Origin of the sequence: Vibrio amylolyticus (assembly GCF_023145695.1) — a bacterium.
In the GTDB taxonomy this organism is placed as follows: Bacteria; Pseudomonadota; Gammaproteobacteria; order Enterobacterales; family Vibrionaceae; genus Vibrio; species Vibrio amylolyticus.
The window spans coordinates 1-202,081 of the sequence record NZ_JAJHVV010000010.1 but is presented as its reverse complement, the minus strand read 5'-3'; the positions used below and the strand labels follow the sequence as shown (position 1 = coordinate 202,081).

The following is a 202,081-nucleotide window of genomic DNA, read 5'->3' as shown; positions in this document are numbered from 1 at the left end:
ATTAAAGAGCGTTGCTTATCGAAGTCTTCTTCTCTAAGCGGACGGTCATTCTATCGATTTAAGTTTCAGTGTCAAACACTTTTTGAAATTTAATTCTTATCGACTTTCCGTCATACTGATTCATGCTGATGCCTTGTGGCGTCTGCCGTGTCAGTGGATGCGCATTATAGAGAAGTTCATCTTCGGCGCAACCCTATTTCCAATAAAAAAACGGCTTTCCAGTTCGTTTGAACAAAATCCAATCAGCACGAATAAAAAAGGAGCAAAACATGATGTTTTACTCCTCGAAATCATAACTTCAATATCTATTGGTGTGCGATAACTCTATCGTCTTTAACAAGTAACTGTACTTTCTTATCAGGATCAACCTTTCCAGCTAGAATAGCTTTCGCTAACGGGTTTTCTACACTTTGCTGAATAGCCCGCTTCAAAGGCCTTGCCCCATACACAGGATCAAACCCTGTTTTGGCGATTAGCTCCAACGCTTGCTCTGAAACATCCAAATTATATCCATTTTCTTCCATTCGCTTCCCTAGACGCTCTAACTGTATAGAGGCGATGGATTTAATATGCTCTTTTCCTAACGGGTGGAACACGACACTTTCATCAACGCGGTTTAAAAACTCAGGTCGGAAATGTTTATTCACAACTTCCATCACTGCATCTTTGATTCCCTGATAATCCAGAGTAGCGAAATTCTCCTGAATTCGAGTCGATCCTAAGTTAGAGGTCATAATTACAACGGTATTACGAAAATCTACCGTTCGACCTTGTCCATCGGTTAATCGTCCATCATCTAAAACCTGTAAAAGGATGTTAAATACATCGGGGTGCGCTTTCTCAACTTCATCAAGCAAGATCACAGAGTATGGTTTACGACGTACAGCTTCGGTTAAATAACCACCTTCTTCATAACCGACATAACCAGGAGGGGCCCCCACTAATCTAGCTACTGAGTGTTTTTCCATAAACTCTGACATATCGATACGAACCATTGCGTCTTCACTATCAAACATAAAGCTTGCTAGTGTTTTACATAATTCTGTTTTACCTACGCCTGTTGGACCTAAGAACAGGAATGAACCAATTGGCTTATTCGGATCAGAAAGACCTGCTCGACTACGACGTATGGCATTCGAAACAACCTCTACCGCTTCAGTTTGACCAATAACCCGCTTGTGCAATACATCTTCCATACGAAGAAGTTTTTCTTTCTCAGCTTCAAGCATTTTTGAAACCGGTATTCCGGTTTGCTTAGAGAGCACCTCAGCAATTTCATTGTTCGTCACTTTATTACGTAACAGCGTCATTTCTTGCATTTCTGCTTGAGTCGCTAGATCCAACTGTTTTTCTAATTCAGGTATACGACCGTACTGAAGCTCTGACATTCGGCTCAAATCACCTGCTCGCCTAGCAAAGTCCATATCCATCCTTGATTGCTCAAGTTCTGACTTTATATGTTGAGTCCCAGACAGCGCTGCTTTCTCGGCATTCCAAACTTCTTCAAGTTCAGAGAACTCACGGCCTTTTTCTGCCAGTTCATCTTCGATAACAGTTAATCGCTTAGTACTGCCATCATCAAGCTCATTAATAAGCGCTTGTTGTTCGATTTTAAGTTGAATGATCTTTCGCTCTAATTTATCGAGTGATTCTGGTTTAGAGTCGATTTGCATACGAATACTCGACGCCGCTTCATCAATAAGGTCAATCGCTTTATCAGGAAGCTGACGATCAGAAACATAACGATGGGACAAGCTTGCAGCAGCCACGATGGCAGGATCTGTGATTTCAACATGGTGATGCAACTCATAGCGCTCTTTAAGACCACGTAAAATCGCAACCGTATCTTCAACGGTTGGTTCATCAACAATCACTTTCTGAAAGCGGCGTTCGAGAGCAGGGTCTTTCTCAAGATAACGTCGATATTCATCGAGTGTTGTCGCACCAACGCAATGAAGTTCGCCACGAGCCAGTGCTGGTTTCAGCATATTTCCTGCATCCATTGAACCTTCACCTTTCCCCGCCCCCACCATGGTATGAAGCTCATCAATGAAAAGGATGATATTTCCCTCTTCTTTTGCCAACTCATTAAGAACCGACTTCAAGCGCTCTTCAAATTCACCTCGATATTTTGCACCCGCTACGAGAGATCCCATATCAAGTGACAAGACTCGTCTTCCACGAAGTCCTTCAGGCACTTCGCCGTTAATAATTCGTTGTGCTAAACCTTCAACAATCGCCGTTTTTCCAACGCCAGGTTCACCAATAATGACAGGGTTATTTTTAGTGCGTCGCTGCAGTACTTGAATGGTACGACGAATTTCATCGTCTCGACCGATAACAGGATCCAGCTTTCCTTGCTCAGCACGTTCCGTTAGATCTATCGTGAACTTTTCTAAGGCTTGCCTCATTTCTTCTGCATTTTGGTCTTTCACTTTCTGTCCACCACGGATCTTATCAATCGCATCGTTAACTTTTTTCTCAGTTAAACCAACTTCTTTTAATAAAGCCCCTAAGGCACCGCTATCTTCAAGAGCCGCAAGGAGAAAAACCTCAGAAGAGATGTAGGCATCTTGTCTTTTCTGTGCAACCTTGTCACACATATTAAACAATGTTCCCATTGCACCAGAAAGCTGAACATCCCCACCTATTCCACTTACTTTTGGTAGACGCTCGAGTATTTCACTGAGCTTTGAACGAAGATGAGGAACATCGACATTGAGCATGGTGAAGAGTGGACGAATTGGACTACCATTTTGATCAAGTAAAGAAACCATCAGATGAACAGGTTCGATATATTGATGATCACGGCCAAGCGCTAAAGATTGCGCATCAGAAATGGCGATTTGAAATTTACTGGTAAATCTATCTAGGCGCATGTCTATGTTCCCGATCTAACTAAGAGTTATCTATTTAATAGAAAGATGGCTACTAAACATTCGGTTTTCAAGGGAGGCATTAGCTTTTCAAGAGAAGAGTTAGATTTTAGTTGGCAGAAATCAGTTCAAAAAAAGAGAAACTTGAAGCTCTCGAAAAAACGATGCCAATAGTTAGAATTAAAGTGTTGTTGGTATACAAAAGAAGATTAAGAAGGTTCAATCCAGATAAAGACGGCCTGACGCCCTGTCACACCATCGCGTCGATAAGAAAAAAATTGCTCTTTATCTTGATAGGTGCATAAGTTACTTGCCGTTACATTAACGACCCCCATACGATTTAAACGCTGTGTCGCAAGCATTGTCATATCAGCAAGCCATTTATTTGGCTCTTGTGTTGGTTTGAACGCTTTCTTAGCACTTTCATCGAAATGAACAAATGCCTTTAGGACATCGTCACCGACTTCAAATGCTTCTTTGCCAATCGCAGGTCCTAACCACGCAATAACATCACTCGCTTCTTCAAACTTAGCAATAGCGTTTTCTAAAATGCCATCGGCTAAACCGCGCCACCCCGCATGAACAGCAGCGACTTGAGTACCAGTTTTGTTGGTCAGTAAAACAGGAAGGCAATCAGCCGTCATTGCACTGCACACCACATTTTCAACGTCCGTAAATGCCCCGTCGGCATCTAATGCCTTACTCATTGGACGGTTTACGTCAATAACATACGTTGAATGCGTTTGATTTAACCAAATAGGTCGTGTGGGCAGTAAGCAGTGTTGAGAAAATAAATCTCTATTTTTCTCAACACAAGCTCTATCATCCCCAACATGGGTTCCTAAATTTAGCGCTTCATAAGGTGATTCGGAAAAACCACCAACACGAGTTGAAGCGACAGCTTTAACACAACTAGGAACATTCCAATTAGGGGTAAGTACATTCATCAATAATCGTCTTCAGAATGATTGTCTCTTGCATCTTCACGCAGAGCTTCAGTTATCGCTACCATGTCATCAGGCACAGGGGCATGGAATTCCATTGTTTCCCCAGTTACTGGATGATCAAAGCGCAGCATGACAGCGTGTAGTGCTTGGCGTTGAAACCCACGAATCATCTCAGTCACTTCTTCACTCGCTTCTTTTGGAATACGAGCTCGGCCACCATACGCAGTATCACCTAGTAGTGGATGCTGCAGGTAAGACATGTGAACACGGATTTGGTGTGTGCGTCCTGATTCAAGACGTAAACGGATGCGGGTATGCTCTCTAAAGTGTTCGGCGACACGGTAGTGAGTTACAGCCGGTTTCCCCATTGGCGCCACAGCCATTAGAGTCCGTTTTGTTGAGTGACGACCAATCGGCTGATCAACTTTACCGCCAGCGGTCATTTTACCAATCGCAATCGCTTCATATTCTCGAGTAATTTTACGCTTTTGTAGCGCACGAACTAATCGTGTTTGAGCGGGTACAGTTTTCGCCACAACCATTAGGCCGGTAGTGTCTTTATCGAGACGGTGCACTATTCCGGCACGCGGCACTTCTGCAATATCAGGGTAGTGAAAAAGTAATGCATTAAGCACGGTGCCATCTGGCGTACCAGCACCAGGGTGAACAACAAACCCAATAGGCTTATTGATAACCAAAAGGTCTTCGTCTTCATAGACAATATCAAGAGGAATATCTTGAGCCTCCCAACGCTCTTCATCTTCAAGTTCAGCTTGAACAATGATCACCTCTCCACCCATCACTTTAACTCGGGGTTTGGTAATCACTTCACCATCCACTTGGATTTTGCCTGCTAAAAGCCACTCTTTAATACGAGAGCGTGAGAAATCGGCGAATAATTCCGCAACTGCTTGGTCTAATCTCTGACCAAGCTGGCTATCTTTTACTGTATTTGTTAATTCTATCTGCTGGGCCATATCGAACTTTTTCAAAAACTGTGAGACTAATGCTCACTACTGTGGAAAAATAAGCGCCATTGTATCTGTTACGACGAAGAAAGTAACGGAAGCTTAAGAAATATTTAATTCAAGGAATCAGCTCCTGACATGAAACACTATACTTTATCCAGTTTACTCGCCCTCACATTGTTAGTTGGTTGTTCTAGCAGCGATGAAATCGTTCCTGATGTCCCACCATCAGAGCTGTACTCAGAAGCTCAGCTTTCGCTACGTTCAGGAAACTGGTTAACCGCGATAGGTCAATTAGAAGCTCTAGATTCACGCTACCCTTTTGGTGCTTACTCTGAGCAAGTACAACTCGATCTTATTTACGCTTACTACAAAAACGATGACTTGGCATTGGGCTTAGCGACTATTGAGCGCTTTACTCGATTAAACCCTACTCACGATAAACTCGATTGGGTGATCTATATGCGCGGCCTAACGCACATGGCACAAGATCGCAATTTTATGCACGACATCTTCAATGTCGATCGTAGTGACCGAGATCCTGAACCAGTGAAGTCTGCCTTTGCCGATTTTAAACGATTATTACAACGCTATCCTGACAGCCTGTATGCAAATGATGCAAAAATACGTATGCATGCCCTAAAAAATCGTCTAGCTGACTATGACTTAGCAACGGCTGATTTTTACCTACGACGCGAAGCTTGGATTGCTGCGATCAACCGAAGCCAAGAATTACAGAAAACGTATCCAAATACCGAAGCGGCTCGCAAATCACTGAAAATTCAGCTTGAAGCCTATAAGCAGCTAGGCCTTGAAGACTCTGTTGCAAGAACCGAAGAACTCATAAAGCTAAACAAGTAAAATCAATAACCTTATGATTTAAAACCGCTTCTACTGGAGCGGTTTTTTTATGTCCATATTTGCTCATAAGCGTGTTTCGACTTACCCTTAAGGTATCAATTAGTAAAGGATGACTTATTGTGCCGCGTAAATTCTATTATTGGATGTTATTGATAGTTCTCTCTGTAAGTGTGCCCATGGCATCAGCTTTAGAATTGTCACCATTACAAAAAACGCCTTACAAGGGAGACTTTGAACAGCTCAAAAAGAAAGGCGTGATCCGAGTTCTTGTCGCTGCTGACTTGGGGTTTTATTATATAGAGGGGGGAAGACCAAAAGGGATCATTGCTGAACTTCTTTATTATTTCGAAAAACAGCTAAAAAAAACCTCACCCTATCTAAATCTACAGGTTATTCCAATCCATAGAGATGACCTACTTCTGTCGATTGAAAATGGGTATGGTGATCTTGCTGTTGCCAATTTAACCATTACCGATAAACGGAAACAACACGTTGATTTTAGCTCCCCTGTCATTAAAAACGTCAGTGAACTGATCGTTACTCAGCAATCAGTTGAAAAGCTCACTACCTTTGAGCAACTCAGCGGTAAAGAAATATGGGTTCGCGCTAGTTCAAGCTACTTTGAAAGCCTTCAATCGATTAACAATCATTTAGACTCTCTTGGTAAGCCCCCTGTCATCATCCAATTTATTGAAGAGACTTTGCAAGATTATGAACTGATGGAGATGATAAATTTAGGCCACATAAAATCGACGGTCCTTGATAGCCACAAAGCCGAGTTGTGGATGAACACACTTGAGAACCTACAAGTCCATCATGAACTGCCGCTACGTGAGAATGGTGAAATAGCATGGGCGATGAGAAAGAATAGCCCTCAGCTAAAAAAAGTAACGGATCAATTCCTGCGTTCCGCTCGCTCTGGGACACTATTAGGTAATGTTATCTATAGTAAATACATTGATGATACTCGTTGGCTAGCCAGACTGCTCAACCCAAAAAAGATTGAGCGACTAGAATCCCTTTATTCCATTTTTCAGGTTTACTCTGAACAGTATGATTTCGACCCATTAATGATGTCTGCTCAAGGCTTTCAAGAATCAGGACTCGATCAAAGTAAGGTATCCCATAAAGGGGCTGTTGGTGTGATGCAAGTATTACCAAGTACAGCCAAAGACCCCAACGTTAACATTCCAAATATTCGTAAAGTCGATAACAATATTCATGCTGGTGTAAAGTACATGCGCTTTATACAAGATCGATATTTTACCAATGATGACATCAATGAAGACGATCAGGTCTATTTCACTTTGGCGGCCTATAACGCAGGTCCTGCGAATATCAGGAAGATGCGACGTCTCGCCAAAAAACACGGTTATGACCCAAACGTGTGGTTTAAAAATGTTGAAATCATCACTAGGCGAAACATTGGCAGAGAGCCTGTAACCTATGTCGCCAATATCAACCGCTATTATGTGGTCTACAAACAGCTTTCCGCATTAGAGCAATTACGAGCTGAAAGAAGTGCCAGTATTACACAAACGGACCTTCTGCCGATCGAAGCAAAGTAACACTGTAAAGAGAGAAGTTTAAGATCACATTTTGGATTGGTTGCAAAACAAGCAGGAAGGTTTATTGGGCTGTAGAAAGGCCCCAAAAGTCGGAAGTTATTTTGCGTGCTACCTCTTTCAATTTAAATAGTTTTCATTAAATAACAAGCTTTTCTTTAGCAAAATAGTGAGACTCTTTGCGTAGGATCACATTTAGTTTTCATCACTAAAAACCCACGCAAAAAGGTGAGGTGCATCACAATAAGTTCCTGCCAGATAAGTAATCTGAAGTTAACCCATGAGGGATGACACAGAGGAAAACATCTATGAAAGTAAACATCACTGGTAAGAATATCGAAATCACCTCTGCAATCCGTGAGCACATTGAAAGCAAATTTAAGAAGCTTGAAAAATGGCAAGTAGACATTATTAAATGCCAAACAAACTTTAGCGAAGAACCGAACAAACAGAAGAAGTTCGAAGCCGTTATCACCGTACCAAAAGGACAACTCGTCGCATCGGCTATTCATGAAGATTTATACACAGCTGTTAATGAGGTAGAACAGAAAATAGAACGTCAGCTGAACAAACTACGTCACAAGCCTGAAGCGCGCCGCGCTGAAAAACCAGAACTCGAAGAAGAGCTCGATTAACAGCAATTTAAACGAAACTAAAAATAGCGCTGAAAAGCGCTATTTTTTTGCTTGACGCCCTAAGCTAGCTTGCTTATTGTGTTTAAATATTCACTTGTACGTGACCACTATGCAAATTCAACTGTTTTTTTTGACTTCTTTTTTCTCCAATAACTTTGGGGGCTAGCTCGTTTTCAGAAGAAAAGTCAAAAACGAACAGAAAGCCTCCCAACCGGGAGGCTTTTTTATAAAGGAAATATTCATGACCGACAGACAATACTCACTGGAAGAAATTCGCACTCGCCTTAACGAATTGGACGATCAACTTCTCAGCCTGATCTCTGAGCGACGAAAAATGAGTATTGAGGTAGCGAAAAGTAAAGTAGAAACCTCGAAACCTGTACGAGATGCAGACCGCGAGCAACAACTATTGGTTAAACTTATTAACAATGGTGAAAGTAAGTACTCTCTTGATGCGCCATATATCACGAAACTTTTTCATACGATAATTGAAGACTCGGTATTACTTCAACAAGCCTACCTGCAAAACCTAGCAAACCCTCTTCAAAGTCGTAAGCCATTGGCGCGTGTTGCATTCCTTGGCTCTAAAGGTTCTTATTCACATCTTGCAAGCCGTGAATTTTTTAGTCGCAAAAACACAGAATTGGTTGAACTTAATTGTGACAGCTTTAGGGATATCGCGAGTACCGTAGAATCTGGCCATGCCGATTATGGCGTCCTTCCTATTGAAAACACGAGTTCAGGTTCGATCAATGAAGTGTATGACCTTCTTCAACATACAACGCTTTATATTGTAGGCGAGCTTACTCAGCGCATCGAACATTGTCTTGTGGCCACATCAGACATACGCCTTGAAGAGATAAAAACACTCTACTCACACCCACAACCCCACCAGCAATGCAGTGAGTTTTTAAATCACTTAAAAGGGGTGACTTTAGAGTCTTGCGCAAGTACAGCCGATGCAATGCAAAAGGTAAAACAGCTCAACCGCACTGATGTTGCAGCAATAGGCAACGCCTCAAGTGGTAAGATTTATGGACTGCAGCCTATTCAAGGCAATATTGCAAATCAAACCGAGAATCACACTCGCTTTATTGTGGTAGCACGTAAGCCTGTGGAGGTTTCTCAGCAGATTCCAGCTAAGACAACACTCATAATGTCCACCTCTCAAGAGGCTGGCTCACTAGTCGAGTGTCTATTGATCCTTCAACGTTATGGCATAAACATGACGAAGCTGGAATCTCGCCCAATCATGGGGAATCCTTGGGAAGAAATGTTCTATGTTGATTTACAAGCACATTTGGACTCACAACACATGCAGTCGGCCATTCAAGAGCTCACTAAAATAACCAAGCATCTCAAAGTACTTGGGTGCTATCCAACAGAGAATGTGAAACCGACTCAAGTCAAGCTTCAATAACCATACTTCTGTCTAATAATCAGCCGTTAATAGCTGACACCCCAATACGCAACCCGTAGAATGCAAAATTCGAATGGATTCGTAGTAAGTGTCAGCTTTTTTATATCTATCAGATACTGACTTTTATCTAATTATTTAATAACTAATAATTCAAGGTTGGCTTTTTATTATGATGTTAAGGATAACACTCCTGTATTGGGCACGTGTCACTCTGGCGATGGTCAAAACACAATGAAGTTAAATACACGAATTTTACTCTTAGTGGTTCCTGTTATTGCTATCAGCGCTGCATTGTCTGGTTACTCTATATTTGAAAGCCAAAAAGAGGCTCTTCTAAAACGTGAAGAGAGTTATTTACAGCTTAATATGGAAAAGCTGGCCGGACATTTTCGTCATGCTGTTTCTGTACTGAACAGTTACTCCTACACGTTGACGAAGAGCGACATTATTCGTTACTACTTTCACAATGAAAACAGCCCTTATCATGACCTTGAGTTAATTGATAACCTAACCCGTTCAATTAGGTCACTTCAGTCTGGTGTCAGCGTTAATGGGCGTATCGCAATTTTAGATAAGAACCGACAAACTAAGTTCTATGTCGATAGCCGAGTTGATGCGTTAGAGACCCTTGACCCAAAGATAAGGGACTATACCGATTCCGTTTTCTCAACAACCAAAAGTCCAACTCATATTGGCTACACACAAAACTCCCAAGGAGAAGGGGTATTGGTTCGCTATGACGTCCTTGACCGAGACAGCTTAAAGTCGCCCCTAAATTATCAAGACGCTGATATTTTCTTTGTCGTTGTTTCTGTTTCACTTCACTCTTTCAACCAGCTTCGTAAGCAAATTGAATTTGATACAAAAAGCAGCATATTTTTTACTGAGGATGCCGTAATACCTGAATTGTTAATGCCAGAACCCTCGGAATTAACTCAAACCGTAAAGTTAAAAAACGATTTTTATGCCACGCTCGATCCTGCGCATTTTATTGTTAAGAATAAAATATATGCAATGGGTAAAAGTCTTGCTGCCGCCTTTGGTATTTCCTCACTATTAACAGTCCTGATCTTAACCTTTCTCCTCTATCGTCATGTCATAAGCCCAATCTCCCGCTTAGACAAACAATTAGGTGAAGTGGAGAATAATGAACGAAAAAATATTGAACTACTAGGCGGTGAGGATGAGGTTGCTAACCTTTCAAAGCGATTTCATAAAATGTACCAGGAACTTCATACCACCTATCAAAAAACCAAAGCTCTAGCAGAAAATGACCACTTAACCCAACTTGCCAATCGCCACCAATTTCACCAGCTCGCGGAACAGGCGTTATCTAATCACAACGGCAATAGACAGGTATGGATTCTCTACATTGACTTAGACAACTTTAAATACGTTAATGATAAGTATGGCCATACTGTTGGCGATAAATTGCTTGTTAATTTTTCTCACCACATCAGAGCCTTGAGTGACGAATTCCATAGTAAACACAAAGTAACTTGCCTAGCCTCCCGCCTGTCTGGGGATGAGTTCGCTATTTTTATCTCATCGAAGTTCTTCGACAGTGAAAGTCATATTATTAAGACGTTCACTGACAAACTATTAGAGCCTATTCAAAAAAACCACGACTCGCTACTGGGTAGCTTCCCAGTTACGGCAAGTGTTGGTATAGCGACTTATCCTAACGATGGTAAAGACATACATTCTCTCATTTCTAGGGCTGATACTGCGATGTATCAAGCCAAAAGAGCGGGTAAAAACCAAATTGGATTTTACTCAAAAGAGATGGATCTCGTTGTTAAACGCCGAACTCAAATCGAGCGAGCCTTGAGAAATGGGAATATAGAAGAAGAGTTCTATTTAGTCTATCAGCCTTACTTTGATCGAGAAGGAAAAAATGTGGCTGGCGTTGAAGCGCTGCTACGTTGGAATTCGGTGAAACTCGGAGTTATCTCTCCTAGTGAATTTATACCTATTGCAGAGCAGACTGGGATCTTTGGTAAAATAGATCGCTGGGTAATTCAAGCGGCTTTCAAAGACTATAGCGTTTTACAATCTCAGTTTGACTATGATATTCAGTTAGCCATTAACCTCTCTTCCGCTGAACTTGATTCCATGCAATTGGCGCACTTCATTCGACAGCATGCGAAACAAAATGGCGTTAAACCTCACCTTATCGATTTTGAAATCACAGAAACGTTTGCCGCTGATTCACAAAGCTTCCCTCTTCTGCATGAGCTCACTATTCAAGGTTATCGATTAGCGATTGATGACTTTGGATCTGGTTACACATCGATTACTCACTTGGTTCAATACCCCGTACAGAAAATAAAACTTGATCGCTTTTTCTTAGAAACTTTGATAAAAACAGGCAATGAAAAAGTCATTAAGCCATTGATCGACCTATGTCATTCACAATCGATGGTCGTTACTGCAGAAGGCATTGAAAATGAAGAGATGCACTATTGGCTCTCTGCATATCAGTGTGATTACATGCAAGGTTTTCATTTTGCCCATCCACTTTCACTTGATGAACTGAGAATATGGCGTGAAAGCTTGCTTGAAGGAGTTTTAGATAATGAACCAAAGCAAGAGCAACCAAGTCGTCATAGCTTCGCTTAATCCCGCTAAAATAAGGGCCGTAGAAAGTGCCTTTGGTGAAGCATTTCAAGATACATCCTTTGAATTTATTGGTGTTTCGGTGGCGAGTGAGGTTGATGATCAACCGATGTCGAACGAAGAAACCCACTTAGGGGCCCTCAATAGGGTCAAAAACGCGAAACTTGCTCAGCCTAATGGCTTATATTACGTCGGCCTAGAAGCTGGTATTGAAGATAATGTGACCTTTGCATGGATGGTCATTGAGTCTCAACATAAACGTGGTGAGTCTCGTTCGGCAAGTTTAATGCTTCCACCAGAAGTTCTCTGCAAACTAGCCAATGCAAACGAGTTAGGCGATGTGATGGATGAAGTGTTTGGGACTCAGAATATTAAGCAACAAGGCGGGGCAATTGGTCTACTTACTCACAATCTTTTAAGTCGAAGCAGTGTTTATCATCAAGCGTTAATCTTAGCCTTAATTCCATTTATCAACCCAAGTCACTTCTCCAATAACCTGTAAGCCAAACAAATAAAAACTCAAAGTTCGACAATCAATGATGCGATAGCCTTACTTTGAGTTTTCTCTACCCTTAATTAGCTTTATCCATCTACTTTATCAGTAACTTAGCTATTTTTTCTCTTTCGTCATCAGACTTGGCTTTCAGTTCATTAGAGCCACGTGTTATCGTCGCGACACCGACTCCTAGCATTTGACTCAATTGACGTTGAGAGATATCACCCTTAATCAACTCACAAACGATATTTGTACGAGCTAACAGGGCATCTCTTTCATCCGAGGTCATTAACATCGTCAACAATAACTCATGCTGCTCAGTATCCACTGCATGCTTAACTAAATCCATTAACTGCTGCCAATCACGATATTGAGGTTCTAACGACATATACACACTCGCTTCAAATTTGATGACTCTATTGTAGTGAGTTCAAACGCCATTGGAATCAATATTTTGTTTTCACCTCATGTTCATTGAGAAAGGCCCCATCGACTCCCATTAGGTCGCGGTAATACGTCTCGAACATCAGAATATTCTGAACATAACCACGAGTCTCTTTAAAAGGAATCGATTCAATAAAGGCATAAGCATCGAGCTTTTCGTCAGTTCGTTTACGCCATTGTGTCACGCGATGTGGCCCTGCATTATAAGCGGCTAAAGCGAAGATACGGTTATTGTCATAACGCTCTAATAATCCATCAAGGTAGTGACTGCCTATCTCAATGTTTTTTCCTATTTCATAGAGCTCGCTCTTTCCTTGGTAACTCAATTGATATTTCTTAGCTGTGTATTTAGCCGTCGATGGCATGATCTGCATAATGCCTCGTGCACCAACAGGAGAGCGAGCTTCACTGTCTAACGCACTCTCTTGACGAGCCAACGACATGAGCGTGATTGGGTCAATATCGTGTTTGTCTGCGTATAAGTTAAACCACTGCTGATGAGCAACGGGGAAACGAATACTGGTGTTGTCCCACATTTTGGCTGAGATAGACGCCGTTACCGATAAGTGGTGCCACTGTTTCATCGACGCATAAGCGGCTAACATCTCTTTCTCAACACTAGAACTTCGCTGTAAGAGCCAACGCCACTCATTTTTTGCCGCTGCGATTTTATCTAGTTCAAGGAGTTCTTGAATACGCGTTAGAGTTGACTGATAAGGTTTGATAACCGATTTATCTAACGTGATAGTGGTAACTGGGTATTGAATCGACTGCTTCATCTCTTTCGCCGCCGCAACGCTATAAAAGTTTCTTAACCCCATAATTTTTTCTAATCGAAGATGCCCATTATGAGCCTCCCCTAAGGCAATTTCAGAACGAGCTAACCAATACTGCCAGCGAGGAACTTGACGATAAGATTTAGGTAATAAATCTGCCCACGCTTGTACGCCATTCCAGTCGACATGCTGAATCGACAATCTGATTCTACGCTCAATAAGAGAACGGTTTTGAGTTGTTTTTATAACACTGTCACGCCAAAGTGCTAGCTCATCAGATTCGGTATTAATCAATCTAAATGCAATGAAGTCTGCCAATTCTTGAGCTTTATCCGTAGAAAATTTTTGTCCCTCAACGACTTTATCAAAACGACTTTGTGCTTTTTCTGCATCTTTCCGTGCTAATTTTTTTAGTGCTAATTCACTTTGTTGCTGATTAAAGAGCGTTACTTTTTGTTTTTTTGCAAACGCGCCAACAGAACTCGGACTTGCATAAAGCGCCTTCATATCTTTCGCCGCTTTCTTGGACGCAGAGCTATCAAGTTGCTTCGCTAGGTAACCCATTAAACGACTATTGTTCTCTTTAAAGGCAAGTTGCATGCGTTCTAGAATGACTTGATCCGTTTTATGCCCTGCTTTCTCCCAAAGCTTAAATAGAGGATCACAAGCATCCGCTACACTATCTCCACTTAGCCAAAGCTTGGAAGCGCCTTCAAAGGCTTCTTCTCTATTACCTGTCTGTGCATGAGCATAGTAGTAGTGACATAGGTAAGTTTCACCTTTAGGCGGCTTTGTTTGAAACTCTAGAAATCGTTGCCACTCTTTTTGAGACGCAAGCTGATCCAAGTAAGGAGCACGAACACGGTAAGAGAACGGGAAGTCATTATAATCGCGAATAAAATCGTTCACTTGCTTCGGAGATTTTTCATCTAATTGTGCATAGAAAGCTCGGTAATCCACATAAGGCGTCAATGGATAAGATGCTATTTTAGGTCTTAAATTCAAATATTGATCAACCTGATTGGTATCTAATAGGTCTTGAGCTTGTTGATATAGTTTGCGCTGTGAGGGTAAATCTAGGGATTCTGCATACGACGTACCGCAGATCAATGAGCTCATAGCGATCATTGAACTAAGAAGGCGCTGCGGTTTAACAAATGACAAAGACTTCATTAACTCTCTTCCTGTTGAGATAAGCTTTGGTGAATACTAATTACGCTAATTCTAGTGCCAAATGTAAAGCCTTTGTTCACAAAAAGAGATAATTTAATAAAATTGCGACAAATTTATTTAAGTTTATCTAAAAGCCATTTTCTTTGAGGCTTGTTTACATTATTCCTTCGACAAAAGGGAGCTCCTGAGTAACAAAAGTGGTGCAATTGGTATAAAATAACTCCTTTGTACCCATAAAATTAGGAACGATCGGCAATGGCTGAATACGTATATACCATGTCTCGCGTTGGCAAAACTGTGCCTCCAAAACGTCAGATTCTAAAAGACATCTCTCTTAGCTTTTTTCCAGGTGCCAAAATTGGTGTTTTAGGTCTTAATGGTTCTGGTAAATCAACTCTACTGCGTATTATGGCAGGCATCGACACAGACATTGACGGTGAAGCACGCGCACAACAAGGTCTAAAAGTAGGTTACCTACCCCAAGAGCCTGTTCTTGATGAATCAAAAACGGTACGTGAAATTGTAGAAGAAGCCGTCTCTGATGTAGCTGGCGCACTGACTCGTTTAGACGCGGTCTATGCAGCATACGCAGAACCAGATGCTGACTTTGATGCTCTAGCAAAAGAACAAGGTGAACTGGAAGCGCTTATCCAAGCGAAAGATGGTCACAATCTAGAGACTGCTCTAGAGCGCGCTGCTGACGCCCTACGTCTTCCTGAATGGGACGCTAAAATTGAATTCTTATCTGGTGGTGAGCGTCGTCGTGTTGCAATCTGTCGTCTACTTCTTGAAAAGCCAGACATGCTGCTTCTTGATGAACCAACCAACCACTTGGATGCTGAATCAGTAGCATGGCTTGAGCACTTCCTAGTTGATTACAGCGGTACTGTTGTGGCAATTACCCACGACCGTTACTTCCTAGACAACGCAGCTGGCTGGATTCTAGAACTTGACCGTGGTGAAGGTATCCCATGGGAAGGTAACTACACGTCTTGGCTAGAGCAAAAAGACGAGCGTCTGAAGCAAGAAAAAGCAGGCGAAAGCGCACGTCAAAAGACCATTGAGAAAGAGCTAGAGTGGGTTCGTCAAAATCCGAAAGGCCGTCAGGCTAAATCTAAAGCTCGTATGGCTCGTTTTGAAGAACTCACTACTGGCCAATACCAGAAGCGTAACGAGACCAATGAACTGTTCATCCCGCCAGGTGAGCGCCTAGGTGATAAGGTTCTTGAAGTTAACAATCTAACCAAATCATTTGGTGATCGCGTTCTAATCGACGACCTATCATTCAGCATGCCTAAAGGTGCTATCGTTGGTATCGTTGGTGCCAACGGTGCGGGTAAATCAACCCTGTTTAAAATGCTAAGTGGTGCAGAACAGCCAGATTCAGGCACAGTTGAACTTGGCGAAACAGTTAAGCTTGCGTCAGTTGATCAGTTCCGTGACAGCATGGATGATACCAAAACAGTATTCCAAGAGATCTCTGAAGGCGCTGATATCATTAAGATCAACAACTTCGAAATCCCTGCACGTGCATACTGCTCTCGCTTCAACTTTAAAGGCAACGACCAACAGAAGATCATCGGTGAGCTTTCTGGTGGTGAACGTAACCGTGTTCACCTAGCGAAACTACTAAAAGCGGGCGGTAACGTGCTGCTACTCGATGAACCAACCAATGATCTAGACGTTGAAACGCTACGTGCTCTTGAAGAAGCACTGCTTGAGTTCCCTGGCTGTGCAATGGTTATCTCGCACGACCGTTGGTTCCTAGACCGTATTGCAACACACATTCTAGACTACCGCGACGAAGGTCAGGTCAACTTCTATGAAGGCAACTATACTGAATATAGTGAGTGGCTGAAAAAGACTCTTGGTGCGGCTGCAGCAGAACCACATCGTATCAAGTATAAGCGTATCGCTAAGTAGTAAATTTTGCTTAGATAATCGCATTAAAAGGCCGCTCATTGCGGCCTTTATTGTTTCTACTTAATCGTAGGTTAACCTTAAAGAGAGAGCAGCGACACATTGATGTGGCAGTCAGTTTGCTATGATATTTAAATATCCATTGACGCTATGTTCGAATAAATAGCAAAGCTAATTTACAAGAGACATTACTATGGTTGAAAAACGTCGCTTTTCAAGAGTTATTTATCAGGCCCCTGCGACTATTGTTCAAGGGCAGATCTCCGTCGACTCTAGCATTCAGGATTTATCATTGCATGGTTTATTACTCAGTGCCGAAGCCAGTTGCGAAGATCTTAACCTGAACCAGTTAGCTGATGTTCAGTTTTCACTTATAGATAGTGATATCGTTATCGAGATGAGCGTCAACCTAATCCATATGGATAACAATGTTATTCGAGCCAGTATCGACCATATTGATATTGAAAGTATCTCTCACTTAAAGCGGTTAATTGAACTCAATGTCGGTGATGACAGTTTACTTCACCGAGATATTGAACACTTATCTGATTTAGGCGAACACCTTTAGTCACTATTGTTGAATTACGGTTAACCTTAGTGTTGAAAAAAAGACAATAAAAAAGAGCAGACTAAGCTGCTCTTTATCATTCATTGTTTTATTTTAACTAACCACGATGTATTGCGTCGTTAGCCTGCTTCAACAAGTTTTGACTCTCGCTCATAAACTGTGAAGAGTAATCACCAAACCACTCACTCACATCATTAAAGCTTTCAATAAATCCGGCCTTATCTTTTCCATCTAACAGCTCTAGAGCATCACCAAAACATTGATGGAAACGCTTAATCATATCGATATTCTCTTGCGATGAGAAAATGATATCACCATAGAGGTTAGGGTCTTGGCCAAACAAACGTCCAACCATAGCCAACTCAAGACGGTAAATAGGAGAGCTAAGCTGAAGCAATTTGTCTATATTTGGGTTCTCTTTGCTCAAATGAAGCCCATAAGCAAATGAGGTAAAGTGACGCAGTGCTTGGATCAATGTCATGCCATGATCATGCTCTCCTGCATCGATATTGCACAAAGACGCCCCCCAAATAGAAAACTGCTCAAGAAGCCATTGATAGCTCTCTTCATCTCGACCGTTACAATAAACGATCACCTGTTTCGCTAAACTAGGTACATCAGGGCCAAACATTGGGTGTAATCCAACAACAGGTCCTTGGTGAACGTTTAACATCGCTTGTAAAGGTTTCGATTTGATCGATGTTAAATCACACAAAATACAATCAGAAGGTAAGTTTGATAGCTTTTCAATAACACCTTGAGTGAGATGAATTGGAACCGTCACAACCACCAAACCAGCATTGTCTAGTATTTCATCGGCTCTGTCCCAATCCTGGCTGCCTAGAACTTTCACTTCATAACCTGAAAGTTCGAACATACGGCCAAACAGCCCACCGAGTTGACCTTTACCCCCCACAATGACAACAGAGCGTAATTCTGGGTTTAGGCATTTAAAGCCGGAGTCTTTTTCACTGGCATAAGATTCACGCATCGTTCGACGTAAAATATCTTCTATCAGTTGTGGCGGAACCCCTTTCTTTGCAGCCTCTTCTCGACGTGAAGCCAACATTGCCGCTTCTCGATCCGGCGCATAAATAGGTAATCCATGCTCACTTTTTACTTCACCAACTTTTTCTACCAGTGACAAACGCTGTGCTAATAAATCTAAAATTTGCTTATCAACAATATCAATTTGGTCACGTAACTCGTTTAACTCAACGGCCATGCTAGTTCCTTTATTTCCCTTTTAGGCGGTCTTCCAAAAATGGCACTAACTCAGTATGTGCATGCTTTAATAGTGCCTCAGTTGATTGCCAATTGATACACGCATCAGTGATAGACACACCGTACTCCATCTCTTTTAGAGGGATATCAGAAGATTGATTACCTTCATTGATGTGGCTTTCAATCATAAGACCGATAATAGACTGATTACCTTCACGAATTTGGTGGATAACGTCTTCTGCGACAAGAGGCTGACGACGGTAATCTTTACGTGAATTTGCATGACTACAGTCCACCATTAATGACGCATCAAGACCAAACTTCGCCATATCTTGCTCACACTCTGTCACGGAAACAGAATCGTAGTTAGTTTGTTTACCACCACGAAGGATTACATGGCCATTTGGGTTACCTTGCGTCGTCAGTAGCGCAACTTGACCTTCACGGCTAATCCCCATGAAACGGTGACTAGAAGAAGCGGCTTGCATAGCATTAATCGCTGTCCCTAAGTTGCCATCCGTACCATTTTTAAAACCAATAGGCATTGAAAGGCCGCTTGCCATTTCACGGTGAGTTTGGGATTCCGTTGTACGAGCACCAATGGCCGCCCAACTGAATGTATCCGCTAGGTATTGAGGACTGATCGGATCCAATGCTTCTGTCGCTAATGGAATTTCCATTTCTGCCAGTTCAACCAAAAGTTCACGACCAACATGAAGACCATGCTCAATATCAAATGTACCATCCAAATGAGGGTCATTAATTAGGCCTTTCCAACCCACTGTGGTACGTGGCTTTTCAAAGTAAACTCGCATCACAATGTACAGCTGATCGCTTAGTTCTTCAGAGAGCGCTTTCAAACGCTTCGCATACTCTCTTGCCGCATCAATATCGTGAATAGAGCACGGACCACAGACGATCAGCATACGGTGGTCTTTCTTATGAATGATATTTGCGATAGTTTGACGAGACTCTTGGATAAATCGGCGAGCGTTATCACTCAAAGGCAGTTTTGTTTTTAGCTCTTCAGGAGTAATTAACACCTGTTCATTGCTAATATTAATATTACTTAACTCACTTTTTTGCATAACCACACCTGTATATCCATTTTTACACCTAGCGAGAACCCTATCTCGCCCACGACAATATTGAACAAAATAACAGGATAAAATGATATTTCAAGTGTAAACAACAAAAAACACCACGTGTAAATAATACATTACACCCTGATAATTCAAACTCTTCTCATATAAATGATGAGTTAACCGTGTTTTATTGCCTTTTTCTTATCTAAAATAGCACTAAGACTTTTATCTGGTGCCATCATGGATCTTATCCTCTCCTTACTTCAGCAAATGTGTGTCTATCTTGTATTAGCTTACATGCTTAGTAAGACTCCCATTTTTTTGCCTCTACTGAGCATCTCTAATCGATTGAGCCATAAAGCCAGTGTCTACGTACTATTCTCACTATTTTGTATTTTAGGCACCTATTTCGGCTTACAGATTAACGATGCCATCGCCAATACTCGGGCTATTGGGGCTGTGATGGGCGGTCTGTTTGGCGGCCCTGTGGTTGGTTTTTTGGTTGGACTCACAGGTGGAATGCATCGTTACTCTTTAGGAGGCTTTACCGATGTCGCCTGCGCCATTTCAACAACCGCTGAAGGGCTCATCGGTGGGTTAGTACACATCTACTTTGTTCGTAAAAACAAAATCAGCCTTCTCTTTAGCCCAACCGTTGTGTTTTCCGTGACTCTATTTGCTGAAATAGTACAGATGCTGATCATCTTGATCGTGGCAAAACCTTTTGTTCAAGCGTATGCGTTGGTTTCTGATATCGCTGCCCCCATGATCATTGCCAACTCATTTGGGGCGGCACTGTTTATGAGTATTCTGCAAGATAGAAAGACCATTTTTGAAGAGTATTCGGCCACCTTTTCTCGCCGAGCATTGAATATTGCAGAGCGCTCTGTTGGTATTTTGGCTCTAGGTTTTAATAGTCAGAATGCCGAAAAAATTGCTCGTATCGTCTATGAAGAGACAAGTGTCGGCGCGGTATCGATTACGGATGATGAAAAAATATTAGCCTTTGTTGGGATTGGCGACGATCACCATAAACCCAATACTCCAATCTCATCTGTAAGTACACTTGATGCCATCAATGGTAATCAAATTATGTACCTTGATGGAAAGGAAACCCGTTATCAATGCTCTCTATCACCGAATTGTAAATTAGGCTCCGCACTTATTATCCCACTGAGAGCGGGCGATAAAGTCATTGGCACGATCAAACTTTATGAGCCAAAGCGTAAACTCTTCTCAACCATCAATATGTCCATGGCGCAAGGTATTGCACAGCTGCTCTCTAGTCAGATCCTCTTTGGAGATTACCAACGAAAGCAAATGTTGCTTTCTCAGGCTGAGATTAAACTGCTGCACGCTCAAGTTAACCCGCACTTTTTGTTTAATGCACTAAACACCATTAATGCCGTTATCCGTCGTAACCCAGATAAAGCTCGTGAGCTGATCCAACACTTATCTCAGTTCTTTCGTAGTAACCTGAAACAAAACATTGAAACGGTCACAGTTAAAGACGAGCTGGCACACGTAAACGCCTATTTGACCATTGAGAAAGCACGTTTTAGTGACCGATTAGAAGTTGATATTAATATCGATGAAGCGCTTTTATCTCGCCAATTACCCACCTTTACGCTGCAACCCTTAGTCGAAAATGCCATTAAGCATGGCACCTCTCAACTGCTCGAAGGGGGACGAGTTCGAATTTACAATCAACCGGTAATGAAAGGTCAACGAATCGTCGTAGAAGACAATGCAGGGAGCTACAAAGTACCGCAAGAAGATCACTCTGGGCTTGGGATGTCGATTGTAGATAAACGATTAACCAATAAATTTGGTCGTGACGCAGCACTAAAAATTGAAGTCGAAGAGAATCAATTCACTCGAATGAGTTTTATTATTCCAAATCAGGACAACCAGTAAGGTATGAGTATGCTTTCAGCATTGGTGATTGATGACGAGCTATTTGCTCGAGAAGAGCTCTCCGAGTTACTGGAAGAGACAGGTAAAGTGACTGTAGTCGACACCGCGAGTAATGCGATTGAGGGGCTAAAGAAAATCAATCAATTAAAGCCTGATGTGGTGTTCCTTGATATTCAAATGCCACAAGTAACCGGCATTGAACTGCTTGGCATGCTTGACCCTGAAACCATGCCCAATGTCGTCTTTGTTACAGCCTATGATGACTACGCGGTTCAAGCTTTTGAAGAAAATGCATTTGATTACCTTCTAAAACCCGTCAATTCCTGCCGCTTGGAAAAAACCATCAAACGCCTGATCAAGTTAACCCCCTCACAGCGTCAAGATCTTTCCGTTCTTGCTCCACAGTCACTTGAACAAGTGCCTTGTATTGGTTTGAACCGTATTATGATTATCCCAACCAACGAGGTGGAGTTCGCTCATACTGATATTAGTGGCGTGCAAGTACAAACAGAGAAACAAGTCGCGGCGTGCCAACTAACCCTGAAGGTACTAGAAGAGAAAACGCCATTGGTTCGTTGTCACAGGCAGTACTTAATCAACACTAAAGCGATCAAAGAGATCAAGCTTTTGGAAAATGGATTAGCCGAAATCATTACCACCAGCGATCATCAAGTTCCAGTCAGTCGTCGTTACCTAAAAGCACTAAAAGAGATGCTAGGCTTCCATTAAAGCGCCCAAATAAAAAGCCACTAAATTGTGGCTTTTTTATGAGACTAAATTTCAACAAATGTCTTTAACCAATTATCGCTTTCATCGCCTCAGACGCTTGCTTCCAGTCATTAGAACCTTGCAGTTCAGAGAGATTAAATGACTGCTTCTTAAGTAATGCATCGGCCGTTGGTACGTCCATGATTGGCAAGTTATCTAACACTTCCACTTGAGCATCCCGCTTATTACATACCAACAACATGTCACACCCAGCCACCAATGACTGATGTGCACGCTCTGCTGGGCTCCCCATAATAGAAGCGCCTTCCATGGTTAAGTCATCAGAAAAAATCAGCCCTTTAAAACCAAGCTCTTGGCGTAGGATCTGTTTAAGCCAATACTCAGAACCACTTGCAGGTTGCTCATCATAATGAGGGTAAATAACATGTGCAGGCATCATTGCATCCAAAATACCCGATTCAATCTGAGCTTTAAAAGTCGCCATGTCTGATTGAAAGATATCTTCTCGATGATCATAAGGTGTTTCCAAGTGCGAATCAGCAATCACACCACCGTGGCCTGGGAAGTGTTTTCCTGTTGTTGCCATACCAACCGACTTCATCCCTTGCATATAAGCGGAGCTGTAACGAATGATCTCATCAACACTCTCACCAAATGCTCGACTGCCAATCGCTTTACACTCATGCCCTTTATCTAAAACAGGCGCAAAACTGAGATCGATATCATGAGCAATTAGCTCTGCGGCCATCAACCAACCACCTTGCTTAGCGAGCGCTTCACCCTTGTTGTGTTTTGCGTACTCTTCGGCAGCAGGAATGATTGAGAAGCCTTCTCTGAATCGCTGCACACGCCCCCCTTCTTGATCGACACCAATCAAGAGTGGACGCTTCGCCACTTTGCGAATCTCTTTGTTTAACGCAATTAACTGTTCACTGTCGTGATAATTTCTCGAAAACAGGATCAAGCCACCCACCGTTGGATGTTCAAGAATCTCTCGATCTTCTGCTGTTAGTTCGTAACCTGCTACGTCTATCCACAGTGGTCCCATAACTTCTTCTACCTGCTCCTCAATTCGCTAAGTTATCGAGATTATTCGTTTTAAATTTACATTACAATGCTTTTTCGGTTCGCGTTAAGTCAGTAAACTCTCTGATGCTATCGAGTCTATTTATCTGTCACGAGCCTTTATTAACCGAGTTCCACGGAGTCGAATTTGAAACAGCCTGAACTATTTATTGGTGTGATGTCGGGAACCAGTATGGATGGTGTTGATACCGCATTAGTCCAAATTAACGAGAGCCACGTAAAGATGGTCGCACATCATGAGTTCCCAATGCAAAAGGCGCTAAAGCAGCGTTTGCTTAATGTTGCGGTTGGACAATCTACTAACCTAATTGAAATCGGTGAGCTCGATCATCAGCTCGGCATACTATTTTCTGATGCCGTTAATGCACTGCTCAAGGAATCTGGGTATAGCGCCGATCAAATTACCGCAATCGGGAATCACGGTCAGACGGTCTTTCACCAACCTGTCGCAGATTCCCCATTTACTATGCAGCTTGGGGATGCCAATATTATCGCCGCAAGGACAGGCATCAATACCATTGCTGATTTCAGACGTAAAGATATGGCGTTAGGGGGACAAGGGGCACCGTTGGTTCCCGCCTTTCATCACGCCATATTTACCCCAACGGATTCCAGTATTGTGGTTTTAAATATTGGTGGCATATCGAATATCTCCGTTCTGCGTCCAAATAAAAAGGCACTTGGCTTTGATACAGGGCCGGGCAATATGTTAATGGACGCTTGGTGCCAACAACATCTCAACCAACCGTATGATAAAGGTGCCACTTTCGCGCAATCAGGCCATGTTGATACTCTGCTGCTCAACACTTTACTCAAAGAGCCTTACTTACAACAACTGCCACCAAAGAGTACAGGTAGAGAGCTTTTTAATCTCTCTTGGCTTGAGTCATATTTAGAAGAGTTCCCAACATCGATAGAAGATGTTCAAAGAACGTTATGTGAATATACGGTGGTTACCATTTGTGACCAGGTTAAACAGTACGTTACTGGGCATTATCCTCAGTTGCTAGTATGTGGTGGCGGAGCTAGAAACCCTTTAATTCTAAAGCGCCTATGTGAGCAGCTTCCTAACTGGGAGGTCACAACCACCAGCGAGAAAGGGGTTGATAGTGATTATATGGAAGCTATCGCCTTTGCTTGGTTAGCTTATAGGCGTACATATGGACTCAGCAGCAATTTACCGGAAGTGACCGGTGCCAGTAAGCTAGCCTCACTCGGCGTAATTTATCCGAATAATTAATAGGTTTTATATGACTAATGATGCGCTAATTGCCGCCCTTTCCCACCTTGTTTCTGAAGGTCGTAACCCTGATACAATGGACATTGATCTTTTATCATCAGAGCAAATTGTACAACGACTAAATCAGCAAGATAAACAGGTCCCTATCGCGGTCGAAAAAGAACTGCCACAGATAGCCAAAGCCGTGGATGCGATTACGTCTGCTTTCAAAAGACAAGGCAGACTGATTTATATGGGCGCAGGTACCAGCGGACGATTAGGCGTTTTGGATGCTTCAGAATGCCCTCCAACTTTCGGCGTGTCAGATCAAATGGTGATTGGTTTGATAGCAGGTGGAGCTGAGGCCATACTCAAAGCCAAAGAAGGCGCAGAAGACTCTCTCACGCTTGGCGTCGACGATCTGAAGAACATTAACTTCACTCATCAAGATGTGGTTGTTGGAATCGCAGCTAGCGGCAGAACCCCTTATGTCATCGGTGCTTTAGAGTACGCCAACGATATTGGTGCTACCACCGTTGCGCTATCATGCAACCCTAGCTCTCCTATTGCGGAAATCGCTCAAATCGCGATAAGTCCGGTCGTTGGACCAGAAGCGTTAACCGGATCGACTCGACTTAAATCAGGAACGGCGCAAAAGCTGATTCTCAATATGCTGACGACAGCCAGTATGATTCGTCTTGGTAAGAGCTATCAAAACTTGATGGTCGATGTGAAAGCGACCAATAAAAAGCTCGTGGCACGAGCCGCTCGTATTGTCACCCAAGCCACCGATTGTGACGTAAGCATAGCAACTCAAACACTGGAACAAACAAAGTACGATGTTAAGTTGGCCATTTTGATGATATTAACAGGGTTAAGCTTGGAAGAGGCGAAACAGCAGCTTAACAACCAAGATGGCTTCCTAAGAAAAGCCGTTGAAGGAAGTAAACACCTTTAACGTATTCAGTGATTAAAGCAGTAGGCGACGGTGAGTAAGTCGCCTACTGCTTGAGGTATTAGATCTAGGGGGGTTAATTACTGTATTCAGCCCAACCGCGTTGCCATTCCATGCGAAATTTTTGAGATTCCGGCATGCCTTCACACACACCTTCATAGTATTGCCCTGAGATGCCCATTTGGTAGGCAAAGTTTGGGTTACAGTATTCCGTCACCCCTTCCGTATAACCTTCGTTATACTCAGATTGTTTCGCGCCACCTAACTTGGCTAAATCTTTGTATGATCGTTCTGTATGTCCTTTGACGCCATCTTGGTACCCTATTTGATACCAATCACCACTTTCCGCGAGTTGCTCAGTACTGCTGACACAACCGACAAGAGTTCCAAGTAGTGCTAATGCGATAATATTTTTCATTATTTTCCTTTCGCTTATTTTTATTTCTCTTTTATAACTGTAACTCAACTTGCCAGTTAATTTGCCATTCTGCCACTTAAATTTATATTGCTACCGAGTATTTCCCTCATCAACCACTTAGACGGTGTTGTTAACCACTCACTATAATCCGCAACCGTTTAGCTTAACTAAAAACCACTTAATTAGATAAGCCACCATTAAAGACAGGATATGACCACTGGGCACTTTAGTGGATGTTTCTATCAATAGGGCTAGTTAATATACATATTGAACTGATAATTTAATCCAAAGGATGACCCTATGTTGTGGTTTCTAACTTGTGTTGCGGCCCTTATCGGCGGCTACTTTATTTACGGCGCTTTCATTGAAAAAGTGTTTGGTATCAACGAAAAACGCCAAACGCCAGCTCACACTAAAACTGACGGTGTTGACTACGTTCCAATGTCGACCAAAAAAGTCTACCTAGTTCAACTTCTAAACATTGCAGGCGTAGGCCCAATCTTCGGACCTATCATGGGTGCGCTTTATGGTCCTGCCGCGATGCTTTGGATTGTTATCGGTTGTATCTTTGCTGGTGCAACGCATGACTACTTCTCAGGTATGCTTTCTGTGCGTAATGGCGGTGCTTCTGTACCTACAATCACAGGTCGTTACTTAGGCAAAGGCGCCAAACATTTTATGAACATTTTTGCCATTGTCTTGTTACTACTTGTTGGTGTTGTATTCGTATCGGCACCAGCCGGCATGATTACAAACCTAATCAATGACCAGACAGGCATGAATGTCAGTATGTCTACATTGGTCGCGATTATTTTTGGTTATTACATCATCGCAACGATTGTTCCAGTTGATAAAATCATTGGTCGTTTCTACCCACTGTTTGGGGCACTACTGATCTTCATGTCTGTCGGTCTAATTACTGCTGTCGCGATGTCTAGTGAGCACACCGTACTTGGCGGCTTTGAAGTTAGCGATATGTTCAACAACATGAACCCTAACGATATGCCACTTTGGCCAGCGCTATTTATCACTATCGCTTGTGGTGCGATTTCAGGTTTCCACGCAACTCAATCTCCACTGATGGCGCGTTGTATGGAAAATGAAAAGAACGGTCGCTTTGTATTCTACGGAGCAATGATCGGTGAAGGCATTATCGCTCTTATCTGGTGTGCTCTTGCGCTATCCTTCTTCGGCTCAGTTGAGTCTCTTGGTGAAGCCGTTGCTAATGGCGGCCCAGGTGCGGTTGTTTACAGTGCATCATTTGGTCTTCTGGGCGTATTTGGTGGTATTTTAGCGTTCCTAGGCGTGGTTATTCTACCAATCACTTCAGGTGACACTGCGTTCCGTTCAAGCCGTTTAATCCTTGCTGAATACTTTAACATGGAACAGAAAACACTTCGTAATCGCCTAATGATGGCTCTACCACTATTCGTTCTTGGTGGCATCTTAACTCAAGTAGATTTCGGTATTATCTGGCGCTACTTCGGATTTGCAAACCAAACAACAGCCGTAATGATGCTTTGGACTGCGTCTGCATTCCTACTGCGTCACAACAAACTGCACTGGGTAACAACAGTACCTGCGATGTTTATGACAACGGTTGTATCTACATTCATTCTAAACAACAGCACACTAGGCTTTGGTTTATCAATGCCTGTATCAACGATTGCTGGCCTACTATTCACATTAGGTGTAACGACTTACGTGATTAAGATTTCAAAAGGCAAAGGCGATTCTGAGCTTGCTGATGAAGAGAAGCCTCAAGTAGAAACGAAACCTGCTTAATCATTCAACCGACAATCAATACATAATAAAAGGGAGCGCTAAGTTAGCGCTCCCTTTGTTTACACTTTACCAACTCGTATGAGGACGAAAGACTAATGTTTAACTTAGTCTATCTGTTTTATCTGTAACTCTTTAGGCACTTCAAAAAACATATTCTCTTCACGGCCTAGCACGTTCTCTATCGACGTTGCGCCTAACTTTTCAATACGCCCCAGGATCTGGTCAACAAGCTCTTCTGGTGCAGAAGCGCCTGCTGTTACGCCAACCTTAACTTTATCTATAAACCATTCCGCTTTAATGTCTTCAGGGCAATCCGTTAAATAACCAGGTGTTCCAAGCTTTTCAGCCAGCTCTTTTAAGCGTGTTGAGTTAGACGAGTTTTTCGATCCCACGACCACCATAACATCAACATCGTTCGCCAATTCACGAACTGCATCTTGGCGGTTTTGAGTCGCGTAACAGATATCATCTTTTCTCGGGCCTTGAATATCAGGGAATACTCGGCGCAGCTCATCAATCACATCCGCTGTTTCGTCAACTGATAAGGTCGTTTGACTAACATAGTGAAGATGAGAAGGATCGCTGACTTTTTGTTTTAGTCGCTCAACATCCTCTGGAACTTCAACCAAATACATACCGCCTTTATCACTAGCATACTGTCCCATTGTCCCCTCTACTTCAGGATGCCCTGCATGACCAATGAGTACCACTTCCATATGTTTACGGCTGGCTCTCGCCACCTCCATATGTACTTTCGTTACCAAAGGGCAAGTCGCATCAAAGACGGTCAACTCACGCTGTTTCGCTTCTTTACGAACCGCTTGAGACACACCGTGTGCTGAGAAAATGACAATTTGACCATCTGGTACTTCATTTAGCTCTTCGACAAAGACGGCACCACGCTGCTTTAGACCCTCAACGACAAAGCGATTATGGACCACTTCATGGCGAACATAAATTGGCGGTTGGTACATTTCAAGCGCACGCTCGACGATACTGATTGCGCGGTCAACGCCAGCACAAAAACCGCGAGGGTTAGCTAATAGGATTTTCATGTCATTACTCATGGGACTTCTTCTTAATGGGTCAGTATTCTACGACAAGTTACTCAACAGACAAAATTTCAACATCAAAGGTCACATCTTGCCCTGCGAGTGGGTGGTTAAAATCTACCGTCACAGAGTCTCCAGCAATATCAGTAATGATACCCGGGATTTCCGCACCATCTGGACCAGAAAACGCCATGACCGTTCCGACTTCAACCTCAGCATCGCCCACAAACTTGGCTCTATCCATGTAGTGAACATTATCTGGGTTAGGCATCCCGAAGGCATCTTGAGCTTTTAGTTCAATCGACTTGTTTTCACCTGACGTTAAACCAATTAAGCATTGCTCAAAATTATCACTTAAGCTTCCATCACCAATAATGAGTTTGGCGGGTTTACCCATGTTATGGGTGCTATCAGCAACCGAGCCATCATTCAGTTTAATCGTAAAATGAAGCGTTATCGCTGAGTCTTTTTGTATGGTCGACACGAGTCTGTTCTTCCTTGTTGTAGTTGTAACAGAAGAGTAAACAAAAAGCGCCATCTGAACAACAGATAGCGCTTAGGGTTATTACAATTTTGATTACCAAAGCAATAAATTTCTCGCTATAGCTCTACTCGCTTTTTTCTTTCTTTCGAAAGCCATCCAAGATGATCATCGCAGCACCAATACAAATAGCCATGTCAGCTAAATTAAATGCAGGCCAATGATAATTACCCCAGTAAAAATCGAGATAGTCGACCACAAAACCATGAACAATACGATCAAATACATTACCAACAGCCCCACCAATTATCATGGCGTAGGCAATGTTGTTCCACTTCTCGGTTGAGGGTAACTTACTCATCCAGTAAATGAGCATGCCTGTCACAATGAACGCGATGGTAGAAAAAAACCAACGCTGCCAACCTGGCTGATCAGCAAGGAAGCTAAATGCGGCTCCGTAATTGTGTACATGCAATAAATTAAAGAATGGCAAGACCTCAATTCGGTTTGCCCAGCCATAACCCATGTGCTCAAGAACAACGAATTTGATGCCTATATCAGCAAAAAAAATGACAATCGCAAGCGATAGCCAACGAACACCCGACTGTTTTAGTGTGATTGCTTGATCGTTCATAATCTTCCTAAAAAATAACCCCAGCTTATACTGGGGCTATATTATTGATAAAAAGTTCATTCATACTCAAAAAGAGTTGGGATTAGGCAAATTTACGAACTTCACCGTCACCTTCAACGTTTGACACACAGCGGCCACACACTTTCTCATGACCTTCGATAGTGCCTACGTCTGGAGTGTGGTGCCAGCAACGGTCACACTTCTCAGCTTCAGTTGCGGCTACTTCAACAAATAGACCTTCCACTTCCGTTGTCTGTGCTGACTCTGATTTCTCACTCAGAGCTTTAACTTCAACCTTAGAAGTTAGTAGAACGAAACGCAGTTCATCTTCAAGTTTGTTGATTTTCGCCACTAGAGCATCATCTGCGTACAGAGTAACTTCAGCTTGTAGTGAGCCACCAATCGTTTTCTCTTTACGTGCTTCTTCAAGAAGCTTGTTTACTGCACCACGAACCGCTTGGATTTCAGTCCAGAACTCGTTGTTCAGCTCTTCATCCTGAGCCAGTGCCGTTAGACCTTGGTACCACTCACCGGTGAAGACAAACTTGTCACGAGCGCCTGGCATTTCACTCCAGATCTCATCGGCAGTAAACGACATGATAGGTGCCATCCAACGAACCAAAGCTTCTACAATGTAGTAAAGCGCAGATTGACAGCTACGTTGAGCATGACCGCCCTGTTTCGCTGTGTACTGACGATCTTTAATTACGTCTAAGTAGAAAGAACCCATTTCGATAGAACAGAACTGCATCAGACGTTGAGTTACAGCGTGAGTGTTGTACTCGTCGTAAGATTTAACAATCTCTTCTTGAGCAGCGAATGCACGACCTACAGCCCAGCGATCCAATGCAACCATCTCTTCGACAGGTACTAAATCTGTTTCTGGATTGAAACCATTTAAGTTAGCAAGGAAGAAGCGAGCTGTATTACGGATACGACGGTAAGCATCTGCAGAACGTTTTAGTATTTCATCTGAAACTGCAACTTCACCAGTGTAGTCAGTAGAAGCTACCCATAAACGTAGAATGTCTGCGCCTAGCTTGTTCGTAACATCTTTTGGTGCAACCACGTTACCGATAGATTTCGACATCTTACGGCCGTTACCATCAACCACAAAGCCGTGCGTTAACACTTGCTTGTATGGTGCTTCGTCTTTCATCGCGATAGATGAGATAAGAGAAGATTGGAACCAACCACGGTGTTGATCGGAACCTTCTAGGTAAAGGTCAGCACTATTACCGTTGTACTCTTCACGAGCATCAACCACAGAGTAGTGAGTCACACCAGAATCGAACCATACGTCTAGCGTATCCAGTACTTTCTCGTATTTTTCAGCATCTTCGGCACCCATAAGGTCAGCGGCATCAACATCCCACCACGCTTGAATCCCTTTTTCTTCAACAAGCTTTGCTACTTTTTCAATAAGAGCTGGGCTGTCAGGGTGAAGATCCGATGTTTCTTTATGAACAAATAGAGCGATTGGAACACCCCAAGTACGTTGACGAGAAATACACCACTCCGGGCGACCTTCAATCATACCTTCAATGCGGCTTTGACCCCATTCAGGCATCCACTCTACGCCTTTTATCGACTCTAGTGCTTTTGCACGTAAGCCAGCTTGATCCATAGAGATGAACCATTGTGGCGTTGCGCGGAAGATAATTGGTGTTTTGTGTCTCCAACAATGTGGGTAACTGTGCTCGTATGCGTGATGATGTAAAAGTGCGCCTTTCTCTTTCAGTACTTCTAATACAGAATCGTTCGCTTTAAATACGTGCTGACCTGCAAAGAGTTCAGTATCTGGTAAGTAAACACCATTAGAACCAACTGGGTTCGCCACTTCTAGATCGTACTGCTTACCAACCACGAAATCTTCTTGGCCGTGACCTGGTGCTGTATGTACTACACCGGTACCCGCGTCTGTTGTTACGTGTTCACCTAGAATTGCTGGAACCGTAAAATCGTAGAACGGGTGGTTAAACTGCATCATTTCAAGGTCTGCGCCAGAAGCGAAACCAAGATTGTGGAAGTGCTCGATACCAGCGCGATCCATTACGTCTTTCGCTAGCTCAGAAGCAACAATGATACGCTGTTCTTGTTGCTCGCCTTTCGCTTCAACTTGAATAAGAACGTATTCTAAGTCATCACGTAAACATACCGCGCGGTTTGCTGGCAATGTCCATGGCGTTGTTGTCCAGATAACAACTGAGATATCACCTTGACCAACATGCTCATTCGCTAATTTAAACTTACTTACAAGCGCTTCTTCATCTGCTGCGGCAAATTTCACATCAATAGACGGTGAAACTTTATCTTTGTACTCAACTTCTGCTTCCGCTAATGCAGAACCACAATCTGTACACCAATGAACAGGTTTAAAACCTTTTAACAGGTGACCGTTATCGGCAATTTTACCTAGAGCACGAATGATGTTCGCTTCAGTACCAAAATCCATCGTGCGGTATGGTTTGTCCCACTCGCCCATGATGCCAAGACGCTTAAAGCTCTCTTTTTGGCCTTCAACTTGCTTAGCGGCGTACTTACGACACTCTTCACGGAAGTCAGATGCAGAAATTTTTTGACCCGGTTTGCCTTTCTTCTTCTCTACCATTAATTCGATTGGTAGACCGTGACAGTCCCAACCAGGAACGTACGGTGCGTCAAAGCCAGACAATGTTTTTGATTTAACAATAATGTCTTTAAGAATCTTGTTTAGCGCGTGACCAATATGAATATCGCCGTTAGCGTAAGGAGGTCCATCGTGCAAAATGAACGATTTCTTGCCTTTTTTAGCTTTACGAATTTCACCGTAAAGATCTTCTTTATACCAACGCTTTAGCATTTCAGGTTCGCGGTTTGCTAGGTTACCGCGCATTGGAAACCCTGTTTCTGGTAAGTTCAGGGTATTTTTGTAATCACTCATCGATTCTTAATTCCGTTCTATTGGGCGAAGTTAGACATTATGTTAGTCGGTGGAATAAACCGATTAACGCTTAAGCTGAAGCAACCACACCCTTGCGGCTTCAGCATCCAATTCTATTTGTTGTTTGAGCTCTTCAAACGACTCAAACTTGTGCTCATTTCTAAGCTTATGTAACAGTAACACTTCTAACTGTTGGCCATATAAATTGCCATCAAAGTCAAATAAGTGCACTTCTAATTGTTGACGAATACCGTTGACCGTTGGCCTTTGGCCGATATTCGCCACACCACCAACTTTCTTATTTCCGAGCCCTAATGCCTCTACAACATAAACACCGGAAACTGGTGATACGCACCGCTTTAGTGGGATATTTGCCGTAGGAAACCCTATGGTTCTCCCGAGCTTTCTTCCATGCGATACACGACCACTAATACTATAATCACGCCCCAACATATCACTGGCCGTCACTAAGGAATCGTCAGCTAATGCATTGCGAATTGCAGTACTGCTTACCCGTTGTTGCTGGACACAAAAGCTTTGTGTACTAACCACTTCAAAGCCAAAACGTTTCCCTGCTTCTTGTAACATCGTAAAGTCGCCAGTGCGCCCTTTACCAAAACAGAAGTCATCACCAACAACAAGATACTTAATACCAAGCTTTGTTACGAGTAAATCACGAATAAAGGCTTCGGCTGAGAGTGAAGCAAAGTAGTCATTAAAATTTACGCAAAGTAATCGGTCGAGGTTTAACTTACTTAGCTGAACAAACTTATCTCTTAGACGAGTTAAGCGAGCTGGTGCTCTGCCCTTGCTAAATAGCTCCATGGGCTGAGGTTCAAATGTCATCACTACTGAAGGTAGCTCTAGAGCCGCCGCTTTTTGGCTAACTTGTTCTAAAACTTGTTGATGCCCTAAATGCACACCATCAAAATTACCTATCGTTAAGACACAACCTTTATGCTGCGCCTTAATGTTGTGAATACCACGAATCAATTCCATTGGGATTAACTAAATACCTATTTATCAATTACTATGCGTGAAACCGACGGATTATATACTAATCAGGTTCACTCTGTCGCTGCTTTTAGGTCTTTTAAACGAACCCCTAATGCTAACAGGATAAAAATGTACACACTCGCTCCAATTGCAATGGAAAGACCGAGCATTGCAACACGTTCTATAAATGCCCAGCTGAGCCAAACTGACATATCTTCAAGGTGCCAAAGCAGAGTTGCAACCATTGAGGCTCCTGCGATGACAAGCTTGCCAATAAATAACAGTGTTTTCTTTGAAACTTTATAGACGTTACTAATGTGAAGCCCACGATAGAGCAGAGACATATTCACAAATGCAGATAACGCAGTTGCCATCGCTAAACCCACATAGCCATAAAACCAAGCAAAAATAGCGTTGAAAAACATATTGGTAACCATCGCTATAACGCCGTATTTCACCGGCGTCTTCGTGTCCTGACGAGAGAAGTATCCTGGAGCCAGAACTTTAATAAGCATAAAGTTAAGTAAGCCTGACGCATAGGCAAGCAGTGACATTGACGCCTGGTTTACATCATGTGGGGTAAATTCCCCCCGCATAAATAGAACCATGAGCATTGGTTTTGCTAACACCATAAGCCCAAGCATTGCAGGAACACCAAGTAGTGTCACCATTCGAACGCCCCAATCCATCGTATTAGCAAATCCTTCGCTGTGTGCATCCACATGCTTTCTTGATAGCGCAGGTAAAATAACTGTCGCAATCGCAATGCCAAAAAGCCCTAAAGGGAATTCTAATAAACGGTCTGAGTAATAGAGCCAACTAATTGAGCCTGTAGCAAGAAAACTGGCGATAAAGGTATCGAACAGTAAATTTATCTGGCTAACCGAAACACCAAAAAGAGCAGGAATCATCAAGGTACGAATCTTAACCACACCAGGATCGCGCCACCCCCACTTAGGCTTGACTAAAACACCCGCTTTAATAAGGAAAGGCAGTTGGAATAAGAACTGAACAAGACCACCAAGAAATACCCCTATTGCCAATCCAATTTCAGGCTGTGAAAGCATTGGGGAAATAAACCAAGCAGAACCGATGATCATTACGTTGAGAAATACTGGAGTAAATGAGGATACGGCAAATTTGCCAAGGGTATTGAGAATCGCTCCAGATAGCGCCACAAAAGTAATGAACCACAAATAGGGGAACGTTATCTTGAGCATGAAACTCGCCAGTTCAAATTTCTCTGCTGAAGGACCACCGTTTAACCAATCTAAAAACCACCCAGCCCCAAAGAGTGCGGTTATAACGCCAGAGCCTAAAACACCAAGAACAGTGACAATTGAAACAATCACCCCTAATGTTCCTGACGCTTTCGCAATTAATTGGCGAGTCTCATTCATATCGCCTTTAGCGTGATATTCTGTTAGAACAGGGACGAAGGCTTGCGAAAATGCGCCTTCTGCAAATAATCGTCGTAAGAAGTTGGGGATTTTATTGGCAAAGAAAAAGACATCAGCGCTTGCACCTGCGCCCATTAGATTTGCAACCACCACATCACGAACTAAGCCTAACACTCGTGAAATCAACGTCATTGCGCTGACAATCATGCCTGATTTAAGAAGACGTTTACTCAAAATAACCTCAATTACTACTTTCAATCGCTCTGTATCTTCAACCACAATTAACGAATGCTAGAGTAAGAGAAGATAAGTATTAGCAATGGTATAAAAATACTGTTAGAATCCCCGCCATCTTAACCGCGATAACCTTTTCATACCAAACTTGTTTGGCTCCGATTGGTTTTTGCACAAATTATTTGACATTTAAGCGCAAATAGAGGATATTCCTCGCCCTTAAATTGTCACCGAACTATGTTTTTGGGAGTTAGACCTTGGCAAACAGTAAATCTGCTAAGAAGCGCGCTATCCAAGCTGAGAAACGTCGTCAGCATAACGCTAGCCGTCGCTCTATGATGCGCACTTATATGAAAAAAACTATTGCAGCTATTGAAGCAGGCAATAAAGAAGCAGCAGCTGCTGCTCTAGTAGAAGTAACACCACTTCTAGACCGTATGGCGACTAAAGGCCTTATTCATAAGAATAAAGCTGCACGTCATAAGGCTCGTTTCTCAGCTGCAATCAAAGCTCTTTAATTAGAACTTAGATTACAACGAGAACAAAAAAACCGGCTTCTGCCGGTTTTTTTATACCTGTCATTCAGAGCGTTATTTCACTCACCTACTCTTATGTCACTTACCCTACCGTCTTTGCCCTTGGTCAATCATTAGGCTCACAATACAGACGATAGAGAAGCTGAATCATCGCTTTAACCTCGTTACTGCTTAACGAATAATAGACCGTCTGTGCCTCTTTTCGAGTAACCACCAATCCATCACGACGTAACCAAGCTAAATGCTGGGATAATGCAGATTGACTTAAAGCCAACTGTGAACCTAAATCACCAACAGAGAGCTCATTGGTGTGTAATAAACACAGGATTTGCAATCGCTTTTCATTCGCCATTGCTTTAAGCAATACCACAGCTTTGCTAGAATTTTTATCCATCTCTTCTAAGTTCATTTAACTGTCCCACTCTCATCAGCATTAGCAATACACATATCGATCACTATCACTTAAATAGTATAACTTTATTTCTCTATCAACAACTTGCAAGAAATACACTTCATCATATTTCACTGGAAATATTATTACGTATTAAACATTTTCTATTTAAAAAGAGTATTGAAGTCAGCATCAAAGATATTCTTAACCGCAGGGTGTTGAATCATCCTTTCAGCAAAAATAATGTAATACTCTTCCTTCAACTCTTCTATTGTCCCAATAACTTTCAATGGTAAATGTTCATCGACTTCATCCATGTAGATAGTCGGAGCCAATAATACGACGTCTTTGTGCTGACGGAAGAAGGCTTTCATCAGTGCAATATCATCAAATTCGCCTAATATATCGGGTTTAATGCCATGTTGATCAAACCATTGAAAGACTTTTCGCCCCATTGCAGTCTGACCACTAGGAATGAGTAGTTTTGTCTGCTCAAGCCCTTCAGGTAAAACGATACCTTTATCACCATAGCTAAAAAAACTCATATCAAATTCACATAACCTTTTGCTGTATAGGCCAGGGCTCTGACTCGAATCGACTGGGCAATCGGACAAAATCATATCAAGCTTGTGTTGAGAAAGCTGCTCAAGTAGTAGTTCATGAGTGGATTCATAACAACGAAGGTGAATACTGTTATCTTGCGGTACAGCACTGAGCAAGATTTTACTCACGAGGTTTTTAGACAGTGAATCAGCAACACCAACTTCAAACAACATATTAGAACGCTGACTATAGTTGACGATATCAATCATTTCATAACTTAAACCAAACATTCTATCGGCATATTTAAAAACAAGTTGCCCAAGCTCAGTAGGCTCAACACTACGCCCATTTCTCTTCGTTAACTTTCCATCCATGCGCTCTTCTAGGGCTTTTATTTGCCCAGTGACTGTTTGAGGCGTTAAAAAAAGCGCTTCAGCGGCTTTGGTGACAGAGCCTTGCTTACATACCATCCAGAAATAATAGAGATGGTTATAGTTTAAATGATACATAGGATCGCTTCGGTAAAAACAGTTCAGTCTATTTTAATCACTATATTCTACAAGTTAAATAGACATTTCGAAATAAACGAAGTTTTAGCACCTTTACCACTACTATTACCTAAATCGTAATTTTTTAATGTTACAGATATGACATATCAATCAGGGTAAATGACAAAATTAATCAAAATTTCTCTTTTTCCCCGCCAAATAGACATCAAAAAAATACCCTTTAATATCATATAAATAAGACAAATATAAGTGTAAAAAAAACATTACAACCCTGACAAATCGCAAAATTAACCACTACTGAGCAAACTGTAATATTAGTGAAATATTTACGATTTAGTATCGCTATCAGATTCAACTACAGACCAAACAAACTTAAACGGTCAACGGAGAAAACTATGATGAACCAAGCTACTTCTACAGCGGCACCAACATCGGGATCTTCCCACTGGTTACGCTGGGCTAACTTGGCATTCATGCTCTACCTACTTCTTTTAGCAGTATCTATGGTAGGAAGCGGATTTAAGTGGGCAACAGGAGAACATGCAAAGGTACTATTTGAATTTGCCTCTCACCCTATTGCAGGCCTAATGATAGGTCTTGTCGCAACAGCACTGATTCAATCATCAAGTACAGTAACATCTATCATCGTTGGCTTAGTTGCTGGTGGTCTGCCTGTTGAGACAGCCATTCCTATGGTAATGGGTGCAAATATCGGTACCACTGTCACTAACACTATTGTTAGTTTGGGCCACGTTCGTTGTAAGGTTGAATTTAAGCGCGCATTTGCTAGTGCAACGATTCATGACTTCTTTAACCTACTTGCAGTAGCTATATTCTTACCACTTGAGATGATGTTTGGCATTCTCGACAAAATCTCACACTGGTTAGTATCTCCTTTCTTAGCAACAGGTGATATGAGCATTAAAGGGCTAAACTTTATCAGCCCTATTACTAAGCCTGTAGTGAGCGCAATCAAAGGTCCTTTATCAACATTCAGTGATGTAACCGCTGGTGTTATATTGATTGTTCTAGGTATTGCGACCATCGTTGTTGCGATTACCGTCATGGGCAAACTAATGAAGAGCTTAATGGTTGGTCGTGCTCGTGAAATCCTAAAAAATGCGATTGGTCGTGGTCCAATACACGGTATCGCTTCTGGTTCTATCGTTACAATTTTAGTTCAATCATCGTCTACGACCACCAGCCTAATGGTGCCACTTGTTGGTTCTGGTGTTCTAAAGGTTCGTGATATTTATCCGTTCACTTTGGGCTCAAACATCGGTACGTGTATTACCGCATTATTAGCAGCGACAGCAGTATCTGGCGAGTTTGCGGTATTCGCACTACAAATTGCCCTAGTTCACTTAGTATTTAACTTACTGGCAACGGTGTTTATCTTCGGTATTCCATTCCTACGTGAACTGCCTGTGAAAGGTGCCGAGTTCATCTCAGAAATGGCGGTAAAAAATAAGTGGGTTGTCGCAGGTTATCTGGCAGGTGTGTTTGTTGTCATGCCAGGCGCAGTACTCGCATTGACTGCTTAAGATATCTAGAACAACTAAAAAGGCCCTAAACGTTGATTTGTTTAGGGCCTTTTTGTATCTGTAATCTACCAATTTATCTGTAACACCTTATCTATTTCTATCTCAATAGATTAAAGCGTTTAATGGTCACTAACAGAGATAGCTAGACAGAGAAGGGGTACTTAATAGCGTCGTGACACTCGTAACCTTCTACCCAGAAATCGTCTAACGTCACCCATGTTTCAAGATCTTCTAACGATGTGATTTTCGGGTTAATGTGGAACGTTGCCGCTTTTAAAGGCTCACGCGTCAGTTGAATATCACGCATTGGAGCTAGCTGATCTTCATAGATGTGCGCGTTAACAATTTTATGATACGCCATACCCGCTTTCTTACCTGTAATTTGAGCCATCAACGCAAGGAACACATAAACCTGAACCATGTTGAAATTTAGGCCAAGAGGAACATCGCAAGAACGCTGTGTGCTATTAAGGTAGAGCGTATCACCAAGTAATGAAAAATGATGGCTATACATACAAGGACGCAAACAGCCCATATGAAATTCACCTGGATTGTAAAAGTTCAATATCTCTCCGCGGTCATCAACACCACGAGTCAAATCGTCTACTATTTTACGTAACTGATCGATATGTCCACCATCTGGTTTCGCCCAAGATCGTCCTTGAACACCGTATACACGGCCCATATCATCTTCGCCTTTGCGATATTCACTGTTTAACCAAACTTGATTTAAGTTCGCGTTAGCATCCCAAGTCTTGGTGCCCAACTTTCTAAAGTCTTCTGCGTTATCGTAGCCGCGAATATAACCGAGCAACTCAGCAACCGCCGATTTCCAAAAGCTTTTTCGAGTTGTCACTAAAGGAAATTGATTATTCGCCACATCGTAGTGAAGGTCGGCATTAATAACGGTTAAGCAACGCTTACCTGTTCGCTCATTTTCAATCCAAGTGCCGTTATCAACAATGCGCTGACAAAGATCTAAATACTGTTTCACTACTTTCCCTTACTTTACTGCTGTGTTGTCATTGAAGTGACCACGCTTGTATGCCCACACCATCATTAAGACACCACCAATCATCATTGGTAACGATAAAATCTGTCCCATTGAAATAAAGTCACCGTAGAGTCCAAGATGTGCATCCGGCTCACGAACGTATTCAACTAGGAAGCGGAATGTACCATACCCTGCCAAAAATAGCCCTGATACAGCCCCAAGTGGACGCGGCTTTTTGATAAACCAATTCAAGATAAAGAACAACACAATACCTTCTAAGGCCATCTCATACAGTTGCGATGGATGACGAGGTAACGGCCCACCATTAGGGAATACAATCCCCCAAGGACCGTCTGTAACACGACCCCATAGCTCGCTGTTCATAAAGTTACCTAGTCGCCCCATACCCAGTCCAAAAGGGACTAATGGCGCAATAAAGTCAGCCACACCGAAAAAGGTGCGACCATTCTTTTTGGCATACCAAAACATTGCGGTGATAACACCAAGAAGGCCACCGTGGAACGACATACCACCGGTCCAAACCTTGAAGAGGTAGAGAGGATCTTGAAGAAATATCTCGAAGTTATAGAAAAGTACGTAACCGACGCGGCCACCAATCACAACACCTAGGAAGCCAGCAAATAGCAAGTCAGACACTTGTTCTCGCGTCCAGCCACTGTTTGGTTTATCAGCTCGTCGATTAGCAAGCCACATAGCGAAAGCAAAACCAACTAGGTACATAAGACCATACCAGCGGATAGAAATTGGCCCTAATGACACAAGAACAGGATCGATATTAGGAAACTGAAATAATCCCTCAGACATAAACAAGTACTCTTTAATAAAATTAGGAAGTTTTTATAAGTAATAACTGAGACGAGATTACAGCAGCATAGTTCCAGCGACAAACATTAAAAAGAGTGCAAAAACCTTTTTTAACATCTTCGTGGGCAAAGTGCTCGCAAGTCTAGCGCCAATCTTTGTGGTAAACATGGAGGTTGAAGCGATGGCAATCAACGCTGGTAGATAGACATAACCCACACTGAAACTTGGCAAACCCTCTGCATTATAGCCATGCAAAATAAAACCAATCATTCCCGACAGTGCTATCATGCAACCACAAACGGAAGAAGAGCCGACTGCTTTTCGCATCTCTACACCGAACCGGCTAAGAAAAGGCACAGATAAAGAGCCACCACCAATGCCAGCCAGGCTTGAAATAACCCCTATAATAGAACCACACAAGAGCGTCACAGGATTACTCGGCATGCTTCTTATCTTGGTCGATTTGACCGAAACCAACATTTGAACAGCCAAAAAGGTCACGATCGCGGCAAAGATTTTTGGCAAATACTCTGACGGCACCCAATCGGCAATATAGCTACCAATAAAACCACCAACGACGACACCTGGCACCAGCCACTTAATCACATACATATCGACATTACCAAGTTTTAGGTGGTTAACCGCAGAAGACCCAGAAGTGAGAATAATGGTGGCTAGTGACGTACCAAGTGCAACAAGCATGACGTTTTCAGCATCAATACCGATATATGGCAGCAAATATAGAAGTGCAGGGACAACAATAAGCCCACCACCAATACCAAGTAATCCTGCCATCACACCCACAAATGCGCCAAGCAGTACTAAGAGAAACAAAAACTCGATATGCACAACAACCCCTACTTTTTGCCAGCTCGAATGAACCCAGCAAAACCCTTCTCTTCAAAATGAGACGACATCATAGTATAAATATCTTCCCCATACGCTTTCATCAGGGCTTTGTTAGCAAATTGCTTTAGTTCCGTTGTATTGGAATGTCGTAATAGATACTTAACCTTAGCGATATTAGACGTATTCATACTGAGTGAGGTATAGCCTAAACCCACAAGAAGTAATGAACCGATCGGATCACCTGCAAGCTCACCACAAACACAAACAGGCAAATTTAGAGTCTGACAAGTATCGTGTATATGCTTAAGTGCCATGATCACAGCAGGATGTATCGACTCGTACACATCAGCAACGTGTGAGTTGTTTCTATCCACGGCCAGTAGGTATTGAGTAAGATCGTTGGTTCCGACAGAAACAAAATCGATTTTATTCGCGATAAGAGGTAGAAGATACAGCATTGAAGGGACTTCTATCATGATCCCCACTTCTGGCATTGTTATACTCTCATCCACCTTCGACACTTCCTGATACGCTTGATGTATTAACTTCAGCGCCTCATCAAGTTCCTGCGTACTCGCAATCATCGGTAGAAGGATACTCAAATTGTGATTGTCACTGCTTGCTCGTAACATGGCACGAATTTGAATAAGAAAAATATCAGGATGATCTAAGGTAAAACGAATACCACGCCAACCTAGAAATGGGTTGTCCTCTTCAATTGGCAAATAGGGTAACGCCTTATCACCGCCAACATCCAATGTACGCATGACAACACGCTTATTTGGATAGGTGTTCAGTACGCTCCGATACTGCTGTATCTGTTCATCTTCTGACGGAAATCGATGTTGAAGTAAAAAAGAAATTTCGGTTCGATATAAGCCAACACCGTCAACACCTTGATTGATAGCAATGTTTGTATCAGCACTTAAGCCTGCGTTTAAGAACATATCAATACGCTGACCATCTGCGGTGATGGCGGGTTCTTCTGAGCCCTTACTGACCATAGAAGTCAATTCACGCTCTTCATTGGCTAGTGCACGATACTCTTTTAGCAAGTGGCGATTTGGAGAGACTAAGACCTTGCCGCTGTACCCATCGACAATGCCTCGCTTACCATTAATATCATTAAGATTTAGGTTTATTCCCATAACCGCAGGAATACCTAAGGCGCGAGACAAAATAGCGGCGTGTGAATTCGCAGCTCCCTCTAAAGCGACAACGGCTAATAGCTTGTCTTTAGGCACAGAGGCAAGAATAGATGCCGTCAGCTCTCTAACAACAAGAATGATCGGCTTATCAATCTGTTGCTGGTCTTTCTGGGTGTTATACAAAAAGAACAGAAGCCTTTGCCCTAGCTCTCGGATGTCCTGTGCCCGCTCTCTAAGATAGACATCAGACATTCTTGCAAAACGGTTTGAGTATGACTCAACTACCTGCCTTAATGCCCAATCAGCTTTGTCACCCTTTTGTATCTGCGCTTTAAGATCCTTACGTAACATAGGATCGTTCAATAGGTGAGTAAATAGATCGAATATCGCTAATGTCTCTTTATTGATCTCTCCACGCAGTTTTTTTCTCATACGACTAAAATCGTTGCGCGCATCTTCAATAGCCAGCATTAACCATTCTAATTCTTGGCTTATATTGATTGTTGAAGCAGGATAGACATCCGATAGTTGGGGTTGAGCATCATCCCACCAAAACTCACCAATGGCTACGCCTGATGAGGCAGGAATACCAACCGTTGCATGTTGCTTTTTAGATAGGCTCCAGTGCCCCTGAGTTTGAGCATGAGCAATAATGACCGCTAGCTGCGCAGCAAGCGTAACAAGAAAAGACTCTTCAATTTCATCAAATAGACGAGAAGATTTTTGCTGAACAACTAAAACACCTAACACCTTTTTGCGGTGGATGATAGGAGTACCAAGAAAGCTGTGATAGATCTGCTCCCCAAGTTCAGGAAAAAGCTTAAACTCAGGATGCTTAGAAGCATTCGCTATATTAATCGGTTCCGCGCTTCGCTTCACCAACCCAACGAGACCTTCACCAAATTGAATGTGTATTTTATCGCCCTTAAGAACTAAGCCTTGGGTGGCCATGAGTTCTAGACGATGTTTATCTTCATTAGCAAGATAGATAGTGCAGCACTCCGTTGCCATCGCGCTGCAAGTTTGATTAACCAGTACATCAAATGCTTGATGTACATCGTCAACCTTAGATACCTGTTCAACTATTTCCCTTAGCTGAGAAAGCATGCCTATCTACCCTCTTTTAAATTTCCGCTTACCTTTTACTTTGCGCTCTTTAAATGGCATGGCCATTGAAGCGAACTCTTTCATCGCTCGACGATAAACATCTCGCTTGAACGATACAACCTGTCGTACTGGGTACCAATAACTTACCCAACGCCAACCATCGAATTCAGGGGTAGTACCGCGCTGCATATTGATTTGTGACTCTTCACAATCTAAGCGCAATAAAAACCATTTCTGTTTTTGTCCAATACAGACAGGCTTTGAATCCCAACGAACTAAGCGCTTTGGTAGCTTGTATCTTAACCAATGACGACTTGTCGCTACGATTTTTACGTCTTTCTTAGTAAGACCGACCTCTTCGTACAGCTCTCTAAACATCGCCTGTTCAGCTGTTTCACCCTCATCAATTCCCCCTTGAGGAAACTGCCAAGAGTGCTGCCCGTATCGTTTAGCCCAGAAGACCTGACCATGGTTGTTACAGATTACTATCCCTACGTTTAACCGGTAACCATCGCCATCTATCACTGGCCAACCTCAAATAAAATCTTTAATAACAGTGATTTTTCCACATATCCCCAACAGGAGCAAACTTACTAGTGTGATTAGCACGTGATTTATTGGTAACAACAACAAATATGGATAAGTATTAAACAACGCACTAGTTATCAACACAACAATGAGACCCAAGCCACATTTATTCACCTTTTCTGTGAATAACCATGTGAAGAAAGTTTAAAAAACAGATCTTTTAACAATTAACATTACCAATGCCAAAACAGAAGAAACTTAAATGAAACAATAAAAGCAATAAAATACAATGACTTAAATAAAATACCACTACATAACAATACTGGGTGTTGTTATATTTATTTTATAGAAAACTAGATGGTCAAAGATCCACCAACCCGCTCTTTATCCACACCCATTTTATAACAAACCTCTCAATTTCCATTTATCAACCAATTCCCCCCTCAAAAACCACTGTTTATTTACACATGAAGATAAATAATCACTTAGCCAAGACACTTACCTGTGGATAAGTAAGCAAGTGATGATCTTTTAATCTTAATGATCATTTATTCTCCATTACCTATTGAAGCGCATTTGATATGATACCTAACCTGTAAATCCACCAAGAGCGAACGGCATGAAACCTGAACCGACCTCTGAAAGCGAGTTACTTGAACGAGCGCATGCTATTGCAGGCCTATCTCTGCAAGAACTCGCTGACGAAGCTAACATCGTAGTTCCAGAAAACTTAAAGCGTGATAAAGGCTGGGTTGGGCAACTACTAGAGTGGCATTTAGGGGCAGCCGCTGGCAGTAAGCCGCAGCAAGATTTCGAGTCACTAGGAATTGAACTAAAGAGCATTCCTATCAGCTATAGTGGAAAGCCTCTTGAAACAACCTTTGTCTGCGTTGCTCCTCTAGTCGGAGTACATGGCTTAAGTTGGGAGCATAGCCATGTGAGAAATAAGCTTTCTCGAGTGTTATGGATTCCCGTTGAAGGCGAAAGAGAAATTCCACTTGCAGAACGAAAAGTCGGCTCTCCGCTGATGTGGTCACCATCAGAAAAAGAAGAGCAACAATTGAAAGCTGACTGGGAGGAATTGATGGAGCTCATTGTACTTGGTCAGGTTGAGCAGATCACAGCCAGACATGGTGAAGTATTACAATTAAGACCAAAAGCCGCGAATGGTAGAGCGCTTACTGATGCATTTGGTGCGAGTGGGAAGCTCATTAAAACGCGTCCTAGGGGATTTTACCTACGCACTCAATTTACGGCTAATTTACTCGCAAAGTACTTTATTTAGACCCTGTCGCAAACTAAACCTATTGCATTTTCACAAAGGTACTCTTACTCATCTCAACTCACTAATGTATCGCCAAGCAAAGCTCTTCATCACTGTATCGTTGGTTCCCCTCGTTTCCAAACTCATCATAAGCGTTATGTAGGCGTAGATAGGCCTTATCTATGCCTAGCCTTACCAACTCCTCTTTTACCCTCTCTAACGAGTCAAAATGGATGGGCTCTTCATCAACCTTTATAGGTTCAACTTTATGCTTATATTCCACTGCTATCTGATATTGAGAAAGATCAGAGCAGCCAATAACAAACACTTTAGGTGTTTTATAAGACGCTTTGTGAAAGCCATGAATCCATTTATCTAGTTGTCTTTTCTGCATTAGTAACTCCATTTACTATTCAATACTCCATTAATGATTCTAGACAAAGACACCACTTTTGCGAATTCGTGTCCCAATATATTTGAACCTAGCTTCAATTCACATATATTGGGAGACAGAGAGAAAACAGACAAGGAAGTAAAATGCAATATACCAAGTTGCCACACTCAACTTTAGAAGTGAGTAAAATTTGCTTAGGTACCATGACTTTTGGTGAGCAAAATAGCCAATCCGATGCTGCAAACCAATTGGATTACGCTCTAGAAAGGGGCGTAAATTTTATCGATACCGCCGAAATGTACCCTGTTCCTCCCAAAGCGAACACTCAAGGATTAACGGAAAGTTATATAGGCTCTTGGTTAGAAAAGTCATCTAAAAGAGAGAAAGTAATCCTGGCTACAAAAGTCGCAGGCCCTCGAAACGTCCCTTATATTCGAGAGAATATGAGCCTTGATCGACGTAATATTCATCTCGCCATTGATGAGAGCCTTAAGCGCCTTAAAACAGATTATGTCGACCTTTATCAACTGCACTGGCCTCAGCGTAAAACGAACTGCTTTGGTCAGCTAAATTATCCAGAATTCTCAGACCATGAAGAAGTCACGCTTATAGAAACACTGGAAGCGATGAGTGATCTCGTCAAAGCGGGGAAGATTCGATATATCGGTGTCTCAAATGAAACGCCTTGGGGAGTGATGAGCTTGCTTAGACTGGCAGAGAAACATGACTTACCTCGAATAGTATCGATACAAAACCCTTATAATTTACTTAACCGCAGTTTTGAAGTTGGGTTATCTGAGATCAGTCATTATGAAGGGGTTAAGTTACTTGCCTACTCGCCATTGGCTTTTGGCTGTTTAAGTGGAAAGTATCTAAATAATCAAAAACCCAAAGATGCTCGCTGTACTTTGTTTGAACGCTTCGTCCGCTACTTTACTCCACAAGGAATAGCTGCAACTCAAGAGTACGTGGCACTTGCCAATAAGTATTCACTCGACCCTGCACAAATGGCTCTTGCTTACGTAAATCAAAGACCATTTGTTGGATCAAATATTATCGGTGCAACAAATCTCGAACAGTTAAAAATGAATATTGATAGTCTAGATGTCGTTTTAAGTGATGAATTACTTCAAGAAATACAAAGGGTTGGTACGACATATTCCAACCCTTGCCCTTAGGGTTATTCGGGGTAGGTGAAGAGCCTACCCCACCCGCTACGTTGGTATTCGCGCGCTTAAAACTCGGCGAAGATGACGAACACGACGCTCCGCTTTTACTGCTTCAGGCTCAGTAAACCCAATAGGTCGACCATCGACCTCTAGTCCAATATCACGCAATAAGTGAGTATTTTCCCAAGGTATTTCATAAGCACTACGACGCAGTTTTCGTTTCCACTCTTGCTCTTCGCGACGAAGATCAGCTCGGACAAGTAAAGTAGCAAGTTTTAGATAAATTGAATGACGCATAATTGTTCTCCAGATTATTAACGATAAATCTATGTTTAATAACTGGGGGAAATAGCAGGGGAAAGTATCAAAAGGGTTCCCTGTTTGTGCTGCTATTTACCCGCAGCCAAAACAAGGTTACGGATTCGTTACTTAGTTGATTTGGTTCGATCGAAGGCCATCTTAAAACAAGTGGCGTCTATGGCTTTCGCCATCGGTTTATCGATAGAAATACAAACAAAATGATTGATTGATAAATGTTTCATCTGTACCTCCTAACTAAATAATAAATCCAAAAAATGTGTGGTGTGAAACGACTGTTCACGGTTAAATTCTATGCAAATGAGATGATAATTCAACCGTCGTTTATAAAATAAGCAAAAAACAATTCATTCATCTAGTTTCATTCCTTCAACATTTCAATAACGACATATTTACACTATCTATAGGTTTATATCGAGATAATAATTGGTATAAAAAACCATGCGCAATTGGCATGGTTTCTGTAGGTCATTGTAATTACATTACTTATAATGACATTTCTATGATTAACTCATTGCATCTTCAGTAATGAGATTATGTTTATTTAACAGTCGATACATTGTTGCCCTAGATACGCCGAGCTCTTTTGCTGCAATTGATACTTGCCCTGAATGAGACTCAAGCACCAGAAGTAGAGCGTCTCGTTCACTGCGTTCACGAATACTCTTGAGACTACGTCGGCTATCATTACGCTTAGGAAGCTCTAGCTGCTCTTCATTAATCATAACGTTATCAGACATCAATACGATGCGCTTTATTTGGTTCATCAGCTCTCGAATATTTCCAGGCCAATGGTAGCGAGTTAAATCTCGTATTGCGTCTTCAGAAAAGCTACGCGCTTGAGCGTTAAACTCTTTTGAGTACTCTTGTAAAAAGTGACGCGCCAAAATAGCCACATCTCCGGCTCGCTCTTTCATACTCGGTACATTAATTCTTAGAACATTAATGTAATGATAGAGCTCCTCGTTAAAGTCACCATCAATCAGCGCTTTTTCTATATCAGAAGAGTTAGCGGCTAATATTCGAACATCCACCTCTTTTTGCCCTTTCTGAGTATCAACAACGCCTTCTTGTAGAAAGCGTAATAGATTGAGCTGCTGACTCTTCGGCAATGTCAAAATATCGTTGAGAAGAATTGTCCCACCATCCGCTTTTTCTAACATAGAAACTTGAGTACTGTCCTCTTGATCTATTCCAAAGAGATCGCACTCTATACGCCTTTCCGACATAGCTCGACAGTTAACCGATATAAACTCTTTTTGTGAACGCGCTGAGGTTTTATGGATCGCTTTAGCAACAGTTTCTTTTCCTGTACCACTTTCACCATAAATAAGAATGGAAACATCTGTTGGGCCAATACGCTTAATTTGATCACGCAGACGCTTCATTGGAATGGACTCACCGATCAAGCCCATATCATTAGACGAACCATAGTTAGGCCATACTTTCTTCTCAAGTTTCAGCATACCAAGCTGATGCCCAATCGTGCTTAAGAGTTGTGCATCTGGAATCGGAGAGGTGAAGAAATCAATACAGAAGTTGACGATAAACTGGCAAATGGTATCTGAACTGAGTTGAGACTCTCGTATGAACGCAAGCCAACGAACTTGCTTATGCTTGCTCACTAAATTAGCGATACCATTGAGGCTAAATTCATCGTGACTTAAATCTACAATACCAATACATGGCCCTGTTTCACTGAAAAGTGTATCAGCCTTACGTAGATCAGCGCATAACGTGCAACGCCAACCAACTTGCTCCAACACTGAAAGCCAAGGTTCGTATGTCCCACCAACAACGACAAGTGAACCTGGGACAGAATCCATGCGGAATTGACTACCCATTACTATGTTCCTTATATTGATTTCTTATTTATAGCTGTAAAGTCCGTGGTTTACGTCAAAGCTAGGTGATAAACATGAAGTATTTGTATACCAAAGCAATGCGAACCAAACTACGTCTACCGTTACACTATCGAGACTTGCCGAGATAATCTGTCTCAATACTAAGACTAGGACGCGAATAATCACCCTTGCAACTATTTCTTCAAAATACATTAAAAAACCATATAAAACTACACTCACAACACATAGCATCAATCGTTTATTGCGATGAACATCAAAAACAAAAAAACCACCCGAAGGTGGCTTTTAATAATGGCTCTAATTAGGAGACTCGCTCCTAGGTTACAGCTCTATGCTTGAGGACGCATTGCTGGGAACAAAATCACGTCACGGATTGTGTGCGTGTTTGTAAATAGCATTGCTAGACGGTCAATACCGATACCTTGACCCGCTGTTGGCGGTAGGCCGTGCTCAAGAGCCGTAATGTAATCAGCATCGTAGTACATTGCTTCATCATCACCCGCGTCTTTCGCGTTAACTTGCGCTTTGAAACGCTCGTCTTGATCTTGTGCATCATTAAGCTCAGAGAAGCCATTCGCGACTTCACGGCCGCCGATGAAGAACTCAAAACGGTCAGTGAAGAACGGGTTGTCATCACTACGACGGGCTAGAGGAGAGATGTCCGCTGGGTAGCCAGTGATGAATGTTGGTTGAATTAGTTGAGGCTCAGCCGTTTCACCAAAGATCTCTTCAAGAAGCTGACCACATGTCCAGAACGTTTCTACGTCTACGTGCACAGATTTAGCGATAGCCACCATCTTCTCACGGTCTTGTAAATCTGCTTCTGTGAGCGCTTGAATTTCAGCGTGTTCAGGGTTGTACTGTTTGATTGCATCAAACATGCTCAGGCGAGCGTAAGTGCCACCGAACTCAACGGTTTCATCACCGTAAGGCATAGAAGTTGAACCAAGAACGTCCATTGCTGCCGTGCTTAGCATCTCTTCAGTCAGATCCATAAGATCTTTGTAGTCAGAATACGCTTGATAGAATTCCATCATTGTGAATTCTGGGTTGTGACGTGGAGACAGACCTTCGTTGCGGAAGTTACGGTTGATCTCGAATACACGATCAAAACCACCAACCACTAGACGCTTAAGGTAAAGCTCAGGTGCAACACGTAGGTACATGTCGATATCTAGTGCATTGTGGTGAGTGATGAATGGGCGCGCAGTTGCACCACCTGGAATTACGTGCATCATTGGCGTTTCAACTTCTAGGTAGCCTTTTGAGCTCATGAAGTTACGGATTGAAGAGACAAGCTTAGAACGCACGATGAATGCATTGCGAGAATCTTCGTTCACGATTAAGTCAACGTAACGCTGACGGTAACGCATCTCTTGGTCAGTTAGACCGTGGAACTTCTCTGGTAGAGGGCGAAGTGCTTTGGTTAGCAGTTCAAACTCTTCCATGTTCACGTAAAGATCGCCTTTACCTGATTTGTGAAGCGCCCCTTTAACACCGATGATGTCACCGATATCTAGGCCTTGATACTGCTCTTTCAGTACTTTTTGAACGTCTTTCGCTGCGTATGCTTGGATACGGCCAGACGTTTCTTGAATCGCAAGAAATGGACCACGTTTCGCCATGACACGACCAGCGATCGCAACAATGTGGTTCAACTCTTCTAGCTCTTCTTTGCTCTTTTCACCGAACTCAGCTTGTAGATCACCAGCAAGGCTGTCACGACGGAAATCGTTTGGGTGACCGTTTGATTTACAGCTTTTACGGATATGATCCAGTTTGCTACGACGCTCAGCAATCAGTTTATTCTCTTCTTGTTGGTTGTCTTGGTTAACAGCATCAGTCATTTTCGATGTTTCCTGTTTTATCTTTTTGGACAATAGTTGTCGGTGAAAAAATTAAAGGCCTGATTTCAGACTAGCTTCAATAAATTTATCTAAGTCACCGTCGAGAACCGCTTGAGTATTGCGGTTTTCAACGCCGGTACGTAAATCTTTAATGCGAGAATCATCGAGCACATAAGAGCGGATCTGACTGCCCCAACCTATGTCTGATTTTGTTTCTTCACTCGCTTGTTTCTCAGCATTCTGCTTTTGGATCTCAAGCTCAAAAAGCTTAGCTCGTAGCTGCTTCATTGCTTGATCTTTGTTCTTGTGCTGAGAACGATCATTCTGACATTGCACCACTGTATTGGTTGGTACGTGGGTAATACGTACCGCAGATTCAGTCGTGTTTACGTGCTGACCACCCGCGCCTGAGGCTCGGTAAACATCAATGCGTAAATCAGAAGGGTTAATGTCGATCGTAATGTTGTCATCAATCTCTGGGTAGATAAATGCAGATGCAAATGAAGTATGGCGACGACCACTGGAATCAAACGGAGATTTACGAACCAAACGGTGTACACCAGTTTCTGTACGTAGCCACCCGTAAGCATACTCGCCAGAGATGCGAATCGTTGCGCCTTTCAAGCCAGCAACATCACCATCAGATACTTCGATTACTTCAGTTTTGAAGCCTTTCGCTTCCGCCCAACGTAAATACATACGGAGCATCATTGACGTCCAATCTTGCGCTTCTGTACCACCAGAACCAGACTGTAAATCGATGTAGCAATCTGAAGCATCATGATCGCCAGAAAACATACGACGGAACTCAAGTTTGCCTAGCTTAGCTTCAAGTTCGGCTAATTCTGGTTCAATTTCGTCAAACGTTTCTTGGTCACCTTCTTCAACAGCTAGCTCAAGTAAACCATCGACATCCTCAACACCCTGGTCAAGTAAATCGATTGTTTCAACTATCGCTTCAAGTGATGCACGCTCTTTACCCAACGCTTGTGCGCGTTCAGGCTCGTTCCAAACATCAGGTTGCTCTAATTCTGCATTAACTTCTTCTAGACGCTCTTTTCTCGCGTCATAGTCAAAGGTACCCCCTCAGGATATTTGTGCGCTCTGACACATCCTGGAGACGGTATTTAATAGGATTGATTTCAAACATTTTAGCTCATCGTCTATGAGTAGAATTTAACCGAAGAAGTTTACTCAAAAATGTGACGAAGATACAGAAAAAAACGGTTTGTTCTAAAAATAAAAAAGGCCGATGTTTCCATCAGCCTCTATTCAATATGCTAGAAATGTATGCGTTAAGACGCCGTATCTTCTACCAGTTCTTGCTCACTCGGTTTACCGATAAAGAACATACATACCATCGAAGCAAATGTTGGTAATAACCACCCCATACCAATCTCAAACAGCGGCAGCATATTCAGTGCAGAAACATCAATACCTGCAACTTTTGCCGCGTCAATTAGGGCAAAAATAAGCGCCACAAGAACCACAACACGGTAAGCAGTCTTTGGATTTGGCAATCTATCACGCACAAAGGTAAGAGCAACTAGTGCAATCGCTACTGGGTAGAGAGCAAACAGTACAGGTACAGACAGCGTGATCAGCTGAGATAGACCAACATTAGCAACAGTCGCACAAATAGTACCAATGATAAGTACCCACTTCTTATAGGAGAGTGACGTAAGAGAACTAAAATAATCAGAACACGCAGAGATAAGACCAATAGCAGTTGTTAGACACGCTAGCAGAACAATCACAGACAATACTAGCTGACCGTACGGGCCAAACAATGCTTGCACGTAAAGGCTCAACACCACACCACCATTATCGGCGCCAGCAGCCACTACCGCGCTCGTCGCACCTAAGTAGAACAGTGAAATATAAACAAAGGCTAAACCAGCCGCAGCGATACAAGCCGCGCTTACGAGATACTTAGCCGTCGCGCTACGTTCCGTAATACCCTTACTACGTAGAGCATCAACAATCAGCATACCGAACATCAAAGAACCAAATGTGTCCATGGTGTTGTAGCCTTCCAAGAACCCTTTGGTTAATGGTTGAGTAGCGTAGTCACCTTGCGCTGCAATCATCTCGCCTTGTGGGTCAACAAAAACCGCTATCGCTAAGATAATAAGACCGATAAATAGAACCGGCGTTAGCACCTTACCAATCACATCAATCAAACGACCTTGTGACCATGCAAAGAACATTGCCGTTGCAAAGAACGCAATAGAGAACAGCGCTAAACTAGATTGACCAGCATCAGTTAAAAATGGACGAATTGCCATCTCATAAGCCACAAGGCCTGTACGAGGGGCAGCAAAAGCAGGACCGATGATGATAAAAATAAGAACAGCAATAACCGTTGCAGCGCGTAGAGGAAGATCTTTGGTTAAGTGCTCCCATGTACCACCTGCTTTTGCTACAGCAACAATCGTAATTAGTGGTAAGCCAACAGCGGTCAGTAGGAAACCGAACATCGCTGGCATCAAGTTATCGCCTGCTAGCTGACCCGCCAGTGGTGGAAAAATAATGTTGCCTGCCCCTAAGAAAAAAGCGAATAGCATGAAGCCAACGGCTATAATGTCTGTTAATTTTAAAGTCTGCTTCACAGCTAACCCTTACTAGATTGTTGAACAATATTGTATTTGCATATTTCTGCTAATTAGCACAATACGCTTTAATTTGGTCGCGCATAATGACGAAACACTTATCAATTCGCAACCTTCAATAAAAAAACACAATAATCAACTGCCTTTTTAACAGGTAGGCAGTGAATAACACCATAACGCAAACAAAATATAGAACATAAATGAGATCATTTTGACTACAAAATAAAAACCAACAGCGTAAAGCACCATACATTTAATTAACAATAGATGGTTTTACTAATAGAGAGTTAAAAAACAAAATAATCATGAAGAGTAGCACGTCAAAAACTAAAGACTTCAAATTTAAGCAGTTTTCCATTTACGGTGGAGAGTCAGGTATGCCAGTAAGCACAGACGGTGTTTTATTGGGTGCATGGAGTCAAATTTCAGCGATGAAAACCCTACTTGATATAGGAACCGGAACCGGGCTATTGAGCTTAATGGCCGCCCAAAGAAGTTCGACATTAACCATTACCGCAATCGATATTGATCAACATGCCATAGAGAGTGCTCAGCGCAACTTCCAGCAATCTAACTGGGGGGATCGTATTGAACTGGTTAAAGGGGATATCCTAAAACAAGTCTTCAACACACTGTTTGACGGCATTATCTGTAATCCCCCTTATTTTAACTCAGGCGAGCAGTCTCAACGCGTTCAGAGAGCGACTGCAAGACATACAGATACGCTTGATCATCAACAGCTACTTAAACAATGTTTTGCTCTAACAGCAGAGCGCTCGACAGCAAGCTTTATCTTACCTTTATATGAAGGGCAACAATTTATTAAGCTCGCAAAAGAGCAGAACTGGCACGTTAGCCGACTTTGTTATATCAAGCCTACTGACAAGAAAGCGACATCTAGGTTATTGATAGAATTAAGTAAAGTAGAATGTGAAAAAGAAGAAACTCAACTGGTTATCCATGAGAATGGCCAGTACAGCGATGCATTTTGTACATTAACTAGCAACTTTTATCTCAAGATGTAGAAATACCATGTGATCATAATCACTATTACCTCTATAATACCCGACCTAATTTTTGCCTAACACGCCCATTGGCTTGTGGAGATACTACAGTGATCAGAACTTTTGCTGACCTTGATCTAGATGATACCCTTATTGCAGCAATTGAAGAGCTGGGGTTTGAGCGCCCAACGCAAATTCAAGAAGATGCAATCCCACAAGCTTTGGACGGTAAAGATATTCTTGCCTCAGCGCCGACTGGAACAGGTAAAACGGCTGCATTTGCTATTCCAGCACTGCAATACTTATTAGATTTCCCGCGTAAGAAGCCAGGGCCTGCCCGAGTGCTGATCCTAACGCCAACTCGTGAGCTTGCGATGCAAGTCGCGGATCAAGCTCGAGCGTTAGCAAAAAATACTCGCTTGAACGTATTTACTATTACAGGTGGTGTTCAATACCAAGAGCACGCTGATATTTTGGCAACGACTCAAGATATCGTGGTCGCAACGCCAGGCCGCTTAATGGAATACATTGAGTCAGAGCGTTTTGATTGTCGTGCCATTGAGTGGTTGATCCTGGATGAAGCTGACCGTATGTTGGATATGGGTTTTGCTCCTGTCGTCGACCGTCTTGCTGCTGAATGCCGCTGGCGTAAACAGACACTGCTGTTTTCTGCAACGCTTGAAGGCCGTGGTGTTGAAGGTTTTACTGCTGACCTTCTTAAAAACCCAGCAGAAGTATCTGCAGAGCCATCTCGCCGTGAGCGCAAAAAGATTACGCAATGGTATCACCGTGCTGATAGCATGGACCACAAACTGGCACTGCTTAAAAAGATCCTCACAGAACAAGCAGAGCGTTCAATTGTCTTCTTAAAAACACGTGAGCGTTTAGCAGACCTGCGTATTGAGTTGGAAAAAGCGCAGATCCCTTGTGCTTGGATCCAAGGTGAAATGCCACAAGATCGTCGTAATAACGCGATTGAACGTTTCCGCGATGGAACGGTGAATGTATTACTAGCAACTGATGTCGCGGCTCGTGGTATCGACCTTCCTGATGTGAGCCACGTTATTAACTACGATATGCCTCGCTCAGCAGATGTTTACTTGCACCGAATCGGTCGTACTGCTCGTGCTGGTAAGAAAGGTAATGCTCTCTCTATTGTAGAAGCACATGACCAAGCTATGCTTGAGCGCGTTGCTCGCTACATTGACGAAGAGATAAAAGAACGCTTTATTAAAGAGATGCGTCCACAACACAAAAAAGCGTCTACAAAGAAAAAAAAGAAAGACGTGAAAAAGAAAGATGCAAAGAAAAAGGTCGCTAAGAAAAAGAGCACCAAGAAGAAGTAAGCACCTCTTTCGATAAATAAAAAATGCCGCTGTTTATTAATAAACAGCGGCATTTTTGTATCTATAACAAGCTTAAATTCAGACCTGAGCACTGTTACTCAAAATAGTTGGAGTTCTAGCAAGGCAACAAGCGAATCCGGCCCCGGGAGCATAGTAAACTATGTAACTGGGGCGGATGAGTGAAGCTAACGCAGCTAGAGCTTCAAATATGAAGAGTATTAGTGTTCGCGAGTCGCACGGAACTCAACCTCTGGAAAACGCTCTTTCGCTAGATTCAAGTTCACCATCGTTGGAGCAACATAAGAAAGGTTATCACCGCCATCAAGCGCTAAGTTTGCTTGGCTCTTACGCTTAAACTCTTCAAGCTTCTTGTCATCGTCACATTCAACCCAACGAGCCGTTGCAACATTCACACTTTCGTATATCGCTTCAACGTTATACTCAGACTTCAAACGAGCCACAACTACATCAAACTGTAGAACACCTACCGCACCAACAATCAAATCGTTATTTTGCAGCGGACGGAATACTTGTACTGCGCCCTCTTCAGATAACTGTACCAGACCTTTTAGTAGCTGCTTCTGTTTTAGTGGATCACGCAGACGAATACGACGGAACAGCTCAGGTGCAAAGTTTGGAATACCAGAGAATTTCAGGTTTTCACCTTGAGTAAAGGTATCACCAATTTGGATCTTACCATGGTTATGCAGACCGATGATGTCACCCGCGTACGCTTTTTCGGCACGAGAACGATCACCTGCCATAAAAGTAACTGCATCTGAAATACTCACGCTCTTACCGGTACGAACATGATTCATCTTCATACCTTGGCTATAAGTACCCGATACGATTCTCATAAAGGCAATACGGTCACGGTGTTTAGGGTCCATATTTGCTTGGATCTTAAACACAAAGCCAGAGAATTTCTCTTCTGTTGCGACGACTTCACGCTCATTGGCTTGGCGAGCTTGAGGACCAGGAGCCCACTCAGTCAGACCATCAAGCATGTGGTCAACACCAAAGTTACCCAATGCGGTACCGAAGTAAACAGGTGTTAGCTCACCCGCTAAGAAGAGTTCTTGGTCAAACTCTGGGCATGCCCCCATAACTAGCTCAATCTCTTCGCGAACACTTTCTGCTAAATCTGCACCAACTGCGTCATCTAGTTCAGGGTTATCTAGCCCTTTAATCGTGCGAACTTCTTGAATTTCATGCCCATGACCAGATTCATACAAAATCGTCTCATCACGATGAATGTGGTACACACCTTTAAACTCTTTACCGCAACCAATTGGCCATGAAATCGGTGCACAAGCCATTCCTAGCTCGCTTTCCACTTCATCCAATACTTCCATTGGATCACGAACATCACGGTCTAGCTTGTTCATAAAGGTAACAATAGGTGTATCGCGTAAGCGGGTAACTTCCATTAGCTTACGGGTACGATCTTCGACACCTTTTGCGGCATCGATAACCATCAAACAAGAGTCAACAGCCGTTAATGTACGGTACGTATCTTCTGAGAAGTCTTCGTGTCCAGGAGTATCAAGTAAGTTAACGAGGCAATCATTGTAAGGGAACTGCATCACAGACGTGGTTACTGAGATACCACGCTCTTTTTCCATCTCCATCCAATCTGACTTAGCATGCTGATTAGAGCCACGACCTTTAACCGTTCCCGCTTTTTGAATCGCGTTTCCGAATAACAGTACTTTCTCAGTAATGGTGGTTTTACCCGCATCCGGGTGAGATATGATAGCGAACGTTCTACGTTTAGAAACTTCACCAATAAATGGAGTATTTGACATGAAAAGGTCTTCTTTTGGGCTAGCGAGCTATGGATGACAACAAAACAGTGCCGAGCTAGCAATTCGATTCAATTTTGCGCGATATTCTCCCTTATATTTGCCTTAGGAGCAACTAAAGCCCGATTAATTCTAATCAATTGGCTTTGTTATTAATTTATCGACGATTATGGGCTATAACTAAGTAAGTGGAAGAAGCTTAATCGGCTATATCAAAATGAAAAGTAACTTCAAGAATCCAAAAGTAATGATGTATGAGCCTAAAAAGTAACTATGTATAAATCCAAGAAAATAAACTCTCTCGCATTTCGCCAAGCAAAAACAGTGTTTCTAGTATCAGTCATACTAGGACTGATTTTTAGTTTTTATCATATTTTAGTCGACCTACATAACGAACAAAAACGAATTGAAGAACACTACCAGTTTAAGCTTCTACAAAACTACTCAAATGCTAGTCAGGCCGCCTACCACTTAAACCATCTACTTGCAGAGCAAGTCGCCTCAAGCCTAATGATGGATAATGCTATTTATAAAGTAAAAATCATCGATGATTTTGGTGATACCCTCACTCAAAATGAGAGACAGATTGAGTCACAAAGCTCGTTTATTCGAATTCTATCGGACTACTTAACCCCTACCGCACCTATTTATAAAGCAGAGCTGCATCAACCTAACTCTAAACTCATCGTTGGAGAGCTCAGTTTTAGTGTTAATGGAACTAACATTGCGCAGAACTTTCTCACTAAAATGACACAGGCTATTCTGTTTGATTTAATTCGAAATATACTGTTGACTACCATCTTACTGGCATTCTTCTATTACAAGCTTTCTAAGCCGATTGTCACCTTAATTACATGGGTAAAATCACTGCAAGACAAACAAAAATCTGTCCCTATTCCAGTACAAAAACACCACGACGAGTTGGGAGAGCTTGCGATTTCATTTCATAACTTATGGCAGCAACGAGAAGAGGCTGAAGCTCAGTTAAATCGACTCGCCTATTACGATACGCTGACTGGATTAGCGAACCGAGCATTGTTATTACAAACACTTAGTGAATATATAGAGAACGCTCATCAATCTCACTCTACAGGGGTGCTGTTCTACTTAGATTTAGACCGCTTTAAAACCATTAATGACTCGTTAGGGCATACGATTGGCGATAATCTACTTAAAGCCATTTCAGGTCGAATTGAATCCTGGTTACAAAAAGAACATATCGCAGCCCGAATTGGCGGCGATGAATTTGCGGTACTTATTCCAGAAATAGCGAGCGATGACGCAGGTAACATTGCTAAGCAGCTTCTCGCTCTGATTTCTAACCCCTACTCTATTGATGAACACCAACTTTACTGCACCGTAACCATTGGCATTTCTGTGTTCCCATCCGTCGGCGCAACCAATATCGATGTGCTTCGACAAGCCGATACAGCTTTATATAGAGCCAAGAGCGCAGGTAGAAATAATTACATGTTTTACGAGCCTGAAATGCAGGCACAAGTTGAATCATTTTTAGCAATTGAGAAAGGGCTTCATGAGGCATTAAACAGCGATCAGCTTGAGCTCTACTATCAACCACAAATTAACGAAAAACATCAGATTGTGGGAGTAGAAGCGCTGATACGCTGGAATCACCCAGAAAGAGGTCTATTGCCACCTGGGGTATTCATGCCTATTGCAGAAGAGACGGGGCAAATTCTTCCTATTGGGGATTGGATCATAGAGCAGGCTTGTTATCAGTACTCTCAATGGAAGGAGCAAGGTGTACTACCTCCGACTTTTCGTCGCTTAGCCATCAACATAAGCCCTCTGCAGTTTTCAAAAGACTCATTTGTTGATCATATCACTCAAGCGTTGTCCCAGTCAGGGATCACCGGAGAACACATTGAGTTAGAGATCACAGAAAGCCTGTTACTAGAGAATGTAGAAAGTGCCATTCAAAAAATGGCGATGCTAAAAGAGCATCAACTCAAAATCTCTATTGACGACTTTGGGACGGGTTACTCATCGCTACGCTACTTAAAGCTTCTCTCTGCTGATGTGCTTAAAATTGATCGCTCATTTGTCACCAAGCTCCATTTAGATGAGAGTGATCAGGCTATCGTCGATACGATAGTCATGACGGCAAGACGATTGAATCTAGAGGTAATTGCCGAAGGCGTTGAAGACCAATATGAGCTTCACGCCCTTAAAAAATTAGGCTGTGACCAGTTCCAAGGCTACCTATTTGATAAACCTTTGCCTGCTTCTGAAGTCGTGAGTAGGTTTGAGAAAAACCTCTATCAAGTTCCAGAAAGAGAAGAGCAAGCACATGAAGTAAAAGCGCTACCAAAGTAAGACCAAGTGATCAGACTACCATGTGAGCGTTAGCAACCTTAGTGGCTGAAAGATACTTTCACTTAAAGTGTAGCGACTAGAAAAACAGATAACTCATGATAATCGCGTCTTCTTTCCCTTTATCTGTCGGGTAATAATTAACGCGTCTATCAAGCTCATTAAACCCGACTGACTCATAGAGTTGATAGGCTTTCTTATTGCTCTCTCTTACCTCAAGCCAAGCGCTCTCTGCTTTCGCTTTCTCACACATTGATAAGAAGAACTCCGTCAACGTTTTACCGTAGCCTTTACCTTGAGATTCAGTTGCAACCGCAATATTGAGTAACGTCACTTCACCAACAATATTTTGCGCGTAAAAATACCCGACCACTTTATCGTCCACCAACATGACATGATGGCAAGCGCCACGGCTATTTACATCGCGAATCATAGACTCAGACCAAGGGTGCGTATGAGCACTGCGTTCTATCGTATAAACCGACGCTGTATGTGATTCGTTAAGCGGGATAATTTCAAACATGGTTAATTACTCGTAAGAACAAATTTGCTGCCAAAGTGCTCTTCGGTGCTCATTGTGACCATTAATGGAAGAAAGTAGTGGCGTAGTCAGTTTTTTTGTTGAAAGAGTCTCACTCATTTGAGCGTCCTCTCCAGCATACCAAACCCATGCGATATTGTGCTCGCCTAGCGCTGATAACTGTTCTGGGTAGACATGTTGAGCTTGGTCGATCTCCAGTTTGATACTTTTCAAAACACGCTCAAACATAACAGCAAGCTCTCCGGTTGGAAGCTCATTGGATACAAGCAACAATTGGCAAGTGGTTGGTAGATTAAACCGTGCCACTTGGAAACCTTGTAGTCGCTCAGGGTGACTTAATTGCCAAGCATCGATGCCCATTTCTTGTAAATATTGAAGTTCGGTATGTGCCATGACAGAAACCTGAGTAGAGAAAACGCGTCGATCCTAACAAATATCATTAATAAGGGAAGCGGTTAATCAACTTAGATAAAGCAATTAACCTGAACTTCAATTATCCGAGTTCATTAAACTCGGGACAATATTCAATCAACCCAGAATGCGGCTTCATATAACCATCAGCCAGTTCAACAATTTGGAACGCGCCTTCAGGTACATTCCACTGGCACTCAAAACCGTGCTCGGCTGCATTAGTAAATCCGAAACGAGAATAGTAGTTAGGATCGCCTAGTACCACACAAACCGGGTAACCGAACTCAAGCAATGAAGAGAGTCCTTCCTTTACCACTGCCTCTGCGATCCCTTGATTACGGTAACCCTCTTTCACACATACTGGCGCTAGCCCCTGCCAAGCATGGTCTTCACCTTCAACCAATACAGGGCTAAACATAGCATGAGCAATCACTTCACCCTCATCATTGCAGGCGATCAGAGAAAGCGTTAAATGACTATTTTCACGTAGCTTCATCACTAGATTCGCTTCCGCATCAGTATCAAACGCTGCTTTAACTAAGCGGTCAATGGCTAAGATATCAGCGGGAGCTTCAGTTCGTATAAGCATTCACAGCCTCATTTGTATTGGTAGGCGGTTGAACGCCTTTTTGCACAAAGTCCGCTAGTTGGGCTAAGACTATCTGCATCGGTTTTGGCAGCAATTCAAGGTCAACGCTATCCATTAGATTTTTCACTTCCAAGCCAAGCTCAGTATCACCTTCAATGGATAAACGGCGCTGGAAGAAAAGCGTGTCCGGATCTTCTTTTCGTCCCGCAATAAGGACTAAATCATTTAAATCACCAGAGAAGCTAACATCTTCTTGAACAGGCTTGTCTGCTACAATCAATTTCTCTTGTTGATAGCTTATATACCAACTCAGTGCTATATCGCGCACTTCGATTTTTAGCCACTTGCCCTCAAGAAACTCAAAATCTCCATCTTCAAGCGCCTCTTTAAAAACCGCTTTCATTGATTCTAATAAGGCTTTTTTTTGAACAGTCCGAGGCAAAAAGTGGACTGGAGATCGCAAAATTGACGCTGCATTTTGAACTAGTTGAGTACGAATCTTGTTAATCACGCGGGTTATCCGTTACTTTGTAAATATAATGTTTCATCATAATAGATGTATTCATATCGATTCCTGTCATGTGTCAAAGAACTCAACATTTAACCTTCACCCTTTTAAGGCTATAGGGCAAGAGACTTTTACATATTAAGATTCACAGGTATAGTAAATATATCGTCTCATGTTTCACCGTCCCTGTGAAACTTAAAACGCAAATGGAGAGTTGGTAGTTATTGATGCCTGCGCAACAATTACAGCACTGGTTTGAGAAGATTACGCTACACAGCCCATTCTTTTTTGCCATCCTAGATGAGCAACATAACTACAGTATGGTCAATGAACGATACTGCGATATCGCAGGTCTTTCGTTAACCGATCTCATAGGGATGAATGACACTAAAATTCTTGGTAGTCATTTTTACCAACATATTAAGCCATATTATGAACGTGCGTTTAAGGGAGAGACACTTGAGGCAGAGATAACACTGCACGATATTGATGTCGACACCAGCTTACACTTCAGCTTATCGCCAATCGTTAATGGTCAAAAAGTTGAACAGGTTGTCTTTCATGCCATTGATACTTCTGAAAAACAGATTCTAATTCGCTCTCTGGAAGAGTCTGAAAGCAAATATTCAACGCTGACATCACTGCTTCCTGACGGCCTACTTCTCGTAGAAGATGACTGTATTATCTCTGCCAACACCTCAGCCGTTCGTCTGTTAGGGTTAAACTCGTCAGCAGACCTGTTAGGTGAGGACCTCTCTAGATTATTTGTCGATGAGAAAAGTAAAACCGTATTCAATACACCTTTAAGCCAGCTGCTAACAGAAAAACCCTTTACCTGCCTGACTGGCCCTCGCTGTGGTTTGGAACGAAAAGTTCAACTTCAAGCAGATACAACTATCGTACTTGGCAACCAATCGAAACTGGTATTAATTCAAGATGCTGATAACGCCCAAAAGCTTTTATCGACATCGCATGAAGATGCACATATTGATTCTTTAACCGGATCATTTAATCGCTTTGGTTTTACCAAGCGTTTAGAGCAGTTCATTCAAAATGAAACGCCGCTCATCATGCTTTACCTAGATATCGATAACTTTAAGAATATCAACGACTCTTTGGGCCATCACATTGGTGACAAGGTCATCCGAGAGGTCTCCTCTCGATTAAAGCGCCTACTTCCACAGCAAGCTATTCTTGGTCATTTAGGAGGGGATGAGTTTGGTTTAATTCTACCTCAGCCCGAGAACAATCGAATGGCTGAGATCTTAGCTGAGCGTATCATAGGGCTCATTAACCAACCTTTTGATCTTCACCATTTTAGTAAGCGCTTATCATGTTCTATTGGCAGCGTGGCCTACCCTGGCGATGGTAACGATGCGCGTATTTTGCTGCAAAATGCGGATACCGCTATGTACGAGGCCAAAGATCGAGGTCGAAACCGTCTGATTAAGTTCAATGATCAGATGAATAAAGAGGCCCGTATGAGGCTTTGGCTTGAAATCGAGCTGCAAAAAGCCTTACAACAAAATGGCCTTGAAGTATGGTATCAGCCAAAGGTTAACGCTCGTGATTTTAGCATTAATGGCGCTGAGGCTCTGATCCGCTGGAAACACCCTGTTGAAGGCTACATAAGCCCTGCGGCTTTTATTCCTGTTGCTGAAAAAGCAGGATTGATCGAACACCTTGGACGAGTGGTCATGCGGGAAGTATTTGCAACCGTGAAGCGCTGGAAGCTTCAGGGAATTTTACCGGGACGCGTGGCAATCAATTTATCTCCAGAGCAGTTTGGTAATCCAAAACTGATTGACTATATGGAAAAACTGCTTCGCTCTACGGGTCTTGATCCAAACTGCATCACCTTTGAATTAACTGAGAGTGCAGTGATGAGTGACAGTGAGCATACGTTGCAAATGCTTAATGCTATCAAAAAGTTAGGCTTCTCACTGTCTATCGATGACTTTGGTACGGGGTACTCTTCCTTATCCTACCTAGCTCGGTTCCCAATTGATGAACTTAAAATCGATCGCGCCTTTATTACTGATATCGACACACTACCAAAGCAGGTTACTGTTATAGAGAACATCATCAATTTAGGTAAGTCTCTTAATCTATCAGTGGTTGCAGAAGGCGTTGAAACTCAGCAGCAAGCGACTCTGTTGTCTCATTTAAATTGCCACTCTATTCAAGGTTTTCATTTTTATCGCCCTCAGCCCAAGCAAGAAGTTGAAGAGCTTTTCGCACAAAACCGTCGTCACAAAAGCTAATAACCGAACCGCTGAAGCTCTGCACGCTACCTACATTTAGCTATTTATTGATGGAAAGCCGCTTTATTCACTCAAACCTGCCTTACATCAAATTCGCTATTCATAATCCTTCATAAAATGCGCTCTCTTTTTGGAAATTTGGTACTTAACAATGGAACTTTTATGCCCTGCAGGTAATTTACCAGCACTCAAAACGGCCATCGATTGTGGTGCTGATGCGGTATATATTGGCTTTAAAGATGACACGAATGCACGTCACTTTGCCGGCCTAAACTTTACTGGCAAAAAATTAGATAAGGCCGTTCAGTACGTTCATGACCGTCATAAAAAAATTCACGTCGCATTGAACACGTTTGCTCACCCTAACGGGTTTGAGCGCTGGACTAACGCCGTAGACAATGCAGCCGCAATTGGTGTTGATGCCTTAATCGTTGCTGACATAGCGGTTCTTGAATACGCCGCAAACAAATATCCTGAACTTGAATTGCACTTATCAGTACAAGCATCAGCGACGAACGTTGCAGCCATCAATTTCTACAAGCAAAACTTTAACGTTAAGCGTGTCGTACTGCCTCGTGTTCTATCCATACATCAAGTCAAACAGCTCTCTCGCAACATTCCAAATGGCGTTGATTTAGAAGTGTTTGCCTTTGGCAGTTTGTGCATCATGGCAGAAGGTCGTTGCTACCTATCCTCTTACATGACGGGTGAGTCACCCAATACCGTCGGTGCTTGCTCTCCTGCAAAATATGTTCGCTGGCAAGAGACGGAGACAGGATTAGAGTCTCGTTTAAATGAGATCCTCATTGATCGATACGCAGCAGGAGAAAATGCAGGCTACCCAACACTATGTAAAGGCCGCTTTGAAACAGAGGTTGAAGGTGAGTCTAAGTTGTACCATGCTTTAGAAGAGCCAACGAGTCTCAATACTCTCTCTATGCTTCCTGAATTATTTGCTGCTAATGTTGCCTCGGTAAAAATTGAAGGCCGCCAACGCAGCCCTGCCTACGTAGAACAAGTGACAAGAACATGGCGAGCAGCCATTGACCGTTATTTGGCTAACCCTGAAGGTTATCAAGTTGAAGCTGCTTGGAATACAGCCTTGGCTAACGTATCGGAAGGAACTCAAACTACACTCGGTGCTTATCACCGAAAGTGGCAATAGAGGGTCAGTTATGAAGAACAGCATGGAAAATACAATGAAATATGCCCTTGGCCCACTGCTTTACTTTTGGCCAAAACAAGATGTCGATGACTTCTATCAGCAAGCAAAAGAGAGCTCTTCCGATATTATCTATCTCGGTGAAGCTGTTTGTTCAAAGCGTAGAGAAATGAAAGCAGCCCATTGGTTTGACATAGCTAAAGAGCTCGCGGGTAGTGGGAAGCAGGTCGTTCTCTCTACTATGGCCCTGTTAGAAGCGCCGAGTGAAGTCAATGTTATGAAGCGCTACATTGATAATGGCGACTTTGCTATTGAAGCCAATGATGTCTCTGCTATCCAATTAGCTTATGAGCACAAAACGCCTTTTGTTGTCGGCCCTGCCGTCAATACTTACAATGCTCACACCCTTAAATTGTTTCTAAAACAAGGGATGATTCGCTGGTGTATGCCTGTCGAACTATCAAGAGACTGGCTTGGTAACGTACTCAACCAATGTGATGAGCTTGGGATTAGAAACCAATTTGAAGTAGAAGTCTTTAGTCATGGTTATCTTCCACTTGCCTATTCAGCACGTTGTTTTACCGCTCGCGCCGAGAATAAAGCGAAAGATGATTGCGAGACTTGCTGCATTAAATACCCGACAGGCATGCAGGTTCACAGCCAAGAAGGCCAATCTGTCTTTAATCTAAACGGAATCCAGACTCAATCAGGCTACTGTTATAACTTGATCAATGATTTACCAAGCATGAAGGGGCTGGTAGATGTGGTACGCCTAAGTCCACTCGGACTAACTACCTTTAGCGATGTCGATCAGTTTAGAGCCAATGAAAACGGTCAACAGCCACAACAGATACTGGATAAGCAGTGTAATGGTTACTGGCACCAACTTGCAGGTCTTGATGTAAAAAACGTTTAACGACAGCCTTTGTCTGCAAAACCCGATCAAAGGCTTAGCGCATGCTAAGCCTTTTTAGTTGGTTGGATAATGTTAAGCATTGTTATGTTTGTGCAACCACCATATTTTGATTCTCAAATTGCTTTAGGTCTTTCAATAGCATTACAATCACCACGATGCTTATCGCGATATTAGAGAGTGGATAGGCAATCCAAACCCCATGAATACCCCAAACCTTAGGCAGCACGTAGAGAAACGGCAGCTGAATAAGCATATTACCAACAGTCACAAACATCGCTTTGCTACCTTTGTTTACCGCCTGATAGTACGCCGCAGTGACGACTAAGAAGCCATCTAAGAACAGAGCAAACAAATGTAAGCGAATACCTAAGATTGCTGACTCAATTAACTCACTATCCTCAGAGTTAAAAATCATCACCGTTTGATAAGGGAATAAATTCAACAATACAATAAATGCTATTCCACCAAGTACGGCAGTCACCATCGCTATATTCAGTAACTTACGTACATTATCGAGCCTTTTCGCCCCATAGTTATAACTCACTAAAGGCTGCATACCATTGGCAACACCCTCTACCGTGAGATAATAAACCGTCACGATATAGCCTAAGACGGCGTAAGCCCCTACTAGCATCATGTTGCCATATTGAGTAAACAGAGCATTATGCAGCGCCACCATCATGGAGCCATAGGCGTACATAAAAAAGCTCGATACACCTATGAATACGATCTGAGGTAAAGCATCCCATCGTACGACTAAGCACGTGATGCTAAGGCGAACCTTTGCACGAGATGAGAAGAAGTAACCTAATCCAAGTATCGTTACTACCGCCTGTGCTATCCCTGTGGCGATAGCAGCTCCCTGTAACTCCCAACCTAGCCAAGCAATGAAGATAAAATCCAATACGATATTGATAATCGCACCAATGATCATCAATATCGTCGCTAAGTTCGGACTGTCATCATTTCTAAGTAAGAATGGCGTAGCAATCGAACCGAGGGAACAGACACTGGTAATGATCAAGATATCTAAATACTGGACACCTAGCTCAAGCACTTTGCCAGACGCACCTTGTAGTAAGAGAAGATCATCAGACAAAAACCACAAACTAATCGCTACGATAGGAGCCAGAGCCAGAAGTATAAGTAGGCCAGTGGCGAGTATCTGTTTAGCTTCTAAAGCTTTCCCTTCTCCCTGCTTTATGGAAACCAAGGCACCAGTACCAACACCAATCATCATCCCTAGCCCTAATATGGTGCCAATAACAGGCCAAGCTAAGTTAATTCCAGCAAGCCCATCAGCCCCAACGTAGTGACCAATGAATATGCCATCAACGACTTGATATAGGCCATTAACAAGCATTGCAGCAACGGTCGGGATCGTATAACGCCAAAATTGACGATATATGTTGTTACTCATCTTTATTTCTCACTGTTTCATTCAATCTTATTAACTCGAACATTACCAAAACATTTAGTTAGTATGGCTAACTAAATGGCTAAATTTTTGGTTAGGCCGCTATTTTAAAGCTAGATTTAAAAGGATGTTTAGCTGTTCAACTTGCTGACTTGATAAGTTGCCTTCAAGCTTTTCTGCCATCGCTTTATACACACTACTTTCATCCTCTAACCCTAACCTCGCTTTCTCAGTTAATACAACCCGTTTAGAGCGAGCATCCTCAGGACAATTTAGTCGCATCGCTAACCCTTTTCTCTCTAACCGCTTAACCATGTTGGTCGCAGAAGGTTTCGTCACCTCCATCTTATCTGATAAGTCGGTTAATCTAATGGGATCTTTCGCCGCTTGAATCACTTTCAGGTAATCGTATTCATTAAAGCTTAACTGGCTAATGGGATCGGCTTTATTCTGCTGTCTCCATATTTTAGAAGCGAATCGTTCAATTTTTTCTAAGTTATCACTGAGCATCTTAAATTCAAATTAGTTAGCCAAGCTAACTATTCTAGCGTAATTTGTACTTACCGCAACAAAATTGTTGATCAAATAGTTAAATTAAGGGTAATAAAAAACCGCCTCTTATTTCAGAGAGGCGGTTCTTAGAGTGGCTTACCTGCTAATTTTTCAGGTTGACTAAAGGTTTATTGGGCAGGTGAATTACTTTTAGCTTGCTGCTCTTCTTCTGCTTCAAGCTTCGCGTCCAATTTGGCCTGCGCCAATTGCTCAGCTTTTACTTGATTGTAGATGCGGCTCAATTCTAAAAATGAGTATCGATGCTCAACATATTCAAAGACATTGCCAGCAAGCGCTAACTTATACAATGAAATAGCACTAGCAAAGTCACCTTCTTGTTGATAACGTTTTGCCATATAGAAGTAAACTTCCGTCAAGCGCTGAGCTAATAACGTATTATCTCGTGTACCAACTAAAATCGCTTTAAACGCATTTTCTTCTGAGATTTCGTTTAGTGTTAAGCCAACTAAAACCCAACCCCACTCTTCGCTACGAGCATCGTATCGAGCCTTTAACTCAGCTTTAGCGACATCAAGATCTAATTCAGACTGAATAATATAGAGCCAAAGCGCACCAAATGGATCACTGGTATCTCGTTCAAAGTGCTGAGACATTTCTTCAAATGCGAGATCAATTCGACCACCATAATACAGAGCAATCGCGCGATTTCTTTCCGCGTATGAATTATCTGGGTCAAGCTCTAACGTTGAGTCAAAAGCTTCGTAAGCGGCATCAAATTCACCGACTTGGGTAAAATAGACACCTAGCAAATTAAAAATATCTGGCTGAGCCGGATTTAATGAAAGTGACTGATTGAAATCCAACCGAGCTAAATCACGCAAGCCAACACTGTCATAGTAGTTGCCGCGTTCATAATGCATTTTAGCTCTGACTTCGTCTTGTAAATCAGCACGTTGAAGAAGCTGTGTTAAACGCGCAATTTGCACTTCTTGTTGAACACTCGCTTGTAGTGGCACCGCCATTGGTGGATAAATCCACTGCTCTTGCTCAGTTGTAGAGGTAGATGCACAACCTGCTGTAACCAACAAAACTGCACTGATTGTGGCGCTACGAAACCATTTCACAAATAGATACTCCTGTCGCCCAACATGAATTTGCTGGAAATTAGATGATAAAAAAGGGAGCGATAATGCTCCCTTTATAACATGCTTTATACTCAATAGGTTAATTACCTAGTTAAGTATAGCGAATTACTCAGCATCAGCTGCTGGAGTTTCTTCAGCAGGCTTGTCTACTGCTTCTTTCATGCTTAGACGTACGCGGCCTTGACGGTCGATTTCAAGAACTTTAACTTTAACTTCTTGACCTTCAGTCAGGTAATCAGACACTTTCTCAATGCGCTTATCAGCGATTTGAGAGATGTGTACTAGACCATCTTTACCAGGAAGAATAGTAACGAAAGCACCGAAGTCAGCTAGACGAGCAACTTTACCTGTGTAGATAGTACCTACTTCAACTTCAGCAGTCAGTGCTTTAATGCGGTTGATTGCATCTTCAGCTTGCTCACCAGAAGTCGCAGCGATCTTAACTGTACCATCATCTTCGATTTCGATAGTTGTACCAGTCTCTTCACATAGAGAACGGATAACAGCGCCACCTTTACCGATAACGTCACGGATCTTATCAGTGTTGATTTTCATCGTGTGGATACGTGGAGCGAATTCAGAGATATCTTCACGAGCACCACCAAGTGCCTCATCCATAACAGAAAGGATGTGCTTACGCGCGCCTTGTGCTTGGTTAAGAGCGATCTGCATGATCTCTTTAGTGATACCTTCGATCTTGATATCCATTTGAAGAGCAGTGATACCTTCGTTAGTACCTGCTACTTTAAAGTCCATGTCACCTAGGTGATCTTCGTCGCCAAGGATGTCAGAAAGAACAACGAAATCGTCGCCTTCTTTAACAAGACCCATCGCGATACCCGCAACAGAAGCTTTGATTGGAACACCAGCATCCATAAGCGCTAGAGATGTACCACATACAGAAGCCATTGAAGAAGAACCGTTAGATTCAGTGATTTCCGATACAACACGTACTGTGTATGGGAATTCTTCAATTGAAGGCATAACCGCAGCAATACCACGCTTAGCAAGTTTACCGTGACCAATTTCACGACGCTTAGGAGAACCAACGAAACCTGTTTCACCTACACAGTATGGAGGGAAGTTGTAGTGTAGAAGGAAGTGATCTTTCTTCTCACCCATTAGGCTATCGATGATTTGAGCATCACGTTGTGTACCAAGCGTTGCAGTAACAAGTGCTTGAGTCTCACCACGAGTGAATAGAGATGAACCGTGTGTACGCGGAAGAACACCAGTACGTACATCAAGTGCACGAACCATGTCTTTCTCACGACCATCGATACGTGGGTTACCAGCAATGATGCTGCGACGTACAACTGTCTTCTCTAAATCGTGGAAGATAGAGTGGATTTCTTTCGTGTTTGCTTCTGGATCTTCAGCAAGCAATACTTCATTTACTTCTGCAGAAATCTCATGGATGCGGTCGTAACGAGCCATCTTCTCAGTGATTTTGTAAGCATCAGCAAGCTTAGTTTCTGCTAGCTCAGCGATCTTAGTGTTAAGCGCTGTGTTCTCTTCTGGAGCTGTCCAATTCCATGAAGGAGTTGCTACTTCAGCTGCGAATTCATTGATCGCTTTGATAACAACTTGTTGTTGATCGTGACCGTAAACAACAGCAGAAAGCATCTCTTCTTCTGTTAAGTTATCAGCTTCAGATTCAACCATTAGTACCGCGCCTTCAGTACCAGATACAACAAGATCCAGCTTAGAGCTTTCTAGCTCTGTGTTTGAAGGGTTAAGAACAAGTTGACCGTCAATGTGACCAACACGTGCCGCACCGATAGGACCATTGAATGGCGCACCAGAGATAGCAAGAGCAGCAGACGTTGCGATCATAGTGATCATGTCTGGGTTTACGTCTGGGTTGATAGAAACAACCGTTGCGATTACCTGAACTTCGTTTTTAAACGCATCAGGGAAAAGAGGACGAATTGGACGGTCGATTAGACGAGCCGTTAGTGTCTCAGCTTCAGAAGGACGACCTTCACGCTTAAAGAATCCACCAGGGATTTTACCAGCAGCGTAAGTACGCTCTTGGTAGTTTACTGTTAGCGGGAAGAAGTCTTGACCTTGAACCGCTTCTTTTTTAGCAACAACAGAAACGAATACTGACGTATCGTCCATAGTTGCCATTACAGCAGCAGTAGCTTGACGTGCGATAACGCCAGTTTCTAGAGTAACGGTGTGATTGCCGTATTGAAACGACTTTACAACTGGTTTTTCAAACATTATATATCCTTGATCTAAAGAGCAACTTTAGAATAAGTAAGTGACAGTTCAAGAAATTACCAATCGCGACTAGTGAAAAGAGACTGAGGATAAATAAGGTTTTACCCGAATCGCTTTTGAATAGTCGCGACCAATTGGCCGACATCTGTGACTGTAATTCTTGAACAATTTTATCTGCCTAATGCGAGAGCATGTCAGGCGAGGCGTAGTATAAACTATATAGGTGCTCTTTTGCTATGACCTATGACTTTGTCATAAAAAAAAGAGGGTTTTTAAGCAGATTTCAGGCAACAAAAAAGGGGCATAAAGCCCCTTTCTAAACAAACTTGCTATGCAGCTATAATTAGCGACGTAGACCTTGACGTTTGATTAGATCTTGGTAACGAGCTAGGTCTTTGCCTTTCAAGTAATCAAGAAGTTTACGACGGCTAGATACCATGCGTAGAAGACCACGACGGCTGTGGTGATCGCCTTTGTGAGCTTTGAAGTGACCTTGAAGGTGGTTGATAGAAGCAGTTAGTAGTGCTACTTGTACTTCTGGTGAACCAGTGTCGCCTTCAGAACGTGCGTATTCTGCAACGATTGCTGCTTTAGTTTCTGCATTCAGAGACATAATGCTCTCCTAATAAGAGTAGGTTTGTATTTGTAGCAGCCAATCTCTGATTCAGCCACTACGCGAAGCGCGGATTATAAGGGAAGTTCAACGCGATAGCAACTGAATAAAACTACTTGCATCTCACTACACCTTCATACGGCTCACTAAAGTTTATTTGCGACGATTTTTTTCATGGTAAACTTAGGGTTAACACCTCAAATCATTTATTAGGAACCATTATGAAAATCGGCATCATTGGCGCAATGGAACAAGAAGTCTCTATTCTAAAGAGCGCCATCATTAACTGTAAAGAGATCAACAAAGCAGGCTGCACTTTCTTCTCAGGCCAACTAGAAGGTGTTGATGTTGTCGTTCTGCAATCAGGTATTGGTAAAGTTGCTGCCGCGATTGGTACCACTATTTTACTGGATGAGTATCAACCTGATGTGGTGATTAATACTGGCTCTGCGGGTGGATTTGATTCGACTCTTAACTTGGGTGATGTGGTAATTTCAACGGAAGTTCGTCATCACGATGCTGATGTAACGGCTTTTGGTTACGAAATGGGTCAAATGGCCGGTCAACCTGCCGCTTTCACTGCAGACCAAAAATTGATGGATATTGCAGAGCAAGCATTAACACAAATGGAAGACAAACACGCGGTTCGTGGTCTCATCTGTACCGGTGATGCGTTTGTTTGTACAGCGGAACGCCAAGCGTTTATTCGTAAGCACTTCCCTTCTGTTATTGCAGTAGAAATGGAAGCTTCGGCGATTGCTCAAACTTGTCATCAATTCAACATCCCATTTGTTGTCGTACGTGCGATCTCTGACGTAGCAGATAAAGAATCACCAATGAGTTTTGAAGAGTTCTTACCGCTAGCAGCGAAAAGCTCTTCAGAAATGGTCGTTAAGATGGTTCAACTTCTAAAATAGTTAACAGCGGATATCATGGAAGAGATCTTCAATCAGCTATATTCAAACGGTACGCTCCTTGTTATGTGGGGAGCGCTACTTTTTCACCTTATTATCCCTATTCCAAGGGAGGCTCATCCTGTCACTTTATGGCATAAATTTGCGGAGCAACTGGCTGAAAAAGTAAATACCAACACCCACTACTCTCAAAGCCTAATTTCGGGCACATTAGCCTGGTTGTTAATGGTGATCCCGGCAATTCTGGTTCTTTGGGCACTCAAACCTCTTGTTTGGCAACCGCAACTCTTTGAACTTGCCTTGTTGCTGCTTGCGTTAGATTGGCGAAGCAACGAAAAACTCGCTAACGGTTTAACCAAGGCGCTCGCTCATGATGATAAAAAAACCGCAAGAACCCTCCTCTCTCCGGTTTTGAATCGTGATACGAGCAGTTTATCTGCACTAGGGCTCGGGAAAGCAGGCGCAGAGACCATCATTATGGGTTATGGTCGCAATGTAGTTTGTGTTCTCTTTTGGTATGCAATTGCAGACGGCAGTGGCGCTCTTATTTATCGACTTACCGCAGAGCTAGCCAGAGCATGGTCGCCTTCTCGTGCACGCTATTCTCCTTTTGGGTTGACTGTGACTCGCACCGTTGCCATCTTAGATTTCATACCTCTACGCCTTTTCGCACTCTTTATTGTTTGTGGTAACAAGGCCTTTCATACATTCAAAACCATGCTGATTCAAAGCCCTTCTTGGCCACTTCCTGGCCCTGCATGGCTACTCACTTCTGTGGGTAATAAGCTTGAGCTGTCTTTAGGTGGTCCCGCTATCTATAACAAGCGCAAAAGTGTGCGAAGCAAAATAGGTGGCCGAATTGCGCCTTCTGCTATCCACCTATCACAAGTGCAAACCCTAATTGCTTGGCGCGTATTTGCGTGGATTCTTATTCAAAGTCTGATTCTTTTTACTGTTTACCAAGGGTTTTAAATGCCTCGCCTTTTTCCATTATCACTTTTTATCGCATCTAGCCTTTTTCTGTCCACGTCGCTGAACGCTGCCGCTGAAACAAGAACGCCCGTCAATAGGGTGATATCACTGGCTCCACACGCAACAGAAATCGCCTTTGCTGCTGGCCTTGGGGATAAACTCGTTGCGGTCAGTGAGATGAGTGACTATCCCAAAGAAGTGAAATCCATTGAAAAAGTCGCCAACTATCAAGGAATGAAGCTTGAAAGAATCATTGCTCTTCAGCCTGACCTTATCATTGCATGGCCATCCGGTAATCCACAGAAAGAACTCGAAATGTTAGAACGCTTTGGTTTTGATATCTATTACTCTCACACTAGCAGCCTTAATGATATCGCCAATAATATTGAACAGTTGAGCCACTATAGCGATGACCCAAACTACGGTTTCGAACAAGCTAAACTGTTCAGAAAAAAACTCGCCGAATTATCAGAACAGTATGACGTTACCGATCCTGTACGTTACTTCTACCAACTCAGTGAAAATCCTGTAATTACGTTAGCTCAAGGGCATTGGCCTAGTGAAGTGTTTTCATTTTGTGGGGGCGTCAATGTCTTCGAAAATAGTGCGACTTCCTATCCCCAAGTGGGCATAGAACAAGTCATTGTTTCAGAACCGGAAGTCCTCTTTTTATCTGAGCATGCTATCGAAAATGGAAAGATGTGGGACAAATGGGAACAGCAAATACCCGCTGTTAAGAACAGCGCGGTTTGGTCCTTGAAAGCGGATTGGATTAATCGACCAACTCCAAGAACACTTTTAGCCATTGAAGAAGTGTGTGGACACTTAGAGTCTGTTCGACAAAAACGCTAACGTTTTAATGGAGAATTACGTACAATCTCGCCATTAAAAACCCTTATCACTGAATGAGAAATTTGTAACATGGATTCCATGCTGCTCTACCTATTTGACCTGTTTGGCACCGCTATTTTTGCCATCTCTGGCGTCCTCCTTGCAGGGCGTCTTAAAATGGATCCTTTTGGCGTCATTGTATTGGGAAGTGTTACGGCAATTGGTGGTGGTACGATTCGAGACATGGCACTAGGGGCAACCCCAGTATTTTGGATTACAGACACCACTTACCTATGGGTAATTTTTATTACCTGTTTGTTAACCATGTTGATTGTGCGTAGACCGAAGCGACTCGCTTGGTGGATTTTACCTGTGTGTGACGCTATTGGCTTAGCGGTATTTGTTGGCATTGGTGTTGAAAAAGCGTTGATGTTCCAAGACTCTGCAATGGTTGCGGTTATCATGGGCGTCATTACTGGCTGTGGTGGCGGCATCATCCGAGATATGCTTGCACGCGAAGTTCCAATGGTCTTGCGCAGTGAAGTCTATGCGACAGCATGTATTTTCGGTGGTATTTTCCATACGCTAGTATTGCAAATGGGATACGACACAACTACCGCTTTTCTAGCAGGACTCATCTCAACGTTAGTCATTCGTTTAGGCGCTATTCGCTGGCATTTATCTTTACCAACTTTCGCCCTCGGAAAATAACTTTCTTTTCCCTTTAAGCTGAGATAAAAAAGACGGTATCAACACAAGGTTAATACCGTCAAGGTGATTAGCTTAATAGGAGATTATTACGCTTATCGTTGTTAAACCTTTAAATCAATATTTATAGAGAACGCGTGATTTCGTAAGCGTCCCAGATTGCAGCCATAATTGTACGGGCCTGCTTACTGTCACCAATGTTGTAGATATTCTCAACATCAAGGTTCATCTCTAACTCTTTGAACATCTCATTCTCAGCACTGTAACCGATAGAAACGATCACATGATCCGCAGCAAGTGCTTCAATATCTTCTGCATTATCTGTAGCGTGAAGCTCTACACCAGAGTCAGTAATTTGAGATAGGTATGTCGATGTTTTAACTGCTACTTTCTCTTTAACAAGGAGCTCTTTCATCATGAGGTAGTTAGCAAAACAAGTACCGTGTGGGCCACCGATGATGTCATCAGCCGCATCAACCAATGTGACTGTTTTACCTTCTTGAGCCATCCAAAGAGCGGCTTCAGCGCCCACTAGGCCAGCACCGATCACGGTGACATTCTGTCCTGTGATTTTCTCTGGGTTCATCAGCATATCTTCTGCGATGATCACATGAGACTTATCAATCCCTTTAATGGATTTTGGAACCACAGGGCGAGAGCCTGTTGCGAAGATGACTGTATCAGGCTTCTCTGCATTAATAACGTCTACATTTGCTGCAGTATTCATACGAACATCAACGCCTTTGCGCTTCATTTCCCCTTCATACCAGCTAATCAGCGTTGCATCGTCGTGCTTGAATGGTGCTTGGCTGCCCGGAATAACGTTGCCACCTAAACGGTCTGATTTTTCAAACAATACGACTTCGTGACCACGGTCTGAAGCGGTACGAGCTGCTTCCATTCCGCCAACACCACCACCGATAACAACCAGCTTTTGCTTTTTATATAGAGGCTCAGGTTTGTACTCTTCTTCGCGACCACATTGTGGGTTAACCGCACAAGAAACATTCCCAACTTCAGCCATGCGACCTAAACAACCTAGGTGGCAAGATAAACAAGGACGAACTTCTTCAAAGCGGCCACGACGAATCTTATTAACGATCTCAGGATCAGCCAATAGTGGGCGACCTAAAGAGATGTTATGAGCAACGCCTTCATTAACCGCACGTGAAGCCATGTTCGGCTCATCCATACGACCCGCCATAATGATTGGCACATCAACGACTTCTGCAACCGCTTTACAGTATGGCTTGTACATACCTGGTTTAAAGTAGTTAGGCGGGTGGTTCCAATACCATGCATCGTAGGTACCTGCATCTACGTTTAACGCATCACAACCTGCATCTACTAAATACTTCGCGGCTTTAAGACCTTCTTCCCAGTCACGGCCTACTTCTTGTGCATCTTCACCTGGAAGAATGCCCTGACCAAAGCCTTTAGTATTACTTTTCACCGAGTAACGCAGTGAAATTGCGAAATCTTCACCACATACCTGACGGATGCCTTTAATGATCTCAACAGCAAAGCGGTAACGGTTTTCGAAGCTTCCGCCATATTGGTCTGTACGCTTGTTGAAAAATTCCAGTGTAAATTGATCAAGCAGGTAGCCTTCATGCACCGCGTGAACTTCAACACCGTCAAAGCCCGCTTTTTTCATGATTGCTGCAGTTTGAATAAACTGACTGATGTAGTACTGAACTTCTTCCGTTGTTAGAGCACGGTGAGTGATCGATGGATCAAAACGGTTAGGACACTCAGATGGTGCAACCGATTTGTCTTTTGGCGTAAAGCCAGGGATCATTGAGCGTCCCCACCCTGCCGTAATCTGACCGATGATCTTAGCGCCATGGCTATGAACACGTTCGCACATTTCTTTTGCACTACGAAGATACGCAGTCGGATTTAGAGTTGGGCAAGGAAGTGAAGGCATTGGTAACGGCTCAAGTTTGTTCTCAGCCATATGAATACCAGTGATAATAAGGCCTACACCACCTTTCGCACGCGCTACGTAGTAATCAATACCACGTTTATTGTAAGCACCATCGCCATCAACGAGACCCAGCGTTCCCATTGGTGCCATTGAATAACGATTCTTTAGTTCCATTGGGCCAATTTTATTTGGCTCAAATAGGACTCGATGTTCTTGTTTCATCATCTTAGTATTACCCTAATATTTAATATGGCTGTTAACCAAAAACTGCCGCTATTAGAACAATAATCGAAAAATGAAATCTGACATTTTGAGACATTCTAATGACTAAACCAGACATCCATACAATGCCTGATTTAGATCAGTTTTATCATCCCCGTCACCATCATCGGTAATCAGATGGCGTGCACCCTGTCCACCTTTTAAATGCTCTAGAAAATGCAGTAACATCAGAGAAACCGAGTTTTTCTGCGATAATAGATACACTTAGGTTACTTTTACTTAACAGGCTGAGTGCCTTTTCTAGCTTGTAATTTTCAAGAACGACTCGATAATGAGTACTAACTTCATTCAATTTTCTATTTAATGTACGGGCTGTCATCCCCATATTTTGAGACACGAAATTAACATTCGCCAATGAGAGCTCATCCAAACTATCGAGTGCTTTCCGAACTCTCAAAACAATGTTATTAGTACTAAGCTCTGTCATTTGTTCTCGCAGTAAAACCATATTAACGCGATGGATGTCTTGCTCTGAAGTTGCTAAAGATGTGAACATGCTTTTACGCTTAAAAATAATCTTCCTTAAAATATGCCCAGAGGTAAACTGGCAAGAGAACTTTTTCTCAACAGCTTGAAAGCTAGCAGAATTTTCACTAAACAGAGAATCGAGTTGAACCTCTATCCCATCAAGCTCTGTACGGCATACACGGCGCAGCAGTGTTAGTAGTGTTGTTATATAAAGAAGTATACCTCGATTCGTTACATAGCCGTCTTTGTCACCAACTTCATTAGTGACGAACCATATCTCGACATTACCTTGCCGACTTTCATAGAACTGAAGATCAAGGGGCATCCCTAATACAATGCAGTATTCACAGGCAACCTTAAGCAAAGTATAAAGATCTGGCGCAGTCCAAAGTGCCAAGCTATAACTCCCAAACGTTAAGGGATCAATATTACCTGCGACTTCAATAGGCAGTTTATAGTTTTGCGAAGCGCTTTGGAGGTCAAAGTAATATTGCCTAGCAGAGCGTACATCCATATAACGAGTTTCAATCTCTTCGACATCAAACTCTAAAGAGGGTAAGTGCTCTGTTCGGTAGCTATTTAATAGCTTAAACCAACCGGAATGAACCAAGTACTTAGTGGTCAAAATTGAAGGGGAACTCATCAAGTGTTCTCGGTGGTGACTAATTGATACAATTAAAGCATAAAAAAACCCGCTCTAGTGAGCGGGTTTTGTTTAATCTTTATCAGATTATGCTTCGTTTGCTTTTACTTGAGCGTGTAGCTCTTGTACTGAAGTAACCGAAGTTTTTGCATCCGCTGTATGAGCCATACATGTTGCAAATGCTGCGTTTAGCGTTGTTGTGTAGTTCACTTTCTCAGCCAAAGCACCACGACGAAGAACTTTAGAATCTTCAATCGCTTGACGACCTGCAGCCGTGTTCACGATGTAGGTGTACTCGTTGTTCTTGATACGGTCAAGAATGTGAGGACGACCTTCGTGTACTTTGTTTACAAGGCGTGGGTTAATGCCCGCTTCACCTAGAATAACCGCCGTACCGTGAGTAGCATCCAACTGGTAACCAAGTTTAGTTAACTTAGACGCAAGGTCTACAACACGCTCTTTATCACCTTCACGAACAGATAGAAGTGCACGTCCACCTTCAGGGTAGATATTGCCACAACCTAGTTCAGCTTTAGAGTATGCTTCAGCGAATGTTGGACCCACACCCATCACCTCACCAGTAGAGCGCATTTCTGGGCCTAATAGTGGGTCAACACCAGGGAACTTGTTGAATGGCAGTACAACTTCTTTCACTGAGTAATAAGGTGGGATAATCTCTTTAGTAAAGCCTTGAGACTCTAAAGATTGGCCTGCCATTACACGAGCTGCAATCTTAGCAATTGGCGCACCAGTTGCTTTAGATACAAATGGAACGGTACGTGCTGCACGAGGGTTAACCTCGATTAGGTATACTTTGTTATCTTTAACAGCAAACTGTGTATTCATTAGACCGCGAACACCCAATTCAAACGCTAGCTTTTCAACTTGCTCACGCATGACATCTTGGATTTCATCGCTAAGCGTGTAAGCAGGAAGAGAACATGCTGAGTCACCAGAGTGAACACCGGCTTGTTCGATGTGCTCCATGATACCGCCGATAACAACGCGCTCACCGTCACAAATCGCATCAACGTCTACTTCAACGGCGTCATCTAAGAAGCTATCAAGTAGTACTGGAGATTCGTTCGAAACACTTACGGCTTCGTTGAAGTAACGACGTAAGTCTTGCTCATCGTATACGATTTCCATCGCACGACCACCAAGAACATAAGAAGGACGTACAACCAATGGGAAGCCAATTTCGCGAGATTTTTCTACCGCTTGCTCCATTGTTGTCACTGTTGCGTTCTCTGGTTGTAGAAGACCAAGACGGTCTACAGCAACTTGGAAACGCTCACGGTCTTCTGCACGGTCGATAGCATCTGGGCTAGTACCAATGATTGGTACGCCAGCAGCTTCAAGAGCACGAGCTAGTTTCAGTGGTGTTTGACCACCGTACTGAACGATAACGCCTTTTGGCTTTTCAACGCGAGCGATGGCTAGTACATCTTCCAGAGTTACTGGTTCAAAGTACAGACGGTCTGATGTGTCGTAATCGGTAGAAACTGTCTCAGGGTTACAGTTAACCATGATTGTTTCGTAGCCATCTTCACGTAGCGCTAGTGATGCGTGTACACAACAGTAGTCGAACTCAATACCTTGGCCGATACGGTTTGGACCGCCACCCAAGATCATGATCTTGTCTTTTTCTGTAGGGTTCGCTTCACACTCATCATCGTAAGAAGAGTACATGTAAGCCGTATCTGAAGAGAATTCAGCCGCACAGGTATCTACACGCTTGTACACTGGGTGGATATCGAACTGGTCACGTAGGCGGCGAATTTCACTTTCTGCTACACCCAGAATTTTAGATAGGCGAGCATCAGCGAAACCTTTACGCTTAAGCTTGTTCAATACGTCTTTGTTAAGACCAGCAAAACCGTTCGCTTTTACTTGTTGCTCAAGAAGCACAATGTCTTCAATTTGAACTAAGAACCAACGGTCGATTTGCGTTAGATTAAATACGCCATCTACTGACATACCAGCACGGAATGCATCCGCGATGTACCAAATACGCTCAGCGCCGGCTTCTTTTAGTTCGTGACGAATCGTTGTTAGAGCGTCAGGCGCATCTAAATCAACCATTTCATCAAAGCCATTCGCACCAACTTCTAGGCCACGTAGTGCTTTTTGCAGAGACTCTTGTTGGTTACGGCCGATAGCCATAACTTCACCAACAGACTTCATTTGAGTCGTTAGACGATCGTTAGCACCTGCAAATTTCTCGAAGTTAAAACGAGGAATCTTAGTTACTACGTAGTCGATTGTTGGTTCGAATGATGCTGGAGTTGCGCCGCCAGTGATGTCATTCATTAGCTCGTCTAGCGTGAAGCCTACAGCGAGCTTCGCTGCAATCTTAGCAATTGGGAAGCCTGTTGCTTTCGATGCTAGAGCAGAAGAGCGAGATACACGTGGATTCATCTCGATGATAACCATACGGCCATCTTTCGGGTTGATACCAAACTGTACGTTTGAACCACCCGTTTCAACACCAATCTCACGCAGTACTGCTAGAGAAGCATTTCGCATTAATTGGTATTCTTTGTCTGTCAGCGTTTGCGCTGGAGCCACGGTGATTGAGTCACCCGTGTGAATACCCATTGGGTCAAAGTTTTCAATCGCACATACGATGATACAGTTGTCGTTTTTATCACGAACCACTTCCATCTCGTACTCTTTCCAACCGATAAGTGACTCATCGATTAGAAGCTCATTGGTAGGAGAAAGATCCAGACCACGGCGACAGATTTCTTCAAATTCTTCTTTGTTATAAGCGATACCACCGCCTGTACCACCCATCGTAAACGATGGACGAATGATACAAGGGAAGCCAACCATGTCTAAAACTTTGTAAGCTTCTTCCATCGTTTTCGCTGTATCAGCCGTTGGACATTCAAGGCCAATTGATTTCATTGCTTTATCAAAGCGTGAACGGTCTTCTGCTTTATCGATAGCGTCAGCCGTTGCACCAATCATTTCAACACCGAACTCTTCAAGAACGCCGTGCTTCTCTAAATCAAGTGCACAGTTAAGAGCAGTTTGTCCACCCATAGTCGGTAGAACTGCGTCTGGCTTCTCTTTAGCGATGATGTTACGAACAACTTCCCATTGAATAGGTTCGATGTATGTTGCATCGGCCATATCAGGGTCTGTCATGATGGTTGCTGGGTTCGAGTTTACAAGGATAACTCGGTAGCCTTCTTCACGAAGTGCTTTACAAGCTTGAGCACCAGAGTAATCAAACTCACATGCTTGACCGATAACAATCGGGCCAGCACCTAGAATTAGAATACTTTGAATGTCAGTACGTTTTGGCATTGTCTACTACTCCGAATTAAGCTTTGTGCTGTTTAATGAGTTCGATAAAGTGGTCGAATAACGGCGCTGCGTCTTCTGGACCTGGGCTTGCTTCAGGGTGACCCTGGAAGCTAAATGCTGGCTTATCTGTACGATGGATACCTTGTAGAGAACCATCAAATAGAGACTTATGCGTTGCACGCAGTGTGCTTGGTAGAGTCTCTTCATCAGCAGCAAAACCATGGTTTTGTGAAGTAATCATCACAATATCACGATCTAAATCTTTAACTGGGTGGTTAGCACCGTGGTGGCCAAACTTCATTTTCACAGTTTGTGCACCTGACGCTAGCGCAAGAATTTGGTGTCCTAGACAAATACCGAAAATTGGTAGTTCTTTTTCTAGGAATACTTTTGTCGCTTCAATTGCGTAATCACATGGTGCTGGGTCACCAGGGCCATTTGAAAGGAATACGCCATCAGGGTTCAAGGCTAGAACTTCTTCAGCAGAAGTTTGAGCAGGAACAACTGTTAAGCGGCAGCCTCGGTCGACAAGCATGCGCAGGATGTTTCGTTTTGCTCCAAAGTCGTAGGCAACAACGTGGTATGGCAACTCGCTGTCATCTTTCGCTTCAGGAAGACCACCCGTAAGCGTCCACGAACCTTGTTTCCATTGATACGCTTCTTTTGTTGTAACCTCTTTCGCAAGATCCATCCCCTTAAGACCAGGAAACTCTTTTGCTTTAGCCAGTGCTAACGCTTCATCAATATTGCTACCAGCAACAATACATCCGTTCTGAGCGCCTTTTTCACGCAAAATACGGGTTAGCTTGCGAGTATCGATATCTGCAATGCCAACAATATTTTGAGATTTAAGGTAATCAGAAAGAGAACGTTCGTTACGGAAGTTTGAAGCTAAAAGAGGTAGATCACGAATTACTAGGCCTTGAGCATGAATCGCTGAGGATTCTTCGTCTTCGGAATTCGTTCCGGTATTGCCAATGTGGGGATAAGTAAGGGTTACAATCTGTTGAGAATAGGAAGGATCAGTGAGGATTTCTTGGTACCCCGTCATCGAGGTGTTAAAAACGACTTCACCAACAGCTGAACCATCTGCGCCGATTGATTCACCGTGGAATACTGTCCCATCTTCTAGGACTAGCAGTGCTGACTTAATCAAGACAACCTCCAAAATAAAAATGCATTAAAAATGAATTAATTTGCAAATCTACCTTCCTTTTCGCTGTAAAACAGCGTTTTTATGGAAATTAGACAAATTGGCGGTATTCTAATTATGCTTGTGACATGTGTCAAGTTTTACTATTAATAAATCACTACTTTAATGGGGTAGCACTAATTTCCCATACAAAGCAGCTAAAAAAACAAGTTTTACCCCTAGAGCTTTATCGCACGGAGAGGGTTTAGCAAAAAAATCACTCGCAGAGGCGAAAGAAGACATGAGGATTGAGATTAAAAAAAAGCAATCGTTCAACAACCATAGTTAACATGTACTTTTAAGCCTTTAATGCAAACAAACAATCGTAACGGGTAAAATCAATGCATTAAAAAGCCATAAAAGCATTGAATTACGTATTAGAATTCGTAGAAGGGAAAAAGGAAGGTATATGCGCTGAGTTTTTTCAGCGCATAATTAATCATAGTAGAAAAAGCGGTTTAATCGTTATCTAAACCTAGAATGTGTCTCGCAGTTTAAAGATCGTTTAAACCGAGCACATCGGTCATCGTATAAAAACCCGCTGGTTTTGCATTGAGCCAAACAGCCGCTTTGATCGCACCATTTGCGAACGTCATTCGATCAGTCGCCTTATGGGTTATCTCAACACGTTCACCGATATCTGCAAACATTGCCGTGTGTTCACCAATGATGTCACCCGCTCGAATCGTGGCAAACCCAATTTCATCTTTTGTTCGCTCACCAGTGATGCCTTCTCGGGCCCAAACCGCAACATCATTAAGTTCGTTCCCCATTGCTCCGGCAATCGCTTCCCCCATACCAATTGCGGTACCAGATGGTGCATCGACTTTATGGCGGTGGTGAGCCTCAACAATTTCAACATCACAGTAATCGCCCATTACCTTGGCTGCTTTTTCTAGTAGTTTGAACACCAGGTTGACGCCAACACTGTAATTCGGTGCCATAACAATAGCGATATCTTTGGATGCTGCATCAATCTGCTGCTTTTCTTCTTCAGAGAAGCCTGTCGTACCGATTACAATCTGCTTTCCATATTTTTTACACAGTTCAATATTAGCAATTGTATTTACTGGAGCCGTAAAGTCGACAATCACGTCATACTCTTCAATAGACTTTTCAAGGCTGTCAACAATCGCTATATCTAGCTTACCTTCACCACATAGCTCACCTAGATCGACTCCGACTAATGAGGACTCCGGACGCTCTGATCCAGATGCGACTTTAGCTTCTTGATTTAAATAGGTCGCTTTTACTAGATTTCTTCCCATGCGGCCTGCAGCACCGGCGATTGCAACTCGTACCATTGACTTTTTCTCCCTTACATTTAGCTCACTATGAATAGCAAAACCTATTTTTGATCAAACTCACATAACTCTATTAGCTATATAAACTAACAACATTCCCCAACCTTGACTAGCGTTTAGGTAAACTCTTTTAGTACACGTTCAACAATAGGCAGATTCGCTTCAGGGAAACGATAGTGAGACAGTTCCTCTACTCTTACCCACTTTCCTTGCTGACCTTCTCTTCCATAAGGCTGATTATCAAACTCATGAACAATGATAAAGTCAAACTTTAACGACTTTTCTGGATAGTCATACTCTAAATGCTCAAAAAAGGATTGCTTAGTAACCACGATTCCAATCTCTTCATCAAGCTCTCTTGTCATCGCTTGCTCTGCTGTTTCCCCTAGCTCTACTTTTCCTCCAGGAAATTCCCAAAAGCCCCCTTTGTGTAACTTATCAGGTCTCTTGGTAATAAAGATTTGGGACTGTTTAGCATCAAAAATAATGCCCGCGACAATATGAATACGTTTCATCTTAATTCCTTTCATTCAACTCGCTTACTAAGTAAATGGCTGACCTAAGCAAAATTTAGTTAAAAAAAGAGCCGCTAATGCGACTCTTCATTTTTAATGACTACTGGAAAGAGTTAAGCAATCTTACCGTGACATTGCTTGTACTTTTTACCGCTACCACATGGACACGGCTCATTACGACCTACTTTTCGCTCATCACGAACAACTGGCTGTTGTCCGTCTTCTTGCTGCTCAGTTTCATTTCCAGCAAGTTGGTTATCAGCACTCGCATGTTGAGCTTGAGCTCTTTGAGCTGCAGCTTCCGCTTGAGCACGTCGCTGAGCTTCCATACGTTCAACTTCTTCTTGCTGTTGAACTCGAACTTTCGACAAAATCGTAATAACGTCAAACTTCAACGTATCAAGTAAACCTTCAAATAGCTCAAATGATTCACGTTTATATTCTTGTTTCGGGTTCTTTTGTGCGTAACCACGAAGATGAATACCTTGGCGAAGATGGTCCATTGCTGCCAAGTGCTCTTTCCAAAGCGTATCAAGTGTTTGCAGCATCACCGATTTTTCGAAGTTGCGTAGCACAGTTTCACCGACCGCCTCTTCTTTTGACTTATAAACTTCTACCGCATGAGCCAAGAGTTTTTCGCGAAGAGCCTCTTCATAAAGCTTATCGTCTTCATCAAGCCATGTTTGAATCGAGACTTCAATATCAAAGTCATTTTTCAGACGCTCTTCAAGACCAGGAATATCCCACATATCCTCTAATGATTGAGGGGCGATATATTCATCGATAATAGAGGTGAAGACATCAGCTCGGTTTTGCTCAAGCATCTCACTGATATTGTCAGTACTCATTAGTTCATCACGTAGCTCATAAACCACTTTACGCTGGTCATTGGCAACATCATCGTATTCAAGAAGCTGTTTACGAATATCGAAGTTACGACCTTCCACTTTACGCTGCGCTTTTTCAATTGAGCGAGAAAGCATACGACTTTCAATCGCCTCACCTTCATCCATTCCACTTTGAATTAAGCCAGCCATACGATCAGAGGTAAAGATACGAAGTAATGAATCTTCCATTGATAGATAGAAGCGAGATGAACCAGCATCACCTTGACGACCTGAACGACCACGTAACTGGTTATCGATACGGCGAGATTCATGACGCTCAGTACCAATAATATGCAAACCGCCCGCAGCTAAAACTTCATCATGGATAACTTTCCATTCGGCCTTAATTGCATCGATTTGCTCTTGTGTCGGATTTGATAGCGCTTCGACTTTTGCCTGCCAGCTACCACCAAGTACAATATCGGTACCACGACCCGCCATATTAGTAGCAATGGTAACTGCGCCAGGCGTACCTGCACTTGCTACAATTTCTGCTTCTTTTTCATGGAACTTCGCGTTCAGAACGTTATGTTTGATCTTTGCTTTCGTTAACGCGTTTGAAAGAAGTTCAGACTTTTCAATCGAAACCGTACCGACCAATGAAGGCTGACCTTTGGCAACACGTTCTTTAATATCTTCGATGATTGCATTGAATTTATCTTCTTCCGTACGATAGACCACATCTGGCATATCATCACGAATCATCGGTTTATTTGTCGGAATAACAACTGTATCTAAACCATAGATGGACTGGAATTCGAAAGCTTCTGTATCCGCTGTACCTGTCATACCTGACAGCTTTTCATACAGACGGAAAAAGTTCTGGAATGTGATCGAAGCTAAAGTCTGGTTCTCGTTTTGAATTTTCACACCTTCTTTAGCTTCTACAGCTTGGTGTAAACCTTCCGACCAACGACGTCCTGGCATCGTACGACCAGTATGTTCATCAACTATCACCACTTCGCCATCGTCATTAACGATGTAATCAACGTTACGCTCAAACAGAACGTGCGCACGAAGTGCCGCATTTACGTGGTGTAACAGACTAATGTTCGTTGGTGAATAAAGTGTGTCACCCTCTTCCATTAACCCATTTTTAAGCATCAGTTCTTCAACGAACTCTTGACCCGTCTCAGTCAAGTGAACTTGTTTGGATTTTTCGTCAAGCGTGTAGTGTGCATCACCACGGTACTCTTCAGAGTCTTCTTTCTCTTGGCGCTCAAGGTGTGGAATTAGAGTGTTGATCTTAGCGTATAGCTCAGAGCTATCTTCAGCCGGACCTGAAATAATAAGAGGGGTACGAGCTTCATCAATTAAGATAGAATCCACTTCATCGACGATGGCAAAGAATCGAGAACGTTGAACTCGATCTTCATTACGAAATGCCATGTTATCGCGCAAATAATCGAAGCCAAATTCATTATTCGTGCCGTAAAGAATATCGGCTAAGTACGCTTCTTTTTTCTCTTGAGGTGGCATATTGGCAACATTGACACCAACCGTCATCCCTAAAAATTCAAATAGAGGGCGGTTTGTTTCTGCATCACGCTTTGCAAGGTAGTCGTTGACCGTGATGACATGCACACCTTTACCAGGTAGAGCATTTAAGTATGCCGCTAACGTCGCTGTAAGTGTTTTACCTTCACCAGTACGCATTTCAGCAATTTGGCCTTCATTTAACACCATGCCGCCGATAAGCTGAACGTCAAAGTGGCGCATGCCGTAAACACGCTTAGACGCTTCACGAACCGTAGCAAATGCTTCTGGGAGAAGTTTATCGAGTGATTCCCCCTTCTCTAAACGCTCACGAAACTCAACCGTTTTCGCTTTTAATTCTTCGTCAGATAGAGCTTCGAAGCTTGGCTCGTAATTATTGATCTCTTTTACAATTTTTCTTAGGCGACGCAAGGTTCTGTCGTTGCGACTACCAAAAACCGATGTCAGTAGCTTAGTTATCATTTGCTAGGAATCTCTCTTAATTTAGACCGCATACGGTCTACTCTAAATGCCTTCAGTCTCGACCAGTTTTAAACTAAGGATACTGAGATAAATCATGTATCACCGATATTGTGGTGAGTCGTTGAATTTTCAAGGCGATAGTTATAATTAGTGACGATAGTTTAAGGAATTTTACCACTAACAACCAATAGCTTCGTCATTTGTTTGAAGCGCACTTAATTTTTTTTGCTAATTGGTTATCTATTGTGCCTATTTGCTACTACTCCCCATGGCATAGATGCACTAAAATAGCCTTAACACAACGATTGAGACTACCATGAGAGATCATCGCCCGACGTTAACGCAAGAGTTGCTTTCAGAATCTAAGCTTAATCAGATACAGCAGCACGCCAAAGAGATCTTAACGATTAACCAAGAACTGCAAAAGTTTCTTCCTGCCAATGTGGTTAAGCACTGCCGAGCGGCCAATGTTCGTGGCAGTCACTTACTACTAGAGGTCGCAAATGCTTCGATGAAGATGAAGCTAGATTATGATCGGCTGACCATTTTAAATCATCTGCGTTCTGCTGGATTCGCTCGGCTCATTTCACTTGAGGTCAAAATTAACCCCAGCTTATACCGACAGGAAGGGAGAACACCTAAGGAAGATGAATTTAAAAAACGCGCTCCACTATCGGAAAGCGCAGCTCAGGCTCTTCTTATTGTGGCAGAATCTGCACCGAAAAAAATTCAAGAACGATTGAAGCGAATAGCTCAACTCGCAAAGAAATAGCGTTCTGATTAGGAAGTAACTCAGGGAATTGTAGTGAGTAATACGATGGGCAATTAGAATGATTTAGATCGCTCGTAAAGTAGAAAGCTAAAAAAAACCAGACTTGATGTCTGGTTTTTTCTTTTAAACTTTTCTTTACGCTAAGACCATACTCGGGTCTGCAAAGGCGACTGGAGAGCCAGCTTGCTCTTCAAAGGTTGCCCATTCCCAAGCTTCTTGATCCGCTAACACAGCGCGTAGTAGTTGGTTATTTAAGCCATGACCTGATTTGTAAGCACGGAATTCGCCGATAATAGCGTGACCACACATGTAAAGATCACCAATCGCATCGAGTACTTTATGGGTTACAAACTCGTTTGCGAAACGAAGGCCTTCTTCATTAAGAATACGGTACTCGTCAAGCACGATTGCACAATCAAAGCTACCACCCAAACAAAGGTTCTGCGATTGAAGGTATTCAATATCTTTCATGAAACCGAAAGTACGAGCTCGCGAAATCTCTTTGATAAATCCTTGAGATGAGAAATCAAACTGTAAACGTTGTTCGTCAATCTCTATAGCAGGGTGATCGAATTCAATTTCGAAATCCATACGGAAGCCATTGAAAGGAACAAATTCTGCCCACTTATCACCATCTTCAAAGCGTACTGGTTTCTTGATACGGATAAAACGCTTAGGTGAATTTAATGTCTCAATACCAGCTTGTTGCAGTAAGAAAACAAACGGGCTTGCACTGCCATCCATGATTGGGATTTCAGGAGCATCAACTTCAACGATAACATTGTCAATTCCCATACCGGCAAGAGCGGCATTTAAATGCTCTACAGTAGAGATCCTTACACCGTCTTCATTAACTAAAGCGGTACAAAGCATTGTATCTCTCACTGACTCAGGGTCAGCAGGAAAATCAACAGGAGGATTAACATCAGTACGACGGTAAATAACGCCAGTATTTGCAGCAGCAGGGCGAAGAGTAAGCGTCACTTTACGACCAGAGTGGAGACCCACACCAGTTGTTTTCACTATCTCTTTCAAAGTACGTTGTCTAATCATCTACTTCCCTTAATAAACTCGCTACATATCACGGCCTGCAGTTATGCAGACCGCGCATGTTAACATAATATTGAACGCTGTCAAATTACGTACAGTTATTAATCAGCCTGACGACGTAAGAATGCTGGAATATCTAAGTAAGCATTTTCTTTCTCAGTTTTAGGTGCCGTAGCTGCCTGTCCTGAGTTCGATGTCGTCGGTGTTGCTGTCGGTTGCGCGGCAACCTGAGGTTTTTCCTGCAAAGGTTGTGCCGGTTTTTCCTCAGCTTTAACTATTGGTTGCTGTACTGGTGCAGCTTGCTGTTGTGGCTGAGCTACTGGAGCAACTTTCGTTTTACCACCCGCTACCAATGTAATGTCAGGTTTCTTCTCTGTGCCGATACCTGTTGCAACAACAGTGACTCGGATTTCATCCGTCATATCAGGATCTAAAGAAGTACCAATAACAACTGTTGCGTTATCTGATGCAAACGCTTTAACTGTATTACCAACAGTTTCAAACTCATCAAGACGCATGTCTAGGCCAGCAGTAATATTGACAAGTACGCCACGAGCGCCTGCTAGATCGATATCTTCTAATAGCGGGCTAGAAATTGCCGTTTCTGCGGCCTCTTCTGCTCGGTCTTCACCTTTTGAAATACCACTACCCATCATAGCGTGACCCATTTCCGACATCACCGTTCTTACATCGGCGAAATCGACGTTAATCATGCCTGGGCGAGTTATTAGCTCAGCAATACCTTGAACCGCATTTTTCAATACATTGTTTGCGCTGCCAAACGCTTCTAAGAGCGTCACACCGCGACCAAGTACTTTCAATAGCTTTTCGTTAGGGATCGTAATTAATGAGTCAACTGACTTCGATAATTCTTCAATACCCTGCTCAGCAAAGGCTAAACGCTTTTTGCCTTCGAAGCTAAATGGCTTAGTAACAACAGCTACCGTTAAAATTCCCAGTTCTTTAGCCACTTCTGCAATAACAGGAGCAGCTCCAGTACCTGTGCCACCGCCCATACCTGCGGCTATAAATACCATATCGGCACCAGTAAGAACTTCTTTAATTCTTTCTCGATCTTCTAAAGCAGCATCACGACCAACCTGAGGGTTAGCGCCAGCACCAAGACCTTTAGTAATATCACCGCCAATCTGAATAACGCTATTCACACTCGTCTTACGTAGTGCTTGTGCATCCGTATTGACACTGATGAATTCCACGCCTTCGATGGATTCACGTACCATGTGCTCAACGGCATTACCACCACCGCCACCAACTCCAACGACTTTAATTACGGCATCGTCAGACATTTCCATCATCGGTTCAAACATTTGTTATCTCCGTTTTTCCTGTTATTCAGGTTAAAACTCTTTTTGTATCCAATTACGTAAACGACCCACTAAACTCGACATTGACTGGCGTTTAGGTTCGCTATATTCAATGTCATCATTTATTTGGCTATCTTTAGCGTAATGGAGTAAACCAACAGCCGTAGAATGATACGGCTCTTTTACATAATCTGTTAAGCCACTAACTTCAAGAGGCTTACCAACGCGAACTTGATTGCGGAATACTCTTTCCGCACACTCTACCAACCCTTCAATCTGCGCTGCGCCTCCTGTGAGGACAACGCCAGCGGCAAGATGATGCTTGATGCCATCTTCTCGCAACTTAGTTTGAACAGTATCAATAGTTTGATTAACGAGCCCCATGAGTTCAGTGTAGCGAGGTTCAATCACTTCAGACAATGTTTGTCTTTGTAAACTTCGAGACGGACGCCCACCAACACTTGGTACGTTAACTGTATCATCTTTGCTTACGAGCTCACTGAGCGCGCAACCATATTTAACTTTAATTTCTTCAGCATCACTCACCGGTGTGCCAAAAGCAAAAGCGATATCACTCGTCACGGCATTACCCGCATACGAAAAGACCTCGGTATGACGTAACGCGCCACCAGTCCAAATAGAGACATCCATAGTACCTGCGCCGATATCCACGACACAAACCCCAAGCTCTCGCTCATCCTCAGTAATCACTGAGTTGCTTGATGCAAGACCAGAGTAGACCAACTGCTCAACCGTTAAGCCACAGCGCTCCACCGCTTTTACTAAATTCTTTGCCATATCATTATGGCTTGAGATCAAATGTACACTGACCTCCATGCGAACCCCAGACAAACCTAGTGGGTTTTTAATCCCCTCTTGATAGTCAATGGTAAACTCTTGCGGGATGACATGAAGAATTCGTAATTCATCACCAATCTTTATCGACTTTGCTGTATGAATGGCGCGATCCATATCTTCTTGAGTGACTTCCTCTTCAGATATCGTTCCCATGCCTTTTTCAATACGGCTCGCGATGTGACGACCAGATAGTGATAAAAAAACACTCTTGATTTGGCACTCAGCCATCATTTCAGCTTGGTCAATAGCTCTCTGTACGGACTTAACAACAGACTCTAAGTCATTGACGCCGCCTTTATCCATACCACGAGAGGTGCTGGTGCCCGCCCCAATGATATTAATTTGACCGTCTGGTAGCACTTCACCAACGAGTGCAGAGATGGTCGCTGTACCTATATCCAGACCAACAATCAGATTGTCATCTACAGCCTTAGTCATCCAAACTCTCTTGTTCTAAATCAGGTTCAGGGAACCACCCAACGGCAGCTCCAGTATCATATCTTAGGTCAATGTAGCTCACTCGCTCAGCATCATTTCCCAAATTCTTATACAGAGAGATAAAACGCGCAATGCGCTCCTCCATTGACTCTTTACCCAATTCTAAACGTATACCGTTATCTAGAATTATTTGCCAAGCTCGCCGGTCATTCAAAACCAATGATCCAATATTTAGATCTAGAGCTTGAAATAAGGGCGAAATCTCTCGCCAAACAGCCAAAACATGTTGACTACTATCCGCTGGGCCATAGAGTTTCACTCTATCACCTCTTAGCTGACCGATGTCACCATTAAATACATTACCTTTCGAGTTCAACAGCGCATAACCATTCCAAATAGCTTCTACTTGGTGCTCGGTCAAAAAGACTTTAATTGTATCAGGCCACTGCTTTCGAATTGCAGCTTGGGATACCCAGGGAATAGTTTGCACGGTCTCTTGAAGCGACTCGATATCTTGAGACATAAATGTGCCAATATGATCAAGCTTTGCAAAGGAGTGTTGAACATCCCGTGTTGTTACATATTCCATATCGCCTTGTAACACGATTTTCGAAAGGGGAAGACGTTGATCATCCCACATCCAAGAAAGCGTTGAATATAGCAATGTACCAATAAGCAATAAAACCGCAAGAAAGAACGCACCACCTACGGCGTGTTGCTGGACTATCGGTAGTTGTCCAACTCGGCGACCTTCACTTAAAGCACTTTTAATCAAGGCTCGTAGTCCTTAGCTTACCTGGCAATTGTCCCTATCCTACTTAGCTCAGTCTTACTTAGCGTGTTTGTGACACAATAGTAAAGGTAAAGCACTTACTTTAACCTTGAGATTATACTGAGCTAACCAAAAGTATCAAATACAGAATTCGATAATTAAGAGCTTGATATATACTAGCTTACGTATAACCCTTAAATCTAACTGGCCTACACGCTAATTACTTCATCTTATTGATATTTAACTCGAGAGTAGCAAGTTGTTTCGCTACTTTGCCAACATCTCCTGCACCTTGAGTTAGTACCAAGTCACCATCTTGTAAAACATTAGCTAAAACAGCAGGTAATGAATCTGTATCGGCGACAAAGATAGGGTCAATCTTACCGCGACTACGAATAGTTCGGCAAAGTGCTCGACCATCAGCACCCGCAATAGGTTGCTCACCCGCAGAATAAACATCCAACATTAGGAGCACATCGACTTGATCCAGTACATTAGCAAAATCATCGTACAAATCTCGAGTTCGAGAATAACGGTGAGGTTGGAACACCATCACTAAGCGCTTATCTTGCCAGCCACTTCGTGCCGCTTGAATGGTTACGTCCACTTCTGTTGGGTGATGACCGTAATCATCAACAAGCATCGCCTTGCCTTTGCCGGTATCAAACTCACCGAGGTGCTCAAATCGACGCCCCGTTCCTTCAGTACCAATCATGGCTGATAATATGGCTTCATCACTAATATCATCTTCAGTAGCAACCGCAATTGCCGCCGTTGCATTGAGAGCATTGTGACGGCCAGGAATATTCAAGGTTATATCGAGGTTCTCTTTCCCTTTACGCACAACGGTAAACATACCTTGTTGGCCATTTTGACGGTAATTCTCTAGTCGTACATCTGCATCTTCTGAAAACCCGTAAGTAATCACTTGACGACTAATGCGTGGAATAAGCTCCCTTACGACGGGATCATCGATACACACAATCGCCTGACCGTAAAATGGTAGGTTGTGCAAGAAATCTATAAACGTCTGCTTTAGAACCTCAAAGTCGCCACCATAGGTATCCATATGGTCCGCTTCAATATTTGTCACAATACTGACCATCGGCTGCAAGTGTAAGAAGGAGGCATCACTCTCATCCGCTTCAGCGATTAAAATTCGGCTAGAGCCTAATCTTGCGTTTGTACCCACGCTTTTTACTAATCCACCATTAACGAAGGTTGGATCAAGACCAGCTTCTGAATAAATCTGTGTCACTAAGGCCGTTGTCGTGGTTTTACCATGCGTCCCCGCAACAGCAATACCATGACGAAACCGCATGAGCTCTGCAAGCATTTCAGCACGTCGTACAATAGGAATTCTTAGCTCACGAGCCGCAACAATTTCAGGGTTGGCTTCATTAATTGCTGTAGAAACCACCACGACACTCGCCTGCGCGACATTACTCTCTTGGTGGCCAATAAAGACCGTTGCACCTTTCGATGAAAGACGCTCAGTAACTGGATTTTGTGCTATATCAGAACCAGTGATTTGATACCCTTCATTAAGCAGAACCTCGGCAATACCACTCATTCCCGCTCCGCCGATGCCTATAAAGTGAATACTTTTTACTCGGCGCATTTCTGGCACCATCGCTCTGATTTGAGCAAGGTCTTGTGTATGTTTAATGGTCATAGTTTTGTCTCGTTATATTCTAAGAGCAGCTACCTAATTAGCCCGACAACTTTAATTGGTGATCATCGACTTAAGGTAATAATGGCATCAGCGACAATAGTGTCTGCCTCAAGCTTTGCAGCATGTCTTGCATTACTTGCCATTTTTAACAACTGCACTCTATCTAATTCTTTAATCATATCGACAAGCTTATCAACCGTTAATTCTGGCTGCTCGATCATTTTCGCAGCACCTGATTCAACTAGGTGATCTGCATTAAGTGCTTGCTGTCTATCTTTATGCATAAAAGGAATAAAGATTGCGCCCACACCCGCTGCTGATAACTCAGAAACAGTTAGAGCCCCCGAGCGACAAACCACTAGGTCTGCCCATTGATATGCCGCAGAAACGTCATCAATAAACTCTAACGCTTCAAATTGATTAACATGATGTTGTTGGTAAAGAGCTTCGACTTCTGTTTGGTTATTTTTTCCCGCTTGATGACGGATCTGGTACTGGTCACCTAATTTTCCCATCACCTCTGGCAAAGTCTGGTTGAGAATTCGAGCGCCTTGACTCCCCCCCATGACAAGAATACGTATTGGACCAGTTCGTTCAGCTAACCTTTCTCTAGGATCAGCAATACTGGCAACATCATCACGAACAGGATTGCCAACAACCTCAGCGCTGTGAAATGCGCCAGGAAAGGCTTGAAAGACCTTCTTCGCTATTTTTGATAGCCATTGATTTGTTAATCCAGCAACCGCATTCTGCTCATGAAGAACAACTGGAACACCACTTAACCAAGCCGCAATACCACCAGGGCCACTGACGTACCCACCCATTCCTAGTACCGCATCTGGTTGCCAAGCCTTGATGTATCGTCTCGCTTGACTAATTGCACCTAGAATTTGAAAAGGTGCTTGCAATAAACCAAGGATTTTTTGCCCTCGAATTCCTTTGACTTTGATAAAGTCGATTTCAATACCATGCTTCGGTACAAGCTCGGCTTCCATACGATCGGCAGTGCCTAGCCAGCGGATTTCCCAACCTTGTTGTTGTAATTTTTTCGCAACGGCTAATCCAGGGAAAACATGCCCTCCCGTTCCACCAGCCATTACCAATAGTCGTTTATTCTTTGTCATCGTTATTATTTTCTAATCTTGAGTTTGGTTTTACATTGAGTCGACATTCGAAATCAATTCTCAATAAAATGGAGACGGCAACGGTCATAATAATGAGGCTTGAACCACCGTAGCTTATCAAGGGTAAGGTCAGCCCTTTGGTCGGAACAATGCCAGAAGCCGCGCCCACATTCACTAATGTTTGAAAGGCAAACCAAATGCCGATACCAAAGGCTAAATAACCGCCAAAAAGGTCTTGATGTTCAAAAGCTTTCTTGCCAATAAACAACGCTTTAAACACTAAACTAAAAATCAACATCAGCACAAGCACTACGCCTATAAAGCCAAGCTCTTCTGCCAGTACTGCAAATACAAAATCAGTATGCGCTTCGGGTAAATATTCTAGTTTTTGAATAGAGTTACCCAGCCCTTGCCCAAGCCACTCACCACGGCCAAACGCCATTAATGATTGAGTCAATTGATATCCGCTACCAAATGGGTCTTCCCATGGGTCGAGAAAAGAGGTCACACGCCTCATTCGATACGGCTCGGCGACAATCAAAGCGATAACAGCCATGACACCTGCAACCATCAAGGCGATAAATTGTGTCAGCTTCGCTCCGGCAATAAACAACATACCAAATAGAGTCACGAGCATTACAATCACGGTACCAAGATCAGGCTGAATCAATAACAACACAGCAAGAGCTGCAAACACCATGATTGGCTTCATAAAGCCGCCAAAAAAGGTCTCTCGCACTTCAGCTTGCTTTCTAACAAGATAACCCGCCATAAAAATAAATAGGGATAGCTTTGCCAACTCAGCAGGCTGTAAGTTAAATAGCCCCAAAGGGATCCAGCGTGACGCCCCATTGACCGATTTACCAACCAAAAGAACGATAATGAGCAAGAAAAATGAGATAGCCAGAAGTACCGAGCTATATTGGAGCCATTTTTTTAATGGCACTTGAAGCACTACTGCTGAAGTACAAATAGCTAACACGAGGAAAACTGCATGCCGAAACATGAAATGGAAAGGCTGATCGGTTAAACGCGAGCTAATTGGAAAAGAGGCCGACGTCACTATCACTAAGCCCGTTAACATCAAACCAAGCGATATCCATACTAGCTGCCTATCAAACAATGGCTCCGAGCTTGGGTGGGAAAACCATTGATGCACACCAGATAAAATGCCCTTTACTCGCATACCATTCCTATCGCTTGCTTACGCATTAAGTAATGCCAACTGGGTAAAAGCATCACCTCTTTTCATAAAGTTTGGGTACTGATCAAAGCTGGCACAAGCTGGTGATAACATCACCATATCACCACTCGTGAGCTTCGGTAAAATATCACCGATAACATCTTCCATCGTGGTGAACATTTTCGCAGACTCATGCAAGGGTAAAAAGCATTCTGCATCTGCTCCGTAGCAACACAGCTCTAAGTTCAGTGGTTGTAGAACCGGTTCTAACTCTGAAAAATCCGCGCCTTTGCCATCCCCACCCACAAGCAGATATAACGTACCTGGACACTCAAGCCCAGACAGAGCGGCAATGGTACTTGCAACATTGGTTGCTTTTGAGTCATTAACCCATTTAATACCGTTATTATTAGCGACAAGCTGGCATCGATGAGTCAAACCACTGTAAGACTTTAGTGCGTTTAGCCCCTTGGTGTAATCCACATTGGCTTGTGTTAATAGAGCAAGTACCACGAGTGCATTAGCCACATTATGTCGTCCAACGAGAGTAAGCTCATCCGTTGCAATAACCGGGTTATCTTGAGCAAATAAATGCTCTTTACCTAAATAACTGCCAATGCAAAAATCACTCTTCTCATCCAAACCAAAGGTAATAAGAGACTTGCCTTTTTCATCGGGATACGTTGCTTTATCTTGATGATTCACAATGCAGTAAGCAGCATGTTCAAATATACGCAGCTTTGCCTCTCGGTAATCATCCATCCCATCATATCGATCCATATGATCTTCAGAGAGATTGAGAAAAGCGGCCGCGGATAGCTTAAGTGTTGAGGTCGTTTCCAACTGAAAGCTAGATAATTCAAGAATATAAAGATCCGCATCTTGCTCTAGAAGATCCAAGGCAGGAACGCCGATATTACCACCAACACCGACAGTTAAGCCTGAAGCTTGCGCAACAACGCCTGTAAGATCAGTTACCGTACTTTTTCCATTGGAGCCCGTAATAGCAATAACAGGCTTATCTCCTTGCTTAGCTACCTGCCAAGCAAACAGCTCAATATCACCAACGATCTTTATTCCGGCCTGCGCAACTTGTTTAAGCTCAGGCGTAGCCAACGCTATACCTGGATTAACAACAACAAGATCAGCCTCTAGCAACCACTCAAGATTCCAACCACCTTGATGCAGTTGAACTTGCTCAGAAAGCCGTTCACTTCCAGGCGGTGCGGTGCGTGTATCAATGACCTTAATTGACAACGCTTTTGGTAATCTTTGCAAGTGATTAACGACTGAGAGTCCGGTAATACCGAGCCCTACAACCACAACCTTTTCAATTTTATCCCAAGGATTCATTGGCTATCCATAATAACGATTCTACAGCGACAACTAACGGATTAACGTACTTTCAGTGTTGCTAGCCCAATTAGCACTAACACAATAGAGATGATCCAAAAACGTACGATGACTCGTGGTTCAGGCCAACCTTTTAATTCGTAATGGTGGTGTATTGGTGCCATGCGGAAAATTCGCTGACCGCGGAGTTTATAAGAACCAACCTGTAAAATAACCGACAATGTTTCAATAACAAACACACCGCCCATGATCACTAATACGAACTCCTGACGAACAAGTACTGCAATCGTCCCAAGTGCACCGCCTAATGCGAGTGAGCCAACATCGCCCATGAACACTTGCGCTGGATAAGTGTTAAACCATAGAAAGCCTAAGCCTGCACCAACAATAGCAGTACAGACAATAACAAGTTCAGAAGCTAAAGGAATATGCGGAATATGTAAGTAGTTTGCAAAGTTAACATTACCCGTTGCCCAAGCAATTGCGGCAAATCCAGCAGCAACTAAAACGGTAGGCATGATCGCTAGACCATCAAGACCGTCGGTTAGGTTAACCGCATTACTGGTACCGACGATAACGAAATAAGTCAGCACAATGTAGAACAAACCAAGTTGAGGCATCACTTCTTTGAAGAATGGCACCACAAGCTGCGTAGCGGCGGTATCTTTACCATGCCAATAAAGTGCAAACGCGACAACTAGCGCAATCGCTGACTGCCAGAAGTACTTCCAACGTGCAATCAAGCCATCACTATTTTTTCGCACCACTTTACGATAATCATCGACAAAGCCAACAGCACCATAACCGCCAAGAACACCGATAACAGCCCAAACGTAAGGATTTGATAAATCAGCCCACAGCAGAACGGTAATAATAATCGCAGCAAGAATCATGATGCCACCCATTGTCGGGGTGCCGCGTTTACTAAAGTGTGACTCAGGGCCATCGTTACGAACAACTTGCCCAATTTGCAGCATCTGCAAACGCTTGATCAGTCGTGGTCCCATCCACAAAGAGATCGCGAGTGCGGTCAATATGCTGACAATCGCTCTAAACGATAGGTATTCAAACAAGCGAAAAAAAGACACATATGGCTGAAATAACTCTGCAAGCCAAATAATCATGAATGGTTCTCCTTTAAAGCAGCCACAACTTTACTCATCCCAGCACTATTTGCCCCTTTGACCAATAGCGTGTGGTGTTGTTTATTATGTTGTTCTAAATGCTGCTTAATGTATGCGTTCATACGTTCATGTGTTTCAAAATGATGACCTTGGCAAAGATCACTAATGACTTTCGCATCTTTGCCATACGTCAAAACGTACTCAAAATTAAATCGGGCTGCATATTCACCGACTTGGCGATGAAGTGCAAGACTTTCACTGCCTAACTCCGCCATATTACCTAAAATTAACCAACGTTTGTCTTGGAAACTGGCTAACAAGTCAACGGCGGCATTCATTGCAGGAACACTGGCGTTGTAACTGTCATCAATGAGTCGGATTGATGAGGTAAGTTCAATCGCCTCGACTCGACCTTTCACTTCATTTAAGTGACTCAAGCCATGTTTAATCTCTTCCAGTCCGACTCCAAGTTCTATAGCGAGTGCCGAGGCTGCTAATGCATTGGCAATATTGTGTCGCCCAATGATACCTAATTGAATAGTTATACTGCCTTGTGGCGTTTGCATCAAAAATTGAGCGGCTCCTAGTTCATTTATTGAGACGTCAGAAGCGAAAAGGTCCGCTTTAGACTGTTCTGTTGAAAAAGCGATCACTTTCTTATCAGACAGAACGTTATCCCAATATTCGCCCCCATTGCTGTCGAGGTTTACAATCGCCACACCGTTTTGAGGTAATCCTTGATAGATCTCCCCCTTAGCCACTTTCACGCCATCAATGGAGCCAAACCCTTCTAAGTGAGCTGCAGCAACATTGTTTACCAGCGCAATATCAGGTTTCACTAAGTCGGTTGTATAAGCAATTTCACCAATGTGATTCGCCCCCAGCTCAATTACCGCATAATCGTCACTAGGTTCAGATCGAAGCAGTGTTAAGGGGGCGCCTATATCATTATTAAAATTACCCGCGGTATACAACACCTGACCTTGTCGGGTAAGAATACTTGCCAGCATCTCTTTTACTGTGGTTTTTCCACAGCTTCCTGTAATGGCGACAGTTGGGGTCTTGCATTGCTGATGAACCCACGAGCTAAGTTGCCCCAGAGCTAATTTAGTATCGTCAACAAGCAACTGAGTGACCCTAACATCACATTGACGTTCCACAAGAAGTGCTACTGCACCATTTTCTACGGCCTGTTCGACAAAGTTATGCGCATCGAAACGCTCACCAACGAGAGCGATAAACAGCGTATAGGGTTCAATCTTGCGAGTATCTGTCGACACTTGACTTACTGAGGCATCATCACCAACGAGTTTCGCGCCTAACACCTCAGCTAATTGAGATAATGACACTGAGATCATAGTTCGATTCCTAATAACTGTTGAGCTGACTCTCTATCAGAATAGTGGACTGTTTCATTGGCCATCACTTGATAGTCTTCATGTCCTTTTCCTGCCAACAAAATAATATCCTGATTATCGGCTTGCGATAAAGCGTAGCAAAGCGCTTGGTATCGATTGTGTTCTACGTGTGCTTTCTCAGCAAAGTCTAGCCCTGCTAGCATGTCTGATACGATTAACTCAGGTGATTCACTGCGTGGGTTATCATCGGTAAGAATGATTTTGTCCGCATGCGTTTCAGCTATCTTTGCCATCATTGGTCGCTTGCCCGTATCTCTATCTCCACCACAACCGAAAATAGCCCAAAGCTTTCCAGAGCAATGAACTTTAAGAGCCATTAATGCCTTTTCTAATGCATCAGGAGTATGTGCATAATCGACCACTACTTTTGCCTGTTGGAGGTTCTTAAATAACTCCATACGCCCAAGTACGGGGGAGATTTTTGGTGCCGTCTCAATCAAGCTCTGTTTATCAAAGCCTAAACTGAGCAAGGTGGTTAGAGCGAGCAATAGGTTACTGGCATTGAACTCACCGATTAGAGGGGCTGTAAATGTACCATCACCAAACTGCCCTGAAAATGAGAGTGATATGCCAGATTCACTGTATTGAACACCTGTCGCGTAAACTCGATTATCTGAGTCATTAGCCGTACTTAACGAGACACCAATAGAGTTTGGTAACTCATCACACCATTGAGCGCCCACTGAATCATCAATATTGATCACCGCAGTCTTACACTGGTGTTGAGTAAAGAGTGTTTTTTTCGCCTCTCCATACTCTTTCATCGTACCGTGGTAATCTAGGTGATCTCGGCTTAGATTCGTAAATACCCCAACATTAAAGGCTAAGGCACTCACTCGCCCTTGAACCAACCCATGAGACGATATCTCTAATGCGGCATAATCAGCGCCATCAACGGCGAGTTGGTTTAATGTCTGCTGAATTTCAATGGCGCTACCAGTGGTATTCAGTGCTGGTTTTAAGTTCGCTAGGAAACCATTTCCAGTGGTCCCCATCACTGCAGCTGATTCACCTAACAAGCCAATCCATTGAGCAATCAATTGAGTGATGGTGGTTTTTCCATTCGTTCCTGTCACACCGATTAATGCCTTGGGCTTCATAGAATAGAGACGACTAGCGAGGCGGGATAGATAAGTATCTAGATCATTAAGGTAGATAACCGAGGCTGTAGACGTAGAAACAATGTCTCCGTGGGCATGTTGCTCGCATGCTTGAGCGATAACCGAAGATGCCCCTTGTTTAATTGCCGCTTCGATATATTGGCGTCCATCAACTTGGTGACCTTTAACGGCTACGAAAGTATCACCTGCTGTAACCTTGCGGCTATCGAGTTCTAGATGAGTCACAGGTTGTTGTTCAATGTCCTGCTTAGTTAAATCAACCCAAGGTGACAATAACTGCCCTAGCGTCATTTCAGAATTCATGCTCTTCATCTCTTAATTTGTAACTTTTAATTGATTCTCATCTGGCGCGACATTGAGTATTTGCAACGCACCTTTCATTATCTCTGAGAAAACAGGACCTGCTACCGAGCCGCCATAATAGTTATCACCTTGAGGTTCATTGACGACAACGACTAAGGCTAATCTTGGGTTACTCGCAGGGGCAACACCGGCTGTATAAGCGAAATATTCATCGCCATACCCACCAGCAACGGCTTTACGCGATGTACCGGTTTTCGCCGCAATACGATAGCCTGGTACGGCTGCTCTTGTTGCGGTACCACCGGGTTGTGTAACCGTTTCAAGCATCTCTAATACTAGACGAGCATTATCTTTACCAATAACTTGTCTTGAAAGATCTTGCTGATTGTTTTCAATGATATGGATCGGTTGATACTCACCGTAATTGCCTAAGGTCGCATAGGCATGAGCAAGTTGTAGAGGGGTAATCGTTAAGCCATAACCAAATGACAAAGTCGCGATCTCATGCTTTGACCAGCGACGTCTATTAGGAAAGATACCCGAGGTTTCGCCAACAAGATTAAGACCTGAGGTCTCACCAAATCCTATTGAACTGTACATACCCAGAAGTGCTTCTAAAGGCATGTCTAATGCAAGCTTGGCAACGCCAATATTACTCGATTTTTGGAGTATCGTGGTTAGGTCTGCTTTCCCAACCTTGGAAGTATCAACAACGCGACTTCCCCCTAATCGCATTACGCCATTTCCAGTATCAATAACGGTATCTGGAGTAGCGGAGCCTTCCTCAAGAGCGGCTAATACAACAAAAGGTTTTACTGTAGAGCCAGGTTCAAATGCGTCGGTAATAACACGATTACGCATCTTAAACGACTGTAAATCAGAGCGGTTATTTGGGTTATAGGATGGTGCGTTAACCATTGAAAGCACGGCACCACTTTTGACGTCCAAAAGAATGGCAGAACCAGACGTTGCTCGAGTGTCGGCAACGGCCTGCTTAATCGCTCTATAAGAAATAGCCTGTAAACGCTGATCTATGGTTAGCTCAAGAGGCTTTCCTTCCTCTTGCTTTTCTAAAGAGATATTCTCTACAACACGGCCATAACGATCTTTACGTATAATTCGCTTGCCCGCTTCACCGGTAAGCCATTTATCATAGCTTCGCTCAACCCCTTCTAAACCATGACCATCAATACCTGTCACTCCCACTAAGTGAGCACTTACCTCACCGGCTGGATAGTAACGTCTTGATTCAGATTTAAGGCCAACACCGGTCAATTTAAGTTCACGTATATAATTCGCCATCGCCGGGCTAACTTGTCGTTGAAGGTAGATAAAGCGGCGAGACTCGTTATTTTCAATTCTTTCAATCAATCCGTTACGATCAAGACCTAATACATCCGCAAGTGCATACCATCTATCGCGATCGTCTAAACCACTCTTCCTAAATATGGCGACAGGATCTGCCCAGACAGCTTCAACAGGGACACTCACCGCCAATGGTTCACTATTTCGATCGGAGATGATCCCTCTTGCAGAATGAATGGTTTTTGCCCTAACCGTACGCATATCACCCTGACGGATAAGATTGTCTGGCTCAATAACCTGAATATAGCCAATGCGACCAACCAGAATGGCAAAACAGGCAAAAACACAAAAAATAACAAGGTAAAAGCGCCAGCGAATTAATAGAGGTGCATCTTCCGTGGATTTGGATTTACTGCTTTTAGGGGTGACTGAGGTTTTTTTGCTTTTCATTGCAGGTTAATGATCACTTCTTTATCCGCGTCAGGACGACGCATCTCAAGCTCTTTCTTTGCCATTGCTTGTACTCGGCTATGCTCCGCTAGAGCCGTCTCTTCCAAGATGAGGTTTCGCCATTCATTAGAGAGATGGTCTCGATTGAGTAGCATCGTATTTTTTTCAGAAATAGCTTGTCGAGAGTGGTGAGTAATGAACACCACTCCCATCGCACTAGTAAAGATTAAAATCAGCATCAATAGTGGTAAACGACCGACCGTACACAGGTCAGTAATAATTATTTTTGCTAAGTTTACTTGGCGATCACTCATATAGATTACAGTTTTTCAGCGATACGAAGTACTGAACTGCGTGAACGAGGGTTTTGCTCAACTTCTTGCTCTGTGGGCTTATTCGCTTTGCCAATTGGTTTCAAGTCTGCAGAGCCTAACGCACTAATCTGCGCTTCGGTAAGAGGAATGCCATGAGGAACTTGTGGTCCTTTGCTCTCTTTACGAATAAAGCGCTTCACCATTCGATCCTCAAGTGAATGGAAACTGATCACAGATAAGCGACCTTGAGGGGCAAGAATACTCGCTGCACCTTTTAATGCAGTATCAATCTCTTCAAGTTCGCTGTTAATGTAAATTCTAAAGGCTTGAAAAGCACGAGTGGCTGGGTGCTTCTTCTCTTTAAAACTTTTAGGCGCCGCTTCTGAGATTAACTTTGCTAGCTGACTTGTGCGCGTAAGTGGCTCTTTCTCTTCATCATCACGGTGAGCAACAATCGCTTTCGCAATACGACGTGCATGCTTGTCTTCGCCAAACTCACGAATAACCCAAGTAATGTCGTCTAAATCCGCACCTAATATCCACTCTGAAACGGAGATACCGGAGGTCGGATCCATACGCATATCAAGTGGGCCATCTTTCATAAAGCTAAAGCCACGCTCTGCATCGTCTAGTTGAGGCGATGAAACACCTAGATCGAGCAAGACACCGTCAACTTTTCCAACAAGATCATAACGCTCTGCGTATTCAGCCATGCCAGAGAAAGGACCATGGATGATCGTAAAACGAGGGTCATCAATCTTTTTTGCTTCAGCGATCGCTTGTGGATCTCTATCAATACTGAATAAACGTCCATTCTCACCTAGCTGAGACAAGATAGTTCGGCTGTGACCACCACGCCCAAACGTACCGTCGATATAGGTACCGTCAGGTTTAATCGCCAATCCATCGATCGACTCGTGGAGTAAAACAGAAATATGTTGGAATGATTCAGTCATGTTGGTCTCATCAAGCTTGGGCTGAAGGCGATAACACTAAAATACAGATAAACATCAGTGTACTGATTTCACGAGCTATCGCTACTGTTTGCGCAAAACATCACGTGATATTGCGCTAAGTTTAGTGTTAACAAAATAATTTTCGTCAATATAAAGCAAAAAACCCATCATAACTCTACGTTATGATGGGTCTCGAATTGGTGGAGTTGACACATACGCCGGGTTCTGTCTCCGCTTTCGCGGCGGTAACCATTCGTCTAGGCCTGCAATCGCTCACAGGCTCAAGCAATCTACCCGCCCCCATACGCGAGCAGCGCAATGTGAGGGCCTATTTGATCTTGCTCCGGGTGGAGTTTACCTTGCTACGCACTGTTGCCAGACGCACGGTGCGCTCTTACCGCACCCTTTCAGCCTTACCTGTGCCTCTTCCGAAGAAATGAGGCCATCGGCGGTCTTCTCTCTGCTGCACTTGTCGTTAGCTCACGCTACCCAGGCGTTACCTGGCACCCTGCTCTAAGGAGCCCGGACGTTCCTCCCCTTCATCAGTCTCCCGAAGGACATCAATGAAGCAGCGATTACCCAGTCAACTCCGAGGCGGATTGTATAGATAAGCGAACAGTGTGTCTAGAGTGAAGTCAGTTTAAACCTCTTAAGAGCTCAACGGCCTACTTATTCGTTCAACAAACAACCAATACGGGCAATTTAATCGAGGTTTTCAAGGCCCCATTTATACAGAGCGTTTTTCTTTAAGTTGTAGATTTCAGCGGTCATCGCTGCGGCCTTTTTAAGAGGCAACTCTTTGGTCAAAATCGTCAACGTTCTCGTGACTTCTTCTGCAATAGTATCGTCTGCAATTTCACGATAACCGTGAATCAACAATACCATTTCACCACGGCGCTGATTTTCATCACTGCTCACCCACTCAATAAGCTCACTCAAAGGTAACATTTTAATGGTTTCAAACGTCTTAGTAATCTCACGCGCCAGTACGACCTCTCTGTCTGGGCCTAATATATCCAACATATCAGCCAGCGAATCTAAAATTCGGTGTGGTGATTCATAGAATATACAAGTGCGCTCAGCTTTGGCGATTTCAAGAAACTTATCTTTACGTCCTTTGCTCTTAGGCGGTAAGAAACCTTCAAAACTAAAACGGTCCGATGGCAAGCCAGACGCGCTCAACGCCGTTATAACCGCACAAGCACCAGGCAGCGGCACAACTCTAACACCCGCTTGACGACATTTATTCACCAAGTGGTATCCTGGATCACTAATTAATGGGGTTCCAGCATCTGAAACTAATGCAATGGACTGCCCGTCACATAATCTATCAACTAAGACTTGAGCTTTTTGCTGTTCATTGTGATCATGTAAAGGGAACGTTTTAGTTTTAATATTGAAGTGAGCAAGTAATCGACCAGTATGGCGGGTATCCTCAGCTGCGATAACGTCAACCGTTGATAAAACATCAATGGCGCGCTGGGTAATATCACCTAAATTGCCAATTGGAGTCGGAACAATATAGAGAGTTGGGATCTCTGCAGGCAATGTTTTGTTATCTGTCATTTGTTTACCATCACTTCAACGATTAATATAGAGATAATTTTACACATACAAGTATAAGAATACATGGCTATGAAGAACCATAAGAGAATCAGTGTACCACGCTTACTCACCCCTGTAGCACTTGCAGTCGTTTTGAGTGCGTGTTCGTCTAAACCTTCAGCACCTACTTATGTTGATATCTTGCTCGATCCAGTGCAATCCGCGCAAAACTACTTAATGCAGGCCGATAGTGCCCAAGGGTCGATTCAGAATGACTGGTTAATCATGGCCTTTAAGGCGGCAATAGAAAGTAATGATGTTGACCTTGCTAATCGCTTATCAAAAAGAATCGTCAAACAAAAACTAAGTGCACTGCAACAATCAGAGTGGCAATTATCTCGGGCTGAACTTTTAAATAGCCAGGGTGAGTATCAGCAAGCACTAAATCAGCTTAACTTCCAAGCTCAGTGGTCTTTACCAGACCAACAGTGGATTGATTATTACCAGTTACGAGCCGACTTATATGCTAATCAGTCGCGTTTCTTTGAATCCAGTAAAGAGCTCGTGCACTTGAGCGCCTATCAAGATGAGATGCAGCAACGTGAAACTGCCAATCTTATCTGGGATAACTTAGGGCGTTATCCATCGAACCAGGTCGACCTGTTAAGCTCTGCGGCCGATGAAAGTACTATTGACGGCTGGGTACAGCTTAGTGTGTATATGAAAACACTCTCGGGTGATATTCCTATGTTAAAAAGCAGCCTGAGCAATTGGTTGGAAGAAAACCCTTATCACCCTGCCAGTCTTTATACCCCACAAGCCATTCAAGATATTTTGGACTTAGAGATTTCCAAGCCTAACAGTACCGCGATTCTGCTTCCTTTATCAGGACGTTTTGCCAAACAAGCACAGCTGATTCGAGATGGCTTTATTATGGCAATGATGAATGATGAAGAGCGTGAAGAAGATGCAACACTCACCATTATCGACACCAATAAAACGTCAAAGGAAGAACTTGAATCTATCCTTATTGAAAAAAATATCGACTTTATAGTTGGCCCTTTGACAAAAGATAATGTCGAGGAACTTGAAGAAATTCAAGACACCTTCGAATACCATATCCCTACATTGGCGCTAAATATCCCAGAACAACTAGAGGTTGGTACGGGCACCTGTTACCTAGCGTTATCACCAGAGCAAGAAGTGGCTCAAGCGGCACACTACCTTCATAAGCAAGGTTACCAATACCCACTTGTTCTTGCTCCGCAAGGCAGACTGGGCGAACGAGTCAGTGAAGCCTTCTCTTCGGAGTGGGAGACACTGAGCGATAATAAAGTGTCTGTCAGCTTATTTGGCGATAAACGACAGCTTCAGCGCAATATTAACTCTGTTTTTGGACTGCAACAAAGCCAGCAGCATATCGCTCAAATAGAAGCCTTAATGGGTATTCCTTTAGAAAGCCAACCTCGTAGCCGTCGTGATATTGATGCGGTCTATATTGTAGCAAAAGGCTCTGAGTTAACATTGATTAAGCCATTTATCGAAGTCGCGATAAACCCTGATACAAAGCCACCACAGCTGTTTTCTAACTCTCGTAGTAACAGTGGCAATAAACAGTACGAAGACCTGACAGGCATCACATACAGTGATATCCCTCTACTGCTGCAAAATGACAGTAGTTTAACTGCACAGATGGAGCAGCTTTGGCCTAGAGATTCTAATTCTGAACGAAGATTACAAGCGCTAGGCATCGACGCCTATCATATGATGGATCAACTTCCACAAATGAAGCTTCTTCCTGAGCACAGCTATCAAGGTCAAACCGGACTGCTACGTATTGACGAGAATTGTATCGTGCAAAGAGAGATCAGTTGGTCAGAGTATGGGGCTCTTTAGCCGTCGAGATATCGGCCAACACTATGAGACCGTCGCTAAAAAACACTTAGAAGGTTGCGGTCTTACTCTGATTGAGAGAAACTTTACAGCTCGCTGCGGAGAAATCGACCTCATTATGCTAGATGGCAGTTGTGTCGTCTTTGTTGAGGTTAGATACCGCGAGAGCAAGCACTTCGGTCACGCTGCGGAGACTATTTCTCCAAGTAAAGTTTCCAAGCTGCTAAAAACTGCCCACTACTGGTTGTTAAAAAGAGGCCAATCTGTTGAGCAGACCGATCTCCGTTTCGATGTTATTGCGATCCACGAGAAAGGCGCGCAGATCGAATGGATAAAAAATGCAATTACTCAAGGATAATCGATGCTAGATAGCATTAAAGATAGCTTCACTGAAAGTATTCAAATTCAAATCGCTGCTGCTGAAGCGCTTCCGGATGCGATTACTCACGCGGCTCAAGCAATGGTAGCAAGCCTGCTTAATGGTAATAAAATTCTCTGCTGTGGTAACGGTGGTTCCTCATCCAACGCTCAGCAATTTGTCTCTTGTCTTCTTAATCGTTTTGAGACCGAGCGTCCAAGCCTGCCCGCAATGGCATTGACTGCAGATAATACAACCATGACTGCCGTTGCCAATGACTATCACTACCAAGAAATATTCTCAAAGCAGGTACGAGCATTTGGTCAAGCCGGTGATATTTTATTGGCAATATCGACCAGTGGTAATAGTAAGAACATCATTAAAGCAATGGAAGCAGCAGTAACACGTGACATGACGATCATCGCCCTAACCGGTAAAGATGGTGGCGAAATGGCGGGTCTATTGGGAGAGCATGATGTTGAAATCCGTATCCCCTCTCACAGAACACCGCGTATTCATGAAGTTCATATGGTGACGCTACACTGTTTATGCGATCTTATCGATCAAGTACTTTTTCCTGCACACGAAGAATAACGATGAAAACATTCCGTAACCTAGTACTCATTCTGACTTTCGCCATTCTATCTGGCTGCGCTAGTTTTTCCGACCCAGAAACTACGGCAACGGACACACGAAGCACTAAGGAGAGGTGGAGTGACAGTAATATCGAATTTGAAGTTGCAGGGCTTGGAAACAAAGCGCCATTTCGGGGCCAAGTACGTGTAACGGCTAGCTCTTATAATGGCATTGTTGTACTCATGGGGCAGTCAAAGACCGATCACGAACTTAATACTTTTCTAGAGCAAGCGAACAGTATTAAGGGGGTGAATAAAGTCCATAATCAGGTCCGCATCCGTGAGCCCCTATCTGTGACTTCTATGAGTAGCGATAGTTGGATAACAACCAAAGTAAAATCTGCGCTGTTGACCAACTCTGACCTTAAGGGCGTCAATGTAAAAGTGATTACGGAAGATAAAGAAGTCTTTTTATTAGGTTACGTCTCTGAGTATCATGCCGATATAGCAACGGAAGTCGCTCGAAATGTGTCGGGTGTGAAGCAAGTGATACGCGCCTTCCAAATAGGTAATTAATTCTTCAGCGCTTAGGTGACTTGAGTATTCAGAGACGCCAACCAAAAACGAGATAATAAAAAAGCAGCCAATGGCTGCTTTTTTGATTCTTTGCGTGTTATTTAACGACACGTAAACTAGGACGACCTTTCGGTTTCGGTGGCTCTTCTGAAGGCGTTTTCTCTTCTAATGTATCTTCAGAGACAACCTCTTCAGAAACAGAAGATAGACCACTTACAGGAGACTCATCTATTGACTCTTCCGCTCGCGTCTCGGAATCCAAGTACGCTTCTTCTGGGTCAAACATTGTGCCTGCACCGTTCTCTCTTGCATAGATTGCTTGAACTGCATAAAGAGGAGCAATAACAGAATGAGGACGGCCACTGAATCGAGCACTAAACGTAATCGCTTCATTTCCTAGTTCCAAGTTCCCAACCGCTCTTGGCGCTATATTCAAAATAATCTGACCATCTTGAATAAACTCTTGAGGAACTCGAACACCCGCCATGGTTGCATCAACAACCAAATGCGGGGTTAAATCGTTATCTACCAGCCACTCATAAAATGCACGAAGCATGTATGGGCGTCTTGGCGTCATATTTTCAATATCCATCAATAACTATCGGCTTAAACGCATCTCACGCTCAGCTTCTGTTAGAGAAGCTAAGAACGAATCGCGTTCGAATACACGGCTCATGTAGATCTTAAGCTCTTTTGAGCCTGGGCCAACGAGGTCGATACCAAGTTGAGGCAAACGCCATAGTAGCGGTGCTAGGTAGCAATCAATCAAGCTGAACTCTTCGCTCATGAAGTACTCATACTCTGCAAAAACTGGTGCTAGAGTTAGCAAGTCGTTACGCAGCTTATTACGAGCATTTTCAGCTTCTTCTGCATTACCTTTGACTACTTTTTCAGCTAGCGAGTACCAGTTACGTTCAATACGGTAGATCATTAGACGGCTATTACCACGAGCAACAGGGTAAACAGGCATCAATGGTGGGTGTGGAAAACGCTCATCGAGGTATTCCATAATGATTTTTGAATCGTATAGTGCAAGCTCACGATCGATTAGCGTTGGTACAGATTTGTACGGGTTAAGTTCGATAAGCTCATTAGGAAGATTAGCTTCATCAACTAATTCAATCTCAACACTTACGCCTTTCTCAGCCAGGACAATACGAACCTGATGGCTATACATATCAGATGCACTTGAAAACAATGTCATCACAGAACGTTTATTGGCAGCTACAGCCATGGAGCCCTCCAGCATACTTACAGATACAAAAAAATAATGGAGGCTAAGCCTCCATATACAAAATAAAAAATTAGCGTGCCATTATAGCATAATTAGTGCACATCACGCCAATACTCTTTCTTAAGCAATACAAATACTATAGATAAGATTACCAAGAATGCCATAACCCACCAACCTAAAGCTTCACGCTCCAGTTTAACCGGATCACCTGAGTATTGTAGGAAGTTCACTAAATCGCGAACGGCTGCGTCGTACTCTTCAGTATTTAACTCACCAGAACCATCTGTTTCGATACCGACGACAACCTGCTTCTCTTTTCCATCAACCATTTTAGTTTCATAAACTGGCTGAGGAATACCTTGTAGCTCTTCGAGTACATGCGGCATACCAACACTTGGGAAAACAATGTTATTTACGCCAAATGGACGAGCCGGATCTGCGTAAAATGACCGTAAGTAAGTATAGAGCCAATCAGTACCACGAACACGAGCAACCAATGTTAAATCTGGTGGTGGAGCACCAAACCATTTCGCTGCCGACTCTTGAGGGATAGCACTTAGCATTAAGTCGCCGACTTTCGCCTCAGGGTTAAAGATAAGGTTTTCCTTCATTAGATCGAGAGGAATACCAATATCTCTGGCTACACGTTCATAACGTTGATACTGAGTTGCATGACACGCAAAACAGTAGTTCATGAAGATCTTTGCGCCATTTTGCAGAGATGCCTGATCAGACATATCGTTGTTGGCTTTATCTAAAGGAACCTTTGGACCCGCAGCCATCGCTAACGCAGGTAACATCACAAATAAAATTACAATCCACTTCTTCATTTGAATTTCACCCTAGTTGGTAATGGTTTCGTCGCCTCATTCTTGCTGTAGAACCACAGTAGTACGAAGAACATGAAATAACCTAAGCTAAAGATTTGAGCCATTAGCGTGTACGTTGGTGTCGCTGGTAGCGCACCCAATACACCTAGTGCAATGAAGCTGATCGTGAATTGAATAATATTAATCAGGTGAAGCTTGCTACGGTAACGGTATGAACGAACCTTACAACGATCAAACCAAGGCAGAAGGAATAGCACGACAATAGAAGCGCCCATCGCTACAACACCTAGCAACTTATCAGGAACAGCACGAAGAATCGCGTAGAACGGTGTGAAGTACCATACTGGTGCAATGTGCTCCGGCGTTTTCAGCGGGTTAGCGGCTTCAAAGTTAGGTGGCTCAAGGAAGTAACCACCCATTTCTGGATTAAAGAACAGCACGTAACAGAATAGGAATAAGAAACCAGCCACACCTACGAGATCTTTTACCGTTCCATATGGGTGGAATGGAATCGAATCAATGATGTCGTACTTCTTAGAGTAATTGTCATGGAATTTAAACTGTGTCTTATAGTCATCACCCATAGAACCTTTAGGTAGCTTAGTTTCAATACCATCTGGGTTATTTGAGCCAACTTCATGCAGTGCTAGAACGTGCAGCACGATGAGAAGAAGTAAAACGATAGGCAGTGCGATAACGTGAAGAGCAAAGAATCGGTTCAATGTTGCACCAGAGATAACGTAATCACCACGAATCCATAGTGTTAGATCATCACCAATAACAGGAATGGCACCAAAGAGCGATATGATTACTTGAGCACCCCAGTACGACATTTGTCCCCATGGAAGTAAGTACCCCATGAAAGCTTCAGCCATTAATACCAAGAAGATCAACATGCCAAATAACCATAACAACTCACGAGGCTTTTGGTAAGAACCATAGATAAGACCACGGAACATATGCAGGTAAATAACCACAAAGAACGCTGACGCGCCAGTTGAGTGCATATAACGCAGTAACCAACCGTATTCCACATCGCGCATGATGTATTCAACAGAAGCAAACGCACCTTCACCAGACGGCACATAGTTCATTGTCAGCCAGATTCCAGTGAGAATTTGGTTTACCAGCACTAACATCGCTAGTGAACCGAATAGGTACCAAAAGTTGAACGACTTTGGCATTGGATATTCTGATAGATGCTTTTTATAAGAATCCATCACTGGTAGACGTTTTTCTACCCAATCAAGTAACGCTTGCATTATGCCTCCCCTGTGTCATCAACACCGATCATAATTTTCGTTTCACTCAAATACATATGTGCTGGTACAACTAAGTTAAGTGGCGCTGGTACTCCCTGGAATACACGTCCAGCCATATCAAACTTAGAACCGTGACAAGGACAGAAGAAACCAGACTTAACACCCTGAACTTGCTCAGCAAAGGTATCAGGTAGATAAGTTGGCGAACAACCTAAGTGAGTACAAATACCGACAGCAACAAAGTACTCTGGCTTGATTGAGCGATAAGCATTCTGAGCATAAGCTGGTTGTTGCTCTTCACCAGAGCTAGGATCGCGTAATTGACCATCAAGAGCCTTAAGGCCATCTACAACCGATTGAGCACGACGGACAACCCATACAGGCTTACCACGCCACTCAACACGAACCATTTGCCCTTCTTCGAGTTTACCGATATCAACTTCTACTGGGGCACCAGCAGCTTTTGCTTTTTCACTTGGGTTCCAAGATTTAATAAAAGGAACGGCGACCGCTGCTGCTCCTAAGCCACCGACAACCGCAGTTGTGGCAGTTAAGAAACGTCTACGACCGTTATTTAAAGGCGCGTTGCTCATCCAAACATTCTCCCATTTGCTCCCTTTGGATAGTTGTTATTCCGCTTACAGAGCATGGCTAACAAATTAAAATTTTAGTTATATTTATTTGATTGCAAATGATAAATAAAACCCTAGTTTTTGACAAGATAAAGCTACCTTTTTGTAACAATCAAAGGGGAAAGCCCATGCTAGGTCACAAAAGAGGCTGAATTAAAAGGGAAAGGTCTGGAGAGGGAGAATTAGAAAGAGTTTTGGGATGTTAAAAAAACAAAAAGCTCGGCATATAGCCGAGCTTTGAACCACAATTCCAGTACTGAAACTGGAGCGTGAACTTTTCTGTAAAAGAAAAATTAACGCTTAGAGAATTGAGGTTTACGACGTGCTTTACGTAGACCAACTTTCTTACGTTCAACGCAACGAGCGTCACGAGTAACGTAACCAGCTGCACGTAGCGCAGGACGTAGAGACTCATCGTATTCCATTAGCGCGCGAGTGATACCGTGACGGATAGCACCTGCTTGACCAGAAATACCACCACCTTTAACAGTGATGTATAGGTCTAATTTCTCAGTTAGTTCAACTAGCTCAAGAGGTTGCTTAACAACCATACGAGAAGTTTCACGACCGAAGTAAACATCAAGGCTACGCTTGTTGATTACGATCTCACCAGAGCCTGGTTTGATGAAAACACGAGCTGCTGAGCTTTTGCGACGACCAGTGCCGTAGTATTGATTCTCTGCCATTGTCTTAATCCCCTTAGATGTCTAGTACTTGTGGCTGTTGAGCAACATGGTTGTGCTCAGTACCAGCGTATACTTTAAGCTTACGGTACATCGCGCGGCCTAGTGGACCACGTGGAAGCATACCTTTAACTGCTAGTTCAAGAACCATTTCTGGTTTCTTAGCAATTAGCTTTTCAAAAGTGATAGTTTTTAGACCACCAGGGAACTCAGAGTGACGGTAGTAAACCTTACCCTTAGCTTTGTTACCAGTTACAGCAACTTTCTCAGCGTTAACAACGATGATGTAATCACCAGTGTCTACGTGAGGAGTATATTCTGCTTTGTGCTTGCCGCGTAGGCGAGAAGCGATTTCACTTGCTAGACGGCCAAGAGTTTTGCCTTCAGCGTCTACAACATACCAGTCGCGTTTTACAGTTTCTGGTTTAGCAACGAAAGTTTTCATGCTAATAATTACCTATTTAAAAAAATTACACTTAAGGAATACTTACGTATTCCCACTGTCTAAGAGTTACCATTCATCACCCCTTCGAGTGTTGGAAAACTCTTGGCTTAACGAGATTTGACTCAACGTTAGAGGCCCGCAGTAACGGTAGGTCGCAGGATTATAGAGAAGAGCGAAGAAAAAATCACCTCTTTTTGAACAAAATCACAATTATTTTTTGAGTCCTGACTATCTATCGGATATCTCGTTAGCCTAGATGTTCTTTGGCTAAATAATCATGACTTTGCATTTCAATCAGTCTTGACTGACAACGCTTAAATTCAAAGGCGAGAAACTCCCCTTCATATAATTGCTCTAATGCCACTTCCGCAGAAATAATCAATTTGACATTTCTTTCGTAGAACTCATCAACTAACGCAATAAATCGCCTTGCTGCATCGTCTAGTGTTGCGCCCATCAACTCAACATCGGCAAGCAAGACACTATGATAGATTTTGGAGAGTTCAATGTAATCATTTTGACTACGCGCACTTTTACACAATTGTTCAAATGTTGCATGCAGAACCCCATCACTCGCTTCAATAACATTAAGAGTCCGATGATTAATTTCAATACTGGTTTGAACCGGTTTATCTTCACCGACCAATTGCGCGTAGTAACGATATAAGTTCTGATTTGCCACCTCATCAAGTGGGTAATGGTAGATCTCAGCTTGTTTGAGCGTTCTTAGTCGATAATCAATACCACTATCGACGTTCATAACACGACAGTGTTTCTCGATTAATTGAATAGCAGGAATAAAGCGAGCCCGCTGTAAACCATTTCGATACAGCTCTTTCGGGGGAATATTAGACGTCGCCACTAACATCACTTCTCGCTCAAACAGCGCTTGGAAAAGTGTGCCTAGAATCATTGCATCGGTAATGTCAGAGACAAAAAACTCATCAAAACAGATAATATCTGTTTCTTGCTTGAACTTATCAGCAACAATTACCAAGGGATCACTAACTTCTCCAAGAGCTTTAAGCTCATCATGTACTCGATACATAAAGCGATGGAAGTGAACTCGCATCTTTCGTTCACTTGGTAATGCGTCAAAGAAAGAGTCCATTAGATAGGTTTTACCTCTTCCGACTCCCCCCCAGAAATATAAGCCATCAGGTACGGTCTGCCCCTCTTCTTTCTTACCTAGTAACTTTTGCCAGCGAGAGAGCGAAACTTTTGGGCCTAGTAACTTTTGCCAGCGAGAGAGCGAAACTTTTGGGGCGTTAAGGTAATTGATGATTTGGTGGTAAAGGCCATCAAGCGCTTCTACTGCTTGAAATTGAGCTTCATCCCTTTGAAAACCATGCTCTTTTATGTCTTTTTCGTACTTTTCTTTTGGGGTCATAGAAAAACCGCTCACCACAACATAACACTGTAAAAATAATCTTATTGCTCTTTATCGAGCGTTCAGCTCATAGTAACATGCCCCTTAGACATGTGTAAGCAACAGGTAACTAGCATGTTAAATTCTCACTCAATAAGGAGCTATTATGCCTTGGATTTACGCCGTTGTAGGTTTATTAATTGGTGCCGTATTAGGAGTTATTTTTGGTCGCTTCACGACTCCCGAATATAAAAAACAAAAAACTGTGCAAAAAGATTTAGACGCAGCAAAATTCGCTCTGGAACAACAGAAACAAGAACTGACCGACTATTTTGCACAGAGTGCTGAAATGCTAGACACACTAGGAAAGGATTACACAAAACTTTATCAACACATGGCTAAAACCTCGTCAGAGCTTTTACCTAATCAGCCTGAACAAGATAATCCTTTTACAAGACAGATTACGCTACAAGCTGAAGAGCAAGCGCCAGATACGGTGACTACGCCAGAGCAAGCACCCAAGGATTACGCAAAAGGAGCAACTGGACTCTTCACCGATAAAGAAAAAGAGATCATTAACTCCGGAGAAGTGGTCACAGCTAAAGCGTCCTAAATGAACTAATTCAAATCTGAATTGGAACTAAATAAAGGTTTTTGAGTCATAACTCTGACTAGTGCCCGCCGAAATTTCAACACGATAGAAGATGTTGAAATAAGGGGCTTTATCTAACTGGAGTTATCAGATGAAAAAACCTTTGCTCGTTTTAACAACTCTCACCCTTAGCTTAAGTTCAATCATCACCCCATTATACGCAACTGCCGCTTTACCAATATCGATTAATGACCAGCCACTGCCAAGCTTAGCCCCAATGCTCGAAACCATTACCCCAGCCGTGGTTAGTATTGCTGTTGAAGGCACTCAGGTTTCTCGTCAACAGCTCCCCGATAATTTTCGCTTTTTCTTTGGCCCTGACTTCCCAACCGATCAAGTTCAAGAACGCCCGTTTAGAGGCCTTGGATCTGGGGTCATCATTGATGCCGAAGAAGGACATATTGTCACCAACTATCACGTCATCAACGGTGCAGACAAAATACGCGTAAAACTCACCGATGGGCGTGAGTATGACGCAGAACTAGTCGGTGGAGATCAAATGTCTGACATTGCACTACTCAAACTAGAAAAGGCAAAAAATTTAACTCAGATTAACCTCGCTGATTCGGACAAACTGCGTGTTGGCGACTTTACTGTGGCTATAGGTAACCCCTTTGGCTTAGGCCAAACGGTTACATCTGGTATTGTCTCTGCGCTAGGTAGAAGTGGATTAAATTTAGAGAATTTTGAGAACTTCATTCAAACGGATGCTGCGATTAATAGCGGCAACTCTGGTGGTGCGTTAGTCAACCTCAATGGGGAGCTAATCGGTATCAATACCGCCATCCTTGGCCCTAATGGGGGCAACGTCGGTATCGGTTTTGCCATTCCCGCCAACATGATGAAAAACCTCACCGAACAGATCATCAATTTTGGCGAAGTAAAACGTGGCATGCTAGGTGTTCAAGGTGGTGAGATCACTTCTGAGCTTGCAGAGGCACTCGGCTATGAATCGAGTAGAGGTGCCTTTGTCAGCCAAGTGGTCCCTAACAGTGCTGCCGATGACGCCGGATTGTTGGCCGGTGATATCATCACGTCCATTAACGGTAAAAAAATCGATACCTTTAGTGAACTGCGAGCGAAGGTCGCAACTTTAGGTGCGGGAAAAGAGATCGACTTAGGGGTCATTCGAGATAGAAAAACACTCTCATTTAGCGTCACGCTTGGTGAGCAGACAACAAGTAAAACATCAGCAGATAAACTGCACCCTGGGCTATCAGGTGCAGAACTAACAAACACCACTGACAGTGACCAGGTGGAAGGCGTGAAGGTATCCAATATCGACGAAGGTTCGTCTGCTGCCACCTATCAACTCCAACCCAACGACATTATTATTGGCGTAAATAGAAAACGAGTTAAGAACTTAGCTGACTTTAGAAAGATCATTGAGCAGCAACCAGGTGTGCTAGCACTCAATATTCAGCGTGGAGATCGTACGATTTACCTTGTTATTCGCTAATACTCACATTGTGAACTGCATCGTAAAGTGAGCTAGAGGCAACGTCTAGATCCATAATATCTACATTTAAAGTCGCTTAAGGCGTTACCATTTGGTGACGCCTTTTTGTTATTTATCAATCTAATGCTATGCTTCGACAGCACACGATATAAAAAGAATCGGCGCTCACCGATTATCTCAAGGATTTTTACTCTGTTACTGAGGAAGGTATGCTGAATTTTTTATTACGCTCGGTTATTTTAGGTTTGGCGACTGCGCTTATCTTATTACTTGCTGTCCCATCTTTGCGCCCTAACCTATTACCTCAAGTAATACCTTCAACGACGGACGATCTCTCTAGCGTACAGCTATCATTTAACGATGCGGTAAGAAAAGCAGCACCAGCGGTAGTGAATATCTATAGTCGCAAATACACCGAAGACAACAGAACCAAGCTCTCGACTCAAGGGCTAGGGTCCGGTGTAATTGTCAGTGAAAAGGGCTACATCGTTACTAACTACCATGTTGTCGCCCTGGCCGATCAAATTATCGTCGCCCTTCAAGATGGGCGCGTCGCCGCAGCGCAACTTGTTGGCCAGGATCGCCGTACTGACATTGCTATCTTGCAAATTGAAGGCACTAACTTACCTATCATTCCTTTAAACCCAGACTATTCAGCAAAAGTTGGCGATGTTGTCCTCGCAATCGGCAACCCGTATAACCTCGGTCAAACAACCACTTTTGGTATCATTTCTGCAACGGGGCGCTCATCAATTAGTGCTGACGGTCGCCAAGCCTTTATACAAACCGATGCGGCAATCAATCAAGGAAATTCAGGTGGTGCATTGGTCAATAGTCAAGGAGAGCTCGTCGGTATCAATACCGCTTCTTTTCAACAAGCCACCGATATGGAAACTTACGGCATCTCATTTGCCATCCCTTATGCCCTCGCTGACAAAATAATGAATAAGATCATTGCTGATGGCCGTGTTATCCGTGGCTATATTGGCATTGATGGACAAGATATAAACTCAGTCACGTCACGATTACTTGGTGATGAGCATCTAGGTGGTATTGTGGTACTCGGGGTTGATCCTAATGGGCCTGGAGCTAAAGCTGGATTTCAGGCACAAGACATTATTCTTACGATTGATGGGCAAAAGATTAATGGTCGCCAAAGCGTGATGGATTTAGTCACTGATCTACGCCCTGGCGTCGAGGTCGATGTGCTAATACTAAGGAAAGGCGAAGAGCAAACGCTCTCTGTTAAAATTGCAGAAGATAAGCGTGAATAGCCCAAGAGCATTAATTCACTCTACACAACAATCAATATAGTTCGAATAGAAAAAGCCCCTAACTAATGATGACTAGTTAGGGGCTTTTATTCATTAATATCTAGGATATTAACTTTCCACAGTATTCGCAGCTTCAAGCTCAATTCGCGTCACGCGTTGTAAACCTCTTGGTAATAAGCTACCTCGACGTCCTCGCTCTCCACGGAAATTATCTAAATCAGCGGGTTTGAGACCTAACTTACGCTTACCTGCGTAGATGGTTAATGAAGCCCCTTGAGGTAGAGCCATAAGGTGCGACACATACTCTTCGCGCTCTTTTGCCTTGGCTGCCGGGATATTAATGATCTTATTCCCCTTACCTTTACCCAGTTGAGGTAGATCTTTAATAGGAAACAGCAACATACGACCTTGGTTGGTGATTGCTAGAATTTCATCGGAGTCGAGATCGCCAACAGTGTGAGGTGGCATTACTTCTGAGTTTTGAGGCAAATTAACCAGTGCTTTTCCACTCTTGTTCTTAGACAGTAAATCACTGCCTTTACAAACAAATCCATAACCGGCATCTGAGCCTACTAACCACAGTTGTTCATCTTCACCCATAATCACCTGACGCATAGAACTACCAACACTGATGTTCAATCGCCCTGTTATCGGCTCACCTTGGCTACGTGCAGATGGTAAAGAGTGAGACTCTAACGAGTAGCTACGTCCATCACTACCAAAGAAGACGGCTTGCTGATTACTCTTTCCGCGAGCATGTGCTAAGTAGTTATCACCAGACTTATAATTCAGTGTTTCTGCATCAACCTCATGCCCTTTCGCATGACGTATCCAACCTTTTTCAGACAAGACAACCGTAATTGGCTCACTAGGAACAAGATCTCGCTCTGTCAGTGCTTTTGCTTCTGCACGTTCAATTAAAGGAGAGCGACGATCATCGCCATATTTCTCGGCATCAGCCTGGATCTCTTTCTTAATTAATGTGCTTAGTCGACGTTCAGAACCCAGCAATTTTTCAAGCTTATCACGCTCTTTTGCTAGTTCATCTTGCTCTCCACGAATCTTAAACTCTTCTAACTTCGCTAAGTTTCGTAGTTTGATGTCTAAGATTGCATCTGCTTGCGTTTCAGTAATGTTGAAGCGGCTCATTAATACTGGACGTGGTTCGTCTTCAGTACGAATGATCTCAATAACTTCATCTATATTCAGGTACGCAACTAACAAGCCTTCCAAGATATGTAGGCGAGCAAGAACTTTGTCTAAGCGGTGCTGCAAACGACGACGAACCGTTGCACGACGATACTCTATCCACTCAGAAAGAATTTGAACCAACCCTTTCACTTGTGGTTTATCATCTAAGCCAATCATATTGAGGTTAACTCGGAAGTTTTTCTCAAGATCGGTTGACGCAAATAGGTGATTCATCAGCTGATCACAATCGATGCGATTCGAGCGCGGTACGATTACGATACGAGTTGGATTTTCATGATCCGACTCATCACGTAAATCGTCAACCATTGGCAGCTTTTTCGCACGCATTTGAGCCGCTATCTGTTCTAACAGTTTAGCGCCTGAGACTTGATGTGGCAGAGCAGTGATAACAATGTCATTACCTTCTTTATGCCATACCGCACGCATTTTGATACTGCCACGACCGGTGCGGTAGATTTTCTCAATATCGCCTTTAGGCGAAATTATCTCTGCTTCTGTCGGATAATCAGGACCCTGAACAAAGCCCATCACATCACTCAGTTCTGCTTTAGGGTTATCCAATAGATGAATCGTTGCATCAGCCACTTCACGTACGTTATGTGGTGGAATGTCCGTTGCCATACCAACAGCAATACCCGTAATACCGTTAAGCAGAATATGAGGTAGACGTGCTGGCAACATTTGTGGCTCTTTCATCGTGCCATCAAAGTTAGCCTGCCACTCAACCGTCCCTTGGCCTAATTCGCCAAGAAGAACTTCTGCAAACTTAGAAAGTTTCGCTTCGGTATAACGCATCGCAGCAAAGGATTTAGGGTCATCGGGTGCCCCCCAGTTTCCTTGGCCATCAACAAGCGGATAACGGTAAGAGAATGGCTGAGCCATCAATACCATCGCTTCATAACACGCTGAGTCACCGTGCGGGTGATACTTACCGAGTACATCACCAACGGTACGTGCTGACTTCTTATATTTTGATGCCGCAGATAGACCAAGCTCTGACATTGCGTAAATAATACGTCTTTGAACTGGTTTTAAACCATCGCCAATATAGGGCAATGCTCGGTCCATGATGACGTACATTGAGTAATTCAGATAAGCGTCTTCGGTGAACTTGCGCATAGGCAATTGTTCAACGCCATCATAAGTAATTTCAGTCGACATTATAAATTAAACCTCTGCCATATCGCCGTTAGATTGGAGCCATGCGCGACGATCATCAGCACGCTTCTTGCCTAGCAACATATCCATCATCTCCATCGTCGCTTCGCTATCATCGATAGTCAGCTGAACCAAGCGGCGAGTATTTGGGTCCATTGTAGTTTCACGTAACTGAAGTGGGTTCATTTCACCTAGACCTTTGAATCGCTGCACGTTGATTTTGGCTTTTTTCTTACTCAACCGCTCTAGTACACCTTCTTTCTCATCTTCATCAAGGGCGTAAAAAACCTCTTTACCGCAATCGATACGGAAAAGTGGCGGCATGGCTACGTAGATATGTCCCGCTTCAACTAACGCTCGGAAGTGGCGAGTAAATAACGCACATAGGAGTGTCGCGATATGGAGACCATCCGAGTCAGCATCGGCAAGAATACAGATTTTTCCGTAACGTAAGCTCTCTAGATTATCACTATCAGGATCAATACCCAGAGCAACAGAGATATCATGGACTTCTTGTGACGCTAAAACCTGATCAGCAGAGACTTCCCATGTATTGAGGATTTTGCCGCGAAGTGGCATTACCGCTTGGAATTCACGATCACGCGCTTGCTTAGCTGAACCTCCCGCAGAGTCCCCTTCGACAAAGAAGATTTCAGTGCGGCTTAAGTCTTGTGCAGAACAATCTGTCAGCTTGCCCGGTAAGGCAGGGCCCGACGCCACTTTCTTACGAACAACTTTTTTACTTGCACGCATACGGCGATGCGCGTTAGCGATACAAACTTCAGCAAGCTGCTCTGCAAGTTGCGGCTTTTCATTCAGCCACAGGCTAAAGGAGTCTTTTACAACACCAGAGACAAACGCCGCGGTTTGACGAGAAGAGAGTCGTTCTTTGGTTTGACCGGCAAACTGAGGGTCTTGAATTTTAACCGACAATACGTATGAACAGCGCTCAAACACATCATCACCGGTCAATTTCACACCACGTGGTAGCAAATTTCGGAATTCACAAAACTCCCGCATCGCGTCAAGCAAACCTTGGCGGAGACCATTAACGTGTGTACCACCTTGTGCGGTCGGAATTAAGTTAACGTAGCTTTCGGTGATCATATCACCACCTTCTGGCTGCCAAATAATGGCCCAGTTAGCAGCTTCCGTTTCGGCCGAGAATTCACCAGTAAAAGGAACTTCAGGAATAACGGTATAACCCTTGACGCCTTCAGCTAAGTAATCTTTTAGGCCATCTTCGTAGAACCACTTGTGCTCGTTCCCGTTAACCTTATCACTAAAGGTAATTTCAAGCCCTGGGCATAAAACGGCTTTAGCGCGTAAGTTATTAATCAAACGAGTAACAGAGAAGTTACCTGAATCGAAATAGCTAACATCAGGCCAGAAGTGAACGCTGGTCCCTTTATTACGACGGCCACATGTGCCCGTTATGGTTAGCTCTTCTACTTTATTACCATGCTCAAACGCCATTTCGTAGACTTGGCCATCGCGACGCACAGTGACTTGAACGCGCTTTGAGAGTGCGTTTACAACAGAAATACCCACACCATGCAAACCACCTGAGAACTGGTAGTTTTTATTCGAGAACTTACCACCTGCGTGCAGCTTACAGAAAATAAGCTCAACCCCTGAGATTTTCTCTTCTGGGTGAATATCAACAGGCATACCACGGCCGTCATCAATCACTTCTAACGATTGATCAGCATGGAGGATTACTTGCACCTTTGAGGCATGTCCGGCTAGCGCTTCATCGACACTGTTATCGATGACTTCTTGACCTAAGTGGTTAGGTCTCGCTGTGTCCGTATACATACCTGGTCGGCGGCGTACTGGTTCTAAACCATTGAGAACCTCAATGGCCCCAGCATTATATTGTTCAGTCATAATACGGAATATACTTAGTAGATAATTAAGTCATTATATTGCTGTTGGTATAGAGAGACTGTTAACACTTCTCGCGAATCAAGCTTAAATAGAGGCTAGAGTGTGGCAATTGTACTAAAAGTGACAAATCTGCTGAAACTATCAGCATTCTCAACAACAAAAGTATAGGTAGAACATAGTCTGGAAGTGGCTCTCTTATGTCAAGAGAGATAGGTAAGTAACAGGTAAAATTATGACTCCTCCCTCAGTGAGCGAAGGAAAAAGTAAAATTACTCACATTGGGCTTGGGCACGAAAATCTTCCAACACATAATATACGACAGCGCAGTCTATACTGTTGAAATCACTTATAGCTCGAGGAACTTTACAATTTCAGCAGGGTATCGTTCAAAATTGATAAAACTATGATCGCCACCTTGTTCGACCGTCTGTTTAGACAAGCTAAACCTTTCGACAGCTTGACGATAATCAAGCACTTCATCTTCGGTTTGTTGTAATAACCAGAAGTCTTGTGGTTGACGAATCGACTCGACATCAAGCGCCTTTAATTGCTCTATATGAACGGGCTCTAAAACGTATTGCTGCTGCGTGTAGGGATTAACCTGCTCACCTAAATAATCGACCAATAATTCATAAGGCTTAACTGCTGGATTGACTAACACCGATTTAAAACCGAATTTAGCATTAAGCCAAGTTGATAGGTATCCACCTAGAGAGCTGCCAACAAGGCCAACTTGATAATCTACGTGATACTTATCAATCAGCTCTAAAAGGCAATCAGCAGCCTCTTGTGGAAAACAAGGAAGCTGTGGGGTTACAAGTTTAATATCTGGGCGTTCAAAGAGGCAGTACTCCTTCATCACATTGGCTTTATGTGATTGGGGAGAGCTGTTAAACCCATGAATATACAAAAGTAGTGGTTTTTTTGATTGAGCCACTATTAATAGCCACCAGCGGTAAAGTCAGGCAAAAAGCTATCATCAGCTAAGCGCTCAACCTTTGTCACCAACTGCCCGTCAGGATAAAGATCAAGTTCTCTCCAGCCTGGGGAGCACCTGTCTAGAGCAAAATCATCCGAATTGGGCTTGAACTGAATACAAGTTGATGGCGTTGCAATAACACGCACACCGTTGACCTCTCGATCCATATCTTGATGGACATGCCCACACAGCATAGCTTTAACATTGTCATGCTTATTAATAACTTGCCATAGCAGATCGGAATCTTTAAGCGTATGTTGATCAAGCCATGCGCTACCAACCAATACAGGATGGTGGTGAAGTAACACCAAGGTATGGCGGTTCAGGTTGTCACTTAAGTGCTGATCAAGCAGGCTCAATTGACGATCACTTAATCGCCCATGAGGCATGCCCACAACTTGAGAATCAAGCATAATAATTTGCCAGTGCTCACCGACAAGAAGGTGCTCTAAATGTTCTATTTGTGACGAAGGGAAAACTGAACCCATATTGGGTTTAAAATCATGGTTACCAGGCAACCAGTAACAAGGCTTCTTTAATGGAGCAATACCGTTTGCAAAGCGTTGATATGATTCAACACTATGGTCTTGAGAGATATCTCCAGTGGCCAAGATAGCTTCAAATTTCACAGCAGACTGCTCAACTTTAGCGACGACCGCACGAAAGCTATCCAGTGTCGTGACACTAAGAAGACTTCCGTTTGCAGGAGCAAACAGGTGAGTATCTGTGATTTGTAACAGCTTGATCGGTGTAGACCTAGCTGTGCTTGACGACAATTTCAAAATCAAAACCTGAACATTTACATAACTAATGACGAATATTTATTGGAGCTTGGCTAATCCCATGCTTGAGACAAAATGTCAGCCAATCCCCTAAGAAACGGTTTATTTGTGCTTTTTCATCTTTTTGCATCATTCTAGCATTTGGGTAATCATATCGAGGTTTTACACGCCCAAAATGTTCGCTAGAAAACACTTCTGCCACACGAGCATCGTGATACAGCCTGACAGACATTTTAGGTAATGGAAATATTGGAACGTCATCACTCTGACAAACCTCCACTAAAGTTGTGTACTTTGTGACCTCGCACACTTGCAATTGGTATGTCATGGCAGCAGCTTTATAGCAGCGAATATCGCCTACTTTTGCCTGCAAAGGTAACAGTGCGTTCAGTTTTGCGTAGTTAGTCTCATAGACACGCATCAACTCAGCTAAATCAACGTGATAGATTTTGTTCTCCATCACGTGCACCACTTAGAGACAATTTCTGAGTAATTCAGTTCCAGCCATTGTAGTGCAATGATAGAAGCACCGTTCTCAAATTGACCTGACTTGACCCTTTGATACGCTTCTTCTCTTGACATGACATGTACACGAATATCTTCGCCCTCATAATCAAGCCCATGAGTACCAAAAGCTTTTGAGGCGTCGACTTCGCCTATATAGACATCCAACTTTTCAGAGCAGCCACCAGAGGATGGGTAAAATGAGGTAATCTTTTCTAGATGATTAACCTCAATCCCAGCTTCTTCGACCATCTCTCGGCGAGCGACATCTTCAGCGGTTTCATCGCGGTCAATAATTCCTGCCACAATCTCTAACTGCCAAGGTGACTCATGCTCCAATGCACCAACACGAATCTGCTCAATGATGACCACTTGATCCAAAATAGGATCATAAGGCAACACAGCAACGGCATGTCCTCGTTCAAACATTTCTCGCTCAATAGGCTCACTCCACCCTCCATCAAAGAGTCGATGGCTAAACTGATATTTAATCATCTTAAAGAAACCGCTAAATAGGCTCTTCTTTGAGATAATTTTCACATCTTCTTTAGTAAAGTTGATCAATGACCTGTTTGAGTGTTGCATCCGAGCACCTCTTACTGTGTATTTTGTATTTTACCTAGAGTTGACCCTAAGAACCAAGGATAGTTTTAAAATATTTATACAAGTTTTATAGATTTATTTAAGCAATAGACTATAAATATTCAGATACCTGTCAGCAATATGTAAAAATATGCAAAATTTCGGGTAAATTACCACCACTTTAGGGTAGACTTCGACCTGATTACCCTCTTTATATTTTAGGCAGGAATAGGAATAATGAAAAAACTGCTTCCCGTATTCATCACAGCTGCACTAGGCGGCCTGAGTACCTCTGCATTAGCCGATTCTTTTGCTGATATCTACAATCATGCAAAAGATAATGATCCGCAACTATTAAGTGCAGCAGCACAACGTGACGCCGCATTTGAAGCTGTGACTTCGAGTCGTAGTAGCTTGCTTCCGCAAATCAACCTAACGGCTGGTTATAACGTCAACAGTAGTGACCAAGAACAAAGAGAAAGTAACAAGCTTACCGCTGGTATTAACTTCTCTCAGGAGCTTTACAATCGCTCTAGTTGGGTGACGTTAGATACAGCAGAGAAAAGCGCTCGCCGTGCTGACTCTTCTTACGCTGCAGCGCAGCAAGGTTTGATCCTTCGCGTATCTTCTGCTTACTTTGAAGTACTGCGAGCTCAAGACAACCTTGAGTTTGTTCGCGCAGAAAAAGCAGCCGTTGGCCGCCAACTTGAACAAACAAAACAACGTTTTGAAGTGGGTCTTTCTGCAATTACTGACGTCCATGATGCTCAAGCAGAATACGATGGCGTTTTAGCAAACGAAGTTCTTGCTGAAAACAGCCTAGTGAACAGCTATGAGAATCTGCGTGAAATTACGGGGCGCGAGCACTCTAATCTAAACATTCTAGATACTGACCGTTTTGCCGCTCAAAAGACCGCTTCTCCAGTGAATACTCTTGTTGAGCAAGCAGAAGAGAAGAACCTTAGCTTATTGACTGCGCGTATCTCTCAAGATGTAGCACGAGACAATATCTCGCTAGCGAGTTCTGGTCACCTTCCGTCAATCACTTTAGATGGTGGTTACAACTACGGAAATGATTCAAATATTCAAGGAACTTCTCAGAGCTACACAAATAATGACTTTAACATCGGTGTGAACCTTTCTGTTCCACTATATACCGGTGGTAACGTGACCTCGCAAACTAAGCAAGCTGAATTTGCTTACGTTGCGGCTAGCCAAGATTTAGAAGCGACGTACCGTAGTGTTGTGAAAGATGTTCGCGCATTTAACAACAACATCACAGCTTCTATTGGTGCGCTGCGTGCTTATGAGCAAACGGTAGTTTCTGCAAGTTCGGCACTAGAAGCGACAGAAGCGGGTTTCGATGTTGGTACACGTACCATTGTTGATGTACTAGATTCAACTCGTCGTCTATACGATGCTAACCGCAACCTATCAGATGCGCGTTATAACTACATCATTAGTGTCCTACAACTGCGTCAAGCGGTAGGTACTCTAAGCGAGCAAGATGTGCTCGATGTTGATGCTGGTCTTAAGCCTGCTAGCTAACCGTCGTATTGCTAGGTTATACGTATAAAAAAACCGCTTCACGATGAAGCGGTTTTTTATTGTTCAAATTTGTGTGAGAAACGAGTTAGCCTCGACCACCTTTGATAGCATCGATAATCTCAGTCGTTGAGCAACCATCTTCAAAGTTAAGCACTTTGACTTCTCCACCAGCAGCAATCACCTCTTTTCCACCCGCAATATCTTCTGGCTTATAGTCACCACCTTTAACCAATAGGCTTGGCAGTACTTCAGAGATTAAACGCTGTGGCGTATCTTCACTGAATGGCACGACCCAATCAACAGCACCTAAGCCCGCTAAAACGGCCATACGACGATCAGTTGGATTGACTGGACGACCAGGGCCTTTTAGACGCTTAACAGAGTCATCCGTATTCACTGCAACGATTAAGCGATCACCTAACTTAGCAGCGTGGTTAAGATAAGAGACATGACCTGCATGCAAGATGTCAAAACAGCCATTAGTCATCACGACTGTTTCGCCTTTCGCTCTTGCTTGCTTAACCGCTTCAATTAATGCTGGCTCTGTAATAACACCAAAGTCAGTGTCTTGACTGCCATGAATGGCTTCCGCTAATTCAATCGTAGAGAGTGTCGATGTACCTAACTTACCGACAACCACACCTGCAGCAGCATTAGCTAGTGCACACGCTTCATCTAAAGGCTTACCGGCAGCAACCGAAGCGGCCAATACCGAAATTACCGTATCCCCTGCACCGGTCACATCGTAAACTTCTTGCGCTTGTGTTGGTAAGTGGAATGGTTCTTCATCGCGGCGAAGCAGTGTCATGCCGTGTTCGCTACGCGTGACAAGCAGAGCTTCAAAATCGAACTTCTCAATCAGAGCTAGCCCTTTTTCTACCAACTCTTCGTCTGATTTAACGGGCCCTACAACCTGTTCAAACTCTGACAAATTTGGCGTAAGCAATGTGGCGCCACGGTAGCGCTCAAAATCAGCCCCTTTAGGGTCAATGAACACAGGCACATTGGCTTGACGTGCTTTTTGAATAAACTGCTGCACATGCTCTAAAGCACCCTTAGCGTAATCAGAAAGAATGACTGAGCGTGATTTCGGTAATGCTTGCTCCATTCGAGACAAGATCAAATCAGCATCGGTATTTTCAAATTTGTCTTCAAAATCGAGTCGAATGAGCTGCTGACCACGACTTAAAACACGCAGTTTGGTAATCGTCGGGTAGTTTGGCAGTGAAACGAAATCACAGTGCACTTTCAAAGCTGAAAGTGTTTCCGTTAATACCTTTGCAGGCTCATCAATACCCGTTAAACCAATGATATGTGCATGGCCGCCTAGAGAGGCGATATTCATGGCAACGTTAGCAGCGCCGCCCGGACGCTCTTCATTATCTTCAACTTTCACCACAGGAACAGGCGCTTCTGGTGAGATTCGCCCTGTTGGCCCATACCAATAACGATCAAGCATTACATCACCGATGATAAGGACGCCTGAATCGTTGTAATCAGGTAGGATTGGTTTCATTGTGGATCTCCAAAATTCGTAACTGAGGCGAGTTTAGCACAAGGCTTTTTATCACTAAACTCTCGACTCATATTTGTTCTATCTATCAGTTAATTGACACTGTTTATTCTAGCCACTGCTTCCAAACTTGCGTCACTAATGCTCGTTCATCAATGAATTTATCTTCTGCGACATCCGCATCAAGGTTGAGCAGGTTCCGGTGATGGATCTGATCGCGCATCTCAATATACGCCTTAATGAGCCCCATCGCTTGAGCTTCATCCATCACACCTTGAGCTATCATCGACTCAAACAGGCGAATATTGTCAGACCAACGTGATAACTTTGGCTTCTCATGGCTAAAGTTAAGCACCAGATATTGCGCTAGAAACTCTACATCGGTTATACCACCAGGATCTTGCTTTAACATAAAGCGACCCGATTTTTTCCCGCCAAGATGGTCACGCATTTTAATACGCATATCAGTGACCTGTTTTTTCAGCGCTTCCTGCTCTCGCTCAAGACACAGAATATCCTGACGAGTCTTAGCAAATGCTTGCTGTAGCGGCGTATCACCATAAATCATTCTGGCTCTGACCAGAGCTTGATGTTCCCATGTCCAAGCATCGCTATGTTGGTACTCATCAAACGAATCCGTTGGGCTCACCAATAAGCCAGAAGCACCTGACGGTCGTAAACGCGTATCAACTTCATAGAGAATGCCTGATGCAGTACGGATTGAGAAAATGTGGATAATACGCTGAGCCAAGCGGAGGTAAAACTGCCTACCATCAATTTCTTTCTTGCCATCAGTGTACACATTGACCGGGCAGTCATGCATAAAGACAATATCGAGATCAGAGTTGTAGCCAAGCTCCCATCCTCCAACCTTGCCATAACCGACTACGGCAAACCCTTTACCGCCTCGATCATTGACATGAGTAGGAACCCCATACTTTTCAGCCATCTGTTGCCATGCTTGATTGATCACCGCTTCGACAATCGCTTCCGCTAAGTAGGTTAAGTGGTCACTCACTTTGGTGATAGGCAACACGCCTGCAATATCACCCGCCGCAATACGCAAAATGCAGATCTGTTTAAACTGACGTAGCGCTTCTATCTGTTGTTCCATATCATCTTCAGGAATACGTGCCAGATAGTCACGAAGTTCGGTTTTATAAGAATCAAGTGGAACGGGGTTATATAGGTGCTGAGGGTCAATAAGCTCATCCAGCAAGATTGGATAGCGACCCAGTTGCTCTGAGATCATTGGACTTGCGGTACACAAACGTATCAATTGAGTCAACGCCGCGGGATGCTCATCAAGGAGCTCCAAATAAGTCGTCCTTGTAACGATCTTATGCAGTAAGTGAAGTACTCGCGACAAACCAAATTGTGCATCTTTATGTGCAAATAAGGTTGAGAATACTTTGGGCATTAATCGATTGAGCACTTCACGACCACGGGGACCAAGCGTCTTCTTAGCAAGATCTTGTTTGTATTGGAAGATTGTCTTCGCCAACGATTCAGCTTGTGTTTGTGCCAAATCGCTATCAAGAATATTTTCAATCACATCTTGCTCGGCTGCCATGTCCCACAGTTCATGAAAATGTGGCGCGGCAGTATCACATTGATCTTCTTCAATACCGATAAGCTCTTCAAAGATATCGTGTACATTTTTCATGTGTGCCGCGATCTCAGCCGTCAGCTCTACATAGCTTTCAAAGCCCATAGCGACCGCTAACTTAAGCTGCTCAATTTCCGAGTCAGGTAATGTTTGTGTCTGCTTGTCAGCCATCGCCTGTATCAAGTTTTCAGTACGGCGCAAAAACAGATAAGCGTTGGATAAGTTATCGACTTCGAATTCATCAAGCAGTGCTAACTCTTTTATCGCTTGTAAGGTTTCAAGTAGACCACGACCACGTAAGCTTGGCTCACGTCCACCACGAATCAATTGGAACACTTGAGCGATAAACTCAACTTCACGAATACCACCAGCACCCAGCTTGATGTTATTGCTTAGGCCACGTCTTCTCACTTCACTGCTGATCATTGATTTCATTCGACGCAAAGATTGAATTGCACTGAAATCGATATAACGACGGAAAACAAAGGGACGCAGCATTTTACGCAGCTCCTGATATTCCGGATACATCTCACTGCCCATCACTCGCGCTTTGATCATCGCGTAACGTTCCCAATCACGCCCCTGTTCTTGATAGTAGTCTTCTAACGCAGCGTAACTCATCACTAGCGGGCCACTTTCACCAAACGGTCGAAGGCGCATATCCACACGATAACAAAAGCCGTCAAAGGTATGCTGGTCGAGAGCTTTGATGATTCGCTGACCTAAGCGAGTAAAGAACTGAGCGTTGGCAATACTGCGTCTAGCGCCCTGAGTTTCACCGTTTTCTGGGTAGGTAAAGATTAAATCGATATCAGAAGAGAAATTCAGCTCACCTCCGCCCAGTTTACCCATACCAATGATGAGCATCGGCTGTGGGGTACCTTCGCTATTACAAGGTGTTCCCCACTCTTGGCAACAGATTTTGTACTGCCACTGGTAGGTTTCGAAAATCATCGCTTCAGCAAGCTCTGATAAATGCTGGAGGCTTTGCTCAAGTTCCCAAGAGGCTAAAAAGTCACGCCATGCAATATAGCTCATTTCTCTGTTTCGAAATTGTCGTAATACTCGATGACCTGCCGCCTCATCACTGCACTGATCCAGTAGTGCTTTTAAACGTTGGCGGTAATCAGCGCAGCGAGAATTATCCTCAAGCATGATTGGCAGTTGTTCAATCAAACCCTCATCTCGCTGCAGTGCCTCAGTGATAAACTGGCTCAGACCTGATATCAACTTCAGTTCATCAGTGCGATTTTCAGGCCACGATTCAAAAGCGGGTTTAGCCATCAAGGTTTCAAACACCGAGTCGGAAATAGGAATAAGTTTATCAGGCAATAGCATACTGCTTCCTTGTGCGTCACTTAGAGAACGTCTTGAGAGGATTTTAAAACGAATAGCCATAGTTATAACAAACTTAAGCCATAAAAAAACGCCCACCATGCGAAGTGAGCGTTTTTATCATTAGAACGTGAATTTAGACTTTAAACGATGTGATCTTTTTATCGAGCTCTTCCGCATTATTTTGCATGATTTCAGAGGTTTCTAGTAATTCACCAATCACAAGTACTGATGCTTCAACAAGCTCACGTACGTTTGTTAGGTTTTGATCCATCTCACCGGCAACACTGCTTTGCTGGCCTGCTGCCGTAGCAATTTGGAAGTTCATATCGTTGATCTGAGTGACTTGGCTAACGATACCATCAAGCTCGCTACCTGCATTTGTGACAAGCTCAACGCCTTCAGCAGCCTCAACCACGCTTTTTTCCATCAATTCGACAGCTGACGTTGCACTCGTTTGCAACTGGCTAATCATCTCTTGAATTTCAACCGTTGCTTGTTGTGTGCGTTGCGCAAGATTTCGAACCTCATCCGCAACCACAGCAAAACCACGACCCGCCTCACCCGCACGCGCCGCTTCAATCGCAGCATTCAGTGCTAGTAGATTCGTTTGCTCAGAGATACCCTGAATGGTTCCAACTACACTACCGATAGAATCGACACTCTCTTCAACTTGGTTTACCGCTCCAGCTGATGCACTAATATCTTGAGAAAGAACACTCATCTTTGTCACGCTGTCTTGGACAAAACGTTGGCCCGTTTGCGCTTGAGTTGATGCGCTCTCTGTTAATGAAGAAGCACTTTGTGCATGATCGGCAACGGTTTGAACCGTTGAGCTCATTTCACTCATTGCGGTCGCAAGCTGGTCAATTTCACTGAACTCTTCTTGCGTTGACTCTTTCGTCTCCGACATGCTCATCGTCATAACCTCAGTTAATGTCGATAGCTCTTGAGAGGACTCAACCTGCATCTTTATCATCTCTTGCAGTTGGCGACGCGTGATTTCAAGTTCACGAGCCACATCGCCATACTCATCTTTACAATCCATCATGATCTCCACAGAGAGATCTTTATTCGCCATCTGCTTGATTGAGTCACTTAAATACTGAGTTTGACGTAACATAACGCGCGCTGCAGCTAGCAAGATCACAACGAAGAACGCGATCATTATAATAGTTTGCCATAGAACCTGAACCAAATACGCTTCATAATGTTGCTGAGCAACCGCTGCATTGTCTGTTGCCACTAAAAGAGCATCATGAAATGTACTTGCATCCCAAAGCTGCTTTGTGACAATTAAAATGGTGCTCATCACCATCAATAAGATCATCTTTGGAACTAAACGAGTATTGGTGATTACTCGCTCCCATGGTTTGAATACCATCCTAGCCATTGTTCGTTCTCCGCAAATTTGTCTCTAATTTTGTCATTATGTCTCACTCTATATTTTCAACATCTTATGGATGTCATGTATATTGAGTAGACTGTTTTTAGCTAGTGCAAACGCCCTAGCCTCTAATTTATTTCGAGCCTCGTATGAATAAAGATGATATCAAAAATGACACCAGACCAATGAGCTTATTGTCACTGATCTTGTCTTTTATGGCGCTATTTGTGATCTCTGGCTTGTTGTTTATGCCTTTGAATCCTGAAACACGTCAGGTACTTATCGGCATCGACTTTGTTATCTGTAGCATTTTTATTTTGCAGCTATCGATAGATTTGATCCGAGCCGCAAACAAAGTGCAATATATGAAAAAGCACTGGATCGACTTTCTGGCGAGCTTACCGATGATCGAGCCGCTTAGATACGCTCGAATTTTCTCGATACTTCGTCTCATTCTTATTTTCCGCTCTGGGCAACACATATTTAGTCAGATTTTTTCAAATCGAAAAGAAACAACACTCGCTTCAATCTTGTTACTACTGGTTTTCTTACTCACAGTCGGCTCAAGCATGATGCTGTTTATTGAAGGAAAGAATCCAGGAGGAAATATTCAAGATGGTGGTGACGCCCTGTGGTGGGCTCTAGTGACCATTTCTACCGTTGGATACGGCGATCACTACCCCGTGACGGCCAATGGAAAAATGTTAGGCTCTGCGCTCATTATCTGTGGGGTCGGTATCTTTGGTGCGATTTCAGGCCTCATTACTTCCATGATTACTTCCCCAACCAAAAAGCAAACTCAAAGGTTGGAAAATAAAGAACGCCTACTCAATGAGATCGTTCAGCAACAAGCTGAGATATTACAACGACTAAACAAGATGGAAGAGAACATAATAAAACAAGGTCATTGCGATACTACGAAGGGAAACGGTAGTGCCTAGATGAGTAAGTTAAGTTACAAAAGGTAACTGACAATACTATTACTAAAGCCGATATTAGGCTGACATTTGCGACTGTAACTTCCTTATTATCTCCATGTTCACGAATATAAGAGGGTTATGCTTTGTCTAAATCAATGAAATTCGCAATTCTGTATGTCTCATTTTATGCCCTTGGCTGGGTACTACTTTTAACACTCCCCGCTTTTAATATTACCCAAGAGCGTCTTGAGTCGTATCAATCAATACTAATTATTTCAGGGTACGTTTTATCCTTACTCAGCCTAGGCCTTATCTGTCAAATTACGGCTAATTACAGAACTGAAGTAAAGAATAGTCCACGGCCTTTCTAATAACTTTTCCCTAAAAATGGTTTAGCCACTTTGCATTTAAGTGAGTGGCTAAGGCGTTAAACGATCATTTGGCTAATCAAAGCATTACTATTTTTGCCAATACGGTTCCGCTTCAATACAGATAATACGCGTCTGCTCCATAGCATGCAGAATAGAGGCTTCTTGACGAACTAACCAACGCTGCAACTGATCTTGTTCGTCACCCTCGAGTTTTTCAACAAAAGGCTTGAGTTGATCGAGCATAAGAAGATCATCAATGCCTTGCATGAGATCAGCCCATGGGAGACGGAAGCTATTACGCTCTTCAACATCATAAAGGGAAGCGAAGCCGACGCCTGTATAGAGGTTTCGCATCAAACGGTACTGCTGTTCTATATACTCTTCACTACTCAGTATCGTTTCTGGTGGGAACGCCTCCATCAACTCAGCCCATGTTCGGTCGAGTTGTTTAACGGAGAAGGGTGAGATGGAATGAGACATCTGCTCGCGAGCTTTATCATCTAAAAATGGTTGCCAGCCTCGAGTCAAAATCCAACGGCTCAAATCAAGCAAGATTCCAGTGTACCGAGCTGAAGAGAGAAGCGTTAGTATCTCATCACGGTTTGGAAGCGCATCTTGAACCCCTTTTAGCTCACTGACTAAAAATTTGCGCGCTTCAAGCTTTCTTAAGACGTGCCCTTTGTCTTCCAGCAAATCTGATAGATAGTCGTATTGTTTTAGCCAGCCTAACTCTTGCTCTAACCACTTCAACTCTTGACGTAATATGGCACTTGCTCTGCGTGGTACAATGCCACCATAAATGGTGAGAGTCTGTCTTATGAAGCTCAACGAGTGACGAATCTCATGCAACGCTTGAATGGACTCTCGCTCAGAATAGATTTGCTCATGATAGTGCCAATGAGACAACGCATGCTCTAGTGAATGGACAAAACAAGACTCGACAGAATCATGTCGATTGGTTTCAACCAAAGATAATGGCTTAACTTCATCACCTTGGTGTCCTTGAGCAAGACGATAGCCCTTTGCCGCTTTACTTAAGTTACCTAAGCGCATTCCACCAAATTCACTAAATTGTCTAGCCAAGGTGAATAGCGCATCTGTTTGTCCTGATTTCAGTTCAAACTCAATTTCACAAATAGGGTCACGTTTATCCCCTGAAACTACCTCTCCTAGATCAAAGGCGACTTCAACTTGACTTCCATCAGCCATGCCAATCAGCCACTGCTCGCGTGTGAAGTTCGTGGTAAACAACGGTGTTAATTGCGCTTGTAGTGTTTCAGTATCACGGCCTTGTGGCCAAATATCTTCAGGGTGCAGCGAGAGCATAGGGTCATTACAGGTATGCTCTGCATTATATTCAGGCCGTTGGTGTAAGCCTGCGACAACGCGACCTGCTGTTTTTACGGTTTGAATAAATACATCATCGAAACGTCGAATCCGTAAACCAGTATCGTGCTGACGCAGCCAGTTATCTGGTGTATCAAAATAGGTGTTTCCTAACTCACGGCTACTGTGCTGAAGGATTTTCATCTCGGTGACTTTTTCACGCAAAATCGTTGAAAATTCTGGTGAAACAAAAAACTTCAGTTCTATCTCGGTTTCCATAACTGTACCTTTCAAAGCAGATAGCAACAGGATATGGCGTATTAGTTAACTGGGCAAGAGAGAAATATCACCTCATTGATGATCTAAAACAGTTTTCATGAATGATTTAATGGGGTAACATGCGCGCCTTTATAGCCATCGTTCAACATTTCACCACGAAATGGTGTATGTTCTTTTTAGGTTATATTTAATAGGTTGAATGGCCATGCCAGTAAATACAATAATGGGGTTATTTGCAAAGTCCCCTATTAAGCCTTTGCAGCGCCACGTAGTGTGCGTTAATGAATGTTGCTCTCATCTTGTGAACTTTTTTGAAGTCTCTTCAAAAGGTGACTGGGAAAAAGCAGCAGAAATTCGTGCTCAGATTTCTCACTTAGAGAAAGAAGCTGATGTGCTAAAGCGCGAAATTCGCCTCAAACTTCCTCGCGGTTTGTTTATGCCTGTCGATCGTACCGACATGCTTGAGTTATTAACTCAACAAGACAAACTCGCTAACCTAGCCAAAGACATTTCAGGCCGAGTTTATGGTCGTCAATTGGTTATCCCTGAACAACTTCAAGAAAACTTCATCGTTTATGTTAAACGTTGTCTTGATGCTGCTGATCAAGCTCAAAAAGTAATTAATGAGTTAGATGAGTTGCTAGAGACAGGTTTTAAAGGACGCGAAGTCACACTTGTTGCCGAAATGATCCATCAACTGGATCTGATTGAAGATGATACTGATGCAATTCAAATTCAACTTCGTCAGCAGTTAATGGCAATTGAATCGGAATATAACCCTATTGACGTTATGTTCTTATACAAAATTCTAGAGTGGGTTGGTGGTATTGCAGATCAAGCACAGCGTGTAGGCGCTCGTCTTGAAGTAATGCTTTCTCGCTCTTAAATCACAAGCAACCCGATAACGAAGAGCACGATATAAACGCGACAGGTTAGGCGATGAGTATTTTTATCGCTGATGGGTTTGACGCGCCTAAATTTTGCTCCGCTTGTTATTAAACAACTAGGTATTACGATGGATATTATTGCTAACTACGGCACTGTCCTGATTATTATTGCTGCGGCTTTCGGTCTTTTGATGGCTATTGGTATTGGTGCAAATGACGTTGCGAACGCAATGGGCACCTCAGTAGGCTCTAAAGCTCTAACCGTAAAACAAGCCATCATCATTGCGATGATTTTCGAATTTGCCGGTGCATATCTTGCTGGTGGTGAAGTAACCGACACTATTCGACGTGGCGTAATCGATACTGATTTATTTGCTCACCAACCTGACGTTTTAGTCTTTGGTATGCTGTCTGCATTGTTAGCGGCAGGTACTTGGCTATTACTGGCTTCTTATATGGGTTGGCCTGTATCAACGACTCACTCAATTATCGGTGCCATCATCGGTTTTGCGTGTGTGTCTGTCGGTACTGAAGCGGTCGATTGGAGCTCTGTACAAGGTATCGTGGGTAGCTGGCTGATAACACCAGTTATCTCAGGTTTCTTTGCTTATATGATATTTGTCAGTGCACAACGCCTAATCTTTGATACAGAGAATCCTCTGTTCAACGCTAAGCGCTTTGTTCCAGTTTACATGTTCATCACCACCATGGTTGTTGCACTTGTAACGATTAAGAAAGGCCTAAAGCACATTGGTTTACACTTAAGCAACGGCGAAGCTTGGATGTGGTCTGCCGTGGTATCGGCAATTGTTATGGTAGCGGGCTACGTATACATTCAGAAGAAATTCGCTAACCGTGAAGATGACCATGGATTTGCAGGTGTGGAAGGCGTTTTCACCGTGCTAATGGTTATCACTGCTTGTGCGATGGCCTTTGCACACGGCTCTAACGACGTAGCAAACGCGATCGGTCCACTGTCAGCTGTTGTATCAACCGTTGAAAACATGGGTGAGATCGCAGGCAAAACTAAGATTGCTTGGTGGATTCTTCCACTTGGTGGCTTCGGTATCGTCATTGGTCTTGCAACCCTAGGCCGCAGAGTTATGGCAACTGTTGGTACTGGTATTACCGAGTTAACGCCAAGCCGTGGTTTCGCTGCTCAGTTAGCAACTGCATGTACTGTTGTTTTAGCGTCAGGTACAGGGCTGCCAATCTCAACCACACAAACGCTTGTTGGTGCGGTATTAGGGGTAGGTTTTGCACGTGGTATTGGTGCTCTAAACTTAGGCGTTGTGCGTAACATCGTTGCCTCTTGGGTCGTTACACTCCCTGCAGGTGCACTATTAGCTGTTGTATTCTTCTATGCAATCCAAGGTATGTTTGTGTAGAACGATGCCAGTTTAAAACTTTATTTATTCAAAGATAAGGTTTGTAGATTGTAAGCGTAGCGTCATTATTGACTCAAACGCACAGAAAGGGAGGCTTTGCCTCCCTTCTTTGTTGCATGGCCTTACGAAAATTCATACTATCTGTTCAATATACATTTTAACCAACTTCAAGATTGTTAAAGGATTCACTGTGAAGAAACTGATTTGCATGGTCTTGGTCTCTCTTATGGCCATTCCAGCAGCTTTTGCTCAAGACCGCTACATCGCGGATAAACTATTCACTTACATGCACTCAGGCCCCAATAATCAGTTCCGCATTATTGGCAGTATTGATGCTGGCGATAAGATTACTCTTCTCAACACAAATAAAGAGACGGGCTATAGCCAAATTCAAGATACTCGCGGTCGTAAAGGTTGGGTTGAGACTCGCTTTGTTACGCGCCAAGAGAGTATGGCTGTTCGCTTGCCTAAGCTAGAGAAAGAGCTCACGACAGTGAAAGCTCAGCTTTCAAATGCTCGTGGTAATGCCGACAGTGAAAAAGCAGGCCTGATTGATTCTCTAGAAGTTCGTAATCAGCAAATTTCTGAGCTTGAACAAAATTACAGCGACATCAGCACACAGCTAACGGCGTCTCAAACGGAAGTGCGTGAACTTCGCGCTCGCCTAGATACGCAAAAAGAAGACCTACTACTGAAATACTTCATGTACGGTGGTGGCGTTGCAGGTGGCGGTCTATTGTTTGGACTATTGCTACCTCATGTGATGCCTCGTCGTAAGAAATCACCAAACGGTTGGGCATAAGCTCGAAGCCTAGTATTTAGGCATCAAAAAGTCTTTAGACATAAAAAAGGTCACCTCGGTGACCTTTTTTAATACCCAAATATTATGTCCTGAAATCGTACCAATCCCATTGATTAGATGGTCATAAAACTGCGTAGAAAAAATCACTTAGAATAAGGCAAAAATTTTGTAGCTAGTTATTCTAACTACAAAATCTTTAACGCCATTATCAGGGATTTTAGCAAGCAAGAATGACTAGATAATTGATGAGATTGGTACCACTACCCTTTCCAATCAAACAGCGCTGGAATTTCTATCAACTGGTCTCGATACTCTATCGTGGTGTAACGCTGCCTGATTTCAATTAACCTAACATCGATCCCTATCTGATCTCCCTCAACATACTCACTGCCATTGACCTTTACCCAACGCTTATCAACCTGACTTGAGTAAACATGGGTTTGGAAATTCATCGATGGGAGTAAACCTACAAAATCAGCTCCTCGCTGAGAGAGTTTAATCGACTCTTGAGCTTCATTTTGATCGTAAGCATCGGTAGGTTCAACATTGCTTAATTGACTCACTGCATCATCACTGTGGTTAAAAGCAGATTGCACTCTTTGAGCGAGTTCAGGAGAGAACTGACTTAAATCAAGCTGAGATAATGAATCCAGTGCCTCATTAGTTTCAGAGGCTGGAACAGCAAGCACAGTATCTACAGTTTCATGACTGGAAAATTGAGGATCACTTTCAACGGCAGAACGACTCTCTGTTTCAGCGACAACCGAGTTGTTAACCTTGAGCGTCTCTTTGGAAATTCTACTGTTTTCTACATACGTCGACTTTAGTTCTTTTGGTGGAAAGTAAGGTGAGGAACTAAACGCGCTTTCCACTTCGATAAATTCAGGCTCGACTTTCATCACAATCGACGGTTTTGCCTGATAGGCTTGATAGTCTCGATAGACATCATACCCAAGCCATGAAGTTGTCATTATAACCGGCGCTATAAAAGCCAACGCTATGCTTAACTTAGAAACGTTAGCGGTATTCTGAGTTAGATTCATTGGCGCTATAGGGGTAGCATCATAGCGCTGATGATTTTGCTCTGAGATCTTGAGTGCCTTCAGTATTTCAGACATTAATGGACCTCACTGAGTTGATTATCATGATTAGCAGGAGTGTGCTGTTCTGGTGCATTAAGTTCAGGTGCATTATTTTGAGTTAATTGCTCTAACGCTTTAAGTGTCTGCTGGCCTGCTATGCCATCAACAGACATATTCTGCCAGCGCTGAAACAGCATAACCTTACGCTCTAGTTGATCATCAAACACGGCAGACGCATTTGGCGTTTCACCAATCAGCTCAGACAACACTTTGTCTAGCTGAGCAACGGCCCCACCCGACATGCCTTTTCTTAATACCTCTTTAAACTGGGATTGCCAAATATAATGGTAATCACCGGTCCACAATGGCTGAATCCAATGGCTGTCGACAACCACTCTTTGCCCATTGAAAATCAGCTCAATTGAATAATCAGCATTAACTCGGCTTAAAACAGCAAAACGAATTTGTTGATCAATGTCTAGGTGGATAACAACAGGCCTATTCAGGGTCAGCAGGTCGTTCCAATCGCCTTGTTGCTGTTCGCAGTGAAACAAGCGTGATGTTTCTCTATGACTATCACAAAGCCGGTCTAACACACTCGCTCGATAACCCCACACTTGATATAAATCGCTAATGGATTGCTCTAAGGTAGAAGATTGCATCAACTGCTGTTTCAACTTAGGGGAAAGGATTTCTTTCACAACCTGTTGTGGCTCTGATTGTATTTGTGAAGAAGTACCCCAGTTACTTTTTAGCTCGTTCGCCCACGTAGCGAACCCTAGATAAATGGCTATTGATACAACAACGCCAAGCGATAGACTGATCAACATTGGTTTCGACGAACTCAGTGGCGTGTTTTTTAAAGGCACACTGAATGAGGTTTGAAACTGCATCACCTCTTGGCAACTGGATTGAATGATCTGCTTATTCGGTTGTTTTACGCCTGCTTGGTAAGCCGATTTCAACACCGCATCACACACTAGGTTAATTAACCTTGGGATCCCTAGTGTTTGGATCGCGATGAATTTTAGCCCACTGACAGGAAAAAGCTGTGGATCGCCTCCTGCTCTTTCTAAACGAAACTGAATATACTTCGCTGCTTCTTCCGTCGTTAACGGCAGCAAATGGTATCGCCCTGTAATTCGCTGTGCTAATTGGCGAAGCTGTGGCGTCTTTAGCTTTTGCTGTAATTCGGGTTGGCCAATCAGCAGGACTTTTAGCAGCTTTTGACTGTCCGTTTCTAAGTTGGTGAGCAGTCTCAACTGTTCGAGTACGTCTGCGGCCAAATGCTGCGCCTCATCGATAACAAGCAGCGTTTGTAAACCGTTTCCATGGTTATCTAATAAAAACTGATAAATAGCCTGACTAAGCTGTTTGAGAGACGCCCCTTCAGAATAAGTCACGGAGAATTCATCACAAATCGCTTCAAGAAGCTCAATATTAGAGAAGGTAGGATTGAGGATAAGCCCAGCTTGAGTCGAGTTACCCAGGTTAGCGAGCATGACTTTAGCGACCGTCGTTTTTCCCGTCCCGACTTCACCAGTCAGCATTGCAAAGCCGCCACCTTCACCAAGCCCAGCCTCTAAATGTTGTATCGCCTCTTTATGACGCTGGCTTAAAAACAGATAACGAGAATTAGGGACAATTGAAAATGGTGCTTCACTAAATGTAAAAAAATCCTGATACATCATTCTCGTCTCTATAATTTAACTGATAAGAAAAGTACCATTACTGACATTGAACGCCAATGGCTAACGACGAAATTCAAGGATTTAAAGTGCAAGTATATTTAGTAGGTGGCGCAGTTCGCGATCAATTGCTCAATCTTGATGTCTATGACAAAGATTGGGTTGTTGTAGGGAGTACTCCTAAAGAGATGCTCGCAAACGGCTTTACAGCGGTTGGAAATGACTTTCCAGTGTTTCTCCACCCTAAAACAAAACAAGAACATGCCTTGGCACGTACAGAAAGAAAAACGTCTGCGGGTTACACTGGGTTTGAATGTCACTTTTCAGTTGATGTTACATTGGAGGAGGATCTTCTTCGTCGCGATCTCACCATTAACGCGTTAGCTCAGGATAACCAAGGTCAGATTATCGATCCTTACGGTGGTCAATCGGATCTTAACGATCGTATTTTACGCCACGTTTCTGAAGCGTTTACCGAAGATCCTCTGCGTGTACTTCGGGTTGCCCGCTTTGCCGCTAAGCTCAAACACTTAGGTTTCTCCATTGCTCCAGAAACCTTATCGCTCATGAAACGTATTAGCCAATCAGGTGAGTTAGAACACCTCACTGCAGAGCGAATTTGGCAAGAGTGGTATAAATCTTTGTCGACACAAAATCCTCAAGAATTCTTATCGGTACTGCAAGAATGTGGCGCATTACAGATCGTTCTACCTGAAATATCTCAGCTCTTTGGTGTTCCACAGCCAGAGCAGTGGCACCCAGAAATCGATACAGGAATTCATACGCTTATGGTCGCGAAGCAAGCGGCACAGCTCTCTGACTCTTTGCCTGTTCGCTTTGCCTCTCAAGTCCATGACTTAGGTAAAGGTATAACACCAAAGGAAGAGTGGCCAAGCCACAAGCTACATTGTCATACCGGCCTGAAACTTATCAAAGATTTGTGTGAACGAGTCCGTGTTCCTAATGAATTTAAAGATCTCGCTTTAATGGTGTGTGAGCAGCACTCCAATATCCACCGTGCGGCAGAATTAAAACCAAGTACGAAACTGAAAGTGCTGAATAAATTTGATGTATGGAGAAAGCCAGAGCGCCTCAGTGATATCTTGCTTTGTTGCATGGCAGATAGCCGAGGTAGAACGGGATGTGAAGAGATTGAATATCCGCAAAAGCAGCTCTTTGAGCAAGCTTATCAAGCGGCACTAAGCGTTAATGTACAGGATATTATTGCCAATGGTTTTAAAGGAAAGGATATTAGAACGGAAATGGATAAACGACGCATTGAAGCAATAGCACAGGCCTAATGGTGTCCTATCACCTTGTCTCTGAGACGAAGAGATAAGGTGATATTTTCCTTTTTAATTCCAACGTAAGATACGAACTTCATTTCCTTCTTCAGGTGTTCTGGGGATGTTAAAAGACAGCAATAATGAAATCATTGCCATCGCCGCTCCAATGTAAAACACCGTTGAAGGTGACACCAACCAGATAAACCCAAACGTGACTGGAATGACAACCGCTGCAATATGGTTAATGGTGAACGAGACGCCTGCGGTTGACGCCATATCAGCAGGGTCTGCTATCTTCTGGAAATAGGTTTTTATCGCCAATGCCAAAGCAAAGAAGAGATGATCAATCACATACAGTGCTGCAGCCCACTCAGCACTTTGTACTAGCCCGTAACCGACAAAAACAAAGAAAAGGCCTACATACTCGAAGATCAACGCCTTTCTCTCACCCACCATACCAATAAAGCGCCCTATCCGCTTGGCAAATAGAAAGTTAAACAGGTAATTGATCAGGAAAAGTAGCGTGATATCCGCAACGGAATAGCCGAACTTTTCAACCATGAGAAAGCCAGCAAACACGGTAAAAATTTGTCTTCTCGCGCCACTCATAAAGGTCAAAGCATAGTAAAGCCAGTATCGTTTACGCAGCACTAACTTCTTATTTTGCTGAGTCTTTGTTTTAAACTCAGGAAAAGCAAAGGCAATCCATAGAACCAATATAAAGCCGATTCCACCAGTAATAGAGTAAACCCAAACGAAGTCGAGTTGGATCTGTTCAAACATCACCCATATCGCGCCATAGGTAAGAAGAGACGCAAGGGCGCCAACGGAGATTAGTTTACCTAACATTTCTGGGGCTTCGTCTTTACTTAGCCACTGTAAGGAGAGGGATTGTTTTAACGTCTCAAAGTAATGGAACCCTGTCGACATAAGAACCGTAGTCAATAGCAGCCCAATAAGACTTGGAAAGAAACCTGTCAAAGCTACTCCTAACGTCAGCATGGCTAAAGATAGCAACATGAAGCGCTGCTCACGAATAAACAGCAATACAAATACGGCAGTGAACGCAAGAAAGCCTGGGATCTCTCGAACACTTTGTAGCAAACCAATATCACTACCATCAAAGTTGGCTTTTTCAATTACAAAGTTATTAAGCAGGGCCATCCAACTTGAAAAAGCGATGGGCACTATAATAGAGATGATAACGAGAAAATTTTGTGGTGTTTTCCAACTTGAAGCCGTATTGGACATAAGAGATCCTTTCTCTAATTTCGCCTTTCTTATCCTTTCTTAAATAAGAAGCCTTACTTTTCTTATGACTGTATCACGAGCAGCAATGCAAATCCGTTTAATATTCATCCAATTATAACCCAAGGCGTTGTCTTACAGACAAAAAAATGCCTCGCATAAAGTGAGGCATTCAAAGCTTAGATGAATAATTTCTTTGGTTTAAAACCAAGAGTGAATTACTGACCTTTAACTTATTTATGGCCGCTTTCGTTACTGAAGGAGGAGCTTTAGAACCTAGAGTTTCTTTTGCTTCATTTCCTTCAGACAAAAAAATGCCTCGCATAAAGCGAGGCATTCAAAACTTAGATTAATAATTCCTTTGGTTTAAAAACCAGAGAGATTATTGACCTTTAACTTCTTTAAGGCCGCTTTCGTTACTGAAGGAGGAGCTTTAGATCCTTGAGTTTCTTTGCTTCATTTCCTTCAGACGAAAAAATGCCCCGCATAAGGCGAGGCATTCAAAGCTTAGATTAATAATTCCTTTGGTTTAAAAACCAGAGAGATTATTGACCTTTAACTTCTTTAAGACCGTTGTAAGGAGCTTTAGAACCTAGAGCTTCTTCGATACGGATTAGTTGGTTGTACTTAGCAACACGGTCAGAACGGCTCATAGAACCAGTCTTGATTTGACCTGCAGCTGTACCTACCGCTAGATCAGCGATAGTTGCATCTTCAGTTTCGCCAGAACGGTGAGAGATTACTGCAGTGTAGCCAGCGTCTTTAGCCATCTTGATAGCAGAAAGAGTCTCTGTTAGAGAACCGATTTGGTTGAACTTGATAAGGATAGAGTTAGCTACGCCTTTCTCGATACCTTCAGCAAGAATCTTAGTGTTTGTAACGAACAGATCGTCACCAACGATTTGAAGCTTGTCGCCTAGAAGTTCAGTTTGGTGCTTGAAGCCAGCCCAATCAGACTCGTCAAGACCATCTTCGATAGATACGATTGGGAAGTTGTTCGCTAGCTCAGCTAGGTAGTGGTTGAACTCTTCAGAAGTGAAAGTTTTACCTTCGCCCTTCATGTTGTAGATGCCAGCTTCTTTGTCGAAGAACTCAGATGCAGCACAGTCCATAGCAAGAGTAACGTCTTTACCTAGTTCGTAACCAGCAGCTGCAACAGCTTCTGCGATAACTTCTAATGCTTCAGCGTTAGATTTAAGGTTAGGAGCGAAACCACCTTCATCACCAACTGCAGTGCTGTAGCCTTTAGACTTAAGAACTTTAGCAAGGTTGTGGAATACTTCAGCACCAACACGTAGAGCTTCTTTAAGAGTCTTAGCGCCAACTGGTTGGATCATGAACTCTTGGATGTCAACGTTGTTATCTGCGTGCTCACCACCGTTGATGATGTTCATCATTGGTAGAGGCATAGAGAACTGACCAGCAGTACCGTTTAGCTCAGCGATGTGCTCAAATAAAGGCATGCCTTTAGCAGAAGCAGCAGCTTTAGCGTTCGCTAGAGAAACAGCTAGGATAGCGTTAGCACCGAACTTAGATTTGTTCTCAGTACCGTCAAGGTCGATCATCACTTGGTCAACGTCAGCTTGAGCTTTAGCGTCTTTACCAATTAGTGCTTCAGCGATTGGGCCGTTTACAGCTTCAATTGCTTTAAGAACACCTTTACCTAGGAAACGTGATTTGTCACCGTCACGTAGCTCAAGAGCTTCGCGAGAACCAGTAGATGCGCCAGATGGAGCAGCAGCCATACCTACGAAACCGCCTTCTAGGTGTACTTCAGCTTCTACAGTTGGGTTACCACGTGAATCGATGATTTCACGACCTAGAACTTTAACGATCTTAGACATTGAATGTTTCCTTCTCGTTGAATATATAAATGTCAAATTAAAGGCAGTAATATAATTCCTATATAACTGCCTGTATTCCTTACTTCAAAATCTTACTTTTCAAACTCACCGCGTTGGTAATCGCCCGCTGCTTTTACAAAACCTTCAAACAGTGGGTGACCATCACGAGGTGTTGAAGTGAACTCTGGGTGGAACTGAGCAGCAACAAACCATGGGTGCTCTGGGTTCTCGATAACTTCTACCAGTTTCTTGTCCGCTGACAGACCAGATACTTTAAGGCCTGCTTTTTCAATTTGTGGACGAAGATTGTTGTTCACTTCATAACGGTGACGGTGACGTTCATGGATCGTCGCGCTACCGTATAACTCATAAGCCTTCGTGCCTTTCGCAAGGTGACAAAGCTGAGAGCCAAGACGCATAGTACCGCCAAGGTCAGAGGTTTCAGTACGTTCTTCCACTTTACCTTCACCGTCGACCCATTCAGTAATCAAACCAACTACTGGGTACTTCGTTTCTTTGTTGAATTCTGTTGAGTGTGCGCCTTCAAGACCCGCAACATTACGTGCGTACTCGATAAGGGCAACTTGCATACCAAGACAAATACCTAGGTATGGAATTTTGTTTTCACGAGCATATTGAGCAGCAAGAATCTTACCTTCAATACCACGGTCACCGAAGCCACCAGGAACTAGAATTGCGTCTAAACCTTCAAGCGTTTCGAAACCTTTAGACTCAACATCTTGTGAGTCTACATACTTAATGGTTACGCTTAGACGATTTTTCAAGCCCGCATGTTTTAAAGCTTCGTTAACTGATTTGTAAGCATCTGGAAGTTCGATGTACTTACCAACCATACCGATAGTCACTTCAGCCGTTGGGTTCGCTTCTTCGTAGATAACCTGTTCCCATTCAGAAAGGTCAGCTTCAGGAGCGTCAATACCAAAGCGCTTACATACAAGGTCATCCGTACCTTGAGCTTTGATTAATTGAGGGATCTTGTAGATTGAATCTACATCTTTCATTGAGATAACTGCTTTTTCTTGTACGTTACAGAAAAGAGCAATTTTCTTACGTTCGTTTGCAGGGATAACACGATCGCTACGACAAACCAGAATATCAGGCTGAATACCGATAGACAGAAGTTCTTTCACAGAGTGCTGTGTTGGTTTCGTTTTCACTTCACCCGCAGCTGCAAGGTAAGGAACCAACGTTAGGTGCATGAACATAGCGCGTTCACGGCCAAGCTCAACCGCTAGCTGACGAATGGCTTCCATAAATGGTAGAGATTCGATATCACCCACTGTGCCACCAACTTCAACCAATGCAATATCATGACCTTCAGAACCTGCAATCACACGATCTTTGATCGAGTTGGTGATGTGAGGAATAACCTGAATAGTTGCGCCTAGGTAATCGCCACGACGCTCTTTACGTAGAACGTCTGCGTAAACACGACCTGCAGTGAAGTTGTTACGCTTAGTCATCTTGGTACGAATGAAACGTTCGTAGTGACCAAGGTCAAGGTCAGTTTCAGCGCCATCTTCCGTAACGAACACTTCACCATGCTGAGTTGGGCTCATTGTGCCCGGATCAACGTTGATGTAAGGGTCAAGCTTCATCATAGTCACTTTAAGACCACGAGCTTCTAAAATAGCAGCCAACGATGCTGCTGCAATACCTTTACCTAGAGAGGATACAACCCCGCCAGTAACAAAAATGTAATTTGTCGTCATGTTTAACCTGAAATTGGTTGAATGAGGGAAATGGACTACTTCTGGACGGGGTGTAAATATACCAGAAGCCCCTTATCGCCACAACGTGAAATCTATCACACTGTGGTTTTTTATTTTTTGCTTCAAATCAATTTGTATGACCACTTTTAAGTTAGTCAAAAATTAAAATGAGTCAACTTTTAATCAATCGTAAACTCACAATAGTGGCTACTAATTATTCTGATTCTCTTTTTCTAAACGTTTTACCTCGTCCCACATGGCATCGAGCTGCTCTAAGTTAAAGTCGGTTAGTTGCTTATCTTTCTGATTTACCAACCCTTCTACTTTTTTAAAACGGTTGGTAAATTTCAAGTTCGCTTTGCTCAGAGCCGATTCAGGATTTTGTCCTAGATGACGAGATAAGTTTACAACAGCAAATAATAAGTCACCGAGCTCACTCTCTACTCGCTCTGAATCCATCTCTATTTGCAGGGCTTCTTCCATTACCTCTTCAATTTCTTCGTGCACTTTACCAACGACAGGACCTAATGTGTCCCAATCAAAACCGTATTGAGCTACTTTCTTTTGAATTTTTACCGCTTTTGGAAGAGCAGGAAGAGAGTTTGGAACAGCATCTAAGATACTTTCCACCGATGACTCTGTTCCGTTCACTTGTTCTTTTGCTTTCAATTCTGCTTTTTCTTTGAGTTTCTCAATTTCCCAATTGGCGTTAATCGCAGCTTCATCTTCAAACTCAACATCAGAAAACACATGAGGATGACGACGAGTTAATTTTTCATTCACCGTATCAACCACCTCTGAAAAATCAAACAGCCCTTCTTCTTTGGCCATTTGGCTATAGAAGATCACCTGAAACAACAAATCACCTAACTCTTCTTTTAAGTTTGGCCAATCTTTATTGTGAATCGCATCTACGACTTCATACGTCTCTTCTATGGTGTGAGGAACAATCGTGTCAAAAGTTTGCTTCTTATCCCAAGGACAACCGTTCTCTGGGTCACGTAACTGCACCATGATCTTTTCTAATTGCTCAATTGGATGACTCATTTCTCATATTCCTCTATACAAAAAGGTGAGTAGCCAAAACCACTCACCTTTCAATCTATAAATTTCTACTATATTTGATAGGTTTTACTAAACAGTTGGTTCTTTTAGCAAGGCAGCAAACTTATGAGGCCCCTAAGCATAGCTCGCCTATGTGATGGGGCGATGTAAGTGCCGCTAACGCCGATAAAAAGCCAAATGTGAAGTAAAAATCAGCCGAGGCGCTTCACCGACATAACATCCTTAATCTGCTCTACCCGCGTCGTCACTCGATTAAGAATCTCAATATTGGTCAGCTCTAAATCAAAGTCCATGATCGAAAGCTGACGCTTGTAATCATTGCGATTTTTCATGCTAGTCACTTTGATTTTTTCATTCGACAACAACGAGGTGATGTCTTTTAGTAACCCACTTCTTTCCATCGCTTCAACGCGTACGGTTAAGATGTAAGAACCGACAAAGCCACTGCCCCATACAGTATCAATGATACGCTCTTTCGCATGATGACTTAGCTCTTCTAGCTGCTCACAATCTGCACGGTGCACAGATATGCCTCGACCTTGTGTGATGTAGCCTTTTATCGCATCACCCGGAATTGGCTGACAGCAACGCGCTAGGTGTGTCATTAAATTATCGACGCCTTCAACAACAACCGCATCTTTTTGCGGGCGGCTTTGAACGGCCGGCTTATTCTCGGCTTCTTGAAGCTTCTCAAGCGCTTGCTTATCTTCTTCTTCCGCCGTTGGCTTGTTCACTAGCGCATTAATGTGGTTTACAACCTGATTAATACGCAAGTCGCCACTGCCCACACCCGCGTAAAGCTCGTCTGTTGTATTCACATTAAAGCGTTTCAGCGCATATTCTTGAGCGTGCTTTAATGACGCACCAATCTTAGCAAGTTCAACTTCGAGGATCTCTTTGCCTGCTTCAAGGTTTTGCTCGCGACTCTCTTTCCTAAACCAAGCATTGATCTTAGCTCGCGCTCGACCAGAATGAACAAAACCGAGTGTTGGGTTTAACCAATCACGCGATGGATTCGGCTCTTTTTGAGTAATGATTTCAACTTGATCACCCATGGTCAGTTTGTGGGTGAAAGGTACAATACGCCCTGCAACTTTAGCGCCAATACAACGGTGGCCGACCATAGAGTGTATGTGATAAGCGAAATCGAGTGGCGTTGCACCCATGGGTAAATCGACCACATCCCCTCTTGGGGTAAAGGCGTATACTCGATCATCGAAGACTTGGCTTCGAACTTCATCCAGCATCTCACCTGAATCCGACATCTCTTCTTGCCAGTCGATCAGTTTACGTAGCCAAGTGATCTTTTCATCGTAGCCACTGCGTGCCGTTGTCGCGCCTTCTTTGTATTTCCAGTGCGCCGCCACGCCAAGCTCTGAATCTTCATGCATCTGCTTGGTGCGGATCTGAATTTCAATGGTTTTACCTTCAGGGCCAAGAACGACAGTATGAATCGATTGGTAGCCGTTTGGCTTAGGATTCGCGACGTAATCGTCAAACTCGCTTGGAAGGTGTTTATATTTGGTGTGAACCATACCTAGCGCGGCGTAACAATCTTGCAATTGGTCTGCAATGATCCTTACTGCTCGCACATCGAAAAGCTCATCAAACGCTAAACTCTTCTTCTGCATTTTTCGCCAGATACTGTAGATGTGTTTCGGGCGCCCGCTCACTTCAGCATTAATACTCGCCCCGTTCATCTCAGACGTCAGGTCATCGACAAAGTCAGTAATGTATTGCTCACGAACAATACGACGCTCTGATAGCTGTTTTGCTATCTGCTTATAGGTGTCAGGATGTTGGTAACGGAATGCGTAGTCTTCGATTTCCCACTTTAATTGGCCGATACCGAGACGGTTTGCTAATGGTGCGTAGATATTGGCACACTCTTTTGCTGCCGCTCTACGCACTTCATCAGGCGCTTTTTTTACTTCAATTAGGTTGCAGATTCGTTCTGCCAGTTTGATAACCACGCAACGGAAGTCATCAACCATCGCCAATAACATGCGACGTACGTTATCGACTTGGCCGGAAGCTGCGCTCCCCTCAAGTGTGACATTTAGTTGACCAAGGGCCGCCATCTCTTCAACGCCATCAATCAGCTTAATGGTCTCTTTTCCGTAACTCTCTTCAAACAGCTCACGCTCAAACGCGCCAGCGGAAACTAATGGAAATAGCTGCGCAGCGACTAAGGTGGCCTTATCCATCGATAAGGTCACTAAAATTTCGTTCATTTCTCGGCCGCGCCACAATAGTAGCTGAGCGTCATCACGCCCCTCCACGACCGTTTCGCAATGGCGGTATACTTCTTTTAACCGTTTTGCGATGTTCTTTTCTTGTCCTAGGCTAGCCACCCAGTTATCTAAATCAAACTGTTCGTTTGGGTTTAAATGTGCGCTTCTTACCGCAACCATCTTTTCATCCTAGAAATTATTATCATGCCTTTGACTAACAGCGTCCCTGTTAGTTCTGTATTTTGGTTGTTCTTTTTCGTTACTTATTGCTTTTCAAAAAGAGCCATTGACTCTAAATGGCTAGTATGAGGAAACATATCCAACATACTTAACTTTTTAAGCTGGTAGCCTTGTTCAAGCAAGCTTTGGCTATCCCTTGCAAGGGTAGCAGGATTGCAAGAAACATAAACTACGCTTTTCGCGCCAAATTGTGAAAGTTGATCAACGATCCCACTCGCTCCAGCTCTTGCTGGGTCTAGCAATACCTTATCGAATGTTTCTTGAGCCCAAGGTTCTTTAATTAGCTCTTGCTCTAAGTTTGCTTGGTAAAAACGAGCGTTAGTTAGCTTGTTCGCCACCGCATTCTCTGTTGCCTGTACGACCATCTCATCCACGCCTTCTATTCCGACAACACTGGTGGCTTTTTTAGCGATGGGCAGGCTGAAATTACCTAAACCACAGAAAAGGTCCAATACACGGTCATTCTCCGAAATATCTAACCACTCTGTCGCTTGGTCGATCATTTTTTTATTCACATCTTGATTCACTTGAATAAAGTGATTTGGCATGAAAGAAAGTGTCACGCCCGCTTCTTGATAGGTCGCCTTTAGCCCTGTCACTAAGTCGAGTTGATCATTACTTGGCATCAGATAAAGTGTCGCTTGGTGCTTATTCGCCAACTCAACTAACGATGAGTGATCTTTTTCACTTAGCGATTTTAAGTGCCTTAACACCAGCACAATGCCATTATCCGCTTTCACTAACTCAACGTGGCCTAAACTTTCTGGCGACTTGAATCCTGATAACAGCGATTTCAATTCAGGCAAAAGTGCATTTAAGCTGGGTTCAAGTACACCACAATGATCAATATTAACGATCTGTTTGCTCTGTTTTTTACGGAAGCCAAACTGAAGCTCTCGAGATTTTTTATCAACAAACAAGCTAATGCGGGCACGGCGACGATAGCCTTTGTCATCACCTGAGATCATCTCTGAGAGTGCTAGATCTTGCCCTGCAAATTTACTCATTAACTGGCTAAGCGACTGCTGTTTGTAACTACGTTGAGCATCTAATTCAAAATGCTGCAAGTTACAACCACCACACTGCTGATAATATTGGCAAAAGGCACTGACTCGCTTCTCACTTGGCTCTAATACTTTAATCAACTTAGCTCTTGAGAACTTACTTTTGCTTTCGGTGAGTTGAACAACCACTTTTTCGCCTGGTAGCGCTTGCTCAATAAACACTGGCTTTTTATTCAGGTACGCAATACCCGAGCCTAAATTATCAAGCTTTTCAACTGTCACCGATTGATGCTTAGTCTCGATTTGAGTTTTCTTTTTTGGTTGGAAAAAACGTGCCATGCTCTTTATGCCTAAAGTAATTGCTTGCTGGTTAATTTACCCCCAGTATCACTATTTCTCACTGGGTATATTGTCGAAACGCGCCGACTTGATTAAGCTAAGTGATTCACTTAATGATCCGCTTAGCGGGTTATTTTCCCATATCCAACCCACGATGTTTAGATAATAATGACCAGATATGGCTTACGTGCGCGAGTTATTACCCTTACTTTAGCGCCAACCCTTATAATTGGCTTGCTGCTGAGTAGCTTCTTTTCTTTTAATCGCTACCACGATCTCGAAATGCAAGTGATTAATTCAGGGTTAAATATTATAGAACCGCTGGCCATTGCCAGTGAAGATGGCATGAGAAACCAGAGCCATGAAGCGGTGCGCCGCTTAATCAGTTACTCTCACCGAAAAAATTCCAAATTTGTTCGTAGTATTGCGGTTTTTGATTCTAAGCACGAACTTTTCGTAACCTCTAACTTTCACCCTAATTTCGAATCGTTAACGTTCCCAAAAGATCAGCCGATTCCCCTTTATGGCTCTTCCCATATTGATGACAATTCGCTGATTTTACGAACGCCTATTCTGCCTGAATCGCGCTTAGCTATTGCGACTGAAACGGAAGGAGAAAGCCAAGCCTTTGGCTACATTGCAATTGAACTTGATCTCTCTTCGCTGCGCCTTCAGCAATATCAAGAGATCGTTCTTTCCGTATTAGTGTTGCTACTTGGTCTTGGGCTTTCTGCTATTTTTGCTATGCGTTTAATGCACGATGTCACCCGCCCTATCGAGCACATGAAAAACATGATTCAGCGTATTCGCCGCGGTCACATTGATGTTCGTATCGAAGGAAAAATGCACGGTGAGTTAGATTCCCTTAAAAATGGCATTAATGCCATGGCGGAATCACTATCGGCCTACCACAGTGAGATGCAGCACAGCATTGACCAAGCCACCTCTGACCTTCGTGAAACGCTTGAGCAGCTCGAGATCCAGAACGTGGAGTTGGATATTGCGAAGAAACGCGCTCAAGAAGCGGCTCGAGTGAAGTCTGAATTCCTTGCCAATATGTCCCATGAATTACGAACCCCTCTGAATGGTGTTATTGGCTTTACTAGGCAAATGCTGAAAACTCAGCTAACTAATAGCCAAACCGATTACTTACAAACCATAGAAAAGTCGGCAAACAACCTGCTTAGCATCATCAATGACATATTGGATTTCTCAAAACTGGAAGCGGGTAAACTGGCACTAGAAAATATTCCATTTGAGTTCCAAGACAGTCTTGAAGAGGTCGTCAGCCTACAAGCGACCTCTGCCCACGAAAAGGGCTTAGAGCTTACCCTTAAAATAGACCCTAAAGTTCCGGTTGGTTTAGTGGGTGACCCGCTACGTATTCAGCAAGTACTCACTAACTTAGTGGGTAACTCAATCAAGTTTACTGAGCGAGGCAACATCGATATCAGTGTTGAACTCCGCTCTCAAAAAGATGACATGGTTGAGCTTCAATTTATGGTAAGAGACACGGGTATCGGTATCTCTGAGCGTCAGCAAGCTCAGCTATTCCAAGCCTTTAGTCAAGCGGATGCGAGTATTTCCCGTCGCTATGGGGGCACAGGTTTGGGACTCGTCATCACTCAGAAACTAGTGAGCCAAATGGGGGGAGAAATTAGCCTAACTAGCCGTTTGCACCAAGGCTCGACATTCTGGTTCACGCTGAGATTGCACATCACGGATATGCCAATCAGTCCTGCCGTGGACTCTAAAATGCTAGAACAGCGTCACCTATTGCTGATTGAACCGAACATGCAAGCAGCGTCTATTATTCAACAGACGCTAACCCAAGAAGGACTGATCGTCACTTATCGCTCAAGTATGCCTGAAGAAAATGAACGCTATGATTACGTCATTTTGAACTTAGCACCCAACAAAAATGCTTCTGTAGAGACCATTGGAGAGTGGGTCGAAAAAGCGAAGGCCGTTTCACCGAATGTCATAGTGGGGACACCAAGCACCGAATTAGCGCTCTCTGACCATCTGATACAGTCACATCATGTTCAGTGTATTACTAAGCCATTGTCTCGTAAGAAACTACTTCAGACGATGATTGCGAATCAGCCTCCCACACTTCTTCCGGTGATAGAACCCTCGATCCATGAGACATTGCCTCTTAAGGTCATGGCCGTGGATGATAACCCTGCTAACCTCAAGTTGATCACGGCGCTACTGAAAGAACGAGTAGAAAGTATTATTTCATGCACGAATGGTAAAGACGCGGTTCAGCAGGCAGAGAATCACGCTTTTGATATCGTATTAATGGATATTCAAATGCCGCATATGGATGGTGTCACGGCTTGCCATAAAATTAAGCAGACGGAACTCAATGCCAATACGCCAGTCATAGCGGTAACCGCCCACGCCATGGCAGGAGAGCGAGATCGCCTGCTCAACGCTGGCATGGATGATTACTTAACTAAACCAATCGAAGAGCATATTTTGCATCAGGTTCTGGTGCACTGGAATCCGCATACGGTTGATGGTGAAGTCGAAAAACTCGATATCTCTCAAGGTGAGGTTGATAGCAACATGGATATACCAGAGCAGGCTGCTTTTCCTGATGCCAATCAAACCATTATTATCGATTGGCAAGCCGCATTGAAACAGGCTGCAAATAAAGAGGATCTCGCAAAAGATATGCTTGCCATGCTAGTGAGTTTCATTCCTGAGGTGAGTGCACATATCGATAATGCTTTAGAAGGTGAGCAAACCAACACCGAAGAGCTAATTCACCATGTTCACAAACTGCATGGTAGTTGCTCCTACTGCGGCGTACCGAGACTCAAACAAGTGTGTGCAACCATCGAAACCGCACTTCGCTCTGGTAGTAATATAGAGGATATAGAACCTGAAATGTTTGAACTGCAAGATGAAATGGATAAAGTGCTAGCCACTGCACAGCACTATCTTGACTAAATTTAACTAATATTTTTGCTCTTGATACACATTCCGCTATCCTATATCTAACGATTGAAAGCATAGCGGTTTGTCCAAGACAATAAAGCTAGATATTGCTCGCTCGCGCAACTAGAGTGCTATAAAAACAATAATGATTTTTACCGTTTTCCTTAACATGATACATCGCCAAGTCGGCCTCATGCATTAAATGCTCTAACGAACGATGCTCCATTGAGCTAATACTAATACCGATACTGGCACCAAGTTGAACCTGCCGTTTACAACTTAACGTCACTTTCTCACACGCGCTACGAATGAGCTCCGCTGCAATACCCTCTAAGAGCTCATTATCTTCACTCTCAAGTGGAACGATTACAATAAACTCATCCCCACCCACTCGCCCCACAGTGCCTAAACCCTCTAACGATTGCTTAAAACGAAGCGCCAGTTTGACCAGTACCGTATCTCCAGCGGCATGTCCAAAATGATCATTGACTGACTTAAAACCATCGAGATCAATCAGTAGAAGACCAATGTATGAAGAGCTCACTTGTGCCATCGTCAGCTCACACCCTAATCGATTCCTAAGCTGGGTCAAACTGTCAACCTGTGCGATGTGTCGATAGTGCTGCTCCATCTCTTCAATCTTGACTCTTAATGCCTTCTCTCGCCTCAATGCACTATTCGTTGATTCAACGAATTGGTTGATACTCCGTGTGACCAAACCAATTTCATCGCTACTATGCTTCTTCTCTAGCTCTATTTTATGTTCATTTCCCGGTCTAACACTCAGTAAATTACTCGCAAGTTCCGTTAAGGGCTGTCCTATTACGCGTTTAACCACAAAGACAATAACGACAAACACCACCAGCCACTGAATCAGTAAAAAGGAGATTTGATAGGCAATATCATCGATTGTTTTCTGCCGAATAAAGTCATCATTATCATGAAGCTGAATATAGCCGATCACCGAATCATCAATAGGTGAATAAAGATCAAAGCTGAACGAGTTATCCCAGAAGTGATCCACTTTGTTTTCATCTTTACACCGTTCGTAAGAAGTACCTTTCGTACTGACAATACGCGCTCCCTCCATCTCTTCGTGTAATAAAATGGCATCTAAGACTTCATCAGCGATTTGTTGATTGTTGGCGAAGAGGGCAATAGCGGCTGTATTGGATACTGTTAGCGCCAGCTTACTTTTAAATACATCTTGCTGCTTATGGCGGGTAGCCATACCTAAACTGGTAATAATGAGCATTGCAACGACCATATAACTCACCGCGCTTAAAGCTACAATCGATAATAAATGGTTGGTTAATGAACGAGTCACTCTATTCATGGATCACCATTACCACTTTTAGCTGCTCACTCTCTGGCTTGCTGTCGAGATAGCTAATACTCGCGGGGTTAGCCAAGAGTTTTTTCTGCAAGCTATCAGGGTCATTAAAGCTATCCAGAGGTCGAACCCGACCAGAAAAACGCAGCTTGGCCCAATAAGCATTAACCTGACTGAGTGACATGTTGGTTATGGACTCAAAAAACAGTGAGCGCAACTCACCTTCTCGATCTAACGGGTAAAGACGAATATCGTGTTGATCTGGTCGCTGCCGCCCTAAATATAAAGCGGCTAACTCACTTTTTGAGATACTTTCTATGTGACTATTAGGGCTCACGACAACATATATATCCGCATGTAAGAGTGAAGAAAAAGTAAAGCTGATGAGTATTAATAGTAGTCGCATACTTCCTCCTCAAAAAACAAAGTTCAAAGATAATGTGTATAACTCAAGCTGAGTTTTCGTTGAATTAAGAGAAATATCATTCGCCCATAACCCATAACCGTTAGGTGCTATCTCAACAAAGTCGACTTGTGCTTTTAATGCTGTATTTTTTGCCACATCCCAACGCACTCCAATTGACCAAGTATGCTGCTCAATTCGGCTCAAATTAATATTTTCAATGAGTTGTTGCTGTAGGTAACCTAATTCAGGAGAGACGGTATTCCAGTCAACCAGTGCGGCTTGTGGGTTAACATTAGGGTCAAATATCGACACAATTAGGTAAGGTGACCAGTCATTGATGTAATAGCTCAAAGAAAGATACCCTCCGATTCCCGAAGGCACCACTACTTGTTCTGATTCTGAATGGATAGAAACGACTTCACCTGAAAGCAGCCAGCGTCCATTGAAATACTCAATCCCTAATTGGGTATATAGCATCGCTTCATCTTCAACGACCAAGGCTTGTGCTAATGACTGTGCTTCCTGACTTACACCATTGATCCTCATCAGTGTTATCGCATCCAATTGAGTCGTGATCTGCTGATTAGAAGGTGAAACATCGGTAGTAATACCAGGAGAGTAAATAATGGAGCCACGAGCTCGCCAATCATCCCAAAGCGCTTTAATTGTTAAAGAGACCAATTTCGTTCCACTGGTGTCGATTTTCTCCCCAATAGGAGTCTCTACGGAGGTTCGAAAAAGCCCTATTTGAGAGCTGAAATACCAATCAATCTCAGAATGATATAAGTGATACATTACATCAAGGCCATCAACCGATTGGAACGGAAGCCAAGAGTAGATCTCGAGTGGAGGACGAACCCAGTTATGCCCATAGTCGATATTTCGTGTTTCAGTCGCCCAAAAAGCATCAGCAGGGAGACGGCCAAGTCGAAAATCCCAATGTTCACTTGGTTGATAGCCAATAAAGCCGATCTCAAAAACATCGCCCCAATCGCTGCTGACTCTGTCCTTGGCTACGGCTTGTATCGTGGTTCGCCACTCTGTATTTAAGGAATAATCTAACTGAAGGCCGAACCGTGAGTCAGAAACCCAAGATCCATTGGTTGTACTATCAAATGGTTGAGAGAGGTCACGCCTAAAGCCAATATTATCTTCAGACTCATAGCTATACGCTAAGGTACCAAAACCAGAAATGTGGACGTCATTAGCCCATGAGGAAGAGAAATAAAGGGAACAATATAATAAAAAACAATAGCTAAGGTACCGATTGCACATGTGGCATACTCCCTAGTAGGAAGGAGACCAGGCGAATAATTCATTTATGTATCGATTAAGCCTTTATTATTATTACGATATAGCTTGAAATTGCCTACTCAGATTTTATTTATAAATCTAATACTAGGACTCAAGTAGCACCGTCGCCACTGCATAATGACGTTCATCTGAAATTGTCAGGTGGATATTCGCCACGCCTAATTTTTCAGCTCGCTCTAATGCCTTGTTGGACAAACGTAATATCGGTTTTCCATGTTCATCATTGCTGATATGAAAATCTTGAAAAGAAATACCCTGGGCGATTCCTGTCCCAAGCGCTTTTGAAGCTGCTTCTTTAGCTGCAAATCGTTTTGCCAAATACCTACCTTGCTGTTTAAGTTCAAGAAAAACTGACATTTCAGATTCGGTTAAGATTCGTTTAGCAAACGCCTCCCCCGATCGGGAGAGGGCTTTTTCAATCCGTTCTATTTCAGCAATATCTGTACCTAAGCCAAGAACAGGCATACAGGCTAGCCTCTTGCTGCTTGCATGATGGCTTTCATATCAGCCACTGACTTTTGCAAACCGTCAAACATCGCACGTCCCATAATGGAGTGACCAATGTTCAGCTCATAGATTTCAGGAAGAGCAGCGATTGGCGCCACATTGTGATAGGTCAAACCGTGACCAGCGTTAACCACAATACCAAGGTCATTCGCGTAGCTTGCTGCTGCAGCAATTTTCTTTAGCTCGTCTTGTTGGTCTTCTTCTGTCTTCGCATCCGCATAATGACCCGTATGAAGCTCAATGAATGGCGCACCACTCTCTTTCGCTGCATCAATCTGCTCACGGTCAGCATCAATAAACAGAGACACTTTAATACCCACTTTTGTCATTTTAGCCGTCGCCGCTTTTATCTTTTCAAGCTGACCAACAACGTCTAATCCACCTTCTGTGGTGAGTTCTTCTCGTTTTTCAGGGACGAGACAAACAAACTCAGGGAGTGTTTCAAGTGCAATGTCTACCATTTCATCAGTCACTGCCATCTCTAAGTTCATACGCGTCTGTAGTGTTTCACGCAATACACGTACATCTCTATCTACAATATGGCGACGATCTTCACGTAGGTGAATAGTAATGCCATCCGCTCCTGCTCGCTCTGCGATTTCTGCGGCGTGAACAGGATCAGGGTATTTAGTACCACGTGCATTTCGTAACGTTGCAACGTGATCGATGTTTACCCCAAGATAAATTGCGCTCATTTTCCAATACTCCGTGTTTTAGGGATACCTATTCTTGGTAGGAATAGCTCCCGACTTTTTAATGGTTTGCCGCCAAGATACGGCTTTAATGCCATGCGTGTAAAGCGTTTTGCTGCTTTTAACTGCGCTTTCGTGGTGAATCGTCGTTCACTGATAGCAATCAACTCGTCACCTAGAAATGAATAATGATCCTTTCTTACCGAGGCAATAAAACCTTGCTGCTCTCGGTAGCGATAAGTCATGGTTGGTTCAACAGGTTCACCTGTGCCGGCGCAGTGAATAAAATCAACACCATAGCCAAGGGCTGCAAGCAGTGCGAGTTCAAAGCGTCTTAAGGCAGGTTCAGGGTTATCACACTGAGCCAGTTCAGTCAGCGCGTGAAGATAATCATGAAACAGCGAAGGCATGGCCACTTCGGCAACCAACACTCGACCGATAAGCTCATTAACATACATCGCGGAATAAAGGTTTATTCCCGTTAAAGGCAACCCTAAACTGATAGGCTCTGCTTGACGAAGTGTTTTCATCGAGCTATTACCTGACCACTTCAAAAGCAGTGGGGTAAAAGGCTGTAATGCCCCTTTAAGATTGGAGCGTTTACTTCTCGCCCCCTTAGACATTAAGGTAAGTCGGCCATACTCTTCACTAAAAACGTCAAGAATTAAGCTCGATTCACTGTATGGGCGTCGATGTAATACAAAGCATCGCTGTAATCCTTCACTCATACCTTTACCTTAATAGAGATACAAAAAGAGAGAGTTAATACTCTCTCTTTTATCGGATAAAAACAAACATCGCTAACGGCTATTTAGTCTTAGCGGTCATGTCATTTTTATAAGTCGTCGATGTAGCCCAGAGAACGCAATGCACGTTCATCGTCAGCCCAGCCCGATTTCACTTTCACCCAAGTTTCAAGATAAACCTTACGACCAAATAGCTCTTCCATATCAAGGCGAGCTTCGCGACCGATGGTCTTGATCTTATCTCCACCTTTACCAATCACCATTTTCTTCTGACCAGTACGCTCAACAAGAATAAGGGCATTGATATGGAAACCATCAGTATCAGGGTTGAAGTCGAAACGTTCAATCTCGACGGTTACTGAGTATGGAAGTTCATCACCAGTAAAACGCATTAGCTTTTCACGAATGATTTCAGACGCCATAAAGCGCTGTGAACGATCGGTTACATACTCTTCAGGGAAGTGGTGTGTCGCCTTCGGTAAATGTTCACGCACATGCTTACGCAGTACATCAATATTCTTACCATGCTTCGCTGAAATAGGCACAACGTCTAGGAAGTCCATCTTTGAAGAGACTTGCATCATGTGCTGCATTACGTCGTTACGATCCTGAACGTTATCCACTTTGTTGATACACAATACAACTGGGAAGTTCGCTTTACGTAGCTTGTTCAACACCATTTCATCGTCGTCAGTCCAATGCGTACCGTCAACAAGGAAAAAAACTAAGTTAACATCACTTAATGAGCTGTTAGCAGCACGGTTCATTAAACGGTTAATCGCTCGCTTCTCTTCAATGTGAAGCCCTGGGGTGTCAACGTAAATCGCTTGATACTCACCTTCCGTCTCAACACCCATAATACGGTGACGAGTAGTCTGTGGTTTACGCGAAGTAATTGAGATCTTCTGCCCCAGAATGTGGTTCAGCAGTGTCGACTTACCTACGTTCGGACGACCAACAATGGCAATAAAACCACAGTGTTGATTTTCAGGAGCGCTCGGTTTTGCATCTGATGCAAAGTATGCATCAATATCGAATTCGTTATCAGCCATTGGTTTATTTTCCGCCATTGGTTACCAGCTCTAATGCTGTGCCAGCGGCCGCTTGTTCTGCTTTGCGACGACTGGTACCTTTTCCAATAACAGGCTGTCCTAGGCCTGCCACATCACACGAAACCGTAAACTCTTGGTTGTGTGCTTCACCTTTAATATTAGTCACTGTATAGACAGGCAGTGGCTTTCTTCGACCTTGAAGGAACTCTTGAAGACGAGTTTTAGGATCTTTTTGTGATACGCCTGGTTCGATAGCGTCTAGGCGAGTCTTATACCAGCTAAGAATAATACCGCGAACCGTTTCTGTATCACTGTCTAGATAGACAGCGCCAATAATAGCTTCTACTGCATCAGCGAGAATTGAGTCACGGCGAAAGCCACCACTCTTCAACTCACCTGGACCTAATTTTAAGTACTCTCCAAGTTCAAATTCACGGCCTAGCTCAGCCAGTGTATGACCTCGAACTAAGGTGGCACGCATACGACTCATGTCGCCTTCGTTTACCTTAGGAAAGCGATGATATAGATCATCCGCTATTACAAAACTTAAAATTGAATCGCCCAGAAACTCAAGACGTTCATTGTGCTTACCATGAGCACTTCTGTGTGTTAACGCTAAATCTAAATGATCGGCATCAGCAAACTGATAACCGATCTTTTTTTGTAGCTTTTCAATAGGAGAATTCATACTCTCTCGTTTGTTTAGGTCCAGCTTGCGCTGGACTAGTTAATACCACCGACACGACTGAATCGCACGCCGGTTGGGATCCATGAAGGCAGCACACTATCAGCACCACGTTCAAACTCAAAACTAATCCAAATGCCTACGGCTTTTCCGACTAGGTTTGCTTCTGGAACAAAGCCCCAGTAACGGCTATCAGCACTGTTGTCACGGTTATCACCCATCACAAAATACTGACCTTGTGGAACAATCCACTCACTAACACCACTACGAGGCTCATAGGCTTCTCGGCGATCTTGACGCAGTGGGTGAACTAAAATTTGATGTTTTACTGGGCCCAACTTTTCATCTAATTGAATCAGAGGAATGCCATTTTGAATGAACTTACTCTCTTCAACATTCGATAGCTTCACAGGCTCACAGCTACGTTCGCCTTGTGGCTGAATACAAAGTTCTTTCTTGCCATTATAGCGAACCGTATCACCCGGCATACCGACGACACGCTTAATGTAATCGATGCTTGGCTGAGGTGGGTATTTGAATACCGCAACATCACCACGCTCTGGCTTACCTGTTTCAACCAGCTGACTACGCCACACAGGGTCTTTTAGACCGTATGCGTACTTTTCAACTAAGATAAAGTCACCCACCAACAATGTTGGCATCATTGATCCCGATGGAATCTGAAACGGTTCATAGATAAACGAACGTAATACTAAAACAAAGGCAATCACAGGGAAGATAGAGACACTGTTCTCAATCCACCAAGGCTGAGTTTGCATCTTTTCTTTTGTTTCGGCATCTAGACCATTGGTTTCAGCTTCAACATCCGCAATTTTTTGCTGACGCTTCTTAGCCCAGACCCATTTTTCTAATGCCCACACCACACCAGTCACGAGTGTTACGATGACAAGAATCAGTGAAAATGTATTTGCCATTTAGCTTCCCTTATCTAAAAAATACGAAAGTGAAAGAGCCGAAACCCTTTCACTTAATAGTGTTACGTCAAAGTCGCTGCAATTACAAAAAGCAGCTTACTGTCAGTATTAATCTTTACCTACGTGAAGAATCGCTAAGAACGCTTCTTGAGGCAGCTCAACGTTACCGATCTGCTTCATACGCTTCTTACCTTCTTTCTGCTTCTTCAGAAGTTTCTTCTTACGGCTGATATCGCCACCGTAACATTTAGCAATTACGTTTTTACGCAGCTGTTTAACGGTAGAACGCGCAATAATGTGTCCACCAATAGCTGCTTGAATCGCGATATCAAACATCTGGCGAGGGATAAATTCTTTCATCTTCTCAACCAATAGGCGACCGCGACCTTGCGCATTAGCATGGTGAGTAATGATCGCCAATGCATCGACTCTGTCACCATTGATCAGTACATCAACACGAACCATGTTTGATGCTTCGTAACGGTGGAAGTTGTAATCCAATGACGCGTAGCCACGAGACGTTGATTTTAAGCGGTCAAAGAAGTCGAGAACCACTTCTGACATTGGAACATCGTACGTTAATGCCACTTGATTACCGTGATAAACCATATCAACTTGAATACCACGCTTCTCTATACAAAGCGTAATAACGTTACCTAGGTAATCAGCTGGAACAAGGATATTACAACGGGCTATTGGCTCTCGAATCTCTTCAAGATCATTGATAGCAGGTAGCTTTGATGGGCTATCTACATACAGCAGTTCACCATTGTTCATCTCCACTTCATACACTACTGTCGGTGCTGTCGTGATCAGGTCAAGATCGTACTCACGTTCAAGACGCTCTTGGATGATCTCCATATGCAGCATGCCAAGGAAACCACAACGGAAACCAAAGCCAAGTGCCGCAGAGCTTTCTGGCTCGTAGAATAGTGATGCATCGTTAAGGCTAAGTTTACCTAGCGCATCACGGAAGTTTTCATAATCATCAGATGACACAGGGAACAGACCAGCATAAACCTGAGGCTTCACTTTTTGGAAACCTGGTAGACGCTCTTCACTACCGCCTTTAGCAAGCGTTAATGTATCGCCAACTGGTGCGCCTAAAATATCTTTGATACCACAAACAACCCAACCTACCTCACCTGTATTCAAGACGTCAGTATCGATTTGTTTCGGTGTAAAGATACCAATTCGGTCAATACCCCAAACTTGGTCAGTACTCATTACCTTGATTTTGTCATTTTTCTTTAGTGAACCATTTTTGATTCGAACTAATGAAACAACACCAAGGTAGTTATCAAACCATGAGTCGATAATAAGCGCCTGAGTTGGTGCTTCTGGATCACCTTCTGGTGGCGGAATTTGCTTAACAATCGTTTCTAGAACTTCATCAACACCAAGACCCGTTTTTGCTGAACAGCGCGTTGCTTCCATCGCATCAATGCCAACAATTTCTTCGATCTCTTCAGATACACGCTCCGGATCAGCAGCAGGCAGGTCAATCTTATTTAAGATTGGCACAACTTCTAGATCCATTTCGATAGCGGTATAACAGTTAGCGAGAGTCTGAGCTTCTACGCCTTGACCTGCATCGACAACTAACAAGGCACCTTCACACGCGGCTAGAGAGCGAGATACTTCGTAAGAGAAGTCTACGTGTCCTGGGGTGTCGATAAAGTTAAGCTGGTAAGTCTCACCATCTTTAGCTTTATAGTCGAGTGTCACACTCTGAGCTTTAATGGTGATACCACGTTCACGTTCTATATCCATTGAATCTAGAACTTGAGCGTCCATTTCACGTTCGCTTAATCCACCACAAACTTGGATTAGACGGTCTGATAGGGTCGACTTACCGTGGTCGATATGTGCGATAATCGAAAAATTACGAATGTGCTTCATAGGCTTGGGGTGACTAAACTCGTTGCAAAAGGGAATAATATGAAAGCGGCCTAAGGCTGCATTTCAATCAAGTTGGCCGATTCTACCCAATTTCTACTCAATTCGCACCCTTATTTGAGCTTTGGATGATTGGCTCACCAAGGATTCGCAATAAAACCACTTGTTGTGCAGAGGCTTGCTCCAACTTATGCGCTTTATGTTTGGCAATTCTAATTCCGATATAAGCGCTGATGAAGGCACTTACAATAACCGTTAGCTCACCGAGTTTAAAGTAAGGGACTAATAACCATTGAGCCAAAAGGGCCCCTATCATCAAAAAAGCAATGGGAAGTATGTAAACTGTTACGGCAGATTGCAGAAGTGTTTTTTCAGGAAACCCTATCTCTACCACCTGGCCTTCACTGATCGGCTTTGAGCTAACCACACTCCAAAAAAGAGATTTTGCACCGACGGCTTTACTCACAATACCGGTGCCGCAACTTTTTTGAGACGCACAGCTTGAACAACTCGTATTCTGCTCACAGCTGAGATCAATAAGGTAATCGTTGTTGCGACGATGAACTGCCGCAACGGTTGCTAAGGCGGTCATCATTGCGTGGCTGCCTTACCATCACTGTCACTGAGCTTGCTATTATCAAAGGATACAGATTGAGCAATCCTTTTCGCGGTAGCAGGTGGAATATCGCCGACAATTGAGATCTCGGCGCTGCCTTTTACGAAGCTATGGAGAGTTCTTCGCCCTTGGCGCACCAGCTGACCTTTTAGTGAGTTATCGTCACTATCAGAAACGTAAACAGAAAAACTGAATAGTCCATCGGTGTACATTTGGCTTTCAACCATACGATCGGTCACCGCCATTCGATAACGGTTTAGTTCTTTAGGTTCAAACCCTGTTGGGATCCAACCAACATTCCAAACAGCCTCCTTTACATTTCCTTTCGGTAGTGAAAGCACTTCAGGAAGCTGAACATCATTGAGGCCGCTTAATACTCCCTCAATTTGATCATTCACAGAGTATGAAATTGTTCGGTATTGTTCTAACACCTCACCATCTCTATCAACGAGATCGGCTCTAAGAGGCAAATTGGTTTTCTCATCAACCCATAAAACATAGGAGTATCTTAAACCATCTTTTGGCACCACTCGGACCACTTGACAAGCCGTACCCGCTTCTCTCGCACGACCAACCGTAATGAAGTCATAATGCTCACTAAGAGTATCGATATTGGTATTTAACAGAGGGATCGTCGGTGCAACCATTTTCCCAGATTCAATCGTAAATGGTTCCACACCTGGTTCGATATAGCTGACTTCATCACCTCGGCGGATCACCTCTCGCACTGGCCCACTTAAATAAATGAGATGTGCTAGTTGTCTTGATTCGTTTTGCGCATGACGATATAGCAAAGGCTCAATGCTATTTTTTTTAATTAAGATATAGGAGAGTTCATAACTTAGCTGCTGACTTGCTTCATTCATTTGATGCAATAAAGCCTCTGCAGGCGGTTGCTCTGCAAAGGCACTATTTACATTCAAACTGAGCAGTGTCAGAGCACTGATCAGGATTTTTTTCATTCAATTACCGATTCAATTGTGTCGTTTTCTGACTCTTCGCTGTTCAGCCGCAACTGAAGCTCATAGTCAAGAAGCATAGCGTTTACGCGGCGGCGTTGCTCTTGAACATTCACATTTTGATTAGGTTTATCCACTGATTCACGACTTAAACTAACAGGCTCAACGCTGCCTGTTAATGGAATTGTTTGTAATACAGGTAGCTGGTCAACCGAAGATGACTCTGTTCCACCATATTGTTGCACGCCAAGTATGACGGCCAATGATACACACGCTGCAACGGCAACTTGTCCAAATTGAGACAACCATGCTGGTAATTGTTGCTTAGCCTGACGAGGTGTCGGCTGCGATTCAATTCTGCGTGATGCTAACTCTGAAACATTATCACTATTTAATAGTCCATGAGCAGGCTCATCTTCTAAAGCAAGTGCTACATTTTCAGCAATATTCCACTCTGCTACCTTCGGCGTGTCTCCACGCATAACATCACCAATTAAATGATAGTTTTTCCAGGTATCTAGAGACTCTTGGTCAAGTTCGATCTCTGATATCAGAGCCTTGTCGACAACTTCTCCATCCATGAGTGCTGAAAGTTTTTCTTGGTCAGCCATTATTTTCACCATTAAATTACTAGTACTAGCGCTGCAAAAGAGGTTTGATTTTCTTTTCCACCGCTTCACGAGCACGGAAAATACGCGAACGTATTGTTCCTACGGGGCAATCCATTACATCTGCGATTTCTTCATAGCTCAAGCCATCAAGCTCTCGCAGCGTCATCGCGGTTTTTAAATCTTCTGGTAGTGCTTCGATCGCGCTAAAAACTACTTGTTTCAATTCATTGGACAACGTTAAGTTCTCAGGGTTCGATATTTCTTTTAAAGCACTGCCTGTTTCGTAATATTCAGCGTCTTCTGCATCAACATCGGTAGCTGGTGGGCGCCGGCCCTGTGCTACGAGGTGATTCTTAGCAGTATTAACAGCAATACGATATAACCAAGTATAGAACGCACTTTCTCCACGAAACGTGGGCAGCGCTCGATACGCTTTGATGAAGGCCTCTTGGGCAACATCAGCTACATCTCCGGAATTGCTCACATACCGAGAGATAAGATTACAAACCTTGTTTTGATATCTTAATACCAACAAATTGAATGCTTGCTTATCTCCACTCTGAACTCGCTCAATCAAGACTTGATCGGTTAGCTGCTCGTTCATTCGAGCGTGTACTCCTATTGTTATTTACTCTTATCCTCTCAGATATGAGCTTTAATGATGCACATTGTAGTATTGACACCACTGTCTACATGAGCACTATTGTGACTCAGTAATAAAAGGAAAGTTCAAAACTTTCTAAAAATAATGGTAAATAGTAATTAACAGTGTGATGTGCTCGTCACTTAACCAGCAATGAATTTTGAAGCTGATGTACATCAATTGCAATCGCATTTACAAGGATTTGCATTTAATGTAGTGATAAGATGCATAAATATAGCGCCAATTAGCGCATTTGAGTGAAGAGTTGGATGACTCTATACATTTCGGGATTTGAATAGCTTTATGAACGCAAACCGTGAGCATCAATGTGATGTACTAGTGGTAGGAAGTGGCGCAGCGGGCCTATCTTTGGCTCTGCGCGTGGCAGAACATGGCAAAGTGATTGTACTGAGTAAAGGGCCTCTTAGCGAGGGCGCCACCTATTATGCTCAAGGCGGCATCGCTGCGGTATTTGATGAATCAGATAGCATTGAATCTCACGTACAGGATACTCAAATTGCCGGAGCTGGCATCTGTGAAGAAGAGTCCGTTCGCTTCATTGCGGAAAACGCAAAAGAGTGCGTTCAGTGGCTAATTGATGGCGGCGTGCCCTTCGATCGTGAAGAGAATGACAGCGATGAAAAACCTCGTTATCACCTCACTCGCGAAGGCGGTCATAGCCACCGTCGAATTTTGCATGCTGCAGATGCAACCGGAATGGCAATGCAAACGTCACTTCAAGATAACGTTCAAAACCATCCGAACATCAAAATCTTTGAACGTCATAATACCCTTGATCTTATTACAGAGGATAAGATTGGTGGCGACGAGAATAAGATTGTTGGGGCGTACATTTGGAATCGAAACAAAGAGCACGTTGAAACTGTAAGAAGTAAGTTTGTTGTTCTTGCGACAGGCGGTGCTTCTAAGGTGTATCAATACACCTCTAACCCAGATGTATCATCCGGTGATGGTATTGCAATGGCGTGGCGTGCAGGCTGTCGAGTCGCGAATTTAGAGTTCAACCAATTTCATCCGACCTGCTTATTCCACCCTGAAGCGAGAAACTTCCTACTCACAGAAGCCCTACGTGGCGAAGGTGCGTATCTACTGCGCCCCGATGGCACCCGCTTCATGAAAGATTTTGATGAGCGTGGTGAACTCGCACCTCGTGATGTCGTTGCTCGTGCTATCGACTTTGAAATGAAGCGCTTAGGTGCAGACTGCATGTACCTCGACATCAGCCATAAACCTGCTGATTTCATTGAGAAACATTTCCCTACGATTCATATGCGTCTACAAGATCTTGGTATTGATATGACCAAGGAGCCGATCCCAATTGTCCCTGCTGCTCACTACACCTGTGGTGGTGTGATTGTCGACCAATCTGGTCAAACCGATCTTGCTCAGTTATATGCCATTGGAGAGGTAAGCTACACCGGTCTACATGGCGCAAATCGCATGGCCTCTAATTCTCTCTTAGAGTGCGTGGTTTATGCATGGTCTGCAGCAAAAGAGATAGTCAGTAAAATTAAAGATGCAGAGTTGCCCCCTTCTCTACCAGCTTGGGATGAAAGCCAAGTCAGTAACTCTGATGAAGAGGTGGTTATTCAACATAACTGGCATGAGTTACGCTTATTTATGTGGGACTACATGGGCATTGTCCGAACAGACAAGCGACTTGAACGAGCTCTACGTCGAATTCAATTGCTGCAGCAAGAGACCTTTGACTACTACAGTCACTTCCGAGTTTCTAACAACTTATTAGAGCTTCGAAATCTGCTACAAGTTGCCGAACTCATGGTTCGCAGTGCAATGCGACGTAAAGAGAGTCGAGGCCTTCATTACACCCTTGATTACCCTGAACTCGCCAAAGATAGCGGGCCCACTATTTTAGACCCTAAAGATAACTTTGACGATTAATAGGGCGACACCTTAGAACGAAGAAAGGAGTATCACATTAGCGGATACTCCTTTTTTATTGGCAGCGTATTGATGCGCTATTTAATCGCTTTTAATTGCACAATCAACGTTCGATACTCCTCATCTGTGACGCTATCTCGCCATAAAATCCTTCGATGATTATTCTCAAAGCCAATAATTACACCTAAGAAGTCCATACTAAATACACTGTACTTTGTTGAAAAACGCTCTTGATTCAGTTTAAGCTCGCCTGTTTCTGAAACGATGACATGACCCACTATGGCCGTGGGTAAAAAGCCACACTGGAAATACAAATAACTAGAAAAGAGAATTAGACCCAATATAACGATGAACGGGAGAGACGTAGAGAATAAAAAACACATCATCAATAACAATAGAATGGTATTGATGATGCGAGCAGTTTGGGAGGGTTTAACGGTAGCGTTAACGGACCTTTGATAGGTTGTGCGCGACAATTTTATCAACCATTGAAGCATGACCTAGATTCTCACTACGGCCATGACCCATTACCCAAGTAAACAAATCGGGATCGTCACTTTCAAGCAGAGAGACAAAATCTTGTTGCTCATTAGCGCTTAGTGACTCAAAGCACTCTTCAAAAAAAGGCATAATCACGACATCTAATTCAAGCATTCCTCGGCGACAGGCCCACTTAACGCGTGCTTTTTGTTCTTTGGTGTACATGAATGGGTTCCTACTTTGTATTCACTGGCTTGAAGTGTACCAATCCAAGTTAAAGACAACTATTATCCCAGTCACAGTCCTCTACCTTGATAAAAAAAAGTTATCGTATTTAAATAAGTGTTAAAACGAATGAAACGGTGACCTCTCCTTGAATTTCATTAAGGTTAAGGATTACCATAGCTCCCATCATCTCTATTTACTGTATTTAGGATCCAAACATGGACTGGCAGCAACAATTCACTCGCTTCTCTAGCACGTCAAAAGACTCATTACCTTCATTGATGCTTACCCATTTAAAGTCTTGGGGCGCTATCAGCATGATTGGAGATGACAAAAAATCCTACTTACAAGGCCAAGTCACTTGTGATGTTGTTGCCTTAGACAAAGAGCAGTCAACATTTGGGGCTCACTGTGACGCAAAAGGAAAAGTCTGGAGCATCTTCCGCCTTTTCCATCACAATGGTGGCTATGCCATGTTCCAACCAATGAGCCTAATTGAGACTGAACTAGCTGAACTTAAAAAATATGCCATCTTCGCTAAAGTCGATATTCAAACAAGCCAAGATATCGCGTTAGGCGTTATTGGTGAGAATGCACAAGAGTGGATCAATTCCATCAGTGAAAACACTGGAGATGTGAGAGAGATAGAAGGCGGCACTGCGGTTAAAGTTGATGCTAACCGCTGGCTACTACTTGTGACACCTTCAGCAGCAGAGAACATCACCAATAATTGCAGTCCTGATAAAGTAGAGAAAGTAACAGAAGAACTCTGGACTCGATTTGATATTGAATCTGCTCTTCCAGCGATTGATAAATCAACACAAAATATGCATATCCCTCAAGCACTAAACTTACAAGCCGTCGATGGAATTAGCTTTAGTAAAGGCTGCTACACTGGCCAAGAAACCGTTGCTAGAGCAAAATACCGTGGTATGAATAAGCGAGCCATGTACATTGTATCGGGCACCACAGATAAGGCACTTTCCTCATTCGATACCATCGGCTTAGAGCGCTCCGTTGGCGAAAACTGGCGTTCCGCTGGCGAGCTAATCAATCATTTTCAATTTGATGATGACACCGCTATTGGCCTAATTATTCTACCTAAAGATCTTGATGAAGAGACAAAGCTAAGGTTGAGTGAGCAACCTGAACACTCTTGGGAACTTCACGCGCTCCCTTATTCATTAGACGATGAGTAAGTTACCTTCAACATCGGTCATCCAATACCTTGATGAGCAGCAAATACACTATCGTTTGCTGCCCCAAGAAAAAGCAACCGTCACTATTGAAGAAACCGCTAAACAGCGAGGTATTCGCCCAGAACAGATGGTGAAAAGTATCGTTCTTAGAGATATGGGGAATCAATACGCCCTTGCCTGTGTTCCTGGTGACCGGAATGTCGACCCTAAGAAAGTACGTGCGCTTCTTAATTGCCGTAGAATGACCTGCGTCTCTCTGGATGATGTGTTTAGCATTACTGGTTATAAACCGGGCTCTGTGACTCCGTTACAAATAACTACCCCAATGCCCGTAGTATTTGATACTCAGCTATTTAATGAGACTGAGGTAACCATTAGTAGCGGTGATGCTCAGTTAGGTATCGCTTTACGTTGTGAAGACCTAAGAACTTTATGTCAGCCAATCATCGCCTCAATTTGTCGCACAAATTAAATGATACAGATCTCTTTTTCTCAACAAAGTGTGACACCCATCGAACTCCCCACCCTAATCTAGAGAATCATTATTCACAATAAAAACATAAATAGTCACAAGTGTTTTTTTGCAGTAGAGTAATATTGTTGGTTAAAGTGACAACAAGACATCGTCTGATTGTATTCCTTCGCCAACAAAAAAGTGAATCCACTGATTGTTTCAGGACATCCACTTTTTGTGTAATGCATCTGTGACTATTCGCCCGTTCACCATGTAACGGGCATTTTTTTCCTTGTAATACTTCCTTACAGCTTTTGTTTACAAAAAATTAACACAATTCAAAATATTCACGCTATTCTTAAAAATGTCACAACTTTCCTGCACTATGCGTGGGAAAATTGAACAACGAAAAATCAGGCTTACATAAACTTTGAGGAGTTCATCACGCAAAGTTGGGTATTAATCTTCATATCTGCTCAGAGCAGCACAAATATCCAATAACGTTAATTAAATCTGCATAATCCCCTCGCCTTATCACAACAATATTAGTGTGGGATTTATATAATTCGCGGTGCTAGGAAGAACTATAAGGACATAACAATATGAGACTGTTTAAGCGCTATACACCAAGTATGATTGCTAAACATATTAGTCGGCTTTTTAAGGGAAGAATTTATATTTATGGCGTTGGGAAATTTGAGTTTGATAACGGTAAATTGATCTTACCTGCTCGTGCTGATAACCGTCATTTTCAAGCAGTAAAAGAAGTAAACAGTGAAGTTAAAAAGCTACGCTGCGCCTACGCATAAGAATTAAAAAAAAACAGCGTTAAGAATTAGTAAGGGCTGACTCTATGTCAGCCCTTTTTCATTGAATATCGAAAACTATACCAATTCTATTAATTAGATGGTTAGACAATTGCGTAGAAAAAATCATTTAGAACAAGGCAAAGATTGCAGCTAGCTAGTTATTCTACCTACAAAATCTTTAACGCCGTTATCAATGATTTTAGCAAGCAAGAATAACTAGATGATTGATAGAGTTGGTATTATACAACCACTTTGCGCGTGGATTTCGCTAGCTCAGGCAGGTTTCCTTTTAATCCAAGCGCTCGCTTCATAATCTCATCTTTTGCACCTGGTAACTGGCTTGTCAGTGACATTCCAATACCTCGGAAAAGCTTCTTCGCTGGGTTATCTCCTTCAAACAAGTCTTTAAAACCCTGCATTGAAGCAATCATCTTCGCGGCTTCTGCTTTTCTCCAGCGCTCATAGCTACGAAGATTACGCTTACTGCCGATATCTTCACCCTGGCGCCAAAGTTTATTCACCTCTTGAGCTAAACTCGCGGCATCAAGAAGACCAAGGTTAACTCCTTGCCCCGCTAGAGGGTGAATGGTGTGCGCCGCATCACCCACAAGAGCAATACGATCTAATGCAAAATCTCGAGCATAACGCATTCGAAGTGGGTACGCTGAACGCTCGCCTATCACCGAGCATAAACCAAGACGATTGTCGAACTCTGCCGTCACTGACTTATTAAATTCACTGTCGGTCATATTCACCAACTGCTCAGCTCTATTTGGATCAGTCGACCAAACAATAGAGCTCATATTCGGCTCTGACATAGGTAAGAATGCAAGAGGACCTAATGGGGTAAAGACCTGTCGAGCAATAGACTGATGAGGTTCTGTTGTCTTTATATTCGCAACAATGGCGCTATGCCCATAATCCCAATGAGTCAAAGGGATATCCAGTTGATTTCTAACCCAAGAGTTTGCCCCGTCAGCGCCGACAACCAGTTTAGCCGTCAGTGATTGGCCGTTATCGAGCGATAACCAAGCTTCACTCTCTCCAATAGCAATACTCAGGCAGGTGTTGGGCATAAAAAGTGACACATTAGATTGATGCTTCACTTTTTCAAGCAGTGATAGCTGAATCACTCTATTTTCGACAATGTGCCCTAGATTAGGTTGCGCGTGTTGTTGAGCTTCAAACTCTATTCGAGCAAAGCTATCTTGCTCCCAGACTTCCATTCCTACATAAGGTGCAAGTCGACGCTGCTCAATACCGCCCCAAGCCCCAACATTTTTTAGGATCGTCTCACTTGAACGGCTCAAAGCGGAAACACGAACATCCGGTAACTCATTGATCGTTGAGTTAGGTGCATTTCCTTCAATAACCGCAATACGTAAGTCGGTATCCTTAAAAGCAGCAGCAAGTGTTAGCCCTACCATGCCACCGCCTACTATCGCGATATCAACGCTTTGCATCATATTTCAATTACCTTATCTTCATCGTTGCCGCATTTATCTCGCTACGATGCCTAATGTTCTTCGTAACAGCGGTGTTTTCAACACTGGAAAGTTATCCATTGCCACTAGCGCTAAATTTCGACCTACTCTCATGGTCAAAAGGTCATTTGAAAATGTGTGTACCAATTGTGAGGTCAATGAAATAGTGCTATTTCTATCTGATTCACGACGTCGCATATATCGATTCAATACGTTATAGCAACCGACATCTTGAGCAGAGCTCGCGTTCACAATCTCTTCCGCTAGGCTGGCCACATCGCGAATACCGAGATTAAAGCCCTGACCGGCAATAGGGTGTAATGTCTGTGCCGCGTTACCAACAATGGCAAAACGATGAGAGACATTTTTCTGCCTGTAACGCAAAATTAATGGGTAACTCGCTCGGCTTCCTACTTTCAGTAGCTCCCCTAAACGCCAGCCAAAATCACTCTGAAGTTGCTTTAAAAAAGCATCGTCACTGAGTGTCATCACTTGCTCCGCTTTTTCTGGTGGTAAACACCAAACTAACGAGAGCCGGTTATCGCTCATTGGCAATAACGCCACGGGGCCATTCTCGGTAAAGCGTTCAAACGCGCGACCATTGTGTGGTTCACTGCTAACAATATTGGCAATGACCGCTGACTGCTCAAAATCATGCTCTTCAAGCTCTAAGCCAAGTTGCTGACAACAGATTGAGGAGGCCCCATCGGCGGCAACAAGTAACTTACTTTGAATAGAACGGCCACTGGTGAGTTCAACCGTTACCTCATCAGGCTTTCTCACTACGTTCACTACAGAATCAGGACAGAGCAAGTCAATGTGAGCATCGGCTATCATTTCAGTTTGGTAGAGCTTACCGATATCGGCCAGTTCAACCACATAGCCGAGAGCATCGACACCAAGCTCATGATCGTAGATATCTGTCATGCCAAGATGAGAGCGATCAGACACATGAATGTGATGAATCGAGGTTGCCAATGAAGCAATAGCATCCCACAACTTAAACTTCTTAAGTATTTCAACCGTCCCAGCAGAGAGCGCAATGGAACGCGAATCAAACCCAGGATGGGATTGATGCTCAGCCAGATAAGACTCAACAACAGCAATAGACAACGGCGTAGTACTTAACCGGGTTAGTGCAAGCGCAAGCGTTGCCCCCGCCATTGCACCACCAGCAATAATTACATCATAGCTTTTCATTAAAACGACATCTCTCTATTTCACGTTAACTCTATATTGCCTCATTAATGCAGCGTCGGCTTTTTAGCGTTTTTTTCTACTTTCACACCAAACTCAGTGTGAATAATAAGTACACAAGCTTTAACGTGTTCAATGACTTGTTCTAATAGTAACGCTTGCTCTTCTATGTCGTCATCTTCATCGATACCAAGCCTAGCCATCTCTTCTAAATCCGCTAAGGCTTCTTTTGTATCAGCCGATGCTTTGTTTAGTTTGGCACCCACAAGGCCAAGCCCTGAAATAAAGTGATTAATCCAATCGGTAACACCATCAGCCAAATCAAAGATCGTTGCGCTGGCTTCTTGATCGGGTAGCAACATCGATAAAACCAAGTCAGTACTAGTTAGCTCTTTTGAAGTGGCTTCAAAGATGGTTTCAGCGACTTGTAAAGCTGTCGCGGGCCAGCCCATTCCATCATTGGTGTAATCAAAAATAATCGGTTGCCAGCTTTTATCATTAAGGTCCAAGCCACCGCTTAACATTCCAGTCAATAAGCCATGCAATTCTGAAGGGGATACCGCTAGCGCAGCGGTCTGCAGCTCAGTGGCACTTGAAAGGTAGTTAGGTAGCGTTATTTCACTCATGATAAAACTCTGTTTTCTAAATTTGTTCAACATCCTAACATCTCACCCTCTAAGCGAAAATGGCGTTAAGGCGAATATGGTGGGGTTTTAGACAATTTGCCCATTATCTGTGTTATTAACACGCCTTTACCTCAACGGTTAGTGGAAAAGCTTGAATGTTATGGACGCTTTTTCTATAGTTTCCGACTCAGTGATTGTATTCACAGTGACCATACTTAGTTGTAAGATTGGTTAGTTATAAGATCAAGAATTAATGATACTCTTAATAACCTGATCCTGAATTACGAAAATAGAGTTGAGCTAGAATGAGCAATCAAGCGGTAGACGTTAAAATTTTAGGTAAGCTAACTCGAGTCAATTGCCCAAGTGGTGAAGAAGAGTCGTTGCAAAATGCTGCCAAAGATCTTGATAACCGTTTGAGTGAATTAGCCGAACGTACCAAAGTCACCAATGAGGTTCAGCTACTCACCTTTGCAGCACTAAATATTTGTTATGAATTACATAACAAAAACCGAGAAGATGATTCTCAACAAACTAAACTTACAGAGAAGATTGAGCTTCTCTCTGCGTCACTTGATGATGCCTTAAAAAAAGTAAAGCTAGAAAAGTCATAGCGTTACAATACAGATAAGCAGTTTATATGTTGTCTGTCACCGTATTTACCCTGGAGTGTGCGTCAGTAGGATTTAAGTCCCTGAGCCGATAAGCAATACCCAAGGGTTAGTATTCGCTGACTATTGAGCAAGCTCGACTCGTATCGAGAAGCCTACGGTCAACCTTGCTGACCCGCCTTGAACCAGATGGTTCAAGGGCCACAATCCTCAACGGCACTCTGGGGTATCCTCTTCGATATCCCGCTAGACACAGGCGGAGCAATGATCTTATCTCGACAAGCGATTCGTTCACATATCCGAGAAAAGAGAAATCAGTTACTTTCTGATACTCAGCATCAAGCTGGTCTCGATCTTATTGAGCAATTCTCAACCCTTGCAGAACTCTCTAACAGCACACATATCGCGCTGTATCTTTCTACCGATGGTGAGATAAATACCACGCCTTTAATTGAATGGCTCTGGTCGCAAGGTAAATCAGTCTACATACCCGTTCTACACCCTTTTTCAAAAGGGCATCTGCTATTTTTGCACTACACTCCAACAACCCCCATGACACTCAATAAGTATCAGATTCTCGAGCCTCAGCTCAATCAGACACTCATCAAGCCCGTTTTGGAGTTAGATCTTATCTGTACCCCTTTAGTCGCTTTTGACTCAACAGGTCAACGTTTAGGTATGGGAGGCGGCTATTACGATAGAACCCTCTCCTCTTGGTTTAAAAGCAAACAAGGTGCAAAGCCTATTGGTCTTGCGCACGATTGCCAACATGTTGACAGTTTGCCAAGTGCGGCATGGGATGTACCACTACCAAAAATAGTGACCCCAAGCAAAGTATGGCAATGGGAATCTTAGCCCAATACCGTTATAATCGCGCCGAAAAATCCAGTTAACTATTTGCAATCACTATCCGCAGGAGATGAGCATGACTCAAGATGAAATGAAAAAAGCAGCCGGTTGGGCAGCGCTAAAGTACGTAGAAAAAGGCAGTATTGTAGGCGTCGGTACAGGCTCTACTGTGAATCACTTCATCGATGCTCTTGGTTCTATTAAAGGTGACATTAAAGGTGCAGTATCAAGCTCAGTAGCATCAACTGAGAAGCTTATTGAACTGAGTATCGAAGTCTTTGATTGTAACGATGTAGAAAAACTGGATGTCTACGTTGATGGTGCTGACGAAATCAATGCAAGCCGCGATATGATCAAAGGCGGTGGTGCGGCACTGACTCGTGAAAAAATTGTGGCGGCAATTTCTGAAAAGTTCGTCTGTATTGTCGATGGAACCAAAGCAGTAGATGTTCTGGGTAAATTCCCACTTCCTGTTGAAGTCATTCCAATGGCCCGTGCCCACGTAGCACGTGAACTAACTAAGCTAGGCGGCAACCCTATTTACCGCGAAGGTGTACAGACAGACAACGGCTGTGACATTCTTGATGTTCACGGTCTAAGCATTACTGACGCAAAAGCGTTAGAAGAAACCATTAATGCGATCGTCGGTGTTGTAACCAATGGCCTATTTGCCGCTCGTGGTGCTGATGTGGTTATTACCGGCACGCCTGAAGGCGCAAAAATTGAAGAATAATCGATAAAAAGAAAGGCACTTTCTGTTATTTGATTACAAACGGTACCCTTGGGTGCCGTTTTTTATGGTTTCTAGCAATATTATTATGGCTTATTCCGTAATTTTCTTACCCAAAAGCAAAATTATTTGTTACTTTATTGAACAGAAGACGCACAAGGAAACGTTTGTCTTCCAACAAAATCGATGATTTCCCCCTTTTCATTGCTTTTGACCAATGTGCGCCGCGTTTGCCCACCTTTCCATTTTAAGGACGAGAATAATGGCCAAAGTTTCACTGGAAAAAAACAAGATTAAAATTCTGCTATTGGAAGGGCTTCACCCTTCTTCTGTTGAAGTTCTTCAAGCCGCTGGCTACAGCAACATCGAGTATCATAAAGGCTCTTTATCTGAAGAAGCACTATTGGAAGCGGTAAAAGACGCTCACTTTATTGGTATTCGTTCTCGTACTAATTTATCTCAAGACGTTATTGATGCTGCAGAAAAACTGGTTGCGATTGGTTGTTTCTGTATTGGTACTAACCAAGTCGACCTGCAAGCAGCAACCAAGCGCGGTATCCCTGTCTTTAATGCACCATTCTCAAATACGCGTAGTGTTGCGGAACTTGTTCTTGGACAAATCCTACTGTTGCTTCGTGGTATTCCAGAAAAGAACGCTCTAGCACACCGTGGTATTTGGAAGAAAAGTGCTGATGCTTCATACGAAGCACGTGGTAAGCGCCTTGGCATTATTGGTTACGGCCACATCGGTACTCAGCTGGGTATTATCGCTGAAAACCTTGGAATGCGAGTCTACTTTTACGATATCGAAAACAAGCTATCTCTTGGTAACGCGACTCAAATAAGCACGATGAGTGAGCTACTCAATAAGTGTGATGTTATCTCGCTGCACGTTCCAGAAACCCCAGGTACCAAGAACATGATGGGCGCAGAAGAGTTTGCTCGCATGAAGCCTGGCTCTATCTTCATTAACGCTGCACGTGGCACAGTAGTAGATATTCCAGCACTATGTGGCGCTTTAGAGTCTGGTCACCTTGCTGGTGGCGCGGTGGATGTATTCCCAACAGAACCAAAAACGAATGCCGACCCATTTGAATCACCTTTAATGCAGTTCGATAATGTCATCCTAACACCTCACGTGGGTGGTTCGACTCAAGAAGCACAAGAGAACATTGGTGTAGAAGTTGCGGGTAAGCTGGCTAAGTACTCAGACAACGGTTCAACATTATCAAGTGTTAACTTCCCTGAAGTATCTCTACCAGAACACGGTGATTGTTCTCGTCTACTGCATATTCACGAAAACCGTCCGGGTATCCTAACGCAAATTAACACCATCTTTGCGGCAGAAGGCATTAACATCGCAGGTCAGTACTTACAAACATCTGCTGACATTGGTTATGTGGTCATCGATGTTGAGACAGCTCGCTCTGAAGAAGCACTCGCTAAGCTAAAAGAGATCGAAGGTACACTTCGCGCTCGTATTCTTCACTAAGAATTATCGCAAATTACAAATACAAAAAAGGCCACTCTACGTGGCCTTTTCTATTATTGATTTGAATCTAAACGGTTTAACTAAGCTTTTAGTGAACGCTCGCCACGAGCAATACCCACAACACCACTTCGAGCAACTTCAATCACATCCGTCACTTCAGACAATGCTTTGATAAAGGCATCGAGCTTTTCACTGGTTCCGGTTAATTGCACTGTATATTGAGAAGCCGTCACATCGACAATTTGACCACGGAAGATGTCCGCTGTGCGTTTCACTTCTGCGCGAGCAAAGCCACTGGCTTTTACTTTCACCATCAGAATTTCACGTTCAATGTGCTCAAGCTCTGTTACTTCTTGAACTTTAAGGACATCAATCAGTTTATGCAGCTGCTTTTGAATTTGCTCTAGCTGCATTTCGTCAGATTCGGTGGTTAAATTCAAACGAGAAAGGGTTTCATCATTCGTTGGTGCTACCGTCAAAGATTCTATGTTGTAACCTCGTTGAGAAAACAGGCCTACAACACGAGACAATGCACCAGGTTGGTTTTCCATCAATACCGAAATAATGTGTCTCATATTATGTTCTCTCCGTTTTGCTTAGCCACATACGATCCATACCCTCGCCACGAATTTGCATTGGGTATACGTGCTCCGTTTCATCTACTGTAATATCTACAAACACCAAGCGATCTTTCATATCGAGTGCTTTTTTCATTCCTGACTCCAATTCATCAGGAGAAGTGATACGGATACCAACGTGACCATACGCCTCTGCGATGGCAGCAAAATCTGGTACAGAATCCATGTATGAATTGGAATGGCGACCCTGATACACAATATCTTGCCACTGTTTAACCATGCCTAAGAATCGATTATTTAGGTTAATGATTTTCACTGGAATGTCATATTGAAGCGCTGTAGAGAGTTCCTGGATATTCATCTGAATACTGCCATCACCAGTTACGATAACGACCTCTTCATCAGGCTTAGCAAACTTAACACCCATACCAGCAGGTAGACCAAAGCCCATCGTCCCTAAACCACCTGAATTAATCCAACGGCGCGGTTTGTTAAACGGATAGTAAAGTGCGGCAAACATTTGGTGCTGACCAACATCAGATGCCACATAAGCATCGCCATTGGTCAATTTGTGCAGTGTTTCGATAACTTGTTGAGGCTTGATGCGATCTGGCAGCTTTTCATAACTCAAACAATTGCGATCACGCCATACTTGAATTTCACTCCACCAACGGTCAATAGCGTCAGAGTCATTGCTACCGCCCTGCTCTTCAAGCAGCTGAACCATGGTTTCAAGAACCTTTTCTGCCGAGCCAACAATAGGCAGATCAGTTTTTACGTTTTTAGATATCGATGATGGATCAATATCGATATGCATGATTTTGGCATTTGGACAGTACTTATCTAAGTTATTGGTGGTTCGGTCATCAAAACGAACCCCAATACCAAATATCAGATCAGCGTTATGCATGGCCATATTCGCTTCATACAAACCATGCATGCCCAACATGCCTAATGAATTTTTATGTGTTCCAGGAAATGCGCCTAAGCCCATTAACGTACTCACTACTGGCAGGTTCAGTGCTTCAGCCAATTTTAGTAACTGCTGATCGGCTTCCGAGATCACGACACCACCACCAACATAAAGAACAGGCTTTTCCGCAGCTAATAGCGCTTTCAGTGCCTTCTTGATTTGACCTTTATGCCCAGTCAGAGTTGGGTTGTACGATCGCATATTGATCGTTTTAGGGTATTCATAAGGGAGTTTATTGAGCGGGCTCATCACATCTTTTGGTAAATCAATCACAACCGGACCTGGACGTCCTGTCGTTGAGATATAAAAAGCTTGCTTCATCACCTCTGGGATTTCTTCAGTACTTTTTACTAAGAAACTGTGTTTAACGATTGGGCGAGAAACACCAACAATGTCACACTCTTGGAATGCATCATTACCGATTAAATTTCGAGGAACGTTACCTGAGATAACGATCATAGGGATTGAGTCCATATACGCTGTTGCAATACCCGTAACGGTATTCGTAGCGCCAGGACCAGAACAAACGAGCACAACACCCGGTTTTCCGGTTGAGCGCGTATAGCCGTCAGCCATATGCGTCGCCGCTTGTTCATGACGAACTAATACATGCTTAATTTCATCTGATTTAGCATGCAGTGCATCATAAATATCTAAAACAGAGCCTCCAGGGTAACCAAAGATCTGCTCTACACCTTCTTCGATCAGAGATTGAACCACCATCTCTGCGCCAGATAACTTCTCCATATCTTTCTCCTTACCAGTCACTACGTTGATTTGGTTAATCAATTAGTCTGGTTTTGCATAGTCTAGGGCTTATTTGTAGCCTATTTCCAAGTTGTGACACTTTGTGGCTATGTCCTGTCTTGTTATCACCAAACACAGGAAACTAAACAACTGTAACGTTTTATTAGCAAAGGGTCTATTGCGACAGAGATCGCCATAACATTAATCGACTAATATTTACGTAAAATTCAGATATTAAAACCATGAACATTAAAACTTTATTGATCTATGATTTTATACTGCAAGATAAAAAGAGAATAATTCTTAGATCATTCTCTAATGGATAAGACCATTCAGGCTTCGAACAATAAAAAAACCTCCATCAACAATGGTCATTGTCGTATGGAGGTTTTTTGAACAAAGGAAAATTTAACTGTTAAGTAAGTTACTTATCTTTCTTTGTTTCAGTGTACATTTCTTCAATTTCATCTTGGTACTTATCACTAATCACCTTTCTACGCAGTTTTTGCGTTGGTGTAAGCTCACCATCGTTCATTGAGAATGCTTTTGGCAGTAATTTGAACTTCTTCACTTGTTCAAATTTCGCCAATTCTGTTTGCAGCCCACTCACGCGATTTTCAAACATCTCAACCACTTTATGGTGCTTAACGAGTTCAATACGATCGTTATACTTAATGTTGAGCTCTTTAGCGTACTCTTCAAGCGTATCAAAGCAAGGTACGATAAGAGCCGAAACGAACTTACGCGTATCAGCGATTACCGCTATCTGTTCGATGTAATGGTCTTTACCGATAGTACCTTCCACCATTTGCGGTGCAATGTACTTACCATTGGATGTTTTCATCAACTCTTTGATACGGTCAGTAATGAAGACGTTGCCGTTTTCATCAATCATTCCCGCATCACCGGTTTTTAAGAAACCATGTTCATCAAACGTCTTTTCAGTTTCTTCTGGCATTTTGTAATAGCCACGCATCACCATAGGGCCGCGGACTAAAATTTCATTGTTCTCGCCAATTTTAACTTGAGCGCCCGGCATCGACATACCAATCGAGTCTGGATTGAAACATTTGTCATCCCAACAAGAAACGGTTGCTGTTGTTTCTGTCATGCCGTAACCAAGCTTAACGTTGATACCAATCGCATGGAAAAAACGACCTATGGTTTCATCAAGCTTAGCTCCGCCACAGGGCATAAAGCTTATGCGCCCACCAAGCAATGCACGCAGCTTAGAAAGAACCAGCTTGTCTGCAAGTTGATGCGACTTCTTCAGCATCATAGAAGGTTCACGTCCTTCTTGATGGCAAAGAGAGACTTTCGCGCCCATATTTACAGCCCAAGTGAACAGCACTTTACGAATAAATGGCGCTTTGGACACTTTTTCATGAATCGCAGAGAAAATCTTTTCGTAGAAGCGTGGAACCGCACACATCACGGTTGGACGAATTTCTTCCAGTGCACTTTTCACTTGCATCGTATCTTGCAAGTAACAGTTAGTTGCACCTTTATAGAGAACGTAGAATGTCCAAGCACGTTCAAAAACATGAGAGAGCGGTAAGAACGCTAATGAGACATCATCTTGAGTTAGACTCAAACGTTCATCATGGCCTTCTAGTTGAGCCGCGATGTTAGCGTAATCAAGCATCACGCCTTTCGGCTGCCCCGTCGTACCCGAGGTGTAGATGAGCGTTAGCAAGTCATCTAAGCAAAGCTCATCAATGCGTTGTTCTAACTGAGCGCGTTCAGCATCGCTGCCTTTTTGTAGAAAGTCTTGCCAGCTAATAGCATGCTCAGCATCACCAATATTGATGTCATCAGACATCGCGACAACAAGCTCTAACTGTTCACAGTCATCGAAAAGGCCCATTGCGGCATCAAACTGGTCTTGCTCACCAACGAATAGAATACGTACGTCTGCATCTTGGATGATATAAGACGCCTGAGCCGCTGTATTAGTCGGGTAAATAGGAACCGATACTGCGCGTGTTTGAAGTGCAGAAAAGTCAGCCATCGTCCATTGAGGCATGTTGTTGGCGTAGATACCAACTTTGTCTTGAATTCTCATTCCCTGAGCCAATAGTGCAAGTGATAGTGCATCAACTTGCTGACCAAACTGCTTCCAGCTAATACCCTTCCAATTGGTATCAACTTTGTGTTTAAGGGCGATGCGATCCCCCCCTTTAGCAATTTGCTCTCGAATACATTTTATGATGTGGAAATCTATATTGGCCATGTCTCTTACCTTTGGCTTACACATGTAAGCTATTTTGAGCGAACAAGTGTACATTCCAGTTTTGAAAAGGCAACTGACTAACTTCAAAGTTATCAATTAATGGGTAATAAAAAACCTTGAACCAATCTAGTCAGTTCAAGGTTTTGTTATCAGTTTGTATAAATACAACTCAATCTGTCTAAGTTGCATTCAACCTTTTAATTTTAGTTCAAAGCAACCACTTCGCCACAAATCATCATTAATTGATCACGGAACCAGATGTGGCCTTTATCTTTTTCACTAGATTCGTGCCAGCTTAAGAATCCGCTAATGTTCGCATTTTCAAATGGGAAGTCTAAGATCTGTAGTTGATCACGATTAGCAGCGTTTTCTACCATCCAACGTGGTGCGATGGTAACTAACTCGGATTGACCAACAACATAAAGTACGTTGCTCAAGCTCGTACCTTCATAGTATGGCTGACAATCTAGCTCACGGTACGCCTGCTCAGAGAAGCTACGTTGACCATGGATCTTCGATAGTTTAGCGTGTCTTTCTGTCATTAGATCTTCAACAGAAACAGAACCTTGAACACGAGAGTGTGAAGATGAAGCAACGACAACTAATTCATCTTGGAAAATTTCAGTACTTGAAAATCCTTGCTCATCAAATCGAGCGTAATCAATAACAAAATCAATCTCTTGATAACGCATACGCTCCGCCAACTTACGGTCAAACTCAGCATCCAAGTGAAGCTGTACGTTTGGTGCTTGCTCATGCACTGTTGACATGATTTTTGGTGCAAAACGCATGTCACAAGGGCTGCAAATAGCGAGCTTAAATAGACGAGTCGATGTTTCTGGAGAGAACACTGAGCTAGGGAGTTCATTACGAATTAACTGCAATGCTTGGCGGATTGGGCCAAATAGTTGACGAGCACGTTGAGTTGGTTGAATGCCACGGCCTTGACGCATGAACAGTTCGTCATTAAACATCACTTTTAGGCGAGCTACAGCATTACTAACAGCCGGTTGAGACATCCCTAAGTTATGTGCTGCTCGCGTAATGTTCTGTTCTTGCATTACGGCATCAAACACAGTCAGTAGATTTAAATCTACACCACGTAAAGTACTTTCCATTCGGTAGCTTGCAATAGCACTCATCGCGTCTTTTTTATCTAACATCGGGTACGCCTCATTGTTTCGTTATCATCAACATTTATAATTAGTATTTCAGGAAATACTTAAGCAGTTTCGCTATCATTTATTTCTCAGATACTTCCTAGCTGACAATTACTATCTGCGAATCATTTGACGATTGGCAACAAGATTGACAATTAATCAGTTAATTTTATCTTATATCAATAAAACACCATGTAAAACATACCCTTAGGCAATACATAAAAAACCATAAAATGTATAAATTTATGGTTTTTACATATAACATTGATAGCGTTTATTAATTAACCAATTAACACCCTGTTACATTTAGCTGAATTATGAATGGGGTAGACATACTAAAAGCGCTCGATATATTAGTTATATATTTGAAACATAACTCGGAAAATCGACTCTCTCCCATAGAGCCCGACATAGCTTATCTTGGGTGTCCCATTGCCCATTATGCACCCACTCCGCAATCGCTTGCGCGACGTTAGGGTAGACCACCTTCTCTCCCGGTTTATCATCAAGCCAAAGCCTGACTTTTGATGCGTCTAGGAAGTCCATACTGCTTGCTAAACCCAAACCATCCAGAGTCGCCACATTACTTTGTTGCTCGAACTGTCCCGATAATGGTTTCAACAGCAGCTTCTTGCCCAAAGTTAGTGCTTCTGAGGGAAGTTCAAAACCACCATTCGCGATGACGCCGTTACAGCGATGCAAATGTGATTGAAAGCTTTCATGAGAAAGAGGACGAAGTTCTATACTTCCAATTGTTTCTACTTTGTTAACGCTTGGGTGAAAACAAACAAATTGATAACTCGCAAAACGAAACAATAAATTACAAATTTCATTGCTATTTTCGAACGGAAGGTACACCAAGATGAAGTTTTCTTGCTCAATTTGATAGTCAACCGAGTGAACTATCGGAGGAAGTATATCTTGTTCGAAGTGATACCAGTGCAGTCCAATGGAATAATTTGAGGGAGCAAAGTGGTGAATTAACCTTTTATCTACCCAATTAGCTCCTTTTAACGGTACGGAATGCTTAAACGCATTTTGGTGACTGATGCTAATACAGGTTTTTTTCTGTCTTTTCGCCGCCCACGCGGTTATCGGTTCGAAGTCATTCAGCACTAAATCATAGTCTGATAAATCGCAATTTTTTATCTCGCGGTACAGCTCTGTCAGGCTATTATTCTGAATCGTTTTTAGATAACTCACCTGTCCGTTTTCAGTCTCAAACGATAACCCTTTACGAGTTTGATACGCTCCAAACTCCTCCATAGAGAAGTACTTATCAGCGTCTCGCCCCGAGAACAGGTAATCAACGTCAATACCGCGATCTTTTAATGCACAGCTCATCGCTCTTGCACGAGCGATATGACCATTACCCGTCCCTTGTACTCCATACAGAATTTTCATTGTTACATCCCTATAAAAGTTAGAACGATACGAGCACTGGCAAACCCGAGCAGAGCTCCAACCACAATGTCCGTTAAAAAATGGACGCCAAGCAACACTCGCGACGCACCAATCAAACACGCCCAAATGAAAGCAAATGGCAATAATGTGGGATAAAACGCCCCAATCAGTGACGCAAATAAAAAGCCCGCCGCCGTATGACCAGAAGGCAAGCTGTAGCGATCTGAAGGGGTAATAAATGCAGCAATATAAGGAGTGAGTTCTTCTGGTCTACGACGTTTCACACTGTTTTTCAAGAGCCAGTAGATCGGCAGTTCAATAGAGAACGCCATCAAAACACTCCAGAAAAAAAGCTCCCCTTTCATCCCTCCAAAGAAAAATGCGGTTAAACCGAGCATTAAATAGAGATGGCCATCGCCACTGTGTGAAACGGCTTTACTGACTGTTGCCACTTGTTGAGAAAAACGGTGCTGCAAACAGAATGATGAAAAAGCTAAATCAAACCGTGTTACGGATTCAAAACTACGCATCATTGGCTCCTTATGATGATCACGCTTGGTTTTAAACCAAGCTATGTGAACCAAATGACAACTGCGTGACGTTTTTTTTTAGCTAGGATGAAGATTCATCTATGCACGTAATGAACATAAAAAAAGGAGCCGAAGCTCCCTCTTATTCAAATGCGGCATTAAGATATGAAAGAATAGAGACTAGGCGTCTAAAGATTCATGTTTATGAACTAAACCAAAGTCCGCTAAAACCGCGTAGGCTGCTGGAATCATAAATAGAACCAGAAGTGTTGAGGCGAAGATACCGAACACAATAGACACGACGAGGGGTTGAATAACTTGTGCTTGTAAGCTGGTTTCAAGAAGCAGCGGTAATAACCCGGCTGCCGTCGTCATCGAAGTTAGAAAAACAGCACGAAAGCGCTCTCGACTCGCTTTAACCACGGAGTCATAAACACTATCTCCCTCATCAACGTGATGCCTTATGTACTGCACCAGCAATATCGAGTCATTAACGACAATCCCCGCTAACGATACAAACCCCATCATGCTTGGCATGCTTAAAGAGTGCCCTAATAGTAAATGCCCCCATACCACACCGATAAAAGCCAAAGGTATTGCTAGCATGACAACAAACGGTTCTAGGTAACTACGAAATTGAAAACTTAATATCGCAAAGACACCAAACAGGCCTAACAAGAAACCTTTCCCCATCGAAGCACCTGTTTTCGCAGCATCTTTGGCTTCACCTTCAAAATCAAAACGGAGCCCTGGGTACTTCTGTAATAGCTCTGGTGCAAACTCCTTTCTCAACTGAGCCACTATTGCAGACGAACTGATCTTATGGTTATCAATATCGCCGAACACACTCACGGTTCTTAAACCATCAATACGTTGGATTCGTACATAGTTACGTTGAAAGTCTAATGTTGCCACCGTTGCGAGGGGAACCTGACTGCCGTCTGAAAGAATAATTGGGAAATTCGCGAGTTGCTGAAGATCACCCGCCTGAGTTTTGTCTAATCGCACTTCAATAGAGATGTTCTCGACACCAACTTGAATCTCATCCGCCGTTTGACCAAAAAAAGCCGCACGCAATTGCCCTGCGATCATTTGGCCGTTTACTCCATAAGTTTCTGCGCCCGAACGAAGCTTTACGAGTATCTCCTCTTTCCCCATACGCATGTCATCCAAAACACCGGATACGCCATCAAACTGATTAAGGTACTGTTGAATATCAATCGAAGCCGATTTTAGCTCATCAAGATCATCATGCTTAATCCGAATATCTATCGCACGCCCGCCTGGGCCCATTGTGGGTTGCTTATAAACCAATGAAACGGGGTCGGCTAATTCACCGACGTCTTCTCGCCAAGCTGCCACAAAGTCATCGATTAATGCATTTCGAGTCTCAGCACCTAATAAATCAAGCCTCACGGTTGCTATATGCGGTCCCGACTCATTGGCATCAGCATTGACATTAAATTGAGAGGTAATGTGCTTAACCAGTGTTTGCCCATTCTCCTCTTTCTCACTCCACTCTACGTTCAGCTTCTCAGCTGAGGCTACGATCTTTTCAACGACACGCTCTGTTTGTGATAAAGACGCTCCGGGTGGAAGAATAATTCGTACTTCAGCGATGTCTCCATCAAGATCTGGGAAAGGTTGAAATTTGAGTAATCCACCAGCAATAGTCGCCACTGAAATCAGCATTAACGCTGCAACACTTCCTAAAAATGCGTAACGATATTCAACCACCTCAGTCACAGCACGAACAAGCTGCTCATTACGAAACCGTTCAAATTTTTCTAACAGCACCTTTTTAAATTTTACAGGCTCACGTTCCCCTTTTAGATTGTGTAGAGAGTGAGACAGATGATTAGGGAGTATGAGAAAAGCTTCAACAAGGCTTAATATCAGAACCAGTATCAGCACCTGTGGTACTGCTTTGAGCACTGCCCCCATTTCGCCATCTAAAAACAGCAAGCTGCCGAAAATACAAATTGTGGTTAAAAACGATGATAAAACCCCTGGAAAGACTTTTTTAACGCCATTAATCACCGCGTCGTCAATACTCTGACCCTTATCTAAATGGGAGGCGACAGACTCGGCGATGACTATCGCGTCATCCATCATGATGCCGATTGCCATCAGCAAGCCAACGAGCGACATTATGTTGATAGATAGACCAAGATTTGCCATCAAGAAAAGTCCGCCAAGAAACGCGACTGGTAGACCCGCTGCCACCCAAAATGAATATCGAAAGCTGAAAAACAACCACATGGTGGCAAACACCAGCACAATCCCTTGCCAGCCATTTTTAAGCATCATGGTTAAGCGATCCCACAATACAGAAGAGAGATCATTGGTCAGTTCGAGCGTCACACCATCAGGAGCAATTAACTTCTGATCAGCAACAAACTCAGACACCTTCTGCTTGATCCTGAGTGCATCATCCTCTTTATTCTTACTTATTTTCAGTAAAGCCGAAGGGTGGCCGTTAAAGTAGACTTTCTGCTCATCTAGCTCGAAGCGATCACTAATGGTTGCGATATCTCTCAAACGGATCTGTGAGCCATTTGGTCCAGAACCTACCACGATACTTTCAAGCTCAAATGGCGTAATACGTCTTTCATCAAAACGGATGAGAAAGTTTTTATCTGTTGTTTCAATGTTACCGCTGGGTAACTTAACGTTCTGGCGTTTTATCTGCTCCGCAATATCACCAACACTGATGCCGAGCTGCCTCACTGCTTGTAAATCCAGTTCTACGCGAAATTGGTGATCTGAAAAACCGCTCACATCAACCAATGACACATCGTAATCAAGCTTTAAAATTCGTTTTAGTTTTTCTGCGTAAGCCTTTAATTCAGGCCAAGTCGTATCAGCAGAAATAGCGACATCGACAACAGGCTCATTCCAATCTAGCTCTTGAACCATTGGCGATTCAATCTCATCAGGAAAGTCATTGATTGCATTGATCTGTGTTTGTACATCCACCAACATGCGTCCAATGTCGGCCTTACTATTCAGCTTGAGCGTTAGACGAGCCGACCCCTCAATCGCTTCACAACGGGTTTCTTCGATATTAGCAAGGCCATCGACAGCATCTTCCATACGAACACAAATACTCTCTTCAACCTCTTGTGGCGAAGCCCCTGGATAAACGACCGCTGCCATAATGTATGGAGGCGTGAACTCTGGAAATGTTTCTCGCTTTATGGTCATGACACTTGAGATACCAAGTATCAGCAGCATCAGCATGAGTAGGTTTGCAGCCGTAGGGTGGCGAGAGAAAAAACGAATCATAATGTGGATTCCTCACTCTCTAACAGGCTCTCTCTTAATTGCATTCCTTCTATCGCAGGCAATAAGTCATTGAGAATCAAACGCTGGCCTTGCTCGAGATCTCCATCAATCACGACATGGTTATCACGCCTGTAGAGCACCTCTACTTCTTTTATAACCAAACGATCTTGCGCGTCTTTTATGTAGATTTTATCTCCATGCAACGCTCTTTCAGGAATAAACCAACTAGGGTTAGATTGACCTTCAATCGAGGCCTTAACAAACATTCCATTGACGAGTGGCGGCACCGACGTCGGTGAGAGATCTTTATAATCCTGAACGATCTCTAAGATCACACCAGCCGTTGCCTGATTGAGATCGACCGTTTCACTGATCCTTGCAACCTTAGCTGGCCAAGTTACCTTCAGAGATCCGCTGTTCAACTCAATTGAGGCCTCGACAAAGGTCATGTCCACTTGAGGCATGCCTGATTCGTCTCGGCTAAATTCTCCCAAGCTTGACGCTAAGGTTTGCATGTCATGAATGGAGACTTGTGCATCCACTTCCATGACCTCTATCCCGTGGGCGATGATCATTGCTTGCTGGATATTCACGACCTGGTTTTGCTCAATATCAACATCTGCAATGCGTAGAGCTTGAGGCAGAATAATGGATGTCTTAGTTAGCAATCGCTGCGCTTCTTGAACCTTCGCTTCATTCACTTTAACCACCGCTTCTGCCACCTGTTTTTCATCAGGCATGAGCGCTAATTTATGCTCTATATCCAAGACTAATTTTTTCTGTGACAAACTACTTTGCTGCTGCTGATCGACATCCGATTGAGAGGTTAAACCTTTTTTTCGTAAATCGACCTTTCTCTGCAATTCTGTCTTGGAAATCTTCAAACGACTTTTTTCAATGGATAACGTTTGTTTTAAATTACTTTCATCCAAGTTCAGTTTGGCCAGAGACGTTTGGCTCGACTTAAAATCGGCAGATGCTTGAACAAGCTTCAACTCATAATCGAGAGGATCGATCCGCAGCACTTCAGTTCCGGCTGGTAACACCTGACCTTTTTGTAAGTCGGGGTGGCGGTAAACGACCTTACCAGTGACTTCAGAAATCGCTTTCCACTCTACTTTCGGTGACACCTTACCAAAACCAATTGTTAATGGTGCTACTGACTTTAATTTCAAAGGAACCGTTTCAACAAGCCTTGCACGATCAGTAGCTGGCTTAACAGGTAGAGAGGGCTTGAGTTTGACTGCCAATACTAAAATAATCACTCCTATTAACACGGCAGGAAAAAATAGAAATTTACGATTAATGGTCATGCGGTGTTCCTTCATAGGGAGTTGGCGTTATAAAGCCTTGTGTCATCAGTTTGATGTTGTGTTCAAATAATCTCGCTAAAAAATCTTCGTTTAGCTCTACGCCGTGGATCTTGAGCATCGCAGGTGGCGCGATGAATGGAAATACCATCAAACTTATGTAAGAGATTCGGCACAATTTTTCATCCATGTCAGAACGTATCACCCCACTGCTTCGCAATTTTTCAAAGATAAGCTTTTGCATTGGTCGAGCAAGATCCATGAACACCTTCTCCATTAACTGTCTTTGCTTATCGTCGGCAGGCATGTTCATGGTGTTCATGATTAAACGTGGCATCTCTGGCACCTTAATCATGGCTTGGTAATACGTTCTCATAAGATCCACAAGGTTTTGATGTGAACTCTCTTTTATTAATAGGCCCATTTGATTCTTCATCGGAGACAATGCGTCACGTATCATCTCTTCAAACAAACCTTCTTTATTTCCAAAGTAATAACGGATCATGCCAATATTGACCCCTGCTTTTTCAGCGATGCTACGCGTTGACACTTTGTCATAAGGCTTTGCGACAAAGAGCTCTCTCGCATGAGTTAACAGCAGAGCTCTCGACTCCGTTTTATCGCGCGGTCTTCCTGCTTTTCTTGATTCGATGTTGGCTACCTTTGAATCAGTCATAACAATCTCATATATTAATCATTCGATTAATTATAGAGCGATAATATAACAATCGGTAGCTGCTTAATTAATCACTAATTCATCATTTGATTAATTTATTATTCTCAGGCCAGAAACGCCTTAACTGATCCGATATGAATAAAAAAACAACTTAATGGTTGACGTTGCTACGCGAGTGCGGTACTAATTTGTTAACTTAATTTTGTGGTTTCTTTAACTCCGTTTAGGAAGTAATTAACAATGACAAAGAATTTTTCTATCCTGCTCAACCTCCTCCTTATCGTGAACACATCACGCGGGTAGGTCATGGAAGAAAAATAGCCACATTAGAATTCCAAAAACCCGCACTGAGATGCGGGTTTTTTTGTAATTATCGACTGGAAGTAAACGATTAACTGACGCAAAAGACGTCTAATCACTAAGGAAGCAAACATGAACGATCAGGTCATTATATTCGACACCACTCTACGTGATGGTGAACAAGCGTTGTCAGCAAGCTTAACAGTTAAAGAAAAACTGCAAATTGCCTACGCGCTCGAACGCCTAGGTGTTGATGTAATTGAAGCTGGCTTCCCTGTCTCTTCACCAGGTGATTTTGAATCGGTTCAAACCATTGCTCGTCATATTAAGAACAGCCGAATCTGTGGTCTTTCTCGTGCAGTGCCTAAAGATATTGATGCTGCAGCTGAAGCGCTAAAAGTAGCGGAAGCATTCCGTATTCATACCTTTATTTCGACCTCAACGATTCACGTTCAAGACAAACTTCGTCGCAGCTATGACGACGTTGTAGAAATGGGCGTAAGAGCGGTGAAACATGCTCGTAAATATACAGATGACGTTGAGTTCTCTTGCGAAGATGCAGGTCGAACGCCAATTGATGACCTATGTCGTATGGTTGAAGCGGCGATTAATGCTGGGGCGAATACCATTAATATCCCAGATACCGTTGGCTACACAGTGCCAAATGAATTTGGTGGCATCATTCAAACCCTTTTCAATCGCGTACCGAATATCGACAAGGCAATTATCTCTGTGCACTGCCATGATGACTTAGGCATGTCAGTGGCAAACTCTATTGCTGCGGTTCAAGCAGGTGCTCGTCAAGTTGAAGGAACAATTAACGGTATCGGAGAGCGTGCTGGTAACTGTTCTCTTGAAGAGATCGCAATGATCATCAAAACTCGCGAAGAGTTATTAGGTGTACATACTGGACTTAAGCACGACGAGATTCATCGTACTAGTAAGCTTGTCAGTCAGCTATGTAATATGCCAATCCAAGACAATAAGGCGATTGTAGGTTCAAATGCCTTTAGCCACTCTTCAGGTATTCACCAAGATGGCATGATTAAGAATAAGAATACTTATGAAATCATGACACCTGAGTCTATTGGTCTAAAAAACAAAGCTCTAAACCTAACAAGCCGAAGTGGCCGTGCTGCTGTGAAAAGCCACATGGATGCAATGGGTTATAAAGATGAAGAGTACAACTTGGATGCTTTGTATGAAGACTTCTTGAAACTGGCTGACCGCAAGGGCCAAGTTTTTGATTATGACTTAGAAGCACTAATGCATTTCTCGAACCTTCGTGAAGAGGACGATTTCTTTAAGCTTAACTACCTAAGTGTCCAATCTGGCAGCGTAATGGCAACCACAAGTATTAAGATGCTTTGTGGTGATGAAGAGACCGCTGAAGCGGCTGTGGGGAACGGTCCTGTTGATGCACTTTACCAGTGTATCTATCGCGTGACAGGTTATGATATTGTTCTAGACAAGTTTGACCTAACCGCCAAAGGCGAAGGTGAAGACGGATTAGGCCAAGCGGATATCATCGCTAACTATAAAGGTCGTAAGTACCATGGTACGGGTATTTCAACGGATATTGTTGAAGCTTCTGGTCAAGCACTACTGCACGTCATTAACAGTATTCACCGTGCAGATGAAATCGCAGAAATTAAGCAAAAAAAGATCGCAGCAGTATAAATCGCTAATGAATAAAAGCGTTCTAGCCTAGAGCAGTAAATAGCTAGGTTAGAAACACAAATCAAAATATTTAAAGGATTAACATGACAGACAAAACATACAAGATCGCTATTTTACCGGGCGATGGTATTGGACCAGAAGTAATGCAACAAGCACATAAAGTACTTGATGCGATTGAAAAGAAACATGCGATCACTTTTTCTCGCGAAGAACACGATGTTGGCGGTATTGCGATTGATAACCATGGCAGCCCACTTCCTGAGAGCACAGTAAAAGGCTGTGAAGATTCAGATGCGGTACTATTTGGCTCAGTTGGCGGTCCAAAATGGGAACATCTCCCACCAAACGATCAACCAGAGCGCGGCGCACTGCTTCCACTTCGTAAACACTTCCAGTTATTTTGTAATCTTCGTCCAGCGCAAATTCATGCAGGTCTAGAAACATTCTCTCCTCTACGTGCTGATATCTCTGAACGCGGTTTTGATATTGTCGTCGTTCGTGAGCTTACTGGTGGTATCTACTTTGGTCAGCCAAAAGGTCGTGAAGGTGAAGGTCCAAACGAAAAAGCATTTGATACCGAAATTTATCACCGCTTTGAAATAGAGCGTATCGCTAAAATTGCTTTCGAATCTGCTCGCCTACGTGACAAAAAAGTATGTTCTGTCGATAAAGCTAACGTTCTACAGAGCTCGATTCTTTGGCGTGAAGTGGTTGAAGAAATTGCAAAAGACTACCCTGATGTTGAGCTTTCGCACATCTACATTGATAACGCGACAATGCAGCTAATCAAAGATCCGTCTCAGTTTGATGTCATGCTCTGTTCAAACATATTCGGCGATATCATCTCTGATGAATGTGCCATGATCACAGGCTCTATGGGCATGCTTCCTTCTGCAAGCCTGAACGAAAGCCAATTTGGTTTGTATGAACCAGCAGGCGGTAGCGCACCTGATATTGCGGGTAAAAACATCGCTAACCCTGTAGCGCAAATTCTATCGGCAGCATTAATGCTTCGTTATAGCTTAAATGAAGAAGCTGCAGCTCAAGATATAGAAGCTGCGGTATCGAAAGCACTATCAGCAGGTGAGTTAACAGCCGATCTTGCAGGTAATAACCCAGCGCTGACTACGTCAGAAATGGGCGATAAAATCGCTGAATACATTTTGAACTCATAAAGATTCCTATAACTATATTGTGCAGCTTCAGGCTATGAAGTTGCACATACAAAATGCTGGGAATGATTCGCTCCCAAGGAAAGATTGCAATGTCAAAAACACTATATGAAAAAGTCTACGATGCACACGTTGCTGTAGCTGCTGAGGGTGAAAACCCAATCCTTTATATTGACCGACACTTAGTCCACGAAGTGACCTCACCACAAGCGTTTGATGGTCTGCGTGAAAAGGGTCGTCAAGTTCGCCAAGTGAGCAAGACATTTGCCACGATGGATCATAACGTATCAACCCAAACGAAAGATATTGCCGCTTCAGGTGAAATGGCACGTATCCAAATGGAAACGCTATCTAAGAACTGTGAAGAGTTTGGCGTTACCCTTTACGACTTAAACCATAAATACCAAGGTATTGTTCACGTAATGGGTCCTGAGCTAGGTATTACACTTCCAGGTATGACCATCGTGTGTGGTGATTCGCATACTGCTACCCATGGTGCATTTGGTTCATTAGCATTCGGTATTGGTACATCTGAAGTTGAGCACGTACTAGCAACGCAAACGCTAAAGCAAGCGCGCGCAAAAACGATGAAGATCAATGTACAAGGTAAAGTCGCATCAGGCATTACTGCAAAAGATATCGTTCTCGCTATCATCGGTGAGACAACCGCAGCAGGCGGTACAGGATACGTTGTAGAATTCTGTGGTGAAGCCATCACTGACCTTTCTATGGAAGGGCGTATGACTGTTTGTAACATGGCGATTGAGCTAGGTGCTAAAGCAGGTCTTATTGCTCCTGATGAAACGACGTTTGAATACATCAAAGGACGTAAATTCTCTCCAGAAGGTGCCGATTTTGATGCTGCTGTAGAGTACTGGAAAACATTAAAAACGGATGATGATGCTGAGTTTGATGCCGTTGTAACGCTAAATGCTGCTGACATCAAACCACAGGTCACTTGGGGTACTAACCCTGGCCAAGTAATTTCCGTAGATACACCAATTCCATCACCAGACAGTTTCTCTGATCCTGTAGAGAAAGCCTCTGCTGAGAAAGCTCTTGCTTACATGGGACTTGAAGCTGGTAAAGCCCTATCTGATTACAATGTCGATAAGGTTTTTGTTGGCTCTTGTACTAACTCTCGTATTGAAGATATGCGCGCCGCTGCTGAAATTGCAAAAGGACGTAAAGTTGCCTCACACGTACAAGCGTTGATTGTCCCTGGTTCTGAGCAAGTTAAAGCACAAGCAGAAGCAGAAGGACTTGATAAAGTCTTCATTGAAGCAGGCTTTGAATGGCGTTTGCCAGGCTGCTCTATGTGTCTAGCGATGAATAACGATCGACTAGGCCCACAAGAGCGCTGTGCTTCAACATCGAACCGTAACTTTGAAGGTCGCCAAGGTCGTGATGGCCGAACCCATCTTGTGAGTCCTGCTATGGCTGCTGCTGCCGCAATTGCTGGTCACTTTGTTGATATTCGTGAACTTTAGGAGACGATAAATATGTCAGGTTTTAAACAACATACTGGATTAGTCGTTCCATTAGATACGGCGAACATCGATACCGATGCCATTATCCCTAAACAATTCTTACAACGCGTTTCTCGATTAGGCTTTGGTAAAAACCTCTTCCACGACTGGCGTTTCCTTGATGATGCTGGTGAACAACCAAATCCTGAATTTGTAATGAATGCTCCGCGCTACCAAGGTGCTTCCGTATTATTAGCGCGTGAAAACTTTGGTTGTGGATCATCGCGTGAACACGCACCTTGGGCACTAGCCGATTACGGTATTAAAGCAATGATAGCGCCAAGCTTCGCCGATATCTTCTATGGCAACTCTATTAACAACCAAATGGTTCCAGTACGTCTTACTGAACAGGAAGTTGACGAGATATTCCAATTTGTAGAAGCAAATGAAGGCGCTGAAGTTGAAGTTGACTTAGAGGCAATGAAGGTTCGCGCTAACGGTAAAGAATACGGTTTTGAAATCGATGAATTTCGTCGTCATTGCTTGCTTAACGGGTTAGACAATATAGGTTTAACGCTTCAGCATGAAGATAAGATTTCTGCCTTCGAAGCAAATATTCCATCATTTCTAAGATAGCTCAGTGTAAAAACTAAGAGAACACCGTCTAAAGGTCAGTAGCAATACTGGCCTTTTTTATTAGCTCGTATTTCTCAAATGTTATGAAAGGAATAGTTCTACGCTATGGTCTAATTAACTAATGAAATCTACAACCACTGGTATTTTTAATGAGACTTCTAATAGCGCTATTGGCGTTAACCACTTCTTTTTCTGTCCTATCTGCACCAAAAGCAAACTTATGGCCTTACTGGAATGTCAGTAATGAACAAAGTACAGACACTATTTCACATCAAAGCTGGCAAAACATACTTGATGAATATCTTGTAATGGAGGGGCAGCATACTCTGTTTCGTTATAGTGCAGTATCTAAGAAAGATAAACGATTACTGGAAAAGTATATAACAATGCTGAGCTCGCTAACCCCACAAAGCTATAGTAAGGATGAACAGTACTCTTATTGGGTTAACCTATATAACGCTCTTACTGTTAATTTGATTCTGGATAACTACCCAACCAAATCTATAACGAAAATTGGAAGCTTTTTTAGTTTCGGGCCTTGGGGGCAAAATATCATTTCAATTGACGGTAAAGAGCTCACCTTAAATGACATTGAACACAGAATTTTACGGCCTATTTGGAATGATCCCAGAACTCATTACGCTCTTAACTGTGCAAGCCTAGGATGCCCAAACTTACAACCTTTAGCCTTTACTGCTGAGAATACAGAGCGAAACTTAGAAAAAGCAGCCAATGGATTCATCAATAGCGATAAAGGGGCTTTAGTCAGTAGTAATACGCTGAGACTTTCGTCTATCTATGAATGGTTCATTGCTGACTTTGGAGCTGAAGAGGATCTCTTTGAGCATCTATCAAAGTATCGGGGTGAGTTGTCAGGGTACGATGGAAAAGTTAACTATGATTATGATTGGAAACTCAATGGTAAATAGAACTATAGAATATATTTAGTTCCAGAAAACAAAAAACCTCAGCATTTCTGCTGAGGTTTCTATTTTCTTCTCAACACCTGATCGGTGGAGGGATAATTCAAACCTGGCAATGTCCTACTCTCACATGGGGAAGCCCCACACTACCATCGGCGCTATTGTGTTTCACTTCTGAGTTCGGCATGGAATCAGGTGGGTCCACAATGCTATGGTTGCCAAGTAAATTCTTAAACTAGCGTAAGTTACGTTAGCCTTTTAAGTGGTGCTGATACCCAGACTCGAACTGGGGACCTCACCCTTACCAAGGGTGCGCTCTACCGGGCTGAGCTATATCAGCATACTGTTTTAAGTCCGTTAGACTAAAAAAGCCCGCTCTAAACGGGCTTTTTTATCTTCACCTTATAGGTAAAGATGAATTTAAAGCCTGGCGATGTCCTACTC

At 43.2% G+C, this 202,081-nt stretch carries 169 protein-coding genes, 1 tRNA gene, 1 rRNA gene, 2 other RNA genes and 1 other annotated feature; of the genes, 56 read left to right on the top strand and 117 right to left on the bottom strand.

Features of this window, described 5'->3' with window-relative positions; genetic code table 11:
- Positions 1-305: 305 nt before the first annotated feature.
- The 3 genes from clpB to rluD form a co-directional block, all read right to left on the bottom strand.
- Positions 306-2,879: an ATP-dependent chaperone ClpB gene (gene clpB / locus KP803_RS16580; protein WP_248009970.1), complete on the bottom strand. Its 2,574-nt coding sequence runs from the start codon at positions 2,877-2,879 to the stop codon at positions 306-308.
- A 206-nt stretch (positions 2,880-3,085) separates the two neighbouring features.
- The gene (gene pgeF / locus KP803_RS16575) at positions 3,086-3,823 is read right to left on the bottom strand and encodes a peptidoglycan editing factor PgeF (RefSeq protein WP_248009969.1); all 738 of its coding nucleotides are present in this window, start codon (positions 3,821-3,823) and stop codon (positions 3,086-3,088) included.
- Positions 3,823-4,800 carry a 23S rRNA pseudouridine(1911/1915/1917) synthase RluD gene (gene rluD, locus KP803_RS16570; RefSeq protein WP_248009968.1) on the bottom strand — a complete coding sequence of 326 codons (978 nt, stop codon included), beginning with the start codon at positions 4,798-4,800 and terminating at the stop codon, positions 3,823-3,825. The genes pgeF and rluD overlap by 1 nt, the downstream gene beginning before the upstream one ends.
- Before the next feature lie 129 nt (positions 4,801-4,929).
- On the opposite strand from rluD, the gene KP803_RS16565 reads away from it, so the two are divergent.
- The 6 genes from KP803_RS16565 to yjjX all read left to right on the top strand — a co-directional run bounded on the left by KP803_RS16565 (position 4,930) and on the right by yjjX (position 12,393).
- Positions 4,930-5,652 carry an outer membrane protein assembly factor BamD gene (locus KP803_RS16565; protein WP_248009967.1) on the top strand — a complete coding sequence of 241 codons (723 nt, stop codon included), beginning with the start codon at positions 4,930-4,932 and terminating at the stop codon, positions 5,650-5,652.
- A 143-nt stretch (positions 5,653-5,795) separates the two neighbouring features.
- Entirely contained in the window at positions 5,796-7,220 is a 1,425-nt protein-coding gene (locus KP803_RS16560) for an MltF family protein (RefSeq protein ID WP_248009979.1), read from the top strand.
- 305 nt (positions 7,221-7,525) lie between these two features.
- Positions 7,526-7,852: a ribosome hibernation-promoting factor, HPF/YfiA family gene (gene hpf, locus KP803_RS16555; protein ID WP_248009966.1), complete on the top strand. Its 327-nt coding sequence runs from the start codon at positions 7,526-7,528 to the stop codon at positions 7,850-7,852.
- Positions 7,853-7,960: 108 nt separating this feature from the next.
- Positions 7,961-8,081, top strand: a sequence feature (Phe leader region).
- A 12-nt stretch (positions 8,082-8,093) separates the two neighbouring features.
- Positions 8,094-9,272, top strand: a complete 1,179-nt coding sequence (gene pheA, locus KP803_RS16550; RefSeq protein WP_248009965.1) for a prephenate dehydratase — start codon at positions 8,094-8,096, stop codon at positions 9,270-9,272.
- 231 nt (positions 9,273-9,503) lie between these two features.
- Complete coding sequence (locus KP803_RS16545; protein WP_248009964.1) at positions 9,504-11,894, top strand: putative bifunctional diguanylate cyclase/phosphodiesterase; 2,391 nt, start codon at positions 9,504-9,506, stop codon at positions 11,892-11,894.
- Positions 11,851-12,393: an inosine/xanthosine triphosphatase gene (yjjX, locus tag KP803_RS16540; RefSeq protein ID WP_248009963.1), complete on the top strand. Its 543-nt coding sequence runs from the start codon at positions 11,851-11,853 to the stop codon at positions 12,391-12,393. The genes KP803_RS16545 and yjjX overlap by 44 nt, the downstream gene beginning before the upstream one ends.
- Positions 12,394-12,481: 88 nt before the next feature.
- Here yjjX and trpR read toward each other — a convergent pair whose 3' ends face one another.
- A complete protein-coding gene (trpR, locus tag KP803_RS16535) occupies positions 12,482-12,775 on the bottom strand; it encodes a trp operon repressor (protein ID WP_248009962.1) in 294 nt (97 codons plus the stop codon).
- Between the two features lie 58 nt (positions 12,776-12,833).
- A complete protein-coding gene (gene sltY / locus KP803_RS16530) occupies positions 12,834-14,780 on the bottom strand; it encodes a murein transglycosylase (protein ID WP_248009961.1) in 1,947 nt (648 codons plus the stop codon).
- A 255-nt stretch (positions 14,781-15,035) separates the two neighbouring features.
- Between sltY and ettA the strand changes: the two genes are divergently transcribed.
- Positions 15,036-16,703 carry an energy-dependent translational throttle protein EttA gene (ettA, locus tag KP803_RS16525; protein ID WP_248009960.1) on the top strand — a complete coding sequence of 556 codons (1,668 nt, stop codon included), beginning with the start codon at positions 15,036-15,038 and terminating at the stop codon, positions 16,701-16,703.
- A 190-nt stretch (positions 16,704-16,893) separates the two neighbouring features.
- Positions 16,894-17,268: a PilZ domain-containing protein gene (locus KP803_RS16520; protein ID WP_248009959.1), complete on the top strand. Its 375-nt coding sequence runs from the start codon at positions 16,894-16,896 to the stop codon at positions 17,266-17,268.
- A gap of 97 nt (positions 17,269-17,365) precedes the next feature.
- Here the strand turns inward: KP803_RS16520 and tyrA are convergent, their stop codons facing one another.
- Both tyrA and KP803_RS16510 read right to left on the bottom strand, forming a co-directional pair.
- Positions 17,366-18,493 (bottom strand): bifunctional chorismate mutase/prephenate dehydrogenase, encoded by a 1,128-nt coding sequence (gene tyrA, locus KP803_RS16515; RefSeq protein WP_248009958.1) that lies wholly within the window; start codon positions 18,491-18,493, stop codon positions 17,366-17,368.
- A gap of 10 nt (positions 18,494-18,503) precedes the next feature.
- Positions 18,504-19,580, bottom strand: coding sequence for a 3-deoxy-7-phosphoheptulonate synthase (locus tag KP803_RS16510; RefSeq protein WP_248009957.1), 1,077 nt, complete (start codon positions 19,578-19,580; stop codon positions 18,504-18,506).
- A gap of 237 nt (positions 19,581-19,817) precedes the next feature.
- Between KP803_RS16510 and KP803_RS16505 the strand changes: the two genes are divergently transcribed.
- Together KP803_RS16505 and btsR are read left to right on the top strand one after the other, a co-directional pair.
- Positions 19,818-21,494 carry a sensor histidine kinase gene (locus KP803_RS16505; protein WP_248009956.1) on the top strand — a complete coding sequence of 559 codons (1,677 nt, stop codon included), beginning with the start codon at positions 19,818-19,820 and terminating at the stop codon, positions 21,492-21,494.
- Positions 21,495-21,503: 9 nt separating this feature from the next.
- Positions 21,504-22,223 carry a two-component system response regulator BtsR gene (gene btsR / locus KP803_RS16500; RefSeq protein ID WP_248009955.1) on the top strand — a complete coding sequence of 240 codons (720 nt, stop codon included), beginning with the start codon at positions 21,504-21,506 and terminating at the stop codon, positions 22,221-22,223.
- Between the two features lie 64 nt (positions 22,224-22,287).
- On the opposite strand, the gene nagZ is transcribed toward btsR, so the two are convergent.
- Positions 22,288-23,271 (bottom strand): beta-N-acetylhexosaminidase, encoded by a 984-nt coding sequence (nagZ, locus tag KP803_RS16495; protein WP_248009954.1) that lies wholly within the window; start codon positions 23,269-23,271, stop codon positions 22,288-22,290.
- Between the two features lie 165 nt (positions 23,272-23,436).
- Between nagZ and KP803_RS16490 the strand changes: the two genes are divergently transcribed.
- On the top strand, positions 23,437-24,549 hold the full coding sequence (locus KP803_RS16490) for an anhydro-N-acetylmuramic acid kinase (protein ID WP_248009953.1): 1,113 nt from the start codon (positions 23,437-23,439) through the stop codon (positions 24,547-24,549).
- A 10-nt stretch (positions 24,550-24,559) separates the two neighbouring features.
- Entirely contained in the window at positions 24,560-25,486 is a 927-nt protein-coding gene (murQ, locus tag KP803_RS16485) for an N-acetylmuramic acid 6-phosphate etherase (protein ID WP_248009952.1), read from the top strand.
- A gap of 73 nt (positions 25,487-25,559) precedes the next feature.
- On the opposite strand, the gene KP803_RS16480 is transcribed toward murQ, so the two are convergent.
- Positions 25,560-25,901 (bottom strand): DUF2799 domain-containing protein, encoded by a 342-nt coding sequence (locus KP803_RS16480; protein ID WP_282437311.1) that lies wholly within the window; start codon positions 25,899-25,901, stop codon positions 25,560-25,562.
- A 300-nt stretch (positions 25,902-26,201) separates the two neighbouring features.
- Between KP803_RS16480 and KP803_RS16475 the strand changes: the two genes are divergently transcribed.
- Positions 26,202-27,686, top strand: a complete 1,485-nt coding sequence (locus KP803_RS16475) for a carbon starvation CstA family protein (RefSeq protein WP_248009951.1) — start codon at positions 26,202-26,204, stop codon at positions 27,684-27,686.
- Positions 27,687-27,790: 104 nt separating this feature from the next.
- On the opposite strand, the gene ispH is transcribed toward KP803_RS16475, so the two are convergent.
- From ispH to murJ, 6 genes are all read right to left on the bottom strand, one after another.
- Positions 27,791-28,753: a 4-hydroxy-3-methylbut-2-enyl diphosphate reductase gene (gene ispH, locus KP803_RS16470; protein ID WP_248009950.1), complete on the bottom strand. Its 963-nt coding sequence runs from the start codon at positions 28,751-28,753 to the stop codon at positions 27,791-27,793.
- A 37-nt stretch (positions 28,754-28,790) separates the two neighbouring features.
- On the bottom strand, positions 28,791-29,222 hold the full coding sequence (gene fkpB, locus KP803_RS16465; RefSeq protein ID WP_248009949.1) for an FKBP-type peptidyl-prolyl cis-trans isomerase: 432 nt from the start codon (positions 29,220-29,222) through the stop codon (positions 28,791-28,793).
- Between the two features lie 124 nt (positions 29,223-29,346).
- Positions 29,347-29,853 (bottom strand): signal peptidase II, encoded by a 507-nt coding sequence (gene lspA / locus KP803_RS16460; protein ID WP_248009948.1) that lies wholly within the window; start codon positions 29,851-29,853, stop codon positions 29,347-29,349.
- Positions 29,854-29,935: 82 nt separating this feature from the next.
- Entirely contained in the window at positions 29,936-32,776 is a 2,841-nt protein-coding gene (gene ileS / locus KP803_RS16455; protein WP_248009947.1) for an isoleucine--tRNA ligase, read from the bottom strand.
- A 63-nt stretch (positions 32,777-32,839) separates the two neighbouring features.
- Positions 32,840-33,775, bottom strand: a complete 936-nt coding sequence (ribF, locus tag KP803_RS16450; protein WP_248009946.1) for a bifunctional riboflavin kinase/FAD synthetase — start codon at positions 33,773-33,775, stop codon at positions 32,840-32,842.
- 68 nt (positions 33,776-33,843) lie between these two features.
- Positions 33,844-35,406, bottom strand: coding sequence for a murein biosynthesis integral membrane protein MurJ (murJ, locus tag KP803_RS16445; protein ID WP_282437309.1), 1,563 nt, complete (start codon positions 35,404-35,406; stop codon positions 33,844-33,846).
- Positions 35,407-35,663: 257 nt separating this feature from the next.
- Between murJ and rpsT the strand changes: the two genes are divergently transcribed.
- A complete protein-coding gene (gene rpsT / locus KP803_RS16440; RefSeq protein WP_248009945.1) occupies positions 35,664-35,924 on the top strand; it encodes a 30S ribosomal protein S20 in 261 nt (86 codons plus the stop codon).
- A 124-nt stretch (positions 35,925-36,048) separates the two neighbouring features.
- Here rpsT and KP803_RS16435 read toward each other — a convergent pair whose 3' ends face one another.
- Positions 36,049-36,351, bottom strand: coding sequence for an ArsR/SmtB family transcription factor (locus KP803_RS16435; RefSeq protein ID WP_248009944.1), 303 nt, complete (start codon positions 36,349-36,351; stop codon positions 36,049-36,051).
- Positions 36,352-36,497: 146 nt separating this feature from the next.
- On the bottom strand, positions 36,498-37,385 hold the full coding sequence (nhaR, locus tag KP803_RS16430; RefSeq protein WP_248009943.1) for a transcriptional activator NhaR: 888 nt from the start codon (positions 37,383-37,385) through the stop codon (positions 36,498-36,500).
- Positions 37,386-37,783: 398 nt separating this feature from the next.
- On the opposite strand from nhaR, the gene KP803_RS16425 reads away from it, so the two are divergent.
- Positions 37,784-38,929, top strand: coding sequence for a Na/Pi symporter (locus KP803_RS16425; protein ID WP_248009976.1), 1,146 nt, complete (start codon positions 37,784-37,786; stop codon positions 38,927-38,929).
- A 142-nt stretch (positions 38,930-39,071) separates the two neighbouring features.
- Here KP803_RS16425 and KP803_RS16420 read toward each other — a convergent pair whose 3' ends face one another.
- From KP803_RS16420 to rppH, 5 genes are read right to left on the bottom strand one after another with little or no spacing between them, the layout of a single operon-like run.
- Positions 39,072-39,923 (bottom strand): thymidylate synthase, encoded by an 852-nt coding sequence (locus tag KP803_RS16420; protein ID WP_248009942.1) that lies wholly within the window; start codon positions 39,921-39,923, stop codon positions 39,072-39,074.
- 9 nt (positions 39,924-39,932) lie between these two features.
- Positions 39,933-40,748: a prolipoprotein diacylglyceryl transferase gene (gene lgt / locus KP803_RS16415; protein ID WP_248009941.1), complete on the bottom strand. Its 816-nt coding sequence runs from the start codon at positions 40,746-40,748 to the stop codon at positions 39,933-39,935.
- A 57-nt stretch (positions 40,749-40,805) separates the two neighbouring features.
- Positions 40,806-41,597, bottom strand: coding sequence for a sulfite exporter TauE/SafE family protein (locus KP803_RS16410; protein WP_248009940.1), 792 nt, complete (start codon positions 41,595-41,597; stop codon positions 40,806-40,808).
- A gap of 8 nt (positions 41,598-41,605) precedes the next feature.
- Positions 41,606-43,852, bottom strand: coding sequence for a phosphoenolpyruvate--protein phosphotransferase (gene ptsP, locus KP803_RS16405; protein WP_248009939.1), 2,247 nt, complete (start codon positions 43,850-43,852; stop codon positions 41,606-41,608).
- 6 nt (positions 43,853-43,858) lie between these two features.
- Positions 43,859-44,377 (bottom strand): RNA pyrophosphohydrolase, encoded by a 519-nt coding sequence (rppH, locus tag KP803_RS16400; protein ID WP_248009938.1) that lies wholly within the window; start codon positions 44,375-44,377, stop codon positions 43,859-43,861.
- Positions 44,378-44,999: 622 nt separating this feature from the next.
- Between rppH and mutH the strand changes: the two genes are divergently transcribed.
- Positions 45,000-45,665 (top strand): DNA mismatch repair endonuclease MutH, encoded by a 666-nt coding sequence (gene mutH / locus KP803_RS16395; RefSeq protein WP_248009937.1) that lies wholly within the window; start codon positions 45,000-45,002, stop codon positions 45,663-45,665.
- Positions 45,666-45,726: 61 nt separating this feature from the next.
- Here mutH and KP803_RS16390 read toward each other — a convergent pair whose 3' ends face one another.
- On the bottom strand, positions 45,727-46,038 hold the full coding sequence (locus tag KP803_RS16390) for a DUF6482 family protein (protein ID WP_248009936.1): 312 nt from the start codon (positions 46,036-46,038) through the stop codon (positions 45,727-45,729).
- Positions 46,039-46,181: 143 nt separating this feature from the next.
- On the opposite strand from KP803_RS16390, the gene KP803_RS16385 reads away from it, so the two are divergent.
- Positions 46,182-47,216, top strand: coding sequence for an NADP(H)-dependent aldo-keto reductase (locus KP803_RS16385; protein WP_248009935.1), 1,035 nt, complete (start codon positions 46,182-46,184; stop codon positions 47,214-47,216).
- A 36-nt stretch (positions 47,217-47,252) separates the two neighbouring features.
- Here KP803_RS16385 and KP803_RS16380 read toward each other — a convergent pair whose 3' ends face one another.
- The 5 genes from KP803_RS16380 to brnQ form a co-directional block, all read right to left on the bottom strand.
- Positions 47,253-47,504, bottom strand: coding sequence for a DUF1127 domain-containing protein (locus tag KP803_RS16380; protein WP_248009934.1), 252 nt, complete (start codon positions 47,502-47,504; stop codon positions 47,253-47,255).
- 527 nt (positions 47,505-48,031) lie between these two features.
- Positions 48,032-49,369, bottom strand: coding sequence for a sigma-54-dependent transcriptional regulator (gene vpsR, locus KP803_RS16375; RefSeq protein ID WP_248009933.1), 1,338 nt, complete (start codon positions 49,367-49,369; stop codon positions 48,032-48,034).
- Positions 49,370-49,719: 350 nt separating this feature from the next.
- Positions 49,720-51,237, bottom strand: coding sequence for a lysine--tRNA ligase (gene lysS, locus KP803_RS16370; RefSeq protein ID WP_248009932.1), 1,518 nt, complete (start codon positions 51,235-51,237; stop codon positions 49,720-49,722).
- A gap of 51 nt (positions 51,238-51,288) precedes the next feature.
- A protein-coding gene (prfB, locus tag KP803_RS16365; protein ID WP_248009931.1) for a peptide chain release factor 2 occupies positions 51,289-52,387 on the bottom strand; the annotation gives its coding sequence in 2 pieces (ribosomal slippage) (positions 51,289-52,311 and positions 52,313-52,387; 1,098 coding nt in all).
- A 145-nt stretch (positions 52,388-52,532) separates the two neighbouring features.
- Entirely contained in the window at positions 52,533-53,849 is a 1,317-nt protein-coding gene (brnQ, locus tag KP803_RS16360) for a branched-chain amino acid transport system II carrier protein (protein WP_248009930.1), read from the bottom strand.
- A 305-nt stretch (positions 53,850-54,154) separates the two neighbouring features.
- Between brnQ and KP803_RS16355 the strand changes: the two genes are divergently transcribed.
- Positions 54,155-54,874: a tRNA1(Val) (adenine(37)-N6)-methyltransferase gene (locus tag KP803_RS16355; protein WP_248009929.1), complete on the top strand. Its 720-nt coding sequence runs from the start codon at positions 54,155-54,157 to the stop codon at positions 54,872-54,874.
- Between the two features lie 89 nt (positions 54,875-54,963).
- Positions 54,964-56,199 (top strand): ATP-dependent RNA helicase SrmB, encoded by a 1,236-nt coding sequence (gene srmB / locus KP803_RS16350; protein WP_248009928.1) that lies wholly within the window; start codon positions 54,964-54,966, stop codon positions 56,197-56,199.
- 218 nt (positions 56,200-56,417) lie between these two features.
- Here the strand turns inward: srmB and prfC are convergent, their stop codons facing one another.
- A complete protein-coding gene (gene prfC / locus KP803_RS16345) occupies positions 56,418-58,007 on the bottom strand; it encodes a peptide chain release factor 3 (RefSeq protein ID WP_248009927.1) in 1,590 nt (529 codons plus the stop codon).
- Between the two features lie 270 nt (positions 58,008-58,277).
- On the opposite strand from prfC, the gene KP803_RS16340 reads away from it, so the two are divergent.
- Positions 58,278-60,341, top strand: a complete 2,064-nt coding sequence (locus KP803_RS16340; protein ID WP_248009926.1) for a putative bifunctional diguanylate cyclase/phosphodiesterase — start codon at positions 58,278-58,280, stop codon at positions 60,339-60,341.
- A 76-nt stretch (positions 60,342-60,417) separates the two neighbouring features.
- Here the strand turns inward: KP803_RS16340 and rimI are convergent, their stop codons facing one another.
- The 4 genes from rimI to ubiT all read right to left on the bottom strand — a co-directional run bounded on the left by rimI (position 60,418) and on the right by ubiT (position 62,390).
- Positions 60,418-60,861 carry a ribosomal protein S18-alanine N-acetyltransferase gene (gene rimI / locus KP803_RS16335; RefSeq protein ID WP_248009925.1) on the bottom strand — a complete coding sequence of 148 codons (444 nt, stop codon included), beginning with the start codon at positions 60,859-60,861 and terminating at the stop codon, positions 60,418-60,420.
- Positions 60,862-60,867: 6 nt separating this feature from the next.
- The gene (locus KP803_RS16330; protein WP_248009924.1) at positions 60,868-61,272 is read right to left on the bottom strand and encodes a DNA polymerase III subunit psi; all 405 of its coding nucleotides are present in this window, start codon (positions 61,270-61,272) and stop codon (positions 60,868-60,870) included.
- Between the two features lie 100 nt (positions 61,273-61,372).
- Positions 61,373-61,879, bottom strand: a complete 507-nt coding sequence (locus KP803_RS16325) for a GNAT family N-acetyltransferase (protein ID WP_248009923.1) — start codon at positions 61,877-61,879, stop codon at positions 61,373-61,375.
- Positions 61,863-62,390, bottom strand: a complete 528-nt coding sequence (ubiT, locus tag KP803_RS16320) for a ubiquinone anaerobic biosynthesis accessory factor UbiT (RefSeq protein WP_248009922.1) — start codon at positions 62,388-62,390, stop codon at positions 61,863-61,865. Before ubiT ends, KP803_RS16325 begins: the two co-directional genes overlap by 17 nt.
- Positions 62,391-62,614: 224 nt before the next feature.
- Here ubiT and KP803_RS16315 point away from each other — a divergent pair, with 224 nt between their 5' ends.
- The 3 genes from KP803_RS16315 to KP803_RS16305 all read left to right on the top strand — a co-directional run bounded on the left by KP803_RS16315 (position 62,615) and on the right by KP803_RS16305 (position 66,729).
- Positions 62,615-64,651, top strand: coding sequence for a sensor domain-containing protein (locus KP803_RS16315; RefSeq protein WP_248009921.1), 2,037 nt, complete (start codon positions 62,615-62,617; stop codon positions 64,649-64,651).
- A gap of 151 nt (positions 64,652-64,802) precedes the next feature.
- Positions 64,803-65,816: a ubiquinone anaerobic biosynthesis protein UbiU gene (gene ubiU / locus KP803_RS16310; RefSeq protein WP_248009920.1), complete on the top strand. Its 1,014-nt coding sequence runs from the start codon at positions 64,803-64,805 to the stop codon at positions 65,814-65,816.
- A 34-nt stretch (positions 65,817-65,850) separates the two neighbouring features.
- On the top strand, positions 65,851-66,729 hold the full coding sequence (locus tag KP803_RS16305) for a U32 family peptidase (protein WP_248009975.1): 879 nt from the start codon (positions 65,851-65,853) through the stop codon (positions 66,727-66,729).
- A gap of 82 nt (positions 66,730-66,811) precedes the next feature.
- Here KP803_RS16305 and KP803_RS16300 read toward each other — a convergent pair whose 3' ends face one another.
- The 5 genes from KP803_RS16300 to rpsO form a co-directional block, all read right to left on the bottom strand.
- Positions 66,812-68,149: an MATE family efflux transporter gene (locus tag KP803_RS16300; RefSeq protein WP_248009919.1), complete on the bottom strand. Its 1,338-nt coding sequence runs from the start codon at positions 68,147-68,149 to the stop codon at positions 66,812-66,814.
- Positions 68,150-68,248: 99 nt separating this feature from the next.
- Positions 68,249-68,656 carry a MarR family winged helix-turn-helix transcriptional regulator gene (locus KP803_RS16295; protein WP_248009918.1) on the bottom strand — a complete coding sequence of 136 codons (408 nt, stop codon included), beginning with the start codon at positions 68,654-68,656 and terminating at the stop codon, positions 68,249-68,251.
- 170 nt (positions 68,657-68,826) lie between these two features.
- The gene (gene nlpI / locus KP803_RS16290; RefSeq protein WP_248009917.1) at positions 68,827-69,783 is read right to left on the bottom strand and encodes a lipoprotein NlpI; all 957 of its coding nucleotides are present in this window, start codon (positions 69,781-69,783) and stop codon (positions 68,827-68,829) included.
- Between the two features lie 126 nt (positions 69,784-69,909).
- Positions 69,910-72,033, bottom strand: coding sequence for a polyribonucleotide nucleotidyltransferase (pnp, locus tag KP803_RS16285; RefSeq protein ID WP_248009916.1), 2,124 nt, complete (start codon positions 72,031-72,033; stop codon positions 69,910-69,912).
- A gap of 343 nt (positions 72,034-72,376) precedes the next feature.
- Positions 72,377-72,646 (bottom strand): 30S ribosomal protein S15, encoded by a 270-nt coding sequence (rpsO, locus tag KP803_RS16280; RefSeq protein ID WP_248009915.1) that lies wholly within the window; start codon positions 72,644-72,646, stop codon positions 72,377-72,379.
- 221 nt (positions 72,647-72,867) lie between these two features.
- On the opposite strand from rpsO, the gene mtnN reads away from it, so the two are divergent.
- The 4 genes from mtnN (at position 72,868) to KP803_RS16260 (ending at position 76,074) form a co-directional block, all read left to right on the top strand.
- Positions 72,868-73,563: a 5'-methylthioadenosine/S-adenosylhomocysteine nucleosidase gene (gene mtnN / locus KP803_RS16275; protein WP_248009914.1), complete on the top strand. Its 696-nt coding sequence runs from the start codon at positions 72,868-72,870 to the stop codon at positions 73,561-73,563.
- A 15-nt stretch (positions 73,564-73,578) separates the two neighbouring features.
- Positions 73,579-74,532 (top strand): cobalamin biosynthesis family protein, encoded by a 954-nt coding sequence (locus tag KP803_RS16270; RefSeq protein ID WP_248009913.1) that lies wholly within the window; start codon positions 73,579-73,581, stop codon positions 74,530-74,532.
- The gene (gene btuF, locus KP803_RS16265) at positions 74,533-75,384 is read left to right on the top strand and encodes a vitamin B12 ABC transporter substrate-binding protein BtuF (protein WP_248009912.1); all 852 of its coding nucleotides are present in this window, start codon (positions 74,533-74,535) and stop codon (positions 75,382-75,384) included.
- A gap of 69 nt (positions 75,385-75,453) precedes the next feature.
- Positions 75,454-76,074, top strand: coding sequence for a TRIC cation channel family protein (locus KP803_RS16260; protein WP_248009911.1), 621 nt, complete (start codon positions 75,454-75,456; stop codon positions 76,072-76,074).
- Positions 76,075-76,195: 121 nt separating this feature from the next.
- On the opposite strand, the gene KP803_RS16255 is transcribed toward KP803_RS16260, so the two are convergent.
- The 7 genes from KP803_RS16255 to secA form a co-directional block, all read right to left on the bottom strand.
- Positions 76,196-78,226 (bottom strand): oxidoreductase, encoded by a 2,031-nt coding sequence (locus KP803_RS16255; protein ID WP_248009910.1) that lies wholly within the window; start codon positions 78,224-78,226, stop codon positions 76,196-76,198.
- Positions 78,227-78,386: 160 nt separating this feature from the next.
- The gene (locus KP803_RS16250) at positions 78,387-79,394 is read right to left on the bottom strand and encodes a helix-turn-helix domain-containing protein (protein WP_248009909.1); all 1,008 of its coding nucleotides are present in this window, start codon (positions 79,392-79,394) and stop codon (positions 78,387-78,389) included.
- Positions 79,395-79,481: 87 nt separating this feature from the next.
- A complete protein-coding gene (carB, locus tag KP803_RS16245) occupies positions 79,482-82,712 on the bottom strand; it encodes a carbamoyl-phosphate synthase large subunit (RefSeq protein WP_248009908.1) in 3,231 nt (1,076 codons plus the stop codon).
- Between the two features lie 16 nt (positions 82,713-82,728).
- Entirely contained in the window at positions 82,729-83,868 is a 1,140-nt protein-coding gene (gene carA, locus KP803_RS16240; RefSeq protein WP_248009907.1) for a glutamine-hydrolyzing carbamoyl-phosphate synthase small subunit, read from the bottom strand.
- 530 nt (positions 83,869-84,398) lie between these two features.
- The gene (dapB, locus tag KP803_RS16235; protein WP_248009906.1) at positions 84,399-85,208 is read right to left on the bottom strand and encodes a 4-hydroxy-tetrahydrodipicolinate reductase; all 810 of its coding nucleotides are present in this window, start codon (positions 85,206-85,208) and stop codon (positions 84,399-84,401) included.
- Positions 85,209-85,324: 116 nt separating this feature from the next.
- Positions 85,325-85,723, bottom strand: coding sequence for an 8-oxo-dGTP diphosphatase MutT (gene mutT / locus KP803_RS16230; protein ID WP_248009905.1), 399 nt, complete (start codon positions 85,721-85,723; stop codon positions 85,325-85,327).
- A gap of 113 nt (positions 85,724-85,836) precedes the next feature.
- The gene (gene secA, locus KP803_RS16225; RefSeq protein ID WP_248009904.1) at positions 85,837-88,569 is read right to left on the bottom strand and encodes a preprotein translocase subunit SecA; all 2,733 of its coding nucleotides are present in this window, start codon (positions 88,567-88,569) and stop codon (positions 85,837-85,839) included.
- A 316-nt stretch (positions 88,570-88,885) separates the two neighbouring features.
- On the opposite strand from secA, the gene KP803_RS16220 reads away from it, so the two are divergent.
- The gene (locus KP803_RS16220) at positions 88,886-89,341 is read left to right on the top strand and encodes a DUF721 domain-containing protein (protein WP_248009903.1); all 456 of its coding nucleotides are present in this window, start codon (positions 88,886-88,888) and stop codon (positions 89,339-89,341) included.
- 135 nt (positions 89,342-89,476) lie between these two features.
- Here the strand turns inward: KP803_RS16220 and lpxC are convergent, their stop codons facing one another.
- From lpxC to rsmI, 16 genes are all read right to left on the bottom strand, one after another.
- Positions 89,477-90,394, bottom strand: a complete 918-nt coding sequence (lpxC, locus tag KP803_RS16215) for a UDP-3-O-acyl-N-acetylglucosamine deacetylase (RefSeq protein ID WP_248009902.1) — start codon at positions 90,392-90,394, stop codon at positions 89,477-89,479.
- A gap of 98 nt (positions 90,395-90,492) precedes the next feature.
- Positions 90,493-91,719 (bottom strand): cell division protein FtsZ, encoded by a 1,227-nt coding sequence (gene ftsZ, locus KP803_RS16210; RefSeq protein WP_248009901.1) that lies wholly within the window; start codon positions 91,717-91,719, stop codon positions 90,493-90,495.
- Between the two features lie 30 nt (positions 91,720-91,749).
- The gene (gene ftsA / locus KP803_RS16205; RefSeq protein WP_248009900.1) at positions 91,750-93,012 is read right to left on the bottom strand and encodes a cell division protein FtsA; all 1,263 of its coding nucleotides are present in this window, start codon (positions 93,010-93,012) and stop codon (positions 91,750-91,752) included.
- Positions 93,005-93,787: a cell division protein FtsQ/DivIB gene (locus KP803_RS16200; protein WP_248009899.1), complete on the bottom strand. Its 783-nt coding sequence runs from the start codon at positions 93,785-93,787 to the stop codon at positions 93,005-93,007. The genes ftsA and KP803_RS16200 overlap by 8 nt, the downstream gene beginning before the upstream one ends.
- A 217-nt stretch (positions 93,788-94,004) precedes the next feature.
- Positions 94,005-95,459, bottom strand: a complete 1,455-nt coding sequence (gene murC, locus KP803_RS16195; protein ID WP_248009898.1) for a UDP-N-acetylmuramate--L-alanine ligase — start codon at positions 95,457-95,459, stop codon at positions 94,005-94,007.
- A gap of 62 nt (positions 95,460-95,521) precedes the next feature.
- Positions 95,522-96,583, bottom strand: a complete 1,062-nt coding sequence (murG, locus tag KP803_RS16190; RefSeq protein WP_248009897.1) for an undecaprenyldiphospho-muramoylpentapeptide beta-N-acetylglucosaminyltransferase — start codon at positions 96,581-96,583, stop codon at positions 95,522-95,524.
- On the bottom strand, positions 96,570-97,769 hold the full coding sequence (ftsW, locus tag KP803_RS16185) for a cell division protein FtsW (RefSeq protein WP_248009896.1): 1,200 nt from the start codon (positions 97,767-97,769) through the stop codon (positions 96,570-96,572). Before ftsW ends, murG begins: the two co-directional genes overlap by 14 nt.
- Positions 97,770-97,787: 18 nt before the next feature.
- Positions 97,788-99,119, bottom strand: a complete 1,332-nt coding sequence (gene murD, locus KP803_RS16180; protein WP_248009895.1) for a UDP-N-acetylmuramoyl-L-alanine--D-glutamate ligase — start codon at positions 99,117-99,119, stop codon at positions 97,788-97,790.
- A gap of 41 nt (positions 99,120-99,160) precedes the next feature.
- Entirely contained in the window at positions 99,161-100,243 is a 1,083-nt protein-coding gene (mraY, locus tag KP803_RS16175; RefSeq protein ID WP_248009894.1) for a phospho-N-acetylmuramoyl-pentapeptide-transferase, read from the bottom strand.
- A complete protein-coding gene (gene murF / locus KP803_RS16170) occupies positions 100,240-101,601 on the bottom strand; it encodes a UDP-N-acetylmuramoyl-tripeptide--D-alanyl-D-alanine ligase (protein ID WP_248009893.1) in 1,362 nt (453 codons plus the stop codon). Before murF ends, mraY begins: the two co-directional genes overlap by 4 nt.
- Entirely contained in the window at positions 101,598-103,085 is a 1,488-nt protein-coding gene (gene murE / locus KP803_RS16165) for a UDP-N-acetylmuramoyl-L-alanyl-D-glutamate--2,6-diaminopimelate ligase (protein WP_248009892.1), read from the bottom strand. Before murE ends, murF begins: the two co-directional genes overlap by 4 nt.
- A 12-nt stretch (positions 103,086-103,097) precedes the next feature.
- Entirely contained in the window at positions 103,098-104,840 is a 1,743-nt protein-coding gene (locus KP803_RS16160; protein WP_248009891.1) for a penicillin-binding transpeptidase domain-containing protein, read from the bottom strand.
- On the bottom strand, positions 104,837-105,154 hold the full coding sequence (ftsL, locus tag KP803_RS16155) for a cell division protein FtsL (protein ID WP_248009890.1): 318 nt from the start codon (positions 105,152-105,154) through the stop codon (positions 104,837-104,839). Before ftsL ends, KP803_RS16160 begins: the two co-directional genes overlap by 4 nt.
- 5 nt (positions 105,155-105,159) lie before the next feature.
- Positions 105,160-106,110: a 16S rRNA (cytosine(1402)-N(4))-methyltransferase RsmH gene (gene rsmH / locus KP803_RS16150; protein ID WP_248009889.1), complete on the bottom strand. Its 951-nt coding sequence runs from the start codon at positions 106,108-106,110 to the stop codon at positions 105,160-105,162.
- A gap of 198 nt (positions 106,111-106,308) precedes the next feature.
- An RNA gene (gene rnpB / locus KP803_RS16145) (RNase P RNA component class A) lies at positions 106,309-106,701 on the bottom strand.
- 111 nt (positions 106,702-106,812) lie between these two features.
- Positions 106,813-107,676: a 16S rRNA (cytidine(1402)-2'-O)-methyltransferase gene (gene rsmI, locus KP803_RS16140; RefSeq protein ID WP_248009888.1), complete on the bottom strand. Its 864-nt coding sequence runs from the start codon at positions 107,674-107,676 to the stop codon at positions 106,813-106,815.
- Positions 107,677-107,745: 69 nt separating this feature from the next.
- On the opposite strand from rsmI, the gene KP803_RS16135 reads away from it, so the two are divergent.
- The 4 genes from KP803_RS16135 to KP803_RS16120 are packed head-to-tail and all read left to right on the top strand — an operon-like array spanning position 107,746 to position 111,057.
- On the top strand, positions 107,746-109,551 hold the full coding sequence (locus KP803_RS16135; protein ID WP_248009887.1) for a penicillin-binding protein activator: 1,806 nt from the start codon (positions 107,746-107,748) through the stop codon (positions 109,549-109,551).
- On the top strand, positions 109,538-109,906 hold the full coding sequence (locus tag KP803_RS16130) for a YraN family protein (protein WP_248009886.1): 369 nt from the start codon (positions 109,538-109,540) through the stop codon (positions 109,904-109,906). The genes KP803_RS16135 and KP803_RS16130 overlap by 14 nt, the downstream gene beginning before the upstream one ends.
- A gap of 3 nt (positions 109,907-109,909) precedes the next feature.
- On the top strand, positions 109,910-110,500 hold the full coding sequence (locus KP803_RS16125; protein WP_248009885.1) for a phosphoheptose isomerase: 591 nt from the start codon (positions 109,910-109,912) through the stop codon (positions 110,498-110,500).
- Positions 110,501-110,502: 2 nt separating this feature from the next.
- Entirely contained in the window at positions 110,503-111,057 is a 555-nt protein-coding gene (locus KP803_RS16120; protein WP_248009884.1) for a BON domain-containing protein, read from the top strand.
- Positions 111,058-111,154: 97 nt separating this feature from the next.
- Here KP803_RS16120 and sspB read toward each other — a convergent pair whose 3' ends face one another.
- The 8 genes from sspB to zapE all read right to left on the bottom strand — a co-directional run bounded on the left by sspB (position 111,155) and on the right by zapE (position 117,533).
- A complete protein-coding gene (sspB, locus tag KP803_RS16115; RefSeq protein WP_248009883.1) occupies positions 111,155-111,649 on the bottom strand; it encodes a ClpXP protease specificity-enhancing factor in 495 nt (164 codons plus the stop codon).
- 6 nt (positions 111,650-111,655) lie between these two features.
- Complete coding sequence (gene sspA, locus KP803_RS16110) at positions 111,656-112,291, bottom strand: stringent starvation protein SspA (RefSeq protein WP_248009882.1); 636 nt, start codon at positions 112,289-112,291, stop codon at positions 111,656-111,658.
- A 92-nt stretch (positions 112,292-112,383) separates the two neighbouring features.
- On the bottom strand, positions 112,384-113,121 hold the full coding sequence (locus KP803_RS16105; RefSeq protein ID WP_248009881.1) for a cytochrome c1: 738 nt from the start codon (positions 113,119-113,121) through the stop codon (positions 112,384-112,386).
- Positions 113,118-114,383 carry a cytochrome b gene (locus KP803_RS16100; RefSeq protein WP_248009880.1) on the bottom strand — a complete coding sequence of 422 codons (1,266 nt, stop codon included), beginning with the start codon at positions 114,381-114,383 and terminating at the stop codon, positions 113,118-113,120. The genes KP803_RS16105 and KP803_RS16100 overlap by 4 nt, the downstream gene beginning before the upstream one ends.
- On the bottom strand, positions 114,383-114,976 hold the full coding sequence (gene petA / locus KP803_RS16095; protein ID WP_248009879.1) for a ubiquinol-cytochrome c reductase iron-sulfur subunit: 594 nt from the start codon (positions 114,974-114,976) through the stop codon (positions 114,383-114,385). Before petA ends, KP803_RS16100 begins: the two co-directional genes overlap by 1 nt.
- A 332-nt stretch (positions 114,977-115,308) precedes the next feature.
- Positions 115,309-115,701, bottom strand: coding sequence for a 30S ribosomal protein S9 (gene rpsI / locus KP803_RS16090; RefSeq protein WP_248009878.1), 393 nt, complete (start codon positions 115,699-115,701; stop codon positions 115,309-115,311).
- A 13-nt stretch (positions 115,702-115,714) separates the two neighbouring features.
- A complete protein-coding gene (gene rplM, locus KP803_RS16085) occupies positions 115,715-116,143 on the bottom strand; it encodes a 50S ribosomal protein L13 (RefSeq protein WP_010434689.1) in 429 nt (142 codons plus the stop codon).
- Between the two features lie 247 nt (positions 116,144-116,390).
- Positions 116,391-117,533, bottom strand: a complete 1,143-nt coding sequence (gene zapE, locus KP803_RS16080) for a cell division protein ZapE (protein WP_248009877.1) — start codon at positions 117,531-117,533, stop codon at positions 116,391-116,393.
- Between the two features lie 145 nt (positions 117,534-117,678).
- Between zapE and zapG the strand changes: the two genes are divergently transcribed.
- The 3 genes from zapG to degS all read left to right on the top strand — a co-directional run bounded on the left by zapG (position 117,679) and on the right by degS (position 120,897).
- The gene (gene zapG, locus KP803_RS16075; protein ID WP_248009876.1) at positions 117,679-118,125 is read left to right on the top strand and encodes a Z-ring associated protein ZapG; all 447 of its coding nucleotides are present in this window, start codon (positions 117,679-117,681) and stop codon (positions 118,123-118,125) included.
- Positions 118,126-118,255: 130 nt separating this feature from the next.
- A complete protein-coding gene (locus KP803_RS16070; protein WP_248009875.1) occupies positions 118,256-119,623 on the top strand; it encodes a DegQ family serine endoprotease in 1,368 nt (455 codons plus the stop codon).
- Positions 119,624-119,832: 209 nt separating this feature from the next.
- Complete coding sequence (gene degS / locus KP803_RS16065) at positions 119,833-120,897, top strand: outer membrane-stress sensor serine endopeptidase DegS (protein WP_248009874.1); 1,065 nt, start codon at positions 119,833-119,835, stop codon at positions 120,895-120,897.
- A gap of 108 nt (positions 120,898-121,005) precedes the next feature.
- Here the strand turns inward: degS and parC are convergent, their stop codons facing one another.
- From parC to nudF, 6 genes are all read right to left on the bottom strand, one after another.
- Positions 121,006-123,270, bottom strand: a complete 2,265-nt coding sequence (gene parC / locus KP803_RS16060) for a DNA topoisomerase IV subunit A (RefSeq protein ID WP_248009873.1) — start codon at positions 123,268-123,270, stop codon at positions 121,006-121,008.
- A gap of 6 nt (positions 123,271-123,276) precedes the next feature.
- Positions 123,277-125,157, bottom strand: coding sequence for a DNA topoisomerase IV subunit B (parE, locus tag KP803_RS16055; RefSeq protein ID WP_248009872.1), 1,881 nt, complete (start codon positions 125,155-125,157; stop codon positions 123,277-123,279).
- 346 nt (positions 125,158-125,503) lie between these two features.
- The gene (gene yqiA, locus KP803_RS16050) at positions 125,504-126,094 is read right to left on the bottom strand and encodes an esterase YqiA (RefSeq protein ID WP_248009871.1); all 591 of its coding nucleotides are present in this window, start codon (positions 126,092-126,094) and stop codon (positions 125,504-125,506) included.
- A 2-nt stretch (positions 126,095-126,096) separates the two neighbouring features.
- Positions 126,097-126,918 carry a 3',5'-cyclic-AMP phosphodiesterase gene (cpdA, locus tag KP803_RS16045; protein WP_248009870.1) on the bottom strand — a complete coding sequence of 274 codons (822 nt, stop codon included), beginning with the start codon at positions 126,916-126,918 and terminating at the stop codon, positions 126,097-126,099.
- Between the two features lie 25 nt (positions 126,919-126,943).
- The gene (locus tag KP803_RS16040; RefSeq protein WP_248009869.1) at positions 126,944-127,378 is read right to left on the bottom strand and encodes a DUF1249 family protein; all 435 of its coding nucleotides are present in this window, start codon (positions 127,376-127,378) and stop codon (positions 126,944-126,946) included.
- Positions 127,378-128,007: an ADP-ribose diphosphatase gene (gene nudF / locus KP803_RS16035; RefSeq protein ID WP_248009868.1), complete on the bottom strand. Its 630-nt coding sequence runs from the start codon at positions 128,005-128,007 to the stop codon at positions 127,378-127,380. Before nudF ends, KP803_RS16040 begins: the two co-directional genes overlap by 1 nt.
- A gap of 234 nt (positions 128,008-128,241) precedes the next feature.
- On the opposite strand from nudF, the gene tolC reads away from it, so the two are divergent.
- Positions 128,242-129,552, top strand: a complete 1,311-nt coding sequence (tolC, locus tag KP803_RS16030) for an outer membrane channel protein TolC (RefSeq protein ID WP_248009867.1) — start codon at positions 128,242-128,244, stop codon at positions 129,550-129,552.
- Positions 129,553-129,637: 85 nt separating this feature from the next.
- Here the strand turns inward: tolC and hldE are convergent, their stop codons facing one another.
- The 3 genes from hldE to KP803_RS16015 all read right to left on the bottom strand — a co-directional run bounded on the left by hldE (position 129,638) and on the right by KP803_RS16015 (position 135,402).
- Positions 129,638-131,068, bottom strand: a complete 1,431-nt coding sequence (gene hldE, locus KP803_RS16025; protein ID WP_248009866.1) for a bifunctional D-glycero-beta-D-manno-heptose-7-phosphate kinase/D-glycero-beta-D-manno-heptose 1-phosphate adenylyltransferase HldE — start codon at positions 131,066-131,068, stop codon at positions 129,638-129,640.
- 103 nt (positions 131,069-131,171) lie between these two features.
- Positions 131,172-134,012: a bifunctional [glutamate--ammonia ligase]-adenylyl-L-tyrosine phosphorylase/[glutamate--ammonia-ligase] adenylyltransferase gene (gene glnE, locus KP803_RS16020; RefSeq protein ID WP_248009974.1), complete on the bottom strand. Its 2,841-nt coding sequence runs from the start codon at positions 134,010-134,012 to the stop codon at positions 131,172-131,174.
- 133 nt (positions 134,013-134,145) lie between these two features.
- Complete coding sequence (locus KP803_RS16015) at positions 134,146-135,402, bottom strand: methyl-accepting chemotaxis protein (protein ID WP_248009865.1); 1,257 nt, start codon at positions 135,400-135,402, stop codon at positions 134,146-134,148.
- A gap of 143 nt (positions 135,403-135,545) precedes the next feature.
- Here KP803_RS16015 and KP803_RS16010 point away from each other — a divergent pair, with 143 nt between their 5' ends.
- Positions 135,546-136,337, top strand: a complete 792-nt coding sequence (locus tag KP803_RS16010) for a potassium channel family protein (protein WP_248009864.1) — start codon at positions 135,546-135,548, stop codon at positions 136,335-136,337.
- Positions 136,338-136,774: 437 nt separating this feature from the next.
- On the opposite strand, the gene KP803_RS16005 is transcribed toward KP803_RS16010, so the two are convergent.
- The gene (locus KP803_RS16005; protein ID WP_248009863.1) at positions 136,775-138,292 is read right to left on the bottom strand and encodes a CYTH and CHAD domain-containing protein; all 1,518 of its coding nucleotides are present in this window, start codon (positions 138,290-138,292) and stop codon (positions 136,775-136,777) included.
- Positions 138,293-138,497: 205 nt separating this feature from the next.
- Here KP803_RS16005 and KP803_RS16000 point away from each other — a divergent pair, with 205 nt between their 5' ends.
- The 3 genes from KP803_RS16000 (at position 138,498) to KP803_RS15990 (ending at position 141,369) form a co-directional block, all read left to right on the top strand.
- The gene (locus KP803_RS16000) at positions 138,498-139,178 is read left to right on the top strand and encodes a TIGR00153 family protein (protein WP_248009862.1); all 681 of its coding nucleotides are present in this window, start codon (positions 138,498-138,500) and stop codon (positions 139,176-139,178) included.
- Between the two features lie 129 nt (positions 139,179-139,307).
- Positions 139,308-140,567, top strand: coding sequence for an inorganic phosphate transporter (locus KP803_RS15995; protein ID WP_248009861.1), 1,260 nt, complete (start codon positions 139,308-139,310; stop codon positions 140,565-140,567).
- A gap of 190 nt (positions 140,568-140,757) precedes the next feature.
- Positions 140,758-141,369: a TIGR04211 family SH3 domain-containing protein gene (locus KP803_RS15990; protein ID WP_248009860.1), complete on the top strand. Its 612-nt coding sequence runs from the start codon at positions 140,758-140,760 to the stop codon at positions 141,367-141,369.
- A gap of 260 nt (positions 141,370-141,629) precedes the next feature.
- On the opposite strand, the gene KP803_RS15985 is transcribed toward KP803_RS15990, so the two are convergent.
- The gene (locus KP803_RS15985; protein WP_248009859.1) at positions 141,630-142,487 is read right to left on the bottom strand and encodes a general secretion pathway protein GspB; all 858 of its coding nucleotides are present in this window, start codon (positions 142,485-142,487) and stop codon (positions 141,630-141,632) included.
- Entirely contained in the window at positions 142,487-144,142 is a 1,656-nt protein-coding gene (locus tag KP803_RS15980; RefSeq protein ID WP_427916963.1) for an ExeA family protein, read from the bottom strand. Before KP803_RS15980 ends, KP803_RS15985 begins: the two co-directional genes overlap by 1 nt.
- An 86-nt stretch (positions 144,143-144,228) precedes the next feature.
- On the opposite strand from KP803_RS15980, the gene KP803_RS15975 reads away from it, so the two are divergent.
- Positions 144,229-145,440 (top strand): multifunctional CCA addition/repair protein, encoded by a 1,212-nt coding sequence (locus KP803_RS15975; protein WP_248009858.1) that lies wholly within the window; start codon positions 144,229-144,231, stop codon positions 145,438-145,440.
- A gap of 54 nt (positions 145,441-145,494) precedes the next feature.
- Here KP803_RS15975 and KP803_RS15970 read toward each other — a convergent pair whose 3' ends face one another.
- The 6 genes from KP803_RS15970 to rlmD form a co-directional block, all read right to left on the bottom strand.
- Entirely contained in the window at positions 145,495-146,676 is a 1,182-nt protein-coding gene (locus KP803_RS15970; protein ID WP_248009857.1) for an MFS transporter, read from the bottom strand.
- Between the two features lie 542 nt (positions 146,677-147,218).
- On the bottom strand, positions 147,219-148,517 hold the full coding sequence (gene eno, locus KP803_RS15965; protein WP_248009856.1) for a phosphopyruvate hydratase: 1,299 nt from the start codon (positions 148,515-148,517) through the stop codon (positions 147,219-147,221).
- A gap of 92 nt (positions 148,518-148,609) precedes the next feature.
- Positions 148,610-150,250 carry a CTP synthase gene (gene pyrG, locus KP803_RS15960; RefSeq protein WP_248009855.1) on the bottom strand — a complete coding sequence of 547 codons (1,641 nt, stop codon included), beginning with the start codon at positions 150,248-150,250 and terminating at the stop codon, positions 148,610-148,612.
- Positions 150,251-150,460: 210 nt separating this feature from the next.
- Complete coding sequence (gene mazG / locus KP803_RS15955) at positions 150,461-151,297, bottom strand: nucleoside triphosphate pyrophosphohydrolase (protein ID WP_248009854.1); 837 nt, start codon at positions 151,295-151,297, stop codon at positions 150,461-150,463.
- Positions 151,298-151,506: 209 nt separating this feature from the next.
- Complete coding sequence (gene relA, locus KP803_RS15950; protein WP_248009853.1) at positions 151,507-153,729, bottom strand: GTP diphosphokinase; 2,223 nt, start codon at positions 153,727-153,729, stop codon at positions 151,507-151,509.
- Positions 153,730-153,812: 83 nt separating this feature from the next.
- Entirely contained in the window at positions 153,813-155,132 is a 1,320-nt protein-coding gene (gene rlmD / locus KP803_RS15945) for a 23S rRNA (uracil(1939)-C(5))-methyltransferase RlmD (RefSeq protein WP_248009852.1), read from the bottom strand.
- A 168-nt stretch (positions 155,133-155,300) separates the two neighbouring features.
- Between rlmD and barA the strand changes: the two genes are divergently transcribed.
- Positions 155,301-158,093 carry a two-component sensor histidine kinase BarA gene (gene barA / locus KP803_RS15940; protein WP_248009851.1) on the top strand — a complete coding sequence of 931 codons (2,793 nt, stop codon included), beginning with the start codon at positions 155,301-155,303 and terminating at the stop codon, positions 158,091-158,093.
- 88 nt (positions 158,094-158,181) lie between these two features.
- Here barA and KP803_RS15935 read toward each other — a convergent pair whose 3' ends face one another.
- The 14 genes from KP803_RS15935 to rpoE form a co-directional block, all read right to left on the bottom strand.
- Entirely contained in the window at positions 158,182-159,417 is a 1,236-nt protein-coding gene (locus KP803_RS15935) for a GGDEF domain-containing protein (protein WP_248009850.1), read from the bottom strand.
- Positions 159,410-159,820 (bottom strand): hypothetical protein, encoded by a 411-nt coding sequence (locus KP803_RS15930; RefSeq protein ID WP_248009849.1) that lies wholly within the window; start codon positions 159,818-159,820, stop codon positions 159,410-159,412. The genes KP803_RS15935 and KP803_RS15930 overlap by 8 nt, the downstream gene beginning before the upstream one ends.
- Positions 159,821-159,829: 9 nt before the next feature.
- A complete protein-coding gene (locus tag KP803_RS15925; RefSeq protein WP_248009848.1) occupies positions 159,830-161,095 on the bottom strand; it encodes a hypothetical protein in 1,266 nt (421 codons plus the stop codon).
- Positions 161,096-161,218: 123 nt separating this feature from the next.
- The gene (acpS, locus tag KP803_RS15920; protein ID WP_248009847.1) at positions 161,219-161,599 is read right to left on the bottom strand and encodes a holo-ACP synthase; all 381 of its coding nucleotides are present in this window, start codon (positions 161,597-161,599) and stop codon (positions 161,219-161,221) included.
- A 5-nt stretch (positions 161,600-161,604) separates the two neighbouring features.
- Positions 161,605-162,336 carry a pyridoxine 5'-phosphate synthase gene (gene pdxJ, locus KP803_RS15915; RefSeq protein WP_248009846.1) on the bottom strand — a complete coding sequence of 244 codons (732 nt, stop codon included), beginning with the start codon at positions 162,334-162,336 and terminating at the stop codon, positions 161,605-161,607.
- Positions 162,333-163,061 (bottom strand): DNA repair protein RecO, encoded by a 729-nt coding sequence (gene recO, locus KP803_RS15910; RefSeq protein WP_248009845.1) that lies wholly within the window; start codon positions 163,059-163,061, stop codon positions 162,333-162,335. Before recO ends, pdxJ begins: the two co-directional genes overlap by 4 nt.
- Positions 163,062-163,168: 107 nt before the next feature.
- Positions 163,169-164,131, bottom strand: a complete 963-nt coding sequence (era, locus tag KP803_RS15905) for a GTPase Era (RefSeq protein ID WP_248009972.1) — start codon at positions 164,129-164,131, stop codon at positions 163,169-163,171.
- A 4-nt stretch (positions 164,132-164,135) separates the two neighbouring features.
- A complete protein-coding gene (gene rnc / locus KP803_RS15900) occupies positions 164,136-164,819 on the bottom strand; it encodes a ribonuclease III (RefSeq protein WP_248009844.1) in 684 nt (227 codons plus the stop codon).
- A gap of 35 nt (positions 164,820-164,854) precedes the next feature.
- Positions 164,855-165,751 carry a signal peptidase I gene (gene lepB / locus KP803_RS15895; protein WP_248009843.1) on the bottom strand — a complete coding sequence of 299 codons (897 nt, stop codon included), beginning with the start codon at positions 165,749-165,751 and terminating at the stop codon, positions 164,855-164,857.
- A 108-nt stretch (positions 165,752-165,859) separates the two neighbouring features.
- Positions 165,860-167,653: a translation elongation factor 4 gene (lepA, locus tag KP803_RS15890; protein ID WP_248009842.1), complete on the bottom strand. Its 1,794-nt coding sequence runs from the start codon at positions 167,651-167,653 to the stop codon at positions 165,860-165,862.
- Between the two features lie 97 nt (positions 167,654-167,750).
- Positions 167,751-168,245: a SoxR reducing system RseC family protein gene (locus tag KP803_RS15885; RefSeq protein ID WP_248009841.1), complete on the bottom strand. Its 495-nt coding sequence runs from the start codon at positions 168,243-168,245 to the stop codon at positions 167,751-167,753.
- Positions 168,242-169,228 carry a sigma-E factor regulatory protein RseB gene (gene rseB / locus KP803_RS15880; protein WP_248009840.1) on the bottom strand — a complete coding sequence of 329 codons (987 nt, stop codon included), beginning with the start codon at positions 169,226-169,228 and terminating at the stop codon, positions 168,242-168,244. The genes KP803_RS15885 and rseB overlap by 4 nt, the downstream gene beginning before the upstream one ends.
- On the bottom strand, positions 169,225-169,836 hold the full coding sequence (locus tag KP803_RS15875; RefSeq protein WP_248009839.1) for a sigma-E factor negative regulatory protein: 612 nt from the start codon (positions 169,834-169,836) through the stop codon (positions 169,225-169,227). The genes rseB and KP803_RS15875 overlap by 4 nt, the downstream gene beginning before the upstream one ends.
- A gap of 25 nt (positions 169,837-169,861) precedes the next feature.
- On the bottom strand, positions 169,862-170,440 hold the full coding sequence (gene rpoE / locus KP803_RS15870) for an RNA polymerase sigma factor RpoE (RefSeq protein WP_248009838.1): 579 nt from the start codon (positions 170,438-170,440) through the stop codon (positions 169,862-169,864).
- A gap of 342 nt (positions 170,441-170,782) precedes the next feature.
- Here rpoE and nadB point away from each other — a divergent pair, with 342 nt between their 5' ends.
- Positions 170,783-172,402, top strand: coding sequence for an L-aspartate oxidase (gene nadB, locus KP803_RS15865; RefSeq protein ID WP_248009837.1), 1,620 nt, complete (start codon positions 170,783-170,785; stop codon positions 172,400-172,402).
- 77 nt (positions 172,403-172,479) lie between these two features.
- Here the strand turns inward: nadB and KP803_RS15860 are convergent, their stop codons facing one another.
- Together KP803_RS15860 and KP803_RS15855 are read right to left on the bottom strand one after the other, a co-directional pair.
- Complete coding sequence (locus tag KP803_RS15860; RefSeq protein ID WP_248009836.1) at positions 172,480-172,878, bottom strand: protein YgfX; 399 nt, start codon at positions 172,876-172,878, stop codon at positions 172,480-172,482.
- Positions 172,847-173,107 carry an FAD assembly factor SdhE gene (locus KP803_RS15855; protein ID WP_248009835.1) on the bottom strand — a complete coding sequence of 87 codons (261 nt, stop codon included), beginning with the start codon at positions 173,105-173,107 and terminating at the stop codon, positions 172,847-172,849. The genes KP803_RS15860 and KP803_RS15855 overlap by 32 nt, the downstream gene beginning before the upstream one ends.
- A gap of 218 nt (positions 173,108-173,325) precedes the next feature.
- Between KP803_RS15855 and ygfZ the strand changes: the two genes are divergently transcribed.
- From ygfZ to KP803_RS15840, 3 genes are all read left to right on the top strand, one after another.
- A complete protein-coding gene (gene ygfZ, locus KP803_RS15850) occupies positions 173,326-174,306 on the top strand; it encodes a tRNA-modifying protein YgfZ (protein WP_248009834.1) in 981 nt (326 codons plus the stop codon).
- Positions 174,299-174,778, top strand: a complete 480-nt coding sequence (locus KP803_RS15845; RefSeq protein ID WP_248009833.1) for an aminoacyl-tRNA deacylase — start codon at positions 174,299-174,301, stop codon at positions 174,776-174,778. Before ygfZ ends, KP803_RS15845 begins: the two co-directional genes overlap by 8 nt.
- A gap of 584 nt (positions 174,779-175,362) precedes the next feature.
- The gene (locus KP803_RS15840; protein ID WP_248009832.1) at positions 175,363-175,569 is read left to right on the top strand and encodes a DUF1107 domain-containing protein; all 207 of its coding nucleotides are present in this window, start codon (positions 175,363-175,365) and stop codon (positions 175,567-175,569) included.
- Positions 175,570-175,808: 239 nt separating this feature from the next.
- On the opposite strand, the gene KP803_RS15835 is transcribed toward KP803_RS15840, so the two are convergent.
- From KP803_RS15835 to KP803_RS15825, 3 genes are read right to left on the bottom strand one after another with little or no spacing between them, the layout of a single operon-like run.
- The gene (locus tag KP803_RS15835; RefSeq protein WP_248009831.1) at positions 175,809-177,035 is read right to left on the bottom strand and encodes an FAD-dependent 2-octaprenylphenol hydroxylase; all 1,227 of its coding nucleotides are present in this window, start codon (positions 177,033-177,035) and stop codon (positions 175,809-175,811) included.
- A 33-nt stretch (positions 177,036-177,068) separates the two neighbouring features.
- Complete coding sequence (gene ubiH / locus KP803_RS15830) at positions 177,069-178,253, bottom strand: 2-octaprenyl-6-methoxyphenyl hydroxylase (protein WP_248009830.1); 1,185 nt, start codon at positions 178,251-178,253, stop codon at positions 177,069-177,071.
- A 44-nt stretch (positions 178,254-178,297) separates the two neighbouring features.
- Positions 178,298-178,876 (bottom strand): YecA/YgfB family protein, encoded by a 579-nt coding sequence (locus KP803_RS15825; protein ID WP_248009829.1) that lies wholly within the window; start codon positions 178,874-178,876, stop codon positions 178,298-178,300.
- A gap of 305 nt (positions 178,877-179,181) precedes the next feature.
- Between KP803_RS15825 and zapA the strand changes: the two genes are divergently transcribed.
- The 5 genes from zapA to serA all read left to right on the top strand — a co-directional run bounded on the left by zapA (position 179,182) and on the right by serA (position 182,558).
- Positions 179,182-179,490 (top strand): cell division protein ZapA, encoded by a 309-nt coding sequence (gene zapA / locus KP803_RS15820; RefSeq protein WP_248009828.1) that lies wholly within the window; start codon positions 179,182-179,184, stop codon positions 179,488-179,490.
- Positions 179,491-179,534: 44 nt separating this feature from the next.
- Positions 179,535-179,719, top strand: a non-coding RNA gene (ssrS, locus tag KP803_RS15815) — 6S RNA.
- Between the two features lie 32 nt (positions 179,720-179,751).
- Positions 179,752-180,342: a 5-formyltetrahydrofolate cyclo-ligase gene (locus tag KP803_RS15810; RefSeq protein WP_248009827.1), complete on the top strand. Its 591-nt coding sequence runs from the start codon at positions 179,752-179,754 to the stop codon at positions 180,340-180,342.
- A 70-nt stretch (positions 180,343-180,412) separates the two neighbouring features.
- A complete protein-coding gene (gene rpiA, locus KP803_RS15805; RefSeq protein WP_248009826.1) occupies positions 180,413-181,069 on the top strand; it encodes a ribose-5-phosphate isomerase RpiA in 657 nt (218 codons plus the stop codon).
- A 259-nt stretch (positions 181,070-181,328) separates the two neighbouring features.
- On the top strand, positions 181,329-182,558 hold the full coding sequence (serA, locus tag KP803_RS15800; protein WP_248009825.1) for a phosphoglycerate dehydrogenase: 1,230 nt from the start codon (positions 181,329-181,331) through the stop codon (positions 182,556-182,558).
- Between the two features lie 80 nt (positions 182,559-182,638).
- Here the strand turns inward: serA and ilvN are convergent, their stop codons facing one another.
- The 9 genes from ilvN to KP803_RS15755 form a co-directional block, all read right to left on the bottom strand.
- Positions 182,639-183,133 carry an acetolactate synthase small subunit gene (gene ilvN / locus KP803_RS15795; RefSeq protein WP_248009824.1) on the bottom strand — a complete coding sequence of 165 codons (495 nt, stop codon included), beginning with the start codon at positions 183,131-183,133 and terminating at the stop codon, positions 182,639-182,641.
- Position 183,134: 1 nt separating this feature from the next.
- Positions 183,135-184,856, bottom strand: a complete 1,722-nt coding sequence (locus KP803_RS15790; protein ID WP_248009823.1) for an acetolactate synthase 3 large subunit — start codon at positions 184,854-184,856, stop codon at positions 183,135-183,137.
- A gap of 424 nt (positions 184,857-185,280) precedes the next feature.
- A complete protein-coding gene (locus tag KP803_RS15785) occupies positions 185,281-187,089 on the bottom strand; it encodes an AMP-dependent synthetase/ligase (protein ID WP_248009822.1) in 1,809 nt (602 codons plus the stop codon).
- A gap of 203 nt (positions 187,090-187,292) precedes the next feature.
- A complete protein-coding gene (gene leuO, locus KP803_RS15780; RefSeq protein WP_248009821.1) occupies positions 187,293-188,252 on the bottom strand; it encodes a transcriptional regulator LeuO in 960 nt (319 codons plus the stop codon).
- A 354-nt stretch (positions 188,253-188,606) separates the two neighbouring features.
- Positions 188,607-189,653: an MJ1255/VC2487 family glycosyltransferase gene (locus KP803_RS15775; protein WP_248009820.1), complete on the bottom strand. Its 1,047-nt coding sequence runs from the start codon at positions 189,651-189,653 to the stop codon at positions 188,607-188,609.
- Between the two features lie 2 nt (positions 189,654-189,655).
- Positions 189,656-190,183 carry a phosphatase PAP2 family protein gene (locus tag KP803_RS15770; protein WP_248009819.1) on the bottom strand — a complete coding sequence of 176 codons (528 nt, stop codon included), beginning with the start codon at positions 190,181-190,183 and terminating at the stop codon, positions 189,656-189,658.
- Positions 190,184-190,363: 180 nt separating this feature from the next.
- The gene (locus tag KP803_RS15765) at positions 190,364-193,471 is read right to left on the bottom strand and encodes an efflux RND transporter permease subunit (RefSeq protein WP_248009818.1); all 3,108 of its coding nucleotides are present in this window, start codon (positions 193,469-193,471) and stop codon (positions 190,364-190,366) included.
- On the bottom strand, positions 193,468-194,784 hold the full coding sequence (locus KP803_RS15760; RefSeq protein WP_248009817.1) for an efflux RND transporter periplasmic adaptor subunit: 1,317 nt from the start codon (positions 194,782-194,784) through the stop codon (positions 193,468-193,470). Before KP803_RS15760 ends, KP803_RS15765 begins: the two co-directional genes overlap by 4 nt.
- Entirely contained in the window at positions 194,774-195,433 is a 660-nt protein-coding gene (locus KP803_RS15755; RefSeq protein ID WP_248009971.1) for a TetR/AcrR family transcriptional regulator, read from the bottom strand. The genes KP803_RS15760 and KP803_RS15755 overlap by 11 nt, the downstream gene beginning before the upstream one ends.
- A gap of 456 nt (positions 195,434-195,889) precedes the next feature.
- Here KP803_RS15755 and leuA point away from each other — a divergent pair, with 456 nt between their 5' ends.
- From leuA to KP803_RS15730, 5 genes are all read left to right on the top strand, one after another.
- Positions 195,890-197,437, top strand: coding sequence for a 2-isopropylmalate synthase (gene leuA / locus KP803_RS15750; protein ID WP_248009816.1), 1,548 nt, complete (start codon positions 195,890-195,892; stop codon positions 197,435-197,437).
- A gap of 83 nt (positions 197,438-197,520) precedes the next feature.
- Positions 197,521-198,612, top strand: a complete 1,092-nt coding sequence (gene leuB, locus KP803_RS15745; RefSeq protein WP_248009815.1) for a 3-isopropylmalate dehydrogenase — start codon at positions 197,521-197,523, stop codon at positions 198,610-198,612.
- Between the two features lie 89 nt (positions 198,613-198,701).
- Positions 198,702-200,099 (top strand): 3-isopropylmalate dehydratase large subunit, encoded by a 1,398-nt coding sequence (gene leuC, locus KP803_RS15740; RefSeq protein WP_248009814.1) that lies wholly within the window; start codon positions 198,702-198,704, stop codon positions 200,097-200,099.
- Between the two features lie 12 nt (positions 200,100-200,111).
- Positions 200,112-200,714, top strand: coding sequence for a 3-isopropylmalate dehydratase small subunit (leuD, locus tag KP803_RS15735; RefSeq protein WP_248009813.1), 603 nt, complete (start codon positions 200,112-200,114; stop codon positions 200,712-200,714).
- Between the two features lie 149 nt (positions 200,715-200,863).
- Positions 200,864-201,643 carry a DUF547 domain-containing protein gene (locus tag KP803_RS15730; protein ID WP_248009812.1) on the top strand — a complete coding sequence of 260 codons (780 nt, stop codon included), beginning with the start codon at positions 200,864-200,866 and terminating at the stop codon, positions 201,641-201,643.
- Between the two features lie 101 nt (positions 201,644-201,744).
- Here the strand turns inward: KP803_RS15730 and rrf are convergent.
- Positions 201,745-201,860 (bottom strand): 5S ribosomal RNA (gene rrf, locus KP803_RS15725).
- Positions 201,861-201,900: 40 nt separating this feature from the next.
- Positions 201,901-201,977 (bottom strand) — tRNA-Thr (locus KP803_RS15720).
- Between the last annotated feature and the right edge of the window lie 104 nt (positions 201,978-202,081).

Bases quoted from the DNA above. Each gene is read 5' to 3' on its own strand.
- ftsW (WP_248009896.1), bottom strand. From the start codon at position 97,769: ATGCGAGTAAAGGGCATTTTATCTGGTGTGCATCAATGGTTTTCCCAC.
- rimI (WP_248009925.1), bottom strand. From the start codon at position 60,861: ATGTTTGAAATTATCCCGCTTAACGAATCACATACAGCGTCGGTTTAT.
- KP803_RS15995 (WP_248009861.1), top strand. From the start codon at position 139,308: ATGGATATTATTGCTAACTACGGCACTGTCCTGATTATTATTGCTGCG.
- KP803_RS16260 (WP_248009911.1), top strand. From the start codon at position 75,454: ATGGATTCCATGCTGCTCTACCTATTTGACCTGTTTGGCACCGCTATT.
- KP803_RS15835 (WP_248009831.1), bottom strand. From the start codon at position 177,035: ATGATGCAAAGCGTTGATATCGCGATAGTAGGCGGTGGCATGGTAGGG.
- KP803_RS16015 (WP_248009865.1), bottom strand. From the start codon at position 135,402: ATGGCTAGGATGGTATTCAAACCATGGGAGCGAGTAATCACCAATACT.
- KP803_RS16480 (WP_282437311.1), bottom strand. From the start codon at position 25,901: ATGAAAAATATTATCGCATTAGCACTACTTGGAACTCTTGTCGGTTGT.
- KP803_RS16325 (WP_248009923.1), bottom strand. From the start codon at position 61,879: ATGCTTATACGAACTGAAGCTCCCGCTGATATCTTAGCCATTGACCGC.
- lpxC (WP_248009902.1), bottom strand. From the start codon at position 90,394: ATGATTAGACAACGTACTTTGAAAGAGATAGTGAAAACAACTGGTGTG.
- KP803_RS16255 (WP_248009910.1), bottom strand. From the start codon at position 78,226: ATGATGAAACAAGAACATCGAGTCCTATTTGAGCCAAATAAAATTGGC.
- KP803_RS16005 (WP_248009863.1), bottom strand. From the start codon at position 138,292: ATGGAAACCGAGATAGAACTGAAGTTTTTTGTTTCACCAGAATTTTCA.
- nagZ (WP_248009954.1), bottom strand. From the start codon at position 23,271: ATGGGACCACTGTGGATAGACGTAGCAGGTTACGAACTAACAGCAGAA.
- trpR (WP_248009962.1), bottom strand. From the start codon at position 12,775: ATGTCGTTAGAACCTCAATATCGTGATTGGCAGCAGTTAATGGATTTA.
- KP803_RS15855 (WP_248009835.1), bottom strand. From the start codon at position 173,107: ATGTACACCAAAGAACAAAAAGCACGCGTTAAGTGGGCCTGTCGCCGA.
- relA (WP_248009853.1), bottom strand. From the start codon at position 153,729: ATGGTTGCGGTAAGAAGCGCACATTTAAACCCAAACGAACAGTTTGAT.
- hpf (WP_248009966.1), top strand. From the start codon at position 7,526: ATGAAAGTAAACATCACTGGTAAGAATATCGAAATCACCTCTGCAATC.
- KP803_RS15810 (WP_248009827.1), top strand. From the start codon at position 179,752: ATGATCTTATCTCGACAAGCGATTCGTTCACATATCCGAGAAAAGAGA.
- KP803_RS15840 (WP_248009832.1), top strand. From the start codon at position 175,363: ATGAGACTGTTTAAGCGCTATACACCAAGTATGATTGCTAAACATATT.
- KP803_RS16040 (WP_248009869.1), bottom strand. From the start codon at position 127,378: ATGGAGAACAAAATCTATCACGTTGATTTAGCTGAGTTGATGCGTGTC.
- ilvN (WP_248009824.1), bottom strand. From the start codon at position 183,133: ATGAGACACATTATTTCGGTATTGATGGAAAACCAACCTGGTGCATTG.
- murF (WP_248009893.1), bottom strand. From the start codon at position 101,601: ATGATCTCAGTGTCATTATCTCAATTAGCTGAGGTGTTAGGCGCGAAA.
- ubiH (WP_248009830.1), bottom strand. From the start codon at position 178,253: ATGAAAAGCTATGATGTAATTATTGCTGGTGGTGCAATGGCGGGGGCA.
- pdxJ (WP_248009846.1), bottom strand. From the start codon at position 162,336: ATGAGCGCAATTTATCTTGGGGTAAACATCGATCACGTTGCAACGTTA.
- rpsO (WP_248009915.1), bottom strand. From the start codon at position 72,646: ATGTCTCTGAATGCAGAAACTAAAGCAGCAATCGTTGCAGAATACGCA.
- hldE (WP_248009866.1), bottom strand. From the start codon at position 131,068: ATGAAACCAATCCTACCTGATTACAACGATTCAGGCGTCCTTATCATC.
- mazG (WP_248009854.1), bottom strand. From the start codon at position 151,297: ATGAGTCATCCAATTGAGCAATTAGAAAAGATCATGGTGCAGTTACGT.
- ileS (WP_248009947.1), bottom strand. From the start codon at position 32,776: ATGAGTGATTACAAAAATACCCTGAACTTACCAGAAACAGGGTTTCCA.
- zapA (WP_248009828.1), top strand. From the start codon at position 179,182: ATGAGCAATCAAGCGGTAGACGTTAAAATTTTAGGTAAGCTAACTCGA.
- rpsI (WP_248009878.1), bottom strand. From the start codon at position 115,701: ATGGCAGAGAATCAATACTACGGCACTGGTCGTCGCAAAAGCTCAGCA.
- mraY (WP_248009894.1), bottom strand. From the start codon at position 100,243: ATGATTATTTGGCTTGCAGAGTTATTTCAGCCATATGTGTCTTTTTTT.
- ispH (WP_248009950.1), bottom strand. From the start codon at position 28,753: ATGAGTAATGACATGAAAATCCTATTAGCTAACCCTCGCGGTTTTTGT.
- ygfZ (WP_248009834.1), top strand. From the start codon at position 173,326: ATGGACTGGCAGCAACAATTCACTCGCTTCTCTAGCACGTCAAAAGAC.
- ubiU (WP_248009920.1), top strand. From the start codon at position 64,803: ATGGAACTTTTATGCCCTGCAGGTAATTTACCAGCACTCAAAACGGCC.
- acpS (WP_248009847.1), bottom strand. From the start codon at position 161,599: ATGCCTGTTCTTGGCTTAGGTACAGATATTGCTGAAATAGAACGGATT.
- KP803_RS16385 (WP_248009935.1), top strand. From the start codon at position 46,182: ATGCAATATACCAAGTTGCCACACTCAACTTTAGAAGTGAGTAAAATT.
- rluD (WP_248009968.1), bottom strand. From the start codon at position 4,800: ATGGCCCAGCAGATAGAATTAACAAATACAGTAAAAGATAGCCAGCTT.
- pyrG (WP_248009855.1), bottom strand. From the start codon at position 150,250: ATGACGACAAATTACATTTTTGTTACTGGCGGGGTTGTATCCTCTCTA.
- btuF (WP_248009912.1), top strand. From the start codon at position 74,533: ATGCCTCGCCTTTTTCCATTATCACTTTTTATCGCATCTAGCCTTTTT.
- mutT (WP_248009905.1), bottom strand. From the start codon at position 85,723: ATGAAACGTATTCATATTGTCGCGGGCATTATTTTTGATGCTAAACAG.
- KP803_RS16565 (WP_248009967.1), top strand. From the start codon at position 4,930: ATGAAACACTATACTTTATCCAGTTTACTCGCCCTCACATTGTTAGTT.
- KP803_RS16390 (WP_248009936.1), bottom strand. From the start codon at position 46,038: ATGCAGAAAAGACAACTAGATAAATGGATTCATGGCTTTCACAAAGCG.
- nudF (WP_248009868.1), bottom strand. From the start codon at position 128,007: ATGCAACACTCAAACAGGTCATTGATCAACTTTACTAAAGAAGATGTG.
- btsR (WP_248009955.1), top strand. From the start codon at position 21,504: ATGCTTTCAGCATTGGTGATTGATGACGAGCTATTTGCTCGAGAAGAG.
- ftsZ (WP_248009901.1), bottom strand. From the start codon at position 91,719: ATGTTTGAACCGATGATGGAAATGTCTGACGATGCCGTAATTAAAGTC.
- nhaR (WP_248009943.1), bottom strand. From the start codon at position 37,385: ATGTATCATTTAAACTATAACCATCTCTATTATTTCTGGATGGTATGT.
- ptsP (WP_248009939.1), bottom strand. From the start codon at position 43,852: ATGCTTTCTCAGCTAAGGGAAATAGTTGAACAGGTATCTAAGGTTGAC.
- leuB (WP_248009815.1), top strand. From the start codon at position 197,521: ATGACAGACAAAACATACAAGATCGCTATTTTACCGGGCGATGGTATT.
- KP803_RS15785 (WP_248009822.1), bottom strand. From the start codon at position 187,089: ATGGCCAATATAGATTTCCACATCATAAAATGTATTCGAGAGCAAATT.
- murC (WP_248009898.1), bottom strand. From the start codon at position 95,459: ATGACCATTAAACATACACAAGACCTTGCTCAAATCAGAGCGATGGTG.
- KP803_RS15765 (WP_248009818.1), bottom strand. From the start codon at position 193,471: ATGATTCGTTTTTTCTCTCGCCACCCTACGGCTGCAAACCTACTCATG.
- KP803_RS16305 (WP_248009975.1), top strand. From the start codon at position 65,851: ATGAAATATGCCCTTGGCCCACTGCTTTACTTTTGGCCAAAACAAGAT.
- ribF (WP_248009946.1), bottom strand. From the start codon at position 33,775: ATGGAATTGATTCGTGGTATTCACAACATTAAGGCGCAGCATAAAGGT.
- KP803_RS16130 (WP_248009886.1), top strand. From the start codon at position 109,538: ATGGGGCTCTTTAGCCGTCGAGATATCGGCCAACACTATGAGACCGTC.
- KP803_RS16000 (WP_248009862.1), top strand. From the start codon at position 138,498: ATGCCAGTAAATACAATAATGGGGTTATTTGCAAAGTCCCCTATTAAG.
- leuD (WP_248009813.1), top strand. From the start codon at position 200,112: ATGTCAGGTTTTAAACAACATACTGGATTAGTCGTTCCATTAGATACG.
- KP803_RS15875 (WP_248009839.1), bottom strand. From the start codon at position 169,836: ATGGCTGACCAAGAAAAACTTTCAGCACTCATGGATGGAGAAGTTGTC.
- tyrA (WP_248009958.1), bottom strand. From the start codon at position 18,493: ATGGCCGTTGAGTTAAACGAGTTACGTGACCAAATTGATATTGTTGAT.
- yjjX (WP_248009963.1), top strand. From the start codon at position 11,851: ATGAACCAAAGCAAGAGCAACCAAGTCGTCATAGCTTCGCTTAATCCC.
- parC (WP_248009873.1), bottom strand. From the start codon at position 123,270: ATGTCGACTGAAATTACTTATGATGGCGTTGAACAATTGCCTATGCGC.
- leuO (WP_248009821.1), bottom strand. From the start codon at position 188,252: ATGTTAGATAAAAAAGACGCGATGAGTGCTATTGCAAGCTACCGAATG.
- clpB (WP_248009970.1), bottom strand. From the start codon at position 2,879: ATGCGCCTAGATAGATTTACCAGTAAATTTCAAATCGCCATTTCTGAT.
- zapE (WP_248009877.1), bottom strand. From the start codon at position 117,533: ATGACCCCAAAAGAAAAGTACGAAAAAGACATAAAAGAGCATGGTTTT.
- eno (WP_248009856.1), bottom strand. From the start codon at position 148,517: ATGTCTAAGATCGTTAAAGTTCTAGGTCGTGAAATCATCGATTCACGT.
- rpoE (WP_248009838.1), bottom strand. From the start codon at position 170,440: ATGAACGAGCAGCTAACCGATCAAGTCTTGATTGAGCGAGTTCAGAGT.
- KP803_RS15760 (WP_248009817.1), bottom strand. From the start codon at position 194,784: ATGACCATTAATCGTAAATTTCTATTTTTTCCTGCCGTGTTAATAGGA.
- murD (WP_248009895.1), bottom strand. From the start codon at position 99,119: ATGAATCCTTGGGATAAAATTGAAAAGGTTGTGGTTGTAGGGCTCGGT.
- sspA (WP_248009882.1), bottom strand. From the start codon at position 112,291: ATGGCTGTAGCTGCCAATAAACGTTCTGTGATGACATTGTTTTCAAGT.
- prfC (WP_248009927.1), bottom strand. From the start codon at position 58,007: ATGTCAAATACTCCATTTATTGGTGAAGTTTCTAAACGTAGAACGTTC.
- KP803_RS15925 (WP_248009848.1), bottom strand. From the start codon at position 161,095: ATGTGCAATCGGTACCTTAGCTATTGTTTTTTATTATATTGTTCCCTT.
- lspA (WP_248009948.1), bottom strand. From the start codon at position 29,853: ATGAACGATCAAGCAATCACACTAAAACAGTCGGGTGTTCGTTGGCTA.
- murG (WP_248009897.1), bottom strand. From the start codon at position 96,583: ATGACAAAGAATAAACGACTATTGGTAATGGCTGGTGGAACGGGAGGG.
- KP803_RS15845 (WP_248009833.1), top strand. From the start codon at position 174,299: ATGAGTAAGTTACCTTCAACATCGGTCATCCAATACCTTGATGAGCAG.
- zapG (WP_248009876.1), top strand. From the start codon at position 117,679: ATGCCTTGGATTTACGCCGTTGTAGGTTTATTAATTGGTGCCGTATTA.
- pgeF (WP_248009969.1), bottom strand. From the start codon at position 3,823: ATGAATGTACTTACCCCTAATTGGAATGTTCCTAGTTGTGTTAAAGCT.
- KP803_RS16010 (WP_248009864.1), top strand. From the start codon at position 135,546: ATGAATAAAGATGATATCAAAAATGACACCAGACCAATGAGCTTATTG.
- glnE (WP_248009974.1), bottom strand. From the start codon at position 134,012: ATGCTATTGCCTGATAAACTTATTCCTATTTCCGACTCGGTGTTTGAA.
- mtnN (WP_248009914.1), top strand. From the start codon at position 72,868: ATGAAAATCGGCATCATTGGCGCAATGGAACAAGAAGTCTCTATTCTA.
- parE (WP_248009872.1), bottom strand. From the start codon at position 125,157: ATGACTGAACAATATAATGCTGGGGCCATTGAGGTTCTCAATGGTTTA.
- lysS (WP_248009932.1), bottom strand. From the start codon at position 51,237: ATGACTGATGCTGTTAACCAAGACAACCAACAAGAAGAGAATAAACTG.
- KP803_RS16475 (WP_248009951.1), top strand. From the start codon at position 26,202: ATGTTGTGGTTTCTAACTTGTGTTGCGGCCCTTATCGGCGGCTACTTT.
- KP803_RS16250 (WP_248009909.1), bottom strand. From the start codon at position 79,394: ATGAGTTCCCCTTCAATTTTGACCACTAAGTACTTGGTTCATTCCGGT.
- KP803_RS16220 (WP_248009903.1), top strand. From the start codon at position 88,886: ATGAGAGATCATCGCCCGACGTTAACGCAAGAGTTGCTTTCAGAATCT.
- KP803_RS16270 (WP_248009913.1), top strand. From the start codon at position 73,579: ATGGAAGAGATCTTCAATCAGCTATATTCAAACGGTACGCTCCTTGTT.
- KP803_RS16355 (WP_248009929.1), top strand. From the start codon at position 54,155: ATGAAGAGTAGCACGTCAAAAACTAAAGACTTCAAATTTAAGCAGTTT.
- KP803_RS16125 (WP_248009885.1), top strand. From the start codon at position 109,910: ATGCTAGATAGCATTAAAGATAGCTTCACTGAAAGTATTCAAATTCAA.
- KP803_RS16100 (WP_248009880.1), bottom strand. From the start codon at position 114,383: ATGCAAGCGTTACTTGATTGGGTAGAAAAACGTCTACCAGTGATGGAT.
- era (WP_248009972.1), bottom strand. From the start codon at position 164,131: ATGGCTGATAACGAATTCGATATTGATGCATACTTTGCATCAGATGCA.
- KP803_RS16135 (WP_248009887.1), top strand. From the start codon at position 107,746: ATGAAGAACCATAAGAGAATCAGTGTACCACGCTTACTCACCCCTGTA.
- sltY (WP_248009961.1), bottom strand. From the start codon at position 14,780: ATGAAGTCTTTGTCATTTGTTAAACCGCAGCGCCTTCTTAGTTCAATG.
- petA (WP_248009879.1), bottom strand. From the start codon at position 114,976: ATGAGCAACGCGCCTTTAAATAACGGTCGTAGACGTTTCTTAACTGCC.
- ettA (WP_248009960.1), top strand. From the start codon at position 15,036: ATGGCTGAATACGTATATACCATGTCTCGCGTTGGCAAAACTGTGCCT.
- KP803_RS15930 (WP_248009849.1), bottom strand. From the start codon at position 159,820: ATGCGACTACTATTAATACTCATCAGCTTTACTTTTTCTTCACTCTTA.
- KP803_RS16105 (WP_248009881.1), bottom strand. From the start codon at position 113,121: ATGAAGAAGTGGATTGTAATTTTATTTGTGATGTTACCTGCGTTAGCG.
- ftsL (WP_248009890.1), bottom strand. From the start codon at position 105,154: ATGAGTGATCGCCAAGTAAACTTAGCAAAAATAATTATTACTGACCTG.
- KP803_RS15985 (WP_248009859.1), bottom strand. From the start codon at position 142,487: ATGTCTGAAATACTGAAGGCACTCAAGATCTCAGAGCAAAATCATCAG.
- rplM (WP_010434689.1), bottom strand. From the start codon at position 116,143: ATGAAAACTTTCGTTGCTAAACCAGAAACTGTAAAACGCGACTGGTAT.
- rlmD (WP_248009852.1), bottom strand. From the start codon at position 155,132: ATGGCACGTTTTTTCCAACCAAAAAAGAAAACTCAAATCGAGACTAAG.
- KP803_RS16160 (WP_248009891.1), bottom strand. From the start codon at position 104,840: ATGAAAAGCAAAAAAACCTCAGTCACCCCTAAAAGCAGTAAATCCAAA.
- KP803_RS16315 (WP_248009921.1), top strand. From the start codon at position 62,615: ATGCCTGCGCAACAATTACAGCACTGGTTTGAGAAGATTACGCTACAC.
- vpsR (WP_248009933.1), bottom strand. From the start codon at position 49,369: ATGGGTAGTCAATTCCGCATGGATTCTGTCCCAGGTTCACTTGTCGTT.
- dapB (WP_248009906.1), bottom strand. From the start codon at position 85,208: ATGGTACGAGTTGCAATCGCCGGTGCTGCAGGCCGCATGGGAAGAAAT.
- leuC (WP_248009814.1), top strand. From the start codon at position 198,702: ATGTCAAAAACACTATATGAAAAAGTCTACGATGCACACGTTGCTGTA.
- KP803_RS16545 (WP_248009964.1), top strand. From the start codon at position 9,504: ATGAAGTTAAATACACGAATTTTACTCTTAGTGGTTCCTGTTATTGCT.
- lepA (WP_248009842.1), bottom strand. From the start codon at position 167,653: ATGAAGCACATTCGTAATTTTTCGATTATCGCACATATCGACCACGGT.
- KP803_RS15775 (WP_248009820.1), bottom strand. From the start codon at position 189,653: ATGAAAATTCTGTATGGAGTACAAGGGACGGGTAATGGTCATATCGCT.
- barA (WP_248009851.1), top strand. From the start codon at position 155,301: ATGACCAGATATGGCTTACGTGCGCGAGTTATTACCCTTACTTTAGCG.
- KP803_RS16520 (WP_248009959.1), top strand. From the start codon at position 16,894: ATGGTTGAAAAACGTCGCTTTTCAAGAGTTATTTATCAGGCCCCTGCG.
- lepB (WP_248009843.1), bottom strand. From the start codon at position 165,751: ATGGCAAATACATTTTCACTGATTCTTGTCATCGTAACACTCGTGACT.
- rpiA (WP_248009826.1), top strand. From the start codon at position 180,413: ATGACTCAAGATGAAATGAAAAAAGCAGCCGGTTGGGCAGCGCTAAAG.
- nadB (WP_248009837.1), top strand. From the start codon at position 170,783: ATGAACGCAAACCGTGAGCATCAATGTGATGTACTAGTGGTAGGAAGT.
- KP803_RS15885 (WP_248009841.1), bottom strand. From the start codon at position 168,245: ATGATGACCGCCTTAGCAACCGTTGCGGCAGTTCATCGTCGCAACAAC.
- KP803_RS16510 (WP_248009957.1), bottom strand. From the start codon at position 19,580: ATGCAAAAAAGTGAGTTAAGTAATATTAATATTAGCAATGAACAGGTG.
- rsmI (WP_248009888.1), bottom strand. From the start codon at position 107,676: ATGACAGATAACAAAACATTGCCTGCAGAGATCCCAACTCTCTATATT.
- KP803_RS16070 (WP_248009875.1), top strand. From the start codon at position 118,256: ATGAAAAAACCTTTGCTCGTTTTAACAACTCTCACCCTTAGCTTAAGT.
- ftsA (WP_248009900.1), bottom strand. From the start codon at position 93,012: ATGACTAAGGCTGTAGATGACAATCTGATTGTTGGTCTGGATATAGGT.
- KP803_RS16505 (WP_248009956.1), top strand. From the start codon at position 19,818: ATGGATCTTATCCTCTCCTTACTTCAGCAAATGTGTGTCTATCTTGTA.
- KP803_RS15935 (WP_248009850.1), bottom strand. From the start codon at position 159,417: ATGAATAGAGTGACTCGTTCATTAACCAACCATTTATTATCGATTGTA.
- pheA (WP_248009965.1), top strand. From the start codon at position 8,094: ATGACCGACAGACAATACTCACTGGAAGAAATTCGCACTCGCCTTAAC.
- serA (WP_248009825.1), top strand. From the start codon at position 181,329: ATGGCCAAAGTTTCACTGGAAAAAAACAAGATTAAAATTCTGCTATTG.
- tolC (WP_248009867.1), top strand. From the start codon at position 128,242: ATGAAAAAACTGCTTCCCGTATTCATCACAGCTGCACTAGGCGGCCTG.
- KP803_RS16300 (WP_248009919.1), bottom strand. From the start codon at position 68,149: ATGAGTAACAACATATATCGTCAATTTTGGCGTTATACGATCCCGACC.
- recO (WP_248009845.1), bottom strand. From the start codon at position 163,061: ATGAGTGAAGGATTACAGCGATGCTTTGTATTACATCGACGCCCATAC.
- rseB (WP_248009840.1), bottom strand. From the start codon at position 169,228: ATGAAAAAAATCCTGATCAGTGCTCTGACACTGCTCAGTTTGAATGTA.
- carB (WP_248009908.1), bottom strand. From the start codon at position 82,712: ATGCCAAAACGTACTGACATTCAAAGTATTCTAATTCTAGGTGCTGGC.
- KP803_RS15770 (WP_248009819.1), bottom strand. From the start codon at position 190,183: ATGCGTAGTTTTGAATCCGTAACACGGTTTGATTTAGCTTTTTCATCA.
- KP803_RS16120 (WP_248009884.1), top strand. From the start codon at position 110,503: ATGAAAACATTCCGTAACCTAGTACTCATTCTGACTTTCGCCATTCTA.
- KP803_RS15790 (WP_248009823.1), bottom strand. From the start codon at position 184,856: ATGGAGAAGTTATCTGGCGCAGAGATGGTGGTTCAATCTCTGATCGAA.
- lgt (WP_248009941.1), bottom strand. From the start codon at position 40,748: ATGTCTGAGGGATTATTTCAGTTTCCTAATATCGATCCTGTTCTTGTG.
- murE (WP_248009892.1), bottom strand. From the start codon at position 103,085: ATGAATTCTGAAATGACGCTAGGGCAGTTATTGTCACCTTGGGTTGAT.
- KP803_RS16340 (WP_248009926.1), top strand. From the start codon at position 58,278: ATGTATAAATCCAAGAAAATAAACTCTCTCGCATTTCGCCAAGCAAAA.
- pnp (WP_248009916.1), bottom strand. From the start codon at position 72,033: ATGTTTGAAAAACCAGTTGTAAAGTCGTTTCAATACGGCAATCACACC.
- leuA (WP_248009816.1), top strand. From the start codon at position 195,890: ATGAACGATCAGGTCATTATATTCGACACCACTCTACGTGATGGTGAA.
- KP803_RS15980 (WP_427916963.1), bottom strand. From the start codon at position 144,142: ATGATGTATCAGGATTTTTTTACATTTAGTGAAGCACCATTTTCAATT.
- rnc (WP_248009844.1), bottom strand. From the start codon at position 164,819: ATGAATTCTCCTATTGAAAAGCTACAAAAAAAGATCGGTTATCAGTTT.
- mutH (WP_248009937.1), top strand. From the start codon at position 45,000: ATGAAACCTGAACCGACCTCTGAAAGCGAGTTACTTGAACGAGCGCAT.
- KP803_RS15730 (WP_248009812.1), top strand. From the start codon at position 200,864: ATGAGACTTCTAATAGCGCTATTGGCGTTAACCACTTCTTTTTCTGTC.
- secA (WP_248009904.1), bottom strand. From the start codon at position 88,569: ATGATAACTAAGCTACTGACATCGGTTTTTGGTAGTCGCAACGACAGA.
- KP803_RS16330 (WP_248009924.1), bottom strand. From the start codon at position 61,272: ATGGCACATACCGAACTTCAATATTTACAAGAAATGGGCATCGATGCT.
- sspB (WP_248009883.1), bottom strand. From the start codon at position 111,649: ATGGATATTGAAAATATGACGCCAAGACGCCCATACATGCTTCGTGCA.
- KP803_RS15970 (WP_248009857.1), bottom strand. From the start codon at position 146,676: ATGTCCAATACGGCTTCAAGTTGGAAAACACCACAAAATTTTCTCGTT.
- KP803_RS16435 (WP_248009944.1), bottom strand. From the start codon at position 36,351: ATGAACTTAGAAGAGATGGATAAAAATTCTAGCAAAGCTGTGGTATTG.
- KP803_RS16560 (WP_248009979.1), top strand. From the start codon at position 5,796: ATGTTATTGATAGTTCTCTCTGTAAGTGTGCCCATGGCATCAGCTTTA.
- KP803_RS15825 (WP_248009829.1), bottom strand. From the start codon at position 178,876: ATGAGTGAAATAACGCTACCTAACTACCTTTCAAGTGCCACTGAGCTG.
- KP803_RS16425 (WP_248009976.1), top strand. From the start codon at position 37,784: ATGAACCAAGCTACTTCTACAGCGGCACCAACATCGGGATCTTCCCAC.
- murQ (WP_248009952.1), top strand. From the start codon at position 24,560: ATGACTAATGATGCGCTAATTGCCGCCCTTTCCCACCTTGTTTCTGAA.
- degS (WP_248009874.1), top strand. From the start codon at position 119,833: ATGCTGAATTTTTTATTACGCTCGGTTATTTTAGGTTTGGCGACTGCG.
- KP803_RS16295 (WP_248009918.1), bottom strand. From the start codon at position 68,656: ATGCTCAGTGATAACTTAGAAAAAATTGAACGATTCGCTTCTAAAATA.
- KP803_RS16380 (WP_248009934.1), bottom strand. From the start codon at position 47,504: ATGCGTCATTCAATTTATCTAAAACTTGCTACTTTACTTGTCCGAGCT.
- rsmH (WP_248009889.1), bottom strand. From the start codon at position 106,110: ATGACTGAATCATTCCAACATATTTCTGTTTTACTCCACGAGTCGATC.